Source organism: Paenibacillus sp. HWE-109 (assembly GCF_022163125.1).
Lineage (GTDB): Bacteria > Bacillota > Bacilli > Paenibacillales > NBRC-103111 > Paenibacillus_E.
This window is the reverse complement of the sequence record NZ_CP091881.1, coordinates 5,475,443-5,706,128: the sequence shown is the minus strand read 5'-3', so window position 1 is coordinate 5,706,128 and position 230,686 is coordinate 5,475,443. Positions and strand designations below refer to the sequence as shown.

The following is a 230,686-nucleotide window of genomic DNA, read 5'->3' as shown; positions in this document are numbered from 1 at the left end:
AAATTGTGTGACAATATACTCGATCTCATTGGTCTTACGCCGCTCGTGCGGATTAACAAGCTGGTCGGGGAAGCGGATGCCGAGGTGTACGTCAAGCTGGAATCGTTCAATCCCGCTGGGAGTGTCAAGGATCGTACGGCCTATGGCATCATTCGCCAGGCGGAGCAGGACGGATTGCTCCAGCCGGGGGGAACGATTATCGAGCTGACCAGCGGCAATACAGGCATTGGACTGGCGGCCATTGGCGCTGTGCTGGGCTATCCGACGATTATTTTCATCCGTGAGAAATATAATCAAGAGCGATTTGATCTGCTGCGCGCTTACGGCGCCAAGATCATTACATTCGGGGTCGACGAGGATATGGCCGATGTCAAGGAAAGAGTCGAGCAGCTTCATCGAAACCTGCCGGGAAGCTATCTGGCCAAGCAGTCGGAGAATCCGGCCAATCCTGAGATTCATCGGCAGACGACGGCCGAGGAGATTTTGTATCAGACAGACCAGCGATTGGATGCTTATGTCGGAACCTCCGGTACAGGAGGAACGATTACAGGTGTTGGAGAGCGGATTAAGGAAGTGCTGCCGGAGGTGACCGTCCATCTGGTGGAATCGATTCATTCCAAAGTTATTGAAGGTGAAGAGCCTGGCGAGCATCGCATTTACGGGATTAGTCCGCCAATGCTCCCCGAAGTGTTGAATAAGGATATTGTTGATGAAATCATTCATATTCGGGATGAGGACGCGTATGAGACTGCCAAAGCGTTGGCGCGCCGGGAAGGCATTCTTGCCGGGCCTTCGACCGGTGCGGCCGTCTGGGCTGCCCTGCAGGTTGCCCGCAGGCTGGGCAAGGGCAAACGCGTTATCGCGCTAGGACCGGATACCGGGGAAAGGTACCTCAGTATAGGGGTGTTTCGCGATACGGAATCGGCGGAAGCAGACAACACACAGGAACAACTTCTTCAAGTGCCAGTAGGAGGCAAATGATATGACAACGGAAGCGAAGAACAAACCGCGCGTGGCTTTGGGCGAATGGCCGACCCCTTTGCAGGAAGCCAAACAATTATCTGCGCTGCTCGGAGGCAGGCTGCTAGTGAAGCGCGAGGACCTTTCCGGACTTGGCGCCGGAGGAAACAAAGCGCGAAAGCTTGAATTCCATCTTGGCCAGGCGCTGGCGGAAGGGGCTACGCATCTGATTACGACGGGGGCTGTTCAGTCGAATCACGCGCATCTGACCGCAGCGGCTGCCCGCAAGTTGGGCTTGCAGGCGCATCTTGTTTTGACGGGCTCCTCGGATGCATCGCCCCGCAGCGGTAATTTATTGCTCGACCACATTCTGGAGGCGGAGATCACCTTTGTTGAACCACCGGAAGGCCAGTCGGCACAAGCTTATGTGACGGAACAGATGCGGGAGATTGCCCGTCGAATTGCCGAAGCAGGAGGCAAAGCTTTTATCATCCCCGAAGGGGGAACAGACCTGCTCGGCACGCTGGGCTACATCGAAGCGCTGCGCGAGCTGGGAGGACAGCTGGAACTGCGGCTTGGATCTGCAAGCCGGGTACTGGTGGCGGTGGCCGCAGGAACTTGCGGCACCTTCGCCGGCTTGCTGGCAGGTGCCAAGCTGTCGGCCTTCCCGTTCGTCATTGACGTTCTCGGCGTCAGTATTAGCGGCAAGACCGAGCTCAAGATCAAGCGGACGGTCCGGCTCGTGAATGAAGCGCTGCAAGCTTCAGGCTCCTTGCTTGAAGTGAGCGATGATCAGGTATGGATCGAGGATCGTTTCATCGGCGAAGGCTACGCCAGCAAAACGGAGGCAGGCGCGGAAGCCATCCGTTTAACTGCGCAGAACGAAGGCATCTTTCTGGACCCCGTTTATACGGGCAAAGCGATGGCTGCCTTGCTGCATCTGGGCCGCACGGGCGAACTCGACGATTACGATGCTGTGGTGTTCTTGCATACAGGGGGACTCCCGCTGTTGTTTCACTATGCGTAACCATACAAGCATTCAGGCTGGAGCGGACCGGTGATTGATACCGTCCCGTCCCGGCCTTTTGGCTGAACCTTTGGGCGGATCGCCGCATAAGCTGGTTCAGGAGGTGATGGCCTATGTCATTGCAGCACAAAGCGTATGGTTGGATCGGCAGTCCGGTAGGTGTATCCCTAAAGGACGGGACGGGTACTTCGGGGATTCTGTGCAGTATTCAAGGCGGATCCATCTATGTGATTGAATATTTATATCATACGCAATTTGCTACCAAGCACTACCGTTTCGAGCAAATTCAAGACATTTTGCCGTTTCCGCAATGTCCGAAACCGACATTGTACCAAACGCAGCCATTGTACTAAGGATCGGTGTCCCGGCGTAGAGAGATCTACGTTGGAGACACCTTTCTTTTTTTCTAAGATAGCTTCGTTCCGAAACTAGCTGTGGTAAGATGAAAAGAAACGAGGAAAAGCTTGAAAGAGGGTAAATCGATGTCATCCACCATGTATCCCAGAAGATGGGGCATTCTGCAAATTATTAATATGGGTACGCTTATTTCTACACTGGATGTTGGGATTGTCAACGTCATCCTGCCTAATATGGCGCAGCAATATGACATTACACTGGCGCAAATTCAATGGGTGGCGACGGCTTATCTGCTCACGATGGTTGCATTGCTTCCTTTTTTGGGCAAGATATCGGATAAATGGGATCGCAGGCACATCTATAGCTTCGGATTTCTCATTTTCAGCGTTGGCTCGATGTGCATCGCCTTATCTGACAGTTTCTCAGGTTTATTGATCTCGCGCTGTCTGCAAGGAGTCGGGGCGACGATGATTATGGCGAATAGCCAAGCCTTGGTCCGTCAAGTATTTCCCGATCACGAGCGTGGACGGGCACTTGGCATGAATGCCATTGTCATCGCAGCCGGAACTATGGGGGGGCCTGCACTGGGCGGCATCCTGCTGGAATGGGTCAGTTGGCCATGGCTGTTTTGGATTAATGTGCCCATAGGATTGGTTGCCTTTGTCCTTGGACTTCGTTGGTTCCCCCGAGCTAAGAACAAGGGAGTGGCAACTTCATTCGATTTGCTGGGTTCGTTCTTGCTCGCTGGCTCCTTGTGTCTCTTGATGCTTGCCGCTGAAGGGAGTAAGGAGCATGGTTTCACGCTGTCTATTCTGGCTGAAGCTGCAGGAGGAGTTCTTGCGTTAATTGTTCTCATTTGGTATGAACGGCGACTGCCAGATGGCATATTGGATCATGAATTATTCCGTAATCGCACTGTTTTTATAGGAAATATGAGTTCGTTTCTGATGAATTTGGCACAGACAGCCACGTTGATTCCAATCGCTTTTTACTTGCAGAGCGTACTCGGTTTCTCGGCGTGGAAGACGGGCATTCTGATGATTCTGCAACCGCTGATGATGGGGATTGTTGCCCCGTATGCAGGTAGAATCCGAGATTTGTATGGGGCACAATTTCTGATAAAATCAGGAGCTGCGCTAGGGGCTGTCTCTATGCTGGTTGTCGCGTGTTTCCCTAGTGTAAGCCAATTGGCTATTGGATTGCAGCTTGCTTTATTCGGTATCGGGATGGGCTTGTTCCACGCTACGATGAATGCAGAAATCATGAGCGCTGCGCCAGAGACGAAACTGAGCTTGGCAGGAAGCTTGCTGGCCATGGTGCGCTATATGGGACAAATCGCCGGAATCGGCTTGGCTACCCTTATGGTTGGCCGTATGGGATTGGACGGGGGAGACAGCGGGGAAATCAGCTTGCTGATGCGGGTACTCTTTGGCATTTGCTGCATGAGCTGCCTGGTTGTTGTCGGGATGGTGCGAACACTCTCCTTGAATAGACCTAGTTCAATCGAAAGTTTAACGCAGAGCAAATAATAATATAATGAATGCTGAGAAAGATAGGATTGGTGAGTGGATGACCTACGAAGAAGTGATGGAACATTTGGCCGAGCTAGGCAGCGAACAGACGAAGAAGACGTTTCTTAGGCACGGCGCGCAGGAACCTCTATATGGCGTAAAAGTCGGGGATCTGAAGAAGCTGGTCAAATATGTGAAGAAAGATCGTGAGCTGGCGCTTGCCCTCTACGATTCAGGAAACTCAGACGCGATGTACTTGGCGGGGCTTTCGATCGACCCCAAATCGATGACCAAGGAAGAGCTTAAGCATTGGGCCAAGCAAGCAAACTGGTATATGCTTACGGAATATACGGTTGCCGGTGTTGCCGCAGAAAGCAGCAGTGCGCCCCAATTGGCTCGCGAGTGGCTGCAATCATCGGATGAATTGCTTGCAACCTGCGGTTGGAGCACGTACGCGAACTATGTTAGCATTACGCCGGATGAGAAGCTTGATCTCCCTGAAATCACGGCGCTCTTAGCACAGGTGGGAAGAACGATTCATTCCGAAAGAAATCGGGTAAGGTACACGATGAACAGCTTTGTCATCACGGTGGGAACGTACTGTCAACCGCTCATTGAACAGGCCAGGGAGGCAGCTGCTCAGATCGGTAAGGTAAGCGTAGATGTTGGACAAACCGCCTGTAAAGTGCCACTAGCCAGCGAGTATATAAATAAAGTTGAATCCACGGGCCGACTAGGAACGAAGAAGAAAACGTGTATTTGTTAAAGGGCAGCAGTGAATATAGGAGTGAGGAAGATGGATATGAGTCTGTATATCACGATAGCGGTAAAGCTTGTAGTCGCTTTGATCGGATTGTTAATTATGACCCGGCTTCTAGGGAAAAAAGAGATTTCACAGCTCACCGCCTTCGATTTCGTTTCCTCCTTAATGCTTAGTGAATTGGTGGGAAATACCATTTATGATCCGGAAGTGCATCTTAGCCACCTGCTATTCGCTCTGGTAGTCTGGACGCTGCTTGCTTTGGGCTTAGAGAAATTCATTGCTTGGATGCCTTGGCTTTCCCGCTATGCAGCAGGGACGCCGGATCTGGTCATCAAGGATGGTGTGATTGATTTCAAGGCTATGAAACGCAATAACCTTGATTTTGCCCAATTAGGCATGCTGCTGCGGGAAAATAATGTGTTTTCGCTGCGGGAAGTCGCCTACGCGCTGTTCGAAACGAACGGGAGCATCAGCGTGCTCCGCCAAAAAGACCCCGACAGCATGAGCGGGGACGCCAAAAACCAGCAGACAAAGGTTTGTCTGCCGGAAAGTATAATTGAGAATGGCCATATCAATGAAGATGCTCTCAAGCGACTGGGCCGTGATTCAGAGTGGCTGAACCAGCTTCTGCAGCTAAGCAGCATCAACCGTCATGAAGAGGTGCTGTATGCCGAATGGTCCGATTCGAATGGCCTGTTTTATCAGCTCAAATAGCTCTTATTAACGATTATCAATCTTCTCTGGATAAAGATCATGGTTCATCAAGCGATGCTCAGCCATGCCTTCGAATTTGGTTCCAGGCTGTCCCCAGTTGCAATAGGGATCGATGGAAATGCCGCCGCGCGGCGTAAATTTACCCCAAACTTCGATGTACCGAGGCGCCATGAGATCAATCAAATCATTCATAATGATATTGACACAGTCTTCATGGAAATCACCATGATTGCGGAAGCTGAATAGATACAGCTTGAGCGATTTACTCTCTACCATTTTAATATTGGGAATATAGGAAATGTAGAGGGTGGCAAAATCCGGCTGACCTGTCACAGGGCAAAGGCTGGTGAATTCCGGGAAATTAAATTTGACGAAGTAATCGCGGTTAGGGTGCTTGTTATCAAAAGCTTCCAGCACAGCTGGATTGTAACTGAACACATATTGCGTGCCCTGATTGCCTAATAGGGTAATCTCTTTCAAATCTTCATTGCTTCTTCCTGCTGACATCGGTAAATCCTCATTTCATAGTTTTTTAGAGAGGGAGTTTGCGAACCTCTTCTACGAGCGAGTAGGTTCTGCTCATAGAGATGACTTCCTTTTTCATAAAAAATGTACCATATACGGCGCGAAAATGCATCCTGTAACGATTGTAGATACGACAGAATACAGGTAAAATAGACAAATACTTATGAGTTTCGAGATGGAGGTAAGTACCTTTGAAAGCTTATCAGGAGTTATTGCAAGATATTCTTGCCAATGGGACCCAGAAAGAAGACCGCACAGGGACGGGCACCATTTCGGTATTTGGCCGCCAGATGCGCTTCGACTTATCCGAGGGGTTTCCGCTGGTTACGACCAAAAGAGTGCCTTTTCGCTTAATCGCCAGTGAGATCCTCTGGTTTATTAAAGGGGATACGAACATTCGGTATTTATTGCAGCACAACAACCATATTTGGAATGAGTGGGCTTTCAAAAAGTGGGTGGAAAGTGCTGATTATAAGGGGCCGGATATGAGCAATTTCGGGCTGCGCTCTCAGCAGGATGAAGCTTTTAATCTCCAGTACGAAGATCAAATGGCTGAGTTTGTGCAGAGGGTGCTGGGGGACGATCAGTTTGCTCAGCAGTACGGAGAGCTGGGTGATGTGTATGGCAAGCAGTGGCGGGACTGGACAACCACACAGGGGGGCACGATCGATCAGTTGAAAGACGTGATTCACATGATCAAAACGAACCCTGATTCGCGCCGCCTCATCGTCTCGGCCTGGAATCCGGAGGATGTGCCGACCATGGCGCTTCCACCTTGTCACACGTTGTTTCAGTTCTATGTAGCGGACGGCAAACTTAGCTGCCAATTGTACCAACGCAGTGCAGACACGTTCCTCGGTATCCCATTTAACATAGCTGGATATGCCCTGTTGACGCACCTGATCGCGCAAGAATGCGGCCTTGAGGTTGGCGAGTTCGTGCACACGATTGGCGATGCCCATATCTACACGAACCATTTGGATCAAATTCAAACTTTGCTAAGCCGTGAACCGCGGGAGTTGCCGACACTTAAGCTTAATAAGGATGTCGCATCGGTATTTGATTTTGACGTTAGTGATATTGAAATGGTCGGTTACAATCCGCATCCTACGATTAAGGCTCCTGTAGCTGTGTAACGCTATGTAACGTTCTAGAAAAGGAGGACTCCAGCTTGAGCATTTCGTTTATTTTTGCAATGGACCGCAACCGGGCGATTGGGTTGAATAATCAATTGCCGTGGCATTTGCCAGCGGATCTAAAGTTTTTCAAGGCTGTGACCTTGGGGCATCCCATTCTCATGGGGCGCAAAACCTACGAATCCATCGGAAAGCCCCTGCCCGGCAGACGCAACATCATTCTCACTCAGAACCCTGAGTTCCAGGCGGAAGGCTGCGAGGTTGTTCATTCCGTTCAGGAAGCCGTGGAAGCTTTCCGCGACCAAGAATTATTCGTCATCGGCGGAGCGGAAATTTTCCGCTTATTCGCTGCCGAAGTCAATCGAATGTACATTACATTCATCGAGCATGAATTTGAGGCGGATACCTTCATTAACGAGCTGGACCTTAGCGATTGGAACCTTCAGTCCAGCGAACAAGGTGAGCGCAATGAGAAGAATCCGTACGAGTATTATTTCAGAATCTACGATAAGAAATAAAGAAAAGCCTTGAGCTCCATCCAGGATTCATTTCCTGATGAGTTCAAGGCTTTTGTTATTTGCGTTTCTTAGTTGCGGATACGATAAGCGATAATGCGCCCAGCACTACGGCTGCGATGGACAAGTATAAGGCAGTGTTAGAGCTGGATGAGCTGCTTCCTGCAGCTGCCGCTCCGGCAATCACTTGACCGTGGCTGTCTGTCGTAGAACCTGCCGCCGCTTTGGTTTTCACTGTTGTGACGGAGGCAGGTTTGTCCGAGCCATCGGCACCTACCCACTCAACGACACTGCCGTCTTTGTAAGTCTGGTAAGCTTTCCAAACAATTTGAGTCGCAGCGTCGGCAACTTTGCCCTGCATGCTGAAGTCACCGAATTCCGTGCTCGAGAGTCCGTCTCCGGTTGCTTTCCAGGTAACCCCGGTAATTTTGCCAGCCGTATCTTTGGCGATCTCATAAGTCCACCCAGCCTTAGGCTCGAAACGTGAAATGGCTACGGAATCAAGAGGGAATTTAACTTCTACCTTCAAGGTAGGGCTGTCTTTCTCCGACGGTACACGAACCGTGAATTTCTCGTAGCTGCCTTGTGTGGCTTCCTTAGGATAAACGACAACGTGGGCGCTCGCGATTCCAGCAAGCAGCATGGAACCTACAAGCAGAAGACCTGTATGAAGCATAATTTTTTTGAACATGATGGTGTTCCCCTTTCGAATCATCTCTTCTCATGTTGTCCATGTTACCTGATTGGTAAGCGTAAGAGTATGACTCGAGTGGGCTATTTTTTCGACTAGTTTTGTCCTTTTCGTGTCATTCCGTGTTTGATGGCGAAGCCGGTGAGCTGAACGCGATTGTCTAGTCCCAGTTTCACGAGGATATTTTTCATGTGATTTTTGACGGTATGTTCCGAGATCAGAAGCTTCTCCGCGATTTGCCGATTGTTATCGCCCTGTGCGACGTAAGTCGTAATTTCTTGTTCACGTGAAGTTAACATGCTGGGTGTGGGGCCTTCGGTCAGCGCACTGACCGGAGCGCGGAAGCGTTGGAACAGCTTGTCCGCCATGCCGCGAGCGACCTCCGAATTATCGTCGAGCAGGGCACGGAGATAGGTTAACCACTCGTCGGGATCCATATTTTTGAGCAGGTAGCCTTGAGCTCCGAATTGCAGCGCCGTAAAAAGATCCGCCACATCATCAGACACTGTGAGCATGATGATACGAATAGCGCCATATACTTGCTTAATGCGGCGAGTGGCTTCCAAACCATCCATCGGAGACATATGGATATCCATAAGCACGACCTCCGGGGCGACTTCCCCGCACAGCAGAATAGCTTCTTCCCCGCTGCTGGCTTCACCGACAATGTAGAAGTCCGAGACAGGCTCCAGCATACTGCGAATCGCCTTCCTGGCCAAAGGATGGTCATCGACAATGAGCACACGGAACGGTTGATGGTTCTGTATCATAATGGCGTCCTCTCTCCCTTAACAAGCAGCGACGTGCCAGTTGCCGCCCCATTCGAATCATCATTCTGTTGGAACTCGAAGGTGGCCTCCAGCTCAGCCGCTCTTTTTTGCATTAATTCAATGCCGTATTTTTTGCGCTTTTCCGCGTGTGATTGCAAACCGCACCCATTGTCAGAGATGCACAGCTGCCAGGCAGATGACGTTGCTTCTAATATAATTGAAGCTTCTGTAGCCATCGAATGCTTGCGAATATTCGTAAATGCTTCTTGAATAATGCCAAAAAGCTGAACTTCTTCGCTAGATGTGAAGCTGTCCGCTTCCAATGTGAGCTCCTCTTGAAGTTCAATGCCAGTCACAAGATGCCAATCCTTGAGGAATTTGTGGATGCGCTGCTCCAAGCTGGTCCCTTCCTCCGGCGGCGTCCGCAAGTTGAAGATAGCCTGCCTAAGCGAATTATCAATTTCAGAAACGGCAGCCTTGGCTTCCTCCAGATCACCTTGTTTCAGCTTCACATTGAGGAAAAAAAGCGTCTGAGCCAAGTCATCATGCAGCTCTCTCGCCAGCCGTTCGCGTTCTTCATAGACGGCTCTGCGAGCTTCCCCCATCGTTAATTTCTCATTGCTTCGCTCGATACTCTGGAACATCCAGGATGCAAACAGATAGGAAAGCAGCAACGTGATTACCGTTATGGAGAAATTTCCGGCTTCCATCGTTAAATAGTTGAGTAAAAATTCATGACGAATATATTCAAAACCGCCAATGATGACGACGGGCACGAATATCGTAAATATTTTATAAAGACGAAGCGACACCGGCTACCAACTCCTTTTTTGCCTATAAGATTTGGAACGGACTCTATTATAACAAATAAATGTTGGATTTCTTCACAAAAAATTGCATGAGGACTTCTCAAATAATGCACACGTGTGCTACATTAGATGTAAGTCGTGTTACGAACGAAGGGAATGGTGTTACATCTATGTGGAAATCACTCATGCAGGAGAAGAAAAGCTGGGCTGGCTATGTGGTCTTTATCGCACTCCTACATATAATAGGGCTAATTGGTTTATACAGCGTAGCGAAGACATCGCCTGCTTTTTGGGGGATCGGTTTGCTTGCGTATACCTTAGGCATGCGGCACGCTTTTGACGTAGATCACATTGCAGCCATTGACAACACCGTGCGTAAACTTGTTCAGCAGAAACGCAACCCACTGGGAGTAGGCTTTTATTTCTCGCTGGGCCATTCGTCGGTTGTGTTCATCATGGCGATCGTAACGGCATTCTCTGTGCAGTGGGCAGCACGGGAGCTTCCTTGGCTGCAGCGTTTCGGAGGCGTGATTGGAGCTTCGGTTTCCGGTCTGTTCCTTGTCCTCATCGGTATTCTAAATTTATTAATTCTGATCAGTTTGTATAAAATGTTCCTCAAATTTCGCGGCAGTCCGGCTGACGACAAGGAATTCGAAGAGCTTTTGGAGTCCCGGGGCTTCATTACCCGCATGATTAAACCGCTCTTTTCCTTCATCGGCAAAAGCTGGCATGTTTACCCGCTAGGCTTTCTCTTCGGATTAGGTTTCGATACCGCCAGTGAAATTGCCCTGCTCGCGATCTCAGCTCATGCGGCGCAAGACGCCATCCCATTCATTGGCGTTATCTCGCTGCCGCTCTTGTTCGCTGCGGGCATGAGCCTCTTCGATACAGCGGACGGCATGTTCATGACCAAAGCCTACAAGTGGGCGTTCCACACACCTGTACGCAAGCTGTATTACAATTTAACAGTGACAGCCTTGGCGGTTGTTGCTGCATTGATTATTGGTGTCATTGAGCTTGGACAGGTTCTTTCCGAAGAGTTTGGTATGGAAGGGACTTTCTGGACCTGGCTGCAGGATATTGATTTCGGTACGCTGGGTTATATCCTGGTTGCTTTGTTCATCGTGGCGTGGATTATCTCTGTTGCAGTGTGGAAAGGAATGAAGATTGAAGAACGGTGGCGTGCCAAAGTATGACGCCTGACAGCGGCCTCGGAACATCTGGGGCTGCCTTTTTTTGTTTTGGTGAACAATGGAATATGAATTTTTTCTAAAGGTTATCCTAGAAAAAAGGATTTTGCCGAAATACGTTGAATGTAGTCTGTCTGATAATAGAACCTTTTAAGAGAAAGTAGGACTTATATGATTGAGTTTAAACATCTATCCAAGGTCTATCCTAACGGAACGATTGGATTGGACGACATTAACCTGACGATTCATCCAGGAGAATTCGTTGTTATTGTTGGTTTATCAGGAGCGGGTAAATCTACCCTATTACGTTCAATTAATCGATTGCATGAAACAACAGGCGGCGAAATATTGATCGATGGCAGATCTATTACGAAGGCGAACGGTGCTGGATTGCGTCGAATGCGCAGAGACATCGGCATGATTTTCCAAACCTTCAATCTCGTTAAGCGCTCAACAGTTATTCGCAACGTCCTTTCCGGCCGCGTTGGTTATCATTCCACGCTGCGTACGATATTCGGGTTGTTTCCTAAAGCAGATATCGAACTTTCCCTGAAAGCACTGGAACGTGTCAATATTCGGGAGAAAGCTTATTCACGCGCCGATGAATTGTCCGGCGGTCAACAACAGCGTGTGTCAATCGCCCGGGCTTTGGCACAAGAGGCCAAAATCATTTTGGCGGATGAGCCTGTAGCTTCATTGGATCCTTTGACGACGAGACAAGTTATGGATGACTTGAAACGGATCAACAAGGATCTCGGCATCACAACGGTCGTTAATCTGCACTTTATCGATCTGGCTCGCGAATATGCCACACGGATTATTGGTCTGCGTGCCGGTAAAGTCGTATATGACGGACCGGTTTCGGAAGCGACAGACGATGTCTTCTCCGAGATTTATGGCCGCGCCATTAAGAAAGACGAGCTGTTGGGGGTGCAGGAGGGATGAGTGTAACGTCCGTCAAGAAATCAGCGACCGTTAAGAAACCTCCTCGTACCAAGTTTTATCTCATTATCCTCATCATGGTTCTTTTCTTGATTGGGAGTATTTATCAAACGGATGCTACACTGAGCAAGCTCGTATCAGGTACACCGGAAATTCTCAAGTTCATTGGAGAAATGTTCCCGCCAGACTGGCTGTTTTTCGCTGATATCTGGAAACCGATGGCGCAAACGATTCAAATGTCGATCATCGGAACAGCGATTGGTGCCTTGTTTGCCTATCCGATGGCTTTGCTGGCTGCCCGCAATGTGACGACTTCACCCTGGTTGTATTACCCAGCCCGATTCATCTTGAATTTGGCCCGTACGATTCCAGATTTGTTATACGCGGCTTTGTTCGCGGTACTGGTAGGCTTTAGTGCAACGGCTGGTACACTGGCCTTGATCTTCTTCACATTCGGGATCTTGTCCAAATTGTCTTATGAATCAACGGAAGCAATTGACCCAGGACCTCTTGAGGCTATGACCGCTGTTGGCGCGAATAAACTCAAGCTGATTCGATTTGGGGTTATTCCACAAGTCGCGCCAACATATCTCGCCCACTTATTGTACACCTTTGAAGTCAGTATTCGTGCTTCAGCCATTCTAGGCTTGGTAGGTGCCGGCGGGATCGGCTTGCTGCTTAAAAATACGTTGGATCTATTCCGCTACGATCAATCCTGTGCGATTGTTATTTATACCTTAATCGTTGTCGTTATTATCGACCTGGTTAGTACGCGTTTCCGTGCATATTTGCTAAAAGGAAGCGCAAAGCCGATGTCCGAGTCACGTGCTCGCACGTACAAAACGATCGGATGGATTGCGCTTATCGGCCTGATCGTCTGGTCCGTAACAGGACTTGAACTGACGGGCTTCCAACCGACAACTTGGATCTTGACGAAAGCGATGATCAGCGGATTATTTCATCCTGATTGGGCTTATGTGTACATCCCGGAAGGTGAGGATTTACTGCGCTCCTTGCTTGAAACGCTATCGATCTCGTATCTGGGCAACTTTGTTTCAGCCTTCGTCTGCTTGCCGTTCGCCTTCTGGGCAGCCGCGAATATGAGTCGTTTCCGTGCGGTATCAGGAACAGGGAAATTCTTCTTGAGCGTAGTTCGTACCATTCCAGAAATTATTATGGCTCTGATCTTCATTAAAGCTGTTGGACCTAATGCTTACGCTGGGGTTATGGCCTTGGGGCTCCACTCCGTGGGGATGCTAGGCAAGCTGTATGCAGAGGCTATCGAGAATATGGACATGGGGCCTTCCGAGGCGATGACCGCCGTTGGGGCCAACATCTGGCAGCGAATGGCGTATGCGGTTATCCCACAGGTCATTCCTGATTTCATCTCGTATACGTTGTATCGTTTCGAGATTAACGTCCGGTCAGCTACTTTGCTCGGTGTTATCGGTGCCGGCGGTATCGGTACGCCGCTGATCTTTGCCCTGAATGCACGGCAGTGGCCGCGTGTAGGGATTATTCTGATCGGTATTATTGTTACCGTATCGATTATTGATTACATTTCGGGCTCACTTCGCAAGCGAATTGTGTGACGTAATGACCTCAGGCTGTCGAGAAATTCTCGGCAGCCTTTATTTACGTAAGTAAGATAGCTGAACGTGCTTATTTGTTCGAATGGCTGCTGTTTTGGAGTGATCGAGGAGTTACCCAGCTGCTTTAGGCGAACATAAGGGAACTACAGGGCGCTATTCTAGAAAAAAGTGCCACTATAGCTAAGCTAAGGGAACTACAGTACGCTATTTTGCTGTTTACTGGGAAAATCAGCTTTTTTCGAGGAAATAAGACCCTGTAGTTCCGCTATTGTTTTAGTATCCCTGATATTTGCCTAAATAGCGCCCCACAGTTCCCTCATGAGGATTTTGTCGCGCTTAAATAGCTCATCTCTCAGAGCGACGGAGCCGTTATTCTCAAATAAGTCCATGTTCGACAGTGTCGTGGGCCGTTGTGCTGCGCTGAATGGCGTCGCAATAGACTTGGCTTCTGCACTCTCAGCCGAGCCCGCGCATCGTCCAAGCTCAGCGCTGTACTCTGCCTCTGCTGTCTTGATACTGTGATGCGTCATTCTCTACAGGTATTAGCGGCATAGGCGTGGACGAGCTTGCAGGCTCCAACACTTCGATTTGTTCGATAAGCTCTATCGGAATTAATACATTGCTTATTTTCAGTAGTTGAAATTGTTCATGATAATGCGTAATGATACCTTTGATATCATCTTTTCCGCATCGGATGGAGACCATGGATCGTTGGCTGATTAACATTTCGAACATTCAATTTCACCTCACTGTGGGTTATGACACGTCCAAGACATGCCACATTCATAGTATGCAAGGGGAAAGCAGAGTAGTCGGGAAATGGCAAAAAAACCTCAACTCGTAAGAGTTGAGGTTTTTTGTCAAAATGGCTTATTTCAAGCCCATTGCTTTATTAGCTTCACGAACGATATTGAATTTTGAATCTTCAGTAACTACATAGCCTTTATGAGTGTAAACATCAAGGATGATTTTTTGACCTTCTGGGTCGTTACCAATGGCGATGAAGGCATCTTGAATTTTCTTTTTCCAAGTTGCGTCCATATCTGGGCGTACAGCGATTACATCATTAGGGATGTTATCTGAGTATGCAAGAACTTTTGTTTGTTTAAATAGCTCTGGGTAATCTTTCAACATATTGGTCCGAATATCTTGGAAAACGCCCACAGCGTCGACTTGACCGTTCAGCAGAGCGATAACGGCTTTATCATGGCCTTGGAATTGAACGCCTGTAACGTCTTTAACCGGATCGATGTTTGCTTTCTTCAATAATAGTCCTGGATAAATATAACCAGCTGCAGATGTAACACCTTGCCAGCCGATTTTTTTGCCTTTCAAATCTGCAACGGATTTGATAGGGGAATCCGCTTTTACAAGGATTTCTGATTTGTAGAAATTCACGAGATCTTTGGTTGGTTGACCTGTCGCATCGTCAACACCCAAGCGTGTTGCTTGAACAAGTAAGTCAGCGGCATTACGAGTGTCATGAGCAACAACATAGTTGCTTGGCGGCAAGAAGCCGATGTCAACTTGTTTGGAAGCCATAGCTTCGATTACAACGTTATAGTCCGTGGAAACGGAAACTTTAACTGGGATACCCAGTTTATCTTGCAGCAATTTCTCAAGCGGTTTTGCTTTTGCTTCTAATGTTTCCGCATTTTGGGAAGGAACGAACTGTACTTTAAGTTCTTTTGGAACAAAACCAGCAGCAGCCGGAGTGGCTGAAGCAGCTGTAGACGCTTTAGGCGTAGTAGACGCAGATGGTTTTGTCTCCTCTTTCTTTGCGCATCCTGCAAGAGCAGTAGCAGCAACCATCATGGACAAACTGATAACGGTAAATTTTTTCATCATCTCTTTTTTGACCTCCGTTTAAATAATTAATTTTACATATCTTGTACTATAACATTAACATAAAAGATATGGAAGATAGTGTGAAGTATTTGTTAAACTGACAAGTGCTATGTATTGGTTTACAATTTTTTGAAAAGGAGGTGATCGTCATCGCAGGTTTATTTGTCTTGTCGATGGATACTGTAGCGGGGCAGCCAGTTGAAGAACTTTTGGATTTGGTAGCGGAGGAAAAAAGAACAAGGCTGCGAAGATTTCACCGCCGGGAGGACTTGCTGCGCGGGCTGTGGGCAGAATTGCTGCTGCGAAGCTTAATAATAGAAGAAGTCAGGCTTCCTAACGCTGAAATTGTGTTTGAATTCGGCCCTAATGGGAAACCTCGGCTTAGTGGAGCGGACCACTTTCATTTTAACATCTCACACTCAGGAAACTGGGTTGCTTGTATGGTAGATAGTCAGCCTGTCGGTGTGGATGTGGAGCAGATTCAAGCCTACGATGAAGCATTAACGCGCTCTTTGTTTGCAGAGGAGGAATACCGCTACATCACAGAGTCATCTGACCCAGAAAGCAGGCAGTTCCGCTTTTATCAAATATGGACGGCCAAAGAAAGCTATATCAAAGCGATAGGTACTGGTTTAAGCCTGCCCTTGCATTCGTTTTCCTTGATCACGCCAGAGGGAGTGGAGGGGGTTAAACGCATCCAAGATGAGGATTGGCTCCTTCAATCGTACCCATTAGATCCAGCGTACAGTTTAATGTCTTGTTCTAAATCCGCCAGAACTTGGGAATCATTCCAGAGGATGCAGCCTCAAGCAATAATCGAGCGAGTAAGGTCTGTCCCTAGTTGACAGGCCTTATTCTCTTGTGCTAAGTTCAAATGTGATAATGATTATCATTTTCATAAATGAGGGAGTTGTTTGAATTGTCCACTGCTCTTTCGATGGAACTTTCCAAGGATAAAGACCTTTTAGCTAACCTTGACAGCCTATGGGTTAAGTTTCGCACGGCTCATTGGCTGCAAGATGGATATATGGCGCCACAACTGACTTCTTCCTACTATTTAATTGTAGTTAAACAGGCAGAAGGCCTTTTGACGCTTGATTTGGAGACCTACCGTTTGCAGCAGGATGTCGTTTATTTCGTTTCGCCTGGTCAGACGATTGGGATCTGTGAAGATCATGGCAAGAAAGCCGACGTATATATGATGGAATTCGATATTCATCAGGATGGGCAGGGGACTGTTGCATTTCCGCTTTCAGGTGACACGACCATCCATATGGAGAACGCCATGCTGATGCTTTGTGAGCAGTTGTGCAGCTGCAGCCGGAGTGATAAGCCCATGGAACGGTTCCGGGGGCAGTCTCTTTTCCAAGAGTTGCTCTACTGGATCATGAATCATCTGCGTCAGGCAACCAGACCCGATTCCAGGGCTGCAATGGACCGCACCAAGTTGTACATCGACAACCATTACCGGGAGGGCATCACCATTGAACAGCTTGCCCGCATGGCTGAAATCAGTCCCAAATATTATGTGAATTTATTCAAAAAAACGTATGGGAAAACGGCGATTGATTATTTGACCGAAGTCCGTGTCACGATGGCGAAACAGTTAATGGTTCAATCGGATGTTCGGTTGCGGGAAATCGCGTTTCAGGTTGGCTATAATGACGAATTTTATTTTAGCCGAATGTTCAAAAAAGAGGTTGGGGTATCTCCGACCATTTATCTTAAAAACCGAAGACTCCGAATAGCTGCTTACTCGGCACCGACGCTGGGGCAGCTTCTTGCGCTCAAAATCGTCCCTTACGCAGCTCCGCTGCATCCTAAGTGGACTTCGTACTACTATAATAAATATCGCACAGATATACCGCTTCACCTCAGTGGTTACCGCTATAACGAAGACTGGGAAGTTAAGGTTGAGGCGCTCGCGCAAAGCCAATTGGATTGTATTATATGTACAGACCAACTTCATCCATTGGAAAAGGAACGTTTGGAGCGCATCGCACCTGTGCATATCATTCCCCTGCATGAAACGACTTGGCGTGAACAGTTGTTGATGACCGCGAAGATCGTAGGTGCTACTGATGAAGCGGAAGCTTGGTTAAACGGGTATAACCGCAAAGTCGCGCATGTCCGCGACCGCTTGCACGATAAGCTGAAGCAGGAGAAGCTGCTGGTCATAAGCCAGTTCAAGGATTCCTATCACATCTTCCCCACACGGGGGATGCGGGAGGTTGTTTATGGCGACCTGCAAATGAATGTCCCGCACGGCGTGGAAGGCTATCATGAAGGGCAGGGCTTGGATTTGGAGGAGCTGGTCTCCATTAACGCAGATCATATTTTGCTTAACATTTGCCAAGAAACCGAAACGCTGCATCACTGGGACCGGGTACAGAACTCCAAACAATGGCAGGATTTAGAAGCCGTGCGCAAGAATAAAGTGCACTTCATTTCTTCAGATCCTTGGCGAGAGTACTCGGCTTATGCAAGCGAACGAATGATTATAGATCTCAATGAGCAGCTATGTGGAAATCGTACATAATATTTTCTGGATATTATCCATGTTCGGTTGGGACGCCTTCCCCTATAATTTGATGAGAATGATTATCAATGATAAAGTGAGTGAGAGGGGTTTAGACAAAATGAAGAAATTATGGACACTCGGTATTTCGACGATGGTCTTAGTAGGTTTAACAGCATGTGGAGGTAAAGGGGAGCCGGTTCCAGCGGCTGCGACCAAAGCGCCAGAGAAAGTCAGCAGTACGGCTGCAGCTACAGCTACTCCACAGGCAACAGCATCAGGCCCAAGAGTGATTAAATATGGCGGCAAAGAGTACACGGTTCCTGCCAAAGCAGAGAGAGTTGTTATTACAGGCTCGCTGGAATCCATGGAAGACGCGCTTTTGCTGGATGTGAAACCAGTTGGAGCGATCACTGTCAGCGGGAAATTCCCGGCGTTGTTCGCGCCAATTACTGAAAAAGCAGAAGGTGTAGGCGAGAAAATACAGCCGAATCTGGAAACGATTGTGAAGCTCAAGCCAGACGTCATTCTGATGAGCACGAAGTTCCCGGCAGAAACGGTTGAGAAAGTCAGCAAAATCGGACCAACGATTCCGGTTTCCCATATTGCGACAGATTGGGAGAACAATCTTTTGCTTCTAGGGGATTTGACAGGCAAGCAAGATAAAGCGAAGCAAGTCCTCGATACGTACAAAAAAGATGCAGCAGCGCTTAAAACAAAGATCGGACCTGTTTTAAAAGATAAAAAGGTGCTGGCTCTACGCGTGCGTGCAGGAAGCTTGTTCATTTATCCTGAAGACGTCTTCTTCAACCCTTCCATCTACGCTGAGCTTGGCGCTACAGTTCCTAACGAAGTGAAGCAAGCCAAGGCACAGCAAAACATTTCTTTGGAAAAGCTGTCTGAAATGAATCCGGATTACTTGTTCATTCAGTTCTCCGAAGAAGAAAACAAAGATACACCTAAAGTGTTTGATGAACTGAAAAATAATCCGATTTTCAAAAGTATCAACGCTGTGAAAAATGACCAGTTGTATACGAATCTTGTTGATCCTTTGACACAAGGCGGAACAGCTTACAGTAAAATTAAGTTTTTTGAAGCGATCAACAAAAGTAAACTAGTTCAAGCAAAGTGAGAGTAATGTTATGAAACTGAGGATTCCGGGGCATACGCTTATCTTGACAGCGGCGCCTTTCGCAGTAGTGTTCACGATCTTACTCTCGATCCTGTATGGCGCCAAAAACATCGATATAAGCAGTGTCTTCAATGCATTCCTGCATTTCGATGCGGGGAATGTGGATCATCAGATCATTACACACTCTAGGCTGCCCAGAGTAGGCGGAGCGCTTCTAGTCGGCGCCTTCCTGGCGGTATCAGGGGCTCTCATGCAGGGGATGACCAGGAATGACCTGGCATCCCCTTCCATTATGGGGATCACCGACGGTTCAGCTTTTGCTGTAACAATTTGCATGATTATGGCGCCTTATGCCTCATCTATGGCGATGATTATTGCTTCTTTCATAGGTTCAGCGCTTAGTATTGTGCTGGTATTCGGACTCGCGTCCTTACTGCCGGGAGGTCTTTCACCGGTGCGGCTGGCGATTCTGGGAACGTTGATTGGAACGTTTCTGAGCAGCGTTTCTTCTGCAATGGCGATGTATTTTCAAGTTTCGCAAAATATTAGCTTCTGGTACAATTCCCGCTTGCATCAAATGGACCCGCAGTTAATCATGCTGGCGGTTCCTTTTGCTGTTGCAGGGCTTGTGATGGCGATGTGGATTTCCAAATCCGTCACGATTTTCTCGTTGGGTGAAGAGCTTGCCGTCTCCCTCGGACAGAGAACGACGCTAGTGAAGCTAACGGCGACGCTTAGCGTTATTCTGCTGACGGGTATCTCGGTGGCGATTGCCGGCAAGATCGGCTTCGTAGGGCTGCTTGTGCCGCACATTACACGTTTTCTCACAGGGCTTGATTACAAATGGATCATCCCCTGCTCAGCGGTCATCGGAGGCGTCTTTCTGGCGCTCTGCGATGTGCTCAGCCGATTTCTGAACTATCCCTTTGAAATGCCGATTGGCGTCGTTACGGCTATTATCGGGGTGCCTTACTTCCTCTACCTAATTCGAACGCGGGGAGGGGATTCCCATCGCTAAGAAATCTCGCAGCACATTTCTTGTGACGGTTATCGTCGGAGTCGGACTTATGCTGTTGACCGCCTATATTTCCTTAACAAACGGTGCTTTTGACATTACGCTTCGCGATATTATGCGGACACTTTTGCGGATTCAGCCGCAGAAGGATTTTGATCTTGTGATTTTTGAGTTCCGGCTTCCTCGCATCGTCATCGCTGCCATCGTGGGGATGGGGCTGGGGATGGCTGGGGCTGCCGTTCAGAGCTTGACGCGCAATAATCTGGCTGATCCAGGCATCCTGGGGATTAATGCCGGGGCAGGCGTGGCGATGGTCATCTTCCTTTTTTTCTACCAAGGCAAAGTGAAAGGAACAAGTTGGACGGCAATTTTGGCGATGCCATTGGTCGGTCTGATTGGCGGCTTGGGCGCTGCCATGCTGATCTATGCGTTTTCTTGGAAAAACGGCAGATTAGAATCCCAGCGGCTGCTGCTGACAGGCATCGCGATAGCCTCAGGCCTGTCGGCGGTTACCCTGTTCATTACCTTGAAAATGAATGCCAAGGATTTCGAAATGGCTGCAGTATGGGCCTCCGGGAGCATTTATAATGCAAACTGGAAATACATCGTTTCCATGCTGCCTTGGCTGATCGTGCTCACGCCGATACTCGTAACGCGCACTCGCATTCTCGACGTGTTTCAGCTCAAAGAAGACACGGTTCGCAGTCTTGGCGTTTCCGTGGAGAAGCAGAAAGCGCTGCTGATGCTCAGCAGCATCGGTATCGTTAGCGCATGCGTGTCCGTATCCGGAGGCATTGGATTCATCGGATTGATGTCGCCGCACATCGCTCGCCGGCTTGTCGGCATTTCCCACCGTCGGATGATGCCGGTATGCGCCATCGTCGGAGCGCTGCTCGTTATGATCTCCGACTTCATAGCGAAGACGGTATTCACACCGGCTGAACTGCCGGTTGGGGTTGTTATAGCGATTGTTGGCGTGCCCTACTTTGTATGGCTGCTCTATCGGAATAAGCAAAGGCATTAAGTGCTGTATAGGTGAAAGAATTGGGGCTGTCTTCAGGTAGATCTGAACGGTGACCCGAAAGATGGATACTTCTTTGAAAGTGTCTGCCTTCCGGGTCACCGTTCTTGCATCTGCTTGCGGGCGGCTTTTTATGTGGTTCGATGCGCTCGGAATAACAGTTTGCCTATTCATCCAGCTGTCCATCTCATCTTGCTCTCAAGCTCATTCCGCGCTCCATCTGCATCCGGCAGTCCGAGCACAAATTTCCTGTAAACATAGCCCCTTAGGCGAGGTTTTTCTAAACAGAATTTATATGTTTTTGGGCTTGGGGTGAGCGAAGCTTTCCCCTTATTTACTGACGTCCACCGCAGACTCGCTTTAGGGGGGGCTCAAAGTGCATCTAATGAACTGTTGGATGCTTATACAGCGGAAAATGACTGCTTTGGCGATATAATGAACTGGATAAACGCTATCGAGCAAATTTTAGGCGGAAAGGTGATCACTTGTTTGAAATAGGGCATTAGGGATTCATTACAATTTCAGAATGAGCGATTTTGACGGAATAAAGGGCATTGAGTTCGTTAGGAGGCTTGGGTTTGCCTCAAGGTCCATGGAATGGATGACCTAACCGCGATTTCTAATGTGTACCAGCAGCCTCGCGCGGAAATAGGGGAACTACAGTACGCTATTCCAGCAAAAAAGTATCATTTTCGCAGGGGGAGGGAACTACAGTCCGCTATTTTGCTGTTTGGTAGGAAATTCGGCGTTTTTCGTGGAAATAAGACCCTGTAGTTCCGCTATTGTCCAAATAACCCTGCTTTTTGTCTGAATAGCGCCCTAGAGTTCCCCTGATGGTGATAGGGATTGTCGGGGTTGCCGCTATGAAGAGGAGACTCTCTCAGCTAGCGAAGCGGGTTCTCTCCCCAAAGTGACGATGTTGTCGAGGCGAAGCCGATTCTCTCCCCAAAGTGACGATATTGTCGACACCATTCTGCCACAGCATCCCCTACGGCAACTGCTGTAAGGTGTCAGGGCTGCTGGGCCAAAAACAGCATTGAGCTGCCGGCGGCAAAAATGATTGTAGACGGGCGAGGCCAAGAAAGGTTTGAGCCGAGTGGCAGCATCACGCGAACAGAAATCGCGGCTTTGCTGGTACGCTCGCTTGGATTAGACGACAGCGTTGGTAAGGTTCCATTTCATGGCGCAGGAAATGGTTGGCAGTATTCCGCCGTTGCCGCTGCCTATGAGGCAGGGTTAATAAATGGCTATAAAAGCGAGGATTTCCTGCCTAATAAGGAGGTAACCCGTGTAGATCTGTCATGCTGAACCGTGCAATTCAACGGAGCAAGGTCTGACCCTTGAACGACAAGGGCAGGCCTTTTTTTACGCCTATTCCTCTGCAAGCCAACGACTTCAACATGTTTCTGTATATTATCCATACCAGTATAAGGAAATTGTTCATGGTCTGGATAACAGCCTTCACTTATAATCAACAATGAGAATCATTATCAGTAAACACCTTCGAAGGTGATGAATAATGATTTGAACTTGAAAGGAGAGGAAAACCAACTTGACCCGTTTAGACAATGACATCCCGCATATTCCTCAGGTCGAGAATAGCCTCGAGGCCTTCTCTCTGCCTAATACACATCAGTTTCTCCTTCCATCGAAGGCAAGACAGCAGCCGTATCGCATCTTCGTCTACACACCAGCGCAAGAAGCGCCGCCGCAAGGATTTCCTGTTCTATATCTGTTGGATGCCAATGCTTTGTTCGGCACGATTGTAGAAGCAGTGCGAGTTCAAGCTCGCAGACCGGAAAAGACCGGCGTTTATCCGGCCATCATCGTAGGTATCGGATATCCGACGGACGAACCGTTCGACGATTCCCGGTACTATGATTTCACGATGCCGACTTCGGATGAAGTCCTCAAAGCTCTTCCTGTAAGGAATAAAGATCATGTATGGCCCAAAGTGGGGGGCGCTGAGGATTTCCGGGATTTCATCGAGCAAGCATTGAAACCGCGAATCGAACGCGACTATCCGGTCGATCGGAATCGGCAGGGGATTTTTGGACACTCCTTGGGCGGGCTTTTTGTCCTTCAAACGCTTTTGACGATGCCTGACAGCTTTCAATTTTATGTGGCAGGCAGTCCGTCGATCCATTGGAATAAGGAACTAGTGAGGCAGCAAGAGGCACAATTCGCGGCGCTTCAGCAGCATGCAAGAAAGAGAATCCATTTATTAATTACGCTAGGTGAGCTGGAAGATGCGCATCCAAGCGGCATGAACGGAAATGCCCGTGAGTTTTTCGAACGGTTCTCACTTTTAACGAGCGAAGAGCTGCGTGTGGAGTACCAGGAGTTTGAGGGCGAGGGACATGTTTCCGTTCTTCCTGCGCTTGTGAGCCGCATGCTCCGTTTTGTGCTGGGGGGTTAATTAAACGTATGCAGGATCTACAATTTACAGGCAAAGTGGCTTTGGTTACTGGAGCCGCTCAAGGCATTGGCGAAGCCATTGTTAGAGCTTTGTGCAAGCAGGGAGCCGTTGTAGCTGCTGTAGATTTGCAGCAGGATACGCTGAACCGTCTCGCGACTGAGCTAAAAGAACAAGGACTGAAGGCATTTGCGTACTCCGCAGATGTGCGGGACAGTGAATCCGTTCAAGCTGTGGTTGACCGTATCGAGCGCGAGTTGGGGCCGATTGAACTTCTTGTCCATGCGGCCGGGGTGTTAAGAATGGGAGCTCTTACCAGCCTCTCCGATGCCGATTGGTCCGATGTGATGTCTGTTAATCTTAACGGCGTTTTTCATATCTCAAGAGCGGTTCTCTCCTACATGAAGCCGCGCCGCAATGGGGCTGTCGTCACGGTCAGCTCCAATGCTGCTGCAATTCCGCGCATGCATATGGGGGCGTATGCCACTTCCAAGGCAGCGGTGACCATGTTCACGAAGTGTCTGGGTCTGGAACTCGCTGAGTATGGGATTCGCTGCAACATCGTCTCCCCAGGCTCAACAGACACGCCCATGCTCAGGTCCATGTGGGAAGATGAAAGCGGAGCTCAGCGTACGATCGAAGGCTCCTTAGAGACTTATAGAACGGGAATTCCGCTCAGAAAATTAGCGACACCTGAAGATATCGCAGCCAGTGTGCTCTTTCTTCTCTCGGCGCAAGCGGGGCATCTCACCATGCATGATTTGCGCGTAGACGGGGGAGCAACTCTAGGCGTTTAGACCATTGATGAAGGAGGCGTTAGATAGAATGAAAACCAATATTCAACTTGATCGTGAGGTTGTAGCGGCCGATCTTCTAGCAGATTATCAGCCGGGTTCCTCGTTTTTCTTTGCTTCTCCACGTGCCACCCTATTGGCTCAAGGGACGATTGCTGATTTACCGGAATCCCCCCATGGCAATGAACTCCAGTCACTGCCGGAACGGGCAGCGCGATTGCTCGCTCATATCAGGCAGCCTGGACAAAGTGTCCCGATGCTTGTAGGCGCAGTCCCCTTTGATCCGATGCAGCCGGCGCAGCTGGTAGTTCCGATGACAACGCGTAAAATGGGACCGCTGCAGTTTGAACCGCATGAACGGGTACGACGCCCGATCGGTTCCAACTTTGAGACCGTCGCAATCCCCTCGGCCGAAGGTTATGTGAGCGGCGTTGAAAAGGCGTTGAAACGCCTCAGATCAGGCGAACTGGACAAGATTGTGCTAGCGCGTTCCTTGAAGCTCACATCGCCTAACAAAGTGGATTTACGGCAACTCCTGCGTAATTTGGCTGTCCATAATACGCATGGTTATACATTCGCGGTTGACTTGCCGAAGCGCGTCGAAGGGAATCTCCAAGCGCCTCCGAGCATTGAGAGCAGAACGCTGATTGGCGCCAGCCCAGAGCTGCTCGTATCGCGATCAGGACGCGAAGTGGTTGTGAACCCGCTCGCGGGCTCCGCTCCACGCAGTGAGGATCCGATCGAGGATGCAAGGCGAGCGAAGGAACTGCTTGTCTCACCCAAGGATTTACGTGAGCACGCGCTCGTGATTGAAGCTGTAGCAGAAGCGCTTCGACCATTTTGCCACAATCTGGACGTTCCGCAAGCGCCTTCGCTTGTGCAGACGGCGACCATGTGGCATCTCTCAACCGAATTAAGGGGGGAATTAACAGATCCATCTGTCACTTCGCTGGCCCTTGCTGTTGCTTTGCACCCGACACCAGCGGTATGCGGCTCTCCAACGGCGCTAGCCAGGGAAGCCATCCGTGAAATCGAACCTTTTGATCGTGGATTCTATACCGGTTTGGTAGGTTGGTGCGATGCCAGTGGAGACGGTGAATGGATAATTACGATCCGTTGTGCTGTAGCGGAGAGTCGATCTCTTCAACTGTATGCAGGCGCAGGCGTGGTAGCAGAATCAAGCGCGGAGTCTGAATTGCAGGAAACGACCGCTAAATTCCGCACCATGCTTCATGCCATGGGCATAAACCATGAATCATGACGATAGGAATAGGAGCGATGCGAAGTGTTAACGAATTGTCCAACCTGGCCGGATGAGTGGGCTCAGCTATATCGGGAGGAAGGCTTGTGGCAGGGACTGACGCTCGGCGACATGCTGACTGAACAAGCACGTGTGCATAGCGAAAGGATTGCCGTCGTCAGCGGAGAGCAGCGACTGAGCTATGAAACTTTAAATCAGCGAGCACAGGAGCTGGCTGCGGGATTATTGACGCTGGGTGTGAAGCAGTACGACCGTGTGATTGTTCAACTGCCCAACATCGGTGAATTTTTCATTGTGGTTTTTGCCCTGTTCAAAATAGGGGCGATTCCCGTATTCGCCCTGCCGGCCCATCGCCACAGCGAAATTAGTTATTTAAGTGAATTTAGTGAAGCCGTTGCTTATGTGATACAGGATCAAGACAACGGTTTTGATTATAGAGAGCTTGCGAACGCAGTCAAAGACCAAGTAGCAACGCTTGAGCATGTTCTGGTCGTAGGCGATCCTGGACTTTTTCGCTCACTAGACAGCCTGTATCAGCTTAATTCAGAAGTACCTTCTTCATCAGGCTGGCCAGAGGTGAAAGCAAGCGATGTTGCTTTTCTACAATTATCAGGAGGCAGCACAGGACTGCCCAAATTGATTCCACGTACACATGATGACTACATGTACAGCTTCCGTAGAAGCAATGAAGTCTGCGGAATGAACGAGGAAAGCGTGTATTTGGCAGCTCTTCCCGTTGCTCATAATTTTCCATTGAGTTCACCTGGGGTCCTGGGGACGCTTCTGGCTGGAGGCAGAATTGTCATGGCATCGAGACCGAGCCCTGATGATGCTTTCCCTTTGATTGCGAAGGAACGCGTTACCATAACGGCGCTGGTGCCTCCGCTGGCTCTTATCTGGATGGAGGCGGCAGCAAGCCGATCTTATGATCTGTCGAGCCTTAAGGTGCTGCAAGTGGGAGGCGCCAAGTTCAGTGAGGAAGCAGCACGCCGAGTCAAACCAGAACTGGGCTGCACGCTGCAGCAAGTTTTTGGCATGGCGGAAGGGCTTGTGAATTACACCAGACTTGACGATTCGGAAGACGTTATCGTAAGTACCCAGGGTAGACCTATGTCTGCGTGGGATGAAGTCCGTGTGGTGGACGAGGATGGAGTTGTTGTAAAAGCCGGAGAAGTAGGTGAACTTTGGACACGTGGTCCCTACACGATTCGAGGCTACTACAAAGCGGAAGCGCACAATGCCAAATCCTTCACGGAGGATGGTTTCTATAAAACAGGCGATCTCGTGATGGTTAATGAAGCCGGTTATCTCGTTGTCGAGGGCCGTGCCAAAGACCAAATCAATCGCGGTGGCGACAAGATTGCAGCGGAAGAAGTAGAGAATCATTTGTTGTCTCATCCGGGGGTTTATGATGCAGCGCTTGTGTCGATGCCGGATCCCTTTCTCGGAGAGCGGTCCTGTGCTTTTGTCATTCCCCGGGGGGATGCCTTGTCTGTGGCCGAACTTAAGAACTACCTGCGTTCACGCGGTCTTGCACCGTTCAAAATACCGGATCGGATACAATTTTTAACCGCTTTTCCACAAACGACTGTCGGTAAAGTCAGTAAAAAAGCTTTGCGAGAAAGCTTATTACCCACCACAGTTTAATCTCAATTCGAGCAGAAAGTAGGTCTATGATGGCACTTCCAACTATTCAACCATACGCGATGCCTATCGCAGCTGATTTACCTGAGAACCGAGCTTCTTGGGTCGTAGATCCTAAGAGGGCCGTTTTTCTTATTCATGATATGCAAAAATATTTCCTAAATGCGTTCACACCGGGCGCGTCGCCTGTCATTGAGCTGCTTGCGCATATTGATGCCTTGCGTGTGAAGTGCCGAGAGCTGGGGATTCCCGTGGTGTATACGGCCCAACCGGATAACCAAACGCCTGAGCAACGAGGACTTCTCTTTGATTTCTGGGGCGCTGGTCTGAACGACAAGCCGGAAGAGAAGCACATTGTGACAGAACTGGCCCCGTTAGAAGGGGATATCGTATTGACCAAATGGCGCTACAGTGGTTTTCGCAAGACGAATTTAGCGGAAATTATGCAGGAGCAGGGGCGCGACCAATTAATTGTGACTGGCATTTACGCGCATATCGGCTGCTTGATGACGGCCTGTGAAGCTTTTATGCAGGATATTCAGCCGTTTTTTGTCGCCGATGCAGTCGCAGATTTCTCTCTGGATAATCATAAAATGGCTCTGAACTACGCAGCACAGCGCTGTGCCGTCACCCTTACCACTCAAGATGTGCTTCAGCAATTGGAAGCCGCAATAGCTCCATCACATATCGCTGCCACTTCGGAAGAGCCGCAGCTGAGCATAGAAACTGTGCGTGAGCAGGTTGCTAAATTACTCTACGAAGCACCGGAAAGTTTGAAGGATGAGGACGATCTAATTAACGAGAAAGGCTTGGATTCCATCCGGATTATGAGTTTGGTAGAGAGCTGGAGACGTGCCGGGGCAGAGGTTACTTTCGTTGAATTAGCTGAGCAGCCTACACTGGCCAAATGGTGGCAGCTGCTGGCTTCGAGGTTGAAGCTGCCGGTGCCGAATCTTGACTATTTCGCCTAGATGATGAAGGAGGCTGCTGGTATGCTTGTCGCTCAACATATAAGAAGACCCTTATCCGGTGCGCAATCAGGCATCTGGTATGCGCAACAACTTGATCCCGGTAATCCCATGTACAACACGGGGGAATGGGTAGAAATTCACGGTTTGATAGATCCAATTCAGTTCGAACTGGCAGTGCGTCAAGTCGTTCTGGAAGCCCAAACGCTGCATGTTAAGTTCGCTGAAGATAGAGATGGACCTTGGCAGGCTGAGCAGCCTGATTCGCACTGGCCATTTACCTATCTGGATCTGACCTCTGAGACTGAGCCTGATCTAACAGCCAAAGCTTGGATGGACGCAGATCTCAGCCAACCATGCGACCTGACGCAAGGACCTCTCTTCACGGAGGCGTTATTCCGGGTAGGGCAGGACCGCTTTCTGTGGTATCAACGCATTCACCATATCGTGATGGACGGGTTTGGATTCTCGTTGCTGTCCAAACGTGTAGCCAAAGTATATACGGCTCTAATGAATCACTTGCCTGTGCAGGAAGGAAGCTTCGGCTCGTGGCAGCGCGTGCTGGAGGAAGACCAAGCTTACCGGACCTCCGCCAAAGCGCAGCAGGACCGGCAGTTCTGGCTGGAGCGTTTTGCCGATGAGCCAGATGCTGTCAGTCTGGCTGAGAAGTCGCCCCGCAGTGCCAAAAGCTTTCTGCGCCAAACGACGCTGCTTTCGCCGGGCCAAGCCCAAAGCCTGCGCGCCTGCGCTCAGCTGCATGAGGCAGCTTGGTCGGATCTGGTGCTTGCCGCAGCAGGCTCCTATCTTCATCGTTTGACCGGAGCGTCAGAGGTGATCCTGGGACTGCCTATGATGGGAAGGCTAGGCTCTGTGTCGCTGAACACACCGGCAATGGTGATGAATATTTTGCCGCTCCGCCTATTTATCCGTCCTGGCATGAGCGTCTCCGAATTGGTGCAGCAGATTGCCCATGAAATCCGTGAAATCCGCAAGCATCAAGGCTACCGGCACGAAGAGCTGCGCCGTGACTTGAAGCGGGTAGGGGATAACCGCCGTATATTCGGCCCCCTCATCAACATTATGCCGTTTGACAATAATTTGAATTTTGACGGTCATGCAGGAACCAAAACGAATCTATCCGCAGGTCCCGTCGACGACCTAGCGATTAATGTCTATCTGAAAGCCGATGGAAGCGGGCTCCAGATCGACATGGATGGCAATCCAGAGCTGTACACAGCGGCTGAGCTTGAGGCTCATCATCAGCGGTTTGTGCACTATCTGGGCAAGCTGACGGAAGCAGCTCCTAGTTCCTCTATTGGATTAGTGGAACTACTGGCTGAGAGCGAGCGCGAAGGGATGCTGACGCAGTGGAACGATACATTTCGGACCCTGCCTTCCGCAAGGACATCGGAATTGTTTGAAGTTCAGGCAACCCGCGGTCCTGCCGCCGTGGCTGTTGTTCATAACGATGTTTCTGTTTCTTATGAGCAACTAAATGCCAAAGCCAATCAGCTTGCCAGGCTGCTGATCGCTCATGGAGCAGGGCCGCAAAGCATTGTTGCGCTGGCGCTCCCACGCTCTGTCGAGATGATTGTCAGCATGCTGGCAGTACACAAAACAGGTGCAGCCTACCTTCCGCTAGACCCAGATTATCCGGCTGATCGTGTTGCCTATATGCTGGAGGATGCGCGTGCGTTAGTAACGCTGACCAGCCGGGAAGTCGCCTCCCGATTGACAGAAGATTCAGCTTCCAAGTCAATCGTGCTCGATGATCATGAGACTAGCGAGCAGATTAGCCGCATATCGGCTGCCAATATATCCGATCAGGAGCGCATTGGCGTTCCTACGGGACAGAATCCGGCCTACATTTTGTATACCTCTGGTTCAACTGGGAGACCCAAAGGTGTTGTTATTTCCTTTGCCAGCTTAACAAACTTCTTACTTTCCATGCAGGAGCAGTTTTCACTTGGCGCCGCTGATCGTTTGTTCGCTGTGACGACTGTAGCTTTTGATATTTCCATTCTTGAGATCTTTCTGCCTTTACTGAATGGGGCGCAGGTTATTGTCGCTGATAAAATAACGATTCAGGATTCCGCAGCCTTATCCAAATTGATCGTTTCTTCCGGTGCCACACTGATGCAAGCAACGCCTTCCCTTTGGCATGCGCTTGTAGAACACGAACCTCATTCCTTGCGCGGCTTGCGTGTTCTGGTCGGGGGGGAAGCACTGTCTGCGGGCTTGTTGCGCGATCTGCTTCAATTAGGTTGTCAGGTGACCAATCTCTATGGTCCGACAGAGACGACGATTTGGTCGACGGCACTCACCTTTACGTCGGAGCCGGATGGCAAGCCATCGATTGGACGGCCAATCTGGAATACGCAGTTGTATATTCTGGATAGCGCGCTGCAGCCTGTTCCCCTAGGAGTAACCGGTGATCTGTATATCGCGGGAGATGGTCTTGCCGTCGGTTATTTAGGACGTGCGGCCTTAACGGCTGAGCGTTTCGTCGCGAATCCGCACGGCCTTCCCGGTTCACGCATGTACCGCACCGGGGATATGGCTCGCTGGCTTCCGGACGGCACTTTGGACTACAGCGGCCGGGCTGATCATCAGATCAAAATCCGCGGCTTCCGCATCGAGGTCGCCGAGATTGAAGCCGTGTTGGCTGAGTATCCTGGCGTGCTTAAAGCAGCTGTTGTTGTGCGGGAAGACCAGCCTGGCGACAAGCGTCTTGTCGCCTATGCGGTAGCCAGTGAAGCCATTGAAACGGGGGGGCTGCGCGATTTTGCAGCAGTTCGACTGCCCGATTACATGATTCCTTCTGCTTTTGTTTTTCTGGATGAGCTTCCTTTGACGCCTAACGGAAAGCTGGATCGCAAAGCGCTGCCTGCGCCGCATTACAGCCAAGCCGCTATCGGCCGGGCTGCCCGCACGCCGCAGGAAGAAATACTTAGCGAATTGTTCGTTGAGGTGCTTGGTGTGCCTAGAATCGGGATCGATGATGAATTTTTTGATCTGGGCGGTCATTCCTTATTGGCCGGACGTCTTATGAATCGTATTCGCGAGGTCATGGGTGTCGAGCTCGGCATCGCCAGTCTCTTCGAAGCTCCGACAGTGGCGGGTATGGCCAAACGGCTTGATCATGCTGCCGCAGCGCGCCCTGCCATTCGGCCAGCAGTGCGGCCGCAGGACATTCCGCTTTCTTTTGCTCAGCGACGTCTGTGGTTCCTGAACTGTCTGGAAGGGCCTAGTCCGACCTATAATATACCCCTTGTGATTCATCTGAAAGGTCATCTTAACCACGAAGCGCTGGAAGAGGCATTGGCTGATCTTGTTGAGCGGCATGAAACGCTGCGCACTATTTTTCCAGAGAATGGCGGTGTATCCAAGCAGCTGATTTTAGAAGCTTCCGCTTGCCCTACCGTTCTCCATACAGCTGAAATTATAGAATCGGAACTGGCTGATGAGCTCGCACTTGCTGTTCGTTATGGGTTCGATTTGGCCCAAGAGCAAGCATTCCGCGCGCATCTTTATCAAATAGGACCGCAAGGCGATACTCATGTCCTGCTGCTGCTGCAGCATCACATTGTGGGAGACGGCTGGTCGCTTGCGCCGCTTACGCGTGATTTGGCCGCTGCTTATGGAGCCCGTTCCAAAGGCGAGGCCCCCATCTTGGCGCCATTGCCGCTGCAGTATGCTGATTATGCTCTTTGGCAGGAGCAGCTGCTTGGTGACGAATCCCATGCAGACAGTCTAATTGCCCGTCAAGTTGCTTATTGGCGATCGGCTTTGCATAATCTTCCCGATCAGTTGGAACTGCCAACGGATTACCCTAGGCCTGCAGAAGCTACGCACATGGGAGATACCCTATTTGTTCATCTGAATGCCAATCTGCATGGCCGTCTGGCTGCACTAGCCCGTGAAAGCCGAACAAGCTTATTCATGGTCATTCAGTCGGGGCTTGCCGCACTGCTGACGAGGCTTGGCGCGGGGACGGATATTCCGCTCGGCAGCCCGATTGCGGGCCGCAGTGATGATGCGCTTGGCGAACTGGTCGGTCTGTTCATCAATACGCTGATCCTGCGGACGGATACGTCAGGAGATCCCACCTTCCGTGAGCTGCTGGGACGGGTGAGGAGCGTCAATCTTGCTGCTTATGAGCATCAAGACGTGCCGTTTGAACGGTTGGTTGAAGTTCTCAATCCTCCAAGATCAAGGGCCAGACACCCGTTGTTCCAAATTATGCTGGCGTTCCAAAATACCCCGGAAGCTTCGCTGGATTTCCCGGAACTAACATCGGAACTGTATCTGGAGACAGTTGGCAAAGCCAAATTCGATCTCACGATTGAATTCCGTGAACGGCGCGGTGAAGATGGATCTCCGGCAGGTATCGACGGATGGTTTGAGTACACCAGCGATCTATACGAACGGGAAACGGTCGAGAAGCTTGCTGCGCGTTTATTCCTCTTGTTGGAGCGAGCACTGGAAGAACCGGATGTGCCGATCGGGATGTTGGATATCCTTATGTCGGAGGAGCGGCAAAGCCGCGTCGTGAATTGGGAGCAGCCAGCCGCAGCGAGCGACGCCACGATCGTGGAACTTTTCGAGGCTAGAGTCCGTGAATATCCTGATGCGGTAGCTGTCGTATATGAAGGAGAATCGCTCAGCTATGCCGAGCTCAATGCACAGGCTAATCAATGGGCTCACCTCTTGATTGCTCAAGGCGTGGGGCCCGAGATGATGGTCGGGCTCATGCTGCCGCGATCCACGATGATGATGGTCGGTATCCTTGCGGTGCTGAAAGCAGGTGCAGGCTACCTGCCGCTAGACCCTGATTATCCAGCGGATCGTTTGGCTTTCATGTTGGAAGATACCGGGCCTGCTTGTCTGATCGGCTGCGAGCAAACCGCTTCAATGACGGCATCTGCCCACGGCGTTCCCGCGATCATTCTGGATGATCCACAAACGTTGGAGAAAGCAAGCCAGTATTCGGCAGCAAATCCGGCTGATGATGACCGTACGGCTCCTTTGTCACCGGATAATGTGGCCTATATCATCTATACATCTGGATCAACGGGCAAGCCGAAAGGGGTTGTCATTCCCCACGCTAATGTCGTGCGATTATTCTCTTCGACGGAGCACTGGTTCGATTTTGGGCAAGAAGATGCTTGGACGCTGTTCCATTCCTATGCTTTCGATTTCTCCGTATGGGAAATGTGGGGGGCGCTCCTGTATGGAGGCCGTCTTGTTGTAGTACCGCATACGGTCAGTCGTTCGCCGGAAGAGTTCCTGAAGCTGCTCTGTGAGGAAAATGTCACCGTGTTGAATCAGACACCATCCGCCTTCTATCAACTCATGCAGGCTGATCGTGAACATCCCGAACTTGGGCAGCAATTATCGCTGCGTTATGTGATCTTTGGTGGTGAAGCGCTCGATCTCGGGCAGTTGGAGGACTGGTATGAGCGGCATGAGGAGGATGCTCCTCGTTTGATTAATATGTACGGCATCACGGAAACGACCGTTCATGTTAGTTATAAAGCGCTCAGCCAGGAAATGGCTATAAGCAAAGCAAGCAGCCTGATCGGCGTCGCTATTCCGGATCTCCAGGTCTATGTTCTGGATGCTTACTTTCAGCATGTCCCGCCTGGGGTTACGGGGGAAATGTATGTCGCAGGCGCAGGCTTGGCACGCGGCTATTGGAAGCGTCCCGGGTTAACGTCGGAGAGATTCATTGCAGACCCTTACGGTGTGCCGGGATCTCGCATGTATCGGACAGGAGACCTCGCCAAATGGCGCAATGACGGGACGTTGGATTACATCGGGCGAATTGATCATCAGGTCAAAATTCGCGGCTTCCGCATCGAACTTGGTGAGATCGAAGCCGTTATTGCCCAGTATCCGGGTATCGCCCAATCGATCGTTATCGCACGTGAGGATACGCCAGGAGACAAGCGTCTGGTTGGTTATTTGATTCCCGCTCTCAAATCGGAGATCGGTATGGATTTGGCTGCTGTGCGGCAACACATTGCTGCTGCGCTGCCCGGCTACATGGTGCCATCCGCATTGGTTGAGATCCCGGAACTGCCGCTCACCGTGAACGGCAAAATGGATCGCAAGGCGCTGCCTGCACCAGATTTCTCCCAAGCCGCAAGCGGCAGAGGTCCGCGCACACCGCAGGAAGAAATTCTCTGCGACTTGTACGCGGAGACGTTGGGTCTGCCTAAGGTTGGGATTGATGATGGATTCTTTGACCTTGGAGGGCATTCGCTCTTAGCGGTGAAGCTGATGAGCCGCATTCGGGAAGCGTTGGGTGCTTCGCTAAGCATCGGCACCTTGTTTGAGGCACCAACAGTCGCTGAACTGGCGGAAAAGCTGGAAACAGGAGGCAGTCAGGGCGCACTCGAAGTGCTGCTGCCCCTGCGAACGAGCGGCAAACGACCGCCGCTGTTCTGTATTCATCCGGCAGGCGGACTCAGCTGGTGCTACGCAGGCTTAATGAAGTCACTGGGGCCGGACTATCCGCTGTATGGGCTGCAAGCACGGGGCATTGCCAGACCCGAAGCGCTGCCTGTGCAGCTGGAAGACATGGCTGCTGATTACATAGCCCACCTTCGCTCCGTTCAGCCTCATGGCCCGTACTACTTGCTCGGCTGGTCGCTAGGGGGCAATGTCGCACATGCGATTGCCTCCCAGCTGCAGCAAGCAGGGGAAGAGATTGCGCTGCTTGTGATGCTTGATGCATTCCCAAGTCATTTCCTGCCGCTGCGCGACGAAGTAGATGAGCACGAAGCGCTCATAGCACTTCTGGCGCTGGGTGGTTATGACCCGGACAGCCTTGGCGACAAGCCGCTGGATATGGCTGCCGCTGTTGACATTCTCCGCAGCGATGGCAGCGCTCTGGCGAGTCTGGAGCCGTCTGTCATCATGAGCTTGAAGGAAACCTACGTGAATTCTGTGCGGATTCTGGGAGCTTTCAGACCTGTCTCGTTTACCGGTGACTTGTTATTCTTCCATTCAACTGTCATTCCGGATTGGTTCACACCAATCTCTCCGGACACGTGGAAATCACATATTGATGGCGATATTGAGCAGTACGATCTCGCATGCCGCCATAAAGATTTATGCCAGCCGGGACCGTTGGCCGAAATAGGGCGAATCCTGGCGGAGAAGCTGGCAGCTATGCATGCCGAGTAAGCATGAAGATGAAGTTGGTAGCCGCCATGTGGCGGCGACACGACGCGTGGCCATGAAGATGAATGAAGATGAACGATGATGGACGATGATGAACGATGAGGAGGAGACGAACCTATGAGCAATCCTTTTGAAGGTGCAGATGATACGTATCTGGTCCTGATCAATGAACAAGGTCAATATTCGCTGTGGCCCTCTTTCGCTCTTGTGCCTGCGGGGTGGACGACCGTTTTCGGGCAGGAAAGCCGCGAGACGTGCTTAGCTTTCGTGGAAAGCAACTGGACGGATATGCGTCCACAGCTTCACAATGAAACTGTGGCGGCAAGCAGTCTGCGCTAGTCTGAATGTAGAATTCGTGGAGTCGGCCCTCTCAAAAGCCAATAAATAACCCAACTTGAGAGGGCCATTACACTTTGTTATTGCTAACGAAGTGTACGAAGCTTATACACAAGAAAAAGGCTTCTTTGAAGATCTAGTGAACTGATTAGGCGTTATGAAGAAGCATATTGGCGGAATGATGATAGTTTACCTCGGATAACGTGGTTGGAATTCGTTATTTTTTAATTTAACCTTTTTTTGGGCAAATAAGCGGAATGGAGTTCGTTAGGACATTACGGCATTACGGCCTCCCCATACTCCCAAAGTCTGCGCTAAGATAGCCTCTTGTGACGCGATAGGGAAAATAGAGTAGCCAAAATTGCTTATTGTTCGTTCTTGCGTCCTGAAAGCAGGCTAAGGAAGCCAATAAGCACGAATCTGTGATCTTATCTCATGAGAATTCATGAAATTTGCGCGAATAAGCACTTCTAGCTTGCCATTCATCTACGAGCACACAACGTTAGAGAAGATGCTGTCTCAAAAGTCATTAACGTGGCTGAGAGGCAGCATCTTATGTTTTAGAGGCTTCAATCGCGGGCTCAGTGGTAAGGGCAATGGGAATGACGATGGTAACCCCAACCCCAACCCCAACCCCAACCCCAACCCCAACCCCAACCCCAACCCCAACCCCAACCCCAACCAACCCCAACCCCAACCCCAACCCCAACCCCAACCCCAACCCCAACCCCAACCCCAACCCCAACCCCAACCCCAACCCCAACCCCAACCCCAACCCCAACCCCAACCCCAACCCCAACCCCAACCCCAACCCCAAACTCCACTGGAATTATTCCAGTGTTTTCAATATTTCAGAGGTAGAAAAGATACCTTGACTGGAGTTTATCCAGTGAAAAGCGAAAAAACGCCTTCCCAGAGGCTACAAACCTAAATTCCACTGGATTTATTCCAGTGTTTTCAGGTTTCAGAGGTAGAAAAGATACCTTGACTGGAGTTTATCCAGTGAAATGCAAAAATCACTTTCCCAGAGGCTACAACCCCAACCCCACTGGAATTATTCCAGTGTTTTCAATTTTTCAGAGGAAGAAAAGATACTTTGACTGGAGCTTATCCAGTGAAATAAAAAAACGCCTTCCCAGAAGCAGAAAGCCCCCAACCCAGCCACCTGTCAATCTACCATTCTCTATTGTATAATAATCAACACAAAATAAATTCAACCATAGGAGTGGTTAGTTTGGTTCATGCATCTTCACAGAACACTTGTACAATCAGCATATTGGAAACGAGCGATTTGCACGGCAGTATGCTGCCGATCCAGTATGCGAATAACCAAGCTAACGAAGTAGGCTTAACGAAAATAGCCGCACTCATTGCTAATGAACGCAGCCTTCATCAAGAAGTGATTGTAATTGACAACGGAGATTTGATCCAAGGAACCCCCTTGGCTTATTATCATGCCAGATTGGACAACGAGCCGATGGATCCGATGGTGCTTGGACTTAATTATTTGGACTATGATGCGGCTGTTGTGGGTAATCATGAATTTAATTATGGACTTGAAGTCCTGCAAAAGGCAGTCAAAGAATCCAACTTCCCCTGGCTATGTGCAACAATTTTGGATGACCAGAGCGGGGAGCCTTTCCTTGGCCAGCCTTATATCGTGAAGCAATTGCAAAGTGGCGTTAGGGTTGGTATTTTGGGGCTGACAACACCCTATATCCCGAATTGGGAAAATCCGGCGCATATCGAAGGTCTGAGATTTATAGATGCCATTGAAGCAGCCCAAACTTGGGTGAAGGTGCTCAAGGAGAAAGAACAAGTGGATGTTGTTGTCGTCTCTTATCATGGCGGTTTTGAACGTGATCTGACGACTGGCGAACCAACAGAACCACTCACAGGTGAAAATCAAGGCTACCAGCTCTGCATGGAAGTCGAAGGAATCGATGTGCTGCTTACAGGACATCAACACCGGAGCATTGCGGGAACCAAGATTAACGGTGTAATCGTTGTTCAGCCGGGGACGACGGGAGTGACCCTGGGCAAAGTGCAGCTTGAACTGTCCCGAAAGCCGGACGGCAGCTGGCAGGTGGACAGCAAGGTTTCCGAGCTGCTGACTGTTGTCGGCATGGAAGCGGACCAGAAGCTTGTTAAGCTGGTCAGCTCCTATGAAGCGAAGACGCAAGAATGGCTGGATCAGCCGATAGGCAAGCTTGCGGGCGATATGCGGGTAACGGATCCGATGCAGATCCGGCTGAAGGACAATGCGTTGATCGAGTTCATCAACCGCGTACAGATGGACTTGTCAGGGGCTTCCATATCCAATACGGCCTTGTTCGATAATGTCTCACCTGGATTTCCTTCGGATATTACGATGAGAGATATCGTCTCGAACTATATTTATCCGAATACCCTCAAAGTGATTCGGATTTCCGGTCAAGACATCAAGGATGCCTTAGAGCAGTCGGCCGAATATTTTGAGCTCACATCGACGGGTGATATTCAGGTCAGCAGCAAGTTCAAAGAACCTAAGCCGCAGCATTTTAACTATGATATGTGGGAAGGGATCACGTACAAATTGAATATTTCGCGGCCCATCGGATCGCGTGTCGTGCAATTGGATTTTGAGGGGAAAGCGCTGGATCTCGGGGCTTCTTTTGATGTCGTTATGAACAATTATCGAGCCGCGGGCGGCGGCAATTATACGATGTTCCAGAACAAACCGGTCGTGAAGGATATTCCGACAGATGTCGCTGAATTGCTGGCAGGCTACATTATGGAGCGGGGAACGATAGAAGCTACCTTGAATCATAACTGGGAAGTCATTTGGGACTAGTGTAATATCAAAATAAAGCCGTACACAGAAGAGCGTAAGCTCAGTGTGTACGGCTTTATGGCGTCGTCGTGACTATTTTTCGCGAATATACTCTCTGTCGCCCGACCGCGGGTTGTAGTAGACCCTGTACGTGTAGCCATCCTTGGGATCGATGAACACTTCAGGTGTCGAAAGAAATCCGTTGGACGGTTTCTCCGGTGTTTTCGAACCGCTGTTTTTGTATCGTTTATCATAGATAAGATAGCCAAGTAGGAAAAGAATCACAATACCCGCGAACCAAGCCCCATAAAAGAGTAAAAAAGGGGTGATCGCATTCATAGCCTGCGTGTCCGGACGGCAGTGCCGTAGGCAACGATTTCACTCATATTTTGACCGATATCACCACTGTCGAAACGCATCATCACGATGGCGTCTGCGCCCATAGCGGCGGCGTTTTTCACCAATCGATCCATAGCCTGCTTACGTCCGTCTTCCACCATCTGTGTGTACTGGGTGACTTCCCCGCCAACAAGACCTTTCAACGAGGCAAGAATGTCACCTCCAATGCCGCGGGCGCGCACGACGACACCAAATGTACTTCCGAGCACTTCGGTTACTTCATAGCCTGCAATTTGTTCCGTTGTAGCGACGATCATGAAGATCAGCTCCTTATTATAAATAGACTCTTTGCTACTTGGTTAAGATTGGATATTATTATCTTAGTACGAAAATCAAATAAGGGGGTTTCACAATGAGTGGAAATGAAACAATTGAATTATGGCCCGGAGCATCCGCAGGCAGCATCGGTGAGGAGAACCAAGGATGTCCGAGTTTGACCTTATATCCTGTTGCCAAAGAAGGCTTGAGCTCTGCCGTTATAGTATGTCCTGGCGGTGGTTACTCTAGGCGTGCCGAGCATGAAGCGGGTCCTATTGCCAAATGGCTGAATGGGCTGGGGATTGCTGCCTATGTTCTCAACTACCGCGTGGCTCCGCACGAGCATCCGCTTCCCCTGCAAGATGCGCAGCGGGCTATCCGGACGGTGCGGCACCATGCCGGAGAATGGGGCATAGATCCGAACCGAATCGGTATTCTCGGCTTCTCCGCAGGCGGTCATCTTGCTTCCTCGGCAGGTACCCATTATGATGCGGGAAATGAAATGTCAGAGGATCCAATTGATAGACACAGCAGTCGACCAGATGCGATGGTACTATGTTATCCAGTAATTACGTTCGACGGAGAGTTTGCCCATGTGGGTTCGATGCATAACCTTTTGGGACAAACACCAGATCCTGAGCTGGTAACGCTGTTATCCAATGATCAACAAATTACCAAAGATACGCCGCCTACGTTCCTCTGGCACACAGCCGACGACGCGGCTGTTCCTGTAGAAAACAGTTTGTTATTTGCTGCGGCGCTTAGCCGGAACAAAGTTCCTTTTGACCTCCATGTGTACGAGAGCGGGCGTCATGGGATTGGCTTGGCTGAAGATCATACAGAGGCTTATCAATGGCCGGAAACATGTGCAAACTGGCTGAAAAAGCAGAACTTTGCCTAAATCAATGCACTCTGATCGTTATAACTATCAGCCGCTTGGCGATTCAGCCCTTGTGATTCAACTAGGGACAAGCATCGACGTAGCCCAACTGGAGCGAATTAGCCGGCTGGCGGTCCATATAGAAAACAACCGATTTACTGGCTTTATCGAGCTCGTTACCGCTTATACAACAATTACAATCTATTATGACAGCTTGCTGATCTACGAGCAGAATCTGGCTGGCAAGGCAGTAAGGGGCGCGCTGCGCGCCAAAATAGCGGAAACAGAGCTCCCCTACGACATTGTTTGCCAACATATCGACCGGTTGTTGATGAGTTTTGAATATGAGAATGAGACATCTACACACAAAACTGAGGAAATTATAAATATACCTGTTTGTTATAGTGAGCAGCACGGTCCTGATCTTGCAGCTGTTGCAGCTTTTCACCAACTATCGCAGGAGGCAATTATTCATCTACATACTTCGCGGACTTATCCTGTCTTCATGATCGGCTTTGCGCCAGGCTTTCCGTATTTAGGCGGATTGGATGAGAGGCTTGCGACGCCGCGGAAATCGCAGCCAAGAATCCGGATACCTGCGGGATCAGTGGGCATTGGCGGCAAACAAACAGGCATATACCCTTTTGAAACGCCAGGGGGCTGGAACTTGATCGGCCGTACGCCGCTTGATCTATTTCGACCCCAGGATGACCCGCCATCTTTGCTGAAGGCCGGGAATCTCGTGCGATTTGTCGCTATTACGGAAGAGCAGTTTGAAGCGTCAATGGAAAGGAAGCAAATCTATGGGCTTTGAGGTTAGCAAGCCTGGACTGCTTTCAACCTTGCAGGATGAAGGACGTTTTGGATTTCGCAAATACGGTGTTATCGCCTCAGGTCCTATGGATTCTTATGCGCATCGGACGGCCAACATACTTGTTGGCAACAAGGCAGATGCCAGTACATTGGAAATGACCCTGTCAGGTCCGACTCTGACAGCGCAAAAGGACATGGTAATCGCGATATGCGGAGCTGATATGGAAGCTGAGATCGACGGAACTTCCATGCCATTGTGGCGTCCATTCAACATCTATCAGGGTGAGCAGTTGGCTATTCATTATGCCAGACAAGGCTGCAGGGCTTATTTGGCTGTTAGCGGAGGTTTTGAGGGCCGATCGGTGCTCGGCAGCCAAAGCACGTATTTGCGAGCAGGATTAGGCGGTTATGAAGGAAGAGGGCTTCAAGCTGGCGATCAGTTGAATGTTGGTGAAGGTGAAGTTAAAAGGCTCGCTGGTAATCAACCTGTGGGAGCAGTGAGTACGCTTATACGCCCGCCATATGAGGAGAATCCTACGCTGCGAGTGACATGGGGAAAAGAGGCTGCTCATTTCACGGAGGAAAGTCGATGGCAGTTTGCTGCTCAAGGGTTTATGGTGACACCGCAATCCGATCGTATGGGCTATCGTTTGAAGGGGGACCACCTCTGTATGAAGGAAGCATCTCCTGAAATGATATCCGAAGCCGTCGTCCAAGGGACGATTCAGGTGCCTGCAGGAGGACAACCGATTCTGTTGATGGCGGATTGTCAGACGACTGGCGGTTATCCGCGTATCGCCCATGTCATTACAGCGGATCTTCCGCTGGTGGCTCAAGTAAAGCCGGGCGGAACGATCCGTTTCGAGGTAGTCAGCCACCGGGAAGCGCAGGAGCAGCTTCTCCTGCAAGCGATGGATTTGCGGCTTTTGGAAGCAGGAATGCAGGCTTGGTACCAAGATCACGGTATCACGTAAATAAAAGGAGGACGGCCGAGTGGAGAGGCTGCGTATTGATTTGAACTGCGATATGGGCGAGGGCTTCGGCGCTTATCGCCTAGGCCGTGATGCGGAGCTGCTTGACTACGTCAGCTCCGCGAACATCGCCTGCGGGTTCCATGCAGGCGATCCGGCCACCATGCGCAGCACCGTGCAGCTGTGCTTGCGCAAAGGCGTTGCGATCGGGGCCCATCCGGGCCTGCCCGATCTGCAGGGCTTCGGGCGGCGCGAGATGGCGATCACGCCTGCCGAGGCTTACGAGCTGACGCTGTATCAGCTCGGAGCGCTGCAGGCGTTCGTCCACGCCGAAGGCGGACGCCTGCAGCATGTCAAGCCGCATGGCGCGCTCTATCACATGGCCGCGAAGCGCCATGAGCTAGCCGCCGCCATCGCGGCTGCGACCCTGAGCGTCAGCGCGGAGCTGACGCTGTTCGGCCCGCCCGGCAGCGAGCTGCTGCGGGCGGGCGCCGCCGCGGGGCTGCGAACCGCGAGCGAGGCTTTCGCCGATCGCAGCTACCAGCGCGACGGCACCCTGACGCCCCGCGATCAGCCGGGGGCGCTGCTGCACAGCGCCGCGGATGCGGCGGCGCAGGTGGTCAGGCTCGTCCGCACGGGGAAGGTCCTCTCCCTGGAGGGAGAGGATCTGAGCTTGCAGGCGGACACGATCTGTCTCCACGGCGACGGCGCCCATGCCGTGGCGTTCGCCCGGGATATCCGCAGCTTGCTGAACAGCAGCGGGATAGCTGTTATGGCGCTCGGTTAGATTCATTTCCCATTAGGAAAGAATCAATATAACGATTCTTTCACTTGAGAACAAGCTGGGAATATGAGTAAATAGAGATGTAGCCGGCCGGCTGATTCCTGACGAAAGGAGTGATCAAGGTGATTACAACACAAACAGAGGTGATCTCTGCGTAAGCAGAGGTCACTGTTCCAAACGGGGGCCGCAAGGCCTCCGCATTAAATTTACTTAACGAGTAGACAGCGAGACGCTTTTTACATATAATAAAAAATGTGAACACGAAGTGAACACAAAAAGTAAGAATTGACTATGTTTTCCAATCCAAATTAGGTGAAAGGAGTGTTTTTTAATGAACACAATGAAAATGACAGTAGCGATGATTGTTGCGGCCGCCGCAGAGGTACTCGTCTCCTAACTGAATATCATTCGTGGAATAACCGTTCACCTGAATTGTATAATTGCATATACAACCGACAGGCACGATTATGATCGTGTTTTTTTTATTCCATTTTTTGAGAATGGTAGGAGGTTAAGGGGCGATGAATACTCTCTGCAAATCAGTCAAAGTTTAGCTTTGCACAATTTGAGGAGGTTTTCATACCATGAGTTACAAGAACGGGAAGGACGTTCTTCCCCCTAACCTATTAAAACAATTACAAGAATATATCCAAGGTGAAATCGTATATATCCCTAAGAAAGAGCAAAAACGCGCTGGATGGGGAGAAAATAATGGAACACGCATCATCATTGAGCGTCGAAATCAAGAGATTTTCCGGCTGTACCAAACCGGCTCCACCGTTATGGAGTTGATCAAAGTCTTTCATTTGTCAGAAGACAGCATCCGCAAAATTATTGTCAAGACACGTGAAATCAGTGTAAGTCAGGTTTAGCAGCAGCATCCCATGCGATGCTGCTTTTTTTTGTTGTATGATGGATAATAAAAAGAAGAAGCAAACGAACGCGACAAATGGCTTTGGAGGTGGCGTGAGCCCAATGAAAGATGAGCTGGATATCCGCAGTTTTATCGGCACCCATGATGATAATTTTTATGATGAAGGATTTCACAGTCATCCCGCCGTTGAAGTTAGTATTGTACTCGAAGGAAGGGCCTTGTTCGAGTGGACAAAGCGAAGCTATATGGAGGCAGGGCACATCGTTATCATTCCATCCAGCTTGCCGCACCGTTTCGAGGCGGTAACCAGAGTGCGGTTCGGGGTTATTCTGCTCCAGGGCGCCCCTCCGAATGTGATGGAGCTGTTAGGGAAGCTGGGTTGCGCCAGCGATACGGGAGGAGCTGCGGACAGCCAACCGGTATTTCTGGCTTTATCCCGGCTGGACAAGGAAAGGCTTGAGCGTTTGTTCCGGGAATGGCTCCGCATGAAGGCTTCGTTCCTCAAAGAAAAGCACGCGAACTATATGGCTTGGATGGAAGTGCTGCTGCTTTTTTTGCTGGAGCACTCGCAGCAGGATTTGCAAGGAATGACCGTAACCAAGGCGGCTGACTACATGCGTGAAAATTTACAGGGATCTGTTCACATATCAGATTTGGCCGAAATGGCCGGTTTTACAGAGCCGGCGTTTCGCCGCGTTTTTGAACAAATGTATGGGGTTAGTCCCAAACAGTATCAGCAACAGTGCCGTTTGCAAGAAGCCAAATGGCTGCTGAGTTCAACCGATAAAGATATCCGCGAAATTGCGGAACAAATTGGATTTTATAGACTGCATTCCTTTTCCCAATGGTTTAAGGAACAAGAAGGAATTCCGCCTACCGTTTGGCGTAAAAGTGAGCGTATGCAGAACGGCCCGGTGTAAGACGAGTTGCGTTTTGCGTAAATTGCGGTTCGGTTTCCCTAAATACAAGTGCTGGTTGATTCGATATGCTAAGGGTGTAGTCGTAAATAGGGTCTGGGAGGGCACAACAAATGGAAAAAGTAAGAATTGGATTTTTTGGTGTAGGCGGCATGGCAGAATACCACATGAAAACTTTGCAGCAGATTGAAGACGCAGCGATCACGGCCGTCTGTGATCTCAACAAGGCTCGGGCTTCGGAGATGGCGAACCAGTTTGGTGCCAAAACTTACGAAACATTGGAAGAAATGCTGGATGCGGGCGTTATTGACGCGCTTTATATATGTACACCGCCTTTTGTAAGGGAAGGGATTGAAGAGGCGGCCGCGGCGCGGGGCATTCATCTGTTATCGGAGAAGCCGATCGGCTTGCAAATGGCGGAGGTGCGCCGCAAAGAGCAGATTATTCGCGAATCCGGGATTATTCATTCATCCGGCTATTGCTTGCGCTATCTGGACACCGTTCAGCAGGCCAAACAATATTTGGCAGATAAACAAGTCGATATGGTGCTTGCCTACCGAATTGGCGGTATGCCCGATGTAGGCTGGTGGAGGCTTATGGACCGTTCTGGCGGCCAACTGGTGGAGCAGTCTACGCATCAAGTTGACTTGGTTCGTTATTTGGCTGGTGAATTTGATTTTGTGGAGGCGAATTACGCGCAGCGTCATATTCAACGTAATTACCCGGAAGCAACGGTGTATGATGTAGGCATCGTGTCATTCGGACTGCGCAGCGGAGCGCTAGGCACGATCAGCAACACCAGCTTGTCGCGTCATGTGGGACGAGGGGATGTCGAGTTTTTCGGGCATGACTTCTATGTGTCAGTGAGCGGAATGACCCTCAGAATCGTGGATGACACACAGGATATTACCGTAACGTCGGAGATGGATTTCTATCTCGAACAGAATCGGGCATTTGTCGCCGCGGTGAAGAGTGGGCGGCAGGAACTTGTGCTTGGCGACTATTCGGAAGCGGCCGTGACCCTCGAAGTCACCTTGGCAGCGAATGAGTCGGCGGAAGCGAAGCGAAGAATTGTTATTCCGGCAGTTTAATTTTGCCATGTGATCTGTCCTGAACGATTCCGAGGAGGTTGGTTATGTTAAAAGGTGTTAATCAATGGTGTTTCCCAGAAGGTACACCGCTTGAGCAAATATTTAAGATCAGCCGTGAAGCCGGTTATAACGCAGTTGAATTGAATGTTAATCCGTTAGGCGATGTAGGTTTGACTATGGAAACAACGGCATCTGAAGCCGAGGCAATCGGACGCTTGGCCAAGACGTACGACATTCAGCTGCGAAGCTTGTCTACCTCATTGTTGTGGCATAGCCCGCTTTCCTCTGCCGACGCCGTTTTACGGGAACAAGGACGCCGAGTTGTCGAGAAACAGCTTGAGCTCGCGGAGCTGCTCGGCATCGATACGGTACTGGTTGTGCCGGGAGCTGTTAATGAGGAGACTTCCTACGATGAGTGCTACGATCGCAGCCATGCGGAACTCGCTCTGCTGGTCCAAGAAGCTGAGAAACGCCGCGTGCGCATAGGCATCGAAAACGTATGGAATAAGTTTCTGCTGTCACCGCTTGAAATGCGTGCCTATGTCGATGATTTGCAATCCTCCTTTGTCGGTGTATATTTTGATGTGGGCAATATTTTGCATAACGGTTATCCGCAGCAGTGGATTCGGATTCTTGGATCCCGTATTTTCAAGGTCCATGTGAAAGATTATCGACCAAACGTCGGCAATGGCCATGGCTTTGTGCCGCTGCTCGCGGGCGATGTCAATTGGGCTGAGGTTCGGTCGGCTCTGGGAGAAATCGGCTATACGGACACCGTGACGGCTGAAGTCGGTTTATATGCACATAGTCCGCTTCAGACGGTTTATGACACTGCACGTCACTTGGACGTTATTCTAGGTGGAGCAGCACGATAACACAGCGAAATCATCAGTGGTTCCTGGAGAATTACATAAAGGTTGCGAATAGAAGCTGTCCTGGGAGGTTGAACCTTGGGGCAGCTTTTTTTGGCGCTTAGGCTGGGAAACGAACATAATAGTACCTTGCTTCGACACAAAATGATATAATTAGTGGAAATTAAACAGGTTAAGGAGAACACCATGTCTGTATACAAAATATTGCTTGCTGATGACGAATTCGCACTTCGTTTTTTGCTTACGGAGACACTTTCCGATGAAGGGTATGCCATTACAGAGGTTGAAGACGGTCAACAGGCGATTGAACAGCTGGAGAAAGAAACGTTTGATTTAATTATTCTTGATTATATGATGCCGGAGCGCACAGGTGTTGAAGTTTGTGAGTGGCTGCGGCAAAGCGATAATGTCAATCGCCAGCTGCCGGTTATTTTATTAACGGCTAAAGCGCTGGATAAAGATAAAGAGAAAGCCAAAGCTGCTGGCGTAACGACTTATATCGTAAAACCATTCAGCCCCATTCAACTTCTGGATACAGTTGGACAATTACTGAAATCTTAGTACGAACCATATAGAGCTAGTTATTATGTAAAAAGGGTGATTGTCTGGACATGAGCAATAACAATCTGGAGACAACGAAGGACTCAAAGTCGGAAGCGGATAGAGATGAGAGAATTCTCAAAACGGGGAGAAAACTATTCATCCGTGAATTCGAGAAACAGCTTAAACAACTCCAATCCCATCTTGAGGCCATTCAAGCAGCTCCTGCATCGGAAGATTTAGAGCGATTCTATCGAATTATTCATACACTCAAGGGCAGCTCGCCAATTTTTGGCTATGTGCGGATCGGCAAGCTTGCCGAAGATCTGGTTCATCTGTGGGAATGGACGCAATCGATGGAAGGGGAGGGAGCCGCTATTCTGCTGCCCAATTCTCCGATCCAAGAGAGCGTAGAACGGAGCAAGCCCATCCTTCGCCAAATGAATATGGAGTATGATATCGCGCTAACTGAAATGCAGCTGGATGAGCAGCAGGATCCGAGCAGCGCCTCCATGCTGGGTTCGCTCAAGAGCAGGCTGCTGCTCGTTGATGATGATGAAGTGCTGCGTTCCTATTTGACCCGTCGGCTGCAACTGGACGATTGTGTCGTTGACGAAGCGGCTGATGTAGATTCCGCTATCAAATTATTGCGTCAACATACGTATGATCTAGTTATCCTGGACCTTATGATGCATCCTCAATCCGGCTACGAGCTCTTTGAGTATCTCAAGGAAGATCCGACGTTGAAATGGCTGCCGCTCATTGTTTTATCAGGACGCAATGATTTGCAAGATAAAGTTCGATGCTTTCACCTCGGTGCCGATGATTATGTGACCAAACCGTTTCAATATGAAGAATTGGCGGCGAGGATCTATGGGTTGCTCAAAAGAACCAAAAATTTCGAGCAGCTCGCTTTCCGCGATCCGCTGACAGGCGTGTTTAACCGCCGATATTTCGATTTGCAGATCGAGATGGAGCTTCAGCGTATCGATCGTTATCCAGCACCGATTTCTTTGGTGTTTATTGATATCGATTGCTTCAAGAAAATTAATGATACTTACGGACACCACGTGGGGGATCTGGTGCTGCAAGGCTTAGCGCATCTTCTGCAGGTGAATTTGCGTTCAACGGATTTGCTTGCGCGTTTTGGCGGAGAAGAGTTCGTAATTGCTCTGCCAAGTACATCATTAGAACAAGCGATAGCAACTATGCGGGACATTTTAGACAAAGTACGTTCCAAACCAGTAGCCCAATATGGGGGGCAAGCCTTCTCGATTACTTTCTCAGCGGGCGTTTCCGAGTGGCGAACTGGAATGACCGTAGCAGAATGGGTGTCCAAAGCGGATGAGGCCATGTATCAAGCGAAGCAGCAAGGCAGGAATCGCATCATGGCTGCTTCTTTATTAGATGAGGTCAATCCCAAATTGGCAGCGGCACAGACCCAGAAGAAGAGTCTGCTAATTGTGGATGATGATCCCATTTTACGAGCGATTCTTACCTCTCATTTAGAGCATTTGCCCATTACCATTACGCATGCTGCTGACGGTGAAAAAGCGCTGGATTTGTTCCGGAGCCAGCATTTCGATGCTTGTATTCTGGATGGGATGATGCCTAAGCTGGATGGCTTTACCTTATTGGAGCAGCTAAAGAAGGATGCTCATTTGATACAGGGAGAAATGAAAGTGCTCATGCTGTCAGGTAAGAAAAAGGAAGATGATGTAGTCAGAGGTTTGCACATGGGTGCTGATGACTATATGACGAAGCCTTTTTCGCTTGTTGAACTGGAAGCGCGTGTCAAGAAACTTATGAATTTGGTATAGAGACTGGGAGTACAAGAGCCAGAGTACTGTAAATGGATTGAAATGAGGAATTATATAGATGGAACATGTACACGGATCTTATGACATGGAACTGGTCATTTTTTCTTACATAGTTGCCGTACTAGCTTCTTACACGGTACTTGATTTAGTAGACAAGATAAGCAACGCTAGAGGACGATACAAAGGGCTATGGCTGTTGTTTGGCGCAATTGCCATGGGAATGGGCATATGGTCCATGCATTTTGTGGGCATGCTCGCTTTTTCGTTGACGGTTCCGATAGCTTACGATTTGTCAACCGTTATTCAATCCGTGCTCGTGGCGATTGTTGCTTCTTTTGCTGCTCTTTACGTTGTGTGTCGCAATGAATTGACATGGCGTCAATTGCTATTGGCTGGGGCCCTGCTGGCAACGGGGATTTCGGCTATGCATTATATTGGCATGGCAGCCATGGAGATCGATATTACCTATCGACCTGTTTATGTGGTTCTTTCCATCGTCATTGCCATTGTGGCATCTATCGCGGCATTGTGGTTGTCTTTTTATTTCCGTCAAGGCACAGGTTCGCGCAAAATATGGGAGAAACTGGGCAGTGGTCTGATTATGGGGGCTGCCATTGTCGGGATGCATTATACTGGCATGCAAGCAGCGCAATTCCATTTGGGCATGAAATCAACCTTATCGGCAGGCATGGTGCTGGATCAGAAATTTCTTGCCTACTTCATTATTGGCGGCACTATGTTAACGCTAGGGCTGTCCTTATTCGGTATTTTCATCTCCAATCGCTTAACGCGCAAAGATACAGAGCTGCTGGAGAATGAGAAATGGTATAGATCCCTGTTTGAGAACAATCAGGACGGCATCATTACGGTGGATCTTAATTATCGTATAAAAGGATTCAACTCCGCGATCACGAAACTAACCGGCTTGTCGAACGAATGGTTCCAGAATCAAAGCATAAGCAGCTTGTATCCCCTTATTGTGCAAGAAGATCAGGAACGAACAAGGGAGTTCTTGCTAAGATCGCTTGGTGGAGAAATCCAACGATATGAAACGGTTATCGTCCATCAAAACGGGGACAACGTGAATGTTAGTGTCATTAATGTACCCGTCATCCTGGATGGTAAAGTGGTCGGCAACAATATTATTGCGCGGGATATCACGATGGAGAAGCAAGCCAAGGACCGAATTGAGCATCAAGCTTATCATGATGAGTTGACAGGCATGCCAAACAGGCGCATGTTTAATCAGGTTCTTACGCAAATGATTGAAAGCAAGCCCAAATCGTTCGCTGTGATGGTCATGGATATCGATCGTTTCAAAATGATTAACGATTCGCTTGGGCATACCTATGGCGACTTGTTTCTTCAAGAGATGTGTGAACGAATTCAACAAAGCATAAGTGGTTTCCAAGTCATTCTGGCAAGAATGGGCGGGGATGAGTTTACATTGCTCTATGAAAATGACAATTCTGAGGACATAACTGCGTTGGCGGAACGCATTATTCGCGTCATCGCTTTGCCGTACCGATTGAAAGAAAATGATTTCTATGTCACAGCAAGCATCGGCATAGCGCAGTTTCCGTTTGATGGCGTAGACGCTGTTCAATTGCTGAAAAATGCGGATACCGCGATGTACGAAGTGAAGAAGAATGGGAAAAATGGGTTCCAATTCTACAGCCATGAATTAAACGAGCATTTACAAGAGAAGATCGAATTGGAAAATGATTTGAGAAAAGCGATTCCAAACGATGAATTATTTGTTTATTATCAGCCTCAAATCCGTACAGGAGATAGCCAAATGATTGGCGTTGAGGCGCTGGTTCGTTGGGGACATCCAACTAAAGGCACGATTTCGCCCGGCGTCTTCATACCGATTGCAGAAGAGACAGGGATGATCTATGAGTTGGGCACCTGGGTGCTTCGTGAAGCTTGTCGCCAGATGAAGCAATGGCACGACGCAGGAGGACCGCTTATTCCCGTCTCTGTCAACCTGTCCACTCAACAATTCCATCAAAGCCATTTGATTGATTACATCAAAGACATTCTCGAAGAAACCGGGCTGGAACCTCAATATCTGGAACTGGAAATTACAGAAAGCATGATGATGGATCCTACGATTTCCAGCCATATTTTGAATGAGTTAACGGCTTATGGCATACGGATTAGCTTGGATGATTTCGGGACAGGCTACAGTTCTCTTAGTTATTTGAAGCTGCTTCCCATTCATAAGCTGAAAATAGACCGTTCGTTTATTCGGGATATTACCGAGAACGAGAACGATAAAGCTATTGTGTCCACGATTATTTCAATGGCCCAATATTTGAAAATGGATGTTATTGCAGAGGGCATCGAAACCAAGGAGCAGCTTGATATTTTGATGGATAATGATTGCCAAAAGATACAGGGGTATTACTTCAGTCGGCCTTTGCCAGCTGATGAGGTAGAGGATGTGTTTTTCGCTCCAATGCGTCTTAAAGAGAAGAATTCGGTATAGGGCCGTTAGAGCAGGGGAATAAGTAAGCCCGAGAGGAGATTGACCGATGTCTGAGAAAGAAGCACTGGTGCGGTTCGGCATCTCTATGCCGCAATCTCTTATTGAACAGTACGACAGACTAATTGCCTTACAGGGCTATGATAATCGCTCGGAAGCTATACGGGATCTTACACGCAAAGCGCTGCTCACTTCAAGCAGCATGCAGCCGGATGAAAACGTAGCGGGAACGATTGTGATGGTTTATGATCACCATGTCAGCGATTTGCCCATCACCTTAATGGAGCTGCAGCATGAGTATCACCATGCGATTATTTCTACGATGCATATTCATTTGAATCATCAGCAATGCCTGGAAATCTTGGTTGTTCGGGGCAAAGTGCATAAATTACGCGAACTGCAGCAGCGGATACAGGTACTGAAAGGCGTCGGTTACGCCGAACTTTCAGTCACACATGTAGATGAGCATGGACATGCTCACGGAGAACCTCACGACCATACGCAGAACTCGTAGTTCATCTATTTTTTTGTTAGAATTAGGCATGGAGGTGTGATATGTCTGTTAAAAAATGGTTTAGTCTAGAAGAGGCGAATGCCATGCTCCCTTTTGTCGACCAAGAGTTGAAGAAGATGCAGGCATTGAAACAGCAGTTTGAAGAGAAATATGTAGAGCTTCGTGACATGAAAAACGAACTTGCCGAGAAACCGCACAAGGAGAAAGATCCTTTTTTCGTGATGGAAGCCGAACTGGAATTTATTCAGATCGAGGCCCGCGGACTCATACAGAATTTCCAAACGACCGGTGTTGAGCTCAAGGATATAGAAACAGGACTGGTTGATTTCCCGTCAATGCTAGAAGGACATGAAGTCCTGCTTTGCTGGAAACAAGGAGAGGACAGAATTCGGTATTATCACAGCAAAGAAGATGGATTTGCTGGGCGGAAACCGATTTCGGAGTAAAGGACCTAATGATCATGTTGAAACCCATAAAACGCGCATACCCGCGCTTCATACTCATGCCTGCCATGCTGATCGCGATGTTGATGATCATGCTCTTGAGCGTTGCCATTGCTCCGCAGAGCGTATCCGCCCATGCCTCATTAGTACAGGCTGTTCCAGAAGAAGGCGCGAAGCTGGAAAGTTCTCCTCCGCAAGTAACGGTGACCTTCAACGAGCCGTTGGATGCAGGACTTTTTTATATTAAAGTGTTCAATCATGACGGCGAAGAAATTACGAAAAGCAAAGCGCATTTGAACAAAACACAGACCGGCTTGGAGCTTGATTTACCTAAGCTTTCCGAAGGTGTTTACTTGATCAGCTACCATGTCATTTCGGCTGACGGGCATCCGGTTGGCGGCAGTTATCCGATCACGATCGGCAATCCGCCACAAGAGGATACACTGGATTTACCTACGGCTCATGCGGGCCACGATCATGGTGGGGGCCCTTTGACAACGAAAGAACTGCTGCAATATGCTTCACGCGGCCTATGGTATTTGATGATATTAGCTTTAACTGGCTGGGTCATTTGGTTGCGTCTTCCTGGTGTCAGCAGCTTAGAAACTCGTAAGACACTTTCAGCATGGACGCTTAATCTCCAAAGAGCGCAACTGGTAGGGCTGTTGTTTCTAATTTTCACCCATGTAGAGGATTTGCTCGGCGGCGGTGGAACGGAAGAACTGTGGCAGCTGTTCAGTGCAACGAATATCGGCATTTCTTGGGTGCTGCTGCTTGTTCTATCCTTCCTGGGATTTGCGCTCGTAGGCAGATGGAAGTGGTTCGATGTCATATGGCCAATAAGCTTGCTTGTTGTAAAAAGTTTCAGCGGACACGCGGCTTCTTTTTCGCCATTATGGGCAACAATTGGGCTCGACTTTATTCATCTGGTCGGTGCAGCATTATGGGTAGGGGGCTTAATCCTCCTCTACGTGAAATGGCGTCAGAAAGATACGGCATTGAGCACCTATATGCAAAAATTTTCGAATATGGCTTTGATTTCAATCCTTGTTCTTACCCTATCCGGAGCAGCTTCGGTGCTATTGTTCCTGCCCAACTTGCGTTACTTGCTGTACTCGACTTGGGGTATTCTGATGCTAGTTAAAGTTGGAGCCGTTGTGCTCGTCATGATCCTTGGTCTTGTTATTCGGCTGTATATGCGCCAAAAGAAAGCGGAACGCTCTTTCATCTGGGTGAGGCTGGATCTTACGCTCATGGTTGTCATCGTATTGCTGGTGGGAATTATTACCTATTTGGCGCCAATCCCGGTGAACGAGCCGCTGCAGTGGCATCAGATGGGGGAAAAGGTTCATGTATCTGCCGATATTACGCCGAAAATACAAGGAACCAATAATTTTGTGGCGAAAGTGTTCCTTCCGGAAAATAGCGGAAAACCCAAACAAGTTCTGATGATATTGCATTATACCGACGATGCGGAAATCGCACCGATCTCGGTCCCTCTAGCGCTTTATGAAGACAAGACGCAAGAAGAATCGTATGGTTTCGCCAAGTTCAGCTACAAAGCGGTGGGGGCTTACCTGCCATTCAGAGGGAATTGGGATCTGGAGATGCGCGTTATGGATCCTGACGATAATGAAACGGTTTACCACAAGACGTTCATTGTTTATTGATGGAAGGGCATTTCATATACGAGAAAGCAGGTGGCTGCCATGGCTTGGATAACAATGCTGCATCGAGAGCAATTGTCTGTGAAGTTGGATGATAAAGATGAAGCAGCTTTATTGGAAGTCAACGACGGGGGCATTGCTCCCAGCTATGTCACAGTTAGACTGAGTGAGCATGAGATTGACGAATTGATTGAAGCGCTGCAAAGAATTAAACAAGCGATCCTGTAGAACGCACATAGAGGCTGTCCCCAAGGTTGGAAACCTGGCGGACAGCCTCTATTTTGTTTCGGAATGAACGAAGTAACGAACACAGATTTGCTTTAAAACAGACTCCAGTCGAACTCCTGGGACAGCTTGCCCAGCAGATGAACGCCTGCCGTGCTGTTGCCCTTGCGATTCAGGGGAGGACTCACAACACCGATGCCGAACTTGCCAGGCACCATCGAGAGAATGCTGCCGGAAACGCCGCTTTTGGCTGGGATGCCAACATTCATGGCGAATTCACCGGAGGCGTTGTACATCCCGCAAGTAAACATGAACGTCTTGGCGATTTGGACGAATCGCCGCGGGATCAATCGTTGATTGCGAATCGGATCAACGCCGTTGTGGGCCAGAACAAGCGCCATTCTAGCCAAGTCTGTGCAATTGACTTCGATGGAGCAATGGCTGAAATAGGTGCGCAGCACGTCGTCGACCTCGCTGTCGAGTACGCCATTGTCTTTGAGGAAATAGGCCAAAGACCTATTGCGGTGCGCCGTATCAGACTCTGATTGGAACACCGCCTGATTGATTTCAAGTGTCGGATTATGTGCGACCTCACGAAAAAATTGCAGAATCCGCACAACCTGCTCAGCTGAATCCTTGCCTGCAATCAAGGAAGAAATCGCAATGGCCCCCGCGTTTATCAGCGGGTTAAATGGAATTCCGGGCTCGACAAGTTCCAGCTTGAGCATGGAATTGAAATCGTCACCTGTAGGCTCCATGCCTACCTTGGAGAATACGACCGCTTCGCCTCGATCCATCAAGGCCATAATCAGTGTGAAGACTTTGGAAATGCTTTGCAGCGTGAAGCGAAAGTCAGAATCACCAGCGACGGCGGTAAGCCCGCCTGCATCCATGATGCAGATTCCTAATACATCAGAGGGTGCGTTCGCAAGCTCAGGAATGTAGGAAGCAACGTGACCATCCGTTGTATGTTTTTGGCTGTCGGCCACCCACTCGGCCAAATGGCTGGTGAGCTGCTTCCAAGATTGTTCTTCTATGTGGTGACTCATCTTGAGGTCCATTCCTTCCTAAATGGCGAATTCCTAAGCTTTCCAGGCTTGCGGATGGTTATCACTGATAAGTTCTGTGGCGCTTGCATTGGCAACGACCTGCTCTGGCGTCTTGCAGCCCGGGATCACGGTTGTGACCGCGTCATGTTTCAGACACCAAGCGAGCGCCCATTTGGCCATATCCATGCCAGGCGGCACTTCTTCTTGCTGAATGCGCTGCACTTCTTCCAGCTTGAGCTTCACGCTGTCGGCATCGTGGCGATGGCGCACATCGGTGTTGCTGAACACGGCGCCTGGTTTATATTTGCCGCTCAAATAACCGCTTGCCAGCGGAACGCGGGCCAGAACACCAAGGTCCTGACTCGTGCAAGAAGGGAAGACCAACTCTTCAGGAGCTCGATCCAAGCGGTTATAGACAACTTGGATCGCCTTCGAGTTGACTTTCGTCGAGCCTTCCGTTTGATGAATATTGGCGTTGCTGCCAATGGAAGTCCCGAGATGACGGATTTTACCGGCTTGGACTTGTTTGTCCAGCGTCGTCCAGAGAAGATCGTTATCAAATAAATTATCTGGTCCGGAGTGGAATTGATATAAGTCTATGTAGTCCGTTTGCAATGATTTTAGAGAATCATCCAACTGCTTAATCACACCATCCGCACTGAAATCATCCGTTCGGGTGAACAAATCATGGAAATGGTGACCGAATTTCGTAGCTACAATCCACTTTTCACGATTGCGGCGGGATAAGTAATTACCGATTAACGATTCGGATAAATGATCGCCATAGCATTCCGCGGTATCGATTAAATTGATGCCCAGATCAGCTGCCTGATCGAGAATCGCATCAGCTTCCGCCTGTGTGTAGGTAAGTCCCCATTCTCCACCGAATTGCCAAGTGCCAACACCAACAATGGAAACTTTCAAATCGGTTTTTCCAAGTCTGCGATATTTCAAGATTATCACTCTCCTATATAGTCTCCAACCTCATTATACAACAAACTTTTATTTTATATTAATGTTGAATCGCTTGAAATCGTCTACTGTATAGTGAGACATTCATCATCTTAAGAAGGGGGTCAGTTACCTATGAACAAGATTGTGAAAACCATCAAAGAGTGGGGGCCTAGCGTCCTGGTCGCTGTCTTCGCTTCCCTGATCATTAATACGTATGTAGCACAGGCGGTTACAGTTCCTACAGGCTCTATGCTGCCAACCATTCAGCTCAAGGACGAGTTGATCGTGGAGAAAATGAAGGGGTTAACGGACTTCAGCTTCGGGGATATCGTCGTCTTCTGGCCGCCGCTCGCGGGTAATAAGGATCGCTACGTGAAGCGTTTGATAGGACTGCCTGGCGACACCATAGAAATCAAAGACGGAAGCCTTATTCGCAATGGTCAAAAGGTAGATGAGCCCTATGTGAAATCTGCGATGACCTACACGTTCAAGCAAGTGACTGTTCCAGCAGGAAACTATCTGTTCTTGGGTGACAACCGCAACGAGAGCTACGATTCCCATATGTGGCCAACCCCTTTTGTACCTGAAAAAGATTTGATCGGCAAAGCGGTTTTCCGGTTGTTTCCGTTGAATCATATGGGTACGATTGATTAAGGGCCTCCAAAGACAGCTATTCCCGAAAATGAGCCTCCAATTGCTCGAATAAGAGCTTTTAGGGGCTCTTATTTCTATATTTGGAGAAGCTTTGAGGGAATTGCTTGGAGTTAAGAGCCTCCAAAGACTGCTATTCCTCAAAATGGGCGGCTTTTGGTGCGTTTAAGAGCTTCTAGAGACTCTTATTGGGGATAGGGAAGAAAAGAGAAGAGGCTGCCCCCAGGTAGTACCATGGGAGACAGCCTCTTCTTCATTTAGGCAATACCAGGCGACATTTCTTTCTCGTCTTGTGGTTTTTTGGACTTGCGGTCAGACACCTTGATGTTCCCAATGAAGAAGGTAAGCACAGCGCCTAATAACACGAACACTAGTCCTACAATGAACACTTGGTGAAGGGAAGTCACCAAAGCATTTTTGAGAATAGGCAGCATATGCTCGACGAATTCTTTGGGCATTTGAGCCAATGTTTCCGGACTGAGCAGAGAGGAATACAAAGCTTGCGGGTTCGTATGAACCATCCCTGTCATTTGATCCGCCAATTGACTGGCTTCTGCAGGCAACTGCTTCACTACAGGAAGCAAATCTTGTTCCAACAATACGGTAGATTTATGGTTCATAATCGCACCGAGAATCGTCATACCGAAAGTACCGCCGATTTGACGGAAGAATTGGCTGGAAGAGGTCACCACGCCAAGCTCGGATTTCGGAAAGCTTTCTTGCAAAGCGAGTGTCAAGATCGGCATAACCAGACCCATGCCTAGACCAAGAATAAGCATATAGCTGGACGCAATTAATTTGGTTGTGCTAATGCCCATCGTACTGAGGAAATAGAAACCTACCGCCATAATAATCATACCGACAAGCATTTGCCGCTTAACTCCGACTTTATGGATGAATTGGCCGGAAACAACGCTGGCTGCAATCATCGTAATCATGAGCGGAGTCATAACCGTGCCGGATGCAGATGCACTAATGCCGACAATCCCTTGCATGAAGAGTGGAACGAACATGATGGCACCGAACATGCCGACAGCCATAAGGAAACCTACACCGTTAATGGTGGAGAAAGTTCTATTTTTGAACAATCGTACGGGTAATATAGGTTCTTGGGCTTTACTTTCAATGAATACGAACGAAACCAAGGATACGACGGCAACCGCAATCAAGCCAATGATTTGCCAAGAGGACCAAGCATAATCTTTACCGCCGAACGTTAAGGCAAGCAATAAGCTGACAACCCCGAGAACCATTGTGAAAATCCCCGGAATATCGAATTTTACTTTACCAACAGCTTTGTGCTTAGGCAGTGCGATCGCGATTAAAATAACGGCAAGGATACCAACCGGAAGGTTAATGTAGAACACCCAGCGCCAGTTCCAAGCATCAACGATCCAACCGCCAACTTGAGGACCGATTACAGAAGACAAACCGAAGATGGCTCCAAAAACACCCTGCCATTTGGCACGTTGCTTACCGGTGAACAAATCACCGATAATAATCATCGCCATCGGCATCATAATACCGCCGCCAAGACCTTGCAAGCCGCGGAATAAAATAAGTTCCGTCATGTTCTGGGACATCCCGCAGAGTGCGGAAGCTCCGATGAAGATAACTAAACCTGTGACATAGATGACGCGTCGGCCGATCAAATCGGCGAGTTTACCTGCAATTGGAACAACAACCGTCGATGTCAGCATGTAGGCTGTTGTCAGCCAAGCCATGAGACCAAGTCCGCCAAATTCGCCGACGATCCGCGGCATAGCTGTACCAACGATGGTGCCGTCCAAGGCGCCGAAAAGCATGGCGATGATGAGCCCTGTCAGCAGCAAACCGCGATTTTTGAGTTCGGGCGATGTTTCTGCTTCAATGGAATCGGTAGAAGATGTTTTTTGAATACTTTCCATGTTGTATCACTCCTTATAAGAATAAAATAATTAATAAAATGAATTGAGCTGTTCAAATGCACTAACAAGAACATGTCGATCTTCCGGAGTAAGTTGGGATAGTCCGCGGGCAATAATGTCCCTCTGAACATCCTCAGTAAGCTTGATAATAGCTTTCCCTGTATCCGTCACTTCAACCAACACGATGCGTCGATCGGTCTCATGATGCTTGCGAACAACATGCCCGCTTTGGACAAGACGATCGATCATAACCGTGATGGCACTAGGTTTGACTCCCATCTTCTCGGCAAGATGCGTTTGTTTGGGCATGCCTTCTTTGGCAATCATGAACAGTAGGAATAACTGCGGTCTGGTTAAGTCTGTATGCAACTGACTCAGTACAGCCATGCTTATTTTACGGTGAGTCGTTTCGAGCGTTGTACGGAAGCGATCGGTGTAGGCGAGCAAATCATCTTCCATGGCAAAACCTCCTCAAACATTTCACTAAATTCTGAATATTTAAACAATGAAATGATTATATAAGTTAATAGTTAAACTGTTTAAATAAAATATACGCCGATCTTTTTTTGAAGTCAACAGGAATTTTTACCTTATAAGGCGAGTTCAACTTGCATCTCTAACGTATCTTGCATATAATTACTGGTACATATACGTGAAAAATGCTTTGACGGAGAAGAGTACGCAGTGCTTCTTGACAGGGAGGGAACGCCGAAGATTGAGAGCGATCCCCGAGAATCAGGCTGCTGAAGTTCGCTCCCGAGCAGTCCTTTGAACGGAATCCGCCACGCGGCTTCTAAGTAGAGGGAACCGGACACATCGTCCGTTATCTGGAATGAAGTGAGATTCGCTTTTACGGCTTTATTGGCCCGGTAGCGCAATCTAATTAGGGTGGTACCACGGCTTTTCGTCCCTTGCGAGGGAGCGGAAAGTCTTTTTTGTGTTTTCATTTCGGGTGACAGAGGGCCTAAATCAGGAGGGATTGCTATGAAAGAGCGGTTAGAAGCTTTGAAGCTAGAAGCGCTGCAAGAATTAAGCGGTGTCCAAAGTCAGCAGGAGCTGAATGATTTACGTATTAAATATTTAGGGAAAAAGGGACCATTAACCGAGGTTTTACGCGGTATGGGCGCTTTGAGTGCAGAAGAAAGACCTGTGATCGGTCAAGTGGCGAATGATGTTCGCGCAGCGATTGAAGCTGTGATTGAAGAAAAGCAAGCCGCATATCAACAGCAAGAAACCGAAAACAGATTGCGAGCAGAAATGATTGACGTTACATTGCCAGGACGCCCGTCGCAGCAAGGCGCTGTGCATCCGCTCAGCAAAGTGATTCAAGAGATTGAAGATATCTTCATTGGCATGGGTTATACCGTCGCTGAAGGTCCGGAAGTAGAGCAGGACTACTACAATTTCGAGGCCCTTAACTTGCCCAAAGATCACCCTGCGCGCGATATGCAGGATTCCTTCTACATCACAGACGAGATTCTGATGCGTACACAAACATCACCGGTACAAGTCAGAACAATGGAGAAACGCCAAGGGGAAGTTCCGATCAAAATCATTTGTCCAGGCAAAGTATATCGCCGCGATGATGATGATGCGACACATTCCCATATGTTCACCCAAATCGAAGGTTTGGTCATCGACCGCAACGTAAGAATGAGCGACTTGAAAGGAACATTGCTTCAATTCGTTCAAGAAATGTATGGCAAAGAAACACGTATCCGCTTGCGCCCAAGCTTCTTCCCGTTCACCGAGCCAAGCGTTGAAGTAGATGTCAGCTGTGCGATGTGCGGCGGCGAGGGCTGCCGGACTTGTAAGCAAACAGGCTGGTTGGAGATTCTCGGAGCGGGTATGGTGCATCCCCGCGTACTCGAGATGGGTGGTTATGATCCGAAAGAATATACCGGTTTTGCCTTCGGAATGGGCGTAGAGCGCATTGCAATGCTGAAATACGGGATTGAAGATATTCGTCACTTCTATACCAATGATTTGCGTTTCTTGAAGCAATTTTTACACTTGTAAACAATAGGAAAAGGAGGGGTTAAGCATGAAAGTTTCTTATCAATGGTTATCGGAATATGTCGATGTATCAGGGTTCACAGCTGAGGAATTAGCAGAAAAACTAACCCGAAGCGGTATTGAAGTGGATATCGTGGAAGATCGGAACAAAGGGGTAACGAACGTCGTAGTCGGTTATGTCAAAACGCGTGAAAAGCATCCGGATGCCGATAAATTGAGCGTTTGTACGATTGATGCGGGACAAGGTGAAGACTTGCAAATCGTTTGCGGCGCTAAGAATGTGGACGCGGGTCAAAAGGTGCCTGTCGCGATGATCGGTGCTGTGCTGCCCGGCGGCTTGCAAATCAAACGCGCTAAATTGCGCGGCGTTGAATCCCAGGGTATGATTTGCTCGGCCAAGGAACTTGGACTCAATGACAAGCTTCTGCCCAAAGAAATTCAGGAGGGCATTCTAGTTCTCCCGGAAGATACAGTGATCGGCAGCTCGGTGCTTGATGTCCTGAGCATTAATGATAAAGTGCTGGAGCTTGATTTGACGCCTAACCGCTCCGACTGTTTAAGCATGCTTGGAGCTGCTTATGAAATCGCAGCAATTCTGGGCCGCAGCGTGAAGCTTCCTGATGCGGAAACAGCAGGGTCAAGCGCTGTGAAAGCAGCAGATCGCATCAGCGTGAAAATTACAGCAACGGAGCAGTGCACACACTACGCAGCTCGTTTAATTGAAGGCGTACGCGTCGGCACGTCGCCGCTATGGATTCAGAACCGACTGATGGCAGCGGGAATTCGCCCCATCAACAACATCGTAGATATCACGAATTTCGTGATGCTGGAGTACGGTCAGCCTTTGCATGCTTTTGATGCGGAGCAGTTGAACAATGGGCACATCGACGTACGCCTCGCTGCAGCCGGCGAGAAGCTCGTTACACTCGATGATGTGGAACGTACACTTGAGCCGCACATGCTGCTCGTAACGGATGGTACGAAGCCTGTAGCAATCGCTGGTGTCATGGGCGGAGCTAACTCCGAAGTGACCGAAGGCACGACGCGGATTCTGCTCGAATCCGCCAAGTTCGCAGGCAGCTCTGTGCGCCGCACGTCGCGCCAGCTGGGCCTTCGCTCTGAAGCGAGTCTTCGCTTCGAGAAAGAAGTCAACCCGGAAGCGGTGCTTCCGGCATTGAACCGGGCCGCTGCGCTGATCGCTCAGTACGCAGCTGGCCAAGTCGCAGACGGCATCGTTGAAGCCGTCTCAGGCTCCCACAAGCCGGTCAGCATCGAGCTTGCCGCTGACCGTGTGAATAAATATCTTGGCACTGAACTTTCGTTGGCCGAGATGGGTCAAATTATCGAGCGCCTGCACTTCACATTCGAGCAGGCGGGTGAAGGCAAGCTGCTCGTGCATGTGCCGAGCCGCCGCGGCGACATTACCCGGGATGTCGATTTGATCGAAGAAGTGGCGCGTCTCTTCGGCTACGACAACATCCCGACAACCTTGATGAGCGGTGTGACTACGCCAGGCTCCTTGTCCCAAGAGCAGTCGATTCGCCGCATTACGCGGAATCTGCTGACGCAAAGCGGACTGCATGAAGTCATTACGTACTCCTTCACACAGCCGGACCAAACTTCCCTGCCAGGTCTTTATCCGGCAGCCAAGCCAATCTCGCTGGCGATGCCAATGAGCGAGGAACGCAGCCAACTGCGCACGACCTTGCTTCCGCATTTGCTGGACGTCGTAAGCTATAACCGCAATCGCACGATGGACGATGTGGCGATCTTTGAAATTGGCAAAGTCTTCATCACCGACGAAGCCGCTCTGACAACCCTGCCGCAAGAGAAGCTGCTGTTGTCTATCGTGCTGACCGGCAAACGCCGTCAAGCGCACTGGGCACAGAAGTCCGAAGCTGTTGATTTCTATGATATCAAAGGTATTTTTGACCGTCTGATCAGCTATTTGGGCGTCAAAGGACTTACGTACCAATCGGCCTCACCGGAAGGATTCCACCCAGGACGTACAGCGGAACTTGTACTGAACACCGCTGAAGGCTCCAAGGTGATTGGTCGAATGGGGCAGCTGCATCCAACTGTGCAGCAGCAGCGCGATTTGGACGACACCTACGTGCTTGAGATTGAATTCTCTCCTATTCTGGAAGCAGCGAGCGACGCCATCGTCTACAAATTGCTGCCGCGCTATCCGTCCATCGGACGTGATCTGGCTGTGGTTGTCAAAGCGAACGTCCCCGTAGGACTTATGGAGCAATCCATTGCCGAAGTAGCTGGCGAGCTGCTGGAATCCATTCACGTATTTGACATCTACACGGGTGAACGTCTGGGCGCGGACCGCAAAAGTGTAGCGATCGCTCTGGTCTATCGACACGCAGAAAGAACGCTGCTAGATGAAGAAGTAACGGAGCTCCATGCCAAAGTGGTTCAAACCCTTGAACAGCAATATGAGGCGGAGTTGAGAAAATAGTGCAACTTTCATTTTAGTTGCAGGAAAACGGGCTGGCCTTATCGAAATTACACTCGATAGGGCCAGCCTTTCATCTAAGGGAGGATTTAAAAGTGACGACTGAAGATAAATCGAGAATCACCGTTGATATATATGGACACCAGTACAAATTAAAAGCAAGCAACAGCACCAATTACATGAAGCGTGTGGCTGAATATGTGAATGACCAAATGTTTCGGATCGCCAAAGGCTATCCGCGCTTGGATTCGCAGCGAATCGCCGTGCTAGCCGCGGTAAATATGGCGGATGAGTGTTTCCGCATGAATGAAGTCATGGAAGAACTAAGCAGCATGCAAAAAGAACAGGAAGCTGCCAAAGCAGCCTATGAAAAACTAAGCCTTGCCTATGACGAATTAAAGCAAGAACAAGAAAATCACCAAGCGATACTTAGCAATCAGCAAAATTTGGTTGAACAAACCAACCAAGAGCTGCAGCAAGCCAAGCAAGAAACAATCAAAAGCAAGCAGGAATCGGAGCAAATCAAACAGCTATTGCAGCAAAGCAAACAGCAGCAAGATCAGGCGAAGCAGCAGCAAGACCAGACCAAACAGCAGCTTGATCAAATCAAGCAGCAGCTCGAACAAGAAAAACGCCAACAAATCCAGGTTAAACAGCAGCTCGATCAAGAAAAACAACAGCATCAACAAATCAAACAACAGCTTGAGCAAGCCAAACAACAGAATCAGCAAGCGAAACAGCAAATAGATCAAGAGAAACTATTGCAAGCAGAAACGCAGCAGCTTCAAGCACAAATCAAACAATTGCTGGAGCAAGAAAAACAACAGCATCAACAAGCCAAGCAGCAGCTTGAACAAGCTAAGCAACAGCATCAACAAATGAAGCAGCAGCTTGATCAAGAGAAACAACAACAAAATGAGGCTTTACAGCTTCAAGAGCAATTAAAACAACAAGTTAGCCAAGAAAAGCAGCATTCGCAACAACTGAAACAGCAGCTCGAACAAGAGAAACAACAAAAATCCATACAGCTGCAAAAATTGAACGAACAGCATCGAGCCGAAAAGACGACTCTTTCGCAAATCCATCAAAAGGATAGAGAAGAGTTGATTCAACAATATCAGCAAGAAAAAGAAGCGCTTCTTCATCTGCATGAACAGGACAAAGAAACGATTAAGGCTAATCATCAAGAGGAGATTGCTGAGGCCAGCTCTTTGTATAAGGAGGAAATGGAAGGGAAGTTCCAACGTTCTGAACAGGAGAAAGTCGAGATTGTAGGCAAATATCAAGAACAGCAAAATATGATTATCAAGCAGCTGGAAGAGCAAAAAGCAACAATCATCCAGCACTACCAGAACCAGATTGCAACGATTCTCGAGCAGCAGAAACAGGAGCGGAGCATCCTTGAACAGCATTTCCAAGTTGAAAAGCAAAGATTGGAAGCGCAAGCTCAAAGTGAGAAAGAAGCGTTGATGAACCATCATGCCATCGATGAGGCACAGCAAAAAGAACTGCAGCAGGTCAAAGAAGAGTACCGAGAGCTGCGCGAGGAATATGCGAAACTGCAAAATGAATATAACGAATGGATCGAGCTTGTAGATACAGACAGCCCCAGCAGGTAAAGCAGCGTGACCATACATACTTTTGATTATGTGATGCTCGCGATAGTGGCTCTGGGTCTTCTACTAGGCTACTTTAGAGGCTTTATTGCGCAAATTGTTTCAATTGCAGGCTTTATTTTAGCTTATTTAGTCGCTTTTTACTTCTACAAAGACTTGGCGCCGCTGCTGCGGAATGCCATCTCACTGCCAACTTACGAAAATTATCAAAAGTACGAATTCATCGTAAAAGGTCTTAATCTCGATACGTATATCCTGAATGCGATAGCTTTCGCTTTATTGTTTTTTGGCGTGAAGTTTGCGTTGGTCTTTCTGGGCAGGGCACTTCATATCCTGGCCAAAACACCGGGGCTAAACTTCATTAATCGTTGGAGCGGCGCGCTTTTGGGATTGGCGGAAGCGCTCTTAATTATCATCATAGCTGTGAATGTCATGACGATTATCCCCTCGGACGGACTTCAAAAACTACTTGCCAATTCAACGATAGCTCCATATCTGATCAATGAACTGCCCAACTTAGCAGGCAAGCTTCAAGAGATGTGGAAACAAGGGATTCCTATATAGAAGCTGCTTTTCTAGAACGTATAGAAAAGGCAGCTTCTATTTGTTTTTGAGCACCAAGGTCGATACATGTTCAGAGATTGTCCAGAATCATTGTATATCATACAGCAAGCGGGGGATTGCAGCAGACAGCAGGATGATAGGAGGAAACAAGTTTGGCAAACATACTGGTTGTTGATGATGCGGCATTTTTAAGGATGATGCTCAAATTAATATTGATAGAGGCCGGACATGAGGTCGTTGCCGAAGCATCCAATGGACTCGAAGCCATGACCATATATAAACAAGTTAAGCCGGATTTGGTTACGATGGATATCACGATGCCAGAGATGGATGGCATTACGGCGGTTAGAGGCATTATCGACTATGACCCGACTGCGAGGATTGTTATGTGCTCTGCGGTTGCTCAGAAAAAGATGATTATGGAGTCTTTTGCTGCCGGAGCCAAGGATTTTCTGGTCAAGCCTTTTCACAAGGATCGAGTTACGGAGACGATAGCCAAAGTGATGAGTCGTTAAGTTTACCGGTTCCACGCACAAAAAAAAGGCTGATCTCAAGTGAAATTTACTCGAGATCAGCCCTTTGCGGTTTAAATTATCTTATTCGACAATCAAAGTTGTTTTCATATTCGCGTGACCCGATCCGCACATAATCGAGCAGTTGATCGGATAGGATCCTGCTTTGTCAGGTGTGAAGGTAACGGTTTTATTGCCATTATCCAAGTTGACTTTGAATTCTTTGATAGAAGCGCCGTGCACGCCTTGGGAATTATCCAGGGTAATCGTAACAGGCTCACCTTTTTTGACGCGATATTCAGTTTGGTCGAATTTGTAGTTTGTTGCTTTGAGCACTACTTGCTGTCCACCAGTTTGTGCTGCGCTAGGGGCAGGACTTGTTGTCGACCCAGCTGATTTGGTATCTTTGTTTCCACAGGCAGCTATGGCAATGACTAAGGCTATTCCCATTAAAAGAACGAGTAGTTTTTTCATATGTACTCCTCCGTAATCGATTTTAGGTTCTCCCTCATTGTACACGACCTGTTTTGAAAAAACAGTGACAAACTGGTGAAACCATCATCTCATGGAAAAGATCGGCCCGGCGAATGAATCCGCTGCAGACCGATCCTTTTTGGGCTTTGCCTCGGTTATCAGTTATGGAAACTGACAGGCTTTATCGACGATCTTCTCTGCCTGAAATCCCTTGTTCAAAGGGGGTTTTCACAGGGATGAACAAGTCGATGATCCCGATGACTAAAGCGGCTAAAATTGCACCTATTACACTCGTCGATACATTGCTCACGACAAATTGAGCGGCCCAAATGACAAGCGCACTCACTAGAAAACCTACGATTCCTCTGCCAAAAGGAGTGATTTGTTTGCCGAAAACCCCTTCAATAATCCAAGCGGCGACGGCGATAACAAGTGCTAGAAAAAATGCGCTCCAGAATCCGCCGACCTTAAATCCCGGCACTAGCCAACTGACAAACATTAAGACCAAAGCAGATACAATAAACCTTACGAGATGTCCAAGAAGATGCATTTGGTAGACCTCCTTCGTTCTGCTGAGAATTCTCATGACAGAAGAAATGTTTTTTGTTGAAATTTGCTTGGCGTGTTTGAAGCTATCTTTTCCTTGGCAGAAGGAATAGGTGCACAACTTAGTGTATCCCAAATAATATAAGATTATGGTAGGCAGCATCTTCCATATAATCATTGTCTCCGTAGCTAATCAGGTGCGGTTTGGTTTATACTATAGGGTAGAGAAAAGAGGTTGGGACTGTTGAATAAGAAAATTATCAAAACATTAGATTATGCGAAGATTTTACATAAACTGGCTCATCACGCAGCAACTTCACTAGGGAAAGATGCTGTGGAAAAGCTTGAACCCAAGGGTGATTTTGAACTGGTCAAGCTTAGGCTTCAAGCAACGGATGAGGCAGTTAATATTGAGCGTTTGAAAGGTAATGCGCCTTTTGGAGGAATTCGTGATATTCGATCCTCCTTGCATCGTGCCCGTATTGGCGGCATGTTGAATCCCTCTGAACTGCTTGATATTTCCACCACGCTATTTGGAAGTCGCAGGTTGAAGCGTTTTGTACTGGCCGTTCATGCTGATGAATATGCTGTGCCTATGCTCAAGGATCAGGTTGATTTACTTACTGAAAATAAACCGTTGGAAGATAAAATAAACAGCTGTATTGATGAGAATGCGGTCGTCGTAGACAGCGCAAGTCCTGAACTGGGCAGAGTGCGCAGTGAGCTTCGGACAGGCGAAAGCAGAGTGCGCGAACGCTTGGAGCAGATGCTGCGCAACTCATCTATCCAGAAAATGCTGCAGGATGTTCTGATCACGATTCGGAATGACCGATTCGTGATACCCGTTAAATCCGAATATCGTTCCAGCTTTGGCGGGACAATTCATGATCAGTCCGCTTCTGGCGCGACATTGTATATTGAACCCGATGCCATCGTGCAGTTGAATAACAAAATTCGTGAACTCAAGTTCAAAGAAGAAGTGGAAGTTGAGAAGATTCTAAGAGCGTTGACAGAGCTGGTTGCTGAGCAAGTGGATGTGCTTGTAGAGGATGTAGATCTTCTTGCGGAGCTTGATTTCACATTCGCCAAAGCCGGTTTGGCCAGAGAATTGAAAGCGACGATGCCGCGCTTAAATGACCGTGGTTTCATCAAAATTAAGCGAGGCCGCCATCCATTAATCGCGGCGGATGCCGTCGTGCCGCTTGATTTGGAGCTGGGAAATGATTATTCGCAAATTATTGTGACAGGCCCTAATACAGGGGGGAAAACCGTTTCCCTGAAGACCGTAGGTCTTCTAAGCTTAATGGCGATGTCAGGATTATTCGTTCCAGCCGAAGAAGGCAGTCAACTATGCGTGTTTGATGCTATCTACGCGGATATTGGCGACGAGCAGAGTATTGAACAAAACTTGAGTACTTTTTCCAGTCACATGACGAATATTATAAGTATTTTAAGGGATATGACGCCAAAGAGCTTAGTCTTGCTGGATGAGCTTGGCGCTGGTACGGATCCTGCGGAAGGGTCCGCTTTAGCGATTTCTATTCTGGACTACATCCATCAAATCGGCTGTCGAATTATTGCGACGACCCATTATTCAGAACTCAAAGCCTACGCGTACCAAAAGCAAGGAACCATTAATGCCAGTATGGAATTTGATGTACAAACACTAAGTCCAACCTATCGTTTGCTTGTCGGTGTGCCGGGGCGAAGCAATGCTTTTGCGATTGCCGAGCGTCTGGGCTTGTCACGCCGCATTATTGAACATGCGCGCACGCAGGTGGGCGAAGAAGATAAGCGCGTCGAGTCGATGATCGCATCGCTCGAAGAGAACCGCCTCATCGCCGAAGCCGAGCGCCTAAGCGCTGAGCAGTTGCGGCGCGAGGCTGAAGAGATGCGCCAGGCGCTGGAGGCGCAGCAGGTGAAGTTCGACGAGCAGCGCGACAAGCTGCTCGAGAAGGCCGAGCGCGACGCGCGTGAGGCTGTCGCCAAGGCGCGCCGCGAGGCGGACGAAGTCATCGCCGATCTGCGGCGCATGGCGCAGGAAGAAGCCGGCGGGGTCAAGGACCACCGGCTGGTCGAAGCGAAGCGCCGCCTCGACCAGGCGGCGCCGGAGCTGCGCGAGAAGCAGGTGCGCGCAGCGAAGAAGCGGCCTGAGCGCATCGAGGCCGGTGATGAAGTGCGCGTCGTGACCCTGGGTCAGAAGGGTCACGTCGTAGAGATTGTGAGCCCGACCGAAGCGACTGTCCAGCTAGGCATCATGAAGATGAAGGTGGCGCTGTCCAACCTCGAGAAGGTCGGAGGTCAGGCACAGAAGAAGCCGGTGCATCAAGCGGCAACGACGCTCAAGCGAACACGCGACGATAATGTCAAGATGGAGCTCGATATGCGAGGACTAAATGTGGAGGAAGCGCTAATCGAGGCTGATCGCTTTTTGGATGAATCCTTCTTAAGCAATTTTGGGCAAGTGTACCTGATTCATGGCAAAGGCACAGGCGTGCTGCGCACAGGCATGCAAGAGTATTTACGCCGCCACAAACATGTGAAAAGTTACCGAATGGGGAACTACAATGAGGGTGGCGCCGGAGTCACCGTGGTCGAATTGAAATAACGTTGAAAATTTTTTTCGTCTTTTTGAAACTCCTGGTTTGAGACTGCGTATGTAATGTGTGTAAGCACCGGTGATTAAATCTTAAAAAAACGTTATGCCAATTATACAATTTAATTTTCATCAAACTTAGGAGGAATTTACAAATGGGAATTTTCAAAAGACTGCGTGACATGACGATGGCTTCAATCAATGATATGCTGGACAAAGCGGAAGATCCGGTTAAAATGTTGAATCAGTTCTTGCGCGACATGGAAGAGGATATCTTGGAAGCTGAATCTGCGGTTGCTAAATCCATTGCGATTGAGAAGAAATTCAAGCTTCAATTCGAAGAATCCGAAGAAATGGTTACCAAACGCACAGAGCAAGCGATGAAAGCTCTTGAGTCCGGTAATGAAGACTTGGCTCGCCGCGCGTTGGAAGACAAGAAAGAGCATCAAGCTCGTTATGATGAGTTGAAACGTCAATACGATCTGGCCAAAACGAATGCCGATCAGCTTCGCGGTCAATTGACAGAGATGAAAGACGAGTTTAACAAAATGAAGAACAAGAAAGATTTGTTGATTGCCCGTGCTGAAACAGCCAAAGCGCAAAAACAAATCAATCAAGCGATGTCCGGCTTCGGTACCGACAATGCAGCTAAAGGGTTCGACCGCATGAGCGAGAAAGTGCTTCAGATGGAAGCTGAAGCGCAAGCAAGCGGTGAAATTCGCGCTAAAAACCGCAGCTTAGATGATGAGCTTGCTGGACTTGGCGCAGGCAGCAGCGGCATTGACGACGAATTGGCAGCGATGAAAGCAAAGCTTGCTGAAAAAAAACAATCCTAATGATATACTAGTAGTACCTGCGAGAGACTGAGCTAAACTCAGTCTCTTCTACCATATATAGGGATCTTTATAACAAAGATTAAAGTCTCTACTATTTGAGGGAAGGCAGGAGACGATATGAATGAAGAGGTGGATGTGTTGCTTAGTAACCCGTATTTATCGACGCTTGCATTCTTTGCAGTAGCCGTTGTCGCACTCGTCGTCTTTCTAACGATTTTTGAATTGCTGACCAAGTATGATGACTGGGCAGAAATCAAAAAAGGGAATTTATCTGTGGCGATGGCAACAGGCGGGAAAATTTTTGGGATTTGTAATTTATTCCGCTTTGCGATTCTCAACAATGATACGATGATGCATTCTCTCATCTGGGCAGGGTACGGTTTCTTGCTGTTGTTGGTTGCCTACTTCATTTTTGAATTTTTGACGCCTTATTTTAAAATTGATGAAGAAATCAAAAAGGATAATCGTGCTGTCGGTTTCTTGTCTCTGACCATTTCCGTTTCCCTTTCATACGTAGTTGGAGCTTGTGTAACCTAGTATCTACATACTCTTGGAGGCTTGAACAATGAAATACCTGTGGGGCACCTTGTTTGCCATTGCAATTGTATTTGTGGCGGCTGGGGTTTATTATTTAGTGAAATATGCATGAATGCATTAGGTGGAGGATTACGAAATGAGCGCGAATGAGGAAGTAGTTTGTCCATGGTGCCAAACCGAGATCGTTTGGGATCCAGAAATCGGACCAGAAGACGAATGTCCGCACTGTTTTAACGAATTGAACGATTATCGGAGCATTGATCTGAAAGTGAAGCAAACCGGTCAGCCGCTCCGTTTTGATGAGCAGGAATACGTGGATGCCGATGAAGATTTATCTTTGGCATGGGATGACTCTGACGAACCGCTTGACAAATATGGCGAGAAAGTTCAGCACATCACGGATGAGCAGGAAGAAGCACCGGAATGCTCAAGCTGTCATGAACTGCTGTTGCTTGCCGGCGATGAAGTGGTCAGCGAAGCTTCCTTTACTCCTGTTATTCCCAAAACGTTAGGAAGCGCCTTTTTGACAGGTCCTTTTACACTTAACGTTTATGTCTGCCCATCCTGCTTCAAAGTAGAAAAAATCTTATCGGATACCGATCGATTGCTGATGGTCTCCCGAATTAAATCGGAATAATGCGTAGAACCGAGTCCTGGTGGACTCGGTTTTTTCGTTGTAATGCCTCATATTTTCACTCCATTGGGGAAGCTTAACAAGAGCGTTTCAATGGTGGGAAGGATGGTAGGCGTATGCATAAGGATCAGAGCCAGACGAGAAGGAGACAAGCACGGGTAGCGGAAGGACGAACGGGCAATTATTTTGGTCATCAAGCAAGCGGTGGCGGGAATAAGGCTAAGGTCCATAAAGGGCGTTTGGATGCACAGTCCATTTTATTGCTCATCGTTCATACCTTGTTCGGAAGCGCGAACGCTTTATCAGGGACTTTCGTTGGCGTTTATTTGTGGAAAGCCAAAAATGATTTTGCACTTATTGGCTGGTTTACACTAGCCACACATCTGACGATGGCCATCACCTTCTGGCTGGCTGGCAAATGGGTCAAGGAACATAATAAGATGAACTGTTTGCGAGTTGGGGTTTCGGTTTCAGCGGTTTTCTATATGCTGGTTTTGTGGCTGGGACCAAGCAGTATACATTACTTTGTTTGGCTCGGCATGGTGCAGGGGATATCATCGGGTCTATTTTGGGTTGCTTTTAATGTGGTCTACTTTGAAGTAACAGACCCTGATAACCGCGACCGTTTTAATGGTTGGATCGGGCTTCTGGGCTCAGGCGCGGGGATTGTGGCTCCGTGGATTTCGGGCGTGTTGATTATTCGGCTCGGGGACGTCAGTGGCTACCGTTTGATTTTTTCCATTTCGTTAGGTGTATTTCTGCTTGGTGTGGTCATTAGTTTCTTTCTCAAAAAACGCAAGGTGCAGGGCACCTATGAATGGCTGTTTCCTTTGCGCTGTCTCCGCCAGTCGGAGACCCCTTGGAAGCGTGTGAGTCTGGCCCTCGTATTTCAAGGCGTTCGGGAAGGCGTTTTTGGCTTCATGATCGCGTTGCTCGTCTACATATCTACAGCCAGTGAAGCGAGTCTGGGCAATTTTGTACTGATTACATCAGCTGTTTCCTTAGTTAGCTTCTGGGCAGCAGGTCGATTCATCAAACCGCATTTTCGTAAAATAAGCATGCTCATCGGTGCTGTCATGGTCGTCGTGGTAATATTCCCTTTTTTCTGGAAAATGGGGTATAGCACGCTGCTCCTTTTTGGGTTGGGAGCTTCTCTCTTTTTCCCGATGTATTCGGTGCCAATGGTGTCAGCTGTCTTCGATCTGATTGGTTCTAATGAGGCAAGCGCGAAACAGCGGGAAGAGTACATCGTGCTGAGGGAATTATCCTTGAATGCAGGCCGTATGCTGGGCGTTTTACTCTTCATTGGCGTTATATCCTGGAGCAAAGCTCCGCTAGTAATCAATGTGCTGTTATTGGTTATCGGCAGCTCGCCGCTAGTGAGTTGGTATTTTATGAAAAGGCAGCTTTCGGTAATTAAGCCTTGACTTTTGTTTCAATTCCCGATAAAAATGTGGGTATAGTCGGTTATTATGGGGAAGAGGAGCGTGCAGACATGGCGCAGAACAGAATGGTAGGCAGCATCACAGAGCTCATCGGAGATACGCCGGCAGTGCGGATTAACCGATTGGTCGAGCCAGGTGACGCTGAACTCTATGTAAAGCTGGAATATTTCAATCCAAGCGGCAGTGTGAAGGATCGTGCTGCTTATAACTTAATTGAGCAGGCTGAGAAAAAAGGACTTCTTCGTCCTGGGGCTACGATCATTGAGCCGACAAGCGGCAACACCGGCATCGGACTTGCGATGAATGCAGCCGCCAAGGGCTATAAAGCGATATTGATCATGCCGGATAATATGAGCAAAGAACGTATTAATATCCTCAAAGCCTATGGCGCAGAGGTTGTACTTACACCAGCCGCGGAGCGGATGCCAGGGGCGATTGCCAAAGCGGAGGAACTGCGGCAGCAAATTGCGAACAGTTATATTCCTCAGCAATTTGAGAATGCAGCGAATCCGGACATCCATCGGACGACTACGGCTCCGGAAATTCTGCAGCAAATGGAAGGGCGACTGGACGCCTTCATTGCAACCTCGGGTACAGGAGGCACAATTACCGGTACAGGCGAGGTTCTTCGGGAGAAACTGCCAGATATTCAGATCTATGTTGTGGAGCCCAAAGGGTCTCCTGTGCTCTCAGGCGGGGAGCCTGGTCCGCACAAGCTTGTTGGGACAAGCCCGGGGTTCGTGCCGGCTATTTTGAACACAAGCGTGTATGATCACATCGTCCAAGTTGCCGATGAGGACGCCATCCGCACGATGCGGGATCTAGCAAGCCAAGAGGGTATACTCGTCGGGCCATCCGCAGGAGCTTCGGTCTGGACGGGTTTGCAGGTTGCTCGTAAGCTAGGCGCTGGCAAACGGGTGTTGTGTATTGCGCCGGATACAGGCGAGAGATATTTAAGCATGGATATTTTTGATTAATCATGAGGGCAAGCGGACGTGAGGGCATGAGAGCATGAAGACGTGCGGGCATGAGGACATGAGGACGTGAGGACGTGAGGACGTGAGGACCGCGTGGCCTTTGTGTACGCATTGTGGATGTTCGCGAAACGCCCAAAAGGGGCTGTCCCAAAATGAGTTTTATTTCGAGGCAGCCTATTGCGTTCAATGTTGAACTGCATGGAAAAGCTACCGTTAATTTAGGTTTTTACGCATAAAAATCTAGTTTTCATGGAAAATCTCCCGTTATTTCTGATGCTTTTCCACCAAATAGCGATTTTTCCCTAAATTAGCTGGAGGTTTTCCAGTTAGATGACCGTTTAGAGCCATTAACGCTAAATTTGCAGGAGATATTCCTGTTAGTTTTGCTCCGTATCAAGACAAAATAGAGGCTGCTCTCAAGGTTTGTAAGCTTTTTGAGTCAGCCTATTTGGCATTGCCTCTTAGCACCAGCATCCGCGTGCCTTATGTAGTTGAGTACCTGCATCCCATTCCGTGTGAAGACCTGGCATCCAACATCGCGGCACCCCGTGACATGACCCCACGCAGAACGCAGATGAACTAATTGTGAACATGCGAATGATGTGCGCGCGTGGCTATTCAAAACATTTTTCTATAAATGTTGAATAAAAATTCATTATTGAGTATAATTATAAGTGTAAGAGGTTTTCAGATGAAAGGTGGATTCAGCGTGAAACTAGCGTATATCAATTCGTTCCCAGAGGGAAGTCAACTGGATAACTTTATACAGACATATACAGAGGAATGCATAAACCTAGGGTCGCAAATGTCTGTGAATTGGCAGGAACTCCACTCTCACAATGTCATTTCAGTCTATGATGAGGATACACTAGTTGGAATTGGGTACTGTTCCGAGACAGCTATTATCCATGTGCGTCCTACGTATGGTCACCGTGAAATTGAAACGATGGTCAACAAACTGCTGCAAGCCGAGCTGAAGCTCCGTTTGGTTCACAAATGATCTTATATCCCATGAAATGACGGGCTGCCTAGCGATCAGGGCGGTCTTTTTGTCGTTTGCGAATGGATATTTTGGTTATACAAAAATAATCTGGTATTTAGACAGGCTCAGTAATTGAATTGCGATGCCAATTCATTGTAAGATGAAAGGATGAACCGCAAACCCAAATTTCAGAAAGGTAGGTTTAACCATGGATACTTTGAAGCTTAAAATTCTCGAACTAATGAAAGAAGACGCCCGCCGAAGCGCGGATCTTATCGCCACAATGCTAGGAACGGCGGAGGACGAAGTGGCGCGAGCGATAAGCGAGATGGAAGCGGATAAGGTCATCGTCAAATATGCGACAGTGGTGAACTGGAGTAAAGTAGATGACGAAAAGGTTACCGCCCTAATTGAAGTGCAAATTACACCGGAACGCGGACGCGGCTTCGATGCCATCGCGGAACGGATTTACCTATATCCGGAAGTCAAATCCGTCTACTTGATGTCAGGTGCTTATGACTTGCTTGTTGAAATTGAGGGCAACTCCCTGAAGCAAGTAGCCTCTTTTGTTTCGAATAAATTGTCACCAATCGACCGTGTGCTTTCTACAAAAACAAATTTCATATTAAAAAAATACAAACAAGACGGCATTATATTCGAGGATCAGGCTGATGATCACCGTATGCTCGTTTCGCCGTAAGGAAGAGGGAACGTCATGATCAAAGATGAGACAACGATCCAGCCGAACAAGGTCAAATCCATGCAGGACTACCTGGCTCCTGCCGTACGTGAGATCAAGCCATCCGGGATTCGCAAGTTTTTTGATTTGGTAAGCAACAGCAAGGATGATATTATTTCGCTTGGTGTAGGGGAGCCTGACTTTTCAACACCGTGGCATGTGCGTGAAGCTGCCGTGTATTCCCTTGAGCGCGGCCGAACCAAATATACGCCAAACTCCGGGATTCCAGAGCTTCGTGAAGCGATTGCCGATTATTTGCACACCTCGTTCAAAGTGAAGTATGAGCCTTCCAACGAAGTGCTTGTTACAGTAGGCGGCAGCGAAGCGATTGACTTGGCACTGCGCGCTTTGGTTACGCCAGGGGACGAGATTCTTATTCCGGAGCCTTGCTACATTTCATATTCACCTATTACGAGTATTAGTGGCGGTGTTCCAGTAGGCATTGAAACTTTCGCCAAGGATCAATTCAAGCTTACGGAGAAAGCTTTGCGCGATGTTATTACGCCACGTTCCAAAATTTTAATTCTTTGTTACCCAAGCAATCCTACTGGCGGTATCATGACTTATGAAGATTGGCTCCCGATTGCTAAAGTGGTGGAAGAAAATGATTTGATCGTGATTTCGGATGAAATTTATGCCGAATTAACATATGGACAGAAGCACGTAAGTTTCGCAGCTGTACCGGGAATGAAAGATCGGACCATTCTGGTTAGCGGCTTTTCCAAAGCATTCGCAATGACAGGTTGGCGGATGGGGTACGCTTGCGGCCATTCAGAACTAATATCGGCTATGACCAAAATTCACCAATATACGGTGATGTGCGCACCAGTCATGGGCCAGGTTGCAGCACATGAGGCGCTGACCAATGGTTTGGAAGAGAAAGATCGTATGATAGAGTCCTATAACCAGCGCAGACGGTTGATTGTCAAAGGGTTTCGCGAGATTGGCTTAGAGTGCCATGAACCGCAAGGCGCGTTCTATGCCTTCCCAAGTATTGTCGCAACAGGGCTGACCTCGGATGAATTTGCGCAAAAATTGTTGTTTGAAGCAAAGGTCGCAGCGGTACCTGGAGATGTGTTTGGCTTAGGAGGCGAAGGCTTCTTGCGCTGCTCTTATGCATACAGTGTTTCTCAACTTAATGAAGCGTTAGAACGCATTGGAAAATTTTTGAGAAAATTGTAAATTGTTAAGTAATAGATATGTTCATTATGTCAGAAAACTGGTATTCTTGTAGTAGGGAGGGATGAGCATGGCTTTTATGGAATACCAACTATCAACCTATCAGAAACATATTCAAATTCGTGAACAAGATTTCGGAAAGCGTTGGTTGACTAAGCGTGCGAAGAAGCGGAATTCCCTCATCTTACTCGAAGAAGAGATTCATTCTTTACGACGTAAGCTGGAACAGTTGGTTCTCGATGGGGAAGAAATGACCTCTGAATCTGTCGTCGAATTGAGTACAATCCTAGACCAAAGAATAAATGAATATATGAACAACGGGAAGAAAAGTCGGTGAAAACCGACTTTTCTCGCGACTACAGAAGGATATAGATCACATACGGAGGTACGTTCACAACATGAAAGCGAAATGGCTATTGGTTATGATGGTTGGACTTATGGTACTGCTGGCAGGATGTGGTGGACCTAAGCCAGATGTTTCTATTTTTATTATGGGATCAAGCGGGTTCCCGAGTGAAGCAGCGGAGAAATTGGAAGTTTCGCTGAAATCCAAGGTGGGCGAGACCCCTACGGTCAAGGTTGTTAGTTCCCCTATTTTCTCTTTGGAGAAAATGATTGTAGAATTGGCTGCCGGCGGCAATGGCATCTTCATTCTTGGGGACGACCAGTTTAAATCTCTCAGTAATCAAGCAGGATTCGTGTCCTTGGATGAAACGATTAAACCGGAGGATTACCCGGATGGGGTTGTCGAAATCAAAGAAGAAGGCAAGCCGTCCGAAAAGCATTTATACGGAATTCCGCTTACAGGAAACAAGTGGATGAAAGAGCAAGGTTTTGAAGGAAAAGGGTTGGTAGCGTTCATTCCTCAGAATGCGCCAAAGCTGAATGAAGCCAAGCAAGTGCTCAAAGTGATTGCACAAAAGTAACAAGAAGTCTATAATCGACAAAGAGATTGATAGTCAAATACGCCGCCATAGGTGCTGGCAAGCTTATTCCTAAGCTTGTCTGCTTAAAAGGGAAGCCGGTTGAAGTCCGGCACGGTCCCGCCACTGTAATCCACGCAAGCGATAGGTGGAAAGTCAGGATACCTGCCCATGGAGCCTTTTTACGACATCCTTCGAGGAAAAGGATCGCGTTAAATCAGGAAGCAAACGTCAAGTTGCTGAACACCGCGATTTATCGTCCCTCTGTTCCTTCAGGAACAGGGGGCTTTTTTGTTAGGCTCAAACCGGCTAGGATCAATCGAAATCAAGCACAAAGAGAGAGGGTTAATGATAATGGAAAAGAAGTTCGTCAAAAAAGCGCTGATTCTTACAGTTGCGTTAGCAACGGCAGTCAGTTTAGCAGCCTGTGGGAAGAAAGAAGCAGAAATAACGAATCCATCGAAGCTGGGCGGCGAGGGGACTAAAGCGCCAACGGTGACAACAACACCGGCAGCAGCGAAGAAGACCGTTTATCCACTGAAGATTAAAGATGCAACAGGCAAAGAGTTTACGTTTGAGAAAGCGCCTGAGAAGATTGCATCCGTATCACCGGCAGAAACCGAGGCGCTGTTTGCTCTAGGTTTGGAAGCTAACATCGTAGGTGTCTCGGATTTTGATGATTACCCGGATGCGGCAAAAACCAAGCCCAAATTAGGCAGTATCACGAAACCTAACCAAGAAGCGCTGATTGCCTCCAATGCGAATATTGTGTTTACAGGGGTTTCGATGAAAGTAGATACGGTGGAGCAGCTTCGCGCATTAAATGTTAACATTTTCAAAGTAGAGCCTAAAACGCTGGATGATGTGATTGTGAACATTCAAACTTATGGACTGATTACAGATCACCAAGAGCAAGCGGAGAAAATTGTTGCCAAAATGAAGGCAGACCGTCAAAAGGTTGTCGACGCCGTCAAAGATGTGAAGCAAGAGAACAAGAAGAAGGTCTACATTGAATTCAGCCCGGGCTGGACTGTGGGCAGCGGAGAATTCATGGACGAGTTGATTAAGCTATCAGGCGGCATCAATGTAGCTGGAGATGGAAAAGGCTGGTATCAAATCAGCGAAGAGAAGATCATTCAGCAAAACCCGGCTGTTATTTTATTTGCTAACGGCGTTATCGATACGAAGAGCAAGAAATCACTGGACGAAATCATCCGTACGCGCAGTGGCTGGGATACGATCGAAGCCGTGAAGAACAAGCAAGTGATCGGCCTTGATCAAAATATGCTGAGCCGCCCGGGACCTCGATTGACAGACGGACTGCTTCAAATGGCTAAAGGCATTTATCCCGAACTGGTGAAATAAATGAAAAGAAAATTAGTGCTATGGGGAGGAGTAGGAGTTATACTCCTTCTTCTTTCTATTCTGGTGAGTTTATCACTGGGAACAGCGAATCTGCCTGTCTTGCAAATCGCAGGAATTCTGGGCAAGCATATCCCATGGCTTGGCGACTATATCGACGCGAACTGGCAGCAATCAGCAGAGCAAATTATTAATAAAGTGCGATTTCCTCGCGTCTTGCTCGGCATTCTGGTGGGTGCGGCGCTGTCTATCGCGGGTGCGGCTTTTCAAGGTGTTTTGCGAAATCCCTTGGCAGATCCGTATGCGCTCGGGGTATCGTCTGGGGCATCGGTTGGCGCTGCTTTCCTCATCTATTTTGGGCTGCAGATGGCGTGGTTTGGACAATGGTCGATTCCGATTGTTGCTTTCATTACCGGACTTCTTTCCTTATTTCTAGTTCTGAAGCTCGCTCAAATCGAAGGAAAGCTCAAAATGGAAACGTTGATCTTGTCAGGCGTTGTTATGCAGGCCTTCCTGGGGGCCATCGTATCGTTCATGGTTTCGATTTCCAAACAGGTGATCAATGAAATCGTTTTTTGGCTAATGGGCAGCCTGGCGATGCGCGGCTGGTCGTATATTTACATCATTACACCCTATTTGCTTATTGGCATTATTGTGCTTTTGGGCTATGCACGTTCTTTGAATTTGCTCGCTTTGGGGGAGCGGCAAGCGTCACATCTAGGCGTCAATGTCGAGCGGACCAAGTTAGTCGTACTGGTCGTGGCTACTTTCTTGACGGCAGCTGCCGTTTCGGTTGCTGGTGTTATTGGATTTGTCGGTCTCATCGTTCCGCATTTGGTCCGATTGGTTGTAGGACCTGATTATCGCTTGATTATTCCTTTATCCGCGATTGGCGGAGGGATCTACGTTCTGTGGGCGGATACGATGGCTCGCACGGTATTAAGTCCAACCGAAATTCCATTGGGTGTCATTACGGCCTTCTTGGGCGCCCCGTTTTTTGCGTATTTGCTACATAAGGATAAGAAAACGTTAAGAGGTTGATCAACATGATTAAAGTGGAGCACCTTTCGCAAAGTTTCTTGGAGCAGCAAGTGCTGGAGAAGATTACCTTCGAGGTCAAGCAAGGCGAGTTTTTTGGCATTATCGGACCCAATGGAAGCGGGAAGTCGACGCTGCTTCGACTTTTATCCGGCATAGATCCAGTGAAATCCGGGAAAGTCCAGTTGGATGGACGAGAAGCGTCAGCTTTTTCCCGCAAAGAATTGGCTAGATGGCTCGCTGTGCTGCAGCAGGATGCGCTTCCTCCGGTAGGCTTTACGGTTCGTGAAGTGGTGGAGATGGGGCGCTATCCATTTCAGAATTGGCTAGGCGAGGATTCTGCAGATGCGGAGGGTTTAATTGAAGGGATCGTGAGACGGCTGCATTTGGAGCCATTGATCGACAGGACCATCGAGCGGCTAAGCGGCGGGGAACGACAGCGTGTTGCGCTGGCCAAAGTGATGGCACAACAGCCACGGCTGCTGATGCTGGATGAACCGACCACCTTTCTGGATATTGGGTACCAAGTCCAAATGATGGATTATATTAGAGAATGGCAGAGCGAAGCGGAGTTAACGGTCGTTGCGGTTCTGCATGACTTAAACTTGGCTGCTCAGTACTGCACGCGTTTGATGGTCGTCCACAATGGGCGAATGGCTGCCATTGGAACGCCTGAAGAAATCATAACCAGCGAATTAATCAAAGCGGTGTATGGAACAGAACCGATCGTTCTGCGCCATCCTGTCAACGAAGCACCGCAAATTTTATTACAGCCAGGCAAATAAGTGAAATAACGGAGGATGACATAATGAGCGAATTGGCGTCTATTCTTAATCGTATTGAGTCTATTCATGAAGAGGCAGTGAATCAAGCGAATGATCATTTGAATCAATTAACCAAGCCGCAAGGAAGTCTGGGCAAGTTGGAAGATATCGCGCGTCAAGTTGCGGGCATTACGGGTGAAATCATGCCTGATTTGGACAAAAAAGCCGTCATCGTCATGGCTGGCGATCATGGTGTCTGCGAGGAAGGAATCAGTGCGTTCCCTGCGGAAGTGACGCCGCAAATGGTATTCAACTTTCTATCCGGAGGGGCTGCGGTTAATGTGCTGGCGAGGCATGCAGGCGCTGATGTCATCTGCGTGGATATGGGCGTTAACGCGGATTTGGAGCATCCAGAGCTTGTTTCGCGTAAAGTGCGCAAAGGCACACGCAATATGGCGCGGGAATCGGCTATGACGAAGCAAGAGGCTGTACAAGCCATTCAGGCGGGCGCTGAGCTCGTTGATGAGCTGGTAGAGAAGGGATATCGTCTCTTCGCCACCGGGGAGATGGGGATTGGCAATACAACGGCAAGCGCGGCTATTCTATGCGCGCTGACGGGTCTGGATGCCAGCATAGCCGTTGGCCGTGGAACAGGCATTGATGATGCCAAATGGCTGCACAAGCAGGCTGTGGTGAACAAGGCCTTGGCCATAAACGGGCTGGGCCAAGGCGATGTGGCAAGCGCTGATTATGCGCTTGATGTATTGACGAAAGTCGGCGGACTAGAGATCGCCGGACTGGTAGGCGTGATTCTGGGCGCAGCGAAGAATCGCTGTCCTGTCGTTGTCGACGGCTTCATCTCGTCGGCTGCAGCGCTTGTGGCGAGCCGGTTAGCACCGCTAAGCGCGTCCTATATGCTCGCCTCGCACTTATCGCAGGAGCAGGGACATACGAAGATGCTCGAAGCGGTTGGCCTCTCGGCGATGCTGCAGATGGATATGCGCCTGGGCGAGGGGACAGGCGCTGTGCTTGTGTTCAACGTGATCGATGCCGCAGGCAAGATCATGAAGGAGATGGCGACATTCGATAGCGCAGGCGTGTCACGGGGGTAAGTGAAAGGAAGGAGGCGAAGGCGCCATGGCGGTTCTGGTAACAGGCGGCGCGCGAAGCGGCAAGAGTTCGTTCGCTGAGAAGCTTGCTATGCATGACAGCAAGCAGGGGATATATATCGCGACCTCCTACATCTATGATGAGGAAATGAGGGAGCGGGTCGATCTGCACAAGCAGCAAAGGCTTGATTCCGGTTATCCATGGGATACGCGTGAGGAGCCGTATGACTTGCAGGAACTGCTGCAGCAGCTTCATACGAACGGCGCAAGCGGGGAAGCTGCGGTGCTGGTGGATTGTTTGACGCTGTGGCTGACCAATTGGCTGCTTAGATATGAGTCGGAATCCAATGCGGCAGCGCTGGCGATGGCACGGATCGACGATCTGGCAGAAGCCGTTGCTTCCTACAGAGGCCCGCTTATCCTCGTCACGAATGAAGTCGGAGACGGCATCGTGCCGGAGTATCCGCTAGGTCGCAGCTTTCGAGACTTGGCAGGGCGGATGAATCAGCGGTTAGCCCAAGTATGTGATGAGGTGTTCCTGGTCACGGCAGGGATTCCGATTGAGATCAAAAGCAGCGCTTACCGACTGGAAGAACGCAAGTCGTCGCTAAGTATGGAACGATGATTACGATGTGGATGTATTCCTGGCAGGAGATCGTTATCATGACGGCTGCGGCCATAGTCATAGATTGGATTCTCGGAGATCCGAACTGGCCGACCCATCCGGTTATTCATATCGGACGCTGGATTCGCGGCATGGAAAAGATGCTGCGCAGAGAAAGCGATTCGCCTGGATGGTTGCGGGCCAAAGGCATTATGCTTACGCTGTCAACTCTCATTGTAAGTTTCGGCAGTGTGATGGTGCTGATTCTGGCTGCTCGTTCGATTCATGAATGGCTTGGATACGCCGTTTGTACCTGGCTTATTTCTACAACGATTGCTATCAAAGGCTTAAAGGATGCGGCCTATCTGGTCTATCGTCCGCTGCGCAAGGGCGAACTCACCGATGCTCGCAAGTACACTGGCTACATCGTAGGCCGGGATACAGGCGAGCTCGGTGAGGAAGAACTGACGCGTGCGGTCGTTGAGACCGTGGCCGAGAACATTGTCGACGCGGTGATCTCGCCCTTGTTTTACGCGCTGCTCGGCGGGGCGCCGCTCGCGATGCTGTACCGGGCAGCGAATACGATGGATTCGATGGTCGGCTACCGAAATGACAGATACCGTCATTTCGGCTGGGCGTCGGCCCGCTGGGACGACGTCATGAACTGGATTCCGGCCCGGCTGACCGGCCTCCTGCTGATCCTCGTTGCCCTGCTTCAGCCGGGCCTCTCGGCGAAGCGCTCGGCGGCTGCGGTCCGCCGCTTCGCGCACTTGCATCCCAGCCCGAACAGCGGAATTCCAGAGTCGGCGGTAGCCGGGGCACTCGGAATTGAGCTTGGCGGGCTGAACGTCTACGGCGGCGCGGCAAGCGAGCGAGCCCGCCTGGGCTGGCCGCTGCGTCCGCGGACGCAGCAGGATATTGTCTACGCCGTCCGAATGTTGTACGGCGTCAGCTACGTAGTGATGGGAGGATTGCTATGCGTAATGCTCGTGTGGTTGTTCTAGATTGGCTGCGGGCCTGTCTGGCGGCCTTTCAGTTTCTTACCCGTTTGCCGATTCCTGTGCAAATTGATTATACGGAACGGGTCTTTCGGCGCAGCGTCGTATTCTATCCGCTCGCCGGATGCGTAATCGGCTTGCTTTTATTGCTGGCTGGCAAAGGGTTGGGTCTCATCCTGCCTCCGATGCCTGCGGCTGTGCTGCTACTGGGGCTGTGGATCGTCTTAACGGGGGGACTTCATCTCGATGGTTTGATGGATACGGCAGACGGAATTCTGAGTCATCGGCCGCGCGAGATGATGCTTGAGATTATGAAAGACAGCCGGGTTGGAGCGATGGGTGTCATCGTATGCGTCTTGCATGTGCTTCTCAAGTTTGCAATTCTTTATTCCTTATTGGACTTGCATATAGCTGGTCACGAAGGGGGCGTAAGCTTTCTGATTGTGTTGGTGCCGGTTTGGAGCCGCTGGTTCATGGTCATGGCGATCTATGGCTGGCCTTATGCGCGCAAGGAAAGCGGGCTTGGCAGCCTTTTTCGCAGTGTGCGCAAGTCGCATGTCAGCTGTTCTTTATTAGTAGCCCTCCTTACAACTACGATTACTGCGAGCTTGGCGCTAGGCAGGGGGTCTTATGCTGCTCTGGCAGATCCGAAAGTTTGGATCATCGTTTGCGGTTACATGTTGGTTACGCTAATAGCCGGTTGGATCTTCGCTGCCTACATGAATAGCAAATTAGGAGGGTTAACAGGAGATACCTACGGCGCTTTGAATGAGTTGTTGGAAACGGTCTTGTTAGTCGGGGTTCTCCTGATAACTTTGACACAGTTTTAGCTGGGTTCATCCTATTGGTTATGAGAGGAGCAGATTGGATGCTCGAACGTTATGGACATGGCGGGGATCTGTGGACCGCTGAGGAAGCCTTCGGTCAACCCAAGGAAGCCTTTCTGGATTTTAGCTCGAATATGAATCCGCTTGGTCCGCCTAAGGCTGTTAAGACCATCCTAAGCGAGGGCTGGCGCGATATCGTTAAATATCCGGACCCTGCCGTCCGCGAGCTGCGCAGCAAGCTTTCTGCGAAGTACAGTATTCCGGTTGAAAGCATTCTGGTGGGGAACGGTGCGGCGGAACTGATTGATTTAACGGCAAGAGTCCTCAAGCCCAAGGTTACTGGACTTGCCAGACCTTCCTTCAGTGAATATGAAGAAGCTGTGCATAAATCCGGGGGCGAAATTTACAATATTCCGCTTCATCCTGAATACCAATTCGAATTGCAGCAGCAAGATATGGAAGCAGCTTATGCTTCCGTTGATCTGTTCTTCCTGGGCCATCCGAATAATCCGACAGGCAAGCTTATACCTGGGCCCGTTCTGGAGGGGCTTGTGCAGAGCGGTCACCGCTGTGTGCTTGATGAAGCCTTCATGGAGTTTGTGCCCAATGAGCAGGATCATTCGCTGCTGCAACAAGCCGCTAATAATCCACACCTATTTGTAATTCGTTCTATGACCAAGTTTTATTCGATCCCAGGCATACGTTTAGGTTTTATGGTGGCGCATCCGGATTGGATCAGGCAGATAGAGCAGCTTCAAGTGCAGTGGAGTGTGAATTATTTGGCGCAGCGTATAGGGTCGTCGGTACTTGATGATGTGGATTACGAGAATATAAGTTGGCAGTGGCTGAAAGAAGAGAAGACATGGCTGATTCAACAGCTAGGACAATTAGGCCTGGATGTTGTGTCTAGTGAAGTGAATTTCCTGCTTTTTTCCTTCCCGCTGTCTATGGGGATTACGGTCAAGCAAGCTCAGCAGCATATGGGGCAGCAAGGTATTTTGATTCGGGATGCTTCTTTATTCGAAGGTCTTGATGAACGTTATTGCCGAGTTGCGATCCGACTTCGAGAAGACAATGAACGGCTAATCGCCGGATTACATAATATGCTGTCAGATTTCAAGATGAATCGAGGGTAAGGTCATGACAAAAGCGACTGTGCAAGCAGCCACACTGATGGTCCAGGGCACCGCCTCCGACGTGGGCAAAAGTATTCTAACGGCGGCGATATGCCGTATTCTCGTTCAAGATGGCTGGCAAACGGCCCCTTTTAAATCGCAAAATATGTCCTTGAATTCCTACGTGACTTTTGACGGCAAAGAAATCGGTCGAGCACAGGGCGTTCAAGCGGATGCTTGCAAAATCCTCGCGACAACGGATATGAATCCAATTCTCCTCAAGCCCAAACAAGACATGGTGGCCCAGGTTGTCGTTCACGGTGTTCCCTTCTCTGATCTGGATGCGCGAACCTATCGGGAGTCGTATTTGCCGCAAGCGGAAATCATTGTGAAGGATGCTTTGAAACGACTGCGCAGCGAATATGATGTGGTGGTGCTCGAAGGTGCGGGGAGTCCGGCAGAAGTGAATTTAAAAGACCGGGATATCGTGAACATGCGCTTGGCCGGCTGGGCGGATGCCCCTGTACTGCTTGTAGCGGATATTGATCGTGGTGGCGTATTCGCTTCTATCGTAGGGACATTGGAGATTCTGACGCCAGAAGAGCGAGACCGTGTGAAGGGCTTTATTATTAATAAATTCCGTGGCGACGTCAGTTTGCTGAAGCCCGGTTTGGATTGGCTGGAGGAGAGAACAGGCAAACCTGTGCTCGGGGTTATTCCGTATTTGCCGCAGCTCGGGATCGAGGATGAAGATTCAGCTTCCCTGGACTCGAAGAGAGTGCAAAGTAAACGCAATGAAAGGTATGGTAGCGGCAAAACGGCAGATCAATTGGATATCGCGGTGATTCGCTTGCCTCGTCTTTCGAACTTCACGGATTTCGATCCGCTGCAAGAAGAGAAGGACGTCCACTTCCGTTATATTACGCATCTGGCTGACTGGGGAGAACCTGACGTGATTCTGCTGCCCGGCAGCAAAAATACGATGGACGATCTGCGGTATTTGAACGAATCGGGCTTAACGGAGCGTATTCAAGCTTTTGTCCATCAGGAGAAAGGCTGGGTCGCCGGTATTTGTGCAGGCTATCAGATGCTGGGCAGCAAGCTGCTCGATCCGGATGGCTACGAATCGGACCATCCTGAATTAGCCGGGCTCGGACTACTGCCGACTGAAACGGTGTTCACTGCGGAGAAGCGAACGGTTCAGGTGCATGGCAGCAGCACGCTTTTTGCTGAAACTCCTAACGAACTGCTTATTGAGGGTTATGAAATTCATATGGGACGGACACGTTATTTGCACGAAGTAGAAAGCCCATTTCGGATTAAAACTTCGCTTGAAAATTCAGGGGGCCATGCAGATAGTTGGCATGAAGATGGAGCAGTGGCCGAGGAAGGCCGTGTCTGGGGAACTTATTTGCACGGGATATTGCACAATGATGACTTCCGCAGAGCATGGCTTAATCGGATTCGCCAGCAGAAAGGACTAGGTCTTGTTGCTGAAGGACTTCGGTTCAAAGAGCGCAGGGAAGCAGCCTTCGACAGGCTGGCAGATCATGTGCGAAGTCACTTGGATATGCAGCGCGTTTATGAGATGATGGAACCATATAAATCGAGAAACAGGGAGGCAGGTATCCGATGAAAATTTATACGCGCACCGGAGATGCAGGGCAAACTGGCGTGATAGGCGGCCGTGTGGATAAAGATGATGACCGTGTAGAAGCTTATGGAACGACGGATGAGTTGAACTGTCACGTAGGTCAAGCGATAAGCTTCATGGACCCGGCGGTGTATCCCGATTTGCTGCCGGATTTGCAGCAGATTCAGCATGAGATTTTTGATTGCGGTTCCGATTTGGCATTATTGAAGCCGGAGCTGCGGCCTTATAAAGTTACAGCAGAAATGGTTGATGCGTTAGAGGTCTGGATTGATCAATATGATAAAGAAACCCCGGATATTACCCGTTTTATTTTACCTGGGGGCGGAACGGTTTCTTCTACCCTTCATATTTGTCGAACGGTGTGCCGCAGAGCGGAACGTCGCGTTGTTACCCTTGCCCGCACACAAGAAATAAATCCTGAGGTGCGCCGATATTTGAACAGACTATCAGATCTCTTCTTTACGATTGCCCGCACGGCCAACCACCGTGAAGGTATTGAGGATGTCACCTATATTCGCAGTGCAGAGGTGTTTAGACGCAAATCATGAGTTATTATGAACCTTTAGTATATATCGTGCCGCCAGAGGAAGAGGGCTTTATTCTCAAAACGGTACTGCAAAAGAGATTGATGGTTTCCCGCAAACTGCTTTCCCGCATTAAACTGACAGAGCAGGGAATCACGGTGAATGGCGTCAGACAGTATATTAACATTAAAGTGAATGCCGGGGATCGTGTGGAGATTCGGATGGAGGAAGAAGAGTCCGAGGATATCCTGCCGCAGGATCTGCCTCTGCATATTCTTCATGAGGATGACCATTTGCTCATTCTAGCCAAAGAAGCCGGCATCATCGTGCATCCCACGCATGGTCATTATGTGAATACGATCGCCAATGGCGTTGTCCATCATTGGCAGCAAGCTGGGATTACTTGCCGCTTCCGTCCGATTCACCGGCTTGATCAAGAAACGTCAGGTGTTCTCGCGATTGCCAAGACGCCCTATGTGCACCAACAAATTTCGGAGCAGATGATCCAGCATCAGGTGAAAAAAGAGTATCTGGCCTTTGTTTGGGGGACAGTAGCGGATGCGAGAGGCACGATTAATGAACCGATTGATCGCGATCCTGAGCAGCCTCATGTGCGTATTGTAAGGCCAGACGGTTATTCAGCCGTCACCCATTATGAGGTTGTCCAGCAGTTCGCACAGGCCGCCTTAGTTCGGATTTGGCTGGAAACCGGACGTACCCACCAAATTCGCGTGCATATGCGTCATTTGGGGCATCCGCTGCTTGGAGACAAGATGTATACGCTGCCTGAGTATGATCAGGGATCCGCTGCGGAGGAAGTAAATCATAGGCTCGATCGACAAGCCCTGCATGCTCATAAACTAGGCTTCGTGCATCCGGGCACGCGAACATGGACGGAATATTTGGCTCCACTGCCCACTGACTTGCTTACTTTGCAAATTTGGCTTGAAAAAAACAACTAAAATGCGAAAAACCGTCCCCAAATGGATGGTTTTTCTTTAGGTACAACTTGACTTTCCTTTACATTTAGCCCAGAATTTTAAATAGATCTGACTTATAAAAGGAGTTTTCGCATCATGCCGGTAAAAGTGTTTTGTTACGATAAATGTGGGACATGCCGCAGCGCCATCAAATGGCTGAAAGTCCGTGGGGTAGATATCACCGAAAATATTCCTTTGTTCGATACGCCGCCTTCTGCCAAGGAGCTTGCTAAGCTGCTAAGTGACAGCGGTTTGGAGATTAAGAAGTTCTTCAATACATCCGGTGAAGTGTACAGAGAGATGAATTTAAAAGACAAGCTTCCAAGCATGTCGCAAGAGCAGATGCTTGAACTGCTGGCTTCAAATGGCCGACTAATTAAACGCCCTATCGTTACCGACGGGCATAAGGTTACTGTAGGATTTAAGGAGCCGGAGTTTGAGCAAGCATGGGCGAAGGGGTGACGTGAGGTTGGAAGAAAAAGAAAAACCACCGGCTCGCAAAAAATCACCACTTGCTATCGGCGGCTTTATCGCTGTTCTGCTATCACAAGGCAAACTGCTTCTGGCTGCCTTGAAGTTTGGAAAAGTCGGCGGAGCCATTATTTCGATGTTCATCACGATTTGGGCTTACGCCTATCTGGCCCCATTGCCTTTTGTAATCGGCATTGTTTTCTTGGTTCTCATCCATGAACTGGGGCATGTCTTTGCAGCCAAAATCAAAGGGCTCCCGGTATCTGCGCCTGTCTTCATTCCGTTCCTCGGCGCCCTCATTACGATGAAAAAGAATCCTTCTGATGCGGCGACCGAAGCTTTTATCGGAATCGGAGGGCCGATTCTGGGAACACTTGGCGGCGTAGCAACATTCGGTTTAGGTGTTTATATGCATTCTCCCGTCCTTGTAGCAATCGCTTATGCGTCGTTCTATCTCAATTTGATTAATTTGCTGCCGATTCATCCGTTAGACGGAGGCAGAATTTCAACTGCAGTAACACGATGGTTATGGGTGCTAGGACTAATTGGCGGTTTGGTTTTTATTTTTTATCTAAAAAATTATATCAATCAAGTTATTTTCTTGGTCATCTGGGCGATGTTTGCATGGGATTTATACAAGAAATACGTGAAATTTAGAAATCGTGAGGAAATTGTTTCGGTTTCTACACGTTTTGAGTTCGCAGCGAACCATTTGCTGGAGCAAGGTTACCTGATTCCGGGGGAAAGCCATACGCGAGAACTTGAGTATACAACGTATTCAGAGATCCAAGGCGCTGGAGAAGGCAGACAAGTTATCATTATGCATTGGCAGGGGATTGGTTTCGAGGGGCATGCGTATTTGCCTCAGCAATCAATGATCAAAAAGGTTCACCTAGTCAAGGTAGAGCGCGTGCAGAAAGAGACTGGTTTTTTCCTGGGACTTCAAGTGCAAGTGGATTTCTCGCCTCTTGGGGTACAAGAACGCTATTATGATGTTCCAACAAGAACGCGATGGAAGTTCGGAATCGCTTACCTTGCTTTAGTATTGTTTTTACTCTATATGATCAGATTGGTTCATCAAGTAGGTATTATCTAAGTTAATGAATTATTAGTTAATGGCATTAATTGAATTCAACATAATGAGGAACTAACCCATGACAATTAAAGGTTCGAAACGACTTAGTCAGTTAGGCTCTGCTATTTTTTCGGAAGTAGCAGATTGGAAGAGAGAGGTTATGAATCGAGGGGTAGACGTCATAGATTTAGGTATAGGAAGTCCTGACCTGCCGCCGTCAACTCGAATCATTGAAGCATTCACAGAAGCTGTACAAAATCCTGACCACTATGGATACCCCACATCGGAAGGAAGTCTCGCTTTTCGGACAGCGGTTGCCAAGTGGTATCGTTATCGCTTTGGTGTACAGCTGGACCCCGAGCATGAAATCCTAACCTTGATGGGTTCACAAGATGGTTTGGCTCACTTAGCGCTTTCACTCTGCGATCCAGGGGACATTGCCATTGTACCCGATCCAGGATACCCTATATATTCGGCAAGTTTAGTGCTGGCAGGCGTTGAGCCCTACTTGCTCCCACTGCGTGCAGAGCATAATTATTTACCCCAATTAGTAGACATTCCAGTAGACGTGGCTGCCAAGGCGAGATTCATCCTGCTTAACTATCCGAGCAATCCGCTGTCTGCTGTTGCAGATCGTGCTTTCTTTGAGCAATTAATTGCCTATGCCAAGAAGCATGATTTGCTTGTCGTACATGATCTGGCCTACTCTGAAATGGCTTTTGACGGCTATAAGCCAATGAGTATTTTAGAGATAGAGGGCGCTAAGGAGGTTGCAGTTGAGTTTCATTCTTTATCCAAAAGCTTTAATATGGCAGGTTGTCGCATCGCCTTCCTAACCGGGCAAGCAGACGCTGTGAAAGCTTTGAAGACACTGAAATCAAATATTGATTATGGTGTCTGGGGGGCTATTCAAGCGGCTGGAATTGCAGCATTACAGGAAGATATGGAACATGATCATTCTGTTGCCGATGTTTATCAGAGAAGACGTGATGTCTTCATCACCGCACTTGAAGATGCAGGCTGGAAGATCACACCTCCTAAGGCCACGATGTTTATTTGGGCCGCTATTCCAAAAGGGTGGACATCTCGACAAATTTCCCGGGAAATGCTTTATCACGCTGGTGTTGTCGTTATTCCTGGAGACGCTTTCGGAGCGGAAGGTGAAGGCTTTGTACGTATCGCTTTGGTACAGGATGAAGCTAGGTTGCTGGAAGCGGCAAGACGAATAGGAGATTGGCTGCGAACACTAGAATGAAAATTAGAGATTTTGGTAAAAATAGGAGAATGAGAGACATAGTGAATCATTTCTGTGAAAATTAGAAATTTGACAACTTGAAAGGGGTACCTATATGGATGTTATTTCGTCTTTATCTGAGCTATTAGCTGAACAGAAGCCTTCGTCCTTCGTTGAAATTCCTGGTGTGTTGGGACAGACGTTTGGGCAAGCAACAATTGCAGCTACCTTGCCTATGAGTAAACTATTTTCGATTTATGAAGTGGATTTAGAGGTGCAGCGTGCGATTATTCCTCGAAATCTTTCGAAACTGATCGACTATGTAAACTTGTATTTGGAAGATCGTCAACCTATCTATTTCCCAGGTATTATATTTTCGGCCAGAGGCGCCGGTCATTATGATGATGATCAACAAGCCCTGCGCTTGCAGCCGATTGAGAAGCTTTATGTGGTAGATGGCCAGCATCGCTTAGCTGCTTTCCAACGCATTATGGAAACGCTGCAGAGCCAAATGGCACGTGCCAAAGACCGTCGCGAATACGACAAAATGGAAGAAATTACGGAGAAATTGCGCAGACTGTATGCATTCCCTATTTCGACGATGACCTATCTGGACATTAATGCACGACAAGAGCGCCAATTATTCTCTGATATTAATAAATTGCCGCGCAAACTCGGCGGTAACCTGGCTGTACTGCGTGATCAACGTAGATTTTATCATGTTGCAGCTACAGAACTAGCTGCCAAAGCACCAGCTATGCAGAAACTGACCGTAGATATGTTCTCGGAAAGAGGCAAATCACCTGAGTACCTATTCTCGTATCATTTGTTAATTGAAATCTTGGTTGCCCTGTTCGAAGGCAGAATGAAATCAGCAGCCCGGAATAACGGCTATCAATATGAAGAGAAAGAACTGCAAGATCTAGTTTCACTAGGTGGAACTTATTTCAATGGCTTGCTGAACTACCTGCCGGAACCAACCAAGGGTGAAGCGGTATGGTCCGAAAATATCCAGATTGCCTTAGCGTTATTTATTCACGAAGAAGCTACCAAACCTGGTAAATTCAATCGATATGCGCTTGAGCATGCGCTGAAAATTCTGCCTCATGTGAATTGGAACGGCATTTATGCCGGCGACGAGAAAGATCGTTTGCCAAGACGTACGCGCATTATGAAGGCCTATAACTTTATCAAAAACTTTTATCAAGAGCAGAATGCATTTCTGATCAGTGACAAGGAGGACGTGAGCTAATGGAAGGATTACGCCTGAAGATGACCATACATCCTTTTTGCGATAAGTTCGGACTTTCAACCGTAGCTTTGCGCGTCCAGGATTTGTTGAACTATACGATGATTGATCCGATGGTACAGCGGAAATTAAGCAATATGCAAAGACGTAAAATTTCTACCTATCTCCAAGAACGGGAGTTGGATCATGTTTTTTTCGGGCCCGTGACCCTTTCACTGCGTGAAGTGAACCAATTGTCCAAAGGGGAGAAGGAATTCCTTTTGCGACATGGCTCCAAGCTTTCTATCCTGGACGGACAGCACCGAATTCTGGCGCTCGGCTATGTGAATGATCAAATGCAGAAAGAAGTTCGACGTTACGAGAAAAAACTGGTTCTGCTCAAAATCAAGCAGCGCAAATTCCCGCAGGATGCCGAAGTGAAGCAAGAAGTGGATGAAACCGAAGGAACGATTAATCAACTCGAAGGCAGACGTCTGGATCTGATGGAAACACAGCTTGCTGTGCAGATCTATATTGGTTTGACCGAGGAAGAAGAACAGCAGCTCTTCGGCGACATCAATTCCAAAGTTCAACTGGTCAGCAAGGAGCTTGGACATTCCTTTGATTCTATTGATCCGTTGAATCTGGTGATTCAACAGGTTGTCGATCACAATGTTTATTTGAAAGCTGTTGGCGTTGAGCGACGCAGCAATCTGACATCCTTCAACCGTAACTTTACGTGCTTCAGCTGGCTCTATGCTACCGCGACGATGCTGTTCTCGGGCAGAATGCAGCCGTCATACGAACTGCAACGTAAAATTCGCCAAGATCCTTCAACTTATGTTGAAATTCTGCACCAATTCTTCAACACGATCTTGCCAATGATGCCGGAACAACCGGGCTTAGCCCAATATACCTCTGCGAATCGGGTCATTCAGGAAAGCATTGCGCTGTATGCCAATCGGTTCTTATTCCCGAATGGACAGTACAACGATGAGTGGACTTCCTGCCTGCAAATTCTCGACGGCTTCGATTGGTCCCATGACAATGAGGAACTGATCTATGTCTTCGGCGCTCTGGATAACGGGAAAATTAATCTGATTCACGAAAAATCACTGAAAAAGCATGTAAAGCTGGTGCAATTCTTCTTAGAGGGCACGGATTCGGATAGTGCTTCCGAGGATGAAGTTACGACAGCTTAATAAGGAATGCAGCGGGGGCTGTCGCAAAAGGTCGTTAGACTTTTTGCGACAGCCCCCGTTTTTCAAGCTGCAGTATTTTCCTTCATTCACTGCGTGTGTCCCTTACCTTACGAACTCCATACCTCTTATTCGGTCAAAATGAGCTCATTTGAAAATATAACGAATTCCAGAAGCGTTATTGCAGGAAAAAGATGACCATTCCAGCTGAAAACTACAGCATAAAGCGGCTGCAGTTCGTTAGTTCCGCAAAGCAGCCAATTTCGCGTCTATAAGTATGATGCGGTTCGTTAGAAGCGCCGCTAGATATCCCGCTCGCTCTCTGAATCCCGGTCTATTTTGAGAGGATTACGCTTTCGAAAGCTTCTTGCCTGGTTAGATTATTTGGCTTTATGGATGATTTCATCAATCAATCCATAATTTTTGGCTTCGATCGGTTCCATGAATCGATCTCTGTTTGTGTCCAACTCAACTTGCTCAACGGCTTGTTTGGTTTGTAGAGCTAGTATTTGGTTGATTTGGTTTCTTAATCGTAAGATGCGTTTAGCGCTTATTTCTATGTCTGATGCTTGGCCTCGCGCTCCACCAAGTGGCTGATGAATCATGATTTCACTATTAGGCAGAGAAAAGCGTTTTCCTTTTGCGCCACTGGCTAATAAAAAAGCACCCATGGAAGCTGCTATGCCTACACATAAGGTTGAGACATCGGCTTTGATAAATTGCATTGTATCGTAGATTCCCAAACCGGCTGTTATGGAACCACCATGCGAATTAATATATAAACTAATATCTTTTTCGGTGTCAGATGCATCTAGAAATAAAAGCTGGGCAATAACCATGTTTGCTGTTTCATCGTTTATTTCTCCAGTTAAAAAAATGATCCGATCTTGCAACAGCCTGGAATAAATATCATAAGAACGCTCGCCTCTTGTGGATTGTTCAACCACATATGGTATTTGATGTAGGATAGTTATCCCTCCTAATTAGCAGTCTACGCGGTACTTCTTTTCAAGATAGGAATACTCATTATTGCGTATCTCCATTATCTTCGATTGAACACTTAGGAATTCAACTTTATCTTGTGGAATGGGGGATAATAATTCTTTTAACCGACTGATTACTTGCTCATTTACGGTCAAATGTTCAGATTCATCTTCATGGACGAAATGGATAGGAATGCTTTGAAGGATCTCTTTTATATTATTCAAGCAGTTTGTGTAGCGGAGCTCTACGGTGATTGCGGCTTCTTCAATGTTGATGGCGGAATGTGTGTAGATTTCAATAAGCACATCCTTATCTCGTTCTAGGTTGATTAGAATTTGATTAGACATATTTTCTTTGTACCCGTTTAGATTAGGTGAACGATAAAGACCATCAGGGAGTTGAATACTTATTTCAGCTTGCTTGGTTTTCAGAAAGTCAGTAAGGGAAAATTGAACCCACAAATGGTTCATCCCTTCTTCGTTTTCCATCACTGGTTTGGCTAATTGGATATCAAGCATTACTGATCCTCACTCCTTAGCACTTGAGAAATAGAATCGATGACTCGTTGTTTTAATTCAGCCGAAATCCGGGGACTTATGGTAATAAGGATATCCTCGTTAATTCTATGTGTCTCATTTTCAAGAACACGGCTTGATTCATAGAGGTGCAGCTGTTGACCTATTTTTTCAATTTCAGCATGTGAGAGCAATTTTAATTTTTCTTGAATCGCTGCAAGAGTTTCACCTGTTTTTGTTAAAGTGAGTATAGAGCGAAAATAATGAAGGTGTAGATCGGTATACATTCTTTTGTTACCGACTAACTCTAATGGTGGCACCATGCCAATTTGTGTATAATATCTGACTGTTCTTAAATTCATGCGAGAATCATCTTTTTGAAGAATATCCGCTAGTTGCTGTGCCGTAAAAGTATCCATAAAATCAACTCCGTTACACATTACTGTATTAGTTACACTTAACTGTAATACACACAGTTTACTGTAATTAAATTAGAAAGTCAAACCCCCCTGTTTCATTCGTCCTTTCTTTGACCATACTGCATAATGTTAGCTACTTAACAAGCAGGAGGGCACCCGAACTATGTTGGCTGTTCATCAACGTATGGCGGAGTTATGGACATTACGCAGAGCGCGCGAGCTGACACGAGCAGAGCAGGATGAGCTGCTGCTGTGTATGGAGGCTAACGCAAGTTATGTATGGAACCGATTGAAATTGGAAAATTTATCACTTTGTGCATCCTTGACGGAAGACTATGATTGGCTGCATGAAATATGCGAACGCATCGAAAAGCTTGAGCCAAAGCACTGACCTCCCGGGTCGGTGCTTTTTTCCTTTTCTGCAAGAGAGTGGACAGGTATAATGGTAGTAGTCTATTTCTAAGGAGAGGTCACATGGCAAGCTGGTTTAAGCAAGCGGGGGGTGCCCCCAATAAGTACTTACTTTTGGGTTTACTGCTTTTGACAGCACTAGTACTAAGACTGTACTTAGCACCTGTATGGGTTGGTTATGATACGGATGTACGTACATTCATGGCTTGGGCTGACCGTGCTTATACGGTAGGACTGTCTGGATTGTATACGAATGCGAAAGACTACTTCTTGGACTATCCACCTGGCTACATGTATGTGCTGTACGTCGTGGGATTCCTGCACCATAAGCTTTCCATTCCTTGGGAGAGCGGGCAGTCTCTAATAATTCTCAAGCTTCCAGCGATGATAGCTGATGTTGTAACAGTCTATCTGTTATTTCATTTGACCATTAGTTGGCGCCGTGGTGCGCGGGCATGGTTGCAAGCACTGGGCATTGCCGCGTTGTTTGCTTTCAATCCGGCGATTTGGTCGAATTCCGCCATATGGGGGCAGGTCGACTCGTTTTTTATGTTGTTTATCGTAGCGACCTTCTTGCTGCAGCAGCGGGGGAAACTTCCGCAAGCTTCAGTTTGTATAGCACTTGCTCTGCTTCTTAAACCCCAGGCGCTGCTCTTTGGTATTTTTTTATTGATTGATGTGGTGCGCAAACGCAACTGGATGGTTGCTGTGTTGAGCATTCTGAGCGGTTTGACGACAATAGTTGTTATCTCGCTCCCTTTTGCCGTTGGCCGGGGTTACGGCTGGTTGATAGAACTTTATTCAGGTACACTGGCTTCTTACCCTTATGCCTCTTTGAATGCGTTTAATCTCATGGCCTTGTTAGGCGGCAATTTTATCGATATGAAAAGTACATTTCTACATATTCCCTACCAGTGGCTAGGATGGGTGCTTATGCCGTTGGCGCTGGTGTATACATGCTATTTGTACATACGCAGCAAAGGCAGGCCAGGCGCTTTGCTCTACGTTGCTTTCTTGTTTATTACAGCGGTTTTCATGTGTATGACCAAAATGCACGAACGCTATTTGCACTATGGCTTGCTGCTGGCGTTAACCAGTTTCATTTACATCAAAGATCGTCGAATACTCGGTCTGTTTATCGGTTTTAGCCTCACGCATTTTATTAATATTGCGGATGTACTGCAGCGTAGTTTTCATAAGGACTATCACATCCCGCGATATGATTCTTTGATGCTGACGATATCCGCTATCAATGTTATTATGTTTGTCTATGCATGTATATTGGGATGGAGGCTTTTCGTGGATTCACAACCAGAACAACAAGCGGAGGAACGAAATAAGGACCGGATGCAAGATCAGCAGCCAGTTCCAGCAGCCTTGCCTCGGGCAACACCGTCTGAACGATGGAAGGCGATCTTTAAACCTCAGGAAGATGGGATAGAAAGAAGCCCCAAGGGCCGATTTTTCACCAAGAAAGATGTGCTGTATCTCGGAGTTTTAGTCGTCATCTATACAATTATTGCTTTGTTTCACTTAGGGGGGCATAAGGCTCCGACGACATTCTGGAAGCCAACGAATGTCGGTGAAGCCGTCATTGTTGATCTGGGCAGTGCACACAACATCACAAGGATCAACACCTTTGCAGGTGTCGGTGAAGGGGCTTACTCCTTCTGGTTTTCCAATGATGGCATGCAGTGGCAGGATCAAATGTCGGTCAAATCCGATCATACCAAAGTTTTCACCTGGAACACGGTAGAACCCAAAAAAGATGCCAGATACGTTAAACTGGTGATAGATACCCAGGAAAATGCCGCGCTCCATCTGCATGAAATTGGTATCTTCGGAGATGGCAGTTCAGAAATTCTCAACATTGCAGGTGTTACCGAGCAGGATGTTAATCCTGCTGACGAAGGAAGACCTGCGCAATTATTCGATGAAGCGAGCGTGGTACCCTATACGCCTACGTATATGAATGGCACGTATTTCGATGAGATTTATCATGCTCGTACAGCCTATGAGCACCTTCACCAGATTGAGCCCTATGAAAGCACACACCCGCCGCTCGGGAAAGTTCTTATGTCGATCGGGATCTATGTGTTCGGGTTAAATCCGTTCGGTTGGCGTATTATTGGCACGTTATTCGGTGTAGGCATGATTCCAATCATGTATGTATTCGCCAAGCGGATGTTTGGCCGATCGGAGTATGCCTTCATCGCAGCTTGTTTGCTTTCCTTTGATTTTATGCATTTTGCGCAAACGCGTATCGCGACGATTGATGTGTATGGCGTCTTCTTCATCATGCTGATGTTCTATTTCATGTATCGCTATACGACGCTAAGTTTTTATAGGGAAAAGCTGTGGACAACGCTAGTTCCCTTGGGGCTTTCCGGTCTTTTCTTCGGCATAGGAGCGGCTTCCAAGTGGATTGTCATCTACGGCGGCGCAGGGCTTGCCTTGTTGCTGTTAATTTCCCTGTTCGAACGCTATGGGGAGTATAGATTTGCCCGACGGGCCCTTTTGGATGAAGGGGAGTCTGTGCACGAGGAGCAACGCGATGGCTCAAAGCCGGTTTGGACAGAAGCGGAGAAAGGCCAATTGTCCCTAGTCAAACAACGGTTCGTTAAGAATACACTGCTCACACTGCTTTGGTGTGTACTCATGTTTGTCATTGTGCCGCTTGGCATTTATACGCTGTCCTATATTCCATTCATGATGGTTCCAGGTCCAGGACATGGCCTTAAGGATGTCGTCACCTATCAGGTACATATGTATAAGTATCACAAAGATTTAGTCGCTACACATCCGTTCTCGTCACCGTGGTGGGAATGGCCGTTGATGCTTCGCCCTATCTGGTATTATCAAGCCAAGCTGATGCCGCAAGGCATGCTGTCGAGCATCGTTTCTTTCGGTAATCCGCTTGTCTGGTGGCCAGGGTTCATTGCGGTTCTATATTCGTTCTATCTCGTGTTCAAAAAGAAAGATAAATTGCTGCGCGTGCTGCTTATCGGCTACTGCTCCCAGTACTTGCCGTGGATGCTGGTGCCGAGGCTGACTTTTATTTATCATTACTTCGCGATGGTGCCATTTCTAGTGCTCATCTTAACCTACTATATTAAGCAGTATTTGGAGGAAGGGCCGCTTCATAGAAGAAGATATGTGTATGGCTATTTAGCAGGGGTCGTTGTGTTGTTCGTTCTGTTCTATCCGATCTTATCAGGGATGATCATTCCATCCACGTATTCCTTTTTCCTCCGCTGGCTGCCAGGTTGGAATTTCTTTTAAGCAAAAAGTATTGACGTTCGCAAGTGGGAATGGTAATATAAATCCAAGTAAAATACTATGAATTAAAAGTCGACCTAACAACCGGAGACTCCCACTTTGTACACAGCAAAGATTGCGGAGTCTTTTTTTCATCCAAAACCTAATGGAGAGTGAACCTCATGGCTAAAGTAGTTATTATTTCTGGAAGTCCAACCCCTACATCCCGTATTCATGGTGTTATTGAAGTAGCCAAAAGTGCTCTATTGGAAGCAGGTTTAGAAGTTGAATGGATTAAAGTGCGCGATATTCCAGCAGAGGATCTGTTATACGCGAAGTTCGATAGCGAAGCCATCGTGAATGCGAATGCGCTTGTTGCCGTTGCTGATGCGGTTTTCGTAGCTACGCCGGTCTACAAAGCTTCTTACACAGGCGTGTTAAAAGCATTTCTTGATCTGCTCCCGCAAAAAGGGCTCGCGCGCAAGATTGTGCTTCCGCTTGCAGTTGGCGGAACTGTTTCGCATTTGCTTGCGATTGATTATGCTTTGAAACCAGTGCTGTCCGCACTTGGTGCACAGAACATTCTGCAAGGTGTTTTCGTTCTTGATAAGCAAGTAACATGGGGCGAGCAAGGGCAAGCGATTCTGGATGAGGAAATTTCTACGCGATTAGAGGCTTCCGTAAGTGAGTTTATTCAAGAAATTAAATGGCATACAAGTCGTTAAGACGAATGTAGATAAGATCTGAACCGTCGCTGGAATCTTTTGCTAGCGGCGGTTTTTTGCGTGCTGAACAGCTGTTCCCATGCTATACTACGAGTATTATTCAACGCATACAAGCAGCGGTAAATGCACATTCCGATATTGTGAAAAATCTAAGGAACTCGATACCTGAAAAAGGTGATTAACCCTGAACTCATTGATTACTCCAGATAGTTCGTTCCTTCTAGTAAACATGTGATTTATCAAAAACCATATAAGGAGTGAACGAGGGGTTGCCCAGGCTGCTCGCGCGGAGGGAACTACAGTACGCTATTCTAGCAAAAAGCGTCATTATTGCGAGGTTGAGGGAACTACAGTCCGCTATTTTGCTGTTTTCTGGGAATTTTCAGCTCTTTTGGTGGAAATAAGACCCTGTAGTTCCGCTATTGCCCTAGCAACCCTGCTACTTGCCAAAATAGCGTCCTCTAGTTCCCTTAACAGGTTTTATCGCTAATAAGAGACTGATCTCTCAGGGCGGCGAAGCCGTTTTTCTTATGTTCTTGTTTTTCCAGAACTTAATTGATATGTTACATTTTTATCAACCTCATCTTACCATGGCAGGTCATTAAAACAACATTTTTTGTATAACACATCTCATTATTTATGTGCTATTCTATTATTTTAAAATTTAATTAAGCATTGAGGCAAACATTCAGTTAGTTGCTCAACTGTGATAATGGAGGAAATTAAATTGCAACCCCCCAATAAAGTACTTCTAGTAGATGGAATGGCTCTTCTGTTTAGGGCATTTTATGCGTCTTCTTATTCCGGTTACATACGCAAGACTAGCACCGGGCTACCTACCAATGCAGTTTACGGATTTATTCAATATTTTTTTGATGCTATCAATAATTTTAACCCGACGCACGTCATTTGTTGTTGGGATATGGGAAGCAGAACTTTTCGTACTGAGAGCTATAGCGAATATAAACAAAACCGTTTGGAAACACCAAATGAACTTTTACCGCAATTTGACATAGTTAAAGATGTAGTAGCCGAAATGGGTGTTCCGAATATCGGTATCATCGGGTTTGAGGCAGATGATTGTATTGGTACTTTAGCCAGTAGTCTTCAGCAGCAGGGTGAAGTGCTTATTTTAACTGGAGATCATGACATGCTCCAACTTATTTCAGAGAAGATAAATGTTGTAATCATGAATAAGGGAAGATCTAATTACACGGTATATAATCTAGAAACACTCTATACTGTTAAGGGATTGACGCCGTTACAGGTCATAGATCTTAAGGCGTTTATGGGGGATACAAGTGACAATTACCCGGGTGTTAAAGGGATAGGTGAGAAGACAGCCCTTAAGCTGTTAAATGAGTTTGGATCGGTAGAAGGCTGCCTTGAATGTCTTGAAATGCTCCCTGCAAGTATCAAAAAGAAAATTGAGGCAAACTTAGATATGTTGCATCTTTCAAGAGATTTGGCAACAATTCGACTTAACGTGCCTATTGAATGTAATCTATATGAAAGTGTTTGGAACCCCCAACATGCGGCCGTTCTCAAGAAATTTGAAGACCTAGAAATGGGGAGTCTTGTAAAATCGCTTGGTGAAGTAGTGAATGGTTGAGTAAGCTTATCGTTTGCAGTTCAACGAGTTGCCGTATATCAAAAGAATTTTATAGTAAAAAAAGAACCTCACCGTAAAAAGGTTGTCCTTACGGTGAGGTTCTCTTGTTTCGCGGAAGTCTTTTTAAGATCTATTTCTGTGATTTATCCATACTTTTAACTGTGAAAAATCCATGATGGATTGCATCGATTTCGAGTAAAATATAAGGACATCAAATAATGTAAAGAGGCGATGACTTGTTTAAGTCTTTGAGATTACAGAATAAAATCTTCGTTTATTTTTCTTTATTTGCATTTATTATAGTGTCCGCGATTAACTTGCTGTTTTATTATTATGCAGAAAGTTTTGTTGAAGGTAATGCCGTTACTAATAAACAACAAACAACACAAAAGATACAAGAGCAACTAGATAGTATGCTTGAAGGTATGGACAAATTATCGATTTCTGTAAACGCTTCAAATTATATCATGGATACTCTTGCGCGTATTCCGCTTTCAAAGAACAATAACTATTTCGACGAGAACCCAGGTGTAAGCTCACAAATAAAAAATATTTTATTGTCATATACAGCGCTTCAACCACTAAAAGAGCGAATTAGTTTGATATCAAAGGATGGTGACTATATCGAAATTAGTAACAAAATGAATAGTCAGCAAGTAACAAAAGAATTTATACGTAGAATGCCTGAATTTCAAGAGTGGATGAACTCTGATATGTATAAGATCTGGATACCATTGCATCCGGATTATTGGTCCGCAGATGCAGATCTTGAAATTTCTTTGGTGCGTCCACTTCGTGATAACTATCAGGTTCTCGGGCTTGTTGTGGTCAGCTTTAATATTTCAGAACTTGACAGAATCACATCCTTTAGGAACGCGCAGTCTTCTAGTCAGATTTTATTATGCGATGGAAATCAGAAGGTAATTTATGCTAGGGTTTCACCTTTTCCCAAAGAACAAATAAGCTGTTTGAAGCCAGAAGCAAGCGAGAAAAACGAAAATACTGTAAATCATGAACTTTGGAAACTGAACAATGAAACATTCATGGCGTTTACAGTTGGTTTATCCAAGGTGAATTGGTCGTTGATGTTATTAGACGATGAAAGCTCATTTCATAAACCAATTCTATATCTAAGGTACAGTACATTTAGTATCTATCTTATTGCTTTATGTATAATACTTGGACTTTTATATTATTATATTGGCATGGTGACAAGGCCCATTCGAAGATTGAAGGAGTCGCTTGCTAATTTTGATATGGAGAATTTAATTCTACACTCGACTCGGCTGCATACCAAGAATGAAATCGTATTGCTTGGCCAAGCCTTTCAGGATTTACTGGATAAATTAAGGGATTCGATTATTGTTGTGGATCAGGCAAATCAACGAGAAATGGCTGCCCATATGAACGCCCTACAGGCTCAAGTAAACCCGCATTTTTTATATAACACATTAACCGTCATTGGCGCTTATGGGAAAAGTAAGGGCAATGATGAAGTTATGGATATGTGTACTGCACTCTCAGATATGTTGCGTTATGCCATGAAGTTTGGTGAAAAAGAGACTGTTTTGATTTTTGAACTTCAGAATGTAGATAATTTTTTAAAGCTTATGGCCAAACGTTATGCAAGTTTGTTTACCTATACTTTAGATGTAGATCCTTCATTAAATATGCTCCCCGTTCCAAAATTATTTCTTCAACCGATTGTAGAGAACGCTTTTCATCATGCATTTAAGGAAAAGGATCCTCCTTGGGAAATTGAAGTTAAGGGTGCAATTGAGAACAATCGTTGGTGGATCCATATCGCTGATAATGGCACAGGAATTAATCTTGAGAGACTCTCTCATCTGTTGGAAATCATTCAAGCTATGTCTCAAAATCCTATAACTCCCTTTTCTATGAACGCCTCTGCTGAGTTACATGACTCAGAAGGAAGCGGGATTGGTCTTCAAAATGTGTTTGCGAGATTGTTTTTGTTTTACAAAGGTGACATCTCTATTCATATCGAGCGCTTGGAAGGTTCAGGAACATTGATTCGTTTAGGAGGTAATTTCCATTTATAACATCATGCTCGCAGAGGATGAACCGCCAATTTTATTCATGATGAAAGCGATGATAGAGGAAGCCCACCCTTCTTTTAAAGTAAGACAATGGGCATTTAATGGGAAAGATGCTTGGGCAATGATTCAGCAGCAGAAACCAGATGTACTTATTACGGATATAAAGATGCCGTTTATCGGAGGCTTGGAACTTGTCTCTAAAGTAAAAGAATTAGACCCCCAAATACTATGTCTTATTTTAACCGGCTATAACGACTTTGAGTATGTTAGGACCGCTCTTCAACTTCAGGCGTGTGACTATTTATTAAAGCCTGTAAAAGAAGAACAGCTCAAACAAACGTTAGTAAAATTGGCCGATCAATTGGACCAGATCACCTTGGATGCAGAAACTGCACTCATTAAACACTATGTTAATTATGGTAATGGTTTTGATAGTAGAAGATATTTGGGCCGTAAAGTTGAACTATCATATTCCTATTACAACTATTTTTTGGTACGTGCTGGAGCAGCATCAAAGCTAGAGTACGATATTTTAAACCCAGGGAAAGAAGCGATAAAACTTCTTCAGCGCAAAATGGTTGTTGATATTGTACCTGCTGGTACAGGCGTATGGATAATGGAGGGACCACAACTAAATGAAAAGATCATTGTAATTGGCGACCCTCACTTATGGGAACCTAATACTTCTGAACAATTTGCTGACTTATTAATAAATCATCTTAGGGGATTGAATAGTGATATACCGTTTCATGTTTTTACAGGCCAAAGCGTCAAATTGCCAGAGTTATTGAGAGAAGCTATTGATCAGTTGCGGAAAATAGTGCATTTGTGCACACGTATTCATAGATCGGGTCTCTATCCAGTTATAGGTGTAGCTGAGGAACAGAAAGAAAATTATTTGAGCCCTGATTTGCTGGCAAAATGCATGCAACTCGTGCAAGAAAACAGTTATGTTCACTTTAATAAATCGTTGATGATGTGGAGTGTAGATTGGGAGAGGAAAGATTTTTCGCAGGAAAAAATTGAGGCGATTTTGGAAGCAATAGTCCTGAAGTTTGAACAATATCTAGGTGGAGGCCAGTTGCGATCTTTAAATGAATTTGATGCAAATGAGATCATATCAACTTGTACAAGTATTCCGCAGATTGTTGAGGAATTTGGGAATTATATAAAACCAAACTTTGAACGAGGAAGCAGAGTTCAACAGGCTTCCGCTAAAGACTTAGTTTCTAGGATAGAAGAATATTTGAATACACACTACATGGATCCTATTTCAAACGAAATTTACCAAAATATTTTTGGATATAATAAGAATTATATATCCAATGTATTTAGTGAAGTTAAAGGTCTTCCTCCAAGTAAATATCTGATGAAATTACGAATACAAAAGGCTAAATTGCTTATTGAAGAGCACATTGAATTACCACTAAAAACTGTAGCAGAACGGGTCGGTTATGATGATCCGTTATACTTTAGCAGAGTATTTAGGAATGAAACCGGATTCAGTCCGAAAGATTATAAAGAAATGTTGTCGCGGCAGAGGGAGGGTGAAAGTGAATGAAGAGAGTTGTTCTAGTCGGAGGTGTTTTGTCAATTTTGATTATTCTGAGCAGCTGCTCTCCGGAGAAAAGTAAAATACAGGAGGAGACTCCTCAGCAAGCTGTGACGTTAACTTTAATGGCGAATATGGATTGGATAGGGAAACCCTACCTGCAACGAGCATGGAAAATGTATGAGGAGGCGACAGGTAATAAAATTGAAATTCAAGCTGTACCAATTGATACGGCGACTACAGTTATAAGTAAGCGCGTTGCAATGGGGGAAATTACTGATATTGTTATGGGCTTTGGAGGGACAAGTTTAGCCGATCTCCAACCGGTAAAGAATTTTGAGGATATGACAGGTGAAGAGTGGGTCTCTGAAATTAAAAGCACAATTTTAACTCAGTTGTTACACAAAGGGAAAATTTATGGACTACCACTTTGGGAGTCTTCGATCAGTGGCATTTTGTATAACAAGGAAGTGTTCGAAAAATTCAACATTCCTAAACCAACTAGTCATGCACAATTTATCGAAGCCTGCGAATCATTGCTCTCCCATGGCATTACACCTATTTATTTACCCACAAAAGACATTTGGCCTTTAAGCCCGCAATATGGTTTAGACTCTTTAAAAAAAGCATATCCTCATTTTGTAGAGGATCTGAATTCGAACCGTATTAAATTTTCAGATATTCCAGAAATTCGAGAACTCATAGATGATTATAAGAATATGGCGACAAGGGGCTTTTATGGTTCGAATTTTTTAAACAATAATTGGGATGGGCAAGCAGCAGCTTTAGCAAGTGGAGAATATGCAATGGCAATTGCATGGGACGTGTATTTATCATCAGATGTAGAGCCGCAATTCCCCGGAACTGCTAACAAATTTGGGATTTTACCATTTTTCTTGGGAAACTCCCGACTTTTTGGCTATGAGGGACCAAATGTCGCGATGATGATGGTCAATAAAAATGGAAAGCATGCTAAAGAGGCCATGGAGATGATTAGGTATATGGCCAAAACGGAAAACTTGAATGAAGCTTTCCGCGGCGTTTCCTCTGAAACAGCATTTAACTCTGTTACTACAAATCAACCGACAACTCCTTATATGTCAGATAAAGCGTATATAGATGCGAATACGAATCCATCTATTACCCCCTCGATAATTGGATATAACCAACTCGAGATGGGTAGAATTATTCAGCGAGTTTTAGCAGGAGAATTTACTACGGATATGGCTATTCAAGCTATGGATGATATGAGAATCGCTGCGGCTAAAGCCCAGCAAGTTCATGGCTTTTAGCTTCTGTAAAATATCCATGTAAAGATCTGTTTTGAATCCTTATTATAGCGCTTACAATTATATTATTCTAATCATGTAAAGATAATGTATCGCTCTATAATAAGGGAGGAAACAAGATGAGAAAGAACAAGAAATGGTTAATAGGAACATCGGCACTACTTTTGTTGAGTTCGGTCTTATCTGCTTGTGGAAGCGAATCAGAGAAACCGGCTGCAACGCAAGCGCAGGGAACAGTTGCAGCGACAAGCGACTCTGGTAAACAGGAGACAGTAACATTAAAGTTCTGGACCTGGTCGCCTTCTGCAGAAGTATATAAGCCGATTATTGATAAGTTTCAAGCTGCAAATCCTAACATTAAAATTGATCTTAGCATTGTAGGCGGAAATAACAGTTCGCCGTATCAGACAAAAATGCCTCTTGCATTAACGACTGGTGAAGATTTGGATATCGTCGGAATTCAGACTGGCGGGATGCCAAAGCAAATCGAGGATTACTTGTTGCCACTAGATGATATTATGAAACAAACAATTGGTGCGGATTGGCTAAGTAAATTTTCACCGATCAGTATTAAACAATTAGCTTCTCAAACGAGTGGTGGTATTAAATTCCTTTCCATGGGTTCAGTTGGCTCAATGGTTATGTACTACAACAAAGATATTCTTGATCAATTAGGAGTATCTGTTCCGAAAACTTATGATGATCTTAAAAACATTTCAAAAGCTATCAAGGATAAGAACCTGGATATTCTCCCAGTTGCACTTAATGCGAAAGACGCGTGGACTGATGATGAAGTGGTGTTGACTATTGCAGGTCAGCAATCAGATATTTACAATAAATTCCATTATAACCAAGGTGGAAAATTAAATGGTCCTGAGTATACACAGGCTTTATCAAGCTTCAAGAAGATGTTTGATGATGGTGTTTTAAGTAAGAAAGATGTTTTTGATTTGGATTATGATCGCTCAAAAACACTATTTACAACAGGCAAAGCAGCAACGTTTATCCAAGGTACGTGGGAAGCTAATATGATTGCCGAAAAAGTTCGTAAGGACAATAAAATCAACATTAAAGACGTAGGTTTAGTAGCAATTCCAGCTATTGAATCAAATGGTAAAGCATCGATCCGCTCTTTCGTTGATATGGGGCTTGGTATTGTTAAAAATTCGAAGCATCCTAAAGAAGCAGCTAAATTCATTCAGTATTTGACACTAGGTGAAGGCAATGATGCGTTGAATAATCAGTTCCTGTTCACAAGCAACAAGGTCGGTTCCAAAATTGACGAAACGTTGCTTACATCTCCAACAGCAAAAGAATCTTATCAAACGCTCGTGAACTTGGTTTCTCAACCTACCGCAGATCGTAATAATAATTCTAAATTCTCCGATGTTGCTGGTGCTGAAATTCAAAAGTTTATTTTAAATGGCTTAGATGCTAAAGCAGCTGCTCAAAACATCCAAAAAGAATTTGATACTGGGAAATACCCGAACTAATACCAATACTCCCTTAGTGAAGCCGAACCTGAACTTCGGGTTCGGCTTCACTAGCGTCTTAGATAAAAAATTGAATCGGATGGAAGGTGAGAAGCATGGGATCCGGTTGGAGAAATCAATTTACAGCATATCTGTACATCCTACCGCTTCTGGTTGTTTTTGCAGTTTTTATTGTTTATAGCTTATTTTTCTTGGTTAAAACTAGTTTTATTAACGGTGATATATCTTTCCTACACTCTACTTATGTAGGCTTTGATAATTATCGTTTGGTATTGACTGATGTTAAGTTTTTTAAATCTATATTGAACAATATTGTCTTTTCGGCAGCAACGATTCTTATTAGTATGACACTTGGATTCATTATCTCCGTTTTCCTAAGTCAAAAGTTTAAGGGTTCAAAAATTATTCATGCTCTTTTCTTTATCCCTACAATTATGCCAATGGCTTTAATCGCCACCGTGTTTTCAGGAATGTTAGAGTATAGATTTGGTGCACTCAATCAATTCTTAAATGCAATTGGATTGGGATTTCTAGCTCAGCAATGGCTTGGAGATCCAAATTGGGCTTATATTTCTGTAATGGCTGTTGGTATTTTTTTAATTGGAATCCCAATGATGTATTATAGTGCAGACATAACCACAATTAATCCAAGTGTCCTAGAAGCAGCGGTTTTAGACGGCGCAGGAATGTCACGAATGCTATGGAACATCGTATTCCCATTATTAAAAAATGCACATATAACAATTATCATTTCAACGTTGCTTCAGAGCTTTAGAGAGTTTGAAAGAATTTATCTCATGACTGGTGGAGGGCCTGGCAACAGTACGCAAATTTCTAGTGTATATATGTATAATTTCATTCATTCTGCTGGTTCAAATATAGGTTTTGTCTCAGCGGGATCGGTAGTATTGCTATTGGTTGCACTCGTGATCTCATTCTTCCAACTCCGTCTCTACGTTCCTAGCAAGTCTAAAAGGGGGAAATAATCTTGAATACTATCCTGTCTAGTCGCAAAGAACGAGTTGGTGTTCAGATATTTGTTTTTGCGGTTGCTTTACTTTGGGTATTTCCCATTGTGGTAGCATTAAAAAATTCACTTGCAGTCAATGGCTTTGCCAATTATACCTATTTATTTACTCACGAAGTTGGCGGAATAAAAATATATAAGCCATTTATAAATTCGGTAGTAGTTGCTGCAGGGGGTACAGCACTAATTCTTATCATCGGAACATTATCAGCATTCGCTTTCTCGAAGTTAGTCTTTTTTGGGCAAAAATGGCTTTATGGATTCGTACTGATGTGTCTGTCAATTCCGGGTGTGGTCGTTCTTGTGCCTTTTTTTTATATACTTAAAGGTGTACATCTGTACAACACATTGACAGCAGTGATTTTTGCAGAAGTTGTGCTCACCTTACCATTTGCTGTATTAATGCTTCGAAATTTTTTCGATAATTTGCCAAATGAGCTAATGGAATCCGCACATATGGATGGAGCAACTTCATTCCAGACATTTCTCCACATCTATCTGCCACTAGCTAGACCAGCACTCATTAACCTTGGTGTTTTATGCACAGTTTGGTCGTTTCAAGATTACTTGCTTCCACTTATGTTTACAACAAAATCTTCGTTAATGACTGCAACAGTTGCCGTTAGTTCTTTCAAAAGTAATTTCGGATTCAATCCCGCTGATCAAGGTAGATTCTATGCAGCATTAGTTCTTCTGGGATTACCGGCATTGTTCATATTTATTCTCGCTCAGCGTTACATTACTAACGGAATAACTTCAGGAGCAGTAAAAGACTAATTTTTACATCTAGAAAGAAGGGGAAAATGATGCCATTTTATATATCTCCTGCAGGAGACGACGCCAATCCGGGTACAGAACAACTCCCATTTGCAACGTTTCAGCAAGCGCAGCGGGCTGCTCGGAATTATCGTGTAACTAATGTGATGAAAGATCAAGTAGTGCAAGTTGTAGTTCGTGGGGGAACCTATTATTTACATGAAACATTAACACTAACAGAAGAAGACTCATTTACTTCTTTTTCCACTTACTCTGAAGAGCATGCAGTAGTAAGTGGGGGGAGAAAGTTGAACGTGGCTTGGAGACCCTACCGTGATGGGATTTTTGTTGCTGAAGTACCCGAAATGCTTAAGGAGCATTTGCCGTTCAATCAGTTATTTGTAAATGGTAAACGACAAATTCGTGCACGCTACCCGAAGTATGATCCGTCTATTCCTGGGGTGAGTGGATACACATATCCAGCTGATTGTAAGTTGCAGTGGCCACATCGAGAAATGAAATTCGATCCTCAAAAGTTTACGGACAAGAGGTGGAGTAAGCCCGAAGAGGCAGAACTTCATATTTTCGGAAAAAATTACTGGGGAAATTTACAATGGAAAATTAAAGCGATAGATTGGGAAGATCATACCATTACCTTTGGAAAAGGCGGCTTTCAAATAAATGACGTGATGCAGGGGGAAGATGCAACAGGTATTGACCAGCGCTCACGGTTCTTTATTGAGAATGTATTTGAAGAGCTGGATAGTCCAGGGGAGTGGTATGCTGACTTTCAGAACGGCTTGTTATATTACTATCCTATGCCGGATTTAAATTTGGAGGATGCGATTTTTGAGGTCCCTCAATTACAGAGATTAATCGAAATTAGAGGGACTCAAGAGAATCCAGTAGTAAATATAGGATTTAATGGTTTTCATATGACACAAACGACTACGACATATATGGAAAAGTATGAAGCACCTTCACTTGGAGACTGGTCCATTCACCGTGGAGGAGCAGTGTACCTGGAAGGAGCAGAAAAATGCAGTATTGAGTTCTGCCGATTTGATGCAGTGGGAGGAAACGCTATCTTCATAAGCGACTTCAACCGAGATCATCGGATCTATGGATGTTCAATTACGGATGCAGGTGAAAGTGCAATCTGTCTTGTTGGTTCAAAACATCTAACAATGGGAAGCCAACATGCGTACCCCGCCAACATACTAGTTGCTAATAATGAAATTAATAATATTGGTTTTTATGGAAAGCAAACTGCCGGCGTGTTTATTTCCGTTGGACGAAATCATACGATTGCTCATAATCATATTCATCACATTCCAAGAGCTGCGATTTGTATTAACGATGGAACCTGGGGGGGCCACGTTATTGAATATAACGATATCCACAATACCGTACAAGAAACAGGTGATCATGGTCCGTTTAATTCTTGGGGAAGAGATCGATTTTGGTGTTTGGAACAATCACATGGCCCAGCTTCACACTGTGCAGGAGATGTTAAAAAAGATGCGCGCGAAGTTGTAACAATTCGAAACAATAGATTTGTTGACAATAGTGGCTGGGGCATTGATCTTGATGATGGCTCATCACATTATCACATTCATCACAATGTGTGTATTGGGATAAGTATAAAGTTACGTGAAGGTGATTATCGCTTAGTTGAAAATAATATTTTTTATCACCCAGCGAATCCTCCAGGGATCCATATCGGTTACGAGCATAATCATGATCGTTTCTTGCGGAATATTATTGTTGCACATTCGAATGCTGACAATCCTGAAGTAGATATTAATTTCGAAAAAGGGGAGTCTAGAGGAAAACTGTACGAGTTTATTGGTCCACCTCTAGAAAGCAGATGGGTGGAGGAGCTAGACTATAATATTTTCTTTAACGATCTGGGCTACTTTAAGGCAACTGTACATTTTAGACCCTTAGGCAGCCGTACCGAACACTATAGCATTGATGAATGGAAATCATTAGGTTGGGATAGACATTCGGTATTTGCAGATCCATTATTTACAGATCCCGAGCAGGGGGACTTTTCGCTGAAGGAAGGTTCACCAGCATTAAAACTTGGTTTCAGTGAAATTGATCTGTCAAAAGTAGGGCTTCTACCTGATTTTCCAGCTCATTACGTATCCCAATAATACTTCGCTTTCAAAGTTATTAATCAAAGCAGAGAAGCAAATATTAATACTTCATGACTAAATAGTTATGTATCTTAAAGGAAGAGGCGGTCAGTCTCTTCCTTGCTTCAAGTAGAAATGAATTCTGTAAATATTCTATATCCAGATCCGTAGTTTGTTTATGTTCAATTCAATTATTATTTGATATGTTTATGAATGTGATAGCGCTTACTTATTCATAAATGTATAAACACAATGAATTTGGGATTTTGCGATGCTGCGCCTCAGTATTCTGCTTTATCCAATAATTAACACAGCTATAGGGCATCAAGAATTTGTAAACGCTGTCATAAATATTGGGATTGGGTTTCAGACACTTTTGCTGAATGAGTAGAGAAACCTTCATAGGGGGTGAAAGGATCCGATTGAAATCAATTAAGTAAGATGCAGCACCTTTTTTGCAAATCATAGCAGAGGATGATGAAATTGAGAAAATTCAAGTTGAAAAAATGGTCGGTCGTGGGTTTAATTGCGCTAATGATAAGTTTGAGTTTGTTGGGGGGATTCCCTGGAAAGTCCAAAGTTGCCTACGCAGATCAACTCACCGATTTAACAGCATTTTATACGGCTATGGATCATTCAAAAGGATGGGTAGATCTTTCATCTAATAACATTTCATATTTAATAGCAGATCAGGCCAACCTTAGTAGTGGATTGACAGTAACTGATCTTGATGGTGGAAAGCCATATAAAGGTAAAAAAGTGACAGGCTGGAGTTCTGCTACTCAACAATTTTCATGGACCGTAAAATCGACGATTGCCCGCAAATATTATGTTGATGCTTTAATTAATGGAAGCAGTGGTGTCGTTGTACAAGTAAGTAATGGCTCGAGTAAAGCGAGTTACACGATTGGGAGCAATGGATGGGATAAACTCAGACTGGGCCAAATTTCAATCCCGGCTGGTACATCAACGGTAACAATTAAAGCTCTCTCAGGTTCAATTAATATGCAGTTGAAGTCACTAGAGTTAATTCCATCCGGTTCTTTAACCGCTATTCAAACAAGTATCGCGAATAGTAAATCTAAAGCGACTTGGATGACGAGTAGCCCTGTTGGCGTAATGTATCAATGGGGACAGTGGGGCGGTAATCCTGATGGAACACAACCCTCTTGGCCGACGCCATACGCCAATTTTGACTATAATGCTTTTGCTGATCGAGTAGCGAATATGGGAGCGGATTTCGTCGTTTGGTCGATTACCTGGACGTCTTATTATGTGCCGGCGCCTATTACTTCAATAGATAATGTACTAACGGGAAGAACAAGTAGCGTAGATTATTTGGACAAGATGCTGACTGCATTAAAGAACAAAGGAATACGAGTCATGTTCTACTATCATACTGGACATGACAGTAATCCGAACTTAGACTGGTGGAACAATTTCTGGACTGTATCACCAAACGGTAATTATGCTAGAAAAGAGTCGGCGATTAACAAGTGGCAAAACATTGTAGCAGAGATTGGTAATCGCTACGGGACAAAATTGGACGGCTGGATGTTTGATGACGGTGCACTTTATTATCCTGCGCCATATGAAAGTTTGACTGCATCTGCGAGAGCTGGCAATCCCGACCGTCTAGTTTCTTTCAATTCCTCGTATGTTTATGATGCCGGACCACGCTTAACAGATTACGAAGATTACTTTTTCGGTGAAGGTAATTCGGGGGATCTCTTTAGTTCAACGATATCAAATGGTAAATATACTTCTGGTCCTTTCAAAGGTGAATTCGCATTCGGGAATTTTACGACGGAATCCGATGATTGGGGAGTACGAACTGGAGATACCCAACCAATTACAACGACGTTGTCATATGATTCCTTTAACTCGATTGCGACGAACGCTAAAGATAAGAAGCAAGCAATGGCTTACAACATGAGAATGTGGACAAATATGGGACAAAGTCAAACCTCAATTGACAGATTTACAGCTGCCGCAGCTGCTGCTCATTCAGGGGGAGGTGTCACAACGATTGACCCAACCAAGTGGTACAAAATCCAATCTAAGTCGAACCCGAATTATGTTCTTGATATTAGTACTGTAAACAACGGTGGTAAAGCACAGGTGTTGCAATACGTTGGGAATGATCGGCAACAATTCAAATTTATCGATGTTGGTAGTGGATATTACCGGATAGCTGTAAGAAACAATACAAACTATGGATTAGATGTAAGCGGGACTCCAGCGAATGGAACCGTTACTCAATCATGGGAGTATGTGGGGAATGACCGGCAGCAATTCCTTTTGACTAATGTTGGCGGTTCTAACTTTAAAATCGCGGTAAGGAATAATCCAACCTATGTAATCGATGTTGATGATCCTGCAAACGGCGTACAGCTCAAAACATGGGAGTATGCAGGTAATAACCGTCAGCAATGGCAACTTGTTGAGGTTCAATAAAAAAATGCTTCCTTTTAAATCAACTTATTGTTTTGTAGAAAAAGACGGCGTTTACTCCCGCATTCGGGAGTAAACGCCGTCTTTTTCTCTCTGTAACGCCCTGTTAAACTCCTCATCATAACCAGTTTCTTTGGAACTAGTCTGTTTAGAACGATTGGGTCTCCACTAAAGGCGTCGCGAAGAGCGGCTGGGCCATGGAACGCGAGAAAGTCATTAGCGGCTAGACGTTATTTAGCGGGAAAAGTGGAATTATCATAGCGATGGCAGAGATACAAGCCAATGTAGTCAACACCCTATCTTATCAAACTAAGTAGCGGGATTGCCGGTAGCGCAGCGGAGTCGTTTTGGTCATTTGGCGGAATACGCGTCCGAATTGGACTAACGAGCCGAAGCCGACCTGCTCAGCGATGACGATCACTTTCATATTCGTTTGGGTTAACAGTCTTTGAGCTTCTTGCACACGAACAAGACTGACATACTCAACCATCGAAAATCCGGTGATTTCCTTGAACATGCGGCTTAGATAAGCAGGGCTGATTTCAAAGCGCTCAGCGAGCTCTTCGAGTCGCACGGGTTCTGCATATTGCGTGTTGATATGGCGTACGATATTCGATATTTTTCGATGCAAAGGAGAGACGTGCTCGGGCGAGGTGACGGGATGGACACGGATGTAACGGGCCGTCAGCAGCAGCAGCTCAACCAAATAATGCGCAAGCGCGAAATCTTGGCCGAGCTGATTTTCTTTGGCTTCATGAACCATTTTGCCGAAAATATCTTCGACTATGCGCCGGGTAGGCAGATCAAGCCGCAATACAGGCGTTCTATGGGTAATGGCATCGAGCAGGAAGGGAGCGTCCTTGAGCGCACTGCCCAGAAAAGTGTCGCTGAAATTGATCACAACCCGCGCATGTCCAAGTTTATCCGAATCAGAGGTCGCATGAACATCTCGCCGGTTAATCAATACCAGATCGCCAGGGAGAATCAGATAGGAACGATCACGTATGAAATACATGCGTTCGCCTTCATACAAATAATAAATCTCGAATAGATCATGCATATGCTGAGTCCGTTCAAAAGAACCGGACCGATGAATATGTTGGATATAGAAGGGACCTTCTTCTTCGTTTCCATAAGTGACAGTGCGGGACATCGGGAGGACTCCTTTGATCGTTAATCCGTTATGGAGCTAGTATAGCATGTTTTTAGTGAAAGATATGAATAGTTTTAGCGGAAAATAGGAATAGATGATGAGAAAACGCTCCTTGCTTGCGATATGATTAAGGTATAAGAAGTCAGCAAACGCTTGCAAATATAAAGGAGGATTTATCTCATGAAACAACTCATCGAAGCTATCCAATCGGGAAATATATCGGCATTCGCATCACCTGATATCTATGTATACGAAGCCTCTTTTACACATGTCGGCAGCACTTCTCTTGCTCTGATAAGAACAGAAGCTGGCAAGAAATTAATTGCTGTTGGTGAAGGCGATCTTTATGATCAACTGCAAGGCGAGATCGTGGATGGCGGCAAAATAGCGCCTTTATCCCATGAGAATCGTCTGCTGCTTAATCAATTTCTGCCCTACACCGCGCCACAAGCTTTCGGTACGCAGGTCGCTACGATGGGGTTAGGCGACCGACTTGGCATTGCAAGCCCAGGTCATATTCAAACGATTCGCGGCAAAGATATTCGTCCCGTTCTAGCTCAGCAAAGCATTCGTGAGCTTGCTTTAACAGGACGCACGTATGAGGATGTCTTGGATGCTGCGGCTTATGCCGTCCTCCAAGAAGGCTATAAGGATGGTTATGGCGCTGACGGCGACCATTTGAAGAAAGAAGAAGACATCGAGTATGCGCTGCGTCTTGGTTTCACGATGCTGACACTCGATTGCTCGGAAAATATTGATAATACGATCGAATCCTTATCAGAAGCGGAAATTGCAGCCAAATATGAGCAGCTGCCGGCAAATCTGCGCAGCCATTATGAAGGACGCTACTTACTGTCAGCGCCGAATGTGCCTGGTGCGACATTGGCGTATACGCCGGAAGCGCTGAAGAAAGATGTGCTGATCTATGATGCTGCGATCAATTTCATGGAAGCGATCTTCCGCAAGTACATCGTGACCTTGGATCGCGCAGTCGATTTCGAGATCTCCATCGACGAGACGGCGACACCGACATCGCCGGAAGCGCACTATTTGGTGGCGAATGAGCTGCGCGATCGCGGGGTTGCAATTTTCAGCATGGCGCCGCGCTTCTGTGGCGAGTTCCAGAAGGGAATCGACTATATTGGCGACATCGCGCAGTTTGAGCGGGAGTTGGCCAGCCATGCCGCGATAGCCGTACACTTTGAATACAAGCTAAGCATTCATTCCGGCAGTGATAAATTCAGCGTTTTCCCGCTGATCGGGCAATACACGAACGGTTTGTTCCATATCAAAACAGCCGGTACGAACTGGCTTGAAGCGGTGCGCGTCGTAGCGAAAGTCAATCCATCCCTCTACCGCCGCATGCACCAATATGCGTTCGAGCATTTCAAGGAAGCGACAGCATACTATCATGTGACAACGGACATCAACGCTATCGTCCCTCTGGCTGAAGTGAGCGATGCGGATCTGCCGGGTTATATGGAAGAAAACAATGCCCGCCAGCTGCTGCACATCACGTATGGCATTCTCTTGCAAGCGAAGAATGAGGATGGCAGCTACCAATTTGCCGACGAATTCTTCCAGACGCTGGCTGAACAAGAAGATGCCTTCGCCGCAGGACTTCGCCACCATATTGGCCGTCACTTGGAATTGTTGGGCAAATAATAGGAATAGACCTCGCACTATGGAGGTTGGCTCTCCAGCGCCCGCGCCCCCACAATCATTCCGTACACTTCTAATGAACTGTATGATGCTTATTGACAAGAAAATGGCTACTTTGAAAATCTAATGAACTCAAATGGCGCTATTGAGCAGCTTGTAGGCGGAATGGTGATTGTTTGCTTGAGATAACGTGTCGGGGATTCATTAGATTTTTCAAATGCCCCATTTTGATCAAATAAAGTGTATTGAGTTCGTAAGGGGCGCTGATCTAAAGAACGTGTTCACCGCGGTTTCAAAAGGTTTCTGCTCTGAGGCTTGCAGCAGTAGACGCCCAAAAAAAGGAGCTAAGCAGACAAGCCGCTTAGCTCCTTTTTCATTGAAACAGTTTCCTCATTCAGACGAGGAGTTTGCAAGAGTTGGTTCATTGCGATTATCATCTTCACCGGGGTAGTCCCGTTTCAAGCCCTCGTGAAGCTCGTGATTCTCATAGGAAAATCGATTAGGCGGTCGTTGATCCTTACGCCATGGTGTGCTTTTGCCCAGGGATTCGGCTAGCAGGCTCGTGCCGTAGGGACCCTCGGGAAACTCTTCGGGGATTAGGTCATTGCGCTGGGATTCGACTGTCTCGAGATCGGTGTAAGCATCTAGATCTTCCGAAATAAAGCCGGGATTCCGCTCTTGGTTGTGGTCTGACGATTCGTTACTCATGAAAAAAGCCTCCTTTTCAGGGTTGCTCAAGCTTTTTCCAGTGTCCCCCGCGAAGAGCTTAAATATCCGTAAAATGAATAGAACCGATTACTTGCGATAAGAATTCGTTCAATTCCAGGGCTTGCTCTTCATTCAATTTGAACACATGCTCCAGGTAGCCTTCTTCGGCCAAATCATCGGGACCCATTACAGCACTGCGGCCGGATTGCAAATCGATCACGAGTTTTTTACCGAAAAAACGGCTTGTAGTCATAATGGCAAGATCGAAACGGTGTAAAGCATTGCCAACAAAACAGACGAACCGTGTTGTCGTTTCTTCTTGATGATCGTATAAAAAGTCATAATCAGACATAAGGGCCCTCCATTCTCTTTCTAGTATGCAATTCATTATAACCGATATCAGCCTGTCAACAAAACTTATCTTGCGCCTATCTGACAGACATGGTACAATATGGATATTAGGAAGAGGGAAGCACCTTTTCAGCCTAGCGCTGATTGGGTGCTTTTTCGTTTTCTGAAACTATTTTGTGTCGTTGGGAGGAGAAAGAATGAACATTGTTTTTTTGAACACATTGGAGAAGGAAATGGGGGATCATAGCGTCCTATCAGCACAAATCTCAATTGGCGAAGATCAAGGCATTTGGAGTGTCCTGTGGAGTGAGCCTGATCAAGCAGGCAAGCTGATGCAAGATGAATGGTACCAGGGATTAAGCTGGGATGAAATGCTGGGTGCCTTCCGTCAAGGGCTGCGTGAGAAAGTAAGATTTGGCTTTCGGCCCTTAGTTCATACGGACTTGGAATCGGCACAAACGTTGTCCGGCAAGGCTAGAATGTCGCAGATGCTGACGTACTACTGTGAAGAGAATCCAAGTGAAGAGGTATACGAATCACTGCGTGCTTGGCGAAGAGAGCAGGCTGCCCGTGAGGGGAAAGCACCGTACATCCTCGCCACAAACCGTGTGCTGCGGATGATCTCTGTTTTCCTGCCGCAAAGTAAGGAGGAGCTGCAGCAGCTCCCAGGCTTTGGCGAGCAGAAGACGGCGATGTACGCGGCAGACGTGCTGCTGCTGACAGCTGAGCACACGCGTACGAACGGCTTTCCGCTAGACTGGGTGGCTAAGCGTGTCGATACCGCCAAATTCGATGCATGGCTGCTCGCTCAGAAAGAGCAGAAGCTGCGTATGGAGCTGGATCGCGAAGTCAGCAAGCGCAAGCTGCTGGAAATCGTGGCAGGCGGAGGCAGCTTAGGGGACCTTCAGGCTGTCTTAACGATGCCTCGCCGGGAGCTTCTGCTCTGGGTAGAGGAATTGGACAGAGAGGGCTATGATATGGATCCGCTTGTTGAAGCGGAACTGATTTCGATCGCCGACGAAGAGCAAATAAAAGCGTGGAACGCTTTTGAATCCGAAGGTGACCGGTATCTGAAGCCAGTGCTGCAGCGGCTGATCGGCACGGAAGAGCTCAAAGGGAAAGAACTCGACCGAGCCTACGAGTGGCTGCGCCTGCTCCGCTTGCGTTTCCGCAGGGAGAAAGAGAGTCTTAGCGGGCAAGCGGCAAGCTAAGATTGACAGCGGTCAGCTAATGTGTTTAAATAATCAATAATCTACATATCAAGCAAAGCGATGACGAACAGGGGCTGCGCCCTAAGTAGGAGAAATGCCACTGCTGCAGAGAGTCGGTGTCAGGTGCAAACCGATGCAAGCATAGTTCTGAATTACAGTTCTGAGTTGGTTAAGGGAACCTGTCCGCAAGGGCACCAGTAGCTTATACCCGGCATTTATTTGTCGTTAAATAACGAAGTGAAAGGGAATTTTTGCGCGCAATTGGCAAATCGTTCTCTTTAATTAGGGTGGTACCGCGAGACAATCTTCTCGTCCCTTTGTGGACAAGGAGGTTGTCTTTTTTGTGTTCTCATTTGGAGGAGGAGGGATCATATGTTGACATGGAATCAGTTAACCGATGAACAACAGAAGGAAGTAGAACGTCAGCTTCTCATCATCAAACGAGGTACTGCTAGCATTGTGCCGGAAGAAGCGCTCAAACAGAAAATTATCAAAGCGGTGGTGACTGGCATTCCCCTGAGAGTGAAATTGGGGCTAGACCCATCTGCTCCCGATATTCACATCGGTCATACCGTCGTCTTGCAGAAACTGCGGCAATTTCAGGATTTGGGGCATGAGGTGCAGCTCATTATTGGCGACTTCACAGGGCGGATCGGGGATCCTACAGGCAAATCGGAAACGCGCAAACAGTTGTCCGAGGAAGATGTGCAGCATAATGCGCAGACCTATCAGACACAACTGACCAAAATTTTGGATTTTACCAAAACGACCTTTTACTACAATTCAAGTTGGCTAGGAGCGCTGAAGTTTGATGATGTGCTCAAGCTGGCGGGCAAAGTTACGGTAGCGCGCATGCTTGAACGGGACGATTTTGCCAAAAGATATGCAGCCAATCAGCCCATACATGTGCATGAGTTTTTCTATCCCTTGATGCAGGCCTATGATTCGGTTTCGCTTGAAACAGACATTGAACTGGGGGGGACCGACCAGACCTTCAATATTTTGATGGGCCGCACACTGCAAGGGGCTTACGAGATGAAAGAAGGGCAGGTGGCTATTCTGATGCCGCTGCTGGAAGGACTCGATGGTGTCCAGAAGATGAGCAAGAGTCTGCGCAATTACATCGGCATCGATGAGCACCCGAACGATATTTTCGGTAAAACGATGTCAATTCCAGATACCCTCATGATCAAGTACTATGAGTTGACGACGATGTTGTCCAATGAAGACTTGGATAAGCTGAAGGAAGGTTTGGAAGCAGGGACGGTCCACCCAAGAGATGCAAAGCTGAAGCTGGCCAAATCCTACGTCCGCATGTACCATAACGAACAAGCGGCAGATGAAGCTGAGCAGCATTTCATAACCGTCTTTCAGAAGAAGGCATTGCCGGATGAAATGGAGGAAGGGCAGCTGCCTGTTAGTCAGCTGGCCAACGGCCAGCTCTCCATCATTCAACTTCTCGTTAATCTGGGCATGAGTGTTTCTAACGGCGATGCAAGACGAAGCGTGGAGCAGGGTGCAGTGAGGATCAATGAACAAAAGATAACGGATATTCAAGCATCAATTGAGCCGAGTGACGGAGATATTGTGCAGGTAGGTAAACGTAAATTTATTCAAATTAAGTTGGTTTAAATCAGATAAGGGCTTCTTGTTAGCAGCGTGCTGCTTGCAAGAAGCCCTTATCTTGTGTTCCGCGGATTCGTTCATAGCCATTCTTTTTTTCGGAAAAGGATATACATCGCAATGCCTAGTACGCCCATGAAGGCTAGCACAAATTCATCGCCATGAGCAACATGCAGTCCTAGAATATTATCGAAGTTCATCCCGAACACGCCGGTGATGAAGGTTAGCGGCATGAAGATAGTTGTCAGCGCCGTGAAGACGCGCATGATATCATTCGCTCGGTTCGCTAGGCTGGACTGGTAAGCCTCTCGTAAGTTGCCCATCAGATCGCGCAGCGTATCGAAGGTATCGACGATTTTCACGGCGTTCTCATAAATATCGCCAAAATACTTTTGCAATTGATGATCAATCAATCTAAGTTCTTTCTTGCCTAAAGTTCCAATGACATCGCGCTGCGGAACCAGCACTTTTTTGAGCCAGAGAATTTCGGAACGAAGCCCAATAATCTCATTCAAATGAGATTTCTTGGTAGCCATGAGGATGTCTTCTTCCAGCTTTTCAATCTTGGCCTCGATACGATCGCCAACGGCGACGTAATTATCGACGACAAGATCGACGAGATGGTAGAGGAATCGGTCGGCGCTGTTCACTTCCTCTTCCCAGAGGAATGGCTTTAGGGCACGGATTTCATTAATTTTCTGCCGTGTAACGGTGATAATGACATGTTTGCTTAGGAAAATATTGAGTGCACGAAGGAAAATCTCCTCGTCATCGAAACGAATGCTATTAATCACAATAAAATAATGGGAATCATAAATTTCAATTTTGGGACGCTGTTCCTCTTCACTTAAGCAGTCCTCGACCGCCAAGTCATGGAGATGGAACATAGGCTGAAGAAGTTCTAAATCTTCGATTCCCGCGTCAATCCAATAAAAGCCTCTCGTTGGAGGCGTAAGTGCGACAGTCACGTCATCAACTAACGTAAAAATGCCATCTTGAACCCACCGTGTTTTCATCTGATCCACCCCTTTGCATGGAATCAGCCGGTTGTGTTCATCGGGCAGTACTAGGCTCCGAATGAAGGAATAACCGACTGCATTCCTACACTATGAAATTGTTTGCCAAACTTGCAGATGCTACTCCTCGGTTCTCCGTCCATACGTATGCCCCCCTTTGTCGTCCGTGTCGAATAATACTTGTCTAGTATAACCCTTCATATACCTGCTTTCAAGCCAAAAAGTTTAGTTCACTGCAGGCATTTGCTGCTTAGATACAGTATGGGAAATTAGCACAATCGGTGTCAAAAAAATAACCGCCATGAAATCACATGGCGGCACTGAAAATCTTATTTTTCGTTTCGTTATAAATCTCGATTAATTCGGGGTCATCCTTCAGCAGCAACTCTTCTTCTGTGTCTGCTCCATACATGCGATATAGCGCGGCTGCGGCCTCTTCTGCTTGTTGAAGCGTCGGTTTCGATGATTGACTTAGCGTAAAATACCGATTTAAGGAGGCGAAGGCGGAGAAATTGTCAGATGTTTCAGTTGTCATGGTAGACCTCTTTTCTACTATTAATGTAGGAAACGGTTGAGCAATAACTCTTACTTATTTATATACCCATGTTCAAAGTGATCTTAAACAGATCTTCTTGATACATTTTGTATCAATCATATCATAAGCGGACAAGGCATTACAAATTTTAGATTTGAAGTTTATTTTAGGGCCAGATAACGCCTTGACTTTCCTTAGATTTATGGATATGATATTTTTAATCGCATACGTTACATTTTCTTATCAAGAGTAGGTGGAGGGACTAGCCCTATGACACCCGGCAACCGACAAACCTTTGGAAACAAAGGAATGCACGGTGCTAATTCTTGCGGAAACGCGAATCATCGCGAATCTGGGAGATAAGAGAAGGACATTGACTTTGATTTTCCATGGCCTTTCTCTGATCCCAGAGAAGGTCATTTTTGCATTTACAACCCATTTAACCCTTATGAAAAGGAGTGAACAGGATGCCGATCAAGATTCCAGACAACCTGCCAGCCAAAGAAATTTTAAACCAAGAGAACATCTTCACTATGGATGAATCCGTCGCGTATCATCAGGATATACGTCCGCTTCGCATTGCTTTGCTGAATTTAATGCCAACGAAGGAAACGACGGAAACGCAATTGCTGCGTTTGATTGGGAACACCCCGCTGCAGGTGGAATTCGTTCTTTTGCATCCGAAAACTCATACATCTAAGAACACGTCCGCTGAGCATTTGGAAATGTTCTATAAAACTTTTGACGATATTAAAGATGAGAAGCTGGACGGCATGATCATTACAGGTGCCCCAGTGGAACAAATGGAATTCGAAGATGTGAATTACTGGGAGGAATTGACGCAGATCCTGAACTGGAGCAAGCAAAACGTCACTTCCACCTTGCATATTTGTTGGGCTGCTCAAGCGGGTCTATACCATCACTTCGGTGTGCGCAAGTTTGCCTTGGAGCAGAAGATGTTCGGTGTATTCCCACATACCGTTGGCGTGCCGAATACGAAGCTGCTGCGCGGCTTTGACGAAGTGTTCAATGTTCCGCAATCGCGCCACACGGACATTCGTCGGGACGACATTGTACGATGTCCAGACTTGGAGATTTTAGCTGAATCAGAGGATTCCGGTGTCTATATCGCGGCTACGCGGGACGGAAAACATATTTTCGTCACGGGCCATTCCGAATACGATGCGAATTCCTTGAAGTGGGAGTACGATCGGGATGTAAACAAGGGGCTTGAAATTGAGATTCCACGCAATTATTACCCGAATAATGATCCTAGCAGACAGCCTTACAACACATGGAGAGCGCATGCGAACTTGCTATTCTCCAACTGGTTGAATTATTACGTGTATCAAGAGACACCTTTTGAATTAAACGTGAACATTAATGAAAGCTGGGCCAGCTCGCAATTGTAAAATTGAAATCCATACCCATGAGGAGGAACTCCCTTTGTTGAAAATCGAAAGTCGTCTCGCTCAAATTGGCTCCATTGAAGAACCTGTTACCGGGGCTGTAAGCTTCCCTGTTTATCAAGCTACTGCTTTCCGTCATCCGAAGCTAGGTCAAAGCACTGGTTTTGATTATGCCCGCACCAAAAGTCCGACACGCAAGGTGCTTGAGGATGCCATTGCTCAGTTGGAATCCGGAGACGCTGGGTTTGCTTGTTCCTCAGGGATGGCTGCGCTGCAAACGATCTTTGCTTACTTCAGCCAAGGAGATCACTTGATCGTTTCCTTGGATTTATATGGCGGTACGTATCGTCTGCTAGAGAAAATCATGTCTCGTTTCGGTGTGACGGCTACGTACGTGGATACGAATGATTTGGATGGTCTGGAAGCAGCGTACCAACCGAATACCAAAGGTTTGGTTATTGAAACGCCGACCAACCCTTTGATGATGATAACGGACATTGAACTCGTATGTACATGGGCCCGTAAGAAGGGCATTGTTTCCATCGTGGATAACACATTGCTAACACCTTATTTGCAGCGTCCGATCGAGCTTGGAGCCGATGTCGTTGTTCATAGCGCCACGAAGTATTTGGGCGGACACAATGACGTGCTTGCCGGCCTTATCGTGACGAAGGGCAAAGAGCTTTCCGAGCAAATGGCGTTCTTGCACAACTCTATCGGAGCGGTCCTTGGACCGCAAGACAGTTGGCTGTTGATGAGAGGCATGAAGACACTCGCACTGCGGATGGAACGTCATGAGCAGAATGCAACCGCGATTGCTAATTTCTTGCTCGCGCATCCGCTTATCGATGAAGTGTACTACCCGGCATTGGAAACACATCCTGGCTATGCGGTGCAAAATAAGCAATCCAGCGGAAATACGGGGATATTCTCCTTTAAAGTTGCTGACGCCCGGTTGATTGAACCGATCCTGCGCCACATTCAACTAATTGCTTTTGCAGAAAGCTTAGGCGGCGTTGAATCCCTTATGACTTACCCTGCTGTGCAAACCCATGCGGATATCCCGCTTGAAATTCGCCAACAAATTGGTGTGGACGATCGTCTTCTTCGTTTCTCAGTCGGTATTGAACATATCGATGACTTGATTGCAGACCTTGCCAACGCATTAAGCCAAGCACAAGCCGAAATCGAAGGAGAAATCCGTTCATGAGCCATCCATCTGATGATAAACGCAAGCCTCAAGGCAAGTTCGCAACGAAACTGATTCATTTTGGCGCTGAAATTGATGAGGCGACAGGGGCATCCAGCGTGCCCTTGTACCAAGCTTCTACCTTCCATCAAGCGGACCTCGAGTCTTCGCCAGAGTATGATTATACGCGTTCGGGCAACCCAACCCGTCAGGCATTGGAAGATTACATAGCCTTGCTGGAAGGCGGTACACGCGGCTTCGCATTTGCCTCCGGCATGGCGGCGATTTCTTCCGCGCTTATGCTGCTTTCTCAGGGAGATCACGTCATCTGTACGGAAGATGTGTATGGCGGCACTTATCGTTTGCTTACTACCATCATGAATCGGATGGGGATTGAGTCCACGTTCGTTGATATGACAGATATTGCGCAAGTACGCGCAGCTCTTCGTTCCAACACAAGGGCGGTATTCATCGAAACGCCGTCTAATCCGACGCTGCGCATTACAGATATCAGCGAGGTCGCTGCTTTTGCCAAAGAGCATGATTTGCTGACGATGCTCGACAATACCTTCATGACTCCCTATCATCAACGTCCAATTGAGCTGGGCATTGATATCGTTCTGCATAGCGCAACTAAATTCCTCGGCGGACACAGTGATGTTCTCGCTGGTCTAGCGGTTGTAGCTAACGACAGTCTGGGACGCCGCATGAAACAAATTCAGAATGGCATGGGGAACGTTCTGGGAATTCAGGACTCCTGGCTGCTGATTCGCGGGATGAAGACGCTGCAAGCCAGGATGGAGATGTCAGAGAAAGGCGCGCGCAGACTGGCTCAGTGGCTTTCGGAACAGCCGGATATTGAATTCGTCTACTATCCAGGTCTGCCGAACCATCCGCGCAGAGACGTGCATGAGAAGCAATCCTTGGGTTACGGAGCTGTCGTTTCCTTCGATGTGGGCTCCGGTGAGCGGGCCAAAAAACTGCTCAGCAAAGTGCGCATTCCGCTCGTAGCGGTAAGTTTGGGCGCTGTAGAAAGCATTCTGTCCTATCCAGCCATGATGTCTCATGCGGCGATGCCTAAGGAAGTTCGCTTGCTGCGCGGCATTACGGACGGTTTGGTTCGGTATTCGGTAGGGTTGGAAGACATCGAAGATATTATAGAAGATTTGGAACAAGCGCTGCGCGGTTAGCGTCCCTATGATATTCGAAAAAAAGCCATATTTGAATGAAGTATACCCTCTGGGAAAGCAGCATTTGCTGCTTTTTTGGCATGAGTATGATACGATGAATGGATACAAGCTTTCAGAAATTCAAAGGAGTGAGTTGCTATGAAACCGATCGATCGCATTTTATATAAAGCGCAGGCAGGCGGACGAATTGATGTAGAAGAATGCATTACACTGTTCGAATCTGATCAAATAGAAAAGATTGGCGACACCGCCAATCAGATTATGAAGAAATGGCATCCCGATCCGATAACGACTTTCGTCATTGGACGCAACATTAACTATACGAACATCTGTGATGTGTACTGCCGTTTTTGTGCATTCTATCGTGCGCCAGGTTCAGCTGAGGGCTATGTCTTGCCGGATGAAACGATTTTCCAAAAGATTCAGGAAACACTGGATGTGGATGGCACTGAAATTCTGATGCAGGGCGGAACGAACCCGAATCTGCCGTTCAGCTATTACACGAATATTTTGCGTGAGATCAAGAAACGCTTTGATATCACGATGCATTCTTTCTCACCAGCGGAAATTATGAAAATGAAAGATGTTTCCGACGGTTTATCTTTGGAAGAAGTGGTTCGTCAGCTTCACGAAGCAGGTCTTGATTCCTTGCCAGGTGGCGGAGCGGAAATTCTTGACGACCGGACGCGCCGCAAAATCAGCAAGCTCAAAGGCTCTTGGCGTGATTGGATGGATGTCATGCAAACCGCTCACAAAATCGGTATGCATACAACGGGCACGATGGTTATTGGATTCGGGGAATCGATGGAGGAGCGTGCGCTTCATATGCTGCGTATCCGTGATGCCCAAGATGATGTGATTCATCAGAAGCTGAACACCCCTGGATTCTTGGCGTTCATCCCGTGGACGTTCCAACCAGACAATACGAACATGAAGGCGGAGAAAGTGACGCCGGAAGAATACTTGAAAACTCTGGCGATTAGCCGGATTATGCTGGACAATATCCCTAACTTCCAGTCGTCATGGGTAACGATGGGGCCAGAAGTTGGCAAACAGACGCTCAGCTATGGCTGTAATGACTTCGGCAGCACGATGATTGAAGAGAATGTCGTTTCCGCCGCGGGCACAACGCACAAAGTCAACGTGTCCTCGACGCTGGATATCATCCGTCAAGCAGGCAAAATCCCGGCGCAGCGCAATACGAAGTACCAGACTTTGCGCGTGTTTGATGACGTGAACGTGAAGATTGATAAAGATTTCGTGATGCAGAACTAAGGTTTAAACAGATACAACGCTTATCTCGTATTTAATCCACTCGGGGGATTAGCTGGGATAAGCGTTTTTTTTGTTGCGTCTGGAAGAGGCGATTCATTAAAAAACCTCTTGAGATTGCCCCAAACGCGGCTATATCAAGAGATTCATAGAGCTGGATTTAATTAGCTTCCTTCAGTGGAGATGTGTAAATAACGGTTTTGTTTTTACCTGTCTTCTTCGCTGTATACAAGGATTGATCAGCTCCGGCGAATAAGGATTCCTTGGAGGCTCCAGGGTGATACTCGCATAATCCGATGGAGATCGTTACTGATTGCCCGCTCAATTCTTCATATTTCATTTGGGAAATCTGCCAACGGATGCGCTCCAACGTCTCGAAGACTTCATCTGTTTCTTTTTCTGTGAAAATGATGGCAAATTCCTCGCCGCCATATCTAGCGACAAAATCATTGAGGCCCACACGATTTTTCAGTGTGCTGCTGACACTTTTCAAGACGGCATCGCCTGCCCTATGACCATAGGTATCATTGACTTTTTTGAAATTATCAATGTCTAGTACAGCGATATGAATGCAGAAATGGCCCGATTCATTTTGCTGGATCAGCTCATCCAAATACTCATGGAAAGTAATATGATTATACAGATCTGTTAATGCGTCTGTTTTGGATAGTTTATCCATAATAATATTTTTGATCATCAGCTCTTGTTTAAGTTCGGTAGTAGCTTTCAAATTGGTTAAAATTTCTGCGCCGCGCTTCATAATTCCCGAAGCTATGATGGAAACTACGAGCAGGACGGGAACAACGGCAAGGAGATCGATTGGTTTATAGTTGGAGAAAACGCTTAATTTAATCCAATACAAGATAGAGATAGAAAGCAGAGAGAGCGCTAGCGCATAAATAATTTTGGATAGCTGAAAGTAAAAGATGGAAACGAAAATTGGGAGAAAAAGATAGAGTGGAGCTAATTTCATATCATGATTGTAGTAAATAAGCGCGAAGGATAAGACGGCGCCGCCACTGATAATGTAGTAGTCCAAAAATCTTTTGCTGTACATATTGATGAATTCAAGTAGGGACATGATGAGGATCATGATGAGTAGTGGGATGATCAGTCGATTGATGATGAATTCCAAATCTTGTTGGATGGAAATGGCATAGATAAGTTCGAATGGCAGTTGAATCCAAACAAGCAACCAGTAGGCGTTAAGTAACTTCCGGTTCCAGTCCTGTTTGTGTTGATTTGATGCATCCATTTGCATAGGTACCCACTCCAAAATATGCTACTTAAGCACTATTACCCGTATCATAACATGAATATCTTGCCGATTGGAATAACTTTAACGAAAGATTTGACAAAAAATGCTGAAAAGAAATGGCAAATTGTTCGTTGTATATCTGATTCTTATCGACCATATACTCTTAAAGGAGGATGTAGTAGATGGAAAGGAGTGAGGTCATGGAACTGTTTGCAGTTGTGTTGATGAATACGATAGAACCATATGTACGTTCGCTAACCGCTCAAATTGAAAGTGAGCTGCAGCTTTTACATATCGCTGAATGTGAATGGACGATTCACTATGAATTATTTGAAAACCATGCATCCATTCATGTTGAAGCGCATGTTCATGAAGAGGAAGCGTCTGCAATGCGCAAAAAATGTTTACAAGGGCTTGCAGATGCATTGGCTGAGCATATTATGATGGACAAAGAGTCTCATATGCTGCGAAATTTGATTACCAAAGAGTTTAAATATGAGAACAAAGAAGATGTAGATGTTATCGAGGGTTATTGTACGCAAACGCACCTGGATACTCCGATTGAGGAATCTCCCGTTATGAGCAGCATTTCTGGTCGTTTGCGGCGTAAACAAGTGTTATCTGATCAGCTCGCGCTGGCCCTAGAAGAAGCGCCGCGATTAAGCTTAGATGGCTTTATTTTATTTCGTATGCAAGATTATTTGGATGAGTTAAGGGAAATTGCGGAGTATGCGATCGATGAGTTTATGATGGATCGTCAATACCAGGAGTTTATTTCACTCTTGCAGTACTTTGTTTACATTCAGGAAGCTAAGATTCCCGTGGCTCATTTGATTCACAAGGGAGGCCATGAATTTGTTATTTTAAATGATCGGCTGGAGCTCATTGATGCTAATGAATTTGATGCTTCTTTTAAAATGGAAGTGCTTGAAAAAGATATTAATTTTGAAGATATGATCGTTAGCACATTAATCACGGTGTCCCCTGCTAACATCTATATTCATACACGAGACCCGGATATGACAATAATCAAGACGATTCGACAAATTTTTGAAGATCGTACAACAGTATGCGCTTATTGTCGAACATGTGATATCTATCTGGGTGAAGCGAAGAAACAGGATCAACTCTCCCCTTGACCTTGGGCAAGCAGCGAATTATAATAATGAACGAAGGCGTTTAGAACAAAGACATGAACTTTCTGTTAGAACTGCTCAGAGAGAGGAGACCAGGCTGCAATCTCCTTCAGTAATCGGACTGTTTACCCCTTTGGAGCCGTATCGTGGAACTCTGCCTGATCTGCAGGATGGATAGTATACAATACCGGAGTCATTCTCGTTATCGAATGCTGATGAGGATTCACTTACCGCAATGGTAACATGTGAATTGAACTAGGGTGGAACCACGAGTTGAGCGCACTCGTCCCTTATGGGATGATGTGTGCTTTTTTGCGTTCAAAATGATGAATACCTAGGAGGAACGAAGATGGTCGTACAAGTTAAATTACCAGATGGTGCTGTAAGAGAATATGCAGTTGGAACGACGATTGAACAAGTTGCAGAGTCGATTTCATCCGGTTTGAAGAAAAATGCGGTAGGTGGAAAAGTAAACGGCAAATCAGTCGATCTTTCCTTCGCCTTGGAGCAGGATGCAGACGTAGAAATTCTAACGTTGGATAGCGAAGCAGGATTAGAAATGTATCGTCACAGCACAGCGCATTTGATGGCGCAGGCTATCAAGCGCATCTATGGCGAGAAAGCCGTTAAATTAGGAATCGGACCTGTCATTGAAGACGGTTTCTATTATGACATCGATTTGGAAACGCCTCTGAATCCGGAAGATTTGGTGAAAATCGAGAAGGAAATGGAGCGCATCGCGGGTGAAAACTTGGCAATTACGCGCCGTGTTGTATCCCGGGAAGAAGCGATTCGTATTTTCACAGAGTTGGAAGATCCGTTTAAGTTAGAATTGATTCGCGATTTACCGGAAGATGCGGTGCTAACGATCTATGATCAGGGCGAGTTCTTTGACCTTTGCCGCGGACCGCATTTGCCTTCCACAGGTCGTATCAAAGCTTTCAAATTGCTTAGCGTAGCAGGAGCTTACTGGCGCGGAGACGCTAAAAACAAAATGCTGCAGCGGATTTACGGCACGGCATTCCCGAAAAAAGCGCAATTGGACGAGCATCTCCACCTCTTGGAAGAAGCCAAAAAACGCGATCACCGCAAATTGGGCAGAGAGCTCAAAATGTTTGCTTTTTCCCGCGAAGTTGGACAAGGGCTGCCGCTTTGGCTGCCAAACGGTGCCAAACTAAGACGTACGATGGAACGTTATATCGTTGATTTAGAGGAACGTTTGGGCTACCAACACGTGTACACGCCTGTATTAGCTAATGTCGAACTGTACAAAACTTCCGGACACTGGGAGCATTACAGCGAGGATATGTTCCCCAAAATGGTGATGGACAATGAAGAGCTTGTCCTTCGTCCAATGAACTGCCCGCATCATATGATGGTCTATAAAACCGATATGCGCAGCTACCGTGATCTTCCGATTCGTATTGCAGAGCTTGGCACGATGCACCGTTATGAGATGTCCGGAGCGTTAACAGGTCTTCACCGTGTTCGTGCGATGACGTTGAATGATGCGCATATTTTCTGCCGCTTGGATCAAATCAAGGAAGAGTTCTCCCGTGTCGTTAACTTGATTCGTCAAGTGTATGCTGACTTCGGCATTACGGACTACCGTTTCCGTCTTTCCTACCGCGATCCCAAAGATACAGAGAAGTATTTCCAGGATGATCAAATGTGGGAAACTTCCCAACGCATGCTGCGTGAGGTAGTGGAAGAATTAGGTCTTCCTTTCTTTGAAGCGGAAGGTGAAGCGGCGTTCTACGGTCCTAAGCTTGATGTACAAATCAAAACAGCACTGAAGAAGGAAGAGACGCTTTCGACGGCACAAATCGATTTCTTGCTGCCTGAGCGTTTTCAATTGGAATACACAGGAGAAGATGGCCAGAAGCATCGTCCTGTCGTTATTCACAGAGGCATTATCAGTACGATGGAACGGATGACTGCCTTCTTGCTGGAGAACTTTGCTGGCGCCTTGCCAACTTGGTTGATGCCAATTCAAGCGAAAGTAATTCCAGTCTCTCCTGCCTTCGAAGAGTTCTCCAATAAAGTGACGGAGCGTTTGCTGGCAGCAGGTATTCGGGTGGAAGCCGATAATCGCAATGAGAAGCTCGGTTATAAGATTCGGGAAGCGCAATTGGAAAAAATTCCATTCATGCTCGTAGTTGGTGAAAATGAAGTAACGAATGAAAGCTTGTCTATCCGCAAACGCGGTCAAGGGGATCTGGGAACCCATCCAATTGACGAAGTGATTGCCATGATTAATGAAGAAATAAGTAAAAAAATATAATTTTCACGCCTAAACCTCAAGCAGAGAAGAACTTCTTCTCTGCTTTTTTTGTTTTCAAATTTCACCAATAGGGTATGTATAAGGGAACGTAAGGAGGACATCTTAATCAGTGAGTCTGCATACGGAGGTTTAAAGCTGAAATGAACTGGACAACCTGCAATAGTAGGGGAGGTATTAAAAAAATGTTTTTGCAATTAATCACTCAACCCAAATGGTTGGGGGCATGGATGGTCGTTAATGTTCTCATTGCGCTGTTCGGACAAGAGTCAAATCATCACACTAGCCACACGACGGAAGTCGCCGTCACCCATATACAAACGCCGCAGCGAATAGACTATTCGGGGAAAATAGCGCCTATTTCCTTGCCGGTCGCGCAAGAACATCAGCAACAAATCAATTTTCGGTATGTGCCGAAACTAGACTCGGATTTGTCCAAGCTCAAGGCTGTTGAAGTGACAGCCACAGGTTATTTTGCAGGTAAAGAATCTACAGGCAAGAATCCAGATCATCCCGAATATGGCATTACGTTTTCTGGAATCAAGGTGAAGCGGGATCATAAAGCGCTGTCTACCATAGCGGCAGACACCAGCGTCTTCCCGCTCGGCACGGTTTTGTTTATTCCCGGATATGGATATGGCGTTGTAGCGGATACCGGAAGTGCGATAAAGGGCAAGAAGATCGATCTGTACTTTGATACCAAAGATCAGGTGTATAAGGAATGGGGCAAAAAAACGGTGAAAGTCTTTGTTGTTAAAGAGGGACAAGGTAAAGTGACAGAGCTCATCTGGAATCAACTCAAGGATGAGATTCTAGCTCCAGCCAAAGCGTTATAATGTCCTGTTAGCCGAATATTTCCATCACATCGGTAACATAAAAAAACCTGTTTGGGAGAACCTATTCATACAGGAGGTGATTGAACATGGCTAAGAACAAGAACAACAAAAAAGCAGCTCAAGACGTAGAATTTGCTAGTGAAACTTCGGTACCTAGCAAGCAACAACAAGCGAATACCCAAAACCAAAACAAATAACGAAATACACAAACATAAGAACGGAAAAAACAGAGATCTAATCAGATCTCTGTTTTTTATTTCTTTCCAACTCCTCTTTTTTTCGATATAATGTAACAAAAACTAACATTAAGGTTCCTTTTGGGGGGAGTGCCAGTTGCTTATGCAGGTCGAGCGGAAACTGAGAGTTTGGTTCTACGCTTTTATCTTTATTGGTATGATTGTAAATGTAAGTGCCTTCGTGACGGAATCTCGATGGTTTACGGCTGCTGGATTGGCTGTTTTTTTATTTATAGGTGTATTTAGTTGGTTCGGTCTTAAACATTCAAAGTCTGCTGGTGTTGAACAAGATCAGCAAGAGCAATTCCGAACATTTATCCAAGAATCCCAAGTTGTTGCGGATCGCTTAGCGGCGGCTGTCGAAGAAGTGAATCGCTCGATTGGACATCTCCTAGAAATCGCTGATGCCTCCATTCAAGGGGAAGAAGATTTGAAAATCCGCAGCAATCAAGCCGTCGGGCAGCTTCAGGAAGCTTTTGCGGCGATACAGCAGGTAGCGGCAGCAGCCGATCAAATCCTGGATTCCTCCTTACATATGCATCAAGAAAGCGAACAAACCAAGGATACGGTAGTTGATGTTTGCCGCTCGTTGAATGCGACAGATGAAGTGATGACAGATCTACATACGAATAATGACACGATGCAGAAGAAGATTCAGGACTTAACGGAGCATACGTCGAAGATAGAAGAAATTAACACGTTTATTACGGAAGTCGTTTCCCAAACATCGCTGCTCGCCCTTAATGCATCGATAGAGGCGGCTCGCGCTGGAGAGCAAGGCCGGGGCTTCTCTGTCGTAGCCCAGGAAATTAAGAAGCTGGCAACGCAAAGTCATGATGCTGTAACCAAATCCTCAGAGATTCTCGAATCGATTGAGAGTGGTGTTAGGCAAGTTGTCGCGGCTGTTGCTGAAGAGAAGGCTTCCGTAGCGCTTGGAATCGCCGAGATGAAGATCATGAAAGAAAAGATTGACGCGATCTTCTCACTCATTCTGCATGTGAATAACCTTGTTGCAAGCACGACAAGCTCGACGCAGCAGCAGTCTTCGTTAGTTATGGGCACAAGAACCTCGCTTGGACAGGTGGTTGATTTAATGAATGAGACGATGTCGAGTGTTGAACATACCTTGGAACAGATGAAAAAGCAGCGTCAAGAAGTGTCTATGCTCCAATTGATTAATCAGAACTTGGATCGCTCTTCCGCAGAGCTCATTCAAGCGATACAAGCGGTAGGGCTGCGCAACAAAGAAGGCGTCGTTGATGTTAATATTCAAGAGATTAAGCAAATGTTGAATTCTCTTGTCTTATTAGCTGATATCACTTCACTCGCTGATACTAAGCATGCTGCTCAATTGAGTGCAGTTTTGAAGAAAACGGAGGGGGTCGAAGCGATTTGGTCGAATCGCGCCGATGGGACCTTCATCTTTTCCTTGCCTGAGGCAGGGTTAGTTAATGGCAAAGGAAGAGAGTGGTGGAAGCGTGCGATGGCAGGCGAGCTCTTCGTTTCACAAGAATACGTGTCAGCTATCACGAAAAAACCGTGTATTACCTTATCGAAATCGATAATAGATGACATGGGAAACCCGATTGGTGTTGTAGGAATCGATTTAATCTTGAAATAAGTGTTCTCAAATCACTTCTTTTAGTGTAAAATAAGATTACTGTGATGAATCTTGACATGGAAAGATAGGTGGTTTGATGATGCTGAATGCTTTGCGATCGGATGGAAATCCTCATAGAACACCTAGGAAAGCTGCAGAGGTATTTCCTTTCTTGGAAGCTTACATTATTCGCAAGGAGCAGCAAGTCTTAGAGATCGAACAGGTTGTCGAGCGCTATGAAGTCAAGCGAATGAAGGAAGAACGCGCATATCAGACGATGTCTTCTCTTCGCCGCATGTTCTCAGGCAAGAAACCTGACCATCATCTTGCTGTCGAATATATTCATTATGTGAAGAAACCAATGGAGCAAGTAAGGATGCTGCGTGCCGAAATTGCTCATGCCAGACAAATTATGAATGAATCTAAACCTGGCGATGTCGTCTCGATCCCCGATGAGATTGAAGAATTGCTCTCTTAATACAAAGAAACCCTTCCGCTATGGAAGGGTTTTTCGTTTGTAGCAGGTTAGGATTTGCCGTTTTTCAGCTGCTGCAGATCCAGGAAGCCATCCTCTTGACTGTAGGCGGGAACACCGTGGATTCCTACATCTAAGCCTACCAGCTCTTCGTCACGGCTGACTCTGATGGGAACGATGAGGTTGATCAACTTCATGATGCCCCATGTGAGCACGAAGCCCCATATACATACGGTAACGAGTCCCAATGCTTGAACACCTAGAAGGCTAAAGCCGCCGCCATAGAATAAACCAGCCGTTCCTTCGCGGATAGCATCGGGTTGGGCGCATAACCCAACGGCCAATGTTCCGATGCTTCCGCTGACACCGTGTACGGGAAATGCGCCGACGGGATCATCAATGCGTTTTGACTCGAGGATTTCAGTTGCATAAACCATGGAAATTCCGCATATAGCTCCGATCAGGATTGCTGCTACATCGCTAACGAAAGCACAACCCGCGGTAATACCGACCAGCCCGGCAAGCGCGCCGTTGATCACCATAGGTGGATCGGCCTTGCGGTAACGCATCATGGTAAACAAGATGCAGGCTGCGCTTCCGGCGGCGGCTGCCAGCATCGTGGTCACGGCAATATGGCCGATTGAAGTGTTCGTCGCACTCAACGTACTGCCTGAATTAAATCCGAACCAACCGAACCATAGAATGAAGGCGCCTACCGAGGCGAGTGGTAAATTCGAGGGAGGGACGATGTTGGCTGTTCCATCCGCTGAAAATTTGCCAATCCTCGGCCCGATGATCATCGCTGCTGCAAGGGCAGAGAATCCGCCAAGTGCATGGATGACAGCGGAGCCAGCGAAGTCCACCATGCCGAGTTTGCCGAGCCAACCGCCCACGGCCCAGACCCAGTGGCCTGCAATCGGGTAGATGATACCTGTCATTGCGATTGTATACAGGATATAGGCGCGGAAATTGATGCGTTCCGCGACAGCTCCCGATACAATGGAGATAACCGCGATAACGAAGGCGCATTGGAACAGCCAATAAGTCTCATGTGAGATATTCAAGACGATGTGTGTTAAATCCCCTCCCATGAAAAAACCAGTCGTACCCAGTAATCCTGCAACATCTTTCCCGTACATAAGTCCAAATCCGACGAAATAAAAAATAAGTGCACCGAAAGCGATGTCAACAAACACTTTCATAATAATACTTACGGCATTTTTTTGTCGTACAAAGCCTGCTTCAAGCAAAGCGAAGCCGCCCTCCATCAATAAAATCATGGCAGCAGTCAGAACCACCCAAATGGTATCTAGGCCGCTGGAAAGCTGTTGGATTGCATCCATTCTCTGATCTCTCCTCATAATGCAAGCGTTCTTTTGCACCAATTATACGGTTCTGATGATAAGCATGTCAACGAAATACGTAAGAATACATAACATACATCATGAATTGTTCGTTTTCAGAAATTTCATGTCAGTTATTCTGTTTCCGTCTGCCGACAACTCAGTCTCTAGACCGAGGCAACCTTCAATCCTTCGTCTCTTTTCATTCTTGACGGTATCTTATAGACTAGAGATATGCTTAACAACGATGCACACAAATGGAGGAAGAACGTATGAATCCGCACATGTTTCAACGGATAATTTGGGGGCTTGTCCTCGTGACAGCAGGGTCCCTTTTTTTACTTAATCAAATGGGGCTAATTGAAATTGATCTAGCTTATATGTTTTCCACCTACTGGCCTGTTATTCTGATCTTCTATGGATTGGCCGGTTTCGTCTGGCAGCGGAAATATCATTGGGGAGGCTCAATTTGGAGTTTGCTCATATGCGGTGTCGGAATCATATTTCTTCTGAAAAATTTGAATCTGACGGACTTGTCGCTTGGCGAAATGTTGAAGTTCTTAGCGCCGGTTGCGCTCATCTTATTCGGCCTGAATGTCATTTTCAGACCAAGCAGGAAAGAATCGCCGGAGTGGCCTTCGATTCGCGCAGCCAAAGAAGAAGCAAGACGTGTGCGGCGTGAAGCGAGAAGAGAGCAGCACAGGAGTCACCGGAACCCATGGGATCAACCTAAACCGAATTCTCCTAAGACACCTATGCATACAAACACATCAAATGACGATCGATTTTCAAAAAATGATGGAAAACGTGAGCTCAGTGAAGAGGAGAAAGCTGTACTCAAAGATATCCATGGTGAATTTCATGACAAGCTTGGGGAATGGGAGATTGGCCAGACACCGGAGGCTAAGCAGTCGCAAGAAGCTCATCCGCATCAACCGCGTCAACCGAAAACGCAGGCTTATCATCACCATGAACATAAGTATGATGAGTTCGTAAGGAATTTCGATAATGGCGATGTTCTGCATCGACATGGCTTTATTGGGGATGTGCATCTTGGACAAGAAGCGTGGGAGCTGAAACCAGTCCAAATTTCTCATTTTATCGGTGATTCTATTATTGACCTAACCCGTGCTTCCATTCCTTTGGGAGAAACAGCGATTCATGTGACTGCCTTTATCGGCGATGTGAAGATTTTCATTCCAAATGATATTGATGTCGAAGTCCGCGTGATGGCAAGTTCCTTCATCGGAGATATGAAAGTGCTGGAGCGCCGCGAGAGTGGTTTTTTGCGAAGTGTTAGAACGCAGACCTCTCATTATGAAGAGGCGGAACGCAAAATAATCGTCACAACGAGTATGTTTATCGGGGACATCACCATTAAAAAGATAGGTTAAGGATGGAGTATGTATAAATTGCGAATGTTCAATATGAAGTGGCAGCTGCTGAATTACTTTCTGATCTCAAGCTTGCTGACGGTTTCGAGTATTTATATCGTAATTGAATACTACAAGGAAGATCTCGCTTATTGGGAATTTCGGATGTGGTTCCTGATTGCGATTCTCGTCGTCTGCCTCTCCGTTGGCTATGTGGCAACAAGACGCTGGCAGCGCAAAGTGGATGAATTGCATGTGGCTATGCTCGAATTGTCCAAAGGGAATTTCTCCAGTCGTATTGAGATGGAGCCTGTTGAGCCATTCTTATATCTCTATGATGCTTTCAATAAAATGGCTTCTTCCGTTGAAGAACGTGTTCAATTGCTTCAGAAGCTGGGCGAGGCGGAAGCTATTCGCGACCAGGAGCTCACGGAGAATGCTGTCATGGAAGAAAGAAGGCGGTTGGCGCGAGATCTGCATGATACCGTCAGCCAAGAACTTTTTGCGATCCATATGTCCGCATCTTCGCTGCCTAAGATTCTCGAGCGAAATCCAAGTGCCGCCCCCTCGGTTATGAATCAATTGATTGAGATGTCCCATCATGCCCAGAAGCAGATGCGCGGCCTCATTTCTCAATTAAGACCGATTGAGTTAAATGATATGAGCTTACAAGAAGCCCTGGAGAAGTGGTTTCCGGAATATTGCCGGAATCATGAGCTGCAGGGCCAACTTGACGTCTCTCTTCATGAATCCATATCTGAAGCCATCGAGCATCAATTTTTTCTTATTATTCAAGAAGGCTTGGCCAATGTCGTTAAGCATGCGTCAGCCAAACAAGTTCGCCTGGCTATCTATGAAAGAGAACATCAATATGTGCTTCAACTCCAGGACGATGGGCAAGGTTTTGAGCGAAGAGATATTCCTTCTGCCTCGCACGGTTTATCAACCATGAGGGAACGTGCGCAAAAGCTCGGAGGCGAAGTAGAGATTGATAGCAAGTTAGGTTCAGGAACACGAGTCCGTGTGCGTATTCCGCGGTTTAGCGGGCAAGCAGCTCTTCTATTGAAGGAAAGAGAGGGAGGCAGTCATGAGCAGTAATATGAAAGTTATGATTGTAGATGATCACGACATGGTTCGCGTGGGGTTGCGTACTTATATATCCTTAGAGCCTGGTTTGGAAGTGGTTGGGGAAGCTTCCAATGGACAAGAAGCTTTTGATAAGTTAGTGCTAGGGCTGTCCGGGCAACTGCCTGATGTGATTTTGATGGATTTGACGATGCCCGTTCTGGACGGGATTGGTGCAACCAAATTAATCTCCGCCAAGTTTCCGCAAATCAAGATTATTATGCTGACCAGCTTTCTAGAGGAAGCCAAAGTACTGGAAGCCGTAGAATCTGGGGCGATCAGCTATATGCTGAAGACGGTCTCATCGGAGCAGTTGATTCATGCGATTCAAAGCGCATATCGCGGCATGCCGGTTATGAACTCGGAAGTCTCCTTGGCGCTTACAAGAGGAATTCGGCAGCGCAATGAGATGCCAGCAGAAGAAGGCTTAACTTCACGAGAGAAAGAGGTATTGCTGTTAATCGCTGAGGGGAAAAGCAATAAGGACATTTCCGAGGAACTTTTTATTAGCATCAAAACGGTTAAGACGCATGTCAGCAATCTATTAATGAAGTGTGAGTTGGAAGATCGGACGCAATTAGCCATCTTTGCCCATCGCAAAGGTTGGGTCTAAGAAAGGAATCAATCGCACATAAAAACTACATTTTGGCACACTCTAAGCATAAGTAAAATAATATGAGCGCTAAGGGAGTGCCTGAATGAAAACATTATCGTCCACCCTGGAACAGGTTCAAGAATCTTTTGACAGTGTGCGAGATCATTTGCATGAATTTGATTTCGCCTTAGGCGGTGGTTGGGAGTATGATCACGGCTATTTCGACCGTTTTTTGGATGAAGCCCATAAAGTGTGGCTGCGAATACCTTTTCAAGTCGTGACTGGAAGAATCGATGGAGACACAGAAGCGACGGATGCGATTGTGGAGGTAGGAACCCCGTTCGTATTAAAACATGTCTATAATGAAGGGTTGGATCATGAAGCCGAAGCGGAAACTTACGGAGCGCTTATTGACCAATTCCAAACCCCGCTGGATTCCGATGCCGAAATTGAAGATAAATGGGTGAAAGAAGCAGCTGGACTGCTCAAAAAAGTGGAGCAAGCCTGGCTGCAATAAGAAAGCCCTTTTTTTACCTCCATTTTATTGTTTTTTAATATTCGTTTAAGGTTGTGGGTGCATGATAGAACTACAGACAACGAGAGATTATCCTTCAAGTACATGCACTTATAACTTTATTAAACAAATGGAGGTAAGACCCTATGGAAGATAACAAAAAAGACTACAGCGACTTCTTCAAGCCGCAGAACAACAATAGTACGAACCCTGAGCATGAAACTCGTCATGAAAACAGCTCGCAAGAACCACAGGATCCTAATAAAGAGAGACCTTCCTACTATTACTCCTATGGTCCTTACAAATCAGCTTTTAACGAAAATAATGAAGAAGCTTTGACAACGACTTCGGCTTCCGGTTCGGAAGGAACTTCCAGCGTGGAAGTAACACCACCTAAGAATTTGCGGCCATTTAGTTTCGGACCTGATATCAGCCATGCGCAAGGGCAAGGCCCGTGGGATCCGAATCACGCCAGAAAGCGTACTTCTGTGAAAAGTGTGTTCGCAGCTTTCATGGCAGGCGCATTGGTTGTAGGCGGACTGATGTTTACCGCGGATAAGTTGAACATGTTCTCAGGCAATAATCAACCGCTTGCATCCGGCAGTTCTTCTGTAGCGGCAGCGAATAATTCGAATAGCAATGGCGGCGAAGTGAAAAATGTCGGGCTCGACGTTGTTCGTCCAGGCAATATTGCAGCTATCGCGCAAAACGCGGGTCCTGCAATCGTGAAGGTAGAATCCTTGGTGAAGGCGAAGCAATCTACGCGTAGCGGTGGCGGCAACTCACTTTTCGACGATCCATTTTTCCGTCAATTCTTCGGAGATAACGGTGGCGGCACGACGACTCCCAAGAGTAACCAACAAGATTCCGGCAGCGGTGCACTGCAGCCGGCAGGGATGGGAACGGGCTTTATTTTCGAGAAGTCCGGATATATTTTGACCAATGAGCATGTGGTGGATGGTGCGGATGAAATCCAAGTAACTGTTGAAGGTTACGACAAACCATTTAAGGCCAAATTGTTGGGTAACAGCTATGATTTGGATCTAGCGGTCCTCAAAATCGAAAACAGCAAAGAATTTCCTATTCTGCCACTAGGCAAAGCTGAAGATGTGAATGTTGGTGATTGGGTTGTTGCCATTGGTAACCCCTACGGATTTGACCATACAGTAACCGTTGGTGTGCTTAGTGCCAAAGAACGTCCAATCAGCATTCCAGATACCAAAGGAACTCGCGAATACAAGCATCTGCTTCAAACCGATGCTTCTATTAACCCTGGGAACTCCGGCGGACCATTGCTTAACCTGAACGGTGAAGTGATTGGGATCAATACGGCAGTAAGCTCGCAAGCACAAGGTATCGGGTTCGCGATTCCTACAAGTACGATCTCTTCTGTCCTTGAGAATCTCAAAAACAATGTCCAAATTCCTAAAGAGCCAGTTCCTTACTTAGGTGTTGGCCTGCAAGATATCGGCAAAGACTGGGTAAGTGAATTGAAGCTTACGAATACAGACGGAGCGCTGGTTGGAAGCGTTCAACGCAAAAGCCCAGCATTCCAAGCAGGTCTGCGTCAATATGATGTTATTGTCGATATCAATGGCACCAAAGTGAAAAACTCGCAAGAGCTGATTACCAAGGTTCAAGGTACGAAAGTTGGCGATAAAGTAACGCTTGGTCTAATTCGTGACGGCAAACGCATGGAAGTGCCTGTTACGGTTGGGGACAAAAACACATTGGCAGAGACGCCGGCAGAATAAGGTTTACTTACAAAAAAAGGAAGTGGAGTCCCGCGGCCGTAAGCTTGCAGGCTCTGCTTCTTTTTGCATGTGGTTGAATTTGGTACAATGTAAGGAAAGAAGGGGGCTCACCGATGAGAGAAAATATTATGGTTATTGATGATGATGAGAAAATTACGTCCATGCTTAGGCGGGGCCTGGCTTTTGAAGGTTATTCCGTTGAGACGGCAAGCAACGGCGCCGATGGATTGAAGCAAATGCTGAGGACTGAACCTCATTTATTGATACTTGATGTGATGATGCCTCATATCGATGGTTGGGAAGTTGTGCGTCGTATGCGGGAAGGCGGCAGCGAGGTGCCGATACTGATGCTGACAGCCAAAGATGAAATTAGTGATCGTGTCAAAGGTTTGGATCTTGGCGCTGATGATTATTTGGTCAAGCCTTTTGCCCTTGAGGAATTGCTTGCACGCGTGCGTGTGCTTCTAAGACGGCGAATGGAGCGGCCGGAGCAGCAGACGAATCGACTGAATTATGAAGATACGATCCTGGACCTTGATACAAGGGAAGTTTTTCGCGGGGAGCAGTTAATTGAGTTAACGACGAAGGAGTTTGATTTGCTGCATTTATTTATGCAGAATCCTAAGCGCGTGCTCTCCCGCGATATCATTATGGAGAAAATTTGGGGCTACGATTATAGTGGCGAATCCAATGTACTTGAGGTTTACATAGCGTTGCTGCGCCAAAAAACAGAGGAATTCGGGCATAAACGATTAATCCAAACGGTGCGGGGAGCAGGTTATGTCTTGAGAGGAGAAAATTAAGATGTCTCTTCGTTTTCGACTAACGCTTTGGTATTCAGGGATATTGGCACTGACGATGCTGCTTTTCGGCATTGTTCTTTATTTCTTCTTGAATTACTTTCTGTATGATCAAATTCGGCAGGATGTGAAGCGGGAAGCTGGGAATACGTCACAGCGTATTCAAAAAAGCTTTGCGCTTTCGCAGAAGGGTCTTGTTGTTGATTTGGAGCTGGAAAGTCGAGATTTTTATTCCACGAATATGTTTTTGCAATTATATAATGTAACGCTCAAAACATTCAATCGTTCGAATAACTTACAGCTTTATGATTTGACCTTGCCGTTAGCCAAGGATGTCGTCTCGCGCTTACAGAATGAGGGTGGCTTTTTTGAAAAGACGAAGGTGCTCGGGCAGGATTTCCTTATTTATCATCAAGCAATCATAGGCAAGGTAGATGGACAAACCCAACTGCTCGGTATTCTGCAAGCGGCAGTGCCCATTGGCAGTTACGAAAGAACGTCTGTGACGCTGAGGAATACGCTCTTTGTGTGGGCCTTCCTGACGATTATCGTTGCGGCATCCTTAGGTTGGTTCCTTTCGCGCAAAGCGCTTCAACCGATTGAACGCGTCATTGATGCGGCCAATCAAATCGGTAGTGGAGATGATTTGGAGAAACGAATCCTGTATGATGGGCCGCTCGATGAAATTGGCCGTCTCACCCAAACTATTAACGGGATGTTGTCACGGATTCAAATCACCTATTTAGAACTGGATGAAGCTTACCGCGCCCAACGCAGGTTCGTATCGGACGCTTCTCATGAGTTGCGAACACCGCTTACGACGATCCGCGGCAATGTCGATCTCCTCGAGAAGATGTGGAAGATGACGTCAGGAAGTACGGAGCTCTCAACGCCGGAGCAGATGCAAATGTCGCTGGAGGCGATGCATGATATTGCCGGAGAAGCTCAGCGAATGAGCCGGCTGGTGAATGATCTCTTGGCGCTTGCTAGAGCCGATGCTGGTGGACTCATGGAGAAGAAGCCTGTTGAGATGCTGCCGCTTGTGCAAGAAGTCGTTAGGAGAGCTCAGCTCCTCGAACATACGGCCGAATGGTGTGTCGGGGAATTAGACGATCTGGAGAATGCTATCGTGCAGGGGAATCGAGATTATTTACAGCAACTGCTCTTTATTTTCATTGAAAACGCCTTTAAGTATACACCAGCGGGGATGGTATCGTTCGAGGTATCGCGAACCCATAACTTTATCGGTATCCAAATTGCAGATACGGGCATAGGAATGGATAAAGAAGATATCCCTTATATTTTCGACAGATTTTATCGGGCGGATTTATCGCGGGGGCTTACTGCAGGCACGGGGCTTGGCTTGTCGATCGCCAAATGGATTATTGATGAGCACGGCGGGTCTGTGGAAGTGACCACTCGCAAGGATGAAGGCAGTACCTTTATGATCTGGTTGCCGGCTAACTTTCCTCTACCTGTGTAATCAGCTATAATAAAAGGAAATATGATTATACAGGTGGGTGGAAGACATGGAAGTACTACGTATATCTCCTAGAGGCTATTGTTATGGTGTTGTTGATGCCATGGCACTTGCGATGCAAACTGCAAAAAACTTGAATCTTCCCAGACCTATTTATATATTAGGCATGATTGTTCACAATGCGCATGTCACGGATTTCTTCAAAGAAGAAGGGGTTATTACCCTTGATGGCGAGAACCGTCTGGAAATACTCGAGCAAATCGAGCAGGGAACGGTTATTTTCACCGCTCATGGCGTTTCGCCTGAAGTTCGACGCCGCTCCCGTGACAAAGGGCTGACTGTCGTGGATGCCACGTGTCCAGATGTCACGAAGACCCATGATTTGATCCGCGAGAAGGTCGCTGATGGCTATGACATCATCTACATCGGAAAGAAAGGCCACCCTGAGCCTGAAGGGGCCGTGGGTGTAGCGCCGGAGCATGTTCATCTGATTGAGAAATTAGAAGAAGCCGATGCGCTGAACATCAAAGCGCAGCGCATCATTATTACGAACCAAACAACAATGAGTCAATGGGATATCAAACATATCATGAATCGGTTGCTTGAGCTTTTTCCGAAAGCAGAGATTCACAATGAAATATGCCTGGCAACCCAGGTGAGACAAGAAGCAGTAGCCGAACAAGCGAAGGAAGTCGACTTGGTTATCGTGGTTGGAGATCCCAAAAGCAATAATTCCAATCGCCTGGCGCAAGTTTCTGAAGAGATTGCCGGAGTCAGAGCTTATCGCATATCGGACATCTCTGAGCTGGACCGTCATTGGTTAACGAACGTGCGCAAAGTAGGTGTGACTTCCGGTGCTTCTACACCGACACCAATTACCAAAGAAGTCATTACTTACCTTGATGCGTATGATGCAAAAGATGAAACCACTTGGGGAATTACACGTACTATTAATATGAAGAAGCTTATTCCGGCCGTGAAGTCCAAAGCAGCTAGCCGTGAGTAATTCGCAATTATTCCACAGGGCGGGATTGAGACCAGCATGCAGAGCACTCAGAAGGTGAAAATGATGAAAACTCGCTACGATTGGAAAAGCACAAAACGCTGGTTTAGATATAAATATTTAGGTCTCCTAAGGGCCAAAGGCGGTCCATCTAAGGTAGCTCGTGGATTTTCCATTGGCTTGGCCATAGAAATGTTTACTTTGCCGACAGCAGGTTTTGCCTTTGTTCTAATCTTTCCCTTGGTCTATTTACTAAGGGCTAACTTACCAGCGGCTTTAATTGGTTTTGTATTCGGTAAGATCATCTACATTCCGTTCTCGATTCTGAATAAGCAAGTCGGAGATTGGCTGGTGCCTAAGCACTTCAAGGTCTATTTGATCCATCATCTGCCGCATATGCTCTCTAATATCATTAGAAGCGGTTTGGACTTGATTGTTGGCGGGATGGTGGTTGGCGCGATTCTTGGACTCATCGCCTATTTCCCGGTCATGCTCTTGCTCAAGTATCACTCGAATCGCCGTAAGGAAAAACGCAAAATTCGTAAAGAGCAACTCGTTGCTTCGCATACAAAAGAATAGACAATAAATTAACGCTTGACGAATATTCGTCAAGCGTTGTATATTTACTTTAGTGGTTAAAAGCGTAGAAGCATAGAAGCGAACAAGCGTTGAAGTGATATAGTGAAATAACCCATATAACAGAGGAGTGTGTAGAACATGATCGCGATTACATCCCATAACACAACTGATGAGCGTATTCAGGAAATTGTCCAAATTATTGAGAAGCAAGGTGTACAGGCGCACGTTTCCAAAGGTGAAGACCGCACAGTCATCGGCATTATCGGTCAAGCTGATCCTAAGCTTGCTGAACAGCTACGTCAATTATCAGGAGTTGAACAAGTCGTGAAAATATCGAAGTCCTACAAATTAGCAAGCCGTGACTTTCATCCGGCCGACACAGTGATCAAGATCAAAGGCGTTGAAATTGGAGGCGAACAGCTCGTTGTCATGGGCGGCCCTTGTGCGGTAGAGACACCGGAGCAAATCGATGAAATCGCACGTTTGGTGAAAGCGGCAGGCGGTCAGGTTCTGCGCGGCGGTGCTTTCAAACCAAGAACAGGTCCTTACAGCTTCCAAGGAGTCGGCGTTGAAGGATTAATTATGATGGCAGAGGCAGGTAAGAAACATGGCTTGCTGACGATTACTGAAGTCATGACTCCGGAGTACGTAGATGTATGTGCACAATATGCGGATATTCTCCAAGTTGGTACACGGAATATGCAGAACTTCGATCTGCTTCGCAAACTGGGGACTATCCAGACACCTGTCCTTCTGAAACGCGGTTTCAGCTCTACCTACGATGAGTTCCTGAATGCAGCCGAGTATATCCTTGCTGGCGGCAATCCCAATGTAATGCTTTGTGAGCGCGGAATCCGAACATTCGAAACTTACACGCGGAATACATTGGATTTATCGGCGATCCCGGTTCTTAAGCAATTGAGCCATCTTCCTGTCATCTCTGATCCTAGTCACGGCACAGGGCGCAGAGAGCTGGTAGTGCCAATGACCAAAGCATCTGTTGCGGCTGGAGCAGACGGTCTTATTATCGAAATGCATACAGATCCGGATAATTCCATGACAGGCGACGGCGTGCAATCCTTATTCCCAGACCAATTCGCCAACCTGCTTGTAGATCTTGAGAAGCTGGCTCCGCTGCTTGGCAAAAAGTTTGATACGCCGAAAGAAGTTAGTATAGCTTAATAGGAAAATGTTAGAAAAGACTGGTTTCTTCTTAATAGAAGAAACCAGTCTTCCTATTTTTGGATATGCGACAAGTATGTGAAATAGTGTAAGATTAGCTTACACATCAATAAAAAATACCTGACATAAGTATTGACTGTGTAAGCTGTATCGCTATATAATATGTGCAAGATAACAAGCAAAAGTTGAACATTAATCATGTAAAGTACGTTGAATGTACGGAAATGGGAGGGTTTTTTAAATGTCAGTTCAAAACGTGTTGAACCTTATCAAGGAAAAAAACATCGAGTGGGTAGATTTTCGTTTCGTAGGTCTTTCCGGTAAAGCACAGCATATTTCTTTGCCTGCTACTGAAGTAGACGAAGATACTTTCGTAAATGGGGTAGCTTTTGACGGTTCATCCATCCCAGGATTCCGTGGTATTGAACAATCTGACATGGTAATGATGCCAGATACAGAAACTGCCTATATTGATCCTTTTACAGCTCATCCAACTTTGATTATCATGAGTAACATCCATACGCCTGAAGGCGAGCGTTATGATCGCGATCCACGCAGCATTGCTCAAAAAGCAGAAGAATATTTGCAAACAACAGGTGTGGGTACAACAGCATTCTTCGCACCGGAATCCGAGTTCTTCATTTTTGATGACGTTCGTTTCGAAAATGGCATGAACAAATCCTACTTCGAAGTTGATTCCGAAGAAGCAGGTTGGAACACGGGCCGTAAAGAAGAAGGCGGCAACCTTGGTTACAAAGTTCCAGTTAAAGGCGGCTATGTTCCAGTAGCTCCAATGGATTCCCAACAAGACATTCGTTCCGAAATGTGTAACAAGCTTGCTGATGCAGGTCTTCGCATTGAACGTCATCACCATGAAGTAGCTACAGCTGGTCAAGCTGAAATTAACTTCCGTTTTGACACATTGACGAAAACAGCAGACAACTTGCTCAAATACAAATATATCGTTGCTAACACAGCTAGAGAATATGGTAAAGTAGCAACATTCATGCCTAAACCACTGTTTGGTGACAATGGTAGCGGTATGCACGTTCACATGTCCATTTTCGACGGAAGCGAGCCTTTGTTCTATGAAAAAGGAGCATATGCAAACTTGAGTGAAATGGCAATCAACTATATCGGTGGTATCCTTTACCACGCACCAGCTTTGATCGCTTTGACAAACCCAAGCACAAACTCCTTCAAACGTCTGGTTCCTGGTTACGAAGCGCCGGTAAACCTTGTATTCTCCAAAGGTAACCGTTCCGCAGCAGTTCGTATTCCAATCGCAGCTGTGACACCAAAAGGTTGTCGTATTGAATTCCGTACACCGGACAGCACAGCTAACCCATACCTTGCTTTCGCGGCAATGTTGATGGCTGGTCTTGACGGTATCAAAAAGAAAATCGATCCACGTGCTCTTGGATACGGTCCTTTCGATACAAACATCTATGAAATGTCCGATTCTGAGAAAGCTGAAATCCGCAGCGTTCCAGGCACATTGGATGAGGCGTTGGATGCACTTGCAGCTGATTCCGACTTCTTAATCGAAGGCGGCGTATTCACACAAGATTTCATCGATAACTACATCGAATTGAAACGCGGCGAAGCGAAAGCTGTTGCAATCCGTATTCACCCGCACGAGTACAACCTTTACTTCGATTGCTAATTTTTAGCACTTATACGTAAATAAACAATAAGCTACTTCTTTCATAGATATCTATGGAGGGGGTAGCTTTTTAATAAGAAGGGATGATTCAAGTTGAAAATAACGATCGTTGCAGGAAGTAATCAAAAACTAGCCACAAGCACGAAGCTGGCCCAGTATATTCAACATCTGGCTGAGCAAGAAGGACATCAAGTAAAGTTCGTTGATTTGTACCAATCTCCGATTCCTTTCTATTCACCGGATGATGCGCATGGTGGTCATGAAGCCCTGGAATCTTTCAAACAAGCTCTTCATGAAGCTGAGGGCATTGTACTTGCAACCCCGGAATATCACAGTGGAATTTCTGGTGTCCTGAAAAATGCACTTGATCATGTGGGGCAAGATTATTTTAAAAATAAAGCTGTTCTATCGGTCAGCTCGGCAGGTGGGGCTATTGCTGTAAGTTCTTTGACGCAGCTGCAAGCGATTGTGCGCAATCTTCATGGAATTAATTGTCCAGAATGGTTATCCATTGGGGGCGATCAACGGAATAGTTTCCAAACAGGCGCAGCACATAGTGATATCCACCCAGATGTGGATAAACGGGTTCGCCGTGTCGTAAGTTCATTCCTCGATCTGACCAAACAATTAACGGTAAAGCATTAATATTATTATCAAAAAAAGGAGCTAAGCGGCTTATACGCTTAGCTCCTTTTTTTGATATATAAGAGTTTATATGTTTTGGAGTGAGCGCGGAGTTACTCCAGCCGCCTTGTGCGAACAGAGGGAACTACAGTCCGCTATTCTAGCCAAAAGTATCCAAATCGCGGGGGTGAGGGAACTCCAGTCCGCTATTTTGCTGTTTCAAGGCAAATTCAGCGTTTTTCGTGGAAATAAGACCCTGTAGTTCCGCTTATACCCTAGCATCCCTACTATTTGCCTATATAGCGTCCTCTAGTTCCCTTAACAGGTTTTGTCGCTACTAAGAGGCTGATCTCTCAGAGCGGCGAAGCCGTTTTTCTTTGTGGCATCTACTGCTGCTTTGTAACTTTTCAGGCTTTGAGACAATCTCCTTTTTTTGTTTACAGAATTGTCTCCATCTGCTAATCTATTGTCAACCTATAAAAATAATTTAGGTTGACAATTAAAAACGGGATGGTGAACATATGTGTCAACCCAACACGAACGCCTTGCTGCGATGAACACTTCGCACTTATGGCATCCATTTACCCAGATGAAAGATTACAACAACGCAGCCCCACTTATTATAGAACGCGGCGAAGGAATTCTGCTCTATGATGTTCAAGGCAGAGCATATTATGACGGATTCTCGTCCGTTTGGCTCAATGTGCATGGTCATAATGTGCCTGAGCTGAATCAAGCCATTGTTGATCAGTTGGGGCGTGTCGCCCACTCCACACTCCTGGGAATGGCCAATATACCGGCAATTGAACTTGCCGAGAAGCTGGTAGACATCGCTCCGCAGGGATTAGCCAAAGTATTTTATTCCGATTCAGGGGCAACGGGCGTTGAGATTGCGCTCAAAATGGCATTTCAGTACTGGCACAATCAGGGAGTGAAGAAGAAAACGACGTTTATTACGATGAATCAGGCGTATCACGGCGATACGATTGGTGCGGTTAGTGTCGGCGCTATCCCTCTGTATCATGATGTGTTCCGTCCAATGCTGTTTCCTTCACACACCATTCCATATCCCTATGCCTATCGTCATGAAGGGGGCGCGTTGGCAGCGAAGGAAGCTACGCTAACTGCCTTGCGTAATTTGCTAGAAGCGCGGGCGGACGAGATAGCGGCGCTCATTGTCGAGCCCATTGTGCAGGGAGCCAGCGGGATCATCATTATGCCGCAAGGCTGTTTAAGCGAGATGGCAGCGCTGTGCCGCGAGCATGATGTACTGCTCATCGCCGACGAGGTAGCGACGGGCTTCGGACGAACAGGGGCGATGTTCGCCTGTGATCTCGAGGATGTGTCACCGGATTTGATGGTGATCGGGAAGGGCTTAACCGGCGGTTATTTGCCTGTAGCGGCTACACTGGCAACGAATGCGGTTTACGAGGCGTTTTATGCGGATTACCATGAGCAGAAAACTTTTTTTCATGGTCATTCCTATACGGGAAACCCCCTTGGCTGTGCTGTTGCTTTGGCGAGTTTGAAGCTGTTCGACGAGCGAAATATCCTTGAAGGCGTTAAGCGCAAGGCTTCATACGTGGAGAATAAGCTAGCAGCGCTTAAAGAAAGGCCGCATGTCGGAGATATCAGGCAGCAAGGACTGATGATCGGGATCGAGCTGGTACGCGATAAAGCTACGCGCGAGCCCTACGATTGGGCAGAGCGGATAGGCGTTCGCACGAGCCTAAGAGCCAGAGAGCTTGGCATGTTAACCAGGCCGCTTGGCAATGTGATCGTCTTCATTCCCCCGCTTGTTAGCACAGAAGCTGAGCTTGAAGCGATGATCCATATTTTGAGGGATTCAATTATACATGTCACAGAAGTCAGAGATTCATGATGAATCAGGCCAATTTGGGATCGATTCCAGGATTATTTGTAACTGGGACAGACACCAGTGTAGGGAAGACCATCGTGACGGCAGCTATTACGGCTGCACTTCGAGCGGAGGGATTGAATGCTGGTGTTTGGAAGCCAGTGCAATCGGGTGCACGACTATGGAGCGGAGTAACGGACGCTGAAAGGCTGCTGCAAAGTACGGGAATTGATGAGACACCGGAAGCGGTGGCGCCTTTTACTTTTGAAGCTCCGCTTACGCCAATGCTTGCCGCAAAGCATGTCGGCATAACGTTGACGATCCAGGACATTATCGCGGCGGGTGAACCGCTCGCTAAGCGATATGAAGCGCTGATCATCGAAGGGGCAGGAGGCGTCGCCGTTCCGCTGAATGATGATGCGCTCGTGGTAGATTTGATTGCGGAGCTTCATAGGCCAGCGCTCATCGTTGCCCGTTCCGGCCTCGGGACGATTAACCATACGCTTCTGACGGAAGCCTATCTAAGACATCACGCCATTCCAATTATTGGCGTCATCTTGAATGATGGTGAACGCACGCAGCTGCTGGATGACCCGAGCGTTGCAACGAACGGGGAACTTATTGAGCAGTATAGCGGGCTTAAAGTCCTTGGACGTTTTCCCAGCCTTCAAGCTGATGCCAACTCAGATGCCTTGATACATACTGTACGAAAAACAATAGACCTGGCACCAATTCGGCAGGCTTTGCAGTTCAACCTAAGGTGAACGAAAGAAAACTCTTTTTATAGAAGAAAGCTTCAGGGAGGATGAATGAAATGAGTACAAGGGCAGCTCATATAGAGTGGCAAACACTGACGAATAAAGCGTTGACAGGCGAGGTGATAACATTAGAGGAAGGTATGGCAGTGCTCGAAGCCGATCATGAGGAAGTCATGCCGCTGTTGCAGGCTGCGTTCCAAGTGAGAAAGCATTACTATGGTAAAAAAGTGAAGCTGAATATGATTATTAATGCTAAAAGCGGACTTTGTCCTGAGGACTGCGGCTATTGCTCGCAATCGATTGTTTCGACGGCGCCGGTACGTACTTATACTATGCTTGATAAGGATTCGCTGCTTGCTGGCGCACGTGAAGCTATGGCACGCAAAGCGGGGACCTACTGCATAGTGGCTTCCGGAAAAGGTCCGACAGACAAGGAGTTGGATCAAGTGGTGAATGCCGTCAGTGAAATTCGTGAAACGATGCCGCTTAAAATTTGCGCTTGCTTGGGCATTCTCAAGGACGAGCAAGCTGAACGGCTGGCCAAAGCTGGTGTGCATCGCTATAACCACAATTTAAATACGAGTAAAGCCAACTATCCATCTATTACTACCACACATACCTATGAGCAGCGTATCGATACCGTGGAAAAAGTAAAGCTGCACGGCATGTCTCCCTGCTCTGGTGTCGTTATCGGCATGGGCGAGACGAATCAAGAAATTGTTGAAATGGCTTATGCACTCCGCAGACTTGATGCGGATTCGATTCCAATTAATTTCCTGAATGCCATTCCCGGAACACCACTGGAACATGCAGGACGCACGTCGTCGATGAAAGCTTTGAAGGTGCTGGCTTTATTTCGTTTCATTTGTCCATCCAAGGAAATCCGTGTAGCTGGTGGTCGTGAGGTCAATCTCCGCAGTCTGCAGCCGCTCTCATTGTTCGCAGCGAATTCACTATTTGTTGGTGATTACTTAACAACAGCAGGTCAAGATGTTTCGGCAGATCACCAAATGATTGAAGATTTGGGATTTGAAATTGAAACAAATGCTCTCTAAGAAGGTGTCGACTATGAATTGGATGGAAGAAGAGCTTGAGGCTATGGATAGAGCTTCGATACTGCGTTCCATGCGTGCTAGCAGCCCTCTTCCAGGACACCCTGGTTATACGATTCGCGGAAATCGCCCGCTGCTTAATCTGTCGTCCAATGATTATCTGGGACTTTCCCAACATCCTGCCATTATCGCAGTGATGCGAGAGGCATTGCTGACCGAGGGGGGTGGATCAGGGGCATCACGTCTTGTGACTGGCAATCGGGCGGTTTATGAGCAGCTTGAAGAAGCCCTCTCTGAGTGGCAGAACTCGGAAGCAGCACTTGTTTTTGCAAATGGCTATATGGCGAATACAGGTGTTATCAGTGCAATCGCAGGTCGCGGTGATGTTGTTTTCAGTGATCAGCTCAATCATGCAAGTATCGTGGATGGCATTCAGATGTGTCGTGCAGAACATGCTCGATATCGTCATAACGATATGGCCCATCTGCGTAAGTTATTGAGTAAATTTCGTGATAGAAGGCGAAAGTTGATCGTGACCGATGCCGTATTTTCCATGGATGGAGATCTTGCGCTCTTACAGGAACTCGTACTGCTCAAGAAAGAGTATGGAGCGATACTGATGGTTGATGAGGCGCACAGCGGAGGGATCTACGGGGAGAACGGCAAGGGATTGTGCCATGCGCTCGGGTTGCAGGACGAAGTGGATATCCATGTTGGAACGTTTAGTAAAGCTTTCGGTTTGTACGGAGCCTATGTATGCGGCAATCGCACGTTGATTCGTTGGCTGACTAATAAGGCCAGGCCGCTCATCTATTCGACAGCGCTGCCGCCATCTCTTATTGCTGGCATTTCCAAAGCATTGGACATGCTGCAGTGGGAGAATTGGCGCCGTGAACAACTTCATGAGGCCAAGAAACTTTTTCGCGCCTCACTTCACGCAGCGGGTTTCGCTGTAGGCGGCAGCAGTTCGCCAATTGTACCGATAATCGTTGGTGAGAATGACAAGGCTGTGCGATTCAGTGCGGCTCTGGAAGAAGAAGGGATCGCCGCGGTTGCTATACGACCACCTACAGTGCCTGAGGGGACGGCACGCATCCGCTTCTCCCTAACTGCCGCACATACGAAGAAGGAGTTGGACGATGCCGCTGTACGCATCCGAAACGTCGGAATTCAATTGGGTGTTCTGAGGCAATGATGGCGATGAAAGGCACTATTGTATGGCTTGGCGGATGGAGCATGCCAGTGACTATTTTCGATCAGCTTCGCGAGCTGCTGCCAGAATATCAGCATGTTTCTGTTGATTATAGCGGTATGGATTCGCCTGAAAAGATGCTGCTGCTTACTGAAATAACGGTTCATCGCTGGAAAGCTGCGCTTGGAGCAAATGGAAAAGTCTCCCGCGGTCCGCTGTTGATCGGAGGCTGGTCGCTGGGCGGATTACTGGCGTTAAGGCTAGCTGTGAAAGGGGAGGTGGATGGCCTCCTGTTGTTTGCAGCTGCAGCCCGTTTCACCCGTTCTTATGAAGAGAGGGACAGGGGATGGCCTGATGCTTATTTGAAACAAATGATGAAGCAACTCCTGAAGGACCCTCAAAGCGTTGAAAGCAGCTTTCGCCAGATGATGTTTACAGAGGCTGAACGGGAGGCTGGTCTTGATCGAAGCTTTCCTCCCATTGGCAGCTGGACAACCCCTGCGCTCATTGCTGGTCTTAAAATTTTGCGAAGCGAGGAAGTTCTGTCTCGGATGTCGGAGATTACATGTCCGGTTCTGCTGGTTCATGGGTTGGAAGATAAGATTTGTCCCTACAACGCTGCCGCAGAGCTTGCTGCTCAATGGCCTCAAGTAGATTTGATACCTATACCTGGTTGCGGGCATGCGCCGTTTTGGGGACGAGAAGTGAAGATAGCTGAGGAATTGAGGCGTTGGTGGGATGAACATAAGGACATTGGATATTGAGCGTCAATTTCATCGGAGTGCAGCAGGATCGTATGATGCGCACGCCAAGGTTCAGCGCATTATGGCGGAGCAGCTTGCTTCGTCGCTCCGCTTTAAGGTCGAAGGTAATCTAGAGCCGACAAGCATGCTTGAGATTGGCTGCGGCACGGGGACACTGACCAAGATGCTGGTTGACGAGTGGCCCCGAACGTCGATTACCGCCATTGATATGGCGCTAGGGATGATAGAAGCGGCGAAGCATCGGATCTATGCAGATCGGTTGGTTAGCGGCGGCAGCCAGCCGGATCAAGTGAGTTTTCTTCATGCAGATGTAGAACAATGGTCGGTGGATGCCCAAGAAAGTTCGTTCGACCTTATTGTTTCTTGTGCTTGTTTTCAATGGCTTCGCGATCCAAGACAAACATTAAGCCATCTTCGAAGGTTGCTTCGTCCTGGAGGGTTGCTGGTGTTCACAACATTCGGGCCTAGAACATTTGACGAGCTGCATCAGTCATTTAATCAAGCGTATCGAGATGGGGGCGTCGAGCCGCAAAGGCATGGACTCACATTTCAAACGGATAGACAGTGGAAAAACCTGCTCGTAGATGCCGGATTTTCGAGTATTCAACAAACAGGCGCGATTCAAAAAGAAACGTATCCATCAGTAAGAGATTTTCTGCTTGCGGTCAAAGCCATGGGGGCTAGCGCTTCGGAAGCAGCCACTGCACCTGGCTTCAGCTCGCGACGGCTGTTCGCTAATATGTATAAGGAATACGAGGAAAGGTTCAGCGTGCAAGGAGGCATCTCCGCTACTTACGATCTGATAGGGTTCCAAGCTGGAGTTTCTCAGAGATAATCTGAGAACTCTTTTTTCGTTTGCTCATACTTTTGACATATTTGTATGGTACAGTTTGGAAATTAGGGAGTGGGGAGGGAAATCATGGGCTTACCATGGACGAACAAGGAAGTAGTTCATTTATTGCTTCGTGCCGGATTCGGCGCCACACAAGAAGAGATTGCCGCATGTGTTTCACACGGCCCCGAGGAGACCGTCCGTCGGTTGATTGCGGGTGAGTCGGTGTTAGCTCAGCCACCGGTATTGATCCCCTTCGATCAATTGACCGCAGATGGGAAGAAAGCGCTGGACCCCTTGCAATTGGCCGATCAGCAAATGTATTGGCTTTACCGAATGGTCTATTCGGCGGCTCCGCTTGTTGAGAAGATGACATTGTTCTGGCATGGCCATTTTGCCACAGCGAATTATAAGGTGAATGATGTCACTTTAATGGTTCAGCAGAATACGCTGCTGCGCAAGTATGCTATGGGTAATTTCCAGGAGCTGCTGCTTGCCGTTAGCCAGGATCCCGCCATGATGATCTGGTTGGATGTGAACCGGAATAAAAAAGGCAAACCCAATGAAAATTACGCCCGCGAAGTGATGGAGTTATTCACGCTCGGTATCGGTCACTATACAGAAAATGATGTTAAAGAAGCAGCGCGCGCCTTTACAGGGTGGACATACGATAAGAAGGAGAACAAAGTAGCTTTTAATCCTAAACAGCACGATAATGATGCGAAACAACTGCTGGGTGAGAAGGGCAATTTGGATTCAGCGGATGCCGTGGACATTATTGTCCATCAGAAGACGCTTTCCACTTTCCTTGCAACCAAGCTGCTTAAATACTTTGCAACAGATACACCATCAGAAGGTTGGGTTCAACAAATCGCAGCGCACATTGTCAACAAGGCGACGATTGGAAATGTACTGCAAGAGTTGTTCTTATCCGCTGAATTTTATGAAGAGAAGTATCGAATGGCCTTGATTAAAACACCGGCAGACTATGTGGCTGGCATTCTGAAGGCTCTTCAGCTCAGCGTTTCCAAGGGCCATGCGCAAGCGATGCGTAAAATGGGGCAGGAACTGTATTCGCCGCCGGACGTTGCAGGCTGGAGAGGCGGAACATCCTGGCTCAACACCAACACCCTATTAGCGCGGTATCAATTCGCTGAGTCCATTGCCAAACAGATGAATCTCAAGCTGCTTACTGCGCCAGCATTTACACCGGAGCAAGCGAACCGTCCTGATGAGTGGGTTAAGCTGTGGAGTCAGCGACTAACTATTGCGAATTTGTCAGATAAGACCTTGCAAGGACTTAGTTCTTATGCGGACGATACGATTGTACATACCAAACAAAAAAATACAGGCCTCAGAGGCTTGATGCAATTAGTATTAATTAGCCCAGAGGCTCAAATGAAGTAATGGGGGTGAAAATATGAAGCTGTCGAGAAGGGATTTTTTAATTAAGGGAACAGCCTTGTTCGCTTCATTAGGGTTGGGCGGCGCCTTATTCACGGAGACCGGCAAGTCCATTCTGGCAACGGGCTTGGATGAGGGAGTCGATGATCCCGTCCTAGTTGTTGTGCAATTAAGCGGGGGAAATGATGGGATCAATACGTTAATTCCTTATGGACAAGGGGTTTATTACGATTCCAGGCCGACGCTGGCTTATCAGCAGAAAGATGTTTTGGCCTTGGATAATCACGTTGGCCTGCATCCAAGTCTGGTTGGCTTGTCTGCGCTGTATAAGCTTGGCAAATTAGCGGTTATTCAGGGGGTTGGGTATCCAGAGCCGGATCACTCCCATTTCCGTTCAATGGAAATTTGGCAAACGGCAGAGCCGCAGAAAATTAGCCGCAGCGGCTGGCTGGCACGCTATGTAGATTCTTCGCTGCGTGGCAATAATAACCCGCTGAAGGCGGTTCAGATCGGGGGATCCGGAAGCAAGGCTTTTGCATCGGAGAAGGTGAGTTTCCCCGTTATTCAATCGCTTGAAACGTACAGCCTCATTGATCCCAAAACGGCGATGCTCGACAAGAATCGGTTAACGAAAGCCTTTTTGGACATGTACAGTACCCAGAATCAAGTGGAACAACTGCGCGTTGTTGCGGGACGCGGCAGCGAGGCTTACAAAAGTGTTGAGGCAATTCAAGCGTTAACGGCAACTTACGCCAATAAAGTAGAATATCCGAAAACGAACTTTGCAAAAGATCTCCAATTAGTTTCCAAACTGTTGGCAGGCAAATCGGGAACCCGAGTTTTTAATGTTCAAATAGGTGGTTTCGATGATCACGCCGATGAAAAAGTGCAGCACGCCAAGGTTTTGACTCAAGTGGACGAAGGGTTGGCAGCTTTCTACAAAGATTTGGAGGCTCAAGGGCTTCAGGATCGTGTGATGGTGATGATGTTCTCGGAATTTGGTCGCCGTGTCAAGGAAAACGGGAGCGGGGGGACTGACCATGGTACTGCGGCTCCCATGTTTGTGATGGGCGGCAAGGTGAATGGCGGTCTGTACGGCGCTTACCCAAGTCTAAGCAACTTGGATAATGGTGATCTGAAATATGAGGTTGATTTCCGCTGCGTCTATAGTACGCTGGTTGATAAATGGTTAAAAGGCGATGTTTCCTCCGTACTTGGCCAACCGTTTGACCCCATAAAATTTATTTGAAACGAAGCCGGGGCGATGCCTCGGTTTTTTGACTTGAGCTCGGGAACAGGCTGAGTTTTTTGGTTTCCCCCTATATAATGGTAAACTAGGTAGAGACATATGGCTTAGGAGGTGCAGCGCTAATGAGCATAGAGCCAATCTCGGATCATCTGGAAGATCATTTGCGAATTTTATTTGTGGGATATAATCCAAGTCTTCGATCTGGAGAAACCGGTCATCATTATGCGAGCCCAAGCAATCGCTTCTATCGCATTCTGGATCAGGCCGGCATCACACCTAGGCTTTATAAACCTCAGGAAGATCAGGATTTGCTGCAGCTTGGTTACGGATTTACGAATATTGTGGCACGTCCGACGTTGACAGCGGCAGAAATCACGCCGGAGGAGTACCGGGAAGGCCGACTTATTCTGCGGCAAAAGATCGTGACGTATCGACCAAGTGTTGTCTGTTTCGTAGGCAAAGGTGTGTATGAACAGTACAGCGGTCGCAGGGGAATGTCGTGGGGCGTGCAGCCGGAGCCTGTCGTTGAAGGCGTTATCGAATATGTATGCCCCTCTTCCAGCGGACTCGTTCGAATGAAGCTTGAGGAGATGGTCGATATTTATCGGGGAATCAAAGATTATAGCGGAACGGAGATGGGGAACTGATGCAAATCCCATGGCTGGATTGGGCGAAAGAGATTCAAGCGATCAGTCAAGCTGGACTTACCTACGGGGAGAATGGCTATGATCTGGAACGTTATGAGGCGCTGCGCAAAATTAGTGTAGAGATGATGAGCTATTTTACAGATACGCCTATTGATAAAGTGACGGAATTATTTGCCAATGAGCAAGGATATCAAACGCCAAAGGTCGATATTCGGGCAGTAGTCCTGCAGGATAATAAGCTGTTATTAGTGAAGGAAAGAGCAGATGGCGCTTGGGCACTGCCTGGAGGTTGGGCCGACATTGGTCTTACACCGTCTGAGGTGGCTGTCAAAGAGACTTACGAAGAAGCGGGATATGAGGTCAAACCACTGCGATTGTTGGCGGTCTTGGACAAAAAACGACACGCTCATCCTCCCTCAGCGAACCATGTGTACAAGATGTTCATCTTATGCGAGCTGACGGGCGGCCAAGCGCTGGAAGAAGCCGGTTTGGAAACGACCGGCGTGGGTTTCTTTGGCGCGAGCGAGCTTCCGCCGCTTTCATTGGAACGCAACACTGCGGAGCAGCTGCTGCGCATGTTGGAGCTTGCGCGCAGCGAGACTTTGGAAGTGCTGCTGGACTGACGGGGGATCCGGGCCGATTAGTCTGGCAGTGCAGCTCACGGCTGATGGGGGATAGCGGAAGTTAATCGAGCACCGACCTCCCCCGCGCAATCGATCTGCCTTTCTAATGAACTGCAGGATGCTTATAGACGAGAAAATGGCATGTTTGGCGATCTAATGAACTGAATTGGCGTTATCGAGTCGTTTATAGGCGGAATGGTGACCATTTGGTTGGAATAGCGCTTCGGGAATTCATTAGATTTTCAAAGTGTACGATTTTGATCAAATAAAGGGTATTGAGTTCGTAAGGGGACTTGCCCGAAGGTTCATTTCCTTTGGGTTAGCCCCTTCCGACATAGCTCGTTCTAACATAGCCTCCTGCCAATTCGCGAGTTTTGAGTAGGTAAGCATTTGTGCTAACGCTGAAGCAGAGGCTTCAACTCTGCGATGATGTCCTCCATTTGTTTTGAGCAGCGCTCATACATATGGATGGCTTCTTTGTTTTTGGTGGTGAGTCCGTATAACATCAAGTCGGCTTCGCATTGCTTTAAAGTTGCAAATAAGGTCGCTTTTTCTTGCGGCACGGGAACTTTGATTTTGTCGTCATACAAGTCTACATACAATTGCCCGTAAGAATCGACTTGTCCCAAGAAGACATTCTCAATCGTCACGCCTAGTTTGTCTAGCTCTGTATGCAGCCACCCTGGGCTTAAACCAAGCGTAGCCAGCGATTCATTTAATATTTTGCCATCCATAATAGCGGCCTGAGGCTCTTTCTCTGGAGCTACCTTAATACCGAGATGGCTTGGGGTCAGCGGCAGGTATTCGCGCTTTAACAATACATTAATTTCCCCGCTTGGCTCCATGATGGCGAATTCCACATCGGCCACTTTGAAGACGGATCGTTTGCGCAATTGTTCCATTAGCTCATCCGTGGTTAGTCGTTCTTTTTTTAGGTTATCTTCCTGCACTTTCCCTTCTTTAATTAGCACGGTTGCTTTGCTGTCAATAAAATCCCGCATGGTTTTACTTTTTAGCTGTAGAAATTCAATGCCCAGCGAGCAGCCAATCCAGACCGTTAATGAGATTAGCCCGAGGTACCACTTGGCATCTAAATCAACCGAGATGGAACCGGCCAAATTACCGATGGTAATGCCGGTAATATACTCGAATAGCGAGAGCTGTGAGACTTGTCTTTTGCCAAGGATTTTCGTCATGATGAACAGGACGAGTACGGCTAATAAGGTGCGGATGACAATTTCGTATGCGTCTGGCATAAGGGAGCCTCCTCTTTTACATAAAGAAATACCAATTGTATTCCATTGTTTGTAAATGAGCGGAAAGTTATGCGGAAAGTAGAAAATCATCCCAGCGCAGATATCGGGAACACGATTACGCTCTTCCCAGCGTTGCCAATGAAGGTTTTACTTGATGCAGGAGGAGAATATTGCTATCATAGCCATAATACAAAAGCAAAGGTGTGGTCACTCATGGGAAATAGGGCCTATAACTTTAACGCAGGGCCTGCAGCATTACCGCTCGAAGTACTGCAAAAAGCACAAGAAGAACTTGTCGAATTTAAAGGCATCGGCATGTCGATCATGGAAATATCTCACCGCAGCGCTGAATATGAGCAAGTACATAATGAAACACAGCAATTATTGAAACAAATTTTCAGTATACCGGATGGTTATCAAATTCAGTTTATTCAAGGCGGTGCGAGTACACAATTCGCCATGATCCCGCTTAATTTCTTGAAACCTGGTAAAGTAGGCAGCTACGTGCTGACTGGCGCTTGGGCAGAGAAAGCGGTCCAAGAGGCAAAATTGTTCGGAGAAGTGGCGATTGCGGCTAGTTCCCAGGAACAGAAATTCATGAAAATTCCGGATCTGAGCGAAATCAAGATTCAACCGGATTCCGCTTACCTGCATCTGACTTCCAATGAAACAATTGAAGGCGCTCAGTTCCAAAGTTACCCGGATACAGGGAACGTGCCTTTGATCGGTGACATGTCCAGCGATATTTTGAGCCGGCCTGTGGATGTCTCCAAATTCGGCATGATCTATGCCGGGGCACAGAAGAATCTCGGTCCGTCCGGTGTGACGGTGGTCATTGTCAAAGAAGACCTTCTGCAGGATCTGCCGAAAACAATCCCGACGATGCTTCGTTATGAAACGCATGGCAAAAACAATTCGCTTTACAATACACCTCCGGTTTACTCTATCTACATGGTGAACCTCGTATTGAAATGGATTCAAGAGCAAGGTGGACTAGCTGTTATTGAAAAGAACAATTTGGAGAAATCAGGGCTTATTTATAGCGCGATTGACCAAAGCGGTGGTTTCTACCGGGGTCCTGTTGATCAAGGCAGCCGTTCTGCGATGAACATTACGTTCCGTTTGCAAGATGAAGAGCTGGAGAAAAAGTTCATCAAAGAAACAGAACAACATGGATTCGTCGGCTTGAAAGGCCATCGCAGTGTTGGCGGTCTGAGAGCTTCCACGTACAATGCAGTTCCATATGCATCTTGCAAAGCACTCGCTGACTTTATGAGCGATTTCCAAAAACGCAACGGCTAAGTTTGCGATCCAAGCTGCTCAGGCACATCCTCGTGTGCGCCTGAGTAGCTTTTTTTGTTTCAGGATAGAAGTGTGGCTTGTTCGGTTTTGATGTCCTTAGAGGGACGCTGAGGCGCTCTAAGGAGCTTGTGTTTGGGTGTAGGTTTGATCTATATCTAGTAGGCTATATGTCTAACTCACAGTTTCGACAAATCTGAAATTTCAAGTCTTTTTTGAAAAAATATTTTTGAAACCGTCGGAGCCACGCCCAGTCTAGGTTTAGGTATTTTGCTAGTTAAAAGACACAATTTCGAGCGTTGACAAACACAATATATTGATATAAATTTGAAACTATCAACTAGATGTCGTGAAAAAAAGCGAATCTGCGAGGTTGATAGGTCTATAGGAAAATAGTCGCAGAAGCCATGCTGGGCGGCACTTTGACGGTTTATTCGCAGCAAAATACACGGTCTGAAGGCTCGGTATTTTGTCGATAAGGCGAGATCGTTTCCTGGATTTAGCAGTAAATGGTTTTTGAATAATTTACTAGATATAGGGTTATATACATAAGAAACACAAGATAGAGATTGATGGATAGGAGACGGTTCCGATGCTGATTGCTTACGATTCGAAGACGGGGAATGTTCGCCGATTTATTGCCAAGCTCAAAATGCCGGCGATTCAAATAGAGGAAGCGATGAAGATGGACGAGCCATTCGTGCTCGTTACGTATACAACGGGGTTTGGTCAAATCCCCCCGAAGGTCGCTTCCTTTCTGGAAAGCAATTCCTCCCGAATGATCGGTGTAGCAGCAAGCGGCAATCGGAATTGGGGAGACGGTTTTGCCAAAAGCGCAGACACCATTTCACAATTGTACGACGTGCCTGTGTTAACCAAGTTTGAGTTATCCGGCACCAAAAATGACGTAGAACGATTTGTTCAGGGGGTACAAGCAATTGCGGCACATTGAGCTAAATAATTTATTGATGCAACGCGGAGCGGATGGCTTTTTTCAACTAGAGAAGGATAAAGAAGCCGTTGAAGTTTTTATGAAGGATGTCCATAGCAAAAGCCTCTCTTTCCCCGATACCTCTTCCAAGGTTCGCTATATGATCGAGCACAATTACTACGAGAACGTCTATGAGCATTACACACCCGAAGAAGTTAATTCTGTGTACCAAGTGGCCCACGACAATGAATTCGAGTTCGCTTCTTATATGGCGGCTTCGAAATTTTATACAGATTATGCATTGCGCAGTGATGACAAGACCTTGTATCTGGAGCATTTCCCGGATCGCGTAGCGATTGTAGCTTTATATTTGGGACGCGGTAATGCAGAAACAGCTCGTGTGCTGGCCGTCTCTATGATGGAACAGCGTTTGCAGCCCGCAACGCCGACGTTCCTCAATGCAGGCAAAAGCCGTCGCGGTGAAATGGTTTCCTGCTTCTTGTTGGAAATGGATGACTCGCTTAACTCAATCAACTATGTTCTGGCGACCTGCATGCAGCTGTCCAAAATTGGCGGCGGTGTAGCTGTCAACTTGTCCAAGCTCCGTGGTCGCGGTGAATCCATCAAAGGTGTAGAACGCGCTGCAAAAGGAATTATGCCAGTACTTAAGCTCATGGAGGATGCTTTCTCTTATGCCGACCAAATGGGTCAGCGCAAAGGCTCAGGAGCGGCGTACTACAATATTTTCGGCTGGGACGTTATGGAGTTCCTGGACAGCAAGAAAATTAATGCGGATGAGAAATCCCGCTTGAAGACACTTTCGATCGGTCTCATTGTACCGAATAAATTTTATAAATTAGCGGAAGAGAACAAGCCGCTGCATGTTTTTGCGCCATACACAGTCCTGCAGGCTTATGGCAAGCATATGGATGATCTGGATATGGATGCAATGTACGATGAGCTTCTGGCGAATCCTAAGGTGAAGAAGAAAGTTGTCATGAGCGCACGCGATATGCTGGTCAAAATTGCGACAACACAACTGGAATCCGGCTATCCTTATATGATGAATCGGACGAATGCCAATCGTGATCACGCGCTGAAAGGCATTGGGACGATTAAAATGTCCAACCTGTGCACGGAAATTTTCCAATTGCAGGAGACTTCGGAAATCAATGATTATGGGCAAGATGATACCATTTTAAGAGATATTAGCTGTAATCTGGCTTCCATGAACATAGCCAATGTGATGGACCGCAAGAAGCTGCGTGAAACAGTGCATGAAGGCATGATTGCTTTGACTTCGGTAAGCGACATGACTACGATCTGCAATGCGCCAGGTGTTGCCAAAGCCAATCGCGAGCTGCATTCCGTTGGTTTGGGAGTCATGAATCTTCACGGGTATTTGTCGAAGAACAAAATCAGCTATGAGAGCGACGAAGCCAAAGATTTCGTTCGTACTTTCTTCATGGCGATGAATTTTTATTCCATCGAGAAGAGCATGGAGATCGCCAAAGCGTCCGGCCAAACGTTCGAAGGCTTTGAGCTTTCCGAATACGCGAGTGGCGCTTATTTCAACCGTTACACAGAGACGGATTATCGTCCGCTCACGGATAAAGTGAAGGCTTTGTTCGAAGGCATGCCAATTCCATCACCGAGCGACTGGGCGAAGCTGAAAGAAGACGTGAAAACCCATGGTTTATATCACGCCTATCGATTGGCTGTTGCTCCAACGCAAAGTATTTCCTATATTCAAAACGCAACTTCCAGCGTGATGCCGATCGTAGAGCCTATTGAGACTCGCACATATGCTAATTCAACAACGTACTATCCGATGCCGTTTATGGCGCGTGATAATTTCTTTTACTATAAATCGGCTTATCAAATGGACCAATTCAAGATTCTTGACCTCATTTCGGAAATTCAAACGCATGTGGATCAAGGGATCTCGACCATTTTACATGTCAATAGTGACGTTTCGACCAGACAGCTTGCTAAATTATACCTCTATGCGGCACATAAAGGACTTAAATCGCTTTACTACACGCGAACAAATCAGCTATCCGTTGAGGAATGTGTCAGCTGCTCGGTGTAATTTGGAAGGGGACTCGACAATCAATGACTAGTGCAACGACTACGAATCAAGCCATCGTCAAAAAAGCAGTGAACTGGAATCGGCCGGATGATGACTTTACCATTACATTCTGGAATCAGAATATTATGCAATTCTGGACGGACGAAGAAATTCCATTATCGGACGATAAAATGTCATGGATAACGCTGAGCGGTGCTGAGCGTGAACTATATATGAAGGTGCTGGGCGGACTGACCCTGCTCGATACAATGCAAGGCGGCGTTGGGATGCCCAAGATCCTTGAGCATGTCGACGGGCTGCAGCGCAAAGCCGTACTGAGTTTCATGGGGATGATGGAGCAAATCCATGCAAAATCGTACAGCAGTATTTTCACAACATTGTCTACGACAGAAGAAATTAATGAGCTGTTCCTCTGGGTAGAGCGGAATCCGTATTTGCAATTCAAAGCATCGAAGATTTCCCATTACTACGAGAATATTAACACGACCAAAGATCTCTATCTGGCTATGGCTGCGTCGGTTTTACTGGAAAGCTATTTGTTCTATAGCGGTTTCTATTACCCGCTGTATTTGGCTGGACAAGGAAAAATGACGAGCAGCGGCGAAATCATTGATTTGATTTTGCGTGATGAGAGTATTCACGGATTGTATATTGGTGTATTGGCGCAAGAGGTTTATGCGGAGCTCAGTCCTGCGGAGCAGGATGAAGTGTACGAAACATTGAGCGCGCTGCTCAGAGAGCTTCATGCGAATGAGGAGAAATATACAGAAAGCCTCTATGGCACGCTCGGTTTGGCGGAAGAAGTGAAAGCTTTCTTACGCTATAACGCGAACAAAGCGTTCATGAACCTTGGGGTGGAGCCGATTTTCGAAGAAGAGGATATCAATCCAATTGTTCTGAACGGTTTGAGCACGAAGACCAAACAGCATGACTTTTTCTCCAAAAAAGGGAATGGTTATGTGCGCACGATTCATGTTGAAGCATTGACGGATGATGATTTCCTTTTTGGGGATTAAGATAAGAGGCTGTCTCAGAAGGTGAAAACCTGACGAGCAGCCTTTTTGAATTTAGCAGCCATTCCCTTCTGTTTTTCGGTATAATGGTGAGTGAATGCAGTTACAACTGGGAAATGAAGGAGTTATGCCTCATGAATCTTGCTCGAATCCGTTTCCACAAACGCAGTGTCATTGTCACTTGGTTGGTATCGTATGTTTCCGTTCTGCTTATTCCGATCATGATTAGTGGTATTCTGTATGCGGCGACATGGCATGTGGTGGAATCGGAAGTGAATCGTGCCAACACTTCGGCTTTGCAGCAGATGGAACAAGCCATCGACAATAGTCTTCGCGGTATCGAAAGAATTAGTCTGGAAATTGCTTTGAGTAAATTGGTAACCGGTTTCATTCATACAGCGAAGCCCTTAACGGATAACGACTATTACGATCTGGTCAGTATTGCCAGTGACTTGCGGCTGTATCAGACAGCAAATGATTTCATTGAACAAATATATATTTACTATCGGAACAGCGATACGGTAATCTCTACGCGCGATCATACGAACAGCCGAATATTGTATGAGAAAACACGCGAACAAGAGACGATGAGCTATGAAGAGTGGGCGAAGTTTTTTGAAAAGCCGTATATGCAGGAGTATACCCCTATTACGTTTAGGGAGGACGGTCAAGAGCTGAAAGCAGTCATGTATGCCAAATCCGTCATTCTGGCTAATCCGGACCAACCAGGTGCTGTCATTTTATTCGTAATTAAGGATTCCAAGCTGCTTGCCAATATTCCATCTACATCCGATAAAACGTCAATTGCGGTTTTGGACAAGGAAAATCGCTTAGTAGCTTCCACGGGGTTTGAAGCGAGATCAGCCTTCTTGGACTACGGCAAGCTCACCGGCAAAAATGGCATGTTCATGAGTGACGATGGTGATCAGCGTGCCGCTGTTTCGTATATTACTTCGGATAGTAACGGGTGGAAGTATATTTATGCGATTCCCGCCGAATTATTTGACGATAAGATGGCCTACATGAAGAAGTTGATCTATGCCAGTGTAATTTTGAGTTTGCTCATGGGGGGAGTGGTTACTTATCTCTTCTTGCGCAAAAATTATATCCCAATCAACGTGCTGATTCGCAGTTTTTCCATGAAATCAGGCGTATCTTTTCATGAAGGTTCGAACGAATATGGTTATTTGCAGGATGCGCTGAATAATACATTTGCCGAGAAAGAACAGGTCGACCGCCGGCTGCATCAGCATCGGGATGCGATTCGCTCGCATTTCTTGCAAGGACTGCTGAAAGGCCGTTTGGAGCAAAATGTGCCCATCCACGAATCGCTTGCAGCTCACGATATTCGAGTGGCCTCACCGCATTTTGCCGTACTGCTGTTCCATGTTGAACATTATGGCAAGTTTGATCTGGGCGAACATGCGCCGCCTGAGAAAGTGAGAATGCTGCATTTCCTCATTATGAATGTCGCGGAGGAAGTGATTGGTGACGCTAATCAAGCATTCATCACAGAAATTGACAACATGCTGGCCTGCATCGTTAATTTCGGGTCAGATCCGGATGCAGATGAATTGAAACGCATTGCTGAACAGGTGAAAACGTTCTTGTTGGACCATTTTCATGTTCATTTGACCGTGGCGATTAGCGAGATTCATCAGGAGTTGTACGGGATTCCTCCGGCATATCAGATGACCTTGGCTGCCTTGGAATACCGTCTGGTTATGGGCAGCGGTGAGATTATTCGGTATCAGGATTTGCCGAGTTCCGAGACGGCGGGGCCATCGAGAAGCTACTACTATCCGTTGACAATAGAACATCAGTTAATCAATTTGGTTAAAGCCGGCGATTTCGAAAAATCGAATGCGATTATTAACGAAATTATCGAGGTCAACATTTCCGATGCTTCCATATCGGTGCCACTGGCCAAATGCCTCATGTTCGATTTGACCAGCACACTGCTCAAAACAATGGATGAAATCGGGACGAGCAGTCATCATCGGGCATTCGTCGTTAATACGGACCAAATTGATCGATTAATAACCAGCTCAACGATCAAGGAGATGAAGGGGCAAATCCGGGAAGTGCTGGCTGAGGTGTGCCAGTTCATTCAAGAGGGCCGCGAGCAGGATTACAACACGCTCAGCCAGCAGGTGATCGACTATGTGAAAGGTCATTATGCTGACGTGAATCTCAATATTTCGATGGTAGGCGAGAAGTTCGAGCTGACACCATCTTATTTGTCCAAACAGTTCAAAGCGCAAACGGGGGAAGCATTGCTTGATTTCATTAGCAGAACCCGGCTAGAAGAAGCCAAAAGGCTGCTCTCCCTTCAGCAGCTATCCGTTTCTGAGATTGCCAAGCAAGTCGGGTATTCCGATATCAATACGTTTAATCGGATATTCAAGAAATTCGAGGGTATTACACCTGGGAAGTACAAAGATATTCAATGACCAATAAGAAGCCGTTCAAGCAAGGATGCTTGCGCGGCTTTTCCGTTTTTACATAGCTAGTGTCTATATTGAAGATTGCTTTTTGGTGATTTTGAAGATGAAGTTCACGTTTTGACGATATTCGGGAGGAGTGTTTCGAGGCATACTGAAACCACGGCGCAACAAGGTGCCAGGGACCAAACATTTGAGGGGGATTTACATGGGGAAATATGTAAACAAGAAGTCTTTTAGTATGGCCTTAAGCTTCGTAGTAGCTTCCAGTGTTATTGTAGGCTGTTCCACGCAAGAGACGGGCAAGAGCTCAGCTTCTCCCAAAGCTTCTGGGGCACCAACAGCCGCTGGCGCTGTGTATCCGATTAGTACGCAAGAATCATTAACATCATGGGAAGGTATCGATACGAATCTGGCTTCTTTTGTACCGAACTTGGCGGAATCGCCATTTGGACAGCAGCTTGAAAAAGAAACAGGGGTGAAGGTCAAATATACCCACCCGGCCGACGGCCAATCCAAGGAACAGTTCAACCTGTTGATCGCTTCCAATAAATTGCCGGATGTTATTGAGTACAACTGGGGCGGAGGCGGGGCGATGGCCTATCCGGGGGGACCTGAGAAAGCTATTGCGGATAAAGTTATTCTTCCGCTCAATGCGTTGATTGACAAGCAGGCGCCGAACCTCAAGAAGCTGCTGCAGCAAGATAAAGAATTAGATAAGATGATCAAAACGGACAGCGGCAATTACTATGCCTTTCCGATGATCCGTCCGGATAACGGGCTCGTCTTCCGAGGGCCGATGATTCGCAAAGATTGGCTGGATGAACTGAACCTGCAAGTTCCCCAGACCATCGATGAGTGGTATACCGTATTGAAAGCGTTTAAAGAGAAGAAAGGCGCGAGTGCGCCATTCACGGCCTTGTATAGCAATGAGTTGAACATCCAGGATGCCTTCATTGGTGCTTTCAAAACAGCGAACCGGTTCTATATTGACGATCAAGGGAAAGTGAAGTATGGACCTATTGATCCACAATTCAAGGACGCGCTGACCCTGCTGCGCAAATGGTATGCTGAAGGCTTGTTGGACAAAGATTTTGCTCTCAACACAGATTCCAAAGCACTGGATAACAAATTAATGAGTGATAGTGCCGGGGCAACTGTTGGCTTGTTAAGCGGCGGGATGGGCCGATGGATGGATACGGGGAAGAAGAAAAACCCGAAATTTCAGTTAGTAGCCGCGCCGTACCCTACCCTCAAAAAAGGGGAACGTGCTTTTATCGGTCAACGGGATTTCAAGTACAATCCGGCAGCCAGCAAAGCTGTAAGCGGGGATTCGAAGAATGCAGAGCTTGCGGTGAAATGGCTTGATTACGCTTATAGTGAAAAAGGAAGCCTGCTTTTCAACTTCGGAATTGAAGGCGATAGCTACAAAATGGTTAACAATGTGCCAACCTTTACTGAGAAAATCACCAAAAATGAGAAGTTTAATTTACAGCAAATGGTCTCGCAGTATACGAAGCCTAATGGTCCTTTTCTAGGCGATTCACGTAAAAGCTTCAACACGTTCAAGGAGCAGGATGAGGCGATCAAAATTTGGGGCGAAACCGATGCAGTTAAGCATGTCTTGCCGCTTTTCATCACACCGACTGTGGAGGAAAGTAAGGAATTAGCCAAATTGAATACGGCGATTGGCAGTTATAAAGAAGAAATGTTCGTGAAATTCGTAATGGGCAAAGAGCCGATTGAGAAATTCGATGAGTATGTGAGCCGTATCAAGGAAATGGGTATCGACAAAGTTGTGAAAATAAATCAAGACGCGCTTGACCGCTATAACAAACGATAACACCAATTTGGCACCTTGCAGGTGAATACGAAGCCCTTACCTTAAGCGGCTTGTTTTCACCTGCAACAAAATAGCCATAGATCGAGGGGAGTACTGGCCATGCCTACATTCGGGATATTCCGCGATATCCGTAAAAATAAATTGCTTTACGTAATGCTTATCCCTGTATTGCTCTACTATGTGGTTTTCCATTATGGGCCCATGTATGGAGCGATTATTGCCTTTAAGGATTTTTCACCGAGGCTTGGCATTTGGGGGAGCGACTGGGTAGGCTTCGAGCATTTCCAAACTTTTTTTACGGGTCCCTATTTCTGGAGAACGATCAAAAACACAGTGCTCATCAGCTTGTATCAACTGGTATTCGGATTCCCGGCACCGATCTTGCTGGCGCTGCTGCTGAACGAAGTGAAACAGGCTCTATTCAAGCGCACCGTGCAGACTATCACGTATATGCCTCACTTTATTTCCCTTGTTGTCATTTGCGGCATCATCAAAGATTTTACGGTCAGCGATGGAGTCGTGAATGATGTGATTGCTTTTTTTGGCGGCGAGCGGACGACATTTTTGCTGGAACCGAGCTTCTTCCGTTCTGTCTATGTCTCTACGGGAGTCTGGCAGCATATCGGCTGGGGAACGATTATTTTTCTTGCAGCTTTAACCGGAATCGATCAGGAACAGTATGAGGCGGCCAAAATAGATGGCGCAGGCAGATGGAAGCAGATGACGAATGTGACGATACCCGGCATCATGCCGACGATTATCATTCTGCTTATTTTGGATATCGGACGAATGATGAATGTCGGGTTCGAGAAAATTATTTTGCTGTACAATCCGGGCACTTACGAAACGGCAGATGTCATTTCATCCTATGTGTACCGGGTAGGCTTGCAGGACTTTAATTACAGCTTCAGCTCGGCGGTTGGGCTGTTTAACTCCGTGATCAATTTCATTCTGTTGATTTGTTCCAATTGGTTAAGCCGCAAATTCAATGACACCAGCTTATGGTAGGAAGGAGGCAGACACATGTTGAATCGGACAACGCTGTCAGAAAAAAGTTTTGATTGGATCAATGCCATTTTCTTGCTGTTACTGATGCTGATAACGGTGTATCCGTTGGTATATGTGGCTTTCGCTTCTGTGAGCGATGCCGGGTCGCTGATGAGCCACAAAGGTGTTCTATGGCGCCCACTCGGATTTTCATTCGATGCCTATACCAATGTATTTCGCAACCCGATGATTCTCAAAGGCTATGGGAACACGTTCTTCGTCGTACTTGTAGGGTTGTTCCTCAATATTATTCTTACCGCTTTCGGAGCGTATGCCTTATCTAGAAAAAGCTTGGCTTACCGGAAGTCGCTCCTGCTGTTTATCGTGTTTACGATGTTTTTCAGCGGTGGGTTGATCCCTCTCTATTTGACGGTCAAAGGCGTTGGATTAGTTGACTCGCTTTGGGCCCTTATCATTCCTCAGGCGGTCAATACCTTTAATCTGATCCTGATGAAAACAGCGTTCGAGGCGATACCAGATGCGTTAGAGGAGTCGGCTAAAATAGACGGGGCGAACGACTTTGTCATTCTGTTCCGGATCGTGCTTCCGTTATCCATGCCCGTTATTGCCGTAATGCTCTTGTATTATGGCGTCAGCCATTGGAATTCCTGGTTCAATGCAATGATTTTCTTGCAGGACCGCTCGCTCTATCCGCTGCAATTAGTGCTGCGTGAAGTACTGCTGCAAGGGGAAGCCAGCTCCAATTTGGGGGCTTCAGACGGCGCCTCTGCCATGCTTACGGTGACGTTAAAGTATGCAACGATTATGGTGGCTACGGTACCGATTCTGCTGGTGTATCCGTTCCTTCAGAAATATTTCGTGAAAGGCGCACTTATCGGGGCGATTAAGGGTTAGGAGGTTGTAGGCAATGAACGATTGTGAGTGGGAGCCGTTTATGGCTGACAACGATATGGAGTGGGTTGTTAAGCCGGTAAGTTGGGATGAAGGTGCCTTCATCGGCAATGGCTCAATCGGAGCCATGGTTTATGGAGAGGAACATGCGAAGAAACGGCATGTACTTCGGTTCGTCCTGGGACGAACGGATGTAACGGCTGCGCGCAGCGATCGACCAGGCTTTCCTCCACGTGTGCCAATTGGCGAACTCGATGTGGAGATGGCAGGCATGATCTACCATCCCACAAGCCTGCGGGTGGACTTATGGCAGGCGGAGCTGCGGGCTAAGCTGACAACTACGCGTGGGGAGGTTAACCTGCGTTCGATTGTTCATAGTGTGGAGCCTGTCATAGCCATCGAGATGGAAACGTCAGAAGGGGAGGAGGGGACACAAGTTGTTTGGTATGCTCATTCGGCTGTTGATGATGTATTGAAAAATGCCGATGGCATCAATTTGAATCAGTATGTGCCGGAAACAGCGGTGGAACAAGTTGAACGAAATGGCATACAGATTTGCGTTCAGCGCTATAGTGGCGCAGATGGGTGTGTGGTTGCTTGGAAGGAAGTTCAACTCGCAAGGAATCGCCGTGTTTGTTTCCTATCGATCATCAATGGACAGATGGAAGCTGCCATTGTAAAGGCTGTTGAGGCGGTTGCACAGGCAGCAGCGGCGGACTACGATGCTTGGATAAACGTTCACCGCAAGTGGTGGCACGATTACTATCGGCAAAGCTTCGTTGCGATTCCCGATGCCCGGCTCCAAAGCTTTTATTGGATCCAAATGTATAAATTGGCTTCCGCCACTCGAGCCGATCAGTCTTTGATCGACAACCAGGGGCCTTGGCTGACATCAACACCTTGGCCTGGTGTATGGTTCAACATGAATGTGCAAATGAGCTATTCACCGGTATATACGGCCAATCGCTTGGACTTAGGCATGTCGCTTGTTCATGCGTTAGATGCAAACCGAGAGAATTTAATTGCCAACGTACCGGAAGCCTTCAGGCAGGACGCCTCAGGACTTGGCCGCAGCAGCAGCTATGATTTGCGGGCTGAGGTTGAGGATGAAGTCGGTAATTTAACCTGGCTGTGCCATAATGTCTGGCGTCAATATCGCTACAGCATGGATGATGAGATGCTCAAGAACACGTTGTATCCTCATCTTCGAAGAAGTGTGAACCTCTACCTTCATCTTGTCGAGGAAGGCAGCGATGGCTTGCTTCACTTGCCAGCTACCATTTCACCTGAGTATGGCTCTTTCATGCGAATGCGAGTAAGCGACTGCCATTATGACCTTGCACTGCTGCGTTGGGGCTGCCAAACCCTGCTGTATATTTGCCAGCGGCTGCAGGTGGATGATCCCTTGATCGACAGATGGAAGGACATTCTCCAAAGATTAGTTCCCTTCCCCGTTGATGAATCCGGCTTCATGGTTGGGCGGGACACGCCGCTCGCCTATGGTCACCGGCATTTCAGCCATTTGCTCGCTATTTTCCCCCTGCATTTGATCGGTTGTGAGCGTGAAGAGGAGCGCGAGCTCATTGCTGCTTCACTTCGTCATTGGATCGATAAAGAGGGAGACTTGCGGGGCTTCAGTCTTACAGGAGCCGCCTCGATAGCAGCTATTCTGGGACGCGGGAATGAGGCATTGCGGTACTTGCAAGCTTTGCTGCTGCTGATTAAACCGAATACGATGTATAAGGAAGCAGGTCCGGTCATAGAAACGCCACTAGCCGGAGCCGAAGCTATACAGGATATGCTGCTTCAAAGCTGGGGCGGCCAAATAAGGGTGTTTCCGGCTGTTCCTGACGAATGGCGGGACGTAAGCTTCGAGCATCTGCGAGCAGAAGGTGCTTTTCTGATCAGTGCGGTACGCCGCCATGGAGAAACGCAATTTATTCGCGTGAAGAGTTTGGCGGGGGAGCCTTGTCTCATCCAGACAGGGTGGGTCGGTGATGTCCAGTGGAAGATTAGCGGAACAAGAGCTTCCGAGCAGTCCATAAGACTAGAAACAAAGAAAGAGGCGATTATGTTGGATTTGCGCGCGGGGGATGAAGCTATTCTATTCCGCGGCGCCGAGCTGCCAGAGACACAGATTGGTCCAGTGAAACCGCTGCAAAAGGTCGTTCGCTATTATGGTGGAAATAAGCCGTGGCGGCTATACGGATTCTAAAGGGGACATACGATAGATGAAGGAGGACCTAGCGCCTCATAAAATAAAGAGGCTGCCTCAAGGTTAAAAACCGTGAGCGCAGCCTCTTCTGTGTTGTCGATTAGCCGATGGATTCTTTGACTGCCGGCTCTGTCAGTTTGTAGCCGACATTGCGAATCGTCATGATATACTCGGGATTGCGCGCATTATGCTCGATTTTATCCCGCAGATGCGAGATATGCACATCGACAATCCGCGTATCCCCGAGAAAATGATAGTCCCATACACCATGCAGAAGTTGTTGCCTGCTGAGGACCTTGCCGCGATGCTTGCAAAGGAAAAGCAGCAGTTCAAATTCCTTGGGAGTAAGCTCAATCGGGGAGCCGTTCACAGTCACTTCACGTTGATCGGCTTTGATTGCGATCTGGCCAATGGTAATCGGCGCATGTTCCGTTATGGAAGGCAAGGTTTGAATCCGGCGATGAATCGCTTGGATCCGGGATATGAGCTCCTGCGGTGAGAAGGGCTTGGTCATGTAATCATCAGCACCGTTATCCAGTCCGGCAATTTTATCCGTGAGATCCTGCATGGCCGTTAACATAATAATCGGAACAAGGTTATTCTGGTTTCTAAGTTTACGACATACTTGAAAGCCGTCCATCTTAGGCAGCATGAGATCAAGAACAATGAGATCAGGGCGAAAGGTTTGAATAGCATCAAAGACAGCTTCGCCATCGAACACGCAATGGACTTCGAAGCCGACGAGCTTCAGGTTGAATTCGATAAGCATGGAGATGGAAGGTTCGTCATCTACAACTAGGATCTTCTTTTTCATTAAGGTTTGGCTCCTTTTATCGAAGGATATCTCTATTATGACAGGGCTCTATCATCGAGATATTAAGATTAAGTTAACCCTGTGTAAAATTGCATTCCGGTTTCGCATATAATAGGATAGAGAATGAGGTGAATTTGACAGAGATGGCTTTTCATATTGTACTAGTAGAACCAGAGATTCCTGCGAATACAGGAAATATTTCACGAACTTGCGCGGCTACCGGCACGCATCTTCACTTAGTAAGACCCCTTGGCTTTCAGACGGACGACAAGACACTCAAAAGGGCAGGATTGGATTACTGGCATTCTGTTAAACTAGAGTATCACGATTCCTTTGATGAAGTGCTAGAGCAGTATCAAGGGCACCGGTTTTTCTTCGCGACCACGAAGGCACAGAAACGTTACACAGATTTTACGTTTCAGGATGGCGATTTCTTCGTTTTCGGCAAAGAGACGAAAGGTCTTCCAGAGGAGCTGTTGGCCCAACATCCCGAAACACTGCTCCGCTTGCCGATGTCAGATGCGGTTAGATCCTTGAATCTATCCAACTCTGCCGCGATTATGCTGTACGAAGGTTTGCGGCAAACGGGTTTCACAGGCCTGGATTAAGCACTGATTTTATGCGTAAAGAAGTCAGGTTCGACATTTTTCACAAGAAAAGAAAGTTTCGGCATGATCTTAGAAGGAGTTTCCTGAATAACGGCGAATAGTAATCGGTATCAAGTTGTATAGATATGTTGGGGGAAGTTAACCAGCATGGAAACCGAGAGCGGAAGAGAGGTGAAGTCCTATGATGAAGCCAGCCGGAGTCGTTCGGAAAGTCGATCAGTTGGGACGTATTGTACTACCTAAATCATTGCGTAAACGTTATCAAATGAATGAAGGAGATCCTGTAGAAATTTTGGTGCAGGGTGACCATATCATTCTAGAAAGATACCGTCCAAAGTGTGTATTCTGTGGTAGCATGGAAAGTGTGAGTGAATTCAAAGAGCGTTACATTTGCGGAGTTTGTGTAGCTGAAATGAATGTGCTCAAAGTTAGAGCTTAGATGAAGAAATAAAAGGACTGGTCTGAAGGTTTATTTACCTTTGGACAGTCTTTTTTTCATGAATGGGAAAACTTGGTTCGAATCGTCAAATAAGGCACAAAAAAACCTCAATGCCCTGAAGAAGGGCATTGAGGTTTTTCGTGTCTTATAGACCTGATGTTTTGTCCTCGTTATAGGAAGCCGTCATCATAGCGACGATAAATAGCACAAAAACGGTGTTAACGAGCCAAAATGTTGTTGATAAACCAAACATTGCTGCACCTCCTATAGGATCGAAACGGATTGACAAACTCACATATAGTTAAGGCTTATTATACCCAACCATCTCAAAAAAAGAAACGAAAAATGTGTGAATAATTTCAATTACTTGAAAAACAAGAAGTTTGTCGCCAGCGGCCGCAGTTTTCCATCGGAAGGACGATTGATGACGCTGCCGTTCATAACGAGGGTAGTCGATCCGCCACCATCGAGGTTATAGGCATCGACAATACCTAGCTGCTGCATTTTGTCTTGCAGCTCGGCAAGTGTAGCGCCCGAATTACCACTCTCATTCACGCCATCTGTGACGATGAACAAGAGCTGATCGTTCTTGTAATTGGCCATCACAGTCCGTGCCGCGCGCGCGGGGGAGCTCTGCCATTGAGAAGGGATGGACGTCTTGCTGCCATTTTTCAGAAGCACAGGCACGAAGGTTGAACCCATCAGCGGGTTCAGCTTGTCCAGCTCGGATTGTGAACTGAATTTGCCGCCGATCAGTTGGCGATCTTTGTTCAACCCAATGAAGGTGGTATCGTTATTGGTTGGGAAAAATCCATTCACATATTTGCCGTTCATGATCGTAGTATCCAAAGGATACCGCTTGCCTTTGTTATCATCGGCAAATCCGCCCGCATTAACGCCTGCGACAGCGCCGTAACGGGACACAGCTTCCAAGGTGGTTTCACTTGATCCCATTTTATCCTTGCCCAGAACGAGCTTAATGGCTTTGTCGCTTTTGAGATTAACTTTAAGGGCATAGCCTTTGTAGTTGCTTTCACTCAAAGCGAATAACTTGAGATCGATATTGCCTGAGGAAGCTTGGCGAATGGGGCTTCCGAGCTTGGCTGTTATTCGTGTGTCATAAATAAGGCCGGGCTTTGCTGCCTGGGCAGCCGCATTCTGGAGCAGGGCAGTGACTTCAGCGGTGCTTTTCTCATAGACTTCGAAATATTGCTGAATGACGGATTTGGTTTGCAAGGCATCGCTGTTTGCTTTGGTAAGCTTAGAATCGAGTGAAAGCGTCTCTTGGTGAAAATTGAAAGTTGTCGAAAGCGTGGTTGCTAGCGGTCCTATCGGGATCTTCACCGTGATGAACAGCAGACAAATCAGCATACCAAGGAAAGGTGCGCAAGCTAAAAGAAAAACGCGATTAATTTGTTGGATGGCTGTCATTATTTTAACACATCCAGGTTCTTCTGAAGATCGTCCAGCTTCTTTTTCACTTCAGCAAGCTGTGTGTAGAGTTGGTTGCTGTTATCGGTTTTGCTGTTGGCGCTGTCCTTCGTGAAAGCAAGCAGTTCATTCAGGGAATCTACCTTGGTCTGCAATGCTTTCATGTCGGTTGTCATACTGTCTTTGAGCCCAGTTATTTGCTTTTGATAGTCTTGTTGAATTACTTGCAATTGCTGCTGGGTTTGCTGTGCGATATCGGTTGCCATTTGTTGCTTCAAATGCTGTGTGTACATCATAGCTGCTGCCACTCCGATTGCGATCAGCATGACCCAGCCCACAAACAAGTAGACGTACGTTTTCTTCCCTGCTTTTGCGGCTTTGGAAGCTCGCGGGAATGAATTCGCAGTTGCCGTTTCGATGGGCATGTTCATGAAAATCACCTCTGTCTATTAGTATAGCATATTCCATATTTTTTACAGAATTTTAGCTAGAATTCGCGCTTTTTCGATATTCATTGGGCGTCATGCCTTCTGATTTCTTGAAAACTTTGCTGAAATATTTCTCATCTTGATACCCGACCATCTCGGCGACTTGCGATATGCGCAGGTGGGGGTTGCGCAGCAGCACTTTGGCTTTGCTCATGCGGATTTGGCCCAAATAATCCGAGAGATTGACCTCGAATTCCTGCTTGAATTTCCGCGAGATGTATTCGCGGCTCAGATAGAAGCGACTTGCGATATCTTGCAGTGTCACATCTTCGTGATAATGCTTTTCCAGAAACTCGGCAATTTCAAAAATCACATTCTTGTCCTTGTGCTGACTTTCCAGCATGAGCTTGGACAGATGGACGATGCTGCGAGTCAGTTCCTGCTGCCACAGCGAGAGAGAGAGGATGCCATGCTCATCAAGTGGAACAATGAGGCTTGCAGGCTCATCAAGCAGCATGTCTTTGACCTTTTCATCACTGATGCCCGTGAAAAATTGCTGAATCCAACGGCGTTTCATCACACCGTATTCTCGCCACCAATGATCAAGCTGCTCTAGTGTAATGGTATCGCTTTGTTTGACAGCATCCATCCAATGTTGAATGGCTTGCTCAATCTGAGCGATATTGCCGCTGCGAATGGCTAATTGAATACGTTCTTCATAATGGCTGAAAGTGAGCGTAAGCGGCGGCGCGGCGGCTGGCTTCAAAGTGCTGTGAATCCACGTTTCCTTGGCTTTGAGATTGCGTTGCCGCAAGGCGATGCGCGCCTCCTGGTAGGAGGAGGTTAAGTCAGCAGGAAAGGCGTGCGAGCTGCCAATGCCGAAGTCCACACGGGTATGTAGTGCGGTGCGCATGCCTTCATTTATTTTGGCCAGAAAAGCTTCAGCACCAGGCTGATCTTTCCAGAGCAGCAAGACGATCTCATTGTCGCTGTTCCAGTAACGGAAGGCGTATCCTCGCTTGTCATTGACGAGAAATTCATTGCAAATATTAATCAGAGAGAAGAGCAGCAGATCCATATTCTGGCTGAATTTATTTTTGACACTGCGTTCCATCGTATCGAGGGATAAAATCGCTACGCGACAGTTGCTTAATGGACGGGTCAAATGAAGTTCCTTCTCCAATGGCTCCGCGGCCTGCTCATAAGAGGACGGTTCAGCAATTAAGTTGGAGAGCAGTTTGTCCCAGTACATGGGCTTAATTTGATTCATTTCAATATTCAGCTCACGATTGGTTTGGCGCAGCTCCTCGTCTTTCTGCCAAGCTTGAATAGCTTTGGCTAAAGCTTCATTCAGTTGATCGGGATCAACAGGCTTCAAGATGTAATCCGTTCCTCCGTATTTGAGGGTATGCCTGAGCAAAGAGAAATCGTCATGGCCGCTGATCACAATGGTTTTCGAATCCGGCGCATAAGCTTGCAGCCACTCCAGCAGCTTGACTCCATTCATGATCGGCATCATCATGTCCGTCATAATGATTTCGGGATGGTGCTGCGTGATCATCTCTGTCGCAGACTCACCGTCTTGAGCTTCCAAGATCGTCTCTATGCCATGCTCTTGCCAGTTCACGAGCAACCGAATGGCATCTCGTACATGCTTTTCATCATCGACTAGTAAAACTTTCATTCAATAGCTCCCTTTTTCATGGGTATATGGATAGTAATCCTTAGACCTTGGGGCTCAACATGTGTAATAGCCAGACTAGCGTCATCCGTGAAATATAACCGGACTCTAGTTAACACATTGCTTAGTCCAATACAGGCCGCTTCCGTGATGGAAGGGGTATTCAGTCTGTTAGTGACCTCGCGAAGCCGCTCCTCGGAAATGCCGATGCCGTTGTCCTCGACAACCAGTTTGAGGAATTCGTCTTCACCCTCTATATACTTCGCAGCTTCGATGCGCAGTAAGCCTGTCGTTTCGCCACTAGGCTTGAAGCCGTGCTTGAAATAGTTTTCCACCAAAGGCTGCAGAATCATTTTGGGCACGGGGACCAGCTTGGTGCTTTCTTCCACCTCATAGATAATTTCAAATTGATGTTCGAATCTCTGCTTCTGCAATTCCAGATAGGATTTGATATGATCGATCTCTTTACGCAAAGGAACGACGGATTCATTGGTATTCATGCTGTAATGCATCATTTTGGCCAGTGAAGAAATCAAGGCATAGACTTTGGGCGCATCATGCTGCAAAGCCAAGGTCCCGATGGATTGAAGCGCATTATTGAGAAAATGCGGATTGATTTGGGCCTGCAAGGCCATCAGCTGATTGGATTTATTAGCAAGCTCCAGCCGATACTCGCGCATAACCATTTGATTCAAATCCTGCAAGAGAGTATGAAAGCGATTGGCTAGAATGCCCATTTCGTCCGTGCGGGTCAATTCAATATCGGTCGTCAACTGGTTTAATTGAACTTGCCCGGCCTGGATACGGGTAATGTAACGAATTAATTGCTTGATCGGTTCTGTAAACCGAATACTGATATAGATTGTCCCGGCAATTACGATCAGCATCGAGAAAGTTAAAATAAGTGAATTGATAAGTGTTAATTGTCTGGCATTTTTGGTTAATTGTTCGTAAGGCAGACGTTTGACGATCGTCCAATCGACAAAGTCGGTTTTCATTTTCTCGTATACGTTAATGCCGGCGTAGGCCCCTTTGCTCCATTCATAGCTGCCTTTATCAAGTTTGCTGTAGATGGCTTCGTTGCCCCAGTTTCCTTCGAGCGGAAGCCCCCACTTGGCGGTGTCGGGTCCGAAGACGATAAGGCCATGTTCATCCAGAATGTACAATTCTTCTTCATCATGCGTGTATAAGCTTTGGGATATTTCAGAAACTAGGTCTAGTTGGAAATCGATAATGAGCTCTCCGATGGACGTATTGTTCGGGGAGTACAACAGTTTGCGATGCATAGACAGGACAGGTGTTGGAGCAGAATACACATTAAGTGCAATATTGTAATCGTGACTTTCGTGTGTAGTTTCGAAATAAATGCTTTGCTTATCTGGAAACGGCGGCAGCCCCTCATATTTGCCAGGCCGGCTGCCTTGGAAGTCATTGCTGGACAAGAAGGAGCGATCACTGACGGAAGCATACAGATACACTTGCTTAAACTCTTTGATGGAGTGCGACATGACCTGCAGCCCGCTTTTGATCACTTTATCGCTCATGTAATCAATGTTGCGCTCTCTTTCCAAAATATCGTAAAGCTGTCCAAGTTCGGATAGATGCTGTCCGGTGTAGATGGTGGCGGAAGCTTGGACAATCCCGTTCAAGTAATTGAGCAAGTTCATTTTGGCTTGAGAAATGAGGGCTGAATTCGTGCGGATCGTGTCTTCCGTGACTTTCTCCTTAGTGAATAAATAGGATACCACGATCGAGGTTACGAAGGGGACTAGGGTCGCTATGAGCAAAAAAAGGATCAATTTATTGCGCATACTGTGACGGATCAATGGGTATCAACTCGGTTTCTTATGGGAGTTTTTCCCCTACATTGTAGCAGGAGAGGTCAACAAATTCCACCTAATGCATCACGATAATCTGTGTTTTCGCGTGAATTAGAAATTTATAATGAAAGAAAGTTACATAATCGTAAGGGGGAATATTCCCATGAAAACTAATAAAGGCATCTCGGGAGTTATGCAGCAGTGGGTCTTTGTGGGCCCAGCACTCGTCTTTTTTACCCTGATCGTCTTAATTCCATTTTTCATGAGCATCTATTATTCATTCACCGAATGGAACGGCGTTACGACAAACGTGAAATTCAATGGCTTAGATAATTTCAAGCACATTCTTTTTGAAGACAAGGATTATCGCAACGCCTTCTGGTTTACCACTCGCATGACAGTTACCAACGTGGTTCTCACGAACCTTGTAGGTTTCTTGTTGGCTTTGCTGCTGACGCAGGCTTTGAAAAGCCGTAATATTCTGCGGACGATCTTCTTCATGCCCAACGTGATTGGCGGATTGCTGTTAGGGTTCATCTGGCAGTTCATCTTCGTTAAAGGTTTTGCTACGTTAGGCAGTCTTACACATATCGGATTTTTTGAGCTTCCTTGGTTAGGTGATGCAACGACATCCTTCTGGGCGATCGTTATCGTAAGTGTTTGGCAAGGTGCTGGATATCTCATGATTATCTACATTGCAGCACTGTCCAATGTGCCTAAGGATATGATTGAGGCCGCGTATATTGATGGGGCGAGTCGTATGCAGGTGCTTCGCAGCATCATTGTTCCTCTTATCATGCCTGCGGTTACTGTCTGTCTGTTCCTTACCATCTCATGGTCATTCAAAATGTTTGACTTAAACTTCTCCTTGACTAGAGGAGGCCCGTTCAACTCTACCGAATCGCTGGCGATCAACATTTATCAAGAAGCGTTCCGGAATAATCGCTATGGTTTGGGAACGGCTAAAGCGTTCATCTTCTTCGTCGTCGTTGCCATTATTTCAACCATCCAAGTGATGTATACGAAACGCAAGGAGGTTGAGGTCTAATGGATTCTGTTAAAAAATACTCCGGTCGGCTGTTTACACTCGAGGTACTGGGTATCGTGATTGCCCTGCTGTTCTTGGTTCCTTTTTACTTCGTTATCGTAAACTCACTCAAGACGTTTCCGGAACTGGCCGCTAATACGGCGAAATTGCCGAAAAGCCTGTTCTTAGACAACTATACGAAAGTATGGACGATCATGAAGTTCCCTACGGTTTTCATGAACTCATTGATCATTACCGTGCTTAGCAACCTTGGACTTGTCATTATCAGTTCCATGGCCGCTTACCGCATGGTGCGCAAAGCAAGTAGATTCAACAATCTCGTCTTTCTTGCCTTCGTGGCTGCTATGGTGATTCCTTTCCAATCAATCATGATCCCATTAGTGCGCGTAGCAAGTCAAGTCGGACTGATGGACAGCAAGCTGGGCTTGGTCGTTTGTTATTTTGGATTCGGTGTCTCGCTTAACGTATTCTTATACCATGGTTTTATCAAATCGATTCCTCTGGAGATCGAGGAGTCCGCTACTGTTGATGGTTGTTCACCATATGGCGTGTTCTGGCGGATTGTGTTCCCTCTATTGAAGCCGATGTCGACCACGATTATCATTCTGAACAGCTTATGGATTTGGAATGACTACTTGCTGCCGTCACTGGTGCTCAACAACCCGGATCTTAGAACGATTCCGCTGGCTACATTCTCTTTCTTTGGACAGTATACGAAACAATGGGATTTGGCTCTGGCAGGCTTGACACTAGGCGTACTGCCTATCGTTCTCTTCTTCTTGGCGATGCAGAAACATATTGTGGAAGGGATTACAGCAGGTTCCGTAAAAGGTTAACAGATTTGCTATTAAGTTCAAAATCTTCCACCTTTATGTTCAATATTGTCCGTGTTAAGGGTTTAAGAAAGTGTTTACAATACAAATATAAGCTGATAACGAGCTAATAAAACTTTCGTCATCAGGGTAAGCTGAGTACACACAAAAAAGGGAGGCTTTACCTCAATGAAAAAATTAACGATGATCAGTATGGCTGCTGTATTATCACTTTCCGTCGTTGTTGCAGGTTGTGGCAAGAAAACAGAAACAACACCTTCACCATCTGCATCCACGGGTGCTGCTGCAACTACAACTCCAGCTGCTGGCAAACCAGTAACCATTAAAATGTTTCAATTTAAAGTGGAAATCGCTGACCAGCTGGGCAAATTAGTGCAAGAATATCAAAAGTTGAACCCTAACGTAAAAATTCAAGTAGACACTGTTGGCGGTGGCGCGGATTACGGCGCAGCATTGCTGGCGAAGTTCAACTCTGGCGACAAACCGGATATTTTCAACAACGGTGGTTTCAGCGACCTTGACAAGTGGATTGACAACCTGGAAGATCTATCCGATCAACCATGGGTGAAGGATCTTGTTGATGTAGCCAAAGAGCCAATGACCAAAAACGGTAAATTGTATGGTCAACCGCTGAACCTTGAAGGCTATGGTTTCCAATACAATAAAGATCTGTTCACAAAAGCGGGCATTACGGAGCTGCCAAAAACGATCACACAACTCGAAGATGCGGCTAAAAAGCTCCAAGCCAAAGGAATCACTCCTTTTGAAACAGGCTATGGCGAGTGGTGGGTATTAGGGAATCACTTCGTGAACCTTCCGTTTGCTTATCAGAAAGATCCAAATGCTTTCATTGATGGCTTGAATAAAGGCACAGCGAAAATTCCTGGTAATGAAGTGTTCAACCAATGGGCGAAACTGTTTGATTTGCAATTGCAATACGGCAATAAAAATCCGCTGCAAACGGACTACAATACACAAGTAACTGATTTTGCAACAGGCAAAGCCGCTATGACGCAACAAGGCAACTGGACACAAGTTCAAATCTCCAAAACAAATCCGGACATCAAAATTGGCTTCTTGCCAATGCCGATCAACGATGATGCTGCTTCCAATGATAAATTGTTCGTTGGCGTTCCAAACAACTGGGTTATCAACAAAAACTCGGCTGTGAAAGACGAAGCGAAGAAGTTCCTGAACTGGATGGTAAGCTCTGATATCGGTAAAAAATACATTACAGATGAATTCAAATTCATCCCAGCCTTCAAAACGATTCCTGCTGACGAAAAAGTTCTTGGACCTTTAGCAGCTGATATCATCGCATACAGCAAAGCTGGCAAAACGTTGAGCTGGAACTGGTTCAAATTCCCAGGCGGCGAAGCATCCAGTAAAAAATTCGGCGATATCATGCAAGGATATGTAGCGAAGAAGTATACGAAGGACCAAATGCTTGATGAATTCCAGAAAACATGGGATAGCCTCAAGAAGTAAGCTGTTAACGAGCGGTAACAAAGCCTCAGCGCCAATGCTGAGGCTTTTTGCTGTTTAACAGGAGCGAGGATGGCTGTTACAATATAGAGGACGACTGGGGGTCTACGATGAACATACGAATTAGGAATTGGCTGCAAAGCAGAGGGAATACGCTTCCACCAGAAAAACAACTATCACCAGAGGCAGTCATTTCTCTCATTATCCACTCTACTTTTCAATTTGGCGCTTCCATGTCGGGCGTTTTTTTGAATTTGTATTTATGGAGGCTGACACATAGTGTTGTAGTCAATGGTACATACAGCATGATTGTTTACATTCTGACGCCGATCGGTTTTGCGCTTGGCGGTTGGATGATCAAGAAGAAAGATCGTATGGTTTCTTACCGGCTTGGTATTATGCTGGTGGGCTTATTTTATTTGAGCGTCATCATTGCCCAAGAACGATTAGTCGAATATTATGTGTTTTTTGCGATATTTAACGGTCTGGCCGCTGCGTTTTATTGGGTAGGCTACCTAACTTTAATGTACGATGTATCTACGGAGCAGAATCGGATTCGTTATCTTGCCTTTAATATGATCTTTTTTACACTCGCGACGCTGGCAGGGCCGGCACTCGCCGGATTCATTATTCGTTTAAAAGACGGTCTTAGCGGATATACGATTGTGTTCGGCATTGCTTTTGTAATGTTCTTGCTCGCGGCCATGATCTCTTTGAAAATAAAAGCCTCAAGCGGGCATCACAGAGTTTATTATTTGAAGCTAACCGGACTCATTATGAAAAAAGAACGGGCGTGGCTCAAGGCTTTGCTAGGATTTTTTGGTATTGGATTGCTGCAGGGCACGATGCTTTTCTTGCCGAATATTCTCTTGTTTAAAGTCATGCCAAGGGAAGATATTGTTGGATACTTAGGAGTGCTGTATTCAAGCTTAAGCATCGTTACGGGAATCTTCATCTCCAAATATGCGAATGCGGGCAAAGCGCGCTTTTATCTTCTTATATCGACTGCAGGCTATTTGGTCGGCGTTTCTTTACTGCTTGGCAGCATCAATGTTTGGTCAGTCGTTGGCTTTATGATTTTATATTCCATTTTTTCACCGCTGCAAGGGAATACCATGACGGGGTATTACTATGGCCTTATTGCCAAACTGCCGCTAAAGGGAGAATTAAAGGTTGAAAGTGTGGTTGTTCGCGAATTTTTCTTAAATGTCGGCCGCGTCATTTCAATTATTTGTTTAATCACGTTTGGGAGCGATTTGGATGGCGGTTTGATTCCGTGGATTCTCATGTTGGCTTCGCTGACACAAATTGCTTTGGTTTGGACCATCAAGAATAGGTAGATAAGCATGAAAGCGTCCTAACACGGATATCCTAGGTACTAGTTGATAGGAGAGAAGGGACGCAGGTTTATGGAACAATACGACAGTCTGATCGTTGGTGGAGGCATAGCGGGTCTGCAAGCGGCTATTCAGCTTGGCAGATATGAACATCGTGTTCTCGTCATTGATGCTGGATATGGACGCTCTACGCTTTGTCAAAGCTATCATAATCTATTGGGTTGGCCGGATGGCATATCGGGGAATGAGCTTCGCCGACTGGGCAGGCTTCAAGCAGAGAAGCTCGGTGTTGCTTTTATCCAAGATGAAGTCGTTCAAGCTGTAAAAAAAGGGAAACCTGGCGATGGTTTTGAACTATGGGGAAAGTCCGGCAAAGGGTACGAGGCGCCGACCGTACTGCTGGCAACAGGGCTGATGGATCGTCTGCCTGAGCTGCCAAAGCTGAAGGAATGCCTTGGTTTAACGGTCTATGTATGTCCCGACTGCGATGGCTATGAGATCAAAAATAAGCAAACGGTCATTATGGGCTCAGGCGATGTTGGCGCGGGAATGGCCTTGAAACTGAGTTCGCGGACGGACAAGCTGGTTTATGTGAACCATGGGCAGCGGGTGGTTCAGAAAGAGCTGCTCGAACAGATGGCGCACAAAGGAATTGCTTATAAGGCCGAGGATATTCAAGAAGTGATTGCCGCGGGAAAAGGCGTTTTTGGCGGTGTTGTCTTGGCGAGTGGGCATCGCATAGAAGCCGAGCGGGGATTTATTGCTTTCGGCGGCAATGAAGTGAAGTCTGATCTCGCGCGTCAGCTTGGGGCAGAACGCATGGAGAATCGCCATATTATCACAGATTCACGGAGCAAAATGACAAGTGTGCCTTTCGTATGGGCAGCAGGCGATGTGGGTGTTCATGCGGAACAAGTGACTATTGCGATGGGAGAAGGCGCTCAGGCTGCGATATGGATGAATAAAGCGCTGCTGATGTTGAAAGAAGAAGCGAACGCGCACCGTGTCATCGTTCACTCCTAGAGGGTAAGGGTTGTTGATGGCGCAAAAGCCGTCAGCACATGTTCATATTCGCTCAACGCTTGCTCTCCGCTCGGCGTGAGATGGTAGATGCCGCGGCTTTGCCGAATAAACCAGCGGTAATAGTTTTTTTGCAGCAAGGAACTTACCGCTTTATTGCTGGTGAAGTCACGCAATTGCCGCGGACTTAGCGGACCGTGCTCTCGCATGAGGTAGGCGCAGTGCAAGGATTTCTCGCGGTAGGCGGTCATGAGCTTCATCTTGGAACTGCCGCCAACATTGTAATCGCCGCTGCGTTCATGAAACTCATTCACGACTCGCAGCGCAGCTCGCTTGTTCGAGCGAAGCATATAGGGAGTAGGCTCGCAGACGAGGTCAACTGCGGGCTTTTTGCGTTTGTAGAATTGGACGGTTAAGACGCCCAAACCGAGCATCCGGCAAAGCCGGCGGACATCTTCCCATTGCAGCCGATGGGGCGCGCGCCCTTTGTTGGGGAGTTCAAAAGCAACATAAACCTGATCGGTCAGACGCAGGCGTTCAATCCCTTGTACCAATAGAGGGATATTGAAGCTTTTTTTGAGTTCGACGATGAGAGGCGGTTCATCGCCGCGGATAGCAACCAAGTCGCAATGCTTAATTTCTGCGCGAACGGTGTAACCTTGTTGTTCGAAGTATTGTTTAATCGGAGCGTAGAGCTCCGTCTCTGTTTGGATAGGCAATGTAAACGTCTCCTCTTACTGCGAATAAGCAGTCAGAATGTGTATCATTATAGCATGGATTTTGCTAGAACAGGGATAGATTTAGTTGGACGTACATGTTGGGGGAGGGATGTGCAGCATGAGGTGCATGGACTTGATGACCTAGCCGCAGGCTGGGTTATTCTTGCTAGAATTTAGATGTTTTGGAGTGAACGCGCAGTTACTCCAGCACCCTCGCGCGGCGGGAGGGAACTACAGGGCGCTATTCCAGCCCAAAGTGTCCTTATCGAGCCGTTGAGGGAACTATAGGGCGCTATTTGGCTGTTTGATGCGAAATTCAGCGCTTTTGATGGAAATAAGACCCTGTAGTTCCGCTACTACCTAAGTGCACCCCATTTTGGCTTAAATAGCGTACCACAGTTCTCTTTAAACATTGAGCTTGTCGGGAATAACTCAGCTGATGGACGAAAGTGTAAAAAAGCACAACCTGCCTCAATTTTTGCCATCCCGCATTGTGGAATTGTTTTCTATACTGATAGCATATGCACGATCCAGTCAGTCATTAAGAGAAAAGGGAAGACTTTGAGGAGGAGCAAGATGAAGTTTGCGAATGAGAAAGTCAGTGAAATCCAAATCGCTTATATTGGCGGAGGATCCATGTATTGGGCCAAAAATCTGATTGCCGATCTGGCGCTTGATGATCAACTATCGGGTACGATTCGCTTGTATGACCTTGATTATAACAAAGCTCAAAATAATGAGAAATTGGGCAATTCCGTTTCTAATTACACAGAAACGAAGTCTAAATGGCAATACAAGGCTTATCCCACGCTTCAGGAGGCGCTTACGGGGTGTGATTTTGTCTTCATTTCGATTCTTCCTGGAACGTTCCGCGAGATGGCTTCCGATGTTCATGAACCGGAAAAATATGGCATTTATCAAGCTGTAGGCGATACAACCGGTCCTGGTGGCTTATTCAGGGCGCTGCGCTCGATTCCTATGTATGTGGACATCGCCCAAGCGATTGAACGCTTTTCGCCGGATGCTTGGGTGTTCAACTATACCAATCCAATGACACTGTGTACGCGAGCGCTTTTCGAAGTATTTCCCAAGATCAAAGCACTGGGTTGCTGCCATGAAATATTCGGTACGCAAGGGCTTTTGATTCGTATGCTGCATGACATGGCAGGCATCGAAGGTGTGCACCGCGATCAGGTGAAAGTGAATGTGCTCGGCATTAATCATTTTACATGGATCGATCAGGCAACTTATCAAAATATGGATTTAATGCCCATGTATCGCAAGTTTGTTGATAAGTACTATGATTCCGGCTTTGAAAATAGTAAAGATGCCTGGGTGACGAACACGTATACAGCGGCAAACCGCGTGAAGTTTGATTTATTTCGGCGGTATGGCCTCATCGCAGCAGCGGGGGATCGGCATTTGGCAGAATTCCTGCCTCCCTGGTATTTGAAAGATCCGGAAACGGTTCGTTCCTGGAAGTTTGGCTTGACGACTGTGCAAAGCCGTGTTGACAAGCAGGCAGGCATCGAGCAGTTTTACGGCAAGCTGCTCAGCGGCGAGGAGAAGCTGCCTCTCAAGGCATCGGGAGAAGAGGAAGTTAGGCAGTTAAAAGGTCTGATCGGGCTGCAGCAGTTCGTAACGAATATTAACATTCCGAATGCAGGACAAATGAAAGGGATTCCGCTTGGAGCTGTCGTTGAAACGAATGCCGTATTCTCGGCGAACAGTCTGCGTCCCGTATTTGCAGGAGAGCTGCCGATGGAAGTCAATAATCTGGTGCTGCAACACACGATGAATCAGGAGCTTATTATGAAGGCTGCGCTCCAAAAGGACAAAGGGTTAGCGTTCCATGCCTTCGTGAGCGATCCGTTGGTGAACTTGGATGTGAACCAAGCCGAGGTGCTGTTCGATCAGATGCTGCAAAATACGAAAGCGTATTTACCTGGATGGCCTATCTAAAGGAGAAGTCCAACAACGAATCCGTAACCGTTGATCCGGGTGATGATAAAGCGATTCGCCGAATCATTTTCAGTCTTGCGGGCCCGGCTTTGACGGAGATGCTGCTCATTAATATCATCCAAATGGTGATGATGATTCTGGTGGGCCACCTAGGCGCGGTTGCCGTTGCAGCCGTTGGATTAACGAGTCAACCGTATATGTTATTGACTGTTCTTTTTGCCGCGCTTAATACGGGTACTACGGTGATCGTTGCCCGTTCCACCGGAGCGGGGAATAGCGGGGATGCCAACCGGGCTGCAGGTCAATCGCTTATGCTTGGCTCCGTAATCTCTATCCTCGTTATTGTACTTGGCATCGTCTATGCAGAGGACATGCTGCGGCTGATGGGGGCGAGTGCCGAGGTCGTTCAATATGGTTTGAAGTATGCCAAATTGATGTTTCTGTCCATCGGCTTCTCCTCCATCTCGTCAGCATTGTCCGCTATCTTGCGAGGGGCGGGGGATACGCGGACTCCGATGAAAATTAACGTGCTGTCGGGATGTTTCTCTATTTCCTTGGGGTTTGTGCTGATCTATGGCTATCTGGGCTTGCCGGAAATGGGGATAACAGGAGCGTCTATCTCGACATTAGCGGTTCAGGGCGTAGCGATGGTCAGCTTCATTGTCGTTATGTTCAGCGGAAAGTTAGTGGTTCGTCTAGGTTGGGCAGATATAAGCCGATTGGATAGAAACGTGATTCAACGAATGTTGAAGATTGGTATCCCCTCGAGCCTGGAACAGCTCATTATGCGTCTGGGCATTATGACATTCGTCAAAATTTGCGCAGGGCTTGGAACGGTAGCTGTTGCCGCGTCGCAAATCGTGACAAGCATTATCGGCATCTCGTTTATGCCAGGGATTGCTTTTGCAATAGCGGCTTCGACGTTGGTCGGTCAAACGCTTGGCGTCAGCAATCCGGATCTCGCCGAGCGGTATGTCTGGCAAATCAGGAAATACGGCATGATGGTGGCGGCCGTTATGGGAGCGGGATTCATTCTATTCGCTCCTTCGATATTCAGGCTCTACACGAATGACGCCACGATTATTCGGGAAGGGGCTTGGGCCCTGAGGATCGTAGGTATCATTCAGGTTTCGCAAATCTCGCAGTTCATTCTCGGCGGGGCCCTCCGGGGAGCGGGGGACACTCGCTACCCTTTGTACGTGACATTGATAGGTGTCTGGGGCGTGCGTGTTATGCTCAGTTACTTGTTTGTCAATGTCTTTGCTTGGGGCATGATCGGTTTATGGAGCGCTGTTGCCTGCGATCAATATTTGCGCTCTAATTTGATTTATTTCAGGTTCAAACGCATGGTTTGGAAAAATGTGAAGGTCTAGAGGAGAACGGGATATGGGAATTGTCTATAATACGGATTCGCAAACCTTCCATCTTCAAGGGAAGTCATCCAGTTATATCATGCAGCTCATGAAGTCGAAGTACCTCGCCCATGTTCATTGGGGACGCGGCGTACGAGACAGCAATCTGGGAAGCTTGCTCGCGATACGACGTCGCTGCTCCTTCTCGCCATCGACAGATCCGGACGATCTGATGATCTCGCTGGACACGATGCCGCAGGAATTTCCAACTTATGGAGGTAGCGATTATCGTGTTCCAGCCTATCAGGTTCAACTGGATAATGGGACGACAGTCAGCGAATTGATTTATGAGTCCCATCGGATTTATGCGGGCAAACCGCAGCTGGAGGGCTTGCCGGCTACCTATGTGGAAGAGGACAGCGAAGCGGAGAGCCTCGACATCGTCCTGGTCGATGAAACGATTGGCTTGAAGGCGATTCTCACGTATACCGTATTTCGTGATTTCGATGCGGTGACCCGTTCTGTGCGATTCGTGAATGGTGGTGATCGTCCGATAAAACTTCTTCGCGCGTTAAGCTTAGGAATCGATTTCGCCCGCGCGGACTTCGATCTGCTGCACCTGTCAGGTGCCTGGGCACGTGAGCGCCATATCGAAAGACGCCCGCTTGCAACAGGCGGCTCTGTGATCGAGAGCCGCAGGGGGAGCAGCGGTCATTCGCTCAACCCATTCATGGCTCTGTTGTCAAAGGCGACGGATGAAGATCACGGAGATGCCTACGGCTTCAGTCTTGTGTATAGCGGCAGCTTCGTTATGCAAGCGGAAGTAGACCCCTACAGTACCACTCGCGTTGTTATGGGGATCAACTCATTTGATTTCTCCTGGCTCCTGGAGCCGGGGCAAGCGTTCCAAACGCCGGAGGCTGTGCTCGTTTATTCAGCAGAAGGCATCGGCGGGATGTCACGCACGTATCACAAGCTGTATCGCACACGCTTATGCCGTGGCGAGTTTCGCGATCGTCAGAGGCCGATTCTCATCAACAACTGGGAAGCCACATACTTCAACTTCAAGGCGGATACGATTGAGAAGCTTGCCAAGGTCGGAAAGGAGCTCGGTCTAGAGCTTCTGGTGCTGGACGATGGCTGGTTCGGCAAGCGAGACGATGATACAAGCTCGCTTGGCGACTGGTTCGTTGATCGAAACAAGCTGCCGGAGGGGATGCCGGATTTGGCAAACCGAGTGAATCAGCAAGGGTTGGAATTCGGCTTGTGGTTCGAGCCGGAGATGGTATCTCCGGATAGCGAGCTGTATCGTGCTCATCCCGACTGGTGTTTGCACGTGCCTAATCGGCGCAGGACCGAAGGGAGAAAGCAGCTTATTCTTGATTATTCCCGTAAAGATGTGCGGGATTACATCGTAACTGTCATGACAGAGATTCTGGCAAGCAGCCCTATTGCTTATGTCAAATGGGATATGAACCGGAATATGACGGAAATCGGCTCCGCCCTGCTGTCGCCGGAGCGGCAGCGGGAGACGGCGCATCGCTACATGCTCGGGCTGTACGAGGTGATGGAGCGCATGACCTCTGCATTCCCGCAGGTGCTGTTCGAAAGCTGCTCCGGTGGTGGCGGACGGTTCGATCCAGGCATGCTTTACTATATGCCGCAGACGTGGACCAGCGATAATACGGATGCGGTAGAGCGCTTGAAGATTCAATACGGAACAAGCATCGTATATCCGATCAGTTCAATGGGCGCGCATGTTTCCGCGGTGCCTAATCATCAAGTGCATCGCACGACGCCGCTGGATATGCGGGGAGATGTTGCGATGTCAGGCAATTTGGGCTATGAGCTGGATTTGACCCTCATGACGGAAGAGGAAAAGGAAGCCGTGAAGCGGCAGGTCGCGCTCTACAGAGAACTGCGCCCGTTGATCCAATTCGGAGAGTTTTACCGACTAAGCAGCCCTTTTCAAGGTGTTGATGCCGCCTGGATGTTCGTTTCAGCAGATCGCAAGGAAGCGTTGGTCGCTTATTTCCAAGTGCTGGGTGAAGCCAACGCGCCACTTAAGAAGCTGCTGCTAAAGGGCTTGGAGGCGGGAAGCAATTATCAGGTGTTCGATGCTTATGCTCCGGAAGAGTTGTTGGAAAGCTTAGGTGGCGATGCCTTGATGCATATAGGTCTTAAATTGCCAATCTGGAAAGGTGACTTCCGGAGCCGCCTTTACCGTTTGAAAGTGGAGGAATGACAGATGAAAAAACTGCGTTTAAGCGATTTGCAGAATAAGACGAGCGGGCATATTTTGCAGGATGTTTTACCAGGTGATTATTTATCTTCAGGCGGTCTTTCTTTCGCGAAACGAGGAGAGCGCAGCCACACCAATGATGGGCCGGACGGAAGGGATTATCATGTTCATGGCGATTGTGAAGCCTTTATCATCATGCAGGGAAGCGGCACGCTGGAGATAAATGGGGAGCATATGCCGGTCACAACCGGAGATATCTTCATTGTTGAACCTGGGGAAGATCATCACCTTAATTCGAGTGAGGATGATCCGATTGTGACCGTGTGGTGCCATGCAGGCATGAACCGCCATAAGAATCAGCAACAGGGGGAATAGGTTTGAACAAGATCATTTCTACAGATACACACACTTTTACACTGTCGGGGGCAGATCATCCATTTACGGTCTCTCTCTCTGCTGAAAAGCTTCAGGAAGGTCTCGATCTTATTACGCTGCGATTGAAAGCTGACACTGCCTCGACGCCTGCTCAACTTACACTAGGGTGGTCGCATCCTGCTTGTGATATTCAGGGAAGCTGGCATCCTGCCCAAGATCGGAATAGAAGCTTTAAGGCTGACTGGATGCGCACTTTGCGTTCCAACGCGGCAGCCTCAGCTCCTGTCTATGCTCTATTCAACAGTGTAGGTCGCAATAGGCTAACATTCGCTTATTCGGATGCTCTGAACACGGTTTACTACTCGGGAGCCATCAGCGAGGAAACAGCGGACTTTCATTGCAAGGTCCAATTGTTTGCCGAAACGACAGCGCCTTTCCAGGAATATGAAGCTAAGCTGCTCGTCGATACCAGAGATATTCCTTACTATGCATGCTTGCAAGGCGTACAGGAGTGGTGGAGTGCCATGCCTGAATACCGTCCGGCATTCGTTCCGGCAGCGGCTAGAGAGCCCATGTATTCGACTTGGTACAGCATGCATCAGAATGTAACAGATACACAGATTGAAGAGCAGTGCCGAATTGCCAAAAAGTTAGGGATGGAGGCCGTCATCGTTGACGATGGCTGGCAGACGGAAGACAACCGCAGGGGGTATGCGTACTGTGGCGATTGGGAGACTTTCGATGGCAAATTCCCCGCTATGAAGCGGCATGTGGACGCTGTTCATGCCATAGGCATGAAATTTATCCTCTGGTATTCAGTTCCCTTTATCGGTAAGCACAGCAAGGCGTGGGGGCGGTTCCAAGATAAGATTCTGCGATTTAATGAGAGTCATGGGGCTGCGGTGCTCGATCCGAGATACCCGGATGTCCGGGAATATATTATTCACAAATATGAAGATGCGGTGAGGGAATGGGGCTTGGACGGATTCAAGCTTGACTTCATCGACACCTTCTATTCGCCAGAGCTTCAGCTTCCCTCTACGGTAGAAGGGAAGGATTATGAGTCGATACCGGCGGCGGTTGATCGGCTTTTGACGGATACGATCGATAGGCTAAGAGAATTGAACCCGGAAATTATGATTGAATTCCGCCAAATGTACATCGGCCCGGCTATGCGTAAGTACGGGAATATGTTCCGAGCCTCGGATTGTCCGAATGACAGCATTCAGAACCGTGTGCGAACACTTGATATCCGTTTGATCTGCGGAGATACAGCGGCCCATGCGGATATGATCATGTGGCATCCGGAGGAGCCAGTGGAAAGTGCGGCGCTTCAGTTGATTAACTGTCTGTTCGCAGTGCCTCAGGTGTCCGTCCTGCTGGATAAGCTGCCGCCTGCTCATTTGTCGATGCTCACCTACTGGCTTAGCTTCTGGAAAGAAAATCGCGAGCTGCTCTTGGACGGCCGCATTGAGCCGGTGCATCCGGAACTGCTGTATCCGCTTGTTCGCTCGGTGAAAGGAGATAGAGGGATTATCGTCGCTCATCAGGACATTATTGTGCCTATAGACGCGTCAGTGTCCCAGTGGATCGTGGTCAACGGCAGAAGGCAAGACGGCCTCTATCTGGAGGTGTCTGATGAAATTGGAGCCGCCAAGTTGGTCATAACAGACTGCTCAGGAGACATGGTGGAAGAGCTGGCTGTTCTGTTGACGAGCGGGATTCATCAATTGGCGATTCCGGCGTCGGGTGTTGCGACTATTACTTTGTAACAGAATCAATGGAAGCTCGTACAATTCTGGGAGGTTATTTCAATGAACTATTTGGCTAAGGAAAATCGCTATACAGCAATGCCTTACAATCGAACTGGAGTAAGCGGACTTAAGCTGCCGCCAATCTCCTTTGGCTTGTGGCATAATTTTGGAGGCGTCGATACATTCGAGAACAGCAGAGCTATGGCCAGGCACGCATTTGATCTGGGTATAACGCACTTCGATCTTGCCAATAATTATGGACCTCCTGCAGGTTCGGCTGAAGAAACCTTCGGACAAATCTTGAAGAAGGATCTTCAGGTGTATCGCGATGAGCTGATCATTGCCACGAAAGCTGGCTATCGCATGTGGGACGGCCCTTATGGGGAGCGGGGCTCGCGTAAAAACATGCTTGCCAGCCTAGACCAAAGCTTGAAACGGTTAGGCTTGGACTATGTCGATATCTATTATTCGCATCGATTTGATGCCGAGACGCCTTTGGAAGAAACAATGGGTGCCTTGGATCAGGCTGTTCGGCAGGGCAAGGCGTTGTACGTTGGCGTTTCCAACTATAATGCCGAACAAACGGAGCAGGCGGCCTCCCTGTTAAAAAATCTTGGAACGCCTTTCGTCATTCACCAAGTCCACTATTCGATGTTCGAAAGACGCTTGGAACAAGGTCTGCAGGACGTGCTGGCCAGAGAGGGCATTGGATCGATCGCTTATAGTCCATTAGCCAGAGGGCTCCTGACGGATCGTTATTTGGACAACATTCCAGCCGATTCCAGGGCGGCCGGAGGGAGTGTATTCCTAAGACCTGAAGACATTACAGAAGATAAGATTGCGAAGTCGCGACTGCTCAATAAACTGGCTCAAGAGCGAGGGCAAAGTCTGGCTCAGATGGCTCTGGCTTGGGTTCTTCGTAAGGGGTTTGTCACTTCTGCATTAATAGGCGCAAGTAAAGTGAAACAATTAGATGATAATGTGGCTGCTTTGAAACAACCGAATTTTACCCAGGACGAATTGATTCTCATTGATCAAATTCTTGCAGGCTGACAGTTGCGTGCCAAGACACTCATGGAAGAGGAGGGATAGGAATGAGTATTGGATTGGATGCCAGTAGAGAAGAATTTACAGAGTATATGATGCGGCTGCCTGTTTTGGATACCCATACCCACTTAGTAGGGGAGCGCCTCGGTGCTAGGGACTTTTGGGAGATTGCTCATTACTTCTGGTTATTTCGCGAGATGCAGGCTGCAGGTTATCCCGCAGACGCTATGGAACTTCCGGAGGACTTGCGGATAGCAGCATTTTTGGAAGCTTATCATGGAACAAGAAATACCTTGATGAACATAGCATTCACACAAATTTTCAAAGATTTATACGGTATTGTGATCAGGGATGCTGCCTCTGTGCGGGAAGCTGATAGGGCCGTTAAGAAATCAGCACAAAGTACCGGCTGGGCACAAGAGGTAGCTGATCGAATGCAAGCCCGCAGGTTCGTAGTGAATATACCAGAGCATGCGGAATTCCAAGGAATGAAACACAATGCCATTCTTATCCCGCGGATTGATGGGAAATTGGGAAGTTGGGTCAAGGAGATCGAATTATCGCAGGACCCGGCCGCCGTATTTGTGCAAACACGTGAGAAGCTGGGGCAATTGTTGGACACGTACAAGGCAGACGGCTGTAGGGGCATCATGACTACGCTGCCGAGATATGAAGCCTGTGCTAACCGCAAGGTTGTCATTGGGCAAGGCAGTACGAGAGATGAGATCCTAATGATGCTTCTGCATGAAGTATGTGCGGCCGCTGAAGCAAGAGGATTGTTCATTCAATTATTCCTCGGGGTTGAACGCTCATGGTGCGGAACCGCCATTCCGGCGAATGACCCGTCGCGTATTCTGAAGCTGTCTGCCTTATTTGAAGCTTATGCTTGTCCGTTCGAACTTGTAGTAGCTACCGAGCTTAACAATTTGGATATCGTGCAAGCGGCATGGAATTTCCCGAATGTTCATGTGGGGGGACATTGGTGGTTTAACTTCCGGGCGAGTACGTATCGGGACAGCATGCAATACCGGCTAGAAGCGCTGCCTGCCATCAAAAGCTCGCTTATTGTGTCGGATGCCCGCTCGATCGAGTGGAGCTATGGCAAAATTTTGGTTATTAAACGGTTGGTGGCAGAATTCCTGTGGAACCAAATCGAAGCCGGTTGGATTGATCAGGAGACGGCCTTTCGCATAGCGGAGGAGTGGCTGTATCAAAGTGCTGCGAAGCGTTATGGCATTCAGGATTAACAAAGTATATGTAATGCAGCAGGCATGAAGGGGAGAAGAACATGGCCAGTAAAATTCAGCCATCCGATCGAATGGTTTACGATTTCTCATCGCGGAGTCAGAAATGGGCCTTTATCCGAAAAAATTGGCCGATTTACGTGATTTCAATACCCGGTATCATTTACTTTCTACTTTTTAAATATATCCCGTTGATGGGTTCGGTTATCGCTTTTCAAAACTACAACATTTTCAAAGGGATAAAAGGAAGCCCTTGGGTCGGCTTTGATAATTTCCAGCGAATGTTCGCGTATGCGGATTTTCTGCAGATTTTAAAAAATACCATTTTGATCGGATTCTACGATTTGTTTTTCGCTTTTCCGATTCCGATTATACTGGCCCTGCTCATCAATGAATTACGGGTCATGGCCTACAAGCGAATTGTCCAAACCGTAGTCTATATGCCTCATTTTCTGTCCTGGGTCATCGTAGGCGGGGTTGTTGTAGGCGTATTATCGCCTTCAACGGGAATCGTCAATCACTTGCTTGGTTTATTCGGCATCGATTCGATTTATTTCATGGGAGAAAATAGTTACATTCGGACGATTCTGATCGGGTCCGGGATATGGAAGGATAGCGGTTGGGGGACGATCATCTATTTGGCTGCTATTGCAGGAATTAATCCCGATCTATATGAAGCTGCACAGATTGATGGAGCAAGTCGAATTCGACAAGTGTTTTCCATCACAATTCCAAGTATTTTGCCAACCATTGTTATTTTGTTCCTGCTGCATATCGGTAATTTTCTCGATTTCGGCTTCGAACGCGTCTTCGTATTTCTGAACCCGCTCAACAGTGAAAATGGGGAAATCATCGATACGTTCGTATATCGGGCAGGCCTTGTGGATCGCCAGTACAGCTACACAACAGCTATCGGGCTGTTCAAATCGGTTGTAGGTCTTGCCTTAATCATGCTCAGCAACACGTTCAGTAAAAAGATGACCGGTGAAGGCTTGTATTGATGCAGAAGGGAAAGTAGGTATATCAGTATGATTATGACAAAAGGTCATAAAATGTTTAATCTGTTTAACATCATTTTGTTAGCCGCTATTGGCTTGAGTATGGTGCTGCCTCTTATCCATATTATTGCGCAATCTTTAAGCGATAACGTTGCGATTAACGGAGGGGAGGTCTCATTCTGGCCGGTCGGCTTTACACTTGGAAGCTACAAGCTTATTTTGCAGGACCCGACGATCTGGATTGGGTTCCGCAATAGTGTTATCATCACGGTATTTGGAACATTCATCAATCTGTTCATGACAACAACACTGGCCTACTCGTTATCCAGACCGGAATATTTGTTCCGTAAATCCATTCTGTTGATGATCTTGTTTACACTTATTTTCAGCGCTCCGCTAATTCCTAATTATTTGCTGGTCAAACAGTTGGGGCTGCTCAATACGCTGTGGGCGTTGATGCTCCCTATGGCGATTAGCGCATTCAATTTATTCGTCATGCGATCCTTTTTCCTCAACCTGCCATCGGAGCTGCTCGATTCAGCTAGAATTGACGGATGCGGAGAGTTCCGTATTTTGTGGAATATTGTGCTGCCGCTTTCTAAGCCCGCTTTGGCCACAATGGGGATCATGTATGCAGTAGGTCATTGGAATCGGTATGCGGAGGCTGTCTTCTATATCGATCATCGTAATTGGATACCGCTGCAGGTACGTTTAAGAGAAATTGTATTCACAGACCAATTTGGCCAGTCGGATGTTTCTTCGGAATTAATGCTCTTGCTTTCTCCAGAAGGGATCAAGATGGCGGTTATTGTCATCGCGACGATTCCAATCCTGCTTGTGTATCCGTTCCTGCAAAGGCATTTCATTCAAGGGATGATGGTTGGATCCGTCAAATCCTGAATCCTGATATTCGCAAGCCGCCATATAAGCAAGCTACCTCTCATCAGCAGGGTAGCTTTTTTATATGTTAAAAAAAACCATGCCACCATAAATTTTTCCATCCGCGGAAACAAGCATGTGCTTTACACTAATTAAACTAAGGGCAGGAAGGAGAGGATCGTAGACATAAGATTGGGAAAAGATGCAATGACCAGCATTTTTGGTAGCGCATTCATTGTGATTGCCACGCGATTAGCAGCTGATGTCTTGACTCCCTCATTTAAATTAGCAGTAGTTGACTCAAGGAGGCTCGAAGATGTTTTTAATGATGTATAAACAACAAGTTCTAAAAAAGGCTGTAAGTTCTTTTCTTTCATTTGCACTGGTGCTTTCGCTTATGAGTAGTGTCATTCCTACAGCAACGGCGCTCGCCGTGACGGGAGACAGCTTAGGCTTGCTGGAAATAAAAGTGAACAAGCCGGCTAATGCAGTAGTTGATCTTCAAAATGCAAGCATTGGCATATCATTGCCCTACGGCACCTTATACCAAATGCTGAATGTAACCACAAGTCTAGACGCTACGGCAGCACTTTACAGAAGTAATGGAACCACAGCGATTTCGTTTGCGGCCAGCGGCATCAACAAGGGTGATGCCAAAATGGATCAATTCTCAACGAACGGAACTACGTTGTATGATCTGGTCGTCACAGATAAGAATGACAGCAGCAATAGCCGGAAATATTCGATTACGGTTACGGTAGAAAGCCAATTACCCCCTATCGCAGGTGCTGTAGGAGCTAACGAAACCTATATACCGCTCAATATTCGGGCGGGGGAAGATGTATGGGATGTTATGGGCGCATCCAGAATCGGCAACGGCAGCACGACAAGTTCTATAGAGGGCCCGGGTGTTCCCTCATCCTACAGCGGGAAAGCATGGTCGGACTCCGTCTATGACCGCTCAGGAGACTACCCTGCGGCTTCGACCGTTAAGGAATCATGGCTTGGAGACAACATGTATTTGCAGACCATAGGCAAAGAGGATGCGGATGCGCTTGCAAAATATGGGATCGCCCATGTTCCCGGCACCGACAAACTCAATTCAGATATTTTGCGCTTTCATGAATTCAAGCCTTTTGTTGATCAAAATGGCGTGAGCCGGGACGACGGTGATCGTGGCGCGGTGGGCAGCGACCGTCAGCGGCTGGAAATTAAAAGCAACACAGACGCAGCCAATCGTGATGCCAATAGCGTGGGCGGCGATATTATGACCCATCACTGGAGACTTATGCTACCGTCGGAAACCTTAAAGTTCCAGCAGGATGTGGGTGACAAGCATGCTGGTGATTTTATTGACCCGCATCGGTTTTGGCACATTTTTCAATTGAAAGAAGTAGCGGGCAATGCAGCTGGTCAGCCAGTGGCTACGCTTACGCTTGTTTCAAGTGAAGGCAAGGGCCAACTTGAATTCAGGAATAATCCGGATGCCAACTATGCGGATCGGATCAAGCCTTTGTTCACAATTCCCTTTGACAAAGTGGTGGACCGCTGGCTAGATCTGCAAGTCACAATTTTGACAGCTGATAAAGGGTATATGTATGGCAAGCTTGTTGATCTTGCAACAGGTGATGTGCTGTTCGAAGGCGGGATGACGGCCGAAACATACAGACGCCCAGAAGCAGCGAATCCGACTACCGGAAGACTTGAAAGAGTTGACCTGCCTACAGAAGCGGGCCAGCAGAATCGATCCAAATGGGGCCTTTACCATGGGATGTATAACGGCGTCGGAGACGCGGCCTATGCAGACGAATTCCAAGCGTCAACCATGTATCTGTCGGATGTATACTTAATCAAAAGAGATAAGAACAGTTATGTATTTCCTAATGGCTGGAACCCTAATGCACAGCCTAGGGATATTGTGGCGTGGGCAAGACCGAACGAAATTTCGGCTTCCCAAGGTACATCTTTTAGTCAATTAGCATTGCCTTCACAGCTTGATGTAACCATGAGTACGGGGAATATTGAAAAGATGAACGTAACATGGAGCTCGGACGGCTATAAGCCTGATATCATGGGAAAATACAAGATTTATGGCGACTTGAACGGCTCAGGCATTACGAACACTAACAACATCAGGCCTTATATTGAAGTTAATCTTTCCAATTATCGCAACTGGGCAGTGACTCCAGGGTCTGCGATCAAGGTTGTCTCCAAAGGAAGCACAGGAAGTACCAGAGAATCTTTTATTGATAACAACGCAGCCACATACTGGCAGGCCAACAGCTCTCTCATAACGACAGACGCAGGCAATCATCAATATTGGGCGGCTGTCAAACTGGAGAAGAAAATTAATGTTGATGAAATTCAAATTGAATGGACGAATAACAGCAGCTATCTGAAAAATTATCAAGTGTACTATACCAACGATGCAGCCGCTTATGATGAACTTGTGGAGGGCAATAATTTCTCGACCAGCGCGGTTGGAACGGAAAAACCACTGGAGACTGCACATGGAGCATCTTGGCTGACAATACCAGGAGCGGGGAAAACGACGCCACTTAGCAACAATCAAAAGGTTGATCACAAGTTGGCCGTACCTGTTGAAGCTCAATATGTACTGCTTGTCTCCGATGTTAATAATACGCTTGGCAGCGGCAAGGGGGCTGGAATACGCAGCAACGTATTCAATATCTTTGGAGAACCATCCGATAGGAAAGCCTCGATCAACCTGTTATCCCCATCCCAGTTTACGCCAATAGCGGGCCAGAACCTTAAAGTAAGTTCGGAAGATTCTACTCATCCGGGCGTAGACGCTTTGCGATCAGGAGGCAGTGGTTACTGGCGTAATTCAAGCTCCAATGTCTATATGGGCAGTTATTCGCCATCCTCCTTGGCATTAACCCTGGACTTGGGCGCTCCAAAAACGATTGATAAAATGCACCTTGAAATACCGAATACGATTGCCAATATCCAAAGTAATGCGACCAGATTTGAGGTGTATTACTCTAGTAATCTCAGTTCTTGGGCAAGTGCGCCAACAGCCGCAGATTCGGCGAACCTCTACGATTGGAAGGCAAATGGCTGGACGCTTGCCGGAGGGACAGAAACGGAAGGTTTGTGGTCCTATGTCACTTACAACGGACAACAATGGGGCTTTGACAACAAAACATTCTTATATCCGTTCACAGCCCGGTATGTCGCGATCAACACGGTACTGGTCGGCCCTCGCGATAAGAAGACGGATGAAACGGCATCGCTGATGGGGATATCCGGGTTGACGATCTCAGGCAAGGAAGCAGCAGAGAATACAACTGCACTGGTTCCTGCTAAGGATACTTACAGCACGTGGGATCAAGTCGCACTTATAGCTACAACGATCAACCTTGCTGGCGGGCAGGCGCTTACTAGTATAACCAAAGGCGGCACCGCTCTAAGGCCAACGATCGATTACTCATTGTCAGGCAGTACGGTAACATTTGCAACCTCCTATTTAGCTAAATTGCCACTGGGCACAAATGATTTTACATTCAATTTCAACAACGGAAGCCCATCCCTATTCGCACTCGATGTAACCGCCCGCGGAAATGGCGCGAATTCCAAGACAATCAAGATGAACGCGATCGAAGGCGTATCTCCCTATAACATTTTGGGCGGAGCAATGGGGACTGACGAGCCTGTAGAAGGAGTGACCAAGCGGATCAGAGACGCTTATCATCTATTTTATGGCGATCAGCCTCGTGCGACAGCAGCTGACGACCATGTGACGAACGTGTGGGACAACGTTCTGAACAAAAATGTGTTCAAACTCTTTGAGTACGGCAGAGGCGTGAATAATGAATTCGCGGATAAGGTCCGCGACGGCGAATACGGCCATAAAGGGGTTTTCGATTGGGATAAAGGCTATGTGGTTGGCGGAGCAGCGCTGAATGACAGGCAAAGAGTTGAAATTCGCCCAAGTGAAGATTCAACCAACGATTGGGTTGCCTATAATGGTGATCTGGTTTCTTATCAATGGAAATGGAAAATTAGCGACGGCAACCAATGGAATCAACCGAACTTCAGACATATTTTTCAGTTGAAGGCTGTGAATGCCCAGAAGGCTAATACATTGCCGGGCGGCAACAGCGGCGGCGAGAACGGCGCCTATCTCCTCGCTTTCTCGATTTCGGGAACGACCAGCAGGAATCTAGTGTTGAATCATAACCGTTCAGACGGCGATAAGACAGCAATGAGCATTCCGTTAAAAGAAATCGATGGACACTGGATTCAAGTGGAGCTTAACGCGCTTATTTCGGATTCTGGCTGGTTCACCATTCAGATCACGGATATGGTCACGGGCAAGGTTTACAACTTTGACATCCCGGATGTCTATCAAGCGTTTGTGAATCAAGGCGCAGTTGACGGTACGAAGGACTTGTGGAGAAGACCGGAAAAAGGCAGCAACTTTGAGACCGAATTTCCGGCTGCTTTTGACCAATACGAACGACCGAAGTGGGGCATTTACCGCAGTTCCAATGGCGGCAATAATTCGGCATTCGACGCGGAATTGCAACTCTCCGACATCACCATTACCAAGGTGGCGTCAGGTCTGTCATCCGTTAATCTTGCGCTAAACAAAAAAGCGTATAACGTAGGCCCGACAGCAACCGGCAACTCGATCCAGATGCAATCGGCAGCGGGGAATGAATACGGGAATGCAAACAAACTGACTAATGGCGTCTTGCAAGACCCGACATTATGGGCTGTAAACAATGTGACCAGCTTGGATCAAATCGGAGATTATTCATGGTTGGGTACCGATGGGGCGAGAAAAGGCAGCTTCGTCATCGATCTTGGTCAGGCCATGGATTTCAGCCAAATTCGATTGTTTGCAAAATCGACCAGGTTAAAAGGCGCAACCGTGTATGTATCAAATGATATGGCCAATCATACTTCGGCTGCTGATTTTGATGCCGTGAGCTTTAACCAAGTCGATAAACGGTCTGCCCAAGGGTATACGTATGCTGCCGCCAACAATAACGGCGGGGTGGATACGGCTGATAGTTCATATCCTATCGATCTTGGCAAAACTTATCATTCAAGATATATCAAGGTAACGGTGGAGAATTCTTCAGGAAATAATACAGGTACGGAGCTTACAGGACCTCCGCGCCTTACGCAAGTTCAAGTGTTTAATGCACCAACGCCTCCACAGAATCTGAGGGTTGAGGCCAGCGTTTCCGCGAAAGTTCTGAAGTGGGACTCTAATGCTTTGAGCGAAGGGTTCAAGGTGTATAATGACACAACGGTACTTGCTGACTTGCCGGCAGGCGCAACAAGCTATACGCTGCCGGGCAGTGTGAGCGATCTGTCCAAAGTAGCGGTAAGGTCCAAGGGAACGGATACGTATTCCCGCAAGTTTATGATTTCGGCGCCGGCTCAACCGACAGAACTAGTTCCGCCGGATCATCAGGCGCAAATTGCAAGCATTGCCCCGATCAGCGTAACAACAAGAGTAGGCATCGCGCCTATATTGCCAACGGTAGTCACGGCAGTTTATAGCGACAGTACGACGCGGATTCTGGGTGTGCTCTGGAACAACGTGGATGCATCCCAATATGCAGCTGTAGGAAGCTTTAGCGTACAAGGAACCGTTACAGGCTCAACCTATAAAGCACTGGCTGCTATTAACGTCACACAGCTGAGATGGCCAAGTACATTTAGGATGACCGTTTCAGATGTGCAGGCAAGATCAGCGAAGCTGCAATGGACAGCAGCAGAAGCAAGCAGGGGAGTAGTCGGCTATAAAATTTATAGCGTTACAGGCAGCACTTACTCAGAGATTGCATCGCTTGGCAATGTTCTTGCGTATGAATTGACTGGCTTGGCACCAGGCAATGAATACTCTTTTGCTGTTCAAGCGGTTGACGCGGATGGAACTACAAGTGATTATGGAACGGCGGTTAGCTTTAGGGCATTGCATGATTCTTCGGGTTCTGGCAGTGGCTCAGGCACGGGATCAGGAACAGGATCGGGATCGGGCAGCGCGATAGCACCTGCAGTCGGTTCAACAGGCATTATTGATCTTGAAAAGGATGCTAAGGTGACGAAGGAAACAACGTCCGATGGAAGGACGGTAACGAAAGTCATTGTTGATGCGGATAAGCTGGAGAGAGCATTGGCAGCTCCGATTGTCTTCATGGAGGTGAAGGATAGTGAGCCTACCGTTAACGTGGAGCTGCCAGGCAATGCCATCCAGAACATGATCAGCAAGCACAGGAGCGCCGTGATACAGATTCAAGCGAACGGTGCAAATTATGAGTTGCCTGCAAGTCTGTTTAAAGATATGCCTAAAGATTCAACCATAAGTATCTCCATTGCCAAAGTATCCGGTAAAGCCGGAGACGATGTGAATGCAGCGGTGAATAACTTGAAGGCAAAGCAAGTGATCTCCAACCCGATTGCGTTCACGATCACGGTCAACGGCAAAGAAAAGAGTGATTTCGGCGGCATATATGTCAGCCGTACGATTAGCTTGGGTACGTGGACGGTTGATTCCAGCAAGGTGACAGCGGTATGGGTGGATTCGCACAACCAAATTCATTTCGTGCCAGCGGTAATTACAACGAAGAACGGATCTTCCATGATTGCGATTCGTTCGCCGCACAATAGCGTATATACCGTCATTCAATCCGAGAAATCGTTTACCGATTTGCAAGGGCATTGGGCGAAAGCAGATATCGAACTGCTGGCGAATAAATGGATTGTAGACGGGAAAACCGATCAGCAATTCGCTCCGGAGCTCACAGTCACTCGTGCAGAGTTTGCGGCTATACTCGTTCGTTCGCTGGGGTTAATGGAAATGAAGACGGATGGATTTCATGACGTACAACCTGGCGACTGGTTTGCCGGAGCTGTGAGCACGGCGTACCGAGCTGGTTTGATCAACGGCTATGAAGACGGAACCTTCCGGCCAAACGCTAGCATTACTCGCGAACAAATGGTAGCGATGATGATTCGGGCGATGCAGATAGGCGGCAAGGAAATCCAGGCTGACAATGCGATATTAAATCGCTTCTCCGACCGGATGGCTATCAGCGACTGGTCGCGTGCAGCCGTCTCGCAAGCACTGGTTGGCGGGCTCATTCAAGGTGTGTCTGACAATGCCTTCGCGCCTAATCAGCCAGCCACGCGAGCACAAGCTGCCGCAATTCTGAAGCGCATGCTGCTATCGCTGCAATTTATCAACTGATTTACGCCCGGACCGCCAACCTGTTTGGCGGTCTTTCTATAGGAGTTGTCTGGCTGGCTCGCGCGGAGAGGGAGGGAACTACAGTGCGCTATTCTAGCAAAAAGCGTCATTATTGCGAGGTTGAGGGAACTACAGTACACTATTTTGCTATTTCATGGGAAATTCAACTCTTTTGATGGAGATAAGACCCTGTAGTTCCGCTATTGCTCTAGCAACCCTGCTATTTGCCAAAATAGCGTCCTACAGTTCCCTTATTAGGATTGGTCGCTTGCAGGAGGCTCATTACTAAGGGCGGCGAAGCTGTTAATCTTAATCGTATAAATTCACAGGGCAGCTTAAATTTATACATACAAAAAGCACCAAATATTCAATAAGATAGAGACAGTTAATGAAATCGCTTACAGTACACAAAAGGAAGAAGGGGTTAAGTTGAAAAAAACGATTAGTCTTACTTTGGCTGCCATGTTGACAGCTTCTGCTTTAACCGCATGTTCGACAGATGGGAAAGTAGCGAACACAGCTGCACCGCAGCCTTCATCTGCCAACACGAAGAAGGAACCGACGAAATTCTCGCTGCTTTATCCAACGACGGTCAACACAGGGTATCACACCACAGTGCCGGATCTGAATAAGGATAAGTGGATTCTGAAGCTGGAGGAACTGACGAATACGGATCTGAACGTAAAAGTAATGGAAGATTCCAAATTCGGCCTGATGTTCGCAAGCAACGAAATTCCTGATGTGGTTGGCAGCATTGGGGGGCCAGGGAGCAAGTCGATGTCTGGGTCCGTAGAGAACGGTGTCTTTATGCCGCTGGACGAGCTTCTGAAGCAGAATGCCCCCAATTTATTGAAATTAGTGCCCAAATCCGCTTGGGATAGTGTCTCATACAACGGGAAGATCTATGGCATACCTGAGTTTTTGAGTAATCCTTCCCGTCGCTCGACCTATATTCGCACAGATTTATTAGAAAAAACGGGGCTTCAAGCGCCCAAAACCGTAGACGAATTTCTCAATGTGCTGCGGGCGTTCAAGAAGCTTGGCGTCGAGAATCCGTATCAAATGCGGGAAAACTTCAAGTATGCGGACGTTATTCTGGGAGCTTACGATGTTCTTCCATATAAAGACCAATTTGAGCTGGTGAACGGTCAGGTTGTCCCGAAATTTTTCGATGTCGAGAACGTTCAAAAAGCGCTGACCACGTATAAAACGATGTATGACGAAGGGTTGATTCCCAAAGAGTTCGCTACCATCAGTTCGACCGACTTCACGAAAAGTATCGAGGCAGGTAAAGCGGGAATATGGTCGCAAAACGCTTCCGGCTTGCCTGGATACCGAACCAAGGCACAACAAGCAGTGCCAGGCTCAAAAATTGACATTATTCCTTCTCCGAAAGGGCCGGAAGGAAAAGGTGGATATTTCTACTACGCGCCAGTTATTCGCACCTTCTATATCAATAAAAATGTGAAGCAGGAAACAGCTGTTGGCATTGTCAAAATGTTCGAATGGATGATCTCGCCGGAAGCCGAAACGTTCTTCACTTTCGGGATTGAAGGAGAGACTTACACGAAGGACAGCAGCGGTAAAATCAACTATAAATTCCCGACGACCAAGGAACAGATTGATGAAGAAGGGTTCCGCAGCGGCACGATGTGGGCTGTTCATGATTCCACCTACAACAAACCTAGACTGCTGCTAAACGAGGATGGCAAAGCGACCTTGAAGGCATTCGATGAAGTTTTGACGAAAGAAGGTTTGCCAGGCATCGGATTTTATCCAGATTTGAACAGCTTCGCCAAATTTCCTGATCTCGCCGCTCCTCAACCGGATGTGGGTCCAAAAATTATTATCGATCACATGATCAAAATGATTTACGGTAAAGAGCCGATCTCCGATTGGCCAAAAGTCATCGAAGAGTATAAGTCCAAAGGTGGCAATGATATTATTAAAGAAGCGACAGACCGCTGGAATAAGAAGCAAGGAGCGATTATGCTCGATATAAAATAGGATGATTATCAACAGGGTTGTGGCGATGAGTGTGTTTATCACTCATCGCCCTTTTTTGAATATATGTTTTTGGGTTTGGAGTGAGCGAAGCTTTCCCCTTATGTACTGACATCCACCGCTGACTTGGCTTTAGAGGGGTTCGGTCTCAAAGGACATCTAATGAACTGTAGGATGCTTATAGACCGGAAAATGGCTACTTTGGCGATATAATGAACTGGATTAACGCTATCGAGCAAATCTTAGGTGGAAAGGTGATCATTTGCTTGAAATAGGGCATCAGGGATTCATTAGATTTTCAGAATGAGCGATTTTGATCGAATAAAGGGTATTGAGTTCTTTAGGAGGGCTTGGGCTTGCCTCAATGTTCATGGACTGGGTGACTTAGCCGCAGGCAAGGTTTTTCCGACTCCCGGTCGGGAGTTGGCCCTTGTAAAGTGGCCAAAACAACACAGGGATGTCTTTTGTTTTACAATATATGTATAATAGTTTAAGAATTCGGAAAAGTTGCACCGTGAAGTATTAATTATTATTTTAAATGAAACTGGAGATGACTTCGTTTATGAATCCAAGTGTACTTAAATGTTTTGCGTGTGGATATGGTACTGAAATAGAACTAGATCAACCCTTTATTCATGTACAAGTTGAGCCTAATGATTCTCATGCTCGTTTTACGACCAAGGAAAATTCACGCAAAATAACAGTTGAACTTTATGGATGCCCCAAATGCGGAACCATTCAAATGAAAAAAAAGACTGCAATCATCTAAGGGCGGAACCCCTAGTGTTTGTAGTCTTTTTGATTAAAATCGTAAAAAATGACATGCCAGCTTAATTTTATCCTATCTGACTGATCGAATAATTCCTATAATGAAGGCAACAAAGCGATGGAGAGGTAAGTATCTCTATGGCAAGGGAGGTAATTTGTCCATGAGGGCTATATTGGTTGGTTTGGGTTCTGCAGGATTCAGCTGGTACAAGCGTCTGCGAGATAGAGGGTTATTGGCAGCTGTTGTTGAGGTGGATCCTACAATGAAGGCGAAGATGAATGACGATCCGTTCCCTTTCTACACGTCACTTGAAGAAGCCTTGCAACAGGAGCAAGCGGACTTTCTGGTTAACGTAACCTCACCAATGATGCACACAACGGTGAACCATGCAGCATTTGATCATAAGCTGGCTGTATTGTGCGAGAAGCCGATTTCGTTTGACTATGAGGAATCGATTGAGGTCGTTGCTCGAGCTGCAAAAGAAAAGCTGCCTTTCATGATCGCCGAGAATTATCGCAGAATGCCTATTATACGTAAGATGAAACAGCTCTTGGAGGAAGGTGTCATCGGCAGCTTATCGTCTATGGATATACAGTTTTACAGATACCATCAGGTTGAGCGGAAATATACCGTACGCATCTTGGATGACATCGGTGTCCACCATTTTGATCTGATTCGTTATTTCTGTGGAAAAGAAGGAAAGCGTGTACAGGCCAAACTATACAACCCGATTAACGGATGGGAAGAAGACGGTGCCAGTATTAATGCTTATGCCTTTCTTGAAATGGAGGGGGGCATCACAGCTGCTTATCACGCCTCGATTGCTTCCAGAGGGAGCGAAACGCCGTGGAGCGGCAATTGGCGGCTTGAAGGCACGGAAGGCGCCATGGAAGTGACAGATAAGCAAATACGTGTGATTCGCGGCGAAGACGTCCAGTTGATTACGGACTTCAGCGGTGTGGATGAAACGGATACGCTGACTGAATTTCTGGCGTCCCTTCAGGAAGGGCGCGAAGCAGAAACGAGCGGCAGGGATTATTTGAAAACCCAAGCGCTTGTCCATTACGCAAAGCTGGCTAGTGAAACCGGTCAAACGCAAGTAATTAAGGTTCCGACGCTATAAGAAGAAAGGAGATTTCGACATGGATACTAAGACATGGCAATTATCAGCACCAGGCGTATGGCGCCTGACGATCAAGAAACCGCAGTCGATCACTCCACTATCGTGGATGAATGTTTCTCCGCAAGAAAAAGCTTTGCAACAAATGCCACAAGTGGCGCCGCCATTCGATTGGGACCGTATTCAGCTTGAGGAAGCTGGGGACAGTCTTATTCTGTCCTTTCCGCTTTATCGCACCGAGAAGTTATATGGGACAGGCCTTCAGTTATTGCGGATGAATCAGCGAGGAAGAAACCGTTATTTACGCGTGAACAGCGATCCTAAACAGGATACGGGTGAAACGCATGCTCCGGTTCCCTTCTATATCAGCGATCTTGGATATGGCGTTTGGGTGGATACTTCGCGGATCGTTACGATGTATTGCGGGTCCACGATGAAGCAGGAGGACACGCAGAGCGAAGAGATTCGCGATCGCAATAGCGATCGGGGATGGCGAGCAACGATGGTCGCTTCACGTGTGGAGATCCGTCTTCCAGCTGAAGGCGCAGACGTCTATGTGTTTGGTGGACCTACGCTTGCGGACGTGGTGTCCAGGTATAATTTATATTGTGGCGGCGGCGTACTGCCTCCGATGTGGGGGCTGGGCTTCTGGCATCGCGTTCCAACGCTATATAGCGAGCAGCAGGTCCTGGAGGAGGCGGAGCAGTTCCGACTTCATGATTTCCCATGCGATGTGATCGGACTGGAACCAGGCTGGCACAGCCAAAGCTATCCGGTTACTTATGAATGGGAGAAGAGCAGGTTCCCTGAGCCTGAGCAATTTGTGAAAAAAATGGAGCAAAACGGCTTTCGCGTGAATCTGTGGGAGCATCCCTTCGTATCCCCAAAGAGCGAGCTGTATGCGGATCTGAAGCCGCTTTCAGGCAGTCATACGGTTTGGGGGGGGCTTGCGCCTGACTACTCCCTGACGGAGGCGGCAAATCTGTACAAAAAGCAGCATGAGCAGCAGCATGTGAACATCGGGGTGTCCGGTTACAAACTGGATGAATGCGACGGCAGTGAATTGACTAACAATTCCTGGATGTTCCCTGGACATGCCAAGTTCCCATCGGGTCTGGACGGCGAACAGATGCGGCAGATGTATGGGCTAATGTTTCAGAAAATGACAGACGATCTGTTTCGCAGTAAAAATCGCAGAACCTACGGACTGGTGAGGGCTTCGAATGCTGCGGCCTCCACGATGCCTTACGTACTTTACTCAGATCTTTATGACCATAAGCAATTTATTCGGGCACTTTGCAATTCTTCATTCAGCGGTCTGCTGTGGACTCCGGAAGTGCGCAGAGCGAGGAATGCTGAAGATTGGGTGCGTCGTATGCAAACCGTCTGCTTCTCCCCTCTGGCCATGCTGAATGCTTGGGGGGATGGTACGAAGCCGTGGTCGTTCCCGGAAGTGGAAGGCGTTGTGCGCCACTATATCAAGCTGCGGATGAGGCTGCTGCCCTATTTATATACAGCTTTCGCCAGATATCGTGAACTAGGCATTCCTCCTTTCCAGGCCATGCCGTTCGTGATCTCTCCTTCTGAGATTGCTGAAGCCGAAGCGAACGCTGTCGAAGCGGAGCAACAGTTGAATACGACAGACGCGGCTTACGGCAAGAAGAAAGTGAGAGAATGGGATGACCAGTATATGGTCGGCGAAGCGCTGTTGGTAGCTCCGCTGGTAGAAGGGGAAGATGAACGAGAGGTGCTGCTGCCAGCAGGTATCTGGTATGGGTTGGAGACCGGGGAGCGCTATACCGGGGGCTGCATCATTCGCGTTCAAGCTGGTTTAGAGCGAATTCCTGTTTTTGTTAAAAGCGGATCTGTCATCCCAATGATGCCTGCTTTGCCGCATGTTCCAGCATCCGGAACGCAGATTCCGCTAGAGCTTGTCCATTTCGGATCGGAGCCTGGCGAGGGACTATTGTACGAGGATGATGGGGAATCCTTCGATTATGAAGCAGGGAAATACACTTGGCGGAAGCTGACGGTTACCCGAAATTCAGATGGCGAGTATGCGGGAGAACTGACAGGAGAAAGTGAAGAATGGTCATTCTACAATTCTATCACTTGGCGTTTCTCCCAAACTCATTTGGAAATGATATAGAGCTTATAGTAGGTGAACGATCTGATTTATCCGTTGTAGAACCTATAGCCGTGAGTTATCATAGTTGAATCAGTCATTTTGAAAAGCGTGAGGAGGGGCTGGACATGCATGTATTGATCGTAGATGATGAACCTGTCATTCGCAGAGGGTTGCTGAAAATGGCGGAATTATACGCACCGGCTTTCTCCAAAATCCAGACGGCCGAGAACGGCGAGGCTGCTTTGGGGTTAATTCGAGCTTCAGAGCCTGATCTTGTGTTGACGGATGTTCGCATGCCCAAAATGGACGGACTGGAGCTATGCAAAATCATTTATGAGGAATTCCCTCATATTAAAACCGTTGTGATTTCCGGCTACAGTGACTTTGAATATGCTCAAAAGAGCGTGAATTATGGTGTCCGACATTATTTGCTCAAGCCAGTCACCAAATCGGATGTCCATGAGATGCTGGACCAATTAATTAAAAAGCCTGCACGCAGCTATATACCGCCTTCCCGTTATATCGAGTGGATCGATCAGATGGAACAGCAAATATGGGCTTTGCAAATAGAGGAACTTAATAGTCTGATGTTACGCTGGCGTGATTATTGCCTGTCTGTCAATGTTTCGCTGGCTCAGTTGAAAGAACTCTTGGACGATTGCAATGGCATTCTTGTAAAACGCCTTCAATCTCGTAGTTACTCGCCTGATTCCGTGCCGGTTCACTTGCAGGCCGATAGTGTGAAAGAAGCCCTTGATACCTTCGAGAAGGGCCTTCATGACATGATCAAAGGGCTGCTTGCCGTCCGAAGCGGCCATTTCAAGGATCCGATGGAAGAGGCCAAAGCCTTTATCGACAGCAATTTGTCCAAAGAAATTACGTTGGATCAAGTCGCGGCGATGGTCGGATTAACCCCGACGTACTTCAGCTCCTTGTTCAAAAAAATAACCCATGAGACCTTTGTTCAGTATCGAATCAATAAACGGATGACGAAGGCCCAAGAGATGCTGGCAATTCCTTATGTACGAATTGTAGACGTAGCAGCGGATGTGGGTTATGACGACTACCCTCATTTTACCAAAACCTTCAAAAAAATTGTTGGCGTTACACCGACTGAATATCGTGCCAGATTAGGTATTAGATGAAGATTAGAGGTTTTACGAAGAAAGTATTCGTTTATTTTATGATTGTTATTATCGTATCGTTAGGCAGTGTAGGCATTTTTTCCTACATGATCACCTCCGGCGAGTTGGAGGAAATGGTAGAAAATCAAATGAATCAAATTGTTGGCAATGCGGTTCACCATACAGATATCTATTTTAAAGATTATGAGCGTTCGATTGTTTCGATATTAACCAATAGACAGGTTATGGAATTCATAGATCTTCCTTCTACTCGGGAAGCTTATGACTTCTATACTTATCGCAATACAATTCGTGAAATTAGTGTGGATCCTTTATTTATACGAAATCCCAAACTAGCTTCCGTCTATTTAATTAGCGATAAGCAAAATGCGGTGTATTACTACAATGGCGTAACCGAACAATCCTTCAATGGGGAGGATATTCGGAAACAAATGGCTTATTTTCTGGCGAATACAAGCGCTGATGGGCAATTAAGCATTCTGAACCATACGATAATTGCTGGACAAGAGAATCAAATGTTGACCATGGTCCGCCGCATTCGTGGATTCACTTCTCCAGAATTAAGCGGCTTGCTTGCCATTGAGATGCGATCTGCCGATTTATCCGCCTTATGGAAAGGGATTGACCTGGGGAAGTATGGCTATCTGTTCATCATTGATGATAATGGCAACTATGTGTATCATCCTGATAGAAAGAAAGTAGGATCGAATGTTCCCGCGGCGTTTGTCGAGAAGTTGAAACAGGCCGACTCCCGGGCCTTTATCGACGCCAGTGAGGGCGATCAACGGATGTATCTAAGCCGCAAATCCGATTATTCGGGTTGGCAGCTCGTCGTCTCCATGCCGCTTCATGAATTGCGCAAACCGCTTTCCAATATTCGATCAACAACGTTGGTCGTCGGGATATTCACACTAGCATTGGCGATTTTACTTGCTTATCGATTCGGGAAATCGATTGCCAAGCCAATTCAGGTGCTCAAATCCGGCATGCGGGAAACGGAGAAAGGGAATTGGGCCACGATCCCCCTTCCTCCCCACCGTGATGAAATTGTGGAGTTGATTGTGCGCTACAACTTGATGGTTAAGCGCCTGTCAGAAGCGGTTGATCGCGTGGTACAGGTGGAGCTAAGCAATTCAGAAATACGAATGGAGCGTCAGAAGGCGGAGTTCCAATCTCTTCAATTGCAAATCAATCCTCACTTTATGTACAACACCTTGGAGACGATTATTTGCTATGCGACTATTCAGGATTCAGAGGAAATATCCGAAATTGTTAAGGCTCTAGCTTATATGCTGAGATATTCCGTCCAGACGAATCTCGAAGAAATTACGGTGGCGAATGAATTAAAGCATGTGCTGTATTATCTGGTCGTACTGAAGCATCGAATTGGTCGGGAATTCGAGATCGATGTTGCGATTAAGCCTGAATTTCTGCTTCATGTCATGGTGCGTCTGACCCTGCAGCCGCTGATTGAGAATGTGTTCCAGCATGCATTTCCGGAAGGCCTGGAAGAATATCACTTAATCCGGATCGATGGTGGCATCAAGGATGGGGTATTTTGGATTAGTGTAGAGGATAATGGAGCAGGCATGCCAGAGGCGAAGCTCAGGCAGATACAAAAGAAATTGAATGCCAACCGGCTGGCAGATGGTGAAATCGATGAGACAGGTGTTAAAGGCGGGATCGGTGTTTTAAACGTACACCGCAGGATTCAAATGGTCTATGGAGAGGCTTATGGACTAAGGGTAGAAAGCTGGCCAGAGCAGGGAACCAAAATGATTATGAGGATGCCTTCAATGACGTGAGGGAACATCCTTGCGATCCTTTCCGTTTATTTCCAAATCCAATTCTCTTGAAAATTTCGGGCAAGTTATGTTCTTTGAGTGCATAGGATTGTAGTACACAATTCACCATCACGAGCTGACCTATATTTTAAAGGCAGCAGTGAAAGGAGGTACCCATGGACATATTCAAAAGAATTTCGGAGCATCGTACGGAGAAGGATTCATTGAGCTGGACCGGTACGTTCGCGGAGTACATAGAATTGCTTCGCACAAATCCTGGGCTCGCCAGAACCGCGCATTCCAGAGTCTATGATATGATTGCATCGCAAGGTATCAATGACCAGTCCGGGCACAAATCCTACAGCTTTTTCAACCAAGAAATTTTCGGTCTGGATCGTGCGATTGAGAAGCTCGTAGAAGAATATTTCCATTCCGCAGCCCGTCGATTGGATGTTCGTAAGCGTATATTGCTGTTAATGGGTCCTGTAAGCGGTGGTAAATCAACCATTGTGACCATGTTGAAGCGGGGGCTAGAGCAATTTGCCAAAACAGACTTAGGGGCTGTCTATGCGATTAAGGGCTGTCCGATGCACGAGGAACCGTTGCATCTCATTCCACTGGAGCTTCGTCCCGAAATCGAACGTGAGCTTGGGGTGAAAATTGAGGGAAGCTTATGCCCGTCCTGCCAGATGCGTTTGAAAACAGAGTATAACGGCTGCATTGAAGACGTCTTGGTCGAACGTGTCTTTATCTCAGAAGAAGGCCGTGTCGGGATTGGAACATTCAGTCCTTCTGATCCTAAATCGCAAGATATCGCTGATCTGACAGGCAGCATTGATTTCTCTACCATCACTGAGTTCGGGTCTGAATCGGATCCGCGTGCCTATCGTTTCGACGGCGAACTGAATAAAGCTAACAGGGGCATCATGGAGTTTCAGGAAATGTTGAAATGCGATGAAAAGTTCCTCTGGAACTTGCTGTCGCTCACCCAGGAGGGCAATTTTAAAGCAGGCAGGTTCGCATTGATTAGCGCCGATGAACTGATCATTGCCCATACCAATGAAACGGAATATAAGTCATTTATTTCGAATAAGAAAAATGAGGCGCTGCAGTCACGGATGATCGTCATGCCGATTCCTTATAATTTAAGGGTCACAGATGAAGAGAAAATCTATGCCAAGCTGATCAGTCAAAGCGATATGTCGCACATTCACATCGCTCCTCATGCGTTAAGGGATGCAGCGATTTTCTCCATCCTTACGCGATTGAAAGAAACGAAGAAACAAGGCATGGATTTGGTCAAAAAAATGCGGATGTACGACGGAGAGATCGTCGAAGGCTACAAAGAGGCCGATCTGAAAGAAATGCAAAATGAGTTCCAGGAAGAAGGCATGAGCGGCATTGATCCGCGTTATGTCATTAACCGGATTTCGAGTGCTTTGATTCGGCAAGATCTTCAGTGCATTAACGCATTAGATGTTCTGCGGGCGCTCAAAGATGGCTTAGACCAGCATCCGTCGATTACCAAAGATGAGCGGGAACGTTACCTGAACTTCATTTCGGTAGCGCGCAAAGAGTATGATGATATTGCGAAGAAAGAAGTGCAGAAAGCCTTCGTCTATTCCTTCGAGGAATCAGCCAGAACGATTTTTGACAACTACCTCGATAATATCGAAGCTTACTGTAATTGGGGGAAAATCAAAGACCCGCTGACTGGTGAGGAAATGGATCCGGATGAGCGACTGATGCGTTCAATCGAAGAACAAATTGGCATTTCTGAAAATGCGAAGAAAGCATTCCGCGAAGAAATTCTGATCCGGATATCTTCGTATTCCCGCAAGGGGCGGAAGTTTGACTACAGCAGCCACGAACGACTGCGCGAAGCCATTGAGAAGAAGCTTTTCGCGGACTTGAAGGATATTGTGAAAATTACAACCTCCTCCAAAACACCGGATGAAAAGCAGTTGAAGAAAATTAATGATGTAACAAAGCAATTGATCGATGAGCACGGTTATTGCCCGGTATGTGCGAATGAATTACTGCGTTATGTGGGCAGCTTGCTGAATAGATAATGGCGTTAAGGGACTTAAGAGGGACGCCTCTTAAGTCCTCTTTTGCATGAAATGAGCAATACTTCGTCTGCACCAAATCTATCAATCTCTCATATCCTATACCATCAGCGAATAAGGAGGTGGAGTAGACTATGATAGGAAACTCGATGAAAAAAACAGCTTCATTCCTCGCATTTCTAGTGAGTTTTCTAGCTTTAATCATGACATGGGAGATGAAGCTGCTGTCCAATATGGGGGGAATATTCGTAGCAGGTTTAAGCTTCGTTGCAGCCATTCTGATGTGGCTGGACGCCCATGATTCGTTGCAAGGAGTTGGCCAAAAGGATGCAAGGCGAACAAAAGCCGATCAATGATCGGCCCGAGGACAGATCCCCCCAGAATAAATCCAAAGAAACTTCGAGATGGTCAGACATTCTAGGATTCGGCAAAATGTTGGACAAACTTCCTCTATACAAACTATCAGCTCGCATGGCCTACTGCATGTTTTTTGATTTGGTCCTTCTCCTGTTCGTGCTAGTGCTCCGCGCATCTGGAACTCAGGTGAATGATTTTCCGAATGCCTGGGATTTTCGCTTTATTGTGGTCACCACGATTTTAGTCTTTTGGGCAGGTCTCAGTGATGTTTGGAAAGGAAAAAAGTAGCAAGAAGACTTGAAACAAGCTCATTTTCCGCAAACCATTCACCAAATAGGCACTCGCACATTACTAGCCGCCATATCCTCCGAGTTATCCTGGCATCTAGATAATAGCATGGAGACACATAGAAACCGAGAAAATCTGCTGATGCAGAAAATTTCTCGGTATTCTTCTATTTGCTGCCTAAAATGAGGTGGAAAGTGTACAAATATTTATCAAATATTTATCAAATATTTATCTAATCTTAATCTAAGTATAGGAATTGCAAGAAATTCATGCTACAATTTTAAATAGATAGCGTTTACATTCTATGACATTTTGTTAACTTATCCCCCCTATTTTACCTATATTAAGTAAAAAAATATCCAGTATTTATTGATTTATATATATATCTGGGGATTGTTTTTAACATGTTGTTGGTTCATATTCATAACTCAAGTAGGGGGAATGGCTTTGAGCAGTCGCCCATTAAGGATATTGCATCAAATTAGTCATATGAATCAGGATAGTGCACAAAGCTTTATTATGAAGGTATATCGGAATATGGACCGATCCAAGGTTCAATTCGATTTTGTGGTCCATACGCAGAATCCTTCCGATTATGACGAAGAAATACGCGCTTTGGGCGGACGGATTTTTCATCTTGGGAAACCCTATCACGCAGGCCGGTTCGGATATTTGTTTGATTTGAAAGCGATTATTCAACAAGAAGGACCTTTTCAAGCGATACATAGTCATAATATGGATGCAAGTGGATTTACTTTATTGATCGCCAGATTTCTTGGCATTCCCATTCGCATTGCACATAGTCATAGCTTAAGGGAAGCTACTTTTTCGATTTCACAAAATAAGATGTCCCGTTGGTTTAAGAAGAATATGATTCGACGTCTGGCTACAAGTTGGGTTGGAAGCTCGCAGACGGCTAGCCAAGCACTATTTGGATTCCAATGGATGAACGATAAACGAGGTAAAATGCTGCGCAATGGCATTGATCTTAGTCTCTATACCAACCGAATAACAACGTGTGTCTCGCTTCGTGAGCAGCTGAAGATTCCGCTGGATGAGCCGATTGTTGGCCATATTGGGCGTTTTAGTGCTGTGAAGAATCACCGATATCTGATCGAAGTTTTTGAAGAACTGCTGTACCGGCTCCCGAATGCGCGGCTGATTCTGATTGGTGATGGGGCTTTGCGTCCGCAAATTGAGGCGATTCTTGAGCAAAAGGGAATTCAGAACCGCGTTCATTTACTTGGCATACGGGAAGATATTGCCGAGCTCCTTCAGGAGATTGATGTGCTCGCGCTGCCCTCTTTTGAAGATGGTCTGCCGATGATATTAATTGAAGCGCAAGCGGCAGGTGTTCCTTGTGTGGTTTCGGATGCTTTGCCAGATGAGGCTAATCTGAAGGCCGGTTTTTTCGCTTTCTTGAGTTTGGAGCAAGACGCAGCCATATGGGCCCAGTGGTTATTGAAAGCGATTCGCAGTGACAGGGCTTCAGAAGAGATCAGGATTCGAGCGGTCCAACAAGCCGGATATGATATTAAAGAGGCTGCAACCGAGTTAGAGGGCGTATATATGGCTCAGATCGGTTAGGCAAAGCTAAAGTTCAGGGCTCAGCTGCATACATAAAAAAGAGAAATCCTTCAGCTCCAGAGTAATCGTGGAGTTGGAGGATTTTTGGCATTCAAATGTAACCAAAACCGATGTTCAAACAAGCAGACGATAGAAATTTTTCAAAGGAACAGCCTCCTACTAGGTGATTATTAGTACTGTTTGATCCCAATCTCAAAACAGGCTTTTGATAACCTACATTTGTCCAATACATTTTAATGCCATTAAAATACAATAGACTATCTGATAAAGAAGGGAGCTAATCAGAATGGGTTATACTGCAGGAGGCTGTTATAGCGGTGGTGTGGGTACAAGTACGGCTATTGTCTTGGTTCTTTTTATCCTTTTGGTTATCATTACTAGTGCGTTTGTATGGTAATTGATATCACATCTCAAGTTTTGTAAGAGAATGCAACACTAAGGGGTGATAAAATTGTCCATTGACAAAAATCGGCTAAAATCCCTCACGGGTAAACATGTTTACGTGATGACACAACAAGGGCAAGTCTTAGAAGGCATTTTGCATAAGAGCACCCATGACAAAATCTATCTTCGTTCAAATGCCAAACCCCTGAGTACAAGTGCATTTACACCATTCAGTCCATTCTTCAACCCTTTTACTCCACTTGTTCTTTTTGATTTGTTGGCCATTGAGGAGTCCCCCTTTTTCTTTCAAAGGAGCCCGTTTTTCTTTTGAAAAAAAAGAATGAATTTCAAATTTAAGGAGTGACTAATATGGGATATGCAGCAGGGATTGGTACTAGTTCAGCAGCAGTATTGGTTCTATTTATCTTATTGGTTATTATTACTATGACATTTGCAATATGATAGAGATAGTTTCAAAGAAACAAACAAGCAAGCGCTGCAGCGTCTTGCTTGTTTGTTTTTGAGGTAACACTGCAATGTTGCGACAGCTTAGTGGGGGAGCTTGCTTCAGGCAGCTCCTCTATTGTTTTATTGAGGTAACGGACAGCATAGAATAATACAAAGTATCTAGAAAGTAAAGGATTATAAGCACACATGATGTATATAAAAGTAATATTTGGAGGAATCGGATTTTATGTTAATAGGTCGTTTTCCTGAGCGAATTGTAGTTATTGGGGCAGGGATGGCGGGTTTGGTATGCACTTTGGAGCTTATGAAACAAGGATATAACGTGCGTTTATTAGAGGCAAATAGTCAACCGGGTGGTCGCATATACACAATGCGGGATCAATTTGCTGACGGATTATTTTGCGAAATGGGGGCTGCGTTCATTGGAGCGCATCATTTTCTCACATTGCATTATGCCCAGCAAGCCGGAGTCCAATTAATAAATTTACCAGCCCCAAATGGAAGTTTGTCATATATCAACGGGAGATTAATCATAGATTCTCCGGCTGAACCTGCCTGGTGGCCTGTTTCACTTACAGCTGAGGAAAGGACTTTAGGATATGCGGGAATGCTGGAAAAGTACCTTAAGCCGGGGCTTAACGCGACGGGAGATCCTTCTTTGCCGGGCTGGCCCACAAAACAAGCGGTACTGCTAGATTCTATGACAATGGAAGAATATCTTAAAAGCCAAGGAGCTTCTTCGGGTGCGATTAAGTTGTTTGAAATCGGATATATGCAGATGTTAGGTGATGGTATTCGCAAAGTATCTGCGTTACAGCGACTGCTTGACTTAAAAATGGCCAGTTCCGGAAGAAATACACAAACTATAGCAGGTGGAATGGATCAATTGCCGAAAAAGCTTGCCCTTACAATTGGTTCTAATATCAGCTATGGATGTGCTGTGACGCATATTGAACATAGTAATAAAGGGGTAACGATCCAATATACAAATTCTGGCGAAGTGTTCACGATCTGCTGTGATCGGGTCATTGTGGCCATTCCCTCTACAGTCCTGCGTACAATTCATTTTTCCCCGCCACTTAGCAAAGAAAAAAATGATGTCATTCAAAACCAACTTTCCACTTCCGTTACGCGTACCGTCATACAAAGCCGAACTAGATTCTGGAACAACTTAAGTTCCTTTACTACAGTAAATACGGATCTGAAAATTGGATGGTTGCTTGATGCTACATTCACTCAAACGACATCAAGGAGGGGGCTAATTTGTTCGTACTCCTCCGGTGAATCGGCGCGAGAACTATCTAAAGCTGGTAATTTTCATTCAGCTGTATCAGAAATCAAACAGGTGCTTCCTGAACTGTCGCATTATTATGAAGGTGGGACGGTCTTTTCTTGGGATCATAATCCTTACTCCCGAGGTGCATATGCTTGGTATAAGCCGAAACAGATGAATCGAATGCTCCCAACACTGTCTGCCGAACAAGGTAGGATTTACTTTGCTGGCGATAGTACGAGTCTTTTTCCCGGTTGGATTGAAGGTGCGATCTCTTCTGCGTTACGAGCTGTAAATCAAATTATTTCAAGTAGACTAAGTTAAATCAACAAAAACGAAAAGCAAAAGGAGCTCAGCCGAATTGAACTTGGCTAGGCTCCTTTTTGTCCTGAAAATTCACAATGAAATAGGCATTTTAATCAGTAACAAGTGCGGAGCTGAGTTCATATGTTGTCATGGAGTAGTCGAATAATTGGCTGAATTCACAAAGAGTATGATGCCGACACAACTATCTATTAAACGGAGGTTTTCGTAAATGAATGAATTCCAAAATGATCTTCAGAATTTGACGGTTTCCGAGTTCACAGCAAGTGAGGTGACACCTTGGAACGTACAAAGCCAGCAAGATGCTAGGTTATGCGTCTTCTTTTGCACGAACTGTACCAATTGCTTTACGTGTACCAATTGCTTTAACTGCACGAATTGTTTTAACTGTTCCAATTGCACCAGTTGCTTCCGATGCTCGAACTGTCATAACTGTCAAAACTGTCACAACTGTCATAACTGCCATAACTGCCACCGCTAAGGATATTGAATTGTTTCTTGCCGATAGAGAAAAGCCCCTACAGCAAACTAGGCCATTGCTGCAGGGGCTTTCTTAAAGAATAAGACATGAGGGACAATTAGCTGTACATAAGATTACATGTGAAGAGTTTGAGCAGATTGAGAACAGCTTCCGGAGGAGGAGTAGAATGGCAAATTTGAACCCTTCGATGCGACTGAAGATGAAAAGGGATACGTTTTTTCTCCCTGATCCAAATGGTAGTGTGTATTTTCGAAACAACGTAAGTTCGTTCCGTATGGAAGGCGCAGGGATCGATCGGTGGATTGAGAAATTGATACCGATATTCAATGGGGAGCATAGGTTGAAGGATTTGACAGACGGATTGCCGGACCAACACCGGAAGCAGGTATATGGAATTGCAGAAATGTTGTATCGTAATGGGTTTGTTCGGGACACGAGCCAAGACACTCCACATCTATTGTCTGAAGAGATTCTTCAAAAGTATGCTTCTCAAATTGAATTTTTGGACCATTTCGGTAATTCGGGTGCGTACCGGTTTCAGTCGTATCGGCAGTCTAAGGTATTGACGGTCGGTTCTGGCCCCTTTCTGATCTCGGTCATTTCCGCGCTGCTTGAATCCGGTTTGCCCAAGTTACACGTGCTGGTCTCGGGCTCAGAGCTGACCGATCGGCAACGGATGCTAGAACTCGCGGCACATGCCCGTAAAACGGACCCCGAGGTAGTCATCGAGGAGATTACTCTGCAAACCGAGGGGAATCGTAATTGGCGGGAGGCTGTAAGGCCGTTTGATTCGGTTTTATTTGTGTCACAGGAGGGAGATATCGAGGAGCTGCGGGCTCTTCATGCGGTGTGCAGGGAGGAGAAGAAGGTGTTTCTTCCTGCAGTTTGTCTGAAGCAGGCGGGTATGGCGGGTCCTCTTGTACATCCGGACTCTGAGGGCTGCTGGGAGTCAGCGTGGCGCAGCGTACACGAATCTGCGATTTCTAAAGACCCAGAGCTGCACACCTTCTCTTCCACAGCGGGAGCTCTGTTAGCGAACGTGATCGTGTTTGAATTATTAAAAAAGATTAGTGGATTGAACGATTCGGAACAAAGTGATCCGTTCTATCTGCTTAATCTAGAGACTCTGGAAGGAAAATGGCATTCGTTCGTACCCCATCCGCTTGTGAACGGGCGTACCGCTGTTGAACGGATTCACGATTTCGAATTGCAGCTCGAGCGGAAATCAAGCAAAAGTGAGACCGGATTGCTTCCTTACTTTGGCCGGTTGACATCTGCGGAATCCGGAATTTTTCATATTTGGGAGGAGGGAGACTTAAAACAACTGCCTCTCTCTCAGTGTCGAGTTCAGGCAATCGATCCATTATCCGAAGGGCCGACTACGCTGTTGTCGGACATTGTATGTACCGATCTGACTCATGAGGGAGCTCGGCGGGCAGCAGGGTTGTCTGGAATTGAAGCGTATGTGTCGCGAATGGCACGCCTTTTCGTCTCAGAACCGCAGGAATTTATCGGCATCGGAGCGGGAGAAACGTTTGCGGAAGGCATAGGTCGGGGGTTGCTTAGGTGTCTGGCTGAGGAGATGGGCAAGCAATTGGCGAGTCAGGTGTCGTCTGTCTCTCGAGTACATTTGTCTGCCATAGAGGATAAACGCTGCCAGTTTTATTTGCAGGCTTTGACGACGATGAAGGCAGAGCCGATGATTGGCTTGGGAGAGGCCGTTTGCGGATTCCCTGTGGTATGGGTCGGTACGGATGACCGCTGGTATGGCGGTGTAGGTTTGAATGTAACATTTGCGTTGCGGGATGCATTGCAACAAGCTCTGTTGAAGGCACAAAACCAACCGGCTAGTTTCACATCGCAAGTGTTGGAGGTTTCGTCTGTGCGTCTGGCAGAAAAGATTCCGCATAACCTTGAGATCCCATCCTGTGAAGCTGCGATAGAATCGGATGTTTTGCAGTCCGCCTTGCAGGTCTTGAAACGGAACCATAAGCGGCTCTTGGTCTTCGATCTGGCAGTAGAACCATTTTTGAAAGAGGAAATGGCAGGAGTATTTGGCGTGTTGCTGCGAGAGGAGGGAACCCGGTGAGCGCCATCGTTATGATTGTGGGAGACGGGGAGTTGGCGGACTGCGTATACGAAGAACTATCAGCCCAATTCAAGATCGTACGTCAAATGGATTTCGAAGCAGGAGTGCCGGCAGCGGTGGATTTGGCATTGGTGCTGCACGATGCTTGGCATCCTTACGTTCATCAAAAGGCGGAAGAACTGCTGCAGCCAGCCGGCATCCCATGGTTGCGCGGCTTCGTTGCATTTGGCGAGGGCGTGATCGGACCTCTGGTAACACCGGGTTCACAAGGGTGCTCCCAGTGTGCAGATACGCGACGCCTCATGGCGGGACGCGACCGTAGGGAGATGCGTGCGCTGCAGCGGAGTCTTGCGGCGCAAGGGGGAATACCACGCGATGCATGGGCTTCGCGTACGGGACTCTTCCAAGTAGCCCATCTGCTAGTGGCAGAGGCGCGGAGGATATTGCAAGACAAACCGGGTCACTTAGCAGAGAGAGTGCTTATGATCAACCTGAAAACGCTGGAGAGCACAGTTCACTTCTTTCTCCCTGACCCGCTATGTCCGGTTTGCAGTCGATTGCCTGACGATTCGTCGGCATCAGCCCGCATTTCACTGCAGCCAAGTCCTAAGATCAGCTTGGACAGTTACCGCTCCCGACCGATGGATGATTTGAAAAAAGTCCTGACCAAAGACTATTTGGATAGCCGGACCGGCTTTATGAATGAGAAAATGATTGACCTTGCGTCGCCATTTGCCGATGTAAGCGTGAATCTACCGTTGATCGCTGAGGATGTGGGGACGGCAGGTCGGACTCATTCCTATGCGGCGAGCGAGTTGACCGCCATTTTGGAGGGATTGGAGCGGTACTGCGGTATGGTGCCCCGAGGCAAACGAACGGTAGTCCATGGCAGCTTCCGCGATCTGCAAGATCAAGCGCTTGACCCCGTCAAGGTAGGGGTGCACGCGCAGGAACAGTACGCACAGCCGGGATATCCGTTCACTACGTTCGATCCTGACCGCCTCATCGATTGGGTGTGGGGCTATTCGTTTTTGCAAGAGCGTCCGATTCTCGTTCCGGAACAGCTCGCTTATTACGGCATGGGCTGCGGGCATGGTTTCGTGTCCGAATCTTCCAACGGATGCGCATTAGGTGGAAGCATGGAGGAAGCTATCTTTTACGGAATAATGGAAGTTGTGGAGCGAGATTCGTTTCTGATGACTTGGTATGCGCAGCTGCCTCTCTCACGCATTGACCCTTATTCCGCAAACGACCGGGAATTGCGGCTGATGATCGATCGTATGCGAGCTGTGGCAGGGTTTGATGTATATTTCTACAACTCGACGATGGAGAACGGGATTCCAAGCGTTTGGGGGGTAGCAAAAAACAGGAAACAAAATGGAGTGAACCTCATCTGTGCGGCCGGAGCTCATCCTGATCCGGTACGGGCGGTGAAAGGTGCGGTTCACGAGTTGGCCGGCATGGTTCTGAATCTTGATAAGAAATTTGAGGAGAACCGCGAGGCGTATGTTCGGATGCTTCACGACTCCTCCCAGGTGCAGCAGATGGAAGATCATTCATTGTTATACGCTTTGCCGCAAGCGGAGGAGCGCTTGCAATTTCTGCTGGATGAAAATCGCCCGATGCGAACGTTTGAAGAGGAATTCAAGCGGGAGGCTAGGCATGCTGATTTAACGGACGATCTGAAAGATGTTCTTCAGGTGTTCCGCCGATTGAATCTTGATGTAATCGTCGTTGATCAGTCAGCGCCGGAAATTATTCGAAATGGACTGCATTGTGTGAAAGTGCTGATCCCGGGGATGCTGCCGATGACATTCGGTCATCAGTTTACCCGCGTGGCAGGGCTGGAGCGGGTTTTGAGGGTACCGATGGAGCTTGGGTATGCCAAACAGCCGCTGAGTCTGGAACTTCTCAATCCATACCCGCATCCATTTCCATAGCAGGAGGGAGAAGCATGAATCTGGAGGCATTTCTGCACAATCTGCATTATGACATTGATAAAACCAAACCACCGGACTTGGTGGTGGATTGGGAAGACGGACCGCTTGCCTATAAGCTCTACCGCGGTTTGCAAGTGGCTCCGTTATCTTCGGAAGTACCGCTGACGCTCGACGGCGGGGAAGCGCCAGTGAAGCCTGACCTTCGCCATATGGGTCATTTTCTCTGGTACATATTCGGGCTCACTCACTTTTCCCAGTCCGTCCCTACGTCGAATTCCATGGTACAAAACATGGGCTTGCTGCAGTTGTACCGGAGGTTTGTTCCCTCCGGGGGAGCGTTATATCCTAATGAGCTATATATATATCTGAAGCTGGAGGATTTGCCCGAGGGTGTATATCATTATGATGTGGCACACCACCGCTTAGTGCTGCTGCGCAAAGGCAACTTCGATGCCTATGTAGCCCGGGCGCTTGGCAATCGTTGTGACGTATCGGCTTGTTTTGGTACTGTTTTTGTATCGACCCTGTTTTGGAAAAACTTCTTTAAATACAATAACTTTTCCTACCGCCTGCAAGGATTGGATGCGGGTACGTTAATCGGGCAGCTCTTGGAAGTGGCGAAACGGTTCGGATTCTCGTCTGGGACATATTTCCAATTCCTTGATCGGGCTGTGAATGATCTCCTTGGGATATCGGAACAAGAGGAGAGCGTGTATGCGGTGATTCCGCTGTCAGCGGAGTCTGCGATTCAATGGTTTGCGGGTTGGAATGAGGAAGAGCGGGAGTGCTCCGCCACTGAATTATGTCGGGAGTTGCCAAAGGTTAAGCATGATTACTACGTCCGGTCCCGGAAAGTCAAGGAATTTCCGCTGCTTATCAAGATGAACGAAGCATCCCTCTTGGAATGGCTTCGGCCAATACGGCAAATTAGCAAAGAGAAGATCGTTGACTGCGAGGATCTGGCAGTGGCTCTGCCCCAAGTAAAACGGTTGTCGTATGATTTGGCGGCGATAAGCCGAAAGAGATTTTCGCCGGATGGTGATTTTATAATGGCCAAGATAAGCCAAGAGCAGTTGGCTTATCTGTTACAGGAGGCAACGGCCTCCTTCAGGTATCGGAATGATTTGGATGAAGCCCATGAGAATCCCGTTTCCCGCGTCTCACTGTACGTTTGTTTGTATAACGTTGAAGGCTTCCCGGACGGAGCTTACCGTTATGACAGTACTGCTCATACATTGCGGCGGATACGTCAGGGGGATCATCGACTCAAGCTGCAGCAGGGAATGCCTTCCGACAACGTGAATCTGTCCCAAGTTCCGTTATGCTTTCATGTGGCAGGGGACAAAGGTCATCTCACAACAGATTTGGGGTATAGGGGATATCGCATCCAACAGATGGAAGCGGGGATGCTCGTGCAGCGTTTACTGCTCGCGGCATCCGCTATCGGGATGGGGGGACATCCGCTCCTCGGATTTGATGCCAAGTTGTGTGATGAGATCTACAAGATGACTTCGCAAGGAATAACCAGCCTGATCCAAATTCCGGTTGGGCCATATCGTCATTGCCCTCGATTAATTGGAGGTTTGCATGTTTAGAAGAGGCGTTTAAAGCTAGTTGCAAAGCCTATTGAAACTCGTCACCCTCAGTTAAACGAGAAACAAAACGGTCTGTAATCGCATCTATTTCGCGATAAGACCGTTTTTGTTTTTTTTTGTGATGTTGGTTTAAATTGCAAAAGTCATTAAGATAATAACCAAAAGAATAAAAAGAACCAAAATTGCTGCTGAGCTGTTACCATAACCTGCACAACTTGCACCACTCATATTTACTCATTCCCCTCAAGTAAATTTTCATTACGGTATAATCATATGCTCGGTACATAGTGATTGATTGGACTTATGTCAGGGCATGATTGTTGGAAGGGATAAGAAAATACAAAATGAGTGTACTCACAATACAACCTAGTTCATGTACAGCCTTTCCTCCTAAAGGAGAGTGCGTTTTTTTGCTTTTCTGTCAGTAGATAAAATGAGGTGCACACAAAATGGTCGTTAATAGTACAATGATAAATTTGTGTATTCATTACGAGGCTTATTTACCTGCCTTAGTACTCAACAAGGATAAATCACACATGGCCATTAGCCCCAAGAGTGGTGTTGTCATCGTTCAATTCATCGACCCCAATGATCCAAATGCATTTGACTTTTTAAAACCATATATTACTGGATACGATCTAATTGACCAGAAATCAAAATAAAACAATAAACTGGCGCTTATAAAAGCTGTAAGGCCAGTTGCAGTTTAATATATCCCAAATCAATGAGTAACAAGGAGCTTATGATGCTTATGTGCAAGGACATTTAAGCTGGGGTTCACATCAAATGCTTACCTATTGCAACCGTTAGCTCAATATAACAGCGGCAGTCTAAGACTTTATTTTCAGTCCTAGTCCGCCGCTGTTTCTATTTCAGTGCCAGTCTAACACTTTATTTTCACCGAAAATGAAGACATGGGATGGAGTAACTTAGTATGGAAACCAAATTGGATTTATTTAAATCGATGCAGTTGAACGATCCAAACGGCCGCATCCTTGTCGTCGGTTTTTTTGCCCGGCATATTACTTCTTGTTTCGGCTTCTTGTGCAAGGGACCTTTCAGCACACAAGCCACAACAGTCTCCT

At 47.1% G+C, this 230,686-nt stretch carries 196 protein-coding genes, 3 riboswitches and 1 other annotated feature (2 of these 200 cut by a window edge); of the genes, 163 read left to right on the top strand and 33 right to left on the bottom strand.

Annotated features, from left to right (window positions below):
• From cysK (LOZ80_RS24310) to LOZ80_RS24285, 6 genes are all read left to right on the top strand, one after another.
• On the top strand, window positions 1-981 hold the 3' portion of the coding sequence (gene cysK / locus LOZ80_RS24310; RefSeq protein ID WP_238167099.1) for a cysteine synthase A. The gene continues 15 nt to the left of window position 1, outside the view; the window shows 981 of its 996 coding nt (coding positions 16-996); the start codon falls outside the window, past its left edge; its stop codon occupies window positions 979-981.
• A 1-nt stretch (window position 982) separates the two neighbouring features.
• Window positions 983-1,987, top strand: a complete 1,005-nt coding sequence (locus LOZ80_RS24305) for a 1-aminocyclopropane-1-carboxylate deaminase/D-cysteine desulfhydrase (protein WP_238167098.1) — start codon at window positions 983-985, stop codon at window positions 1,985-1,987.
• 113 nt (window positions 1,988-2,100) lie between these two features.
• The gene (locus tag LOZ80_RS24300; protein WP_189016615.1) at window positions 2,101-2,340 is read left to right on the top strand and encodes a hypothetical protein; all 240 of its coding nucleotides are present in this window, start codon (window positions 2,101-2,103) and stop codon (window positions 2,338-2,340) included.
• Between the two features lie 129 nt (window positions 2,341-2,469).
• Window positions 2,470-3,873 carry an MFS transporter gene (locus LOZ80_RS24295; protein ID WP_238167097.1) on the top strand — a complete coding sequence of 468 codons (1,404 nt, stop codon included), beginning with the start codon at window positions 2,470-2,472 and terminating at the stop codon, window positions 3,871-3,873.
• Window positions 3,874-3,913: 40 nt separating this feature from the next.
• Entirely contained in the window at window positions 3,914-4,621 is a 708-nt protein-coding gene (locus LOZ80_RS24290) for a DNA alkylation repair protein (protein ID WP_238167096.1), read from the top strand.
• A gap of 30 nt (window positions 4,622-4,651) precedes the next feature.
• Window positions 4,652-5,332, top strand: a complete 681-nt coding sequence (locus LOZ80_RS24285; protein WP_238167095.1) for a DUF421 domain-containing protein — start codon at window positions 4,652-4,654, stop codon at window positions 5,330-5,332.
• A 6-nt stretch (window positions 5,333-5,338) separates the two neighbouring features.
• Here LOZ80_RS24285 and queF read toward each other — a convergent pair whose 3' ends face one another.
• Window positions 5,339-5,839 (bottom strand): preQ(1) synthase, encoded by a 501-nt coding sequence (queF, locus tag LOZ80_RS24280; protein WP_189016627.1) that lies wholly within the window; start codon window positions 5,837-5,839, stop codon window positions 5,339-5,341.
• Between the two features lie 11 nt (window positions 5,840-5,850).
• Window positions 5,851-5,894, bottom strand: a riboswitch (PreQ1 riboswitch).
• A gap of 154 nt (window positions 5,895-6,048) precedes the next feature.
• On the opposite strand from queF, the gene LOZ80_RS24275 reads away from it, so the two are divergent.
• Window positions 6,049-6,993 carry a thymidylate synthase gene (locus LOZ80_RS24275; protein WP_238167094.1) on the top strand — a complete coding sequence of 315 codons (945 nt, stop codon included), beginning with the start codon at window positions 6,049-6,051 and terminating at the stop codon, window positions 6,991-6,993.
• A 35-nt stretch (window positions 6,994-7,028) separates the two neighbouring features.
• Window positions 7,029-7,511, top strand: a complete 483-nt coding sequence (locus tag LOZ80_RS24270) for a dihydrofolate reductase (protein WP_238167093.1) — start codon at window positions 7,029-7,031, stop codon at window positions 7,509-7,511.
• Between the two features lie 55 nt (window positions 7,512-7,566).
• On the opposite strand, the gene LOZ80_RS24265 is transcribed toward LOZ80_RS24270, so the two are convergent.
• From LOZ80_RS24265 to LOZ80_RS24255, 3 genes are all read right to left on the bottom strand, one after another.
• Window positions 7,567-8,199 (bottom strand): YcnI family copper-binding membrane protein, encoded by a 633-nt coding sequence (locus LOZ80_RS24265; protein ID WP_238167092.1) that lies wholly within the window; start codon window positions 8,197-8,199, stop codon window positions 7,567-7,569.
• 95 nt (window positions 8,200-8,294) lie between these two features.
• Window positions 8,295-8,969, bottom strand: coding sequence for a response regulator (locus LOZ80_RS24260; RefSeq protein ID WP_238167091.1), 675 nt, complete (start codon window positions 8,967-8,969; stop codon window positions 8,295-8,297).
• On the bottom strand, window positions 8,966-9,781 hold the full coding sequence (locus tag LOZ80_RS24255; RefSeq protein WP_238167090.1) for a sensor histidine kinase: 816 nt from the start codon (window positions 9,779-9,781) through the stop codon (window positions 8,966-8,968). Before LOZ80_RS24255 ends, LOZ80_RS24260 begins: the two co-directional genes overlap by 4 nt.
• A 167-nt stretch (window positions 9,782-9,948) precedes the next feature.
• On the opposite strand from LOZ80_RS24255, the gene LOZ80_RS24250 reads away from it, so the two are divergent.
• From LOZ80_RS24250 to phnE, 3 genes are all read left to right on the top strand, one after another.
• The gene (locus LOZ80_RS24250; protein ID WP_238167089.1) at window positions 9,949-10,974 is read left to right on the top strand and encodes a HoxN/HupN/NixA family nickel/cobalt transporter; all 1,026 of its coding nucleotides are present in this window, start codon (window positions 9,949-9,951) and stop codon (window positions 10,972-10,974) included.
• Window positions 10,975-11,139: 165 nt separating this feature from the next.
• Window positions 11,140-11,913, top strand: coding sequence for a phosphonate ABC transporter ATP-binding protein (phnC, locus tag LOZ80_RS24245; protein ID WP_189016647.1), 774 nt, complete (start codon window positions 11,140-11,142; stop codon window positions 11,911-11,913).
• Window positions 11,910-13,502, top strand: coding sequence for a phosphonate ABC transporter, permease protein PhnE (phnE, locus tag LOZ80_RS39565; RefSeq protein ID WP_443146976.1), 1,593 nt, complete (start codon window positions 11,910-11,912; stop codon window positions 13,500-13,502). Before phnC ends, phnE begins: the two co-directional genes overlap by 4 nt.
• A gap of 483 nt (window positions 13,503-13,985) precedes the next feature.
• Here the strand turns inward: phnE and LOZ80_RS24230 are convergent, their stop codons facing one another.
• Both LOZ80_RS24230 and phnD read right to left on the bottom strand, forming a co-directional pair.
• A complete protein-coding gene (locus tag LOZ80_RS24230) occupies window positions 13,986-14,237 on the bottom strand; it encodes a hypothetical protein (protein ID WP_238167088.1) in 252 nt (83 codons plus the stop codon).
• Window positions 14,238-14,372: 135 nt separating this feature from the next.
• Window positions 14,373-15,350, bottom strand: a complete 978-nt coding sequence (gene phnD, locus LOZ80_RS24225) for a phosphate/phosphite/phosphonate ABC transporter substrate-binding protein (RefSeq protein WP_238167087.1) — start codon at window positions 15,348-15,350, stop codon at window positions 14,373-14,375.
• Between the two features lie 173 nt (window positions 15,351-15,523).
• On the opposite strand from phnD, the gene LOZ80_RS24220 reads away from it, so the two are divergent.
• The 13 genes from LOZ80_RS24220 to LOZ80_RS24160 all read left to right on the top strand — a co-directional run bounded on the left by LOZ80_RS24220 (window position 15,524) and on the right by LOZ80_RS24160 (window position 35,649).
• Window positions 15,524-16,195 (top strand): 4'-phosphopantetheinyl transferase family protein, encoded by a 672-nt coding sequence (locus LOZ80_RS24220; RefSeq protein ID WP_238173103.1) that lies wholly within the window; start codon window positions 15,524-15,526, stop codon window positions 16,193-16,195.
• 74 nt (window positions 16,196-16,269) lie between these two features.
• Window positions 16,270-17,889 carry an AraC family transcriptional regulator gene (locus LOZ80_RS24215; RefSeq protein WP_238167086.1) on the top strand — a complete coding sequence of 540 codons (1,620 nt, stop codon included), beginning with the start codon at window positions 16,270-16,272 and terminating at the stop codon, window positions 17,887-17,889.
• Between the two features lie 100 nt (window positions 17,890-17,989).
• Entirely contained in the window at window positions 17,990-19,000 is a 1,011-nt protein-coding gene (locus tag LOZ80_RS24210) for an iron-hydroxamate ABC transporter substrate-binding protein (protein ID WP_238167085.1), read from the top strand.
• Window positions 19,001-19,010: 10 nt separating this feature from the next.
• On the top strand, window positions 19,011-20,018 hold the full coding sequence (locus LOZ80_RS24205) for a FecCD family ABC transporter permease (RefSeq protein ID WP_238167084.1): 1,008 nt from the start codon (window positions 19,011-19,013) through the stop codon (window positions 20,016-20,018).
• Window positions 20,011-21,039, top strand: coding sequence for a FecCD family ABC transporter permease (locus LOZ80_RS24200; protein ID WP_443147081.1), 1,029 nt, complete (start codon window positions 20,011-20,013; stop codon window positions 21,037-21,039). Before LOZ80_RS24205 ends, LOZ80_RS24200 begins: the two co-directional genes overlap by 8 nt.
• A gap of 1,053 nt (window positions 21,040-22,092) precedes the next feature.
• Window positions 22,093-22,344, top strand: coding sequence for an S-layer homology domain-containing protein (locus LOZ80_RS24195; protein ID WP_238167082.1), 252 nt, complete (start codon window positions 22,093-22,095; stop codon window positions 22,342-22,344).
• Between the two features lie 244 nt (window positions 22,345-22,588).
• Entirely contained in the window at window positions 22,589-23,455 is an 867-nt protein-coding gene (locus LOZ80_RS24190; RefSeq protein ID WP_283214698.1) for an alpha/beta hydrolase, read from the top strand.
• Window positions 23,456-23,463: 8 nt separating this feature from the next.
• Window positions 23,464-24,249 (top strand): 2,3-dihydro-2,3-dihydroxybenzoate dehydrogenase, encoded by a 786-nt coding sequence (locus tag LOZ80_RS24185; RefSeq protein ID WP_238167081.1) that lies wholly within the window; start codon window positions 23,464-23,466, stop codon window positions 24,247-24,249.
• Window positions 24,250-24,277: 28 nt separating this feature from the next.
• A complete protein-coding gene (dhbC, locus tag LOZ80_RS24180) occupies window positions 24,278-25,507 on the top strand; it encodes an isochorismate synthase DhbC (RefSeq protein ID WP_238167080.1) in 1,230 nt (409 codons plus the stop codon).
• Window positions 25,508-25,531: 24 nt separating this feature from the next.
• Window positions 25,532-27,154 carry a (2,3-dihydroxybenzoyl)adenylate synthase gene (locus LOZ80_RS24175; RefSeq protein ID WP_238167079.1) on the top strand — a complete coding sequence of 541 codons (1,623 nt, stop codon included), beginning with the start codon at window positions 25,532-25,534 and terminating at the stop codon, window positions 27,152-27,154.
• A 29-nt stretch (window positions 27,155-27,183) separates the two neighbouring features.
• Window positions 27,184-28,122 carry an isochorismatase family protein gene (locus LOZ80_RS24170; protein ID WP_238173101.1) on the top strand — a complete coding sequence of 313 codons (939 nt, stop codon included), beginning with the start codon at window positions 27,184-27,186 and terminating at the stop codon, window positions 28,120-28,122.
• A 21-nt stretch (window positions 28,123-28,143) separates the two neighbouring features.
• A complete protein-coding gene (locus tag LOZ80_RS24165; protein ID WP_238167078.1) occupies window positions 28,144-35,313 on the top strand; it encodes an amino acid adenylation domain-containing protein in 7,170 nt (2,389 codons plus the stop codon).
• Window positions 35,314-35,427: 114 nt separating this feature from the next.
• The gene (locus tag LOZ80_RS24160) at window positions 35,428-35,649 is read left to right on the top strand and encodes an MbtH family protein (RefSeq protein WP_238167077.1); all 222 of its coding nucleotides are present in this window, start codon (window positions 35,428-35,430) and stop codon (window positions 35,647-35,649) included.
• A 578-nt stretch (window positions 35,650-36,227) separates the two neighbouring features.
• Here the strand turns inward: LOZ80_RS24160 and LOZ80_RS24155 are convergent.
• Complete coding sequence (locus LOZ80_RS24155; protein WP_238167076.1) at window positions 36,228-36,470, bottom strand: hypothetical protein; 243 nt, start codon at window positions 36,468-36,470, stop codon at window positions 36,228-36,230.
• Window positions 36,471-36,880: 410 nt separating this feature from the next.
• On the opposite strand from LOZ80_RS24155, the gene LOZ80_RS24150 reads away from it, so the two are divergent.
• Window positions 36,881-38,479 (top strand): bifunctional metallophosphatase/5'-nucleotidase, encoded by a 1,599-nt coding sequence (locus tag LOZ80_RS24150; RefSeq protein WP_283214697.1) that lies wholly within the window; start codon window positions 36,881-36,883, stop codon window positions 38,477-38,479.
• 72 nt (window positions 38,480-38,551) lie between these two features.
• On the opposite strand, the gene LOZ80_RS24145 is transcribed toward LOZ80_RS24150, so the two are convergent.
• Window positions 38,552-38,797 (bottom strand): HD family phosphohydrolase, encoded by a 246-nt coding sequence (locus tag LOZ80_RS24145; RefSeq protein ID WP_238167075.1) that lies wholly within the window; start codon window positions 38,795-38,797, stop codon window positions 38,552-38,554.
• Window positions 38,794-39,114: a YbjQ family protein gene (locus LOZ80_RS24140; protein WP_238167074.1), complete on the bottom strand. Its 321-nt coding sequence runs from the start codon at window positions 39,112-39,114 to the stop codon at window positions 38,794-38,796. The genes LOZ80_RS24145 and LOZ80_RS24140 overlap by 4 nt, the downstream gene beginning before the upstream one ends.
• A 95-nt stretch (window positions 39,115-39,209) precedes the next feature.
• Here LOZ80_RS24140 and LOZ80_RS24135 point away from each other — a divergent pair, with 95 nt between their 5' ends.
• The 15 genes from LOZ80_RS24135 (at window position 39,210) to LOZ80_RS24065 (ending at window position 54,020) form a co-directional block, all read left to right on the top strand.
• Window positions 39,210-40,016 carry an alpha/beta hydrolase gene (locus LOZ80_RS24135; RefSeq protein WP_238167073.1) on the top strand — a complete coding sequence of 269 codons (807 nt, stop codon included), beginning with the start codon at window positions 39,210-39,212 and terminating at the stop codon, window positions 40,014-40,016.
• Window positions 40,009-40,809: a 5-oxoprolinase subunit PxpB gene (gene pxpB / locus LOZ80_RS24130; protein WP_337950973.1), complete on the top strand. Its 801-nt coding sequence runs from the start codon at window positions 40,009-40,011 to the stop codon at window positions 40,807-40,809. The genes LOZ80_RS24135 and pxpB overlap by 8 nt, the downstream gene beginning before the upstream one ends.
• Window positions 40,799-41,782: a 5-oxoprolinase subunit C family protein gene (locus tag LOZ80_RS24125; protein WP_238167072.1), complete on the top strand. Its 984-nt coding sequence runs from the start codon at window positions 40,799-40,801 to the stop codon at window positions 41,780-41,782. Before pxpB ends, LOZ80_RS24125 begins: the two co-directional genes overlap by 11 nt.
• Window positions 41,783-41,801: 19 nt before the next feature.
• Complete coding sequence (locus LOZ80_RS24120) at window positions 41,802-42,566, top strand: LamB/YcsF family protein (protein ID WP_283214696.1); 765 nt, start codon at window positions 41,802-41,804, stop codon at window positions 42,564-42,566.
• Between the two features lie 581 nt (window positions 42,567-43,147).
• On the top strand, window positions 43,148-43,435 hold the full coding sequence (locus tag LOZ80_RS24115; RefSeq protein WP_189012704.1) for a CD3324 family protein: 288 nt from the start codon (window positions 43,148-43,150) through the stop codon (window positions 43,433-43,435).
• 103 nt (window positions 43,436-43,538) lie between these two features.
• Window positions 43,539-44,357: a helix-turn-helix domain-containing protein gene (locus LOZ80_RS24110; RefSeq protein ID WP_238167071.1), complete on the top strand. Its 819-nt coding sequence runs from the start codon at window positions 43,539-43,541 to the stop codon at window positions 44,355-44,357.
• Window positions 44,358-44,467: 110 nt separating this feature from the next.
• Window positions 44,468-45,445 (top strand): Gfo/Idh/MocA family protein, encoded by a 978-nt coding sequence (locus tag LOZ80_RS24105; RefSeq protein WP_238167070.1) that lies wholly within the window; start codon window positions 44,468-44,470, stop codon window positions 45,443-45,445.
• Window positions 45,446-45,489: 44 nt separating this feature from the next.
• Window positions 45,490-46,320, top strand: coding sequence for a sugar phosphate isomerase/epimerase family protein (locus tag LOZ80_RS24100; protein ID WP_238167069.1), 831 nt, complete (start codon window positions 45,490-45,492; stop codon window positions 46,318-46,320).
• Between the two features lie 183 nt (window positions 46,321-46,503).
• Entirely contained in the window at window positions 46,504-46,878 is a 375-nt protein-coding gene (locus LOZ80_RS24095) for a response regulator (RefSeq protein WP_238167068.1), read from the top strand.
• Window positions 46,879-46,928: 50 nt separating this feature from the next.
• On the top strand, window positions 46,929-48,677 hold the full coding sequence (locus LOZ80_RS24090) for a response regulator (protein ID WP_238167067.1): 1,749 nt from the start codon (window positions 46,929-46,931) through the stop codon (window positions 48,675-48,677).
• 58 nt (window positions 48,678-48,735) lie between these two features.
• Entirely contained in the window at window positions 48,736-51,171 is a 2,436-nt protein-coding gene (locus LOZ80_RS24085) for an EAL domain-containing protein (RefSeq protein WP_238167066.1), read from the top strand.
• Window positions 51,172-51,217: 46 nt separating this feature from the next.
• Window positions 51,218-51,682, top strand: a complete 465-nt coding sequence (nikR, locus tag LOZ80_RS24080) for a nickel-responsive transcriptional regulator NikR (protein ID WP_189012697.1) — start codon at window positions 51,218-51,220, stop codon at window positions 51,680-51,682.
• A 41-nt stretch (window positions 51,683-51,723) separates the two neighbouring features.
• Complete coding sequence (locus LOZ80_RS24075) at window positions 51,724-52,128, top strand: DUF2203 domain-containing protein (RefSeq protein WP_238167065.1); 405 nt, start codon at window positions 51,724-51,726, stop codon at window positions 52,126-52,128.
• 14 nt (window positions 52,129-52,142) lie between these two features.
• Complete coding sequence (locus LOZ80_RS24070; protein WP_238167064.1) at window positions 52,143-53,795, top strand: copper resistance CopC/CopD family protein; 1,653 nt, start codon at window positions 52,143-52,145, stop codon at window positions 53,793-53,795.
• Window positions 53,796-53,834: 39 nt separating this feature from the next.
• Window positions 53,835-54,020, top strand: a complete 186-nt coding sequence (locus LOZ80_RS24065; RefSeq protein WP_238167063.1) for a hypothetical protein — start codon at window positions 53,835-53,837, stop codon at window positions 54,018-54,020.
• Between the two features lie 92 nt (window positions 54,021-54,112).
• Here the strand turns inward: LOZ80_RS24065 and glsA are convergent, their stop codons facing one another.
• Together glsA and LOZ80_RS24055 are read right to left on the bottom strand one after the other, a co-directional pair.
• Window positions 54,113-55,066 (bottom strand): glutaminase A, encoded by a 954-nt coding sequence (gene glsA / locus LOZ80_RS24060; RefSeq protein WP_238167062.1) that lies wholly within the window; start codon window positions 55,064-55,066, stop codon window positions 54,113-54,115.
• 33 nt (window positions 55,067-55,099) lie between these two features.
• Window positions 55,100-56,020 carry an aldo/keto reductase gene (locus tag LOZ80_RS24055; protein ID WP_238167061.1) on the bottom strand — a complete coding sequence of 307 codons (921 nt, stop codon included), beginning with the start codon at window positions 56,018-56,020 and terminating at the stop codon, window positions 55,100-55,102.
• Between the two features lie 132 nt (window positions 56,021-56,152).
• Here LOZ80_RS24055 and lepB point away from each other — a divergent pair, with 132 nt between their 5' ends.
• On the top strand, window positions 56,153-56,674 hold the full coding sequence (gene lepB / locus LOZ80_RS24050) for a signal peptidase I (RefSeq protein ID WP_238167060.1): 522 nt from the start codon (window positions 56,153-56,155) through the stop codon (window positions 56,672-56,674).
• A 254-nt stretch (window positions 56,675-56,928) separates the two neighbouring features.
• Here the strand turns inward: lepB and LOZ80_RS24045 are convergent, their stop codons facing one another.
• Entirely contained in the window at window positions 56,929-58,578 is a 1,650-nt protein-coding gene (locus LOZ80_RS24045; protein WP_283214695.1) for an MDR family MFS transporter, read from the bottom strand.
• 30 nt (window positions 58,579-58,608) lie between these two features.
• Window positions 58,609-59,037, bottom strand: coding sequence for a MarR family winged helix-turn-helix transcriptional regulator (locus LOZ80_RS24040; protein WP_238167059.1), 429 nt, complete (start codon window positions 59,035-59,037; stop codon window positions 58,609-58,611).
• A 525-nt stretch (window positions 59,038-59,562) separates the two neighbouring features.
• Between LOZ80_RS24040 and pheS the strand changes: the two genes are divergently transcribed.
• The 5 genes from pheS to LOZ80_RS24015 all read left to right on the top strand — a co-directional run bounded on the left by pheS (window position 59,563) and on the right by LOZ80_RS24015 (window position 65,753).
• On the top strand, window positions 59,563-60,597 hold the full coding sequence (pheS, locus tag LOZ80_RS24035) for a phenylalanine--tRNA ligase subunit alpha (protein WP_238167058.1): 1,035 nt from the start codon (window positions 59,563-59,565) through the stop codon (window positions 60,595-60,597).
• A gap of 25 nt (window positions 60,598-60,622) precedes the next feature.
• Window positions 60,623-63,061, top strand: a complete 2,439-nt coding sequence (pheT, locus tag LOZ80_RS24030) for a phenylalanine--tRNA ligase subunit beta (protein WP_238167057.1) — start codon at window positions 60,623-60,625, stop codon at window positions 63,059-63,061.
• A 92-nt stretch (window positions 63,062-63,153) separates the two neighbouring features.
• Window positions 63,154-64,677: a hypothetical protein gene (locus tag LOZ80_RS24025; protein WP_238167056.1), complete on the top strand. Its 1,524-nt coding sequence runs from the start codon at window positions 63,154-63,156 to the stop codon at window positions 64,675-64,677.
• A gap of 6 nt (window positions 64,678-64,683) precedes the next feature.
• The gene (locus LOZ80_RS24020; RefSeq protein WP_238167055.1) at window positions 64,684-65,238 is read left to right on the top strand and encodes a CvpA family protein; all 555 of its coding nucleotides are present in this window, start codon (window positions 64,684-64,686) and stop codon (window positions 65,236-65,238) included.
• Between the two features lie 152 nt (window positions 65,239-65,390).
• Window positions 65,391-65,753 carry a response regulator gene (locus LOZ80_RS24015; protein ID WP_283214694.1) on the top strand — a complete coding sequence of 121 codons (363 nt, stop codon included), beginning with the start codon at window positions 65,391-65,393 and terminating at the stop codon, window positions 65,751-65,753.
• An 81-nt stretch (window positions 65,754-65,834) separates the two neighbouring features.
• Here LOZ80_RS24015 and LOZ80_RS24010 read toward each other — a convergent pair whose 3' ends face one another.
• Window positions 65,835-66,224, bottom strand: coding sequence for a cupredoxin domain-containing protein (locus tag LOZ80_RS24010; protein WP_238167054.1), 390 nt, complete (start codon window positions 66,222-66,224; stop codon window positions 65,835-65,837).
• Window positions 66,225-66,405: 181 nt separating this feature from the next.
• The gene (locus tag LOZ80_RS24005; protein ID WP_189012683.1) at window positions 66,406-66,774 is read right to left on the bottom strand and encodes a phage holin family protein; all 369 of its coding nucleotides are present in this window, start codon (window positions 66,772-66,774) and stop codon (window positions 66,406-66,408) included.
• Window positions 66,775-67,014: 240 nt separating this feature from the next.
• Between LOZ80_RS24005 and LOZ80_RS24000 the strand changes: the two genes are divergently transcribed.
• From LOZ80_RS24000 to LOZ80_RS23870, 27 genes are all read left to right on the top strand, one after another.
• Complete coding sequence (locus LOZ80_RS24000) at window positions 67,015-69,378, top strand: endonuclease MutS2 (protein WP_238167053.1); 2,364 nt, start codon at window positions 67,015-67,017, stop codon at window positions 69,376-69,378.
• A gap of 143 nt (window positions 69,379-69,521) precedes the next feature.
• On the top strand, window positions 69,522-70,202 hold the full coding sequence (locus LOZ80_RS23995; RefSeq protein WP_189012681.1) for a PspA/IM30 family protein: 681 nt from the start codon (window positions 69,522-69,524) through the stop codon (window positions 70,200-70,202).
• Window positions 70,203-70,319: 117 nt separating this feature from the next.
• A complete protein-coding gene (locus LOZ80_RS23990) occupies window positions 70,320-70,739 on the top strand; it encodes a DUF350 domain-containing protein (protein ID WP_189012680.1) in 420 nt (139 codons plus the stop codon).
• 136 nt (window positions 70,740-70,875) lie between these two features.
• The gene (locus LOZ80_RS23985; protein WP_238167052.1) at window positions 70,876-71,376 is read left to right on the top strand and encodes a hypothetical protein; all 501 of its coding nucleotides are present in this window, start codon (window positions 70,876-70,878) and stop codon (window positions 71,374-71,376) included.
• Window positions 71,377-71,489: 113 nt separating this feature from the next.
• Window positions 71,490-72,800 (top strand): MFS transporter, encoded by a 1,311-nt coding sequence (locus LOZ80_RS23980; protein ID WP_238167051.1) that lies wholly within the window; start codon window positions 71,490-71,492, stop codon window positions 72,798-72,800.
• Window positions 72,801-72,868: 68 nt separating this feature from the next.
• Window positions 72,869-73,795 carry a cysteine synthase A gene (gene cysK, locus LOZ80_RS23975; protein WP_238167050.1) on the top strand — a complete coding sequence of 309 codons (927 nt, stop codon included), beginning with the start codon at window positions 72,869-72,871 and terminating at the stop codon, window positions 73,793-73,795.
• 709 nt (window positions 73,796-74,504) lie between these two features.
• Entirely contained in the window at window positions 74,505-74,795 is a 291-nt protein-coding gene (locus LOZ80_RS23970) for a hypothetical protein (protein WP_238167049.1), read from the top strand.
• 190 nt (window positions 74,796-74,985) lie between these two features.
• The gene (locus LOZ80_RS23965) at window positions 74,986-75,477 is read left to right on the top strand and encodes an Lrp/AsnC family transcriptional regulator (RefSeq protein WP_189012674.1); all 492 of its coding nucleotides are present in this window, start codon (window positions 74,986-74,988) and stop codon (window positions 75,475-75,477) included.
• Window positions 75,478-75,492: 15 nt separating this feature from the next.
• Entirely contained in the window at window positions 75,493-76,698 is a 1,206-nt protein-coding gene (locus LOZ80_RS23960) for an aminotransferase class I/II-fold pyridoxal phosphate-dependent enzyme (protein ID WP_283214693.1), read from the top strand.
• A 67-nt stretch (window positions 76,699-76,765) separates the two neighbouring features.
• Entirely contained in the window at window positions 76,766-77,032 is a 267-nt protein-coding gene (locus LOZ80_RS23955; protein ID WP_238167048.1) for an aspartyl-phosphate phosphatase Spo0E family protein, read from the top strand.
• 61 nt (window positions 77,033-77,093) lie between these two features.
• Window positions 77,094-77,621 carry a hypothetical protein gene (locus LOZ80_RS23950; protein WP_238167047.1) on the top strand — a complete coding sequence of 176 codons (528 nt, stop codon included), beginning with the start codon at window positions 77,094-77,096 and terminating at the stop codon, window positions 77,619-77,621.
• 32 nt (window positions 77,622-77,653) lie between these two features.
• Window positions 77,654-77,805, top strand: a riboswitch (cobalamin riboswitch).
• A 167-nt stretch (window positions 77,806-77,972) separates the two neighbouring features.
• Window positions 77,973-78,983 (top strand): ABC transporter substrate-binding protein, encoded by a 1,011-nt coding sequence (locus LOZ80_RS23945; protein WP_443146975.1) that lies wholly within the window; start codon window positions 77,973-77,975, stop codon window positions 78,981-78,983.
• Window positions 78,984-80,021 carry a FecCD family ABC transporter permease gene (locus tag LOZ80_RS23940; RefSeq protein ID WP_238167045.1) on the top strand — a complete coding sequence of 346 codons (1,038 nt, stop codon included), beginning with the start codon at window positions 78,984-78,986 and terminating at the stop codon, window positions 80,019-80,021.
• A gap of 5 nt (window positions 80,022-80,026) precedes the next feature.
• Window positions 80,027-80,803 (top strand): ABC transporter ATP-binding protein, encoded by a 777-nt coding sequence (locus LOZ80_RS23935; protein WP_238167044.1) that lies wholly within the window; start codon window positions 80,027-80,029, stop codon window positions 80,801-80,803.
• 23 nt (window positions 80,804-80,826) lie between these two features.
• On the top strand, window positions 80,827-81,894 hold the full coding sequence (gene cobT / locus LOZ80_RS23930; RefSeq protein WP_238167043.1) for a nicotinate-nucleotide--dimethylbenzimidazole phosphoribosyltransferase: 1,068 nt from the start codon (window positions 80,827-80,829) through the stop codon (window positions 81,892-81,894).
• 25 nt (window positions 81,895-81,919) lie between these two features.
• Window positions 81,920-82,516 carry a bifunctional adenosylcobinamide kinase/adenosylcobinamide-phosphate guanylyltransferase gene (cobU, locus tag LOZ80_RS23925; RefSeq protein ID WP_238167042.1) on the top strand — a complete coding sequence of 199 codons (597 nt, stop codon included), beginning with the start codon at window positions 81,920-81,922 and terminating at the stop codon, window positions 82,514-82,516.
• A gap of 5 nt (window positions 82,517-82,521) precedes the next feature.
• The gene (gene cbiB / locus LOZ80_RS23920; RefSeq protein ID WP_238173095.1) at window positions 82,522-83,499 is read left to right on the top strand and encodes an adenosylcobinamide-phosphate synthase CbiB; all 978 of its coding nucleotides are present in this window, start codon (window positions 82,522-82,524) and stop codon (window positions 83,497-83,499) included.
• Complete coding sequence (cobS, locus tag LOZ80_RS23915; RefSeq protein WP_238167041.1) at window positions 83,472-84,323, top strand: adenosylcobinamide-GDP ribazoletransferase; 852 nt, start codon at window positions 83,472-83,474, stop codon at window positions 84,321-84,323. The genes cbiB and cobS overlap by 28 nt, the downstream gene beginning before the upstream one ends.
• A 38-nt stretch (window positions 84,324-84,361) precedes the next feature.
• Complete coding sequence (gene cobD, locus LOZ80_RS23910; RefSeq protein ID WP_238167040.1) at window positions 84,362-85,456, top strand: threonine-phosphate decarboxylase CobD; 1,095 nt, start codon at window positions 84,362-84,364, stop codon at window positions 85,454-85,456.
• Between the two features lie 4 nt (window positions 85,457-85,460).
• Entirely contained in the window at window positions 85,461-87,071 is a 1,611-nt protein-coding gene (locus tag LOZ80_RS23905) for a cobyric acid synthase (RefSeq protein WP_238167039.1), read from the top strand.
• The gene (locus LOZ80_RS23900) at window positions 87,068-87,637 is read left to right on the top strand and encodes a cob(I)yrinic acid a,c-diamide adenosyltransferase (protein ID WP_238167038.1); all 570 of its coding nucleotides are present in this window, start codon (window positions 87,068-87,070) and stop codon (window positions 87,635-87,637) included. The genes LOZ80_RS23905 and LOZ80_RS23900 overlap by 4 nt, the downstream gene beginning before the upstream one ends.
• Window positions 87,634-88,575 (top strand): RluA family pseudouridine synthase, encoded by a 942-nt coding sequence (locus LOZ80_RS23895; protein WP_238167037.1) that lies wholly within the window; start codon window positions 87,634-87,636, stop codon window positions 88,573-88,575. Before LOZ80_RS23900 ends, LOZ80_RS23895 begins: the two co-directional genes overlap by 4 nt.
• Window positions 88,576-88,689: 114 nt before the next feature.
• The gene (locus tag LOZ80_RS23890) at window positions 88,690-89,055 is read left to right on the top strand and encodes an arsenate reductase family protein (RefSeq protein WP_443146974.1); all 366 of its coding nucleotides are present in this window, start codon (window positions 88,690-88,692) and stop codon (window positions 89,053-89,055) included.
• A gap of 1 nt (window position 89,056) precedes the next feature.
• The gene (locus LOZ80_RS23885; RefSeq protein WP_443147080.1) at window positions 89,057-90,160 is read left to right on the top strand and encodes a site-2 protease family protein; all 1,104 of its coding nucleotides are present in this window, start codon (window positions 89,057-89,059) and stop codon (window positions 90,158-90,160) included.
• A 58-nt stretch (window positions 90,161-90,218) separates the two neighbouring features.
• Entirely contained in the window at window positions 90,219-91,394 is a 1,176-nt protein-coding gene (locus tag LOZ80_RS23880) for an aminotransferase class I/II-fold pyridoxal phosphate-dependent enzyme (protein WP_238167035.1), read from the top strand.
• 94 nt (window positions 91,395-91,488) lie between these two features.
• Complete coding sequence (locus LOZ80_RS23875; RefSeq protein WP_189012656.1) at window positions 91,489-92,625, top strand: DNA sulfur modification protein DndB; 1,137 nt, start codon at window positions 91,489-91,491, stop codon at window positions 92,623-92,625.
• Window positions 92,625-93,803 carry a DNA sulfur modification protein DndB gene (locus LOZ80_RS23870; RefSeq protein ID WP_238167034.1) on the top strand — a complete coding sequence of 393 codons (1,179 nt, stop codon included), beginning with the start codon at window positions 92,625-92,627 and terminating at the stop codon, window positions 93,801-93,803. The genes LOZ80_RS23875 and LOZ80_RS23870 overlap by 1 nt, the downstream gene beginning before the upstream one ends.
• 377 nt (window positions 93,804-94,180) lie before the next feature.
• On the opposite strand, the gene clpP is transcribed toward LOZ80_RS23870, so the two are convergent.
• The 3 genes from clpP to LOZ80_RS23855 are packed head-to-tail and all read right to left on the bottom strand — an operon-like array spanning window position 94,181 to window position 95,718.
• Window positions 94,181-94,768, bottom strand: a complete 588-nt coding sequence (gene clpP / locus LOZ80_RS23865) for an ATP-dependent Clp endopeptidase proteolytic subunit ClpP (RefSeq protein ID WP_283214800.1) — start codon at window positions 94,766-94,768, stop codon at window positions 94,181-94,183.
• A gap of 15 nt (window positions 94,769-94,783) precedes the next feature.
• Window positions 94,784-95,302 (bottom strand): hypothetical protein, encoded by a 519-nt coding sequence (locus LOZ80_RS23860; RefSeq protein WP_238167033.1) that lies wholly within the window; start codon window positions 95,300-95,302, stop codon window positions 94,784-94,786.
• A complete protein-coding gene (locus LOZ80_RS23855; RefSeq protein ID WP_238167032.1) occupies window positions 95,302-95,718 on the bottom strand; it encodes a MerR family transcriptional regulator in 417 nt (138 codons plus the stop codon). Before LOZ80_RS23855 ends, LOZ80_RS23860 begins: the two co-directional genes overlap by 1 nt.
• Window positions 95,719-95,881: 163 nt before the next feature.
• On the opposite strand from LOZ80_RS23855, the gene LOZ80_RS23850 reads away from it, so the two are divergent.
• The 12 genes from LOZ80_RS23850 to LOZ80_RS23795 all read left to right on the top strand — a co-directional run bounded on the left by LOZ80_RS23850 (window position 95,882) and on the right by LOZ80_RS23795 (window position 114,502).
• Window positions 95,882-96,109, top strand: coding sequence for a DUF7667 family protein (locus tag LOZ80_RS23850; protein WP_189012652.1), 228 nt, complete (start codon window positions 95,882-95,884; stop codon window positions 96,107-96,109).
• A gap of 83 nt (window positions 96,110-96,192) precedes the next feature.
• Window positions 96,193-99,411 carry a glycosyltransferase family 39 protein gene (locus LOZ80_RS23845; RefSeq protein WP_238167031.1) on the top strand — a complete coding sequence of 1,073 codons (3,219 nt, stop codon included), beginning with the start codon at window positions 96,193-96,195 and terminating at the stop codon, window positions 99,409-99,411.
• A 158-nt stretch (window positions 99,412-99,569) separates the two neighbouring features.
• Window positions 99,570-100,112, top strand: coding sequence for an NADPH-dependent FMN reductase (ssuE, locus tag LOZ80_RS23840; RefSeq protein ID WP_238167030.1), 543 nt, complete (start codon window positions 99,570-99,572; stop codon window positions 100,110-100,112).
• 712 nt (window positions 100,113-100,824) lie between these two features.
• Window positions 100,825-101,724, top strand: coding sequence for a 5'-3' exonuclease (locus LOZ80_RS23835; RefSeq protein WP_443146973.1), 900 nt, complete (start codon window positions 100,825-100,827; stop codon window positions 101,722-101,724).
• Window positions 101,725-101,960: 236 nt separating this feature from the next.
• A complete protein-coding gene (locus LOZ80_RS23830; protein WP_238167029.1) occupies window positions 101,961-103,787 on the top strand; it encodes a sensor histidine kinase in 1,827 nt (608 codons plus the stop codon).
• A 4-nt stretch (window positions 103,788-103,791) separates the two neighbouring features.
• Window positions 103,792-105,345, top strand: coding sequence for a response regulator transcription factor (locus LOZ80_RS23825; RefSeq protein ID WP_283214691.1), 1,554 nt, complete (start codon window positions 103,792-103,794; stop codon window positions 105,343-105,345).
• Window positions 105,342-106,628 (top strand): ABC transporter substrate-binding protein, encoded by a 1,287-nt coding sequence (locus tag LOZ80_RS23820; RefSeq protein ID WP_238167027.1) that lies wholly within the window; start codon window positions 105,342-105,344, stop codon window positions 106,626-106,628. Before LOZ80_RS23825 ends, LOZ80_RS23820 begins: the two co-directional genes overlap by 4 nt.
• Before the next feature lie 116 nt (window positions 106,629-106,744).
• Complete coding sequence (locus LOZ80_RS23815; RefSeq protein ID WP_238167026.1) at window positions 106,745-108,118, top strand: ABC transporter substrate-binding protein; 1,374 nt, start codon at window positions 106,745-106,747, stop codon at window positions 108,116-108,118.
• A 95-nt stretch (window positions 108,119-108,213) separates the two neighbouring features.
• The gene (locus LOZ80_RS23810; RefSeq protein ID WP_238167025.1) at window positions 108,214-109,104 is read left to right on the top strand and encodes a carbohydrate ABC transporter permease; all 891 of its coding nucleotides are present in this window, start codon (window positions 108,214-108,216) and stop codon (window positions 109,102-109,104) included.
• 2 nt (window positions 109,105-109,106) lie between these two features.
• Window positions 109,107-109,922: a carbohydrate ABC transporter permease gene (locus LOZ80_RS23805; protein ID WP_238167024.1), complete on the top strand. Its 816-nt coding sequence runs from the start codon at window positions 109,107-109,109 to the stop codon at window positions 109,920-109,922.
• 26 nt (window positions 109,923-109,948) lie between these two features.
• Window positions 109,949-112,063: a right-handed parallel beta-helix repeat-containing protein gene (locus tag LOZ80_RS23800; RefSeq protein ID WP_238167023.1), complete on the top strand. Its 2,115-nt coding sequence runs from the start codon at window positions 109,949-109,951 to the stop codon at window positions 112,061-112,063.
• Between the two features lie 465 nt (window positions 112,064-112,528).
• Entirely contained in the window at window positions 112,529-114,502 is a 1,974-nt protein-coding gene (locus LOZ80_RS23795) for an RICIN domain-containing protein (RefSeq protein WP_238167022.1), read from the top strand.
• 301 nt (window positions 114,503-114,803) lie between these two features.
• Here the strand turns inward: LOZ80_RS23795 and LOZ80_RS23790 are convergent, their stop codons facing one another.
• The gene (locus LOZ80_RS23790) at window positions 114,804-115,652 is read right to left on the bottom strand and encodes a helix-turn-helix domain-containing protein (RefSeq protein WP_238167021.1); all 849 of its coding nucleotides are present in this window, start codon (window positions 115,650-115,652) and stop codon (window positions 114,804-114,806) included.
• Between the two features lie 180 nt (window positions 115,653-115,832).
• Here LOZ80_RS23790 and LOZ80_RS23785 point away from each other — a divergent pair, with 180 nt between their 5' ends.
• On the top strand, window positions 115,833-117,317 hold the full coding sequence (locus tag LOZ80_RS23785) for a tagaturonate epimerase family protein (RefSeq protein WP_238167020.1): 1,485 nt from the start codon (window positions 115,833-115,835) through the stop codon (window positions 117,315-117,317).
• Window positions 117,318-117,704: 387 nt separating this feature from the next.
• On the opposite strand, the gene LOZ80_RS23780 is transcribed toward LOZ80_RS23785, so the two are convergent.
• Complete coding sequence (locus tag LOZ80_RS23780; RefSeq protein ID WP_238167019.1) at window positions 117,705-118,022, bottom strand: hypothetical protein; 318 nt, start codon at window positions 118,020-118,022, stop codon at window positions 117,705-117,707.
• A 58-nt stretch (window positions 118,023-118,080) separates the two neighbouring features.
• On the bottom strand, window positions 118,081-118,374 hold the full coding sequence (locus LOZ80_RS23775) for a DUF3055 domain-containing protein (RefSeq protein WP_189012645.1): 294 nt from the start codon (window positions 118,372-118,374) through the stop codon (window positions 118,081-118,083).
• A gap of 196 nt (window positions 118,375-118,570) precedes the next feature.
• Here LOZ80_RS23775 and LOZ80_RS23770 point away from each other — a divergent pair, with 196 nt between their 5' ends.
• The gene (locus tag LOZ80_RS23770) at window positions 118,571-119,584 is read left to right on the top strand and encodes an HRDC domain-containing protein (protein ID WP_238167018.1); all 1,014 of its coding nucleotides are present in this window, start codon (window positions 118,571-118,573) and stop codon (window positions 119,582-119,584) included.
• Between the two features lie 51 nt (window positions 119,585-119,635).
• Window positions 119,636-119,904: a binding site (T-box leader), on the top strand.
• A 55-nt stretch (window positions 119,905-119,959) separates the two neighbouring features.
• Window positions 119,960-121,216, top strand: a complete 1,257-nt coding sequence (tyrS, locus tag LOZ80_RS23765; RefSeq protein ID WP_238173091.1) for a tyrosine--tRNA ligase — start codon at window positions 119,960-119,962, stop codon at window positions 121,214-121,216.
• Window positions 121,217-121,287: 71 nt separating this feature from the next.
• On the opposite strand, the gene corA is transcribed toward tyrS, so the two are convergent.
• Both corA and LOZ80_RS23755 read right to left on the bottom strand, forming a co-directional pair.
• Window positions 121,288-122,223 carry a magnesium/cobalt transporter CorA gene (corA, locus tag LOZ80_RS23760; protein WP_238167017.1) on the bottom strand — a complete coding sequence of 312 codons (936 nt, stop codon included), beginning with the start codon at window positions 122,221-122,223 and terminating at the stop codon, window positions 121,288-121,290.
• Window positions 122,224-122,530: 307 nt separating this feature from the next.
• Entirely contained in the window at window positions 122,531-122,758 is a 228-nt protein-coding gene (locus LOZ80_RS23755) for a hypothetical protein (RefSeq protein WP_189012642.1), read from the bottom strand.
• A 237-nt stretch (window positions 122,759-122,995) separates the two neighbouring features.
• A riboswitch (SAM riboswitch) is annotated at window positions 122,996-123,124 on the top strand.
• A gap of 101 nt (window positions 123,125-123,225) precedes the next feature.
• Between LOZ80_RS23755 and metA the strand changes: the two genes are divergently transcribed.
• The 4 genes from metA to mqnC all read left to right on the top strand — a co-directional run bounded on the left by metA (window position 123,226) and on the right by mqnC (window position 127,821).
• On the top strand, window positions 123,226-124,170 hold the full coding sequence (gene metA, locus LOZ80_RS23750) for a homoserine O-acetyltransferase MetA (RefSeq protein WP_238167016.1): 945 nt from the start codon (window positions 123,226-123,228) through the stop codon (window positions 124,168-124,170).
• Window positions 124,171-124,207: 37 nt separating this feature from the next.
• On the top strand, window positions 124,208-125,377 hold the full coding sequence (locus tag LOZ80_RS23745) for an aminotransferase class I/II-fold pyridoxal phosphate-dependent enzyme (protein WP_283214799.1): 1,170 nt from the start codon (window positions 124,208-124,210) through the stop codon (window positions 125,375-125,377).
• Entirely contained in the window at window positions 125,374-126,546 is a 1,173-nt protein-coding gene (locus LOZ80_RS23740; protein ID WP_238167014.1) for an aminotransferase class V-fold PLP-dependent enzyme, read from the top strand. The genes LOZ80_RS23745 and LOZ80_RS23740 overlap by 4 nt, the downstream gene beginning before the upstream one ends.
• Window positions 126,547-126,684: 138 nt before the next feature.
• Window positions 126,685-127,821: a cyclic dehypoxanthinyl futalosine synthase gene (gene mqnC, locus LOZ80_RS23735; protein ID WP_238167013.1), complete on the top strand. Its 1,137-nt coding sequence runs from the start codon at window positions 126,685-126,687 to the stop codon at window positions 127,819-127,821.
• A 157-nt stretch (window positions 127,822-127,978) separates the two neighbouring features.
• Here the strand turns inward: mqnC and LOZ80_RS23730 are convergent, their stop codons facing one another.
• Window positions 127,979-129,079 carry a GGDEF domain-containing protein gene (locus LOZ80_RS23730; RefSeq protein WP_238167012.1) on the bottom strand — a complete coding sequence of 367 codons (1,101 nt, stop codon included), beginning with the start codon at window positions 129,077-129,079 and terminating at the stop codon, window positions 127,979-127,981.
• A gap of 179 nt (window positions 129,080-129,258) precedes the next feature.
• Here LOZ80_RS23730 and LOZ80_RS23725 point away from each other — a divergent pair, with 179 nt between their 5' ends.
• The 5 genes from LOZ80_RS23725 to LOZ80_RS23705 all read left to right on the top strand — a co-directional run bounded on the left by LOZ80_RS23725 (window position 129,259) and on the right by LOZ80_RS23705 (window position 135,643).
• Window positions 129,259-130,215 (top strand): putative sporulation protein YtxC, encoded by a 957-nt coding sequence (locus tag LOZ80_RS23725; RefSeq protein WP_238167011.1) that lies wholly within the window; start codon window positions 129,259-129,261, stop codon window positions 130,213-130,215.
• Window positions 130,216-130,561: 346 nt separating this feature from the next.
• Entirely contained in the window at window positions 130,562-132,496 is a 1,935-nt protein-coding gene (gene thrS / locus LOZ80_RS23720; RefSeq protein ID WP_238167010.1) for a threonine--tRNA ligase, read from the top strand.
• Between the two features lie 182 nt (window positions 132,497-132,678).
• The gene (locus LOZ80_RS39205; protein ID WP_283214688.1) at window positions 132,679-133,329 is read left to right on the top strand and encodes a 3D domain-containing protein; all 651 of its coding nucleotides are present in this window, start codon (window positions 132,679-132,681) and stop codon (window positions 133,327-133,329) included.
• Window positions 133,330-133,668: 339 nt separating this feature from the next.
• Window positions 133,669-135,186, top strand: coding sequence for a methyl-accepting chemotaxis protein (locus tag LOZ80_RS23710; RefSeq protein WP_238173090.1), 1,518 nt, complete (start codon window positions 133,669-133,671; stop codon window positions 135,184-135,186).
• 76 nt (window positions 135,187-135,262) lie between these two features.
• The gene (locus LOZ80_RS23705) at window positions 135,263-135,643 is read left to right on the top strand and encodes a hypothetical protein (protein ID WP_238167009.1); all 381 of its coding nucleotides are present in this window, start codon (window positions 135,263-135,265) and stop codon (window positions 135,641-135,643) included.
• Between the two features lie 47 nt (window positions 135,644-135,690).
• Here the strand turns inward: LOZ80_RS23705 and LOZ80_RS23700 are convergent, their stop codons facing one another.
• Window positions 135,691-136,983, bottom strand: coding sequence for an ammonium transporter (locus tag LOZ80_RS23700; RefSeq protein ID WP_238167008.1), 1,293 nt, complete (start codon window positions 136,981-136,983; stop codon window positions 135,691-135,693).
• A 272-nt stretch (window positions 136,984-137,255) separates the two neighbouring features.
• Here LOZ80_RS23700 and liaF point away from each other — a divergent pair, with 272 nt between their 5' ends.
• The 22 genes from liaF (at window position 137,256) to LOZ80_RS23590 (ending at window position 160,057) form a co-directional block, all read left to right on the top strand.
• Window positions 137,256-138,377, top strand: a complete 1,122-nt coding sequence (gene liaF, locus LOZ80_RS23695) for a cell wall-active antibiotics response protein LiaF (protein ID WP_238167007.1) — start codon at window positions 137,256-137,258, stop codon at window positions 138,375-138,377.
• Between the two features lie 9 nt (window positions 138,378-138,386).
• Window positions 138,387-139,454, top strand: coding sequence for a HAMP domain-containing sensor histidine kinase (locus LOZ80_RS23690; RefSeq protein ID WP_189012630.1), 1,068 nt, complete (start codon window positions 138,387-138,389; stop codon window positions 139,452-139,454).
• Window positions 139,444-140,094 carry a response regulator gene (locus tag LOZ80_RS23685; RefSeq protein ID WP_238167006.1) on the top strand — a complete coding sequence of 217 codons (651 nt, stop codon included), beginning with the start codon at window positions 139,444-139,446 and terminating at the stop codon, window positions 140,092-140,094. Before LOZ80_RS23690 ends, LOZ80_RS23685 begins: the two co-directional genes overlap by 11 nt.
• Before the next feature lie 85 nt (window positions 140,095-140,179).
• Complete coding sequence (locus LOZ80_RS23680; RefSeq protein WP_238167005.1) at window positions 140,180-140,593, top strand: YugN family protein; 414 nt, start codon at window positions 140,180-140,182, stop codon at window positions 140,591-140,593.
• Between the two features lie 143 nt (window positions 140,594-140,736).
• A complete protein-coding gene (locus tag LOZ80_RS23675; protein ID WP_238167004.1) occupies window positions 140,737-142,344 on the top strand; it encodes a S1C family serine protease in 1,608 nt (535 codons plus the stop codon).
• Between the two features lie 113 nt (window positions 142,345-142,457).
• Window positions 142,458-143,147, top strand: a complete 690-nt coding sequence (locus tag LOZ80_RS23670) for a response regulator transcription factor (RefSeq protein WP_238167003.1) — start codon at window positions 142,458-142,460, stop codon at window positions 143,145-143,147.
• A gap of 1 nt (window position 143,148) precedes the next feature.
• Entirely contained in the window at window positions 143,149-144,627 is a 1,479-nt protein-coding gene (locus tag LOZ80_RS23665; protein WP_238167002.1) for a sensor histidine kinase, read from the top strand.
• Window positions 144,628-144,673: 46 nt separating this feature from the next.
• On the top strand, window positions 144,674-145,630 hold the full coding sequence (locus LOZ80_RS23660) for a 4-hydroxy-3-methylbut-2-enyl diphosphate reductase (RefSeq protein WP_238167001.1): 957 nt from the start codon (window positions 144,674-144,676) through the stop codon (window positions 145,628-145,630).
• 60 nt (window positions 145,631-145,690) lie between these two features.
• Window positions 145,691-146,206 (top strand): DUF2062 domain-containing protein, encoded by a 516-nt coding sequence (locus LOZ80_RS23655; RefSeq protein WP_229757647.1) that lies wholly within the window; start codon window positions 145,691-145,693, stop codon window positions 146,204-146,206.
• A gap of 138 nt (window positions 146,207-146,344) precedes the next feature.
• Window positions 146,345-147,388: a 3-deoxy-7-phosphoheptulonate synthase gene (gene aroF / locus LOZ80_RS23650; protein WP_189012622.1), complete on the top strand. Its 1,044-nt coding sequence runs from the start codon at window positions 146,345-146,347 to the stop codon at window positions 147,386-147,388.
• Window positions 147,389-147,629: 241 nt separating this feature from the next.
• Window positions 147,630-149,054, top strand: coding sequence for a type I glutamate--ammonia ligase (glnA, locus tag LOZ80_RS23645; protein ID WP_238167000.1), 1,425 nt, complete (start codon window positions 147,630-147,632; stop codon window positions 149,052-149,054).
• Window positions 149,055-149,147: 93 nt separating this feature from the next.
• Complete coding sequence (locus LOZ80_RS23640) at window positions 149,148-149,699, top strand: NADPH-dependent FMN reductase (protein ID WP_238166999.1); 552 nt, start codon at window positions 149,148-149,150, stop codon at window positions 149,697-149,699.
• A gap of 532 nt (window positions 149,700-150,231) precedes the next feature.
• Entirely contained in the window at window positions 150,232-151,560 is a 1,329-nt protein-coding gene (bioA, locus tag LOZ80_RS23635) for an adenosylmethionine--8-amino-7-oxononanoate transaminase (RefSeq protein WP_238173089.1), read from the top strand.
• The gene (bioD, locus tag LOZ80_RS23630; protein ID WP_238166998.1) at window positions 151,557-152,300 is read left to right on the top strand and encodes a dethiobiotin synthase; all 744 of its coding nucleotides are present in this window, start codon (window positions 151,557-151,559) and stop codon (window positions 152,298-152,300) included. Before bioA ends, bioD begins: the two co-directional genes overlap by 4 nt.
• A gap of 50 nt (window positions 152,301-152,350) precedes the next feature.
• Window positions 152,351-153,349, top strand: a complete 999-nt coding sequence (gene bioB, locus LOZ80_RS23625; protein WP_283214687.1) for a biotin synthase BioB — start codon at window positions 152,351-152,353, stop codon at window positions 153,347-153,349.
• Window positions 153,350-153,362: 13 nt separating this feature from the next.
• Entirely contained in the window at window positions 153,363-154,541 is a 1,179-nt protein-coding gene (gene bioF, locus LOZ80_RS23620; protein ID WP_238166996.1) for an 8-amino-7-oxononanoate synthase, read from the top strand.
• Window positions 154,538-155,302, top strand: coding sequence for an alpha/beta hydrolase (locus tag LOZ80_RS23615; RefSeq protein ID WP_238166995.1), 765 nt, complete (start codon window positions 154,538-154,540; stop codon window positions 155,300-155,302). Before bioF ends, LOZ80_RS23615 begins: the two co-directional genes overlap by 4 nt.
• Window positions 155,277-156,137, top strand: coding sequence for a malonyl-ACP O-methyltransferase BioC (bioC, locus tag LOZ80_RS23610; RefSeq protein ID WP_238166994.1), 861 nt, complete (start codon window positions 155,277-155,279; stop codon window positions 156,135-156,137). The genes LOZ80_RS23615 and bioC overlap by 26 nt, the downstream gene beginning before the upstream one ends.
• Window positions 156,138-156,221: 84 nt before the next feature.
• Window positions 156,222-157,541 carry a DUF1800 domain-containing protein gene (locus LOZ80_RS23605; protein WP_238166993.1) on the top strand — a complete coding sequence of 440 codons (1,320 nt, stop codon included), beginning with the start codon at window positions 156,222-156,224 and terminating at the stop codon, window positions 157,539-157,541.
• A gap of 13 nt (window positions 157,542-157,554) precedes the next feature.
• A complete protein-coding gene (locus LOZ80_RS23600) occupies window positions 157,555-158,787 on the top strand; it encodes a DUF1501 domain-containing protein (RefSeq protein WP_238166992.1) in 1,233 nt (410 codons plus the stop codon).
• Between the two features lie 128 nt (window positions 158,788-158,915).
• On the top strand, window positions 158,916-159,434 hold the full coding sequence (locus LOZ80_RS23595; protein ID WP_238173088.1) for a mismatch-specific DNA-glycosylase: 519 nt from the start codon (window positions 158,916-158,918) through the stop codon (window positions 159,432-159,434).
• Window positions 159,434-160,057 (top strand): NUDIX hydrolase, encoded by a 624-nt coding sequence (locus LOZ80_RS23590; protein ID WP_238166991.1) that lies wholly within the window; start codon window positions 159,434-159,436, stop codon window positions 160,055-160,057. Before LOZ80_RS23595 ends, LOZ80_RS23590 begins: the two co-directional genes overlap by 1 nt.
• Before the next feature lie 395 nt (window positions 160,058-160,452).
• On the opposite strand, the gene LOZ80_RS23585 is transcribed toward LOZ80_RS23590, so the two are convergent.
• Window positions 160,453-161,313 carry a DUF421 domain-containing protein gene (locus LOZ80_RS23585; protein WP_238166990.1) on the bottom strand — a complete coding sequence of 287 codons (861 nt, stop codon included), beginning with the start codon at window positions 161,311-161,313 and terminating at the stop codon, window positions 160,453-160,455.
• A gap of 213 nt (window positions 161,314-161,526) precedes the next feature.
• Here LOZ80_RS23585 and serC point away from each other — a divergent pair, with 213 nt between their 5' ends.
• The 9 genes from serC to LOZ80_RS23540 all read left to right on the top strand — a co-directional run bounded on the left by serC (window position 161,527) and on the right by LOZ80_RS23540 (window position 175,049).
• Window positions 161,527-162,615: a 3-phosphoserine/phosphohydroxythreonine transaminase gene (gene serC, locus LOZ80_RS23580; RefSeq protein WP_238173087.1), complete on the top strand. Its 1,089-nt coding sequence runs from the start codon at window positions 161,527-161,529 to the stop codon at window positions 162,613-162,615.
• Window positions 162,616-163,204: 589 nt separating this feature from the next.
• A complete protein-coding gene (gene nrdI / locus LOZ80_RS23575; protein ID WP_189012611.1) occupies window positions 163,205-163,564 on the top strand; it encodes a class Ib ribonucleoside-diphosphate reductase assembly flavoprotein NrdI in 360 nt (119 codons plus the stop codon).
• Window positions 163,551-165,635, top strand: coding sequence for a class 1b ribonucleoside-diphosphate reductase subunit alpha (gene nrdE / locus LOZ80_RS23570; RefSeq protein ID WP_238166989.1), 2,085 nt, complete (start codon window positions 163,551-163,553; stop codon window positions 165,633-165,635). Before nrdI ends, nrdE begins: the two co-directional genes overlap by 14 nt.
• Window positions 165,636-165,658: 23 nt before the next feature.
• Complete coding sequence (gene nrdF, locus LOZ80_RS23565) at window positions 165,659-166,651, top strand: class 1b ribonucleoside-diphosphate reductase subunit beta (protein WP_238166988.1); 993 nt, start codon at window positions 165,659-165,661, stop codon at window positions 166,649-166,651.
• A gap of 131 nt (window positions 166,652-166,782) precedes the next feature.
• Window positions 166,783-169,101, top strand: a complete 2,319-nt coding sequence (locus tag LOZ80_RS23560) for a helix-turn-helix domain-containing protein (protein ID WP_238166987.1) — start codon at window positions 166,783-166,785, stop codon at window positions 169,099-169,101.
• Window positions 169,102-169,300: 199 nt separating this feature from the next.
• Complete coding sequence (locus LOZ80_RS23555) at window positions 169,301-170,935, top strand: extracellular solute-binding protein (protein WP_238166986.1); 1,635 nt, start codon at window positions 169,301-169,303, stop codon at window positions 170,933-170,935.
• Window positions 170,936-171,034: 99 nt separating this feature from the next.
• Window positions 171,035-171,943, top strand: coding sequence for an ABC transporter permease (locus LOZ80_RS23550; RefSeq protein ID WP_238166985.1), 909 nt, complete (start codon window positions 171,035-171,037; stop codon window positions 171,941-171,943).
• Window positions 171,944-171,958: 15 nt separating this feature from the next.
• A complete protein-coding gene (locus LOZ80_RS23545) occupies window positions 171,959-172,837 on the top strand; it encodes a carbohydrate ABC transporter permease (RefSeq protein ID WP_238166984.1) in 879 nt (292 codons plus the stop codon).
• A gap of 13 nt (window positions 172,838-172,850) precedes the next feature.
• Window positions 172,851-175,049, top strand: coding sequence for a glycosyl hydrolase family 95 catalytic domain-containing protein (locus LOZ80_RS23540; RefSeq protein WP_238166983.1), 2,199 nt, complete (start codon window positions 172,851-172,853; stop codon window positions 175,047-175,049).
• 100 nt (window positions 175,050-175,149) lie between these two features.
• Here the strand turns inward: LOZ80_RS23540 and LOZ80_RS23535 are convergent, their stop codons facing one another.
• Window positions 175,150-175,863: a response regulator transcription factor gene (locus LOZ80_RS23535; protein ID WP_189012605.1), complete on the bottom strand. Its 714-nt coding sequence runs from the start codon at window positions 175,861-175,863 to the stop codon at window positions 175,150-175,152.
• A 143-nt stretch (window positions 175,864-176,006) separates the two neighbouring features.
• On the opposite strand from LOZ80_RS23535, the gene trmL reads away from it, so the two are divergent.
• Both trmL and LOZ80_RS23525 read left to right on the top strand, forming a co-directional pair.
• Complete coding sequence (gene trmL, locus LOZ80_RS23530; RefSeq protein ID WP_238166982.1) at window positions 176,007-176,471, top strand: tRNA (uridine(34)/cytosine(34)/5-carboxymethylaminomethyluridine(34)-2'-O)-methyltransferase TrmL; 465 nt, start codon at window positions 176,007-176,009, stop codon at window positions 176,469-176,471.
• A gap of 184 nt (window positions 176,472-176,655) precedes the next feature.
• Window positions 176,656-176,910: an AbrB/MazE/SpoVT family DNA-binding domain-containing protein gene (locus tag LOZ80_RS23525; protein WP_189012709.1), complete on the top strand. Its 255-nt coding sequence runs from the start codon at window positions 176,656-176,658 to the stop codon at window positions 176,908-176,910.
• Window positions 176,911-177,273: 363 nt separating this feature from the next.
• Here the strand turns inward: LOZ80_RS23525 and LOZ80_RS23520 are convergent, their stop codons facing one another.
• The 4 genes from LOZ80_RS23520 to LOZ80_RS23505 are packed head-to-tail and all read right to left on the bottom strand — an operon-like array spanning window position 177,274 to window position 182,276.
• Window positions 177,274-178,341 carry a phosphodiester glycosidase family protein gene (locus LOZ80_RS23520; protein ID WP_238166981.1) on the bottom strand — a complete coding sequence of 356 codons (1,068 nt, stop codon included), beginning with the start codon at window positions 178,339-178,341 and terminating at the stop codon, window positions 177,274-177,276.
• On the bottom strand, window positions 178,341-178,772 hold the full coding sequence (locus tag LOZ80_RS23515; RefSeq protein ID WP_238166980.1) for a hypothetical protein: 432 nt from the start codon (window positions 178,770-178,772) through the stop codon (window positions 178,341-178,343). The genes LOZ80_RS23520 and LOZ80_RS23515 overlap by 1 nt, the downstream gene beginning before the upstream one ends.
• A 52-nt stretch (window positions 178,773-178,824) precedes the next feature.
• The gene (locus tag LOZ80_RS23510) at window positions 178,825-180,453 is read right to left on the bottom strand and encodes a response regulator (RefSeq protein WP_238166979.1); all 1,629 of its coding nucleotides are present in this window, start codon (window positions 180,451-180,453) and stop codon (window positions 178,825-178,827) included.
• Window positions 180,450-182,276 (bottom strand): cache domain-containing sensor histidine kinase, encoded by a 1,827-nt coding sequence (locus LOZ80_RS23505; RefSeq protein WP_238166978.1) that lies wholly within the window; start codon window positions 182,274-182,276, stop codon window positions 180,450-180,452. Before LOZ80_RS23505 ends, LOZ80_RS23510 begins: the two co-directional genes overlap by 4 nt.
• 157 nt (window positions 182,277-182,433) lie before the next feature.
• Here LOZ80_RS23505 and LOZ80_RS23500 point away from each other — a divergent pair, with 157 nt between their 5' ends.
• From LOZ80_RS23500 to LOZ80_RS23480, 5 genes are all read left to right on the top strand, one after another.
• Window positions 182,434-183,318, top strand: a complete 885-nt coding sequence (locus LOZ80_RS23500) for a carbohydrate ABC transporter permease (protein WP_238166977.1) — start codon at window positions 182,434-182,436, stop codon at window positions 183,316-183,318.
• Window positions 183,318-184,154, top strand: coding sequence for a carbohydrate ABC transporter permease (locus LOZ80_RS23495; protein WP_238166976.1), 837 nt, complete (start codon window positions 183,318-183,320; stop codon window positions 184,152-184,154). The genes LOZ80_RS23500 and LOZ80_RS23495 overlap by 1 nt, the downstream gene beginning before the upstream one ends.
• A gap of 165 nt (window positions 184,155-184,319) precedes the next feature.
• Window positions 184,320-185,639: an ABC transporter substrate-binding protein gene (locus LOZ80_RS23490; RefSeq protein ID WP_189012598.1), complete on the top strand. Its 1,320-nt coding sequence runs from the start codon at window positions 184,320-184,322 to the stop codon at window positions 185,637-185,639.
• 107 nt (window positions 185,640-185,746) lie between these two features.
• On the top strand, window positions 185,747-186,976 hold the full coding sequence (locus LOZ80_RS23485) for an MFS transporter (RefSeq protein ID WP_238166975.1): 1,230 nt from the start codon (window positions 185,747-185,749) through the stop codon (window positions 186,974-186,976).
• A gap of 69 nt (window positions 186,977-187,045) precedes the next feature.
• Complete coding sequence (locus tag LOZ80_RS23480) at window positions 187,046-187,996, top strand: NAD(P)/FAD-dependent oxidoreductase (protein ID WP_238166974.1); 951 nt, start codon at window positions 187,046-187,048, stop codon at window positions 187,994-187,996.
• Here LOZ80_RS23480 and LOZ80_RS23475 read toward each other — a convergent pair.
• The gene (locus tag LOZ80_RS23475) at window positions 187,993-188,712 is read right to left on the bottom strand and encodes a DUF2161 domain-containing phosphodiesterase (RefSeq protein WP_238166973.1); all 720 of its coding nucleotides are present in this window, start codon (window positions 188,710-188,712) and stop codon (window positions 187,993-187,995) included. The genes LOZ80_RS23480 and LOZ80_RS23475 overlap by 4 nt on opposite strands.
• Before the next feature lie 576 nt (window positions 188,713-189,288).
• Between LOZ80_RS23475 and LOZ80_RS23470 the strand changes: the two genes are divergently transcribed.
• The 27 genes from LOZ80_RS23470 (at window position 189,289) to LOZ80_RS23340 (ending at window position 229,601) form a co-directional block, all read left to right on the top strand.
• Window positions 189,289-190,674: a family 4 glycosyl hydrolase gene (locus LOZ80_RS23470; RefSeq protein ID WP_238166972.1), complete on the top strand. Its 1,386-nt coding sequence runs from the start codon at window positions 189,289-189,291 to the stop codon at window positions 190,672-190,674.
• A complete protein-coding gene (locus LOZ80_RS23465) occupies window positions 190,662-192,047 on the top strand; it encodes an MATE family efflux transporter (RefSeq protein ID WP_238166971.1) in 1,386 nt (461 codons plus the stop codon). Before LOZ80_RS23470 ends, LOZ80_RS23465 begins: the two co-directional genes overlap by 13 nt.
• 13 nt (window positions 192,048-192,060) lie before the next feature.
• A complete protein-coding gene (locus LOZ80_RS23460) occupies window positions 192,061-194,271 on the top strand; it encodes an alpha-galactosidase (RefSeq protein WP_238166970.1) in 2,211 nt (736 codons plus the stop codon).
• A 3-nt stretch (window positions 194,272-194,274) separates the two neighbouring features.
• Window positions 194,275-194,643: a cupin domain-containing protein gene (locus LOZ80_RS23455; RefSeq protein WP_238166969.1), complete on the top strand. Its 369-nt coding sequence runs from the start codon at window positions 194,275-194,277 to the stop codon at window positions 194,641-194,643.
• 2 nt (window positions 194,644-194,645) lie between these two features.
• Complete coding sequence (locus LOZ80_RS23450; RefSeq protein ID WP_238166968.1) at window positions 194,646-196,415, top strand: glycoside hydrolase family 36 protein; 1,770 nt, start codon at window positions 194,646-194,648, stop codon at window positions 196,413-196,415.
• A gap of 42 nt (window positions 196,416-196,457) precedes the next feature.
• The gene (locus LOZ80_RS23445; protein ID WP_238166967.1) at window positions 196,458-197,450 is read left to right on the top strand and encodes an aldo/keto reductase; all 993 of its coding nucleotides are present in this window, start codon (window positions 196,458-196,460) and stop codon (window positions 197,448-197,450) included.
• 41 nt (window positions 197,451-197,491) lie between these two features.
• Window positions 197,492-198,691 carry a glucuronate isomerase gene (locus tag LOZ80_RS23440; protein WP_238166966.1) on the top strand — a complete coding sequence of 400 codons (1,200 nt, stop codon included), beginning with the start codon at window positions 197,492-197,494 and terminating at the stop codon, window positions 198,689-198,691.
• Between the two features lie 41 nt (window positions 198,692-198,732).
• Complete coding sequence (locus tag LOZ80_RS23435) at window positions 198,733-199,689, top strand: ABC transporter permease (protein WP_238166965.1); 957 nt, start codon at window positions 198,733-198,735, stop codon at window positions 199,687-199,689.
• 27 nt (window positions 199,690-199,716) lie between these two features.
• Window positions 199,717-200,586 carry a carbohydrate ABC transporter permease gene (locus tag LOZ80_RS23430; protein WP_238166964.1) on the top strand — a complete coding sequence of 290 codons (870 nt, stop codon included), beginning with the start codon at window positions 199,717-199,719 and terminating at the stop codon, window positions 200,584-200,586.
• Window positions 200,587-200,881: 295 nt separating this feature from the next.
• Window positions 200,882-207,796 (top strand): S-layer homology domain-containing protein, encoded by a 6,915-nt coding sequence (locus LOZ80_RS23425; protein WP_238166963.1) that lies wholly within the window; start codon window positions 200,882-200,884, stop codon window positions 207,794-207,796.
• Between the two features lie 429 nt (window positions 207,797-208,225).
• A complete protein-coding gene (locus LOZ80_RS23420; RefSeq protein WP_238166962.1) occupies window positions 208,226-209,803 on the top strand; it encodes an extracellular solute-binding protein in 1,578 nt (525 codons plus the stop codon).
• Window positions 209,804-210,362: 559 nt separating this feature from the next.
• Window positions 210,363-210,569: a hypothetical protein gene (locus LOZ80_RS23415; protein WP_238166961.1), complete on the top strand. Its 207-nt coding sequence runs from the start codon at window positions 210,363-210,365 to the stop codon at window positions 210,567-210,569.
• Window positions 210,570-210,729: 160 nt separating this feature from the next.
• On the top strand, window positions 210,730-211,692 hold the full coding sequence (locus LOZ80_RS23410; RefSeq protein WP_238166960.1) for a Gfo/Idh/MocA family protein: 963 nt from the start codon (window positions 210,730-210,732) through the stop codon (window positions 211,690-211,692).
• A gap of 19 nt (window positions 211,693-211,711) precedes the next feature.
• Entirely contained in the window at window positions 211,712-213,838 is a 2,127-nt protein-coding gene (locus tag LOZ80_RS23405) for a TIM-barrel domain-containing protein (protein WP_238166959.1), read from the top strand.
• Window positions 213,839-213,942: 104 nt separating this feature from the next.
• Window positions 213,943-214,962, top strand: coding sequence for a response regulator transcription factor (locus LOZ80_RS23400; RefSeq protein WP_238166958.1), 1,020 nt, complete (start codon window positions 213,943-213,945; stop codon window positions 214,960-214,962).
• The gene (locus LOZ80_RS23395; RefSeq protein ID WP_238166957.1) at window positions 214,959-216,767 is read left to right on the top strand and encodes a cache domain-containing sensor histidine kinase; all 1,809 of its coding nucleotides are present in this window, start codon (window positions 214,959-214,961) and stop codon (window positions 216,765-216,767) included. The genes LOZ80_RS23400 and LOZ80_RS23395 overlap by 4 nt, the downstream gene beginning before the upstream one ends.
• A 155-nt stretch (window positions 216,768-216,922) precedes the next feature.
• Window positions 216,923-218,818: a PrkA family serine protein kinase gene (locus tag LOZ80_RS23390; protein WP_238166956.1), complete on the top strand. Its 1,896-nt coding sequence runs from the start codon at window positions 216,923-216,925 to the stop codon at window positions 218,816-218,818.
• Window positions 218,819-218,949: 131 nt separating this feature from the next.
• On the top strand, window positions 218,950-219,171 hold the full coding sequence (locus tag LOZ80_RS23385) for a hypothetical protein (protein ID WP_238166955.1): 222 nt from the start codon (window positions 218,950-218,952) through the stop codon (window positions 219,169-219,171).
• Complete coding sequence (locus tag LOZ80_RS23380) at window positions 219,143-219,460, top strand: hypothetical protein (RefSeq protein ID WP_238166954.1); 318 nt, start codon at window positions 219,143-219,145, stop codon at window positions 219,458-219,460. The genes LOZ80_RS23385 and LOZ80_RS23380 overlap by 29 nt, the downstream gene beginning before the upstream one ends.
• Window positions 219,461-219,907: 447 nt before the next feature.
• Window positions 219,908-221,047 carry a glycosyltransferase gene (locus LOZ80_RS23375; protein WP_238166953.1) on the top strand — a complete coding sequence of 380 codons (1,140 nt, stop codon included), beginning with the start codon at window positions 219,908-219,910 and terminating at the stop codon, window positions 221,045-221,047.
• A gap of 286 nt (window positions 221,048-221,333) precedes the next feature.
• Window positions 221,334-221,444, top strand: coding sequence for a YjcZ family sporulation protein (locus LOZ80_RS23370; RefSeq protein WP_238166952.1), 111 nt, complete (start codon window positions 221,334-221,336; stop codon window positions 221,442-221,444).
• Window positions 221,445-221,800: 356 nt separating this feature from the next.
• Entirely contained in the window at window positions 221,801-221,893 is a 93-nt protein-coding gene (locus tag LOZ80_RS23365) for a YjcZ family sporulation protein (RefSeq protein WP_238166951.1), read from the top strand.
• Between the two features lie 232 nt (window positions 221,894-222,125).
• Window positions 222,126-223,496: a flavin monoamine oxidase family protein gene (locus LOZ80_RS23360; RefSeq protein WP_238166950.1), complete on the top strand. Its 1,371-nt coding sequence runs from the start codon at window positions 222,126-222,128 to the stop codon at window positions 223,494-223,496.
• 211 nt (window positions 223,497-223,707) lie between these two features.
• Complete coding sequence (locus LOZ80_RS39560; RefSeq protein ID WP_443146972.1) at window positions 223,708-223,977, top strand: heterocycloanthracin/sonorensin family bacteriocin; 270 nt, start codon at window positions 223,708-223,710, stop codon at window positions 223,975-223,977.
• 166 nt (window positions 223,978-224,143) lie between these two features.
• On the top strand, window positions 224,144-226,066 hold the full coding sequence (locus LOZ80_RS23350; protein WP_238166948.1) for a putative thiazole-containing bacteriocin maturation protein: 1,923 nt from the start codon (window positions 224,144-224,146) through the stop codon (window positions 226,064-226,066).
• The gene (locus tag LOZ80_RS23345) at window positions 226,063-228,006 is read left to right on the top strand and encodes a TOMM precursor leader peptide-binding protein (RefSeq protein WP_238166947.1); all 1,944 of its coding nucleotides are present in this window, start codon (window positions 226,063-226,065) and stop codon (window positions 228,004-228,006) included. The genes LOZ80_RS23350 and LOZ80_RS23345 overlap by 4 nt, the downstream gene beginning before the upstream one ends.
• Window positions 228,007-228,020: 14 nt before the next feature.
• The gene (locus tag LOZ80_RS23340; RefSeq protein WP_238166946.1) at window positions 228,021-229,601 is read left to right on the top strand and encodes a SagB family peptide dehydrogenase; all 1,581 of its coding nucleotides are present in this window, start codon (window positions 228,021-228,023) and stop codon (window positions 229,599-229,601) included.
• A gap of 129 nt (window positions 229,602-229,730) precedes the next feature.
• Here the strand turns inward: LOZ80_RS23340 and LOZ80_RS23335 are convergent, their stop codons facing one another.
• The gene (locus LOZ80_RS23335; RefSeq protein ID WP_238166945.1) at window positions 229,731-229,829 is read right to left on the bottom strand and encodes a YjcZ family sporulation protein; all 99 of its coding nucleotides are present in this window, start codon (window positions 229,827-229,829) and stop codon (window positions 229,731-229,733) included.
• Window positions 229,830-230,535: 706 nt separating this feature from the next.
• Here LOZ80_RS23335 and LOZ80_RS23330 point away from each other — a divergent pair.
• Window positions 230,536-230,686: the 5' portion of a hypothetical protein gene (locus LOZ80_RS23330; RefSeq protein ID WP_238166944.1), read on the top strand. It continues 2 nt past the right edge of the window; only the first 151 of its 153 coding nucleotides appear in the window; its start codon is at window positions 230,536-230,538; the stop codon is cut by the window's right edge — 1 of its three bases falls inside, at window position 230,686.

What these genes read in the sequence shown, in the direction of transcription:
- LOZ80_RS24090 (WP_238167067.1), top strand. Translation starts at nt 46,929, where the DNA reads ATGAGCAATAACAATCTGGAGACAACGAAGGACTCAAAGTCGGAAGCG.
- LOZ80_RS23845 (WP_238167031.1), top strand. Translation starts at nt 96,193, where the DNA reads ATGGCAAGCTGGTTTAAGCAAGCGGGGGGTGCCCCCAATAAGTACTTA.
- glnA (WP_238167000.1), top strand. Translation starts at nt 147,630, where the DNA reads ATGTCAGTTCAAAACGTGTTGAACCTTATCAAGGAAAAAAACATCGAG.
- lepB (WP_238167060.1), top strand. Translation starts at nt 56,153, where the DNA reads ATGAACAAGATTGTGAAAACCATCAAAGAGTGGGGGCCTAGCGTCCTG.
- LOZ80_RS39205 (WP_283214688.1), top strand. Translation starts at nt 132,679, where the DNA reads ATGTTTTTGCAATTAATCACTCAACCCAAATGGTTGGGGGCATGGATG.
- LOZ80_RS24070 (WP_238167064.1), top strand. Translation starts at nt 52,143, where the DNA reads ATGTTGAAACCCATAAAACGCGCATACCCGCGCTTCATACTCATGCCT.
- LOZ80_RS23905 (WP_238167039.1), top strand. Translation starts at nt 85,461, where the DNA reads ATGACAAAAGCGACTGTGCAAGCAGCCACACTGATGGTCCAGGGCACC.
- cobS (WP_238167041.1), top strand. Translation starts at nt 83,472, where the DNA reads ATGCGTAATGCTCGTGTGGTTGTTCTAGATTGGCTGCGGGCCTGTCTG.
- aroF (WP_189012622.1), top strand. Translation starts at nt 146,345, where the DNA reads ATGATCGCGATTACATCCCATAACACAACTGATGAGCGTATTCAGGAA.
- LOZ80_RS24205 (WP_238167084.1), top strand. Translation starts at nt 19,011, where the DNA reads ATGAAACTGAGGATTCCGGGGCATACGCTTATCTTGACAGCGGCGCCT.
- LOZ80_RS23350 (WP_238166948.1), top strand. Translation starts at nt 224,144, where the DNA reads ATGGCAAATTTGAACCCTTCGATGCGACTGAAGATGAAAAGGGATACG.
- LOZ80_RS24105 (WP_238167070.1), top strand. Translation starts at nt 44,468, where the DNA reads ATGGAAAAAGTAAGAATTGGATTTTTTGGTGTAGGCGGCATGGCAGAA.
- LOZ80_RS23965 (WP_189012674.1), top strand. Translation starts at nt 74,986, where the DNA reads ATGGATACTTTGAAGCTTAAAATTCTCGAACTAATGAAAGAAGACGCC.
- LOZ80_RS24115 (WP_189012704.1), top strand. Translation starts at nt 43,148, where the DNA reads ATGAGTTACAAGAACGGGAAGGACGTTCTTCCCCCTAACCTATTAAAA.
- LOZ80_RS24165 (WP_238167078.1), top strand. Translation starts at nt 28,144, where the DNA reads ATGCTTGTCGCTCAACATATAAGAAGACCCTTATCCGGTGCGCAATCA.
- LOZ80_RS23410 (WP_238166960.1), top strand. Translation starts at nt 210,730, where the DNA reads ATGAGGGCTATATTGGTTGGTTTGGGTTCTGCAGGATTCAGCTGGTAC.
- LOZ80_RS23445 (WP_238166967.1), top strand. Translation starts at nt 196,458, where the DNA reads ATGAACTATTTGGCTAAGGAAAATCGCTATACAGCAATGCCTTACAAT.
- LOZ80_RS23660 (WP_238167001.1), top strand. Translation starts at nt 144,674, where the DNA reads ATGGAAGTACTACGTATATCTCCTAGAGGCTATTGTTATGGTGTTGTT.
- metA (WP_238167016.1), top strand. Translation starts at nt 123,226, where the DNA reads ATGCCGATCAAGATTCCAGACAACCTGCCAGCCAAAGAAATTTTAAAC.
- LOZ80_RS23490 (WP_189012598.1), top strand. Translation starts at nt 184,320, where the DNA reads ATGAAAAAATTAACGATGATCAGTATGGCTGCTGTATTATCACTTTCC.
- LOZ80_RS23560 (WP_238166987.1), top strand. Translation starts at nt 166,783, where the DNA reads ATGAATCTTGCTCGAATCCGTTTCCACAAACGCAGTGTCATTGTCACT.
- LOZ80_RS23990 (WP_189012680.1), top strand. Translation starts at nt 70,320, where the DNA reads ATGAATGAAGAGGTGGATGTGTTGCTTAGTAACCCGTATTTATCGACG.
- LOZ80_RS23485 (WP_238166975.1), top strand. Translation starts at nt 185,747, where the DNA reads ATGAACATACGAATTAGGAATTGGCTGCAAAGCAGAGGGAATACGCTT.
- LOZ80_RS23860 (WP_238167033.1), bottom strand. Translation starts at nt 95,302, where the DNA reads ATGCTTGATATCCAATTAGCCAAACCAGTGATGGAAAACGAAGAAGGG.
- LOZ80_RS23755 (WP_189012642.1), bottom strand. Translation starts at nt 122,758, where the DNA reads ATGACAACTGAAACATCTGACAATTTCTCCGCCTTCGCCTCCTTAAAT.
- LOZ80_RS23680 (WP_238167005.1), top strand. Translation starts at nt 140,180, where the DNA reads ATGAAAACATTATCGTCCACCCTGGAACAGGTTCAAGAATCTTTTGAC.
- LOZ80_RS23665 (WP_238167002.1), top strand. Translation starts at nt 143,149, where the DNA reads ATGTCTCTTCGTTTTCGACTAACGCTTTGGTATTCAGGGATATTGGCA.
- pheT (WP_238167057.1), top strand. Translation starts at nt 60,623, where the DNA reads ATGAAAGTTTCTTATCAATGGTTATCGGAATATGTCGATGTATCAGGG.
- LOZ80_RS23605 (WP_238166993.1), top strand. Translation starts at nt 156,222, where the DNA reads ATGGGCTTACCATGGACGAACAAGGAAGTAGTTCATTTATTGCTTCGT.
- queF (WP_189016627.1), bottom strand. Translation starts at nt 5,839, where the DNA reads ATGTCAGCAGGAAGAAGCAATGAAGATTTGAAAGAGATTACCCTATTA.
- LOZ80_RS24265 (WP_238167092.1), bottom strand. Translation starts at nt 8,199, where the DNA reads ATGTTCAAAAAAATTATGCTTCATACAGGTCTTCTGCTTGTAGGTTCC.
- LOZ80_RS23455 (WP_238166969.1), top strand. Translation starts at nt 194,275, where the DNA reads ATGAAAAAACTGCGTTTAAGCGATTTGCAGAATAAGACGAGCGGGCAT.
- LOZ80_RS23890 (WP_443146974.1), top strand. Translation starts at nt 88,690, where the DNA reads ATGCCGGTAAAAGTGTTTTGTTACGATAAATGTGGGACATGCCGCAGC.
- LOZ80_RS23960 (WP_283214693.1), top strand. Translation starts at nt 75,493, where the DNA reads ATGATCAAAGATGAGACAACGATCCAGCCGAACAAGGTCAAATCCATG.
- cobD (WP_238167040.1), top strand. Translation starts at nt 84,362, where the DNA reads ATGCTCGAACGTTATGGACATGGCGGGGATCTGTGGACCGCTGAGGAA.
- LOZ80_RS23855 (WP_238167032.1), bottom strand. Translation starts at nt 95,718, where the DNA reads ATGGATACTTTTACGGCACAGCAACTAGCGGATATTCTTCAAAAAGAT.
- LOZ80_RS23525 (WP_189012709.1), top strand. Translation starts at nt 176,656, where the DNA reads ATGAAGCCAGCCGGAGTCGTTCGGAAAGTCGATCAGTTGGGACGTATT.
- LOZ80_RS23360 (WP_238166950.1), top strand. Translation starts at nt 222,126, where the DNA reads ATGTTAATAGGTCGTTTTCCTGAGCGAATTGTAGTTATTGGGGCAGGG.
- LOZ80_RS23460 (WP_238166970.1), top strand. Translation starts at nt 192,061, where the DNA reads ATGGGAATTGTCTATAATACGGATTCGCAAACCTTCCATCTTCAAGGG.
- LOZ80_RS23370 (WP_238166952.1), top strand. Translation starts at nt 221,334, where the DNA reads ATGGGTTATACTGCAGGAGGCTGTTATAGCGGTGGTGTGGGTACAAGT.
- LOZ80_RS23985 (WP_238167052.1), top strand. Translation starts at nt 70,876, where the DNA reads ATGAGCGCGAATGAGGAAGTAGTTTGTCCATGGTGCCAAACCGAGATC.
- LOZ80_RS23500 (WP_238166977.1), top strand. Translation starts at nt 182,434, where the DNA reads ATGAAAACTAATAAAGGCATCTCGGGAGTTATGCAGCAGTGGGTCTTT.
- LOZ80_RS23555 (WP_238166986.1), top strand. Translation starts at nt 169,301, where the DNA reads ATGGGGAAATATGTAAACAAGAAGTCTTTTAGTATGGCCTTAAGCTTC.
- bioD (WP_238166998.1), top strand. Translation starts at nt 151,557, where the DNA reads ATGATGAATCAGGCCAATTTGGGATCGATTCCAGGATTATTTGTAACT.
- LOZ80_RS24005 (WP_189012683.1), bottom strand. Translation starts at nt 66,774, where the DNA reads ATGCATCTTCTTGGACATCTCGTAAGGTTTATTGTATCTGCTTTGGTC.
- LOZ80_RS23495 (WP_238166976.1), top strand. Translation starts at nt 183,318, where the DNA reads ATGGATTCTGTTAAAAAATACTCCGGTCGGCTGTTTACACTCGAGGTA.
- bioC (WP_238166994.1), top strand. Translation starts at nt 155,277, where the DNA reads ATGAACATAAGGACATTGGATATTGAGCGTCAATTTCATCGGAGTGCA.
- LOZ80_RS23655 (WP_229757647.1), top strand. Translation starts at nt 145,691, where the DNA reads ATGATGAAAACTCGCTACGATTGGAAAAGCACAAAACGCTGGTTTAGA.
- LOZ80_RS23590 (WP_238166991.1), top strand. Translation starts at nt 159,434, where the DNA reads ATGCAAATCCCATGGCTGGATTGGGCGAAAGAGATTCAAGCGATCAGT.
- LOZ80_RS23835 (WP_443146973.1), top strand. Translation starts at nt 100,825, where the DNA reads ATGGAGGAAATTAAATTGCAACCCCCCAATAAAGTACTTCTAGTAGAT.
- LOZ80_RS23430 (WP_238166964.1), top strand. Translation starts at nt 199,717, where the DNA reads ATGATTATGACAAAAGGTCATAAAATGTTTAATCTGTTTAACATCATT.
- bioF (WP_238166996.1), top strand. Translation starts at nt 153,363, where the DNA reads ATGAATTGGATGGAAGAAGAGCTTGAGGCTATGGATAGAGCTTCGATA.
- LOZ80_RS23815 (WP_238167026.1), top strand. Translation starts at nt 106,745, where the DNA reads ATGAGAAAGAACAAGAAATGGTTAATAGGAACATCGGCACTACTTTTG.
- LOZ80_RS23465 (WP_238166971.1), top strand. Translation starts at nt 190,662, where the DNA reads ATGGCCTATCTAAAGGAGAAGTCCAACAACGAATCCGTAACCGTTGAT.
- LOZ80_RS23395 (WP_238166957.1), top strand. Translation starts at nt 214,959, where the DNA reads ATGAAGATTAGAGGTTTTACGAAGAAAGTATTCGTTTATTTTATGATT.
- LOZ80_RS23435 (WP_238166965.1), top strand. Translation starts at nt 198,733, where the DNA reads ATGGCCAGTAAAATTCAGCCATCCGATCGAATGGTTTACGATTTCTCA.
- LOZ80_RS23935 (WP_238167044.1), top strand. Translation starts at nt 80,027, where the DNA reads ATGATTAAAGTGGAGCACCTTTCGCAAAGTTTCTTGGAGCAGCAAGTG.
- LOZ80_RS23870 (WP_238167034.1), top strand. Translation starts at nt 92,625, where the DNA reads ATGGAAGGATTACGCCTGAAGATGACCATACATCCTTTTTGCGATAAG.
- LOZ80_RS23585 (WP_238166990.1), bottom strand. Translation starts at nt 161,313, where the DNA reads ATGCCAGACGCATACGAAATTGTCATCCGCACCTTATTAGCCGTACTC.
- LOZ80_RS39560 (WP_443146972.1), top strand. Translation starts at nt 223,708, where the DNA reads ATGAATGAATTCCAAAATGATCTTCAGAATTTGACGGTTTCCGAGTTC.
- LOZ80_RS23415 (WP_238166961.1), top strand. Translation starts at nt 210,363, where the DNA reads ATGAATCCAAGTGTACTTAAATGTTTTGCGTGTGGATATGGTACTGAA.
- LOZ80_RS23895 (WP_238167037.1), top strand. Translation starts at nt 87,634, where the DNA reads ATGAGTTATTATGAACCTTTAGTATATATCGTGCCGCCAGAGGAAGAG.
- LOZ80_RS24185 (WP_238167081.1), top strand. Translation starts at nt 23,464, where the DNA reads ATGCAGGATCTACAATTTACAGGCAAAGTGGCTTTGGTTACTGGAGCC.
- cysK (WP_238167050.1), top strand. Translation starts at nt 72,869, where the DNA reads ATGGCGCAGAACAGAATGGTAGGCAGCATCACAGAGCTCATCGGAGAT.
- phnE (WP_443146976.1), top strand. Translation starts at nt 11,910, where the DNA reads ATGAGTGTAACGTCCGTCAAGAAATCAGCGACCGTTAAGAAACCTCCT.
- LOZ80_RS24075 (WP_238167065.1), top strand. Translation starts at nt 51,724, where the DNA reads ATGTCTGTTAAAAAATGGTTTAGTCTAGAAGAGGCGAATGCCATGCTC.
- LOZ80_RS23780 (WP_238167019.1), bottom strand. Translation starts at nt 118,022, where the DNA reads ATGAGTAACGAATCGTCAGACCACAACCAAGAGCGGAATCCCGGCTTT.
- LOZ80_RS24170 (WP_238173101.1), top strand. Translation starts at nt 27,184, where the DNA reads ATGGCACTTCCAACTATTCAACCATACGCGATGCCTATCGCAGCTGAT.
- LOZ80_RS23380 (WP_238166954.1), top strand. Translation starts at nt 219,143, where the DNA reads ATGCAAGGCGAACAAAAGCCGATCAATGATCGGCCCGAGGACAGATCC.
- LOZ80_RS24010 (WP_238167054.1), bottom strand. Translation starts at nt 66,224, where the DNA reads ATGAAAAAACTACTCGTTCTTTTAATGGGAATAGCCTTAGTCATTGCC.
- bioB (WP_283214687.1), top strand. Translation starts at nt 152,351, where the DNA reads ATGAGTACAAGGGCAGCTCATATAGAGTGGCAAACACTGACGAATAAA.
- LOZ80_RS24295 (WP_238167097.1), top strand. Translation starts at nt 2,470, where the DNA reads ATGTCATCCACCATGTATCCCAGAAGATGGGGCATTCTGCAAATTATT.
- LOZ80_RS23470 (WP_238166972.1), top strand. Translation starts at nt 189,289, where the DNA reads ATGAAGTTTGCGAATGAGAAAGTCAGTGAAATCCAAATCGCTTATATT.
- pheS (WP_238167058.1), top strand. Translation starts at nt 59,563, where the DNA reads ATGAAAGAGCGGTTAGAAGCTTTGAAGCTAGAAGCGCTGCAAGAATTA.
- phnD (WP_238167087.1), bottom strand. Translation starts at nt 15,350, where the DNA reads ATGATGAAAAAATTTACCGTTATCAGTTTGTCCATGATGGTTGCTGCT.
- LOZ80_RS23690 (WP_189012630.1), top strand. Translation starts at nt 138,387, where the DNA reads ATGTATAAATTGCGAATGTTCAATATGAAGTGGCAGCTGCTGAATTAC.
- LOZ80_RS24160 (WP_238167077.1), top strand. Translation starts at nt 35,428, where the DNA reads ATGAGCAATCCTTTTGAAGGTGCAGATGATACGTATCTGGTCCTGATC.
- LOZ80_RS23670 (WP_238167003.1), top strand. Translation starts at nt 142,458, where the DNA reads ATGAGAGAAAATATTATGGTTATTGATGATGATGAGAAAATTACGTCC.
- LOZ80_RS23810 (WP_238167025.1), top strand. Translation starts at nt 108,214, where the DNA reads ATGGGATCCGGTTGGAGAAATCAATTTACAGCATATCTGTACATCCTA.
- LOZ80_RS24210 (WP_238167085.1), top strand. Translation starts at nt 17,990, where the DNA reads ATGAAGAAATTATGGACACTCGGTATTTCGACGATGGTCTTAGTAGGT.
- LOZ80_RS23510 (WP_238166979.1), bottom strand. Translation starts at nt 180,453, where the DNA reads ATGAAAGTTTTACTAGTCGATGATGAAAAGCATGTACGAGATGCCATT.
- LOZ80_RS24095 (WP_238167068.1), top strand. Translation starts at nt 46,504, where the DNA reads ATGTCTGTATACAAAATATTGCTTGCTGATGACGAATTCGCACTTCGT.
- phnC (WP_189016647.1), top strand. Translation starts at nt 11,140, where the DNA reads ATGATTGAGTTTAAACATCTATCCAAGGTCTATCCTAACGGAACGATT.
- LOZ80_RS23790 (WP_238167021.1), bottom strand. Translation starts at nt 115,652, where the DNA reads ATGTCCCGCACTGTCACTTATGGAAACGAAGAAGAAGGTCCCTTCTAT.
- LOZ80_RS24040 (WP_238167059.1), bottom strand. Translation starts at nt 59,037, where the DNA reads ATGGAAGATGATTTGCTCGCCTACACCGATCGCTTCCGTACAACGCTC.
- liaF (WP_238167007.1), top strand. Translation starts at nt 137,256, where the DNA reads ATGAATCCGCACATGTTTCAACGGATAATTTGGGGGCTTGTCCTCGTG.
- cobT (WP_238167043.1), top strand. Translation starts at nt 80,827, where the DNA reads ATGAGCGAATTGGCGTCTATTCTTAATCGTATTGAGTCTATTCATGAA.
- LOZ80_RS24110 (WP_238167071.1), top strand. Translation starts at nt 43,539, where the DNA reads ATGAAAGATGAGCTGGATATCCGCAGTTTTATCGGCACCCATGATGAT.
- LOZ80_RS23600 (WP_238166992.1), top strand. Translation starts at nt 157,555, where the DNA reads ATGAAGCTGTCGAGAAGGGATTTTTTAATTAAGGGAACAGCCTTGTTC.
- LOZ80_RS23820 (WP_238167027.1), top strand. Translation starts at nt 105,342, where the DNA reads ATGAAGAGAGTTGTTCTAGTCGGAGGTGTTTTGTCAATTTTGATTATT.
- LOZ80_RS24285 (WP_238167095.1), top strand. Translation starts at nt 4,652, where the DNA reads ATGGATATGAGTCTGTATATCACGATAGCGGTAAAGCTTGTAGTCGCT.
- LOZ80_RS23705 (WP_238167009.1), top strand. Translation starts at nt 135,263, where the DNA reads ATGATGCTGAATGCTTTGCGATCGGATGGAAATCCTCATAGAACACCT.
- LOZ80_RS24250 (WP_238167089.1), top strand. Translation starts at nt 9,949, where the DNA reads ATGTGGAAATCACTCATGCAGGAGAAGAAAAGCTGGGCTGGCTATGTG.
- LOZ80_RS23400 (WP_238166958.1), top strand. Translation starts at nt 213,943, where the DNA reads ATGCATGTATTGATCGTAGATGATGAACCTGTCATTCGCAGAGGGTTG.
- LOZ80_RS23480 (WP_238166974.1), top strand. Translation starts at nt 187,046, where the DNA reads ATGGAACAATACGACAGTCTGATCGTTGGTGGAGGCATAGCGGGTCTG.
- LOZ80_RS23825 (WP_283214691.1), top strand. Translation starts at nt 103,792, where the DNA reads ATGCTCGCAGAGGATGAACCGCCAATTTTATTCATGATGAAAGCGATG.
- LOZ80_RS24290 (WP_238167096.1), top strand. Translation starts at nt 3,914, where the DNA reads ATGACCTACGAAGAAGTGATGGAACATTTGGCCGAGCTAGGCAGCGAA.
- LOZ80_RS23425 (WP_238166963.1), top strand. Translation starts at nt 200,882, where the DNA reads ATGTTTTTAATGATGTATAAACAACAAGTTCTAAAAAAGGCTGTAAGT.
- LOZ80_RS23700 (WP_238167008.1), bottom strand. Translation starts at nt 136,983, where the DNA reads ATGGATGCAATCCAACAGCTTTCCAGCGGCCTAGATACCATTTGGGTG.
- LOZ80_RS23340 (WP_238166946.1), top strand. Translation starts at nt 228,021, where the DNA reads ATGAATCTGGAGGCATTTCTGCACAATCTGCATTATGACATTGATAAA.
- serC (WP_238173087.1), top strand. Translation starts at nt 161,527, where the DNA reads ATGGGAAATAGGGCCTATAACTTTAACGCAGGGCCTGCAGCATTACCG.
- nrdF (WP_238166988.1), top strand. Translation starts at nt 165,659, where the DNA reads ATGACTAGTGCAACGACTACGAATCAAGCCATCGTCAAAAAAGCAGTG.
- trmL (WP_238166982.1), top strand. Translation starts at nt 176,007, where the DNA reads ATGGCTTTTCATATTGTACTAGTAGAACCAGAGATTCCTGCGAATACA.
- nikR (WP_189012697.1), top strand. Translation starts at nt 51,218, where the DNA reads ATGTCTGAGAAAGAAGCACTGGTGCGGTTCGGCATCTCTATGCCGCAA.
- LOZ80_RS24125 (WP_238167072.1), top strand. Translation starts at nt 40,799, where the DNA reads ATGGGCTTTGAGGTTAGCAAGCCTGGACTGCTTTCAACCTTGCAGGAT.
- LOZ80_RS24145 (WP_238167075.1), bottom strand. Translation starts at nt 38,797, where the DNA reads ATGAATGCGATCACCCCTTTTTTACTCTTTTATGGGGCTTGGTTCGCG.
- LOZ80_RS24260 (WP_238167091.1), bottom strand. Translation starts at nt 8,969, where the DNA reads ATGATACAGAACCATCAACCGTTCCGTGTGCTCATTGTCGATGACCAT.
- LOZ80_RS23995 (WP_189012681.1), top strand. Translation starts at nt 69,522, where the DNA reads ATGGGAATTTTCAAAAGACTGCGTGACATGACGATGGCTTCAATCAAT.
- LOZ80_RS23980 (WP_238167051.1), top strand. Translation starts at nt 71,490, where the DNA reads ATGCATAAGGATCAGAGCCAGACGAGAAGGAGACAAGCACGGGTAGCG.
- LOZ80_RS23940 (WP_238167045.1), top strand. Translation starts at nt 78,984, where the DNA reads ATGAAAAGAAAATTAGTGCTATGGGGAGGAGTAGGAGTTATACTCCTT.
- LOZ80_RS23440 (WP_238166966.1), top strand. Translation starts at nt 197,492, where the DNA reads ATGAGTATTGGATTGGATGCCAGTAGAGAAGAATTTACAGAGTATATG.
- corA (WP_238167017.1), bottom strand. Translation starts at nt 122,223, where the DNA reads ATGAAAACACGGTGGGTTCAAGATGGCATTTTTACGTTAGTTGATGAC.
- LOZ80_RS24065 (WP_238167063.1), top strand. Translation starts at nt 53,835, where the DNA reads ATGGCTTGGATAACAATGCTGCATCGAGAGCAATTGTCTGTGAAGTTG.
- LOZ80_RS23900 (WP_238167038.1), top strand. Translation starts at nt 87,068, where the DNA reads ATGAAAATTTATACGCGCACCGGAGATGCAGGGCAAACTGGCGTGATA.
- LOZ80_RS23725 (WP_238167011.1), top strand. Translation starts at nt 129,259, where the DNA reads ATGGAAAGGAGTGAGGTCATGGAACTGTTTGCAGTTGTGTTGATGAAT.
- LOZ80_RS23770 (WP_238167018.1), top strand. Translation starts at nt 118,571, where the DNA reads ATGAACATTGTTTTTTTGAACACATTGGAGAAGGAAATGGGGGATCAT.
- LOZ80_RS23740 (WP_238167014.1), top strand. Translation starts at nt 125,374, where the DNA reads ATGAGCCATCCATCTGATGATAAACGCAAGCCTCAAGGCAAGTTCGCA.
- LOZ80_RS23335 (WP_238166945.1), bottom strand. Translation starts at nt 229,829, where the DNA reads ATGAGTGGTGCAAGTTGTGCAGGTTATGGTAACAGCTCAGCAGCAATT.
- LOZ80_RS24195 (WP_238167082.1), top strand. Translation starts at nt 22,093, where the DNA reads ATGATTGTAGACGGGCGAGGCCAAGAAAGGTTTGAGCCGAGTGGCAGC.
- LOZ80_RS23385 (WP_238166955.1), top strand. Translation starts at nt 218,950, where the DNA reads ATGATAGGAAACTCGATGAAAAAAACAGCTTCATTCCTCGCATTTCTA.
- LOZ80_RS24085 (WP_238167066.1), top strand. Translation starts at nt 48,736, where the DNA reads ATGGAACATGTACACGGATCTTATGACATGGAACTGGTCATTTTTTCT.
- LOZ80_RS24305 (WP_238167098.1), top strand. Translation starts at nt 983, where the DNA reads ATGACAACGGAAGCGAAGAACAAACCGCGCGTGGCTTTGGGCGAATGG.
- LOZ80_RS23615 (WP_238166995.1), top strand. Translation starts at nt 154,538, where the DNA reads ATGATGGCGATGAAAGGCACTATTGTATGGCTTGGCGGATGGAGCATG.
- LOZ80_RS24140 (WP_238167074.1), bottom strand. Translation starts at nt 39,114, where the DNA reads ATGATCGTCGCTACAACGGAACAAATTGCAGGCTATGAAGTAACCGAA.
- LOZ80_RS23520 (WP_238166981.1), bottom strand. Translation starts at nt 178,341, where the DNA reads ATGACAGCCATCCAACAAATTAATCGCGTTTTTCTTTTAGCTTGCGCA.
- bioA (WP_238173089.1), top strand. Translation starts at nt 150,232, where the DNA reads ATGAACACTTCGCACTTATGGCATCCATTTACCCAGATGAAAGATTAC.
- LOZ80_RS23685 (WP_238167006.1), top strand. Translation starts at nt 139,444, where the DNA reads ATGAGCAGTAATATGAAAGTTATGATTGTAGATGATCACGACATGGTT.
- LOZ80_RS24230 (WP_238167088.1), bottom strand. Translation starts at nt 14,237, where the DNA reads ATGTTCGAAATGTTAATCAGCCAACGATCCATGGTCTCCATCCGATGC.
- LOZ80_RS23775 (WP_189012645.1), bottom strand. Translation starts at nt 118,374, where the DNA reads ATGTCTGATTATGACTTTTTATACGATCATCAAGAAGAAACGACAACA.
- ssuE (WP_238167030.1), top strand. Translation starts at nt 99,570, where the DNA reads ATGGCTAAAGTAGTTATTATTTCTGGAAGTCCAACCCCTACATCCCGT.
- LOZ80_RS23365 (WP_238166951.1), top strand. Translation starts at nt 221,801, where the DNA reads ATGGGATATGCAGCAGGGATTGGTACTAGTTCAGCAGCAGTATTGGTT.
- LOZ80_RS24220 (WP_238173103.1), top strand. Translation starts at nt 15,524, where the DNA reads ATGGATACTGTAGCGGGGCAGCCAGTTGAAGAACTTTTGGATTTGGTA.
- LOZ80_RS23675 (WP_238167004.1), top strand. Translation starts at nt 140,737, where the DNA reads ATGGAAGATAACAAAAAAGACTACAGCGACTTCTTCAAGCCGCAGAAC.
- LOZ80_RS23710 (WP_238173090.1), top strand. Translation starts at nt 133,669, where the DNA reads ATGCAGGTCGAGCGGAAACTGAGAGTTTGGTTCTACGCTTTTATCTTT.
- glsA (WP_238167062.1), bottom strand. Translation starts at nt 55,066, where the DNA reads ATGAGTCACCACATAGAAGAACAATCTTGGAAGCAGCTCACCAGCCAT.
- LOZ80_RS23535 (WP_189012605.1), bottom strand. Translation starts at nt 175,863, where the DNA reads ATGAAAAAGAAGATCCTAGTTGTAGATGACGAACCTTCCATCTCCATG.
- LOZ80_RS23850 (WP_189012652.1), top strand. Translation starts at nt 95,882, where the DNA reads ATGTTGGCTGTTCATCAACGTATGGCGGAGTTATGGACATTACGCAGA.
- LOZ80_RS23390 (WP_238166956.1), top strand. Translation starts at nt 216,923, where the DNA reads ATGGACATATTCAAAAGAATTTCGGAGCATCGTACGGAGAAGGATTCA.
- LOZ80_RS23515 (WP_238166980.1), bottom strand. Translation starts at nt 178,772, where the DNA reads ATGAACATGCCCATCGAAACGGCAACTGCGAATTCATTCCCGCGAGCT.
- mqnC (WP_238167013.1), top strand. Translation starts at nt 126,685, where the DNA reads ATGAAACCGATCGATCGCATTTTATATAAAGCGCAGGCAGGCGGACGA.
- LOZ80_RS23875 (WP_189012656.1), top strand. Translation starts at nt 91,489, where the DNA reads ATGGATGTTATTTCGTCTTTATCTGAGCTATTAGCTGAACAGAAGCCT.
- LOZ80_RS23945 (WP_443146975.1), top strand. Translation starts at nt 77,973, where the DNA reads ATGGAAAAGAAGTTCGTCAAAAAAGCGCTGATTCTTACAGTTGCGTTA.
- LOZ80_RS23405 (WP_238166959.1), top strand. Translation starts at nt 211,712, where the DNA reads ATGGATACTAAGACATGGCAATTATCAGCACCAGGCGTATGGCGCCTG.
- thrS (WP_238167010.1), top strand. Translation starts at nt 130,562, where the DNA reads ATGGTCGTACAAGTTAAATTACCAGATGGTGCTGTAAGAGAATATGCA.
- cobU (WP_238167042.1), top strand. Translation starts at nt 81,920, where the DNA reads ATGGCGGTTCTGGTAACAGGCGGCGCGCGAAGCGGCAAGAGTTCGTTC.
- LOZ80_RS23800 (WP_238167023.1), top strand. Translation starts at nt 109,949, where the DNA reads ATGATGCCATTTTATATATCTCCTGCAGGAGACGACGCCAATCCGGGT.
- LOZ80_RS24045 (WP_283214695.1), bottom strand. Translation starts at nt 58,578, where the DNA reads ATGGAAAGTATTCAAAAAACATCTTCTACCGATTCCATTGAAGCAGAA.
- LOZ80_RS23540 (WP_238166983.1), top strand. Translation starts at nt 172,851, where the DNA reads ATGAACGATTGTGAGTGGGAGCCGTTTATGGCTGACAACGATATGGAG.
- LOZ80_RS23730 (WP_238167012.1), bottom strand. Translation starts at nt 129,079, where the DNA reads ATGCAAATGGATGCATCAAATCAACACAAACAGGACTGGAACCGGAAG.
- dhbC (WP_238167080.1), top strand. Translation starts at nt 24,278, where the DNA reads ATGAAAACCAATATTCAACTTGATCGTGAGGTTGTAGCGGCCGATCTT.
- nrdI (WP_189012611.1), top strand. Translation starts at nt 163,205, where the DNA reads ATGCTGATTGCTTACGATTCGAAGACGGGGAATGTTCGCCGATTTATT.
- LOZ80_RS23880 (WP_238167035.1), top strand. Translation starts at nt 90,219, where the DNA reads ATGACAATTAAAGGTTCGAAACGACTTAGTCAGTTAGGCTCTGCTATT.
- LOZ80_RS23545 (WP_238166984.1), top strand. Translation starts at nt 171,959, where the DNA reads ATGTTGAATCGGACAACGCTGTCAGAAAAAAGTTTTGATTGGATCAAT.
- LOZ80_RS23785 (WP_238167020.1), top strand. Translation starts at nt 115,833, where the DNA reads ATGAAACAACTCATCGAAGCTATCCAATCGGGAAATATATCGGCATTC.
- LOZ80_RS23550 (WP_238166985.1), top strand. Translation starts at nt 171,035, where the DNA reads ATGCCTACATTCGGGATATTCCGCGATATCCGTAAAAATAAATTGCTT.
- LOZ80_RS24300 (WP_189016615.1), top strand. Translation starts at nt 2,101, where the DNA reads ATGTCATTGCAGCACAAAGCGTATGGTTGGATCGGCAGTCCGGTAGGT.
- LOZ80_RS24100 (WP_238167069.1), top strand. Translation starts at nt 45,490, where the DNA reads ATGTTAAAAGGTGTTAATCAATGGTGTTTCCCAGAAGGTACACCGCTT.
- LOZ80_RS23950 (WP_238167047.1), top strand. Translation starts at nt 77,094, where the DNA reads ATGAAAGCGAAATGGCTATTGGTTATGATGGTTGGACTTATGGTACTG.
- cbiB (WP_238173095.1), top strand. Translation starts at nt 82,522, where the DNA reads ATGTGGATGTATTCCTGGCAGGAGATCGTTATCATGACGGCTGCGGCC.
- LOZ80_RS24135 (WP_238167073.1), top strand. Translation starts at nt 39,210, where the DNA reads ATGAGTGGAAATGAAACAATTGAATTATGGCCCGGAGCATCCGCAGGC.
- LOZ80_RS23955 (WP_238167048.1), top strand. Translation starts at nt 76,766, where the DNA reads ATGGCTTTTATGGAATACCAACTATCAACCTATCAGAAACATATTCAA.